Source organism: Kitasatospora sp. cg17-2, assembly GCF_054031055.1.
Window position 1 is genome coordinate 1144197 of the sequence record NZ_CM132923.1, and the last position, 230686, is coordinate 1374882.

Genomic DNA, 230686 nt, shown 5'->3' on the forward strand with positions numbered 1-230686 from the left:
CCGCGTCGTACAGGTAGCCGGTCTGCTTGCCGTCGGTGGTGACCGTCGCGGTCCGGCCCTCGGCGTCGTAGCCGAAGGACTGGGTGGACGGACGGACACCGGTGGTGGTCCGGGTCTCCACGTTCCCGGAGGCGTCGTAGCCGGGGGTCAGCACGCTGGTCCCGGTGGTGGGGTTGCGGGTGGTGACGCTGGTGACCGCGGTCGGCTTCTTGACCGGAGTGCTGCCGCCGCCGGGGTAGGCGAGGGTCTGGGTGGTGTCCTTCGCCGCGTTGCCGGTGACGTCGTGGCTCACCTGCTGGGTGCGGTCACCGAGTCGGTTGAACTGCCAGTCCAGCCAGTACGGGTCCGGGCCGCCGACGGTCGTCGGCGTGGGGCGCGCGGTGTTGCACTGGCCGAGCTGGCCCGCCGTGGCGGCGGTCAGCCCCTTGGTGTCGGTCCAGGCGGTGACCAGCCGGTGCTGGGCGTCGTAGCCGAAGCACTGGGTGTCGACGGCCCGGTCGGTGCCGCCGCTGGAGCGGACCTCGGAGACCGCGGTGACGTTGCCGGCCTGGTCGTAGCGGTAGGCGGTGTCGGAGATCGGGTTGGCGGTGTTGTTCTGCAGGGTGACCCGGCTGGTGGCCGGACGGCCCGTCGCCTGGTCGTAGGTCTGCGCGGTGCGCAGCTGCTTGGCCGGTGTGCCGAGGGTGGTCTGCAGTACCTGGCCGAGCGGGCTGTACTGGACCGTGGCGACGTACGGCCGGCTGGGCGAGCCCATCGCGACCAGGCCGCCCTCCAGGTTGTAGCCGTAGCCGACGGTCTCCGCCGGGAGCCCGCCGGCGGCGCCGTACTCGGACGAGGCCAGCAGGCCGACGGTGCTGGTGTACGAGGCCTTGGCGGTGTAGGTGCCCGCCAGCGCGCCCTCGCTCGCCGGGATCACCGTGGTGGTCCCGGTCGGCTGGCCGACGGCGTTGTAGCCGTCGAACTTCTGCACGTAGGCACTGCCGGCCTTGCCGCCGACGTAGCGGACGGACGCGACCGGCCGGCCCTTGCCCAGGCTGTCGTAGGTCCACTCGGCCAGCAGCGCGGCCGGGTCGCCGGGGGTGTCGCCCGCGTACTCGGCGGTCCGGCGGCCGAGCACGTCGTAGCTGAACGAGAGGCTCTGCTTGCGGGCGTCGGTGGTGCGGACCACCTGGCCGAGGTCGTCGTACCCGGTGCTGGAGTCCCCGGTGGACGGGTCGCTCTGGCCGGTGGTCCGGCCCTGGAGGTCGTAGGTGTAGGACCAGGTGTTGCCCACCGTGTCCTTGACCGTGGCGATCTGGCCGCGCGGCGTGTAGGTGTAGCGGGTGGTCAGGTCGGCGGCCGGGGTGGTGTTCGCGGTTCCGGTCGACCAGAGCCGGACGTTCGCGGCGTCGTAGACCGCGACCTCGTCGTCCGCCTGCACCTTGAGGTACCCGCCGGCGTGTCCGGCCGTCCCGCTGGACCACAGGGTGGTCTTCCCGGTGGCGTCCAGGACCACGAGGTTGCCGTCCGCCTGCATCAGCGCGTAGGCGCCCGGGTGGCCGCCGGTGTTGGCCGACCAGAGGGTCCGGCCGTCCACCAGTGCGGTCAGCACGAGGTTGCCGTCGGCCTCCATGGCGAGCCGGACGCCCGCGGAGAGCACCGAGGTGCCCGAGGAGAGCCGGCTGCCGCCGTCGAGCCTCCGGTCCGGCGTGGTGTCGCGGACGGTGGTGGCGGTGGTCCGGCCGAGCGCGTCGGTGTAGGTGCTCTTCGCCTTGCCGCCCTGGGCCGGTGTGGTGTCGACCCGCTCGACGCCCCGGTAGGTCGAGGTGGACTTCCACAGCGTGCTGGCGAAGGACACCAGCGTGGTGGTCACCGGACGGCCCTGGCCGTCGAAGGCGGTCCGGGTCACCGACGGTCCGGTCCGGTTGGCCTCGGCCCACAGGGTGGTGGACGGGGCGTTGGCGGCGTCGGCGTAGGTGCCGATACTGGAGACCGTCCAGCCGTGCGAGTCGTAGTAGGTGGAGGTGATCAGCCGGCCGGCCGAGTTGTCCGCCGGGGTGGACTGGGTCTGCCGGGGCTGCAGGGTGCCGTCGTAGATGGTGACGGAGGTGCTGTACGAGCCGTCCTCGCGCAGGCCCTTGGTGGTCACCGAGGACGGCGTGGGGTTGTCGCCCGCGCCGTGCACGTCGTAGGCGTACGTCCGGTCGGGGGTCTGGGTGGCCCTGTCGCGGCCGGGGGACCAGACCTTCTCGCGGCGGCCGAGCGCGTCGTAGGTCGCGTCGGTGACCAGGTTGTTGACGTCCACCGCGTGGGTCACCGAGCCGCGGCCCGGGGAGACCGTACTGCTGGCCGCCCACTTCAGCGGGTTGGTGGTGCCCAGCTTGGTCGGCAGGACGCCGGACGGCGGGTCGTAGCTGCTGGTGGTGGTCCGGCCCGCCGCGTCCGTGCTGGCGGTGACCCGGCCGTACCGGTCGAAGGTCATCGCGCCGAGCACCTGGAACCGCGGCTTGCCGGCGGCGTCGTAGGAGGTGACCGCCTCGGTCGCGGTGACGTTGCCGAGGGTGCGGCCGTTCTGACCGAGCACGCCGAGCGTGCCGGGTCGCTCGACCGAGCCGTCCCCGTCGTAGTAGACCCGCTTGTGCGACAGCGTGGTGGTGGTGCCGGGCACCGTGGTGCACGGGCCCGCGAGGCTGATCGTCTCCTTGGGGTAGACCAGCATCATCGGGTTGTCCGACGGGGCGTCGGCGTACGTGGTGACGGTGCAGGTCCGCTGCTCGGGTACCGAGAGGTCGCCCTCCTCGTCGGCCTTCCAGATCCGGCCGTAACCGTCGAAGGTGGTGCCGGTCCTGGTGGTCCGCCACTTGCCGTCCGACAGCAGCCCCATGGTCCGGGACGAGGTGGAGGTGATCCGGCGGGCGGTGGTGTCGGGCAGCGTCGAGAGCTTGTCCGGCGCCGGGTCCGCGGAGGTCCACGCCTTGCGGGAAGCACTGGCCGTGACGGTGGTGCCGGGCGGGGAGGTCAGCGTACGGGTGACCACGGCGCCACCGGCCTGGCTGTGGCCCAGGGTCTGGTAGGGGGTGCCGGCCATCCAGGCGCTGTCGGTGATCTCCTCGTCCAGGACGTTCTTCACCTTGACGGTGCGCTTGGACCCGTCGGCCTTGTAGTCGCCGTCCATGCCCTGGAGGTAGGAGACGGTGCTCTGGGTGATCGGGTCCGGGGCCGCGCCCGTGGTGGTGGTGACGGTCCGGAAGCCGCGGAAGTCGTTCCACGTCCGGTGCTTGTCGTCGGTCAGCTCGGAGTCGTCCCGGTGCCAGGCGGCGCCGTCCGCGTAGGTGTAGCCGGTGACCTTGGCGGGCGAACCGGCCTTGGTGCGGTCGCTGGAGGTGACCTGGGAGACCAGGGTCTTGTGGAACCAGTCCTCGATCGGCTCGACACCGCCCGGGGTGTTCCAGAACACCGGGTAGCAGGCCATGGTGTTGGCGTCGGCCGAGGCCGGCATGGTCTTCTTCTCGCGCGAGCACTCCGGCGCCCGGTAGGTGACCGCGACCGACTCACCGGTCTCGGTCTGCACGCTGGAGATCCTCGGGTGGTACAGCGGCGGGGCGGCCGGGGTGAGGCCGTCGACCCGGTTGTCCATCTCGATGCCGACGAACTTGACCGGGTCGAGGGTGATCGGGCCGTCGCCGCCGGCGGAGGTGTCCTTGCCGGTGTGCACGATCTCCGAGAGCCACATCACCGACTGCAGCGAGCCGGTGGCCTTCGGGTCCTGGGTCTTTCCGGTGACCGGGTCGTAGGTGCCGCCCGCGTCCGAGAAGACCTGCTTCAGCTCGTAGGTGTCGACGTCCTGCCAGCCGGAGGAGGTCCGGACCCTGGTGTCGACGCCCTTCAGCCGGTGGGTCTGCCAGAAGGTCGGACCGCTGATCAGGCAGACGCCCTCGGTGTCGCCCTCCTCCCCGATCCTGGTCTTCCAGTCGGAGGGGCAGTTCAGGTCGTACGGGGTGTCCGGCCAGTCCTTGGCGGTGTCCGAGGAGAGGTTGCCGTCCTTGCAGACGGTGTCCGAGGTGGTGCACCGCTGGGCCGTGCGGAAGACGACCTGGGCGGCCGGCTCGCGGCCCGCCCGGGCGTCCGCCAGCTGGTAGCCGTAGGAGATCCGGGTGAGGTGGCCGCCCCGGACGTACTTGGTGAGGGTGCCGCCCTTCTCGTCCTTGTCCTCGTCGGGGACCTGGCCGAAGCCCATGTTGTAGTAGTTGGACTCGGTCGACCAGTCGTAGCGCTGCACGTTGCCGTGCGGGTCGACCACGAAGTCCAGGTTGAACCGGTAACCCACCGGCCTGTCGCACCGGGAGTCGTCGCCCTGGTCCGAACTGTGGCACGGGTCGCCGGACTTGGGATGGTAGACCGGGATGCCCCAGGCGCTGTCGGTGGCGTCGTCCGCGGTGCCGCCGGGCGCGTGGTTGAGGCCCAGGTAGTAGGCGGTGCCGTCGGTCGTGGTGACCTTGAAGTACTCGCCCTGCCAGAGGCCGTTGGTCGCGCCGCTCAGCCGCTCGATCCGGGTGCCGTCGTCCGACAGCAGGTGGTAGAGGCCGTCGGAGTCCTTCACCAGCTGACCGCTGTGGCTGCCGAGCGAGAGGGTGGCGTTCCAGCCCGCCCAGCAGGAGTCGCCGGAGTCCTTGATGCCCTGGTCCTTGCAGCTCTTGTAGGAGCGCTCGATGAAGCCGGGGCTGTAGGACCAGCCGTCACCGATCCAGGACGACTGGGAGTTGCGGGCCGAGGTCTCGCCGTCCACCGACTGCGAGTCGTAGGACAGGCTGACCGCCGGCGCCTCGCCGCCCAGGGAGGGCGGCACGGTCACCGGGTAGTGGTAGGTGAAGGCGCCCGAGGCGGAGGCGGACCAGGCGCCCGAGGCGGACAGCGAGGTCGCGCCGAAGTCGCCCTGGGAGCCGCTGGTACCGGCCACGGCGGCCACCGCGACGCCGGCGGAGGACCGGGCGGCGGCGGTCGCGGCCGACGGGGCGGCGAAGACGCTGCCCGCGTTGCCGGCCCCGGTCCCGGTCCCGGCGGCAACGAGCGCGACGGTGCCGCTCAGCTTCCGGTGGACCGGGTCGTTGACCGCCTCGACGGGCGTGCGGGTGCGGCAGGCGGCGACCTGCGGCGTGGTGAGCGCACACGCGGGCATCGCCACCAGCTGCAGCCGGGAGGCCCAACCGCCGCCGTACGCCTGCTCGATGGCGCTGTAGTCCAGGGACACCGCGACATTGCCGGTCTCCGTCCGCGCGTCGGCCCGGTCCAGACCGACCAGCAGGCCGTCCACACCGGCCTGCTTGGCCTGGCCCCGGTCGGCGAGCTTCACCCGGACCGAGGAGACCGGGCTGACCGGGGCGACCGACGGCGCGAGCGCCTTGGCCCGGGCGCCGAGCGCGGTGGGCGCGGCGGGCGAGACCGCGACCGGCAGGTCGCCGGCCTTCGCCTCGCCGGCCGGCGCCGACAGGCCGAGCACCGCCGGGACCTTCCCCAGGTCGACGGTGGCGGTCGCGGCGGCCGGCCACCGCACGGGCCCGACCACGTGCGGGACGAGCTCGCGGGCACCCGGCGGGACCGCCGGAGCGGCCGCGCCGCCGGGCCGGCTGTCGGCCGGGGCACCGGGGACCTCGGGCAGGTCGGGAAGCGGGTCCGCCTCCCAGACCTTGTCCGTGTACTGATATCCGCCGACGATGGAGTCGGCCACGGCGAGCGGTGTCACCAAGGAGAGGACCGCGGCCGTCGCGACCGCGACGGTCCCCCGTTTCGCCCAGGCCCGTTTCCGGACACCGCTGACTCCGCGCGTTCCTGCGCGCATGTTGAATCCCCCAGAGAACAAAAAACAGCCGGTGCCTGACGGACCACCAGCTGACGGCTCATTCGGCCGATCGGAACCGTATTGCCATGGTCAAGCCAAGGCAATACCCTTCCCCAGCGGTCACTCCGCCCCCTTTCGTCACGCGGGCCCCAAGAAGCCTTCACAAGTGGCACCAGGGTGAGCGAAGACCGCAAATCCGACACGTGGCGGGGGGCCACGGGGCGACCGCCGTGTGAGGAGAGTCACAGCGGCGCCCGGGACCGCCCGCCTCCGGTCCCTGAAAGGGCGATCCATGGGGGAGCACCTCCGCGCCCGGAGAAATCCGGTGCGCACACTGACCCGCCGTCTGGCGCTGTCGGCGGCGGTCACCGGCCTGCTGCTCGGCAGCGCCGGTCCCGCACTGGCCGACGACCCGGCCGCCGGCGCCGCTGACCCGACCGGGACGACCGCCCCGGCGGACTCACCGCTCGCGGCCGCCAGGGCCGAGGCCGCCCGGACCGGCGCGCCGGTCACCGTCGACAGTCTGACCACCGAGACCGCGCGGACCGTCGCCAACGCCGACGGCACCTTCAGCGTCACCACGCACCTGCAGCCCGCCCGGGTGCGCAAGGACGGTCACTGGAAGGACGTCGACGCCTCCCTCGCCAGGAACGGCGACGGCACCCTCTCCCCCGCGGCCACCCCGTCCGGGCTGGCCCTCTCCGGCGGCGGCGCCGGACCGCTGGCCACCCTCACCGATCCCGAGGGGCGCAAGCTCTCCTACACCCTGCCCTTCCCGCTCCCCGCCCCGGTGGTGACCGGCAGCACCGCGCGGTACAACGGCGTCCTGCCGGGCGTCGACCTCAAGGTCACCAGCACCGACCAGGGCGGCTTCCACGAGGTCCTGATCGTCCACAACGCCGCGGCGGCCGCCGACCCGGCACTCGCCGCGCTCAGGTTGACCGTCCGGGTCAGCGGGGGCCTGTCGCTGACGGCCGACCAGGACGGCCGGGTGGCGGTCACCGCCGCCGACGGCAGCGCGGTGTTCCGCTCGCCGACCCCGCTGATGTGGGACTCCGCCACGACGCCCGGCCCGGCCTCCGCGCCGGCCGCACCGGCCGCGCCGGCCGCACCGGCCGCGCCGGCCGCACCGGCGTCCAAGTCGCTCGCCGGGCCGCAGGCCGCGCCGCGCGCCGACGCCCCCGCGGACGCCCTCCCCACCGACCCCGGACCCGTCGGCACCGAACCCGCCACGGCCTCCACCCCCGAGCAGCCCGGCAGCTCCGCCCAGGTCAAGCGGATCGCGGTGACCCAGCAGGCCGACACGCTGACCCTGGTGCCGGACGCCGGCCTGCTGGGCGGCGCCGACACCGTCTGGCCGCTCTACATCGACCCGTACACCAGCCCCGTCACCAGCAAGAAGAGCCACTTCGTCACCGTCAAGGAGGGCTGCGCGAGCCAGAGCCCCTACGACGACGCCCAGGACAACGGCGAGGGTGTCGGCTACCAGCGCTGGCAGGACTGCCTCGGCCTCAACCGCGCCTACTTCGAGCTGAACATCGCCAACCTCGACAAGAAGATGGTGATCTCCAAGTCCGTCGTCCACCTGACCTCGACCTACGGGGCGTCGTTCGACTGCGACAACGAGAGCGACATCCGGCTCGCCACGGTGACCGCGATCAGCGGGTCCACCACCTGGAGCCACCAGCCCACCACCACCGGTGACGGCTTCATCGGCGGCACCCAGAAGGTCAAGAGCTCCAACATCGGCCAGAAGTGCGGCAACCACGCGCTCAGCTTCGACGTCACCGGGCAGATCAGGAAGCTGTCGGGCGTCAAGGACAGCTGGACCTTCGGCCTCTGGGGCAACGAGTCCAAGTCGACGAGCAACAACGACTTCGTCCGCTTCGCCAACAACCCGTACCTGACCACGGTGTTCGACATCGCCCCCGAGGTCCCGGACGGCCTGGGCACCACCCCGGCCACCCGCGCGCCCGCGAGCAACGGCTGCGGCGGCGCCGCGGACGGCTGGATCGGCCAGTCCGGGCTCGCCGGGGACGCCTCCGACATCAGCCTCGACGCACACCTGAACACCGAGATGAGCGGGGTCAACCTCCGCTCCCGGTACGAGATCTGGGACACCAAGACCGCGGCCGCCGACGGCGGCTCGACCGACCGGGGCGCCCCGGTCAGCGGCTGGGTCAGCGACGGCGGCACCACCCGGGTCAACATCGGCTTCAAGGTCGCCGACGGCCACCAGTACGGCTGGCACGTCAAGGCCGAGGACGGCACCCTGGCCAGCGGCTGGTCCCCCAACTGCTACTTCAAGGTCGACCTGAGCGCTCCCAGCCTCCCCTCCTTCACCGACTCGCCGGTCTTCCCGCCGCTCGGCGGCGACCGGGCGCCCACCGGTCACGCCGGTGACACCGGCGTCCGGATCGCGGTGACGGCCAACGACCCGACGCCCACCGGCTGCACCCGCGGCAGTTGCGTCAGCAGCGGCATCGACCGCTTCGAGTACGCGCTGGACACCAACATCCCGGCCAACGGCGCCGCCTCGGTGAACGCCGTGGCCACCACCGGCGGCAGCGCCGGTGCCGAGGTCCCGATCGTGCTGAGCGCCGCCCAGTGGGGTGCGCACACGCTGTTCGTCCGGGCCGTGGACAACGCCGGCAACACCCAGGGCACCGTCGGCCAGTACAGCTTCTTCGCCCCCTGGAACCCGGCCGCCAAGGTGACCGCGGGCGACCTCGACGGCGACGCGGTGCCCGACCTGGTCGCCCCGACCACCGACGGCGACCTCGTCCTGGTCCGCGGCAACGCCGACCCGGCCGGTCCTCCGGTCAGCGCCTCCACCAAGGCCGGGAGCCCGGACGGCACCGGCTGGGACAACTACCTGGTCGCCCACCGCGGCACCGCCACCGGCACCAACGTCGACGACCTGTTCGCCTACTCCAGGGCGACCCACGAGCTGTACCTCTACCAGAACGACGCCGTGACGCCCGGCGGTACCTCGGGGCGCTTCACCCTCACCCAGAACGTGGTGCCCATCCGGAACTCGGGCTCCTGCCCGGCCAAGGGCTCGGACGGCACCTGGAACAACGTCACCCAGATCCTCGCCCCCGGCAAGCTCGCCCAGTTCGCCGACGCCCCCGACCTGATCACCGTCGACAAGGGCGAACTCTGGTACTTCCCCGGCACGTTCCAGGCCGGCTGCAACCTCGCGGCCGGGGTACGGATCGGCACCGGCGACTGGTCCCGCACCACCCTGGTCGCCCCCGGCTCGGTGGGCGGCGTGCCGACCCTGTGGGCCCGTGACGACGCCACCGGCGCCGTCAGCAGCTTCCCGCTCACCTTCGAGGGCGGCGTGCCGACCACCCGGATCGCCGCGCCGGGCCACGCCCCGCTGGTCTCCGGCATCCTCGACACCGCCAACAAGAACCTCTGCCTGGACATCGCCGGCGGAAAGACCGTCAACGGCACCGCGGCCTGGATGTACACCTGCAACGGCACCGACGCGCAGCAGTTCACGCTCGGCGCCGACGGCAGCGTCCACGCCCTCGGCAAGTGCCTGGACGTCAAGGGCGGCGACACCGGCAACGGCACGCCGGTCCAGCTCTACCAGTGCAACGGCACCGGCGCCCAGCAGTGGGCCCCGGGCCCCTACCCGGGCAGCCTCAAGAACACGCAGTCCGGCCGCTGCCTGGCCGACCCGGCGGGCAACCGCAACCCGCGCACCCAGGCGATCATCTGGGACTGCCTGAACATCGCCGACCAGAAGTGGGCCGCCACCACCGGCAATGTGCTGCCCACCGCGCAGAAGGTGCTGCCGCTCGGCGTCGGCGAGCGGGACCACCCGACCGTCGCCTCCCCCGGCGACGTGCAGGGCACCGGATTCCCCGCGCTCTACGCCGGCTCCCGCTCCGGCCGGCTGACCGAGTACCCGGGCGCCGCACCGGCCGGCGGCCTCGCCGCCTTCGGGGCACCGGTCGGCATCGGCAACGTCCGCCAGCCCTCCGCCTGGTGGAAGCTCGACACCACCGCGGACAGCATCCGCCCGAGCGGTGGCCTCACCCTCACCGGCGGCGCGGCGCTCGGCACCGACCCGGCGCGCGGCGGGGTCCTGACCCTCAACGGCTCCACCGGGTACGCCGCGACCGCCGGTCCGGCGGTGGACACCGGCCGCAGCTACACGGTGTCGGCCTGGGTGAGGCTCAGCAGCCTCGCCGAGAACTCCACCTTCGTCTCGCAGTCCGGCACCAACGCCAACGCCCTCCAGCTGTACTACTCCAGCGGGGCCCACGCGTTCGCCTTCGGGCACGCCCACGCGGACGACACCGCCGGTGCCTTCACCAGCGCCTACGGACCCACCACCGGTGCGCTGGCACCGAAGACCGACACCTGGTACCACCTGGTGGGCGTCTACGACGCGGACTCCGCGGACCTGCGCCTCTACGTCAACGGCGAGGCCGCGGCCACCGCCGACTACGCGGGCACCGTCTGGAACGCCACCGGCCCGCTGCAGCTCGGCCGCCGCCTCTACAAGGGCGCCTACGGGGAGTACGCCGCCGGCCGGATCGCCGACGTCCAGCTCTACCCCGAGGCACTCACCGCCATCGGCGTCGCCTCCCTCGACGGCAGGCGTCCCGTCCCGACCCGGCTGAGCTGACCCCCTCCACGGCCACCGCGGCCCGTCCACCCCGCACCGGGGTGGACGGGCCGCGGTCCTTCGCGGGCACCGACGACCGGGATGGGCCGCCGACACCGCCGTCCTTCGCGGGCGCCGACGGCCGGGACGGGGGCCGGCGACGCCGCCGTCGCGGTCCGAACGGCACGGTCTAGCGCGGGGCGTCCAGGTGGTAGAGCGCCGAGCAGGTCCGGCCGTGCAGCGGGGTGATCTGGCGGGCGGAGACCGGGGTGTGGCCGACCGCGGCCGTGCAGTAGCGGGAGTCCGGGACCGGCAGCGGGCGCAGCGTGACGCCGGTGGCGGGGGCGGCGACCGCCACCCCGCCGAGGGCCAGCCCGGCCGTCAGGGCGGCGAGGACGATTCGGCGGGCGAGGCGCATGGGGTACCTCCGGAGGAGCGCGAACGGGGGACGGCGGCGGCCGGGGACGGTGGCCGCCGTCCCCATTCGAACGGCGGGTGCGCCGGGCGGCCGGGCCGACACACCGCGCGCGCCGCTAGTCGTACGTGTACGACTGCGCCCGGGACGGTCCGGGTTCGGCCGTGGGGCGGCTGTGGGGCAGCCGTGCGGCGGCGCCCGCCCGGCGTCATCCGGAGGATCCGCCCCGGCTCTCCCCCGGCTCGTCCCACAGCTCCTGGGCGCACGCGCCGACGAGCGCGCGGATCCGGGCCAGCGCCTCCCCCGCCGGCAGTGGTTCCGGCCGCCGGCCGTCCCGCAGGCGCAGGGCGAGCAGGCCGTCCGCCGCCTCGCGCGGACCGAGGACCGCCTGGTACGGGACCAGCCGCGCCGCCCGGATCCGCGCGCCCAGGCTGCCGTGCTCGGGCCCGGCGACCTCGGCCCGCAGCCCGAGGTCCAGGGAGCGCTCGCGCACCTGCTCGGCCCGCGCCCGCTCGCCCTCGGTCAGCGGCAGCAGCACCAGCTGGGTCGGGGCCAGCCAGGCCGGGAAGGCCCCGCCGTACAATTCGATCAGATGGGCGACCACCCGCTCCACGCTGCCGATGACGCTGCGGTGCACCATCACCGGGCGGTGCTTCGCCCCGTCCGGTCCGATGTACCGGAGGTCGAACCGCTCCGGCTGGTGGAAGTCGATCTGCACGGTGGAGAGGGTGGACTCGCGCCCGGCCGCGTCGGCGATCTGGACGTCGATCTTCGGCCCGTAGAACGCGGCCTCGCCCGCCACCGCCTCGAACGGCACGCCGGAGCGCGACAGCACCTCGGTCAGCAGCGCGGTGGCCCGTTCCCACAGCGCCGGGTCCGCCACGTACTTGCCGCCCTCGCCCGGCAGCGAGAGCCGGTACCGGACCGGCCGGATGCCGAGCGCGCGGTGCGCCTCGCCGATCAGCTCCAGCGCGGCCACCGCCTCGTCCGCGGCCTGGTCGGGGGTGCAGAAGACGTGCGCGTCGTTCAGCTGGATCGCCCGCACCCTGGTGAGCCCGCCGAGCACGCCGGAGAGTTCGGAGCGGTACATGCCGCCGAGTTCGGCGATCCGCAGCGGCAGTTCGCGGTGGCTGCGGGGCCGTGAGCGGTAGATCAGGGCGTGGTGCGGGCAGAGGCTGGGGCGCAGCACGACCTGCTCGGAGCCGAGGTCCATCGGCGGGAACATGTCGTCCCGGTAGTGCTGCCAGTGGCCGGAGAGCTCGTACAGCTCGCGTTTGCCGAGCACGGGCGAGTACACGTGGCGGTATCCGGCGCGCCGCTCGCGGTCGCGGACGAACTCCTCCAGGGTGTGCCGGATCGCGGCGCCGTCGGGAAGCCAGTACGGGAGGCCGGATCCGATCAGCGGATCGGTGTCGAAGAGGCCGAGCGCGCGGCCCAGCCGACGGTGGTCGCCGTCGGGTCCAGCAACGCGGACGGGGGCGGGAGCGGCGTCGGCCTCGGGGGCGGGAGCGGCCTCGGCGTCGGGAGCGGCGTCGGGGGCGATCGGGTGGCTGTTCACGGGGGTCTCCACTCTGCGGTGCGGGCGAGTGGACGGGTACGACGAAGCCCCGGGGCACTCGCCCCGGGGCTTCGCACTAAGTCAGCAGTCAGCGCGCCGGGACTCTCTCCGGCGTCGTCGTGAGGACGGCTGCAGCGCGCTTCATACCGTCCACGCTAGCAGCCGATCGCGCGGGTGGGCGAACGGTTTTCCGCCCGGCCCGGGGCGGGCCGGGCGGCCGCCCCGGGCTCAGTGCAGGACCTCGCAGCCCCGTGCCGCCAGGGCGGCGAGCAGGGGAGGCGCCGGTTCGACCGGGTTCCAGCGCAGGTCCAGCTTCTCCAGTGCGGGCAGCCCCGCCGCCCCGTCCGCCAGCCAGTCCGGCAGCGCGGTGATCCGGTTGCCGCGCAGATCCAGTCGGCGCAGCCGGGGCAGGCCGGCCAGGGCCGGGGGCACCTCGGTGAGCGCGTTCTCGCGGAGTTCGAGTTCGCGCAGCTCGGCGAGCCCGGCGAAGGAGTCCGGCAGGCCGGTCAACGCGTTGCCGCGCAGCCAGAGTTCGCGCAGCGCGCGCAGGCCGCCGAGCGAGTCCGGCAGTGCGGTGAGCAGGTTGTGCTGGGCGCGCAGCTCGACCAGTCCGGTCATCGCGCCGATCTCGGCGGGGAGTTCGGCGATCCGGTTCTCGCCGAGGTTGAGGTAGCGGAGGGCGGTGAGCCGGCCGAGGGCGGCCGGGAGCCCGGTGAGCACGTTGTCGTGCAGGTAGAGGAAGTCGGTGAGGCCGGCGAGGTCGCCGAGTTCCGCCGGGACGGCGGAGATCCGGTTGTGGCCGAGGTCGAGGGTCCGCACCCGGTTCAATCGGCCGATCCGGGGCGGGACTTCGGTGATGCCGGTGTCCGCGAGGATCAGGACCGTCAGCTCGGTGCGGTCCCAGACCTCCTCGGGCACGGTGCCGAGGTGCTGCCGCCAGAGGTTGAGGATGATGTCGGTCACCCGGCCATCCTGCCGCCCGGACCGGGCCGGGGCACGTCCGCGTCCCGGTGCGCCCCCACGGCCAGGTGCACTGCTTGACGCTTGCATGCCATGCTCGGGAGGATGCCGGAACCGTCCGACGAGCTACGCGCCGACCGTCCACGCCCCACCCTCCGGTCGGCCGGGAGAGGGCCCCCCTTGGCCGTCCATCCACTGATCCGACGAGCCGGCCGACTGGCCGGCGCCGTCCTCCTCGCCCTCGCCGGGGCCCTGACGGCCGCCGGCCCGGCGCACGCCGACTTCGGCACCGACTACCACGACCCGTTCACCGCGGCGAAGCCGCTCACCCGGCCCGACACCCGCTCCTGCACCGTCGAACTGATGCGTGACCAGCCGTTCCGCAACGGCTACGGAAGCCCGCCGGACACGCCGTACACCACCACCGTCACCCCGCCCGCCGACTGCGCCGGGCCCTGGTCCTCGGTCGTGCTCGACCTGCACGGGCAGGTCGCCGGGCGGCAGTTCGACCGGCTGTTCACCGTCCGGGTCGGCGGCGTGCAGGTCCTGCTCTCCTCCACCCCCGAACCGTCCAAGGACGGCATCGAGTGGGCGCTCGAACGCGATGTCACCCGCTACGCACCGCTGTTCGCCGCCGGGCCGCAGCCCTTCGCGCTCGACCTCGCCAACGTCACCGACGACACCTACACCGGCGTGTTCCGGATCTCCGCGAGCCTCACCTTCTACACCCCCTCCGCCCGCTGGCCCGCCGCCACGACCGCCGACCGACTGCTCACCACCGGACCGTTCGGACTCGACCGGGCGACACCGAGCGCCGGCACCGACCTCACCTTCCCGCCCAACCTGGAGCGCCTGACCGCCGAGGTGTACGCGCGCGGCGGCGGCGCCTGCGAGGAGTTCGCCTACGCCTCCGCACCGGAGGAGTTCGCCAGGGCCAACCCCGGGACCGGCGTCTGCGGCCAGGGCCCGTTCCGCGAACTGCGGCTCAGCGTCGACGGACGGGTGGTCGGCGCGGTCTGGCCCTACCCCGTGATCTACACCGGCGGCTGGGACCCGCTGCTGTGGCGGCCCACGCCGGGCGTCTTCGCCTTCGACCTGCCCGCCTACCGGCTGGACCTCACCCCGTACGCCGGGCTGCTGGTGGACGGCCGCCCGCACCGGGTCGCGATCGCCGTCAACGCCGCCGAGGCCCGCAGCAACGACCTCTGGACCGGCCAGGTCAACCTCTTCGCCGAGGTCGACCACGGCGCCGCCCGCACCACCGGGCAGCTGACCGACTACCGGGTGGCCCCGGAGGCCGCGACCACCACCGCCCAGCGCGACCACGGCGGCGGCAGCGGCGACTGGACGGTCACCGCCGCCCGGCACGACCTCGCCCGGGGCTGGCTGCAGACCTCGCACGGCCGGGTCACCACCGAGGTCCGCGACGACCTCGTGTTCGGCTCCACCCAGCGCTTCCGCGCCAACGGCAACGACCTGACCCTGCGCAACCGCACCGACCTCACCCGCACCACCGCCAGCTGGGGCTCCGGCCCCCGGCGCACCAGCACGGTCCACGAGAGCCAGCCGCTCGACGTCACCTACCGGTACACCCAGGACGCGGCCGGCAACACCGACCAGACCACCGCCATGGAACTCGGCCAGCACCGCGAGGCGACCACGGCGACCGGCGGCCGGGTGACCGGACGCAGCACCGTCGACCACACCCTGCGCCCGAGCGCCCACCGCCACGACGGCGACACCACCGTCCGCACCGGCACCGCCACCGAGGACTACCGCAGCACCGGCCCGGACGGCCCCTACCACCGCACCGTCACCACCGTGGACGGCTGGCCGGTCGGCTGACCGTCCGTCCGCACCGGGCCGGGCCGGGCCGGGTCGCTGGTCAGGCCCAGCCCGGTCCGGTGCGGTGCGGCGCCCCGACCCGGCCCGGTCCGGCGGACCTCAGCTCATCCGGAACACCGGCCCGCGCGCCGTGAACGGCAGCGCGGCACCGCGCGGGACGAGGAAGGCGTGCTCCCGGCGCAGCCGCAGCACGTCGCACTCGCCGTCGGTGATCACCAGGACGGGCGCCCCGGGAGGGAAGTCCTCGGCCCGCTCCAGCAGGTCGATGCCCGGCTGCAGCACGGTGCCGCCGCGCCCGTGCACCCGGAGCCGCCCGGCGATCTCCTCCACCGGGAGGTAGCCGGCGTCGTGCGCGGCGGCGTCGCAGTGCACCACCCGCGCCGCCGGCACGTCCCGGGCGGCGGCGTAGGAGGCGATCGCGCCGAGTGCCTTGCCGAGCAGCGTCCGGTCCATCGAACCGGAGGTGTCCAGGACGACCCCGAAGGTGCAGCGCGGCACCTCCTCCTCCGGGTGGTGGCGGCCCGCTCGGGGGATGTCCGGCGTGGCGGACTGCCGGCGGGCGGGGCGGGCGTAGCTGCGCACCGGTTCCGGCCGGGGCACGAACTCGTCGAACCAGCGCGCCAGCAGCGCGTCCCACGGGAGCGGCGGGTGGGCGAGCGCGCGGATCTCCTCGACCAACCCGGCCGGCAGCAGGCCGCGTTCGCGCCCGTGCAGCTCGAAGCCCTGCTGGAGGCCGCGCCGGTAGAAGTCGTCGAGGTCCACGAAGTCCCGCGGCGGCCCCAGCCGTTCGCCGAGGACGTCCGGTCGGTTCTTCCCGGCCAGGGTGGCCAGCCGGCGGATCCGGCGCCGGTCGTGGACGATCCGGTCGTACACCTCCTCGGCCGACAGGCCCTTCAACTGCGGGTCGTGCAGCAGCCCGTCCGGCATCTCGCCGACGCCCATCTCCAGCAGCCAGCCGTTGATGACGTAGTCGGCGGCGACGTTGAACAGGAACGCGTCCCGGCCGCCACGGCGCTCGCCGTGCCGCAGGGCGGCGTGCAGGATCTCGTGGCCGAGGACGAACCTCCACTCCTCGTCGGAGTAGCGGCGCAGCGGGTTGACGTAGATCTCCCCCACCTCGGTGTCGACGGCGGCGACGGCGATGTCGTGGGCCCGGGCCAGTTCGGCGTCGGCCACCACGGTGAGCCCGGCCGCGACGACGCCGAGCAGCGGGTACGAGGAGACGAACCAGTTGAGCGCCCTGGTCCAGGGCCGCTCGGGCAGGCGTTCGCCGGTCTCGGCGTCGAACCGGCCACCGGCCCGCTCCATGGCGGCGGACATGGTGCGGGTGAGCGCGGCCGCGAACTCCACCGTCCAGTCCTCGGGCGGCCCGTGGCCGCGCCACTCCAGCAGCAGCTGGTCGTGCTCGGCGGTCCCGGCCGTCCCTGCGGTCCCGGCGACCGAGGGCGCGGGCAGACCGTCGCGGCGCCACCGGGCGGCCAACTCCTCCTCGCCGCCGCCCGGGTACTCCTGCGGGAGGACGACCGGGGCGCGGCCGACGGGGAAGGTGGCGAGGAAGCGGTTGACCACCGCGCAGCGGGCGGCGGACTCGAAGGCATCGGGCGGGGTGCGGGGGCCGCGGGCGCCCGGCAGGTGGCCGAGGCCCAGGTGCAGCAGGGCGTGCGCGAGGACCCAGGCCCACTCCTCGGGCTCGGCCCGGCGGCGCGGGTTGATGTGCAGGGTGCCGTTGGAGTCGGCCACCGCCCAGCCGTCCGGCGGGGCGGTGTCGCAGTTCTCGGTACGGCAGATGTCGGCGCGCAGGGCGGCGAGGGCCGGATTGCGGCGGAGCAGCCGGACCCCCTCCACGAAGGCCTCGGTGCCCGGGTCCGACTCCCTCCGGTCGGCCGGAGCGCGCTTCACGGGCGGACCCGGACGGTGTACTCCACCGACGGGCGGGGCTCGGCGGTGCGCCTCACCGGCGGGCTCCCGACGACGCGCCTCACCGACGGGCCTCGACCAGCCGGGGCATGTCCCGGGCAGCCTCGATCAGGAACCAGGGAGGCAGCACCGGGTTGCCGTCCGCACCGTCGGCGATCACCGTCCGGGCGACCTCCACCGAGATCTCGGCCAGCTGGACCAGCAGCGACTTGGCCCGGAACGCGGTCTGCCGCTGCGCCCCGGAGGCGTGCTCCTTCTGCGCGGGCAGTTCCTTGACCAAGCGGCCGCGGAAGGCGTCGGCCAGGTAGTAGAGCAGGTCGCGGTCCTCCACCCGGTGCGGCCAGCGGGCGTCGCCCTTGAGGATCGCCTCCAGGCCGTAGGAGTTGCGGACGATCTTCGCGTAGCCGCAGAAGGCGATCGCGTGCTGCGCGGTGAGCAGCCCGTGGGCGACGACCTTGAGCGTCCCCTCGTCCAGGGTGGGGCCGAAGGAGTGCAGCGCGTCGGAGAGCATGTGCCAGGCGCGCGGGGTGGAGAACGGCTCCTCGGTCTTCGGCGGCGCGGACCACAGGTGGTCGGGCCGGTCGGTGAGGTGGTCGACGATCCAGGGGTGGATGCCGGCGCCGCCCGCCCAGCGCAGCCAGTCCTCGGCGCTGGCCCGGAGGTGGACGTGCACCATGCGGTTGACCAGCGCGGACGCCATCGGGCGGGCGAGCGCGCCGTCGGTGGCCCGGTTTCCGGCGCCGATCACGATCGAGCCGGCCGGCAGCTCGTAGGAACCGATCCGGCGGTCCAGGATCAGTGAGTAGAAGGCCTTCTGGACGTCCGGCGAGGCCGCGTTGAGCTCGTCCAGGAACAGGCAGTAGGGCTGGTCGCGGGCGATCTGCTCGGGCGGGCAGAACCGCGAGCGGCCCTCGGGGGTGAGCTGCGGGACGCCGATCAGGTCCTCCGGGGCGAGCTGGGTGCCGACCAGGCTCACGCACTCCAGACCGAGCGCCTCGGCGAACTCCCGGACCAGGGAGGACTTCCCGATCCCCGGGGCGCCCCAGAGGAACACCGGGCGGACGGTGGCCAGGCCGAGCAGCAGTTCGGGGATCTGGGCGGGCGAGACGCTGACTGCTCCCTGCACGGGGCTCCTTCGCGGCGACGGTGCGTGACCGGCCCAGTGTGCGGCGGGAATCGGTCCGGGCGCACCTGGATTTCCGGGCCCGGGAGGCGGATCCGCTCCCGGGCCCGGCGGACCGGACGGCTGTCGGCACGGCGTCCGTCGAGAAGGGGCAGCGGCCGGCAGGGTCAGCGGCCGACCTCGCGGGCGCGGAGGTCCTCGACGGTCTCCCGCCGGATCAGCAGCCGCAGCCGCCCCTCCCGCACGGCGGCGACCGGCGGCCGGCCGACCAGGTTGTAGCCGGAGGCCATCGAGAGCTGGTAGGCGCCGGCGGCCGGGACGGCCAGCAGGTCCCCCGGGCGCAGGTCGGCCGGCAGCGTGGCACCATGCACCAGGACGTCGCCGGCCTCGCAGTGCCGGCCGACCACGTCGAAGGTCGCGGTCGGACCGTCGGTGGGCCGCCCGACCGTGCGCACCTGGTAGGCGGAGCCGTAGAGGGCGGGGCGCGGATTGTCGCTCATGCCGCCGTCCACCGCAGCGAAGGCCCGGCCGTCCGTGCCCCGCTTGACCGACAGGACCCGGTAGAGCGCCACCCCCGCCGGAGCCGCGATCGCCCGGCCGGGCTCGACCAGCAACCCGGGGACGGCGAGGCCGTGTTCGGCGCAGCGGGCGGCGAGCCGGGCGGTGAGCCCGGCGGCGAAGCGGTCCGGGTCCAGCTCCGCGTCCTCGGCGAGGTAGCGGACGCCGTACCCGCCGCCGAGGTCGAGTTCGGGCAGTTCGACGCCGTGCCGGTCGCGGATCTCGGCGAGGAGTCCGACCAGCCGGTCGACGGCGGCGAGGTAGGGTCCGGTCTCGGTGATCTGGGAGCCCAGGTGGCAGTGCAGGCCGGTGAGCCGCAGGTCGGGCTGGCCGAGGATCCGGGCGACCGCGTCGGCGGCGTCCCCGCCGTCGATCCGGAAGCCGAACTTCTGCCCCTCGACGCCGGTCCGCACCGCGCGGTGGTGCCCGGCGGCGACCCCGGGCAGGACCCGGACCAGTACCCGCTGCGGGGCGTCCGCGACGGCCAGGGCGGCCAGCCGGGGGATCTCGGCGGCGCCGTCGACGACGATCCGGCCGACCCGCAGGCGGCGGGCGAGGCGCAGTTCCTCGGGGGTCTTGGCGTTGCCGTGCAGCAGGATGCGCTCGGGCGGGAAACCGGCGGCCGCGGCCAGGCGGAGTTCGCCCGCCGAGCAGACGTCGAGGCCGAGTCCTTCGTCGGCGGCCCAGTCCACCACCGCGCTGCACAGGAAGGCCTTGGCGGCGTAGAGGACCTCGGCGGTCGGCAGGGCGCGGCGGAAGGCCCGGGCGCGGGAGCGGAACTCCTGCTCGTCGAGCACGTAGAGCGGGGTGCCGAAGCGGTCGGCGGCCTCGGCCAGCCCGACGCCGCCGATCAGCAGGTCGCCGTTCGGGCCGGGACGGGCGGAGGCGGGCCAGGGGCTGCCGAGCGGGCCGGGGTCGGCGGCGGGCAGGGGCCTGGGGTGGCGGACGGGTTCGGGGCCCGGGGAGGACGGGGGCGTGCGCAGGGTGGTCGTCACACGGTGCTCCTGGTCGGAACAGGGCGGGAGGGGAAGGACGGGGGTCGGCGGCGCGCGGTGGGCCCGGCCGACGGGTGGTCAGTCCTCGTAGTGCATCGCGTGGCGGCAGTGCGCGGGGCTCGTGCGGCGCTCCTCGGGTTCGCGCTCCGCCTCCGTCGTGGCGGCCGCGCCGGACTTGGGGTCGAAGACGGTGCCGTGCAGCAGTCGGCGCAGCAGGGCCTCCTCGGCGGCGCCGGACAGCCGGCGGTTGCGGGGGGCGTCGGAGATCACCTGGAACTCGGTCATGGCGGGTCGTCGTCCTTCCGGTCGCGACGGGGGCCTCGGTCGGTCCCGCTCGCAGATCCAGTCCACCCCCGCGGGCGGGCCTCCGCACCGGCTCTTGACGGAGGGCGTACGCGAACCGGCCCCGCCTTGACGTCACCTTGACGGGGGCGACGCTCCTGACGAGGGCCACGGTGCGAGCAGGACGACGCCCGGGAACGGCGACGGCCCCCGGGACGACGCGGAACGTCGCACCGGGGGCCGTCGCACCGGGCCCGCGTCAGGCGTGGCGGGGCACCCGGTGGGTGCCGCTCATCGAGGTCACCAGCGAGTACAGCGAGGTGGTCGCGGTGATGAAGAGGCGGTTGTTCTTGGGGCCGCCGAAGGTGAGGTTGGAGACGGGTTCGGGGACGAGGATACGGCCGATGAGGGTGCCGTCCTCGGCGTAGCAGTGGATGCCGTTCTCGAACGCCGCCGCCCAGAGCCGGCCGTCGCGGTCGAAGCGGATGTTGTCGAAGCGGCTGCCGTCGCCCTCGATGTGGACGCCGCCCCCGGCCAGGGTGCCGTCCTCGCGGATGTCGAAGGCCCGGATGTGCCCGGCGCGGCTGTCGGAGACGTAGAGCCGCTGCTCGTCGTGGGAGAGCAGGACCCCGTTGGGGCCGCGGAAGCCGTCGGCGGCGAGCTGGACCTCGCCGCTGTCCGGGTCGATCCGGTAGAGGTTGCAGGCGCCGATCTCGCTCTCGGCGAGGTGGCCCTCGTAGTCGCTGGTGATGCCGAAGTCCGGGTCGGAGAACCAGATCGCGCCGTCCGAGCGGACCACCGCGTCGTTGGGCGAGTTGAGCCGCTTGCCCTGGAAGTGACTGGCGAGGACGGTGACCGTGCCGTCGTGCTCGGTGCGGGTCACCCGGCGGTTGCCCTGCTCACAGGTGATCAGGCGGCCCTCGCGGTCGAGGGTGTTGCCATTGCTGTGCCCGGCCACCGGGCGGAGGACGCCGACCGTCCCGGTGGACTCGTCCCAGCGCAGGATCCGGTCGTTGGGGATGTCGCTCCAGATCAGCTGCCGCCAGGCGGGCACGTAGAGCGGGCCCTCGGCCCAGCGGCAGTCCCCGTGGAGCTGTTCGAGCCGGGTGTCCCCGTAGGTGCAGGGGCGGAAGCGGTCGTCCAGGATCTCGTACAACCCGAACTCAATCTGACCAGACATCATTCATGTCCTATCGCAAACAGCCGAACGTGGTTCCGATGATCATGAGTATGGCAGAACCAGGTATGGTTCCACCATGGCGATCGAAAATCTGGACGACACCGACCGGGCCCTGGTGGCGCTGCTCCAGCAGGACGCGGGCCAGGCCTACGCGGCACTCGGCCGGGCCGTGGGGCTCTCCACCGCCGCCGCCCACGAACGGGTGCGCAAACTGCGCGAGCGCGGCGTCCTCCGCCGCACCACCGTGGAGGTCGACCCGAAGGCGCTCGGCCTCGACGTGCTGGCCTTCGTGATGGTCGACTCGTCGGCCTGGATGGGCGATTCGGCCGGGGCGTTCGCCGCGATCCCCGAGATCGAGGAGGCCCACGTCATCGCCGGTGCCGCGTCGGTGCTGGTCAAGGTGCGGACGCCGACGACCGAACAGCTCCAGGACGTGCTGCGCCGGCTCTACGCGATCGAGGGGGTCAACGGGACCCAGGCCACCGTGGTGCTGGAGTCCTTCTTCGAGCGGCCGCCCTCACCGGCGCTCTGACCGCGGCCGGCCTTCCGACCGCCGCGGGACATCCGACCGCCGCCGGAAACACGGCGGGTCCGCCCGACGGGGGATCCCCGCCGGACGGACCCGGCCGCACTACGGGCTGATCACATGTTGATCATGTGACCGGCCAGCCCGTGGATCGCCTCCTTGACCGCCTCGCCCAGCGTCGGGTGCGCGTGCACATTGCGGGCCACCTCGTGCACGGTGAGGTCCCACTGCTGGGCCAGCGTCAGTTCCGGCAGCAGCTCGGTGACCTCGGGGCCGATCAGGTGGGCGCCGAGCAGCTCGCCGTGGGCGCCGTCGCTGATGACCTTGACGAAGCCGATCGGGTGGCCGAGGCCGTGCGCCTTGCCGTTGGCCGTGAACGGGAACTTGGAGACCTTGACGTCGTGGCCGAGCTCGCGGGCCTGCGCCTCGGTGTAGCCGAAGCTCGCGATCTGCGGCTGGCAGTACGTCGCGCGCGGGATCATCGCGAAGTCCAGCTCCATGGTCTCCACGTCGGCGATGGTCTCGGCCGCGATGACGGCCATCGACTCGGCGGCGTGCGCCAGCATCAGCTTGGCGGTGACGTCACCGATGGCGAAGATGTGCGGGACGTTGGTGCGGCCCCGGCCGTCGACCGCGATCGCACCCCGCTCGGTGAGCCTGACGCCGGTGTTCTCCAGGCCGTAGCCGTGGACGCGCGGCGCGAAGCCGATCGCCTGGAGGACCTTGTCCGCCTCCAGGACCTGCTGCTGCCCGTCCTTGGCGGTGACGGTGACCTTGACCTTGGCGGCCGGGTCCTTGTCGTCGATCGAGTCCACCCGGGTCGAGGTGAGCACCTGGATCCCGAGCTTGCGGTACTGCTTGGCCAGCTCGGCGGAGACGTCCGCGTCCTCCAGCGGCACCATCCGGTCGAGGAACTCCACGATGGTGACCTGCACACCGTAGTTGTGCAGCACGTAGGCGAACTCGACGCCGATCGCGCCGGCACCCGCGATGACGATGCTGCCCGGCAGGTCCTCGGTGAGGATCTGCTCCTCGTAGGTCACCACCCGGTCGCTCAGGCTGGTGCCCGGCAGCAGGCGGGTGCTGGCACCGGCGGCGATGACGCAGTGGTCGAAGGTGACGACCTCGAAGCCGCCGCCGTTCAGGGCGACCTGGAGGGTGTGGTCGTCGACGAAGGTGCCGCGGCCGTCGTACTCCGTGATGCCGTTCTTCTTCATCAGGTAGTGGACGCCCTTGACGCGGCCGTCGGCGACGGTGCGGCTGCGCTTGAACGCCTCGCTGTAGTCGAAGGTGACCGTTCCCTCGACCTTGATGCCGAAGGTCTTGGCCTCCTTGGTGAAGATGTGCGCGAGTTCCGCGTTGCGCAGCAGGGCCTTGGAGGGGATGCAGCCGACGTTCAGGCAGACCCCGCCCCAGTACTTCGACTCCACGACGGCGGTCTTCAGACCGAGCTGGGCGGAGCGGACGGCCGCGGTGTACCCACCGGGACCGGCCCCGAGAACGACGACGTCGTAGTGCGTACTGCTGCTCATGGTGCTGATCCTCCGAGGGTGTCACGGTGTCGTGCTCTCGCCGTCCATGGTGTCAGGCCACCGCTCCGCGCACCCGGCGGACCCCCGATCGCCCGGCACCGACACGCCTCGGGCCCCGCCCCCAGGAACGTGGGGGCGGGGCCCGAGGCGGGACAAGGCCTGGTGGGGCCGGGGTCAGGCCGGGGTCAGGACGCGACCTCGTGGGCGTGGCTCTCCTGGAGGCCGCCGCCGCTGCCCACCTGGCCGTCGGTCTGCTTCGGCGCGACGGGCGCGGTCAGCGAGGAGAGGTCCCAGGCGTAGCGGCCGACGGCGTTGGCGATGGCGTCGATGTTGAGGTCGAAGGCGGCGAGGTCCAGGTTGTCCAGGTCGTCGCAGGCCTTGTGGTAGCACTTGTCGAACGCGACCCCGGCGGTGCCGCCGTACCTGGCCGCCTGCTCGGCGGTCTTGATCACCTCGGCGCCGGTGTCGGTGCCGCCCGCCGGGATGCCCGCCTCGATGAACGGTCCGTAGTCGGAGCGGCCGGTGAAGTCGGTGCCCTCGTGCGGGACGCTCCAGTCGTCGAAGAAGTCCGTGATCAGGCGCTCGATCTGGGCGGAGCCCGCCGGGCCGGGGCCCGAGCCGACGTGGTCGGAGTCGTCGCCGTCGTAGACGAACTGGGCCGAGTTGGGCGAGGCGATCATGTCGAAGTTGAGGTAGAGCCGGATCTTCTTCTTCTCCGCCTCGGAGAGCGAGTTCACGTACGCCTCGGAGCCCTTGAGGCCGAACTCCTCGGCGGACCACCAGGCGAACCGCACCTTGTTCTTGACCGGCTTGGTGCCGAGGTTCTTCGCGACCTCCAGGATGCCGGCCGAACCGGAGCCGTTGTCGTTGATGCCGGGGCCCTCGACCACCGAGTCGAGGTGGGAGCCGACCATGACGACGTTGTTCGGGTCCCCGCCCGGGGTCTCGGCCAGCACGTTCCAGGTCTTGCGCTTCTCCATGAAGGTGCGCAGGTCCAGGCTGACGGTGACCGGCCCGGCGGCGGCCTTGGCGGCGAGGGCCTCACCGGCCGCCTTGCTGGTGCTGCCGACCGGGAGCCGCCCGGCGTCCGGCTCCACCAGGGTGCCGCTGAGCTCGGCGTCGGTGTTGTTGTACACGACGGCGGCGGCGGCGCCCGCGGCCGCCGCGGCCGCCTGCTTGATCGCGAAGCTGCAACCGCCGCGCTTGATCAGCGCGACCTTGCCGGTAAAGGCGCCGGCCGCGTAGTCGGACGCCTCGCAGCCGGTGGTGTCGTCCACCGGGACGACCGCGAGCGGGGCGGTGATGCCGCCCGCCGGGCCGCTGAGGGAGTAGGTCATGGCCTTCAGCGGCACCGTCTCGGCCTGCGGGGAGACGACCGCGAACTTCTCGGAGAGGGCCTGGAAGAAGGTGTACTCGAACTCCTGCTTGGAGACCTTCAGCCCGGCCCGGCGGGCCTGGTCGTAGACGTACTGGGCGGACTGCTCGTGGCCCCGGGCACCGGCCACCCGGGTGCCGCCGTTGCGGTCGGCGAACCGCTGGAACGCCTCCAGGGTCCCGAAGGCGTCGTCGGCGTCACTGCCCGCGATCAGCCGGGCCGCCAGCTTCGCGCCGTTGCGGACCGGGTCCGTCTCGGCGGCGGCGCTGCCGGTGCCGACCAGCAGCAGCGGGGTCACCAGCGCCGCGACCGCCAGCGCGGCGCCCGCCGCCCGGCGGGTGGAGGCGGCCTTGGAGCGGGGTGCGATGGCCGGCCGACCGGTCCGAGCGTTCAACGTGAGTCCTTCCGACGGTCTGTGGGTCTCCCGATTTGACATGCTCCGGGACGTCTTGCCAACCCCGGCGCGAAAGCTGACCGGATGCGGACACCCCGGTCTGCGGCGATGCTGGAGGAGGTGGGGCCGTCTCTTCCGGGAGTGTGACCAGATGTCCATGATGGATAAGCTCAAGGGCCTGCTCAAGGGCCATGAGGACCAGGCCGAGAGGGGCGTGGACAAGGCCGGCGACATGGTCGACGACCGGACGCAGGGCAAGTACAGCGGCCAGGTCGACATGGCGCAGGACAAGATCAAGGACCAGCTGCGGGACGACCGGCCGCCGCAGTAGGCCCATCGCCTCGGACCCCCCGAGCTCCAGATCCTCGGACCGTCACGCAGTCACCCGGTCCGTTTCGGGCCCGTGCGCGCGCCTTTCGGCGCCCGTACGGGCCTGGTCGCATTTTCGGACTTTACATACTCATTACTATTGATCCGGTTGCGCGTTCGCGTTCCGTACGCGGTCAGGCGCCGGAGTTCCCCCTGCCCCGGCGCGCCCGTGTCGACGTCCGTGCCGACGTCCGCGTCCGTGTCCGCGCACCACCGAGGGAACTCCCCCTGACGAGAGGACTGCCGCCGTGTCGATCGCCCGTGTCCGAACCACTCCGCTGCCCGGTGTCGGCGTCCAGTACGACCTCACCACCCGAGAACAGCGGCACCTGTCGGTGATCGCCCACCGCGACGGCTCACGCAGCCTCAACGTCTACCGCTCGGACGACCCCGACGCCTGCTCGCAGGCGTTCCGGCTGACGGCGGAGGAGTCCGCCGCCCTGGTCGACGCCCTGACGCCGGCCCACCACAACCCGGCCATGCTGCACACCACCGACCTCGGCCTGGTCGCCGAACGGCTCCCGGTCGACGGCACCTCGTACTGGAACGGGCGGCTGCTCGGCGAGACCCGGATGCGCACCGAGACCGGCGCCTCCATCGTCGCCGTGCTGCGACGCACCGGCGCCGTCCCCTCGCCCGCACCGGACTTCCGGCTGGCCGGCGGGGACACGCTCATCGTGATCGGCACCCGCGAGGGTGTGGACGCGGCGGCGGCGATCCTGGAGCGGGGGTGATCGGGGGGTGCACACCGCCACCGTCTTCATCGAGCTCGGCTCGGTCATCCTCGTCCTCGGTCTGCTCGGCCGGATCGCCGGCCGGTACGGCTTCTCGCCGATCCCGCTCTACCTGCTCGGCGGCCTCGCCTTCGGCACCGGCGGGCTGCTACCGCTGAGCGCCAGCGAGGAGTTCGTGGCGACCGGCGCCGAGATCGGCGTCGTCCTGCTGCTGCTGATGCTGGGCCTGGAGTACACCGCCGCCGACCTGGTCACCAATCTCAAGGCCCAGTACCCGGCCGGCGCGGTCGACTTCCTGCTCAACGCGATACCCGGCGCGCTCGCCGCGCTGCTGCTCGGCTGGGGCCCGGTGGCGGCCGTGGTGCTGGCCGGGGTCACCTGGATCTCCTCGTCGGGCGTCATCGCCAAGGTGCTCGGCGACCTCGGACGGCTGGGCAACCGGGAGACCCCGGTGATCCTCAGCATCCTGGTGCTGGAGGACCTCGCGATGGCGGTCTACCTGCCGATCCTCACCGCCCTGCTGGCCGGGGCCGGCCTCGTCGCCGGCTCGATCACCCTCGCCATCGCGCTCGCCACGGCGGGGGCGGTGCTGTTCGTCGCGCTCCGCTACGGCCGGCTGATCTCCCGCTTCGTCTCGCACGACGACCCGGAGAAGCTGCTGCTGGTGGTGCTGGGGCTGACGCTGCTGGTCGCCGGCATCGCGCAGCAGCTCCAGGTGTCGGCGGCGGTCGGCGCGTTCCTGGTCGGCATCGCGCTCTCCGGCGAGGCCGCCGAGGGCGCGCACACCCTGCTGAGCCCGCTGCGGGACCTCTTCGCGGCGGTGTTCTTCGTGTTCTTCGGCCTCAGCACCGATCCGACCAGCATCCCGCCGGTGCTGCTGCCGGCGCTGCTGCTGGCCGCCGTCACCGCCGTCACCAAGGTCGCGACCGGCTACTGGGCGGCCCGGCGGGCGGGGATCGCCACCCGTGGACGGTGGCGGGCCGGCGGGGCGCTGGTGTCCCGGGGCGAGTTCTCGATCGTCATCGCCGGGCTGGCCGTGACGGCCGGCATCGAGCCCGGGCTCGGGCCGCTGGCCACGGCGTACGTGCTGATCCTGGTGGTCACCGGGCCGCTGGCCGCGCGGTACACCCAGCCCGCCGTGGAGCGGCTGGGCGCGGTGTTCGCACGGCGGCGGGGCGCCTGGGTGCCGGAGGCACGGGCGGGCGGGGCTGCGGCGGGAGTCGCGGCCGGGGCTGCGACCGGGGCTGCGGCCGTGGTCGCTTCCGGGGTCGCTTCCGGCCCGGCCGCCGAGGTGGTGCTGCCCGTGCAAGGTGCGGGGGTGGAGCCGGTGGAGGACTCGCCGGACGCCGAGGACGTACTGGATCCCGGACCCGATCAGGCGCTGGACGGGCTGTCGCGCTGAACCGGGGACGCACCTGATTCCCCCGCCCCCGGGCGGCTCACCTTCGGTGATCCGCCCGGGGGTTTTCGTTGCCCGGCTCCTTCGTCCGGGTCGTCCGGCTCGTCCCGTCCGCGCTGTGCGCGTTGTCAGCGCCCTCCGCGCCGCTGCCGCAGTTCTCGCAGGGGCCGGGGCCCGACCGCTCGCGCACGCGTCCGCAGTCCTCGCACACCCGGTCCAGCCAGCAGGCCGACTCGCCGCCCTCGTCCATGCGGCGATTGTGCCCCCGGGCCGGACGGGAGCGCGAGTAGACAGTGTCTACTCGATCTTGATAGACACATCCCCATGACCGAACAGGACAAGTCCGTCGGCCTGCGCGCCCGCCTGGTCGCGGCCGGGGTCGAACTGCTCGCGCTGGAGGGCGTCCACGCCCTCACCCTGCGCGAGATCGCCCGCCAGGCCGGGGTCTCGCACGGCGCCCCGCGCAGGTACTTCGCCACCCATGCCGAACTGCTCGCCGCCATCGCCGGACACGGCTTCGGCGAGCTGGCCACCGCGCTGGGCCTCGACGCACCACCCCCCGTTTCCGTTTCCGCTTCCGCTTCCGCTTCCGCTTCCGCCGCAGCGGCCCGGCACCGGCTCGACGAACTCGCCCACGGCTACCTCGCCTTCGCGGCCGAACAGCCCGGCATGTTCGAGCTGATGTTCCGCCACGACGTCCTGGAGGGCAGCGGCGCGGAGCTGCGCCGCACCTCGCTCCCCCTCTTCGAGGCCGTCACCCGCCTGGTCGCCGCGATCCGGCCGCCCGCCGGGGAGCGAGACGAGGACGGGCCGCCGCCGACCGTGGTGGCGGCGGCGCTCTGGGCCAATCTGCACGGTCTCGCCCAGCTCCGCGCCTGGGGCAGTCTCCGCCTCGCCACCGGCGGCGACAGCGTCGAACCCCTCCTCCGCGCCACCCTCGACGCCCACCTCGGCCGGGAGACCGGGTGACGCCCGCCCGCACCCGGCGCCTCACCCTCGTCGGCAGCGTCCTCGGCGCCTCGGTCGTCGCCCTCGACGGCACGGTGCTCACCGTCGCCCAACCCAGCCTCCGCCGCGACCTGGACACCTCCCTGGCCGCCGTGCAGTGGACCAGCACCGCCTATCTGGTCACCGTGGCCGCCCTGCTGGTGTTCGCCGGCCGGCTCGGCGACCGGTTCGGCCACCGCCGGGTGTTCGCGATCGGCGCGATCGGTTTCGGCGCCGCCTCGGCGTGCCTCGGCCTCGCCCCCGGCATCGGCTGGGTGATCGGCCTGCGCGTCCTCCAGGGCGTGGCGGGCGCGCTGCTCCAGCCCGCCACCCTCGGACTGCTGCGGGCCGTCTACCCGGCCGAACTGCTGGCCCGGCCGATCGCCTGGCGCACCAGCGCGATCGGGCTCTCGGCCGCCGCCGGTCCCCTGGTCGGCGGCGCCCTGACCGCCCAACTGGGCTGGCGGTCGGTCTTCTTCCTGACGGTCGCCCCCGCCGCGGTCGCCGGGGTCGCGGCGCTGCTGGTCCGGCTGCCGGCGGAGACCGAGGCCGCCTCCGTCTCCGCGCCGGGTTCCGGGCTGGACCTGCCGGGCGCCGGACTGCTGGGCGGCGCGCTGGCCGCTCTGGTGTTCACCCTCGCCGAGGTGCCCGAGCACGGCCCGTCCCCGACCGTCTGGCTCGGACTGGCGGCCGCGACGGCACTCGGCACCGCCTTCCTCCGCCACGAACGGCGGACCCCGCGCCCGCTTCTGCCGCCGGCCGTCCTCCGGGCCCCGACGGTGGCCCCCGCGCTGGGCGTCCTGCTCACCGCCTCGGCGGCCCTGTTCGGCACGCTCTTCCTCGTCACCTACTTCCTCCAGGACGTGCTCGCGCTCGACCCGCTCGCCTGTGCGTTCCGGGCACTGCCGCTCGCGCTGGCGATGGTGGTGGCCGCGCCCGTCTCGGCGGCCCTGAGCCGACGTCACGGTCCGCGTCGGACGGTGGTGGCGGGGATGTCCTCGCTCACCCTGGGCACCCTCCTGGCCTCGGGCTTCGGCCCGGACACCTCGGCCCTCGTGACGACCGCGGCGTTCCTGCTGCTGGGCACCGGCTTCGGGGCGGTGATGGCCACCGCGACGACGGCGGTCGTCCGCGCCGCGCCGCTCGGGGCCGCGGGGGTCGTGGGCGGGCTCCAGCAGACCACGATGAACATCGGGCCCGCCCTCGGCGTGGCCACCGCGACCACCCTCGCCGCCGGCCGCCCACCGGCCGAAGCCCTCACCCCGGCCGTGCTCGCCCTGGCCGCCGCGGCCGCCACCGGCACCCTCCTCGCCACCCGCCTGCCGACTGCCCATAGGCCCACCGCCCCCGCAGCCGACGCTCCAGGACACTGAGTGCTGAAGCCCGGCGTGGCCGCGCCGCGCGGACCGCGGCCACGGTGCTCGGCGCGAGGCCGACGCCCCCTGCTCCCCGGCGGTGCCGGTGAGCAGGGGGCGCTCGCGGGGTTCGCCGCCGGGCCCGGACTTCAGCCCTGCCGACCTGTTTCGACGATCTTCATGACGAACGGCGTGGAGTTGTTGCCGAGGTGGAGGATGTCGTCGATGCTGCTGACGCTGACCCGTCCGCCGGTCAGATTCCCGAGCGGAGCATCCTCGGAGACCCTGACCGGGACGAGGGCGGTGGCGCTGTCGTCCACATTGAGGCCCGCCGGGAAGACGCACCGGACGGTCCAGACGCCGAGCAGGCCCTGCGTCGCCTGGCAGTCCTCGGGGAAGTAGGGCTCCTCGGGTGTGACGCCGCGCGGAAGGCGGACGCTGACGGTGAAGCTGTTCGCGGTCTTCTGGGGGCCTCCGTTGGCGACGAAGCCGTGCACCGTTGTCGAACCGCCCGGCGTAGCCGGGTCCGGGTCGAGCCGAACCACTTCCAGGTCGGAATTCGACGGCAGGGCCGCCTGGGCCGTCGTCGCGGGCACCAGCACGGCCATGAAGGCCGCTCCGGCCACCAGGGCCAGGCGCCCGGTCCTGATGCGGCGAGCTCTCGTACGAGTCACTTCCGCTTTCCTTCCGACAGGGTGGAGAATTCAGGCGCAGCCGTGCGGCCGTGCCTGGTGCCCATCGTCTGCGGGGTTCCGGGCCACCGCGCGGCCTGGTGGTTCGTGGTTACTCCATCGGGTGAGAGGGCAGCGCCCTCCCCCGGGCCGGCGCCCGTCCGGAGCGAGCAGTGCGACCGCCCCAGCAACCCGCCGGCCACCTACGACTACCGGGGCCCTGTCCGCACCCACGCCGCGTCCATCGGCTCACCTCGACCCGCCCCAAGATCAACTATTGGACCGACTCCGGGCCGGCACCGACGGCGTCCCGCACGAACCGGCGCAGGTGCGCGCGCACCATGTCGGGCTGTTCCAGCCAGGGCTCGTGCCCCGCGTCCTCGATCCGGGTCAGCGGAAGAGCCAGCCGGAGCGCCAGCGATTCCAGTGCCGACATCGGACGGGGATCGTCGACCCCACCGAGGAGCTCCGCCCGGGCGGGCAGGCGTGCGCGCAGTTCGGCGAGGTGGCCGTCGAGCGGATCGGCGCGTCCTTCCGCGCCGAGTTCGGCGTTCATGGACCAGTTGACCGGTCGACGCCGCCGGGCGCCCTCGGCCGCCCAGCGCCACCCGCGTTCGGGATCGGCGTGGTCGGCGAACCAGGCCAGGGTGAGCAGCTCGACCTCCTGCTCCTCCGTGCGCTGCGACAACTCCTCCAGCTCATGGAGCCGTTGCCGCTGGGCCGCGGACATCCGGCGGCCGCGCTCCGCTCGCTCCCCGGTCCGCCAGTCACCGACGAACGGCCCGCACATCAACAGCACGGCGCGCACCCGGTCGGAGTGCCGCAGACAGAACCGGCTCGCCAGACCGGCGCCGTAGGAGTGCCCGATCAGCACAGCCCCGGACAGCTCCCACGCGTCGAGGAGTTCGGCGAGATCCTCGACGTGCCGGGCGAGGGAGTGCTGCCCCTGCCACGGGGACCGCCCCGTGCCGCGCTGGTCGTAGCGGTACACGGGCGCGAGGTCCGCGACCATCGGGGCGACGTCGTCCAGATAGTCCGGCAGCCCGGGACCACCGTGGAGCAGGACCACGGCCGGCCGCCGAGTCGTGTCCCCCAGGGCCTGCCAGTGCAGTTGCGCCCCGTCGGTCGTCGGTACGAGGCCTTGCGTCTCCGTCAGGGTCACCACCGGGAGGCTACCGGCGTCGCCGATGCTCCGCCAAGGTCGGTCGTCGGGCCGTGCACCCCAGCCACGTGATCCACAACCTCCGTCCCTCAACCTCCGTCCCTCGCAGCTCAAGGACGGCGCACGCTCCGGTCCCGGAAATCGATCGTACGCAGCTCAAGCAGACGCGTTCCGCTCGATCAACCGAATTTCTGACGCCTCCTCAGGCCCGTTCCGGAGCGGTCCGTCCCCGGTGGCCCCGGCCCGGCGGCGGGGCAGCGGGAGCAGGAGCAGCGCGAGTTGGACCAGGGCGCCGATCGTCATGCCGGCCCAGAGGCCGCGGACCCCGAACGGACCCGACAGGGCCGCGCCGGAGGCGAGCTGGGCGGTGAGGCCGAACAGCACCGCGACCACCGGCCGTCGGCCTGCGCCGGCCGCCTGGTGCACGCCGCCGAGGGCGACCACCAGCGCGTAGGGCAGCAGGTAGAGGCCCGCCATCCGGAGGAAGCCGACGGCCTCGCCGGCCACCGCCGGGTCGTCGGTGAACAGCGCGGCCACCGGTCGCGCGGCCGCCGCGCAGAGCAGGGCCGCACCCGCGCCGAGCGCCCCGGCCAGCCCGGCGGTGTCGCGGGCGAGGGAGCGCACGGCGGCGGCGGGGTCGACGCCGGCCCGCCGGGCCGCACCGGTCAGTCGGGCGGCCTCGATGGCGGCGGCCTGCCGGACGGCGTAGAAGGCCATGGTGACGATCAGCAGGACCCGGTAGCCCACCCCGTACCCGGCCACCGCCGGCACGCCGAAGGCCGCGACCAGGCCGAGCTGGACCGTCCCGACACCCATCCGCGCGGTGAAGTCCAGGCCGAACGGCGCGCCGGTCGCGGTGATCGCGCGCCCCTCCGCGAGCAGCCCCTCCGCGGGCGGCCCGTCCGCGAGCAGCCCCTCCGCGGGCGGCCCGTCCGCCGGGGCCGGCGGCCGACGTCGGCGGCGGAGCAGGGCGGTGACAGCGAGGGCGACCGCCCGGGAGGCGGTCAGCGCCAGCGCCGCGCCGGTCACGCCGAGCGCCGGGAACGGGCCGGGCCCGAGGATCAGCAGCGGGTCCAGGACGAGCAGCAGGGCATTGCCGAGCAGGGCCGTCCGCAGCGGCGTCCGGGTGTCGCCGACGCCCTTGAACAGCTCGTCGGCGATCCGCTGGGCGAAGAACAGCGCGAAGGCCGGGAAGGCCACGGTGAACCAGTCGGCGGCGAGCGCGGCGGCCTCGCCGTCCAGGAAGGCGCCGGCGATCCGGTCCCGGGCCAGGAAGCCGGGGACGGCGATCAGGAGGCTGCCGAGCGCGCAGAGCCGCCACGCCGCCCGGGCGACCCGACCGGCCCCGGCCCGGTCGCCGGCGCCGTGGGCGTGCGCGAGCCGCACGGTGGTGCCGGACGCGACCACCAGGACCAGGCCGAGCAGCAGGTTCTCCACGGTGCCGGCCAGGGTGACGGCGGCCACCGCCGGTGCGCCCAGCCCGGCCACCCAGTAGGCGCCGACGACCGAGGCGACCACCCCCGAGAGCAGTTCCCCGTAGACCGGTCCCGCCAGTGCCACGAGCCGTGGCAGATGCCCCCGCATGCGTCCTCCGCTGTCCCCGTCGGCCCTCGGTGCCGACGACTTCGACACCTCGATTACCTCGAATAGAGATACATCGAATCGATGCACCTCGGCAAGAGATATCGTGACGCCGTCACACCCGCGCACCACCGCATCCGCGACCACCGCAACGGCGACGCGCCGCGCCGCCGGAACGCCACGACGACGGAGGACCCCCGACCGTGCTGACGCTCGCGATCCTCGGCTTCCTGCACGACGAGCCGCTGCACGGCTACCAGTTGAAGGCCCTGATCACCGGCCTGACCGGGCACGTCCGCCCGGTCAGCGACGGCGCGCTCTACCCCGCGATCACCCGACTGGAGAAGGCCGGACTGCTGCTGCGGCGCACCGAGCCCGGCACCGGGGCCGCCCCCCGGCAGGTCCTGGAGCTGACCGCCGAGGGGCGCGCCGAGCTGGAACGGCGGCTGGCCGAGCCCACCGAGGTCGAGATCTCCGACCAGATCCGCTTCTTCACCGTCGCCACCTTCCTGGACCGCCTGGCCGACCCGGCCCGGCAGGCCACCGTCCTCGGACGGCGGCTCGCCTTCCTGGAGGCGCCGAGCAGCTTCTTCTACGACGCCGACGGGCTCCCGGTCACCGCAGAGCGGGAACCCAACCCGTTCCGGCGCGGCATCCTGCTGGTCGCCCGGGCCTCCGGCGCGGCGGAGCGGGCCTGGCTGACCGAGACGATCGCCGAACTGGAACGCGAGGTTCCGAACGCCTGACCGGACCGCCGGACACCTTGCCTCCCGAGGGGCTCCCGACGCCGTGACGGGTGACTATGATGACCGCCACCCCCGCGGCCGGGCCGTCCGGAATCCCGGCGCCGCCGCGAGTGGCCAGGTCACGGGCCGATCCCGACCCGCGCCGTCCGCACCCGAGGGAGACCCCCGTGCCCAGTGCCGACATCGCCGCCGCCGCGGACACCGCGCCCACCGCGACCGCCGCCGGCGCCGACCGGTCCGCGACCGGCCCCGGACCGGGCGCACCGCGCCCCGCCGCGCGCCGGGAGGACATCCCCGGCTGGTTCTTCCGCCTGGACCAGGAGGCCTTCGGGCACCTCCTCACCGCCCAGAGCGCGGCCGGCACCACCGGCGACATCCTCGAACTCGGCAGCTACCTGGGGCGCAGCGCCGTCCTGCTCGGCGACCACCTGCGGCCGGGCGAGCACCTCACGGTCTGCGACCTGTTCGACTCGGAGGCGGGCGACGCCGACAACGCCGCCGAGATGACGATGTCCTACCGGGCCTCGCTCACCAGGAGCGGCTTCGAGGCGAACTACCTGGCGTTCCATCCGGAGCTGCCGACCATCGTGCAGGCACCGACCTCGGTGCTGGCCGACGGCCGGGTCCCGGACGGCAGCTGCCGCTTCGTCCACATCGACGCCTCCCACCTCTACGAGCACGTGGCCGGGGACATCGAGGTGGCGCGGCGGGCGCTGTCCGGGGAGGGCCTGGTCGTGCTGGACGACTACCGCTCGGAGCACACGCCCGGTGTGTCGGCGGCGGTCTGGCAGGCGGTGTTCACCGGCGGGCTGCGGCCGGTGCTGCTGACGCCGATGAAGTTCTACGGGACGTGGGGCGATCCGGAGCCGGTCCGGCGGGCACTGCTGGCGCGCGACTGGCGGGCGGAGGGGTTCACGGTGGACGAGGACACCATCGCCGACGCGTCGGTACTGCGGCTCAACACCGTGGTCCGTCCGGCGGCCCGGCGCTCGGGCGCGCGTCGGCTGCTGCTCGACCTGCTGCCGCCGGTCGCCACCCGGTCGGTCCGGCGGGCCCTGGGCGCGCTGCGGACGCGGCGCAGGCCGGGGGCGTAGCGGAGGCGGCGGGCGCGGCGGGCGCGCCGGGCCACCGGCGGGGCCGCCGATAGGGTCGCCCGGTCGGGTCCGCCGACCGGGCGGGCCGGGCGCCGCACCCGTGGAGGGCTCCGAAGTGCCGTCGAGAACACCCGATTCGCCGCAGCCGCCGCTCGCCCCCGAGCCCGCCGCACCCGCTCGGTCCGTCCGGCTTTCGCGGGGCCCGCAGAGCCCGCAGAGCCCGCAGGGCCCACCCAGCCCGCAGCTCCCGCAGCTCCCGTCGGACGAGGACCTGGTCGAGGCGCTGCTGGGCCTCGCGGTGCCGTTCGAGGAGGTGAACGGCCTGCTGGCGGCCCGGGCCCGGCTGGACCGCGACCGGGGCCTGCGGACGTTCTTCGAGGACATGCTGCGCACGCAGGCCGAGGCCGTGGGAACGCTCGGGCGGCCGGCCGGGCTGGACCGCGACTGGGCCGCCGGGACGGCCGGCGGCGAGGGCCTCGCCACCCTGCTGTTCGTCGCACTGGCCCCGCTCGCCCGGGCCCACCACCGGGCGCTCGGCATCCCGGCGGAGGTGACCCGGTCGACACTGGCCGACCTCGGGCGACAGCTCGCGGTCAGCCGGTGGCGCGGTCGCACCGGACTGGGCAACGCGCGCTGGCTGACGCTGCACTTCCGGGGCGAGCTGTTCCAGCTCGGCCGCCTCCAGTTCCAGCGCACCCGGCCCACCGGCGCCGACGCCCCGGCGGCCCGGGCCGGGGGCGCCGAGGAGTGGAGCCTGCAGCTGCACATCCCCGACCACTGCGGGCCGCTCTCCCCGGCGGCCTGCGACCGCGCGCTGGACCGGGCCCGGGTGTTCTTCCCCCGGTACTTCCCCGGGGAGCCGTACCGGGGCTGCCACATCTTCTCCTGGCTGCTCGATCCGCAGCTCGCCGACCGCCTGCCGGCCGAGTCGAACATCGTCCGGTTCCAGCGGCGGTTCTCCCCGCTGGAGCGGTCGGACCGGACGGACGGGTCGGACCGGCCGTCGGGGCCCGAGGACAGCAATCCGCTGAAGTTCGTCTTCGGCGACATCGACCGGCCGTTGGAGTCCCTCCCCCGCGACACCGTCCTGCAGCGCGCCCTGGTCGACCATCTGCGGGCGGGCGGCCACTGGTACGTACGCGGCGGCCGGCTGTCGCTGGAATGAGCATTCCGATAAATCAGATCGGACTCACTCCAACGAGGGAACATCCATTAAAGATTTGCCCACGGAACATTAAAAAGCGCATAGTGATGATGCCTCAGTTCGCCATAGGGATGGCCAACTTTAGGCAAAGTTCCGTGCATGTCGCGCACGGATCCCCGGCAGGCGAGGAGATGGCGTTGCGTCACGAGAACCTTCACGACGGCTACGGGCAGCGGCTGCGCGAGCGGATCGCCGCCCCGGGGACGGCCCCGCTCATCGGTGTCTACGACATGTACTCCGCCTCGATCGCGGCCGAGCACTACGACGGCATGTTCGTCTCCGGCTTCGGCTTCGCGGCCTCCTACTACGGACTGCCCGACATCGGCTTCATCGCCTGGCCGGACATGGTCGCCTTCGTCGAGCGGCTGCGCGGCGCCTTCCCCCGGCACCACCTGCTGGTCGACATCGACGACGGCTACGTCGACCCCGAGGTGGCCTGCCATGTGGTGCGGCGGCTGGAGCGGATCGGCGCCTCGGGCGTCATCCTGGAGGACCAGAAGCGGCCGCGCCGCTGCGGCCACGCCGACGGCAAGCAGGTCCTCCCCCTCGACGAGTACCTGGAGAAGCTGGACCAGGTCCTCGCGGCCCGCACCGATCTGGTCGTGGTCGCCCGCACGGACGCCACCGAGGAGGCCGACATCCTGCGCCGGGCCGAGGCCCTCGCCGCCACCGACGCGGACGTGGTGCTGGTCGACGGCGTACGCAGCGAGGGGTGGATCCGGAGGATCCGCCGGGTGGTGGGCGACAAGCCGCTGCTGTTCAACCAGATCGCCGGCGGCAAGTCGCCCCGGCTGTCGCTCTCGGAGCTGGGCACGCTCGGGGTGGACGTGGCCATCTACAGCACCCCGTGCCTGTTCGCCGCCCACCGGGCGATGGACGAGGCCCTCGCCGGCCTCAAGGTCGCGGACGGTCGGCTGCCGGCCGAGGCCGGGGGCCGCCAGCCGGTCGGCGTCCGCGAGTCGACCGAGCTGCTGGAGCGCAACATCGCCCGCGTCCTGCCCCGCGAGGAGGTGGGCGTATGACGCTCCGCGTGCCCGGTCCGGCCGGGCCGGCTCCGGCGGAGGTGCTCTCGCGCCGGGGCCGCCACCGGGTGCTGGCCGTGGGGCTGGCACTGGCGGCCTGGGCCCTGCTCGGCTGCGCCGTCCCGGGGGTGGCCGTCGGGGCGGGCAGTCTCCTCACCGTGATCGACAACTCCGGGGCGGACTCCATCGTCGAGATCGACCGGACGGCCGACCTCCTGTTCGGGCACGGGTCCGCCGGCAGCGACCACGACGGCTCGACCTCTCTCGTGCCCGGCCTGCTGGGCCTCACCGGAAGCACCGCCGCACCCCCGGCAGCGGAGGAGGACGAGGAATGACCACGGCCCGTCAGCACCGGCCGCCGCCCCCGCCGGAGGCGCCGCGCCCTCCGCCGGGCGGCGGCGAGCGGCGGCGGCCGTGGTGGCGGGTGCTCGACCCCTACGTGGCCGCGCTGGCCGGGGCGGTGGCCCTGGCCGCGCTGCTCCCCGCCTCCGGACGGGCGGCGCACTGGGCCGAGCTGGCCTGCGAGTTCGCGGTGGGGCTGCTCTTCTTCCTGTACGGGGCGCGGCTGTCCACCCGGGAGACGCTCGCCGGGCTGCGGCACGTACGGCTGCACGGCCTCGTCCTGGCCTGCACCTTCGTCCTGTTCCCCGTACTCGGCCTCGCCGTGACGGCGCTGACCCCGCTCGCGGGCACCGGGCCGCTGCGGACCGGCGTGCTGTTCCTCTGCCTGGTGCCGTCCACCGTCCAGTCCTCGGTGGCCCTGACCGGCATCGCCCGGGGGAACGTCCCGGCCGCGATCTGCGCCGGCACCTACTCCAGCCTGGCGGGTCTGCTGCTGACGCCGCTCCTCGCGGCGTGGCTGCTGGGGGCGGGCGCGGCCCTCTCGGCCGACGGACTGCTGCGGATCTGCGCCCAGTTGCTCGCGCCCTTCGTGGCGGGGCAGCTGCTGCGCCCCTGGATCGGCGGCTTCCTGGGTCGCCACCGCCGGACACTCGCCCCGGTCGACCGGGGATCGATCCTGCTGGTCGTGTACACCGCGTTCAGCGGCGCGGTCGAGCAGGGCGTGTGGGCCGCTGTCACACCGGTCGCGCTGCTAGCACTGCTGGCGGTCCTGCTGCTCCTGCTGGCAGCCACGCTCGCCGCCGCCCGGCTCGGCGCGCGGGCGCTGGGCCTGGATCGCGCCTCCGGAATCGCGGCGGTGCTCTGCGGCTCCCAGAAGAGCCTGGCCGCCGGACTGCCGATGGCCACCGTCCTGTTCGGCCCCCGGGCGGGTCTGCTGGTACTGCCGCTGATGATGTACCACCAGTTGCAGTTGGTGGCCGGCGCGCTCCTGGCCGGGCGGTGGTCCCGGGCATCCGGGCCCCCGTCGGACGGACGGGGGCCCGGATGCGGTGGCGCAGGGTCAGCAGGCGCTCTGGCAGAGCGTCACGTACCACGCGGGGTTGAAGTCGAACGAGCCCTCCCTGCTCACCGCGTAGCTGCTGCGGATGGTGTGGCCGCTGGCGTCGGTGATCTTCATGAAGGCACCACCGGTCTGGTTGTTGAACCAGGAGCCGGCCCCGTTCCAGTTCGCCAGGCTGTAGGTCTGGTAGTAGAAGAGGTCGAAGCGGGTGCCCTGCCAGCCGGTCCCGGTGTAGAGGCAGACGTTTCCGGCGGCACAGTCCCAGTTGGTGGGGTCGGCCGGGTGACCCTGGACACCTCCGACGCTGGCGCCGTCGTTGTTCCCGGTCGTGGTCGCGCCGGCCGTGGTCGGAGTGAGGGCGAGGGTCGCGGCGCCGGCGAGGGCGACGGCAGCGGTCACGGCGCGCTTGAGGGCGCGCTTGGTCGAGCTCACGATGTGCCTCCAGATTCATGATCCCCGATGGGAGCGCCGATGCGGGAGCGTCCGGGTGGGGCCGGACATGCCCGGTCCCGGTGACCCGGGAGCCGGCCGAACTCCCCATCGGCGCCGACTTCGAGACTCGCCTCACCGCCGGAGCCACGTCCAGGCAGACACCGTTGCCCGTGTCGACAGGAAACGGGAAACGGCCCGGGAAACCTCGCCGACCTGCACGGGCGGATCGGCGGGCAAAAGCTGATGCATCGTCAATGATGTGATGGACAAGGGATGGAGGAGTTTTCCGCTTTCAGGCGCTCGCAGGCCGCCCTGCGGCGAGGATGAGGCGAGCGCGTCAACCTGAAGGGGGACAGGATGAGGCAGGAGGCCGACGAAGCGCCGCAGACTCCAACGGGATTCGGGGCGGAGCTACGACGACTGCGACACGAAAGAGGGCTGTCGCTCACGGCGTTGTCACGGCTGGTCCACTACAGCAAGGGGTATCTGAGCAAGATAGAGAACGGCGGCAAACCCGCCACCCTGGACCTCGCCCAGCGGTGCGACGACGTACTCCGGGCCGACGGCGCGCTGGTGCGGCTGCTCGAACCGGCCCGCGACCGCGCGGCAGTGGAGCCGGAGGCGGGAACAGCAGCAGCGGCAGCAGCAGAGACAGCGGCCGAGTCCGAGGGCGGGGCGGAATCCACGGTGGCGCCTGGCCCGGACGACGGTCCCTGTCCCTATCCGGGACTGGCTGCCTTCGGCCCGGACCAGGCCCGCTGGTTCGCCGGGCGCACCGACACGATCTCCGCTCTGCTCCGCCGACTGGCCGAGCGGGCCGGTCAGGGGCCGCTGGCGGTCGTCGGGCCCTCGGGGGCGGGCAAGTCCTCGCTGCTGATGGCCGGCCTGGTGCCCGCGTTGCGTACGGGTGCGCTGCGCACCGAGGACGGGGTGGAGCGGCGGGTGATGGTCTGCACGCCGACCGCGCACCCGATGACGGTCCTGGGCACCGTGCTGCGCCACACCGACCAGGAGCCGTCGGTCGGGGCGGGCAGCGGACTGGCCCTGGTCGTGGACCAGTTCGAGGAGACCTTCACCCTCTGCACCGACGAGCAGGAGCGCCGGGCCTTCGTCCGCTCGCTCTGCGCGCTCGCCACGGCGCGCCCGGCCACGCTCGTGGTGCTCGGGGTGCGGGCGGACTTCTGCGGGCGTTGCCTCGAACACCCGGAACTCGTCCAGGTGATCGGCCAGGGGCTGTTCGCGCTCGGTCCGATGACCACCGCCGAGCTGCGCGAGTCGATCACCTGTCCAGCGGCCGAGGCCGGGCTGCGGCTGGAGCCGGGACTGGTCGAGGTACTGCTGCGCGACCTCGGCACGCACGGTACCGGCAGTGACGATGTCGGCGGTCATGACGGAAGCGGTCACAACGCCGGTGCGTACGGCTCCGGTGCACAGCAGGGCTCCGATCCACAGCACGGCTCCGATCCACGGCAGGGCTCCGGTGCACGGCGAGGCGGCGGTCCGAACCGGGCGGCGGGCCCCGGGCAGGCCTTCGCCGGCGCCCCCGGCGTCCTCCCGCTGCTCTCGCACGCGCTCCTGGCCACCTGGCAGCAGCGGACGGCGAACACCCTCACCGTGGACGGCTATCTGCGCACCGGCGGCATCCACGGCGCGGTAGCCGAGAGCGCAGAGCGGGTCTTCACCCGGTTCGGCCCGGCGGACCGGGAACTCGCCCGTCAACTGCTGCTCCGGCTGGTGCAGGTCGGGCCGGAGGGTGAGGAGTTCCGACGACCCGTGCCCAGGTCGGAGCTGCTGGCGCCGCTGCCGGGTCCGGCAGCGGCCCAGGACCGCCCCGCCCCGCCCGGCACCGGCACCGGCACCGACGACCGGAACGAGGCCGCACCGGTGCTGGACGCCTTCGTCCGGGCCCGCCTGCTGACCGTGGACCGCGACACCGTCGCCATCACCCATGAGGCACTGCTGCGCGCGTGGCCGAGGCTGCGCCACTGGGTGCACACCGACCGCGCCGGGCTGCTGGTCCGCCGCCAGCTCACCGAGGCCGCCGCCGAGTGGGAGCGCGAACGGCGGGACCCGGCCGTCCTCTACCGGGGCAGCAGACTCGACGCCGCCCGCCAGTGGGCCCGGGACCCGCTCCACCGGGCCGGGCTGACCGCTTCGCAGAACGCGTTCCTGCGGGCGAGCGACGAGCAGGAGCAGCAGCGCCGGGACAGCGCCCGGAGACAGGCCCGCCGGGAGCGTCAACTCATGGTCACACTGGCCGGGTTGCTGGCACTGGCGCTCACCGCCGGGGTGTTCGCGCAGCAACAGCGGACCGCCGCGCTCGACCGGGGCCGGACCGCGACCTCGCTGGCGCTGGCCGCCGAGTCCGCCAGGCTCGCCGCCGGCCGCCCGGAGGCCTCGATGCTCCTCGCCGAACGGGCCTTCCGCGTCGCACCGACACCCGAGGCCCGGGGCGCCCTGCTCAGTACCCAGGCGCAGCCGTTCGCGGGCCGGCTGCTGGGGCACACGGGGCCGGTGAACAGCTGCTCGATCAGTCCCGACGGCCGCCTGCTGGCGACCGCGAGCAACGACGAGACGGTGCGGCTGTGGAGCCTGCCGGACCGTCGGCCGGCCGCGACCCTGACCGGGCACAACAGCGCCGTCCGGACGGTCACCTTCAGCCCGGACGGGCGGCTGCTCGCCTCGGCGGGGTCGGACGGCACGGTCCGGCTCTGGGACGTCGAACAGCGCCGGCCGCCGGTCGTCCTGCGCGGTCACGTCGGGCCGGTCCGCTCGGTCGCCTTCACCCCGGACGGCCGGACGGTCGTCTCCGGCGGCGCCGACCGGACCGTCCGGGTCTGGTCCACCGTCGGCTGGGACGCGCCCACCGCCGACCGCACCGCCACCGCACCGCCCACCCCGTCCGCACTGCCCACCCCGTCCGCACTCCGGACCTCGTCCGCGCTGACACCACTGTCCGGACCCACCACCGCCTCAGGACCGACCACCTCAGGACCGACCGCCTCAGGACCGACCGCGTCAGGACCGACCGCTTCCCGACCGGTCGCCGAGCCCACCGCCGCCTGGGAGGAGCCGCCGCCCGATGCCCGTCTTCTCCTGACCATGACCGGGCACGACGGCGAGGTCCTGGCCGTCGTCACCGCACCGGACGGCCACACCGTCGCCACGGCCGGCGCCGACCAGTCGGTGCGACTGTGGGACATCGGCACCGGCGCCACCACCGCGGTCCTCACCGGCCACCGCGGCCAGGTCCTCGGCCTCGCCCTCACCCCGGACGGGCGCACCCTCGCCACCGGGAGCTCCGACCGCACGGTGCGACTGTGGGACACCGCCAGCGGCACCACCACCGCGACCCTCACCGGCCACAACGACGACGTCAACGCGGTGACCTTCGCGGACAACGGCGCCACCCTGGTGAGCGCCAGCGGCGACGGCGCGGTCCGGCTCTGGGACGTCGCCGGGCGCCGGGTCACGGCCACCCTCGGCGGGCACACCGACTACGTCCAGGGCGTCGCCGCCAGCCCGGACGGCAGCCTGCTGGCGACCGCCGGCTTCGACCAGTCCGCCGTGCTGTGGAACCTGGGTGCGGCCGCACTCACCCCGCATCCCTTCGCGGAGATCTCGCGCGCGGTGTTCAGCCCGGACGGGCGCACGGTCGCCACCGCCGGCGCCGACCGCTCGGTCCGGCTCTGGGACGTCGCGACCCGGCGTGAGAAGGCCGTGCTGACCGGGCACGAGAGCCAGGTCCTCGGCGTCGCCTTCAGTCCGGACGGGCGACTGCTCGCCTCGGCGGGGTCGGACGGCACCGTCCGGCTCTGGGACCTCGCCGCCCTGCGCGAACGGGCGCGGTTCACCGGCCACGTGGGCTCGGTGTTCGCGGTGGCGTTCAGCCCCGACGGCCGGCTGCTCGCCTCGGCCGGCGAGGACCGCACCGCCCGGCTGTGGAGCGTCGAGGGGAACGCCGAGTGGGTCCTGCTCGGGCACGAGGACTTCGTCAACACCGTGGCCTTCGCCCCGGACGGCCGCACTCTCGCCACCGGCAGCGACGACCTGACGGTGCGGCTGTGGGACATCGCCGACCGGCGGCCGACCGCCACCCTGGGCGGTCACACGGGCGCGGTGCGGGCGGTCGCCTTCTCCCCCGACGGCCGCACCCTGGCCAGCGGCGGGAACGACAGCACCGTCCGCATCTGGGACCCGGCCGCACCGGGCCCGCTCGGCACCTTCACGGGTCACACGGGCGCGGTGCGGGCGGTCGCCTTCTCCCCCGACGGCCACACCCTGGCCAGCGGTGGCAACGACGGCACCGTCCGCGTCTGGGAGGCCCCGACGGGCGCGGCGAGGGCGACGCTGACCGGTCTCGGCAACGCCGTCTGGTCGGTGGCCTTCAGCCCCGACGGGCAATCGGTGGCCAGTGGCGGCAGCGACGGCACGGTCCGGCTGTGGCGGCAGGACACCGGGGAGCGGGCGTCGGCCATCTGCGGGCTGCTCGGCCCGGTCGACCCGGAGCGCTGGTCGCGACTGCTCCCGGGGCAGCCGTACCGCAGGGGGTGCGACGGCGGGACGGGCTGATCGGGCGCGGTTCCGGCAGCTCAACGGCGGTTTCCCGACGGCGTTTCCCGTTTCCCGCCGCGATGGGCGACGGCGACCCGCTGGACGCCGTCCGGGCCGGCTTGCCAGGCTCGGACCACCCTCACGGCGCGCACCGTCCGCCGCGCGCCCCGGCATCTGTCCACGCAGCCGGAACGCGGCCGGCATCCAGCGGGCGCCCGGCAGGCACGCAGCAGGACGAGAAGAGGCATCCGTGCGCGCGAAACATTCCAGCACCACCCTGGCCGGCGTAGTACTCGCCCTGCTGGCCGGATTCCTGACCACGACGGCCCTGTCGCCCCCCGCCGCGGCCTCCCCTGCGACAGCGTCGGCACCCGCGGCCCCGTCGGCAGCGGGCACGCCGGCAGGTCCCGCAGCTCCCGCAAGTCCCGCAGCTCCTGCGGCACCTGCGACTCCCTCGGCACCGGGCCCGACCGCCGTCGCCGCCGACTGCGCCGCGCAGGGTGCCCCGGGCTCCGACGCCGCAGGCCGGGCCATCACGGCGGCCTGCACCCAGGTCGCCGCCGGCACCTGGTACACCTGGGGCGGCGGGCACGGCCCGGCCCCCGGCGCGACCTACGGCTCGGTCGACCCGAGCGACCCCGAGCGCTCCCGGAACGATCCGTACCGGATCGGCTTCGACTGCTCCGGACTCGTCCGCTGGGCCTGGTCGCAAGCCGTCGGCCAGGACGTCGTCGGGCAGAAGGACGCGGCCGAGATCTTCGGCCTGCCCGGTCAGCGGCTCGGCACCGACACCGCCGCGCTGCTCCCCGGCGACCTCGTCTTCTGGGGCCGTTCCTGGGTCCACCACGTGGCGATCTACCTCGGCGCCGGCAAGATCGTCGAGGCCCGGGAGTCGGACACCCACCTCATGGTGTCCGAACTCGCCAGCCACACCATGGCGGACTACGCGGGCGCGCTGCGCTTCGCCCCGGGTGACCCGGGGACGCCTCCCGGCGGTACGACGACGCATCGGACGTGGAGTTCGGGGGTGAACGTGCGGCCGGCGCCCTCGACCGCCGGCACCCCGGTGGCCGTCCTGCCGGGGCCGACCACGGTCCGGGTCTCCTGCCAGCTGCACGCCCAGTCGGTCACCGCCGAGGGCTACACCAACGACGCCTGGTCCTACCTGCCGGACTACCCGGGCTGGATCAGCAACATCTACATCCAGGGACCGGCCTGGCTCACCGACGTCCCGGAGTGCAAGCCCCGGACAGTCTCGCGCTCCTGACCGGGCCTCGTACCGAGGGCCGCCCCCGCCGTCCTGCCACAGTCTGCTGGGGCTGCCGGGGTCAGGGGATGTAGTAGGGGCGGTGGTGGGCGGCCACCGGTGCGGACTGGTAGGTCCAGGCGCCGGCCGCGGGTGCGTCGCCGACCAGGCGGGCGAGGTCGGCGACGGCGGCGCGCGCGGGCCCACCCGGACCGCCCTCGCCCGAACCGCCTGCGCCCGAACCGGGCCGGCCCGGGCCGCGCTCGCCGAGGGTGAGGCGGACCCGGTCGGCGGTGCGGGCGTCCAACGGGTGGAAGCGGTAGGGCTGGTGGACGGTGAGCGGGCCCGCCAGCAGTCGGCCCTCCTCGTCGGTGCCGTACCCGGTGACGGGGGTGTTGACGACCGGTTCGCTGTCGAGGCCGGCCAGGTCCGCCTCGACGGCGAACAGTTCCTCCTCGTGCCGGCGCAGCCCGTCCGGGCCGAGCGTGGCCCGGTGGCAGGCGACCGACCAACGGTCGTGCACGGCGGCCGCGTTCAGGGAGGGCAGGACGGCGGTGAACCAGCCGGGGTGCTTGGGCTCGGCGTAGAGCCGGGTGCCCGCGTCGATGGCGAGCGGGTTGTCGCAGAGCACATGGAGGCGGGCGATGCCGAGCAGCCTGGTCTGGTCGTGGCCCCGGGCGTACTGGCCGTAGTCGACGGCCGGCAGTCGGTCGGCGGCGGACCGGGGGTGGGCGATGACGTTGATCTCCACCTCCTCGGTGATCCCGCCGCCGGTCGGGTACTGGGCGAAGTACAGCTGGTAGTTGAGCGAGACGCAGGCCCGGCCGCCGAAGTCGGCGGCGGCCAGGGCCGGGTGACGTTCGGCGAGCAGTTCCTGGACCGGTCCGGGGTCGACCAGGTAGTCCACGCCGATGTTGTGCAGAGCGCCGTAGTGGAAGGGGAGGTAGTACGGCTCCGGCACGGGTGGCAGTGGCAGACCGGTCATGAGGGCTCCCTGGAGGGGGTCGGTGCGGACACGGGCACGGAGGAGGACACGGAGGAAACCGCAGAGGAGGTAACCGCAGAGGCGGAGGGGACGGGCAGCGGCGGACGTGGCGCGGTGAGCACCGCCGGGCCGCGCAGCGCCGTCAGGTCGTGGTGGGCGCGGTCGGCGCTGCGCAGGGCGAGGGCGGCCATGGTGAGCGAGGGGTTGGAGGTGCCGAGCGAGGGCATCGAGCCGCAGCCGACGGCGTAGAGGTTGGGGTGGTCCCAGCAACGCTGCCACTGGTCGACCACGGAGGTGCCCGGCGCGTCGCCCATGATGTGGGTGCCGCCGCCGTGGCCGGCGCCCCGGTAGCCGTAGGGCCGGCCCTCGTGTTCGAGCCGCCCGGGCCAGCCGGGGCCGGCCTCGTAGCGGGTGTGGTCCTCGGCGCCGAGCAGGGCGAACACTTGGTCGGAGACGGCCCGGGCGGAGGCCATGCCCTGCCGGACGTATCCGGAGAGGTCGTAGTGGAGGGCCGGTCGCGGCAGCCCGAGAGGGTCCGGTGAGCTGTGGTCGAGGGTGACCCGGTTGGCCGGGTCGGCCGGCTGCTCCAGTTCGAACTGGAGCGAGAACTGACGGCCGAGCCGGTCGCCGAGGCGTTCGCGCAGTTCCTTGCCGCGCAGCCCGGTGCGCAGCATGGCCCCGGTCTCGACCTGGGGCGGGCGACCGGCCCAGGACCAGCCCCAGTTGCCGATCTCGATCCGGAACGGCGCCCGCCGGGCCCGGGCCCCGCCGAAGCGGAACGCCTCCAGCCCGCTGGTGGAGCCCGGCCCCCGGTAGGGTCCGGTCGGCTCCGGCAGCAGGCCCCAGGTGAGCAGGGCCGGGTGGTCCATCAGATTGCGGCCCACCTGGTCGCTGCGGTTGGCGAGGCCGGAGAGCAGCAGCAGCCGGGCGTTCTCGATCGCGTGGGCGGCGAGGACGACCAGATCGGCGTGGACGCGGTGGGTGGCGCCGTCCGCGTGGTACTCGACGCCGGTGGCGCGGCCTGTGCCGTCGACCAGTACCCGGCTCGCCACGGCACCGGTGCGCAGCCGGACGCCGGGCGCCCAGCGGGCCTGGGTGCGCAGCGGGGTGTACTTGGCACCACTGGGGCAGGCCGGGACGCAGGACGCCGCGCCCTGGCAGAGCGGCCCGGCCGGGTGCTCAGCTCCGGACGGGTGCTGGGGTCCGGCCGGGTGCCGCGTTCCGGACGGGTGCTGGGGTCCGGTCCGGAGCTCCGGTCGGGTGGGCCGGCCGTTGCGGGCGTGCGGGGTGGTGCTGACGGCGAGTCGGGCGTCCTCCTCGGCGGCCGGGTCGCGGACGCTCCGGCCGTCGAGGGCGCGGGCGAGGGTCCGGTCCAGGTGGGTGGCGGGGATCGCGCGCATCGGGAAGTCGTAGTCGGCGGGGATGGGCAGTCCGACGGCGTGGCGCTGCTGATCGGCGTCGGCGGCGACGCCGAGTTCGTGTTCGGCCTGCCGGTAGTACGGTTCGAGGTCCTGGTAGCCGATGGGCCAGTTGCGGCCGTGGCCGAGGTCGGCGGTGCGGAAGTCCTCGGGGTGCATGCGCGGGGTGAGGCCGGTCCAGAGCAGGCCGGTGCCGCCGTTGGCCCGCAGGTAGCCGCTCGCGTAGGGCAGCGGGCCGTGCTGGCGGAGGTGTCCGGTGGCCGTGAACCCGCCGCCGGGCAGGCCGGTGAGGTCGCCGACGTCCGGGGACGGGGCGTCGGCGCTGCGGGGGTAGGGCGAGGTGGGCGTGCCGCCGCCGGCCGCCAGGTACGCGGTGGCGATCGCGGCGGCGTCGGGGGCGTCGTGGCCCGCTTCCAGGACGAGGACGCGGTGGCCGTGGCCGCCCAGGCGGTGGGCCACCAGCGAACCGGCGAAGCCCGCGCCGACCACGATCACGTCCCACTGCCGCCGGGTGTCCGGTCCCGGCCCGTCCTGCTGTCGGCCTGCGTCCGGTGTCATCGGCCGGCCCCGCCGTCCCGCGGGGCCTCGGCCCAGCTGCCGTGGCCGGGGGCGGTGCTGCCGGGGGCGGCGCCGTGGAAGGTGCGCCACATCAGGCCGCGGTCGTGGGCCCGGGGCGAGGCGGGCGGCTCGTCCGGCCAGGCGCCGACGTACCAGAGGTGGACCAGGGCGTGCTCGTCGCGGACCCGGTGGGCGAGCAGGGTGCGGTGGTGCTCGTGGGCCATGCCGGTGTCGCGCAGCTCGCTCTCGTCGAAGCCGGTGAGTTCGGCGGAGAAGCGGAGGAAGTCGGCGAAGTCGGTCAGCTCCAGGAGGTCGCCCGACGTGGGGAAGCCGTACGCCGCGCGGTCCGGCTCCTCGTCCTCGGTCCCAGGGTCGAGGCCCTCGGCGAGCGGGCCGGAGAGGCGGTGTTGGTGGTCGTCGAACCCTGGCAAGCCGGCACCCCCATGGTGAGCAGGTCGCATCACATCGCGTCACGTCGTGGCGCGTCGTGTCGTGTCACGTCGTGTCGTGTCTTGTCGTCTCGTGGCGCGTCACGTCGCGTCGGATCGCGTCGCTTCACGTCGCGTCGGATCGCGTCGCTTCACGTCCCGGACATGACAGCCGAGAGAACGCTCCGCATCCGACGGACGATCGGGCAAGCTCCGATCGTCCCGGAACCGATGCTGCCCCGTCCCCGCCCCCCGGAGAACCTTCGACCACAATCGATCGATCACGACCACTTCGCCAAGGTTTCGCCGTCATGCAGCGATCGATTGCTTATCGGATCGACTGTCTGAATGACCGGTTCCGATCGGCCGGGCGCCCTCCCCCGAGTGGCGCAACGCAGCGCGCGGACCGCCCGGACGGCTGCGATCTTCGGAGCACGCGCGGGTCCGCCGCGCGCCCCGGTGCCGAGCCCTGGAGGCCCCGATGTGGCAGGCTCCCCCCGCCGCCGCCCCGTACCCGAACGAATGGCTGCCCTCGCTCGACATCCCCGCCCCCGGAGCCCAGAACCGGCTGACCGTGCTGTTCCGGCTCCTGCTGCTGATCCCGCAGTTCATCGTGCTCTGGGTGCTGTCGGTGGTGGCGTTCGTGGTCACGGTCATCGGCTGGTTCGGCGCCCTCGTCCTCGGCCGGCTCCCGGTCTTCGCCGCCGACTACCTCTGCGCGTACGTGCCGTACGAGACCCGGGTGAACGCCTACCTGATGATGACGACGGGCAGCTATCCGCCGTTCGCCTTCCGCGTCCCCGACTACCCCGTGCAGGTCGGCCTCAGGCCCGGGGAGCTGAACCGGCTCGCGGTGCTGTTCCGGATCGTGCTGGTCGTCCCGGCCGCCGTGGTGCAGTGGCTGCTCTACGCGGGCTGGTGGGTGGTCGGCTGGATCAGCTGGCTGGTGGTGCTGGTCCTGGGACGGATGCCGCAGCCCCTGTTCGAGGCGAGCGCGGCCGTGCTGCGCTACCGGATGCGGTACACGGCCTACCTGGTGATGCTCACCTCGGCCTACCCGAAGCAGCTCTTCGGCGACGAGCCCGGCTCGGATCCCGAGGGGAAGGTGTCGGCGACCCGGCCGCTGGTCATGAGCGGCGCGGGCCGGGGTCTGCTGGTGCTCTTCCTGGTGCTCGGCCTGGCCTCCGCCGTGACCAGCTCGGTCACGACGACCGTGAACGGGAACGACGACGAGGTCAAGAACGTCACCGGCCCACTGCTCCCCGGTCCCCTGCTGCCGGGGCCCCCGTCCCGCTGACGGCAGGACGACCGGGCCGGAGCACGAGGAACCCTGGGGACAGGTACGGAAAAGCCGCGGCGGCGGGGTTGCCCCCGCCGCCGCGGCGCGTCCCGTTCCCCGTCCGCACTGCCCACCGGACGGGGCGACGGTCAGAAGGTCAGGTTCCAGGCGTCGACGGTGCCGACGTCACCGGAGGCGCCGTCCTTGACCCGCAGCTTCCACGTGCCGTCGGCCGGGCTCGCGGAGGCGTTCACGGTGTAGGTCTTGGCCACGTTGTCGGCGCTGTCGCTGTCGGTGAAGTCCTCCAGCAGGTAGACCGTGCCGTTCGGCGCGACCAGGGAGATGACGAGGTCACCGCGGTAGGTGTGCTTGATGTCCACGCCGACCTTGAGCGCGGTGGGGGCGTTGCCGCCGACCCCGGTCACGGCCAGCGGGCTGTCCACCGTCGCGTTGTCGGTGATCGCCACGTCCGTCAGGTTCTCGAAGTACTTGCCGGTGGGCGGGGTGCCGCCGCCGACCGCCTTGAGCGCGTCGACCTGGCCCTCGCCGAAGAAGGCGTTGTTGGCGGTGGTGCCGGTGCAACGGCTGTCGGACGGGCAGGCCACGTCGTTGGCCTGGGTGGCCAGGCGGGCGCGGATGTCGGCCGGGGTGAAGGTCGGGTTGGCGCTCGCGATCAGCGCCGCGACACCGGTGACGTGCGGGGAGGCCATCGAGGTGCCGCTCTTGGTGCCGTACTTGCCGCCGGGCAGCGTCGAGTACACGCCGGTGGCGCCGTCACCGCCGGGCGCGGCGACGTCGATGACGCCCCGGCCGAAGTTCGAGTAGGAGGCCTTGCCGGTGCCGCTGGCCATGGCCGAGACGGTCACCACGCCGGGCAGCTCGGTCGGGATGTCGATGCAGGCGTTGGTGATGGTCCGGGTGACCTTGGTGGAGTCGTTCGGGCTGTCGCTGTCGGTGGTCTTGTTGGCCAGGTCGTAGTTGGAGTTGCCGGCCGCGGCGATCTGGAGCGAGCCCTTGCCCTCGGCGTAGGCCTGGGCCCGGCGGACGCCCTCGATGATGGCCGCCTGGTCCAGGTTGTCCGGGCAGTTGAACTGCCACGGGTCGGTGTAGTAGCTGTTGTTGGTCACCTTGAAGCCGTGGTCACCGGCCCACACGAAGCCGCAGACGGTGTTCTCGGCGAAGAACAGCGTGCTGGTCGGCTCGGCGATCCGGACCGAGGCGATCTTGACGCCGGGGGCCACGCCGATGACGCCCTTGCCGTTCTTCGCCGCGGCGATGGTGCCGGCGACGTGGGTGCCGTGGGTGTCGACGTCGCGCCAGGCACCGGTGCGGGTGTCGGCCTTGCCGTAGGCGCAGGAGGCGGAGTCGGCGGCGTCGAAGTTGGGCGCCAGGTCCTGGTGCTGGTCGTCGACGCCGGTGTCCAGCACGCCGACCTTGACCGTGGACGAGCCCGTGGAGACGGCCCAGGCCTGGTCGGCCTTGATCTGGGTCATGTCCCAGCGGTTGGACTCGGTCAGGGTGGTCGCCGACTGGGCGGGGTTCGCGGGCAGGGCCGGGTTGTAGGCGTCGGCCGGAACGTCCGAGGTGCGGGTCGCGCCGACCTGCTGAACACCGGCCACCGCGCGCACCGCGGCGGCGAAGCCGGTGCTGGTCGAGTGGGCGACGACGACACCGATCGCGTCGTAGCTCGCGAAGACGGTGCCGCCGTTGGCGGTCACCGCGGACTTGGCGGCGGCGATGTCGGCGGGGGCGCTGATCACCAGGTAGGCGCGGGTCCCGGCGGCCCAGGCGGTGGCGGCGGCCGGAGCCTGCGGCGCGGCCTGGCTCTGCGGCGCGGCGGGGGCGGCCGGAGCGGCCGGAGCCTGGACGACGGGGGCGGCGGCGGGCACGGCGGGCGCCGCGACGGCCAGGGTGGCGGGGGTGGCCAGGGCCGCGGCGGCCAGCAGGGCGAGCGCGGCGGTGGGGCGGCCGACACGCCGGGATATCAGGGGTGACACGTGCGTCCTCCGATCGGGGCCCGTGCGTGAGGGGATCGCACGGGGGTTGAACGCAACATGCCAGAACAGCCAGCATTTGGGGAAGGCTTTACGCGTGACCTGTTGTCACAAACGTGTCAACATTTGATGTCTCCCCGATTGCTCCTGTCATTCCGGTCGTCCCTACCTGCGCGACACCCGGGTGATCCGCCGCCCTGGACCCCCCGGGAAGGGTGGATCCGCCGCACCGCGGACCCGGTCGAATCCGCTGTCGGCGGACAGCCCCGGACCGGACCCGGCGGCCCGTCAGGATGACCGGATGGGCAATCACACAGCGGTGCACCGACTCGACCTGGGCTACTTCGTCCGCCCCGCGCCGGAAACCGGTGGCCCCCGGCCACGCGTCGAACCCGTGCTCGCCTATCTGGTGCGGCACGACCGGGGACTGATCCTCTTCGACACCGGCATCGGTGCCGCCGACCCCGGGACCGAGGCCCACTACCGCCCCCGGCGAAAGCCGCTGGAGGGCGCCCTCGCCACCGCGGGAGTCACCCTCGCGGACATCTCCCTGGTCGTGAACTGCCACCTGCACTTCGACCACTGCGGCGGGAACCCGCTGCTGGCCGGCACGCCGATCCTGGTCCAGGCCGTGGAGTTGGCCGCCGCCCGCCGGGGCGACTACACCGTCGACGAGCTCGTCGACTTCCCCGGCGCGACCTACCAGGAGGTCGACGGCGAGGTCGAGGTCCTGCCCGGCGTCCGGATCCTCCCCACTCCCGGGCACACCGACGGGCACCAGTCGCTCGTGGTCCGGCAGGACGACGGCACCGTGGTCCTGGCCGGCCAGGCGTACGACTTCGCGTCCGAGTTCGCGTCGGACCACCTGGCCCGCCACGCGGCCCGCGAAGGCGTGGAACAGCCGCTCCCCGGCTACCGGTCCTGGCTGGACCGACTCGGCGAGTTCGACCCGCGACGGGTCCTCTTCGCCCACGACTGCTCGGTCTGGGAACCGCCCCACGCGGGCAGTTGGGGGCGGCCGCCCCGGGCCCTGCCCCGGCACGCCGAGCCACGTCAGGCCGAACCCCGCCAGACCGAGCCCCGTCAGGCCGGACAAGGTCACGCCGGAGAAGGTCACGCCGACGAAGGGCCGACACCGTGAAGGCGACCGGCCGGAGCGCGTGGGCAGGCCTCTTCAGCGGCCGGGCGCTCCGGGAACTGCTCGAACAGGCCGTCGCCGGACCCTGACCGGCCCGAATCCGAACCGGGCCGAATTCGAACCGGGGCGCGGACACCCGCGCCCCGGACACGACCGGCGCCTCAGACGGCGCGCAGGTGGGACTTCACCACGTCCAGCACGCCGGCCCGCTCGTGGGTCAGGTAGAAGTGGCCACCGGGGAAGACCTTCAGATCGAACCCGCCGGTGGTGTGCGCGGCCCAGTCGCCCGCCTGATCGAGGGTCACCCGGGGGTCGTTGTCACCGGTCAGCGAGGTCACCGGCACCCCGACCGTGTCCTCCGGCTCGGCCACATAGGTCTCGATGGCCGTGTAGTCGCCGCGCAGCGAGGGCAGGATCATCTCCCTCAGCTCCGGGTCGGCCAGCAGGCGTTCGTCGGTACCGCCGAGCCTGCCCAGCTCGGCCAGCAGCCCCTCGTCGGGCAGCAGGTGCACGGTGGAGTCGCGCGGCTCGGACGGCGCCCGGCTGCCCGAGGCGCACAGCCGCACCGGACCGGCCACCTTGTCGCGCTCGAACCTGCGGGTCACCTCGAAGGCGATCGCCGCCCCCATGCTGTGCCCGAACAGGACCAGCGGCCGGTCCGCCCACGGCCGCAGCGCGGCGTAGACCCGGTCGGCCAGCTCGGGCAGCGAGTCGAGCGCCGGCTCGTCGATCCGGTCCAGCCGGCCGGGGTACTGGGCGGCGAGCACGTCCGCGTACGGCGACAGCTCGGCCGACCAGTCCCGGAAGAAGCCCGCCGAACCGCCCGCGTGCGGGAACATCACGACCCGGGCGGGCGCCGTGTCGAACGGATGGAAACGGCGGAACCAGAGGCTGTCGGTGACGGCGGTGGGGCCGGGCATAGGGTGCGCTCCCTCGCGACTGACTGATCGGCAGGACGGTCTACCGCACAGTCTCCCCGGCCGACCCGCACCCGCGTCAACCGCCCACCGGAGGGGGATCCTCCGGCCACGGTCCATCGGCGGCTCCCGGCCGGCCCGGGAACCCGCCCCCGCGGTCCTGCGGTCGGCCCTCGTCGGTCGGCCCTCGTCGGTCAGCCCCCGTCGGCCAGCGCGTCGCGGCCGAACCGCGCCTCGTCCGCCCGCGAGCGGGACCGGCCGTCCAGCAGCAGCACCGACGCCGCCTCCGGAACCGGCGTCGCCGCGGCGCCCCGGAGGTGCGCGGTGAGCGCCACGAGCAGCTGGTCCAGGCCCCGGCGGTGGCGGGCGAAGACCCGGTTCGAGGCCCAGCGTCCGCGGGCCCGCTGACCGGCCAGCGCGGTCGCCGCCCCGACGTCGAGCAGCACGAGGTGCAGCTCCCGTTCCTGCCGGGCGGCCTCGCGGGCCAGCCAGCGGCGCATCCACGCCCGGCTGCCGCAGTCGTGCACCAGCAGCGGCCCGCCCCGGCGCAGCGAGCGGCGCAGCAGCCGGAAGTGCTCCAGCCGGGCCCAGGGGCGGTAGACCGCGTACGGCAGGCGGTCCGGCATGACGGCCGCGCAGGCCTCGTGCACGGCGCGCGGGTCGACGGTCACGGCCTGCGGCGCGCGGGCGGACCAGCGTCGCAGCAGGGTGCTCTTGCCGCTGCCGGGCAGCCCGGAGACGACCACGACCGCGTCGGCCGGGTAGTGCACGACGAACGGCTCTCCGGCCACGCCGCGCAGGTCCACCGGTCCCCGCGGTTCCATCCCCGCCTCCGCCGTCCGGCCCGCGCCCGGCGCCACCGTCCTCGCTCCGCCCACGATGGCCGACCCGTCCATACCGCTCACCCGTCCCGTCCGTGCCCGACCTGGAACGATAACAATCCACGCCGTCCGGTCCCCCGGCGGTTCCCGGGCCCGGTGCCGAAGTCGTGCGGTGGCGGCGCTGTCCACGGACACCGGGGCAGCCGGGTGGGCGGACAGCTCGCGGTCCCTGCCGGAGGACGGCTCGTCGTCACCCGGTCCGGTCCGGACGCATCACCCGGGAAGGCGGCGCACGGCGACCAGCGTGAGCGCGGTCCGCGGGTCGGGTTCGACATAGGCGGCACGCACGCCGTAGAACCCGGCCTCCAGGCCGACCCGTACGTGGTCCTGCCGGCGGGACTCCTCACCCGTCCAGACGGCGTCGAACAGCACGACCGGTCCCGGCACCTGCCAGGTCAGCTCCGGCCCCCACGACGCAGCGAGCATCGCCGCGTCCACGCTCCCGAGCATGGCCCCCTCGGACTCCGCCGCCGACCAACGCACGAACACACCCTGCTCCGGCAGGTACGCGGTCGAGGCGGGTTCGTCCCCGAGGACCAGGGCCTCCACCGAGCCGACCCGGAGCAGGCCCATGAAGCCGTCGACACGACAGGCCCGGTCGTAGTCGTCACCGGCGTCGTCGTTCCCGGCCGATCCCGACCATGCCTCCAGCCCGACCTCGGGAAGCACGACGAACGGCCCGCCGAGGGTCTCCACCCACGCCACCGCTCCCGGCCCGCCGTGCATGCCCATGAGCGCAACCTACACACCGGGCCCGACACCCGGCCTCCGAGCCCGACGGCCCGGCAGGGCGGGCTCGGGTCCGGTCGGCAGTGGACAGTCGGGGCCGTCGGGGCAGCCCCGACGGGCAGCGGAGCGGAGGCAGGAACGCCGCATCCGTCGACGGTCCGCCTCCGGCCCGGCCGGGATCGGCGGGGAGCGACGCGGTCGTCATCGCCCCCGACGACCCGGAAGCGTGCGGCACGGCGGCCGCCGGGATCGCGGCCGCGCCGCCGTCGGCCCGCTGACCGGGCTCACCCCGGACGGGCACCTCGACCCCCGGCCGGCCGCTACCGGCGGGCCGAGTCGCCCGGATCCGGGTGCGCGCACCGACCGCGATGCCGGGCCACTGGCGCGCCCCGGGGCGACCGCGAGGGTGCTCCCGGACGGTCGGCCGGACGCCGTCGATCCGCCCGCTGCCGGACGGTTCGGGGTGTCCGACGGTGGCCGTCCGACGAGGCCCGGACGCGGTCCGGTGGCGATCGCCGACGCGCACGACGTTGCCGTAGGGGCGCACAACTGGGCCTGACGCGCGCCGGGTTGCCTCGACCGCCCGCGTGCACAACCGTGCGCGCGGCGGTCGGCAGGTGGAACCGCCCGTGGACACTCGACCTGGTCGGCCGGTCTGCCGATATCCCCGGCGGCACTCCCTCGCGCCGACCCCTGGAGGCATCTCCCATGACCTGGCTCCGCGTCCTCACCGCCCTCGGCATCCTCGCCGCGGCGGCGAGCGCCCTGCTCGTGTTCGCCCTCTGCACGGCCGCCGGCCGGGGCGACCGCATCGACCGGGGTGCGCCCGGCAACGACCTGCGCTCGGACGCCGAACGCTCCGGGCTGATCCGCCGCACGGGCGACGGGAGCTGACGGTCCGGCGGCCCGTTCCGCTCCGTTCCGTTCCGTTCCGCTCCACGTCGGGGTCACCATCGGCGCCATGGACAGCATCACCGTCGACGCAAGGACACGATGTGTCCTATGGTGAACGCAGTGTCCTGCCGGCGCGTCCGGCACGCGACACCAGGCCGCCGCGCGCCGCTGCGGCACGCCCCCGAACGAAGGAGCACCCCGGCCATGGCCGAGACCCTGACCACCGCCAAGGCGGACCTGGTCGACCTCGCGCAGCGCAGGATGCGCACCGCGATCCCCGACAACGACTGGACCATTCGCCAGAAGCTCGCCCTCACCTGCCGGATTCTCTTCGAGGCCGGGCACGACTCCGGCCTGGCCGGCCAGATCACCGCCCGGGCCGAACAGCCGGGCACCTACTACACCCAGCGGCTCGGCCTCGGCTTCGACGAGATCACCGAGGACAACCTCCTCCTGGTCGACGAGGACCTCGAGGTCCTGGAGGGCGAGGGCATGGCCAACCCCGCCAACCGCTTCCACAGCTGGGTGTACCGGGCCCGCCCCGACGTCTCCTGCATCATCCACACCCACCCGCCGCACATCTCCGCGCTGTCGATGCTGGAGACGCCCCTGGTCGTCTCGCACATGGACCTCACCCCGCTGTACGAGGACTGCGCCTTCCTGGAGACCTGGCCCGGCATCCCGGTCGGCAACGAGGAGGGCGAGATCATCACCGCCGCGCTCGGCGACAAGCGGGCCCTGCTGCTCGCCCACCACGGCATGCTGGTCGCCACGGCCGGCGTGGAGGAGTCCTGCACCCTCGCCGTGCTCTTCGAACGGGCCGCCCGGCTCCAGTTGCTGGCCTCGGCGGCCGGCCGGATCCAGGAGATACCCGCGCCGCTCGCCCGGGAGGCCCACGACTGGACCTCCACCGCCAAGCGCAGCCAGGCCAACTTCGCCTACTACGCCCGGCGCGCCCTGCGGGCCGGTCACGGCGACGCGATCAGCGGCGGCACGGTCGACCGCGGCACGACGGACGGCACCGGCGTCGACACCAACACCAACACGATTTCCGAGGGTGGTGCCTGAGATGACCGGACTCGCGCTGGAGGGGATCATCGCCTACCCGGTCACCCCGTTCACCCCGGGCGGGGAGGGCGGTGTGGACGGCCGCGGTGAGGGCGGCGTGGACACCGACGCCCTCACCGCCCTGGTGGACCGGCTGGTCGACGCCGGCTGCCACGCGATCGCCCCGCTCGGCTCCACCGGCGAGAGCGCCTACCTGGACGACCAGGAGTGGTACACCGCCGCCGAGGCGGCCCTCGCCGCGGTCGCCGGCCGGGTGCCCGCCGTGGTCGGCGTCGCCGACCTCACTACCCGGGGCGCGGTCCGGCGCGCCCGGTTCGCCGAACGGGCGGGCGCGGACGCCGTCATGGTGCTGCCGCAGGCGTACTGGAAGCTCGACGAGCGCGAGGTGACCGGCCACTTCACGGCCGTGGCGGACGCGGTCACCGTCCCGGTGATGCTCTACAACAACCCGGCCACCAGCGGGGTCGACCTCTCCCCCGAGCTGATGGTCTCGCTGGTCGAGCGGGTGGAGAACATCACCATGGTGAAGGAGAGCAGCGGCGACGTCCGGCGGATGCACCGGCTCACACAACTCACCGACGGCGCCCTGCCGTTCTACAACGGCAGCAATCCGCTCGCGCTGGCGGCCTTCTCGGCCGGCGCGGCGGGCTGGTGCACCGCCGCGCCCTGCCTGATTCCCGGCCCGGTCCTGGAGCTCCACCGCGCCGTCCGGGCGGGTGAGTGGGACCTCGCCCTGGAGGTCTTCCAACGCCAGCTCCCGGTGCTGGAGTTCATCCTGGGCGGGGGCCTGCCCACCACCGTGAAGGCCGGCCTGGCCCTGCTCGGTCTGGACGTCGGCGGCCCGCGCCGACCGCTGCTGCCCCTGGACCCGGCCGGCACCGCCCGCCTCGCGGAGCTGCTCGCCGCGGCCGGCTGAGCCACCCCCGGTGCACCGGTCCCGGTACCGCCGGAGCCGGTGCACCAGGGCCGGTGCGCCTCAGGGGCCGGCCGGTGCGGTCGGGGGCCGGTGCGGGTCAGGGCAGGGTCGGGACGTGGTCGGCGGGGCCGGACGGCGCGTCGTGGATGACCACCAGGATCGCGGCCGGCCGACCACCGGTGGAGCGGCAGCGGTGCGGCAGGGCGGAGTTGAAGTACACGCTGTCGCCCGGCCCCAGCGCGACGGTGCGCTCCGGGAACTCCAGCTCGGCGGTGCCCTCGTGCACGAAGAGGTACTCCTCCCCGGCGTGGGACTTGAACGGCGGGTCGGCGGGATCCGTCGGCGGGTGCATCATGAACGGCACCATCCGCTTCTCGGTGAGACCGGTCGCGATGCCCTCGTAGCGGGTGGCGTCCGGACCCGTCCCGGCACCCATCGGGGTCCGCTCGTCGGCCCGGACCACCGTGATCAGTTCGGGCTCCACCTCGTCCGAGAACAGCCGGCCGACATCGACGTTCAGCGCGTGCGCGAGTTTGAGCGCGGTGGAGATCGACGGGTCGCTGAGGCCGCGTTCCACCTTGGACAGATAGCTCTTGGTCACCCCGACCCGCTCCGCCAGCGCCTCCAGGCTGAGCCGGTTCTGCTTCCTCAGCACCCGCACCCGGCTGCTCATGTGCCGCCCCTCACCACCTGCCGCCGCGGAATGGACCGGTCCAGTATCCCATCCGCGCCCGGCCGCCCCGGACGGGCCCGGGACCGGGGACCCCGGGGACACGCCATAGGCTCGGTCCTTCCGAGCAGAGGGACGGGTGAGCCGAGTGGGCAGGTGGGAACGGGCGCTGGACGCGGCCGGGGTGCGGGAGGCCGGTCTGCGGGCCGACTACGGACGGCAGCGGCAGCAGGTGACCCGCTACCGGCGCGAGGTCGCGGTGGCGGCCGGGCTGCTGCTGCCGGAGCGGACCGTCCCGCACGTGATCGCGGCGGCCGCGTTCATGCACCGGACCGACACGCTGCTCGACAGCGGCCCGCTCGCGGAACGACGGGCGGCCGCCGACCGCTGGCAGCGGGAGGTGACCCGGAGCCTCGCCGAGGGCCGGACGGACGACCCCGAACTGCGGCCGCTGCTGCACAGCGCGGCCGCCCACCCCGAGCTGCGCGACCGGGTGCTGGACCACCTCGCCGCGGCGGAGGCGGATCTCGACTTCACCGGGTTCGACACCGAGGACGACTACCAGCGCTACGTGGACGGGTACTCGCTGCCGGGCTTCATGGTCGTCGCCGCGCTGCTCGGCCCGCCCGGCGACCAGACGGAGTACCGCGCCGCGTGCCGGACCTTCATCGACGGCAGCCAGCGGCTCGACTTCGTCAACGACCTCGCCGAGGACCTCGCGGAGGGCAGACTGACCGTCCCCCGGGACCGGCTGGAGCGGCACGGGGTCACCCGCGCCGATCTGGAGCGGGCCCGCGACCTGCCGGCGGTTCGGGAGCTGCTCGGCGGGCTGCTGGACGAGGCGGACCGCACTCTGGCCTCGGCCGGGACGGTGGTCGGGCTGGTCCCGGCCGTCCACCGGCCGATGGTCCGCTGCATCGTCGGGGTGGAGCGGCTCACGGGGGCGGCGGCGCGTGCCGACCTCGGCGCGCTGCTGCACCGCTCCGCAAGCCCCGCCAAGCCCGCCGCGCTGCGCCTGCTCGCCCGGGAGTACCTCCGGTTCCGCCGGGAGGACCGCCGGTCCCGCCGCTGACACTCCGACAGCGGCGGGAGCGGTGGAGAGACCCGGCCGCGGGGAGTCCCAGCGACCCTCAGTGGCCCTCCAGGTCGTCCGGGCGGACCGCGATGTGGTCGGGGGCCAGCTCGACGGCGACCCGGTGCTCCATGCCCAGCGCCTCCAGGAACTTGGCCGGGAGCTGGACCCGGCCGGTGCGGTCCAGCATCACGTACTCGGTCTCGTTGACCGACTCCTCACCGTGCTCGTCGGTGAGGGTGCGGCGGAGGACCTCGCTGCTGGTGCGGCCGTCGCGGATGGCGACCGTGCGGCGGACCTCCCCGGCCACCATCGGGTCGTGGGTGACGATCACCACGGTGGCGCCGAGTTCGCGGTTGACGGTGCGGAAGGCCTCGAAGATGCTCGCCCCGGTCTCCGAGTCGAGCTCACCGGTGGGCTCGTCGGCGAGCAGCACCGGCGGGTTGTTGGCCATCGCGACGGCGATGGCGACACGCTGCTGCTGGCCGCCGGACATCTCGGTCGGGCGCCGCCGGGCGAGTTCGCCGATCTCCAGCGCCTCCATCAGTTCGGCGACCCGGGCCGCCTGCTGCCGGGAGCCGCCGCGCGAGGACCGGCCGCCGCGCAGCTGCATCGGCAGGGCGATGTTCTCGGCGGCGGTGAGGAACGGCAGCAGGTTGCGGGCGGTCTGCTGCCAGATGAAGCCGACCACCTCGCGGCGGTAGCGCAGCCGTTCCCGGGGCGACATCTCCAACAGGTCGCAGCCCGCCACGGTGGCGGTGCCGGCGGTCGGGACGTCCAGCCCGGCCAGGATGGTGAGCAGCGTCGACTTGCCGCTGCCGGAGGCGCCGACCAGGGCGACCAGGTCGCCCTGCCGGATGGTCAGTTCGAGCCCCTGGAGGGCCTGCACCTCGACGCCCTGGGCGCTGAAGATGCGGACCAGCCGGTCGCAGACGATGGCCGCGTCCGCGCTGTGCGCCGCCGGGCCGGCCGCGGCGGCGCGGGCGCGCTCCTGGAGTTCCTGGAAGGTGGGGGCCGGGGCGGTCTTCTGGTCCTGGGCGCTGCCGTTCACCGCGGTGCTCCTCTCGTCGGCGCGGGGCGTGGTCGTCGTGCTCGTCGTGGTCGTCGTGGATGTGGTGCTCGTCGTGGATGTGGTGCTCGGCGTACTCGGCGTGCTCGTCGTGGGTGCGGTCGGCGTTCCGGGCTCGGGCCCGGGGCCGGGCAGGGACGCGGATCCGGACGGGAGGGTCATCGCTGGTCCCCCGCCCGCAGTTCGGTGGCGATCTGCCGCCGGCCCGCGATCAGCGCCTCGGCGACGACGCCCGCGGAGACCAGGGCGGCGAGGCCCACCGTCGGCAGCAGCACCGGCGGGACGGCGACCGGCAGGCCGGGCGCGATGTCCGCGCCGACCAGGACCGACAGGTCGAAGGCGGGCCCGAGCAGGGCGACCGCCGCGACCGCGACCAGGCCGCCGCCGACCGCCGCGACCAGGGTCTGCGGCAGCGTCTCGATCAGGATCAGGGTCAGGCCCTGCCGCGGCCGCAGGCCCATGGTGCGCAGCCGGGCCAGCAGCGCGGTGCGCTCGGGCGCGGCCCGGACCAGGGTGAGCAGGACGGCCAGCAGGGCGAGCGTGCCGGCCCCGAGGACGGCGGTCCAGAACAGCCGGGCCGCCGCGGACTGGAGCGGGTCGGCGGCGAGGGCGGCGCTCACGGCCGCGCTGGTGCGCACGCTGTAGCCGGGGGGCAGACCGCCGTTGTCCTGGCCTGCCGCGGTCGGGAAGGCGGTGGCCCGCTCGGGGCCGGTGGCGATCTGCTCGCGCACCAGGTTCCGCAGCTGCTCCTGGTCGACGTTGCCGGTGGCCAGCCAGAGGTTGGCGCGGCCGAGTTCGGGGGCCAGAGCGACGGCCGGGCCGGCCGGGAGGACGACGAACAGGCGGTCGTCGCCCTGGAGCGCCGGGGTGCCGTCGACGGTGGCGGCGGTGCTGGTGAGCAGTTCCCCGCCGTTGGGCAGCCGGAGGCGGTGGGTCGCTCCCGGGCCGAGCTTGCCGGCGAGCGCGGTGGAGACCAGGGCGGGTACCGGGGCGTCCGCCCCGCCGGTGCCGCCGGAGAGCGCGGCCGCGTCGAAGGCGCCGCGCCCGAGCGAGCGGGAGATCTCCGCGTACGCGACCGGGTCGGCGACCACGGCGAAGACCCGGGTGGAGCCGTTGCCGTCGATGACGAACACCTCGGTGTCGGCCCAGATCCGGGCGGAGGCGCGGACCCCGGGCAACTTGGCGGCCGCCTCGGCGAAGCCCTCCGACACCGGGACGCCGACGGGGACGACCACCGAGGCGTCGCCGCCGACGGTCAGCCGGGCGGCGTGGGTGCGCTCGGTGTCGACGGCCCCGAGCACGGTGGAGCCGAAGCCCGCGGTGGTGACGGCGAGCAGCAGGGCGATCAGGGGCAGGACGGAGGGCCGGGCGCCTTCGGTGCTGCCCCGGGCGGCGCGGGCCAGGCCGAGGAAGCCGATGGCGCCGGGCCGCCGGGTGGCGATCCGGGCGAACGCGCCGAGCAGCAGGGGCTGGAGGCGGGCGAGCAGCAGTCCGCCGGTGAGGGCGAGCAGCAGCGGTGCGGCGACCAGCAGCGGGTCGACGCCCGTTCCAGCGGGGGCGACGCCGCGCCGCCGGACCTCGGCGACGGCCGCGACGGTCAGGGCCAGGACGGCGAGTTCGCCGGCCAGGCGCCGTCGGCCGTTGCCGGCCCGGGGCCGGGACCAGAGCCGGGCGGCGCGCACCGGCAGGGTGAGCAGGGAGAACAGGGCCACGGCCGTACCGGCGAGGACGGCGCCGCCCCAGCGCGGGCTGGGCAGCAGCCACAGTGCGAGCGCTCCGGCGAGGACGGCGGGCAGCAGGACGGTGACGACGCCTTCGCCGAGCAGTCGCCCGACGACACCGGCCCGGGAGCCGCCGCGGGCCTGGAGCAGGCGCAGTTCGGCGGACCGCCGGTCGCCGGCGAGGGCGGCGGCCAGTCCGAGCACGACCAGGCCGACGCCGGCGAGTCCGGCCGGGCCGATGGCGGCGAGCGGCGCGGCGGCCTGCTGCCGGGCGGTGGCCTTGTCCAGCAGGTCCGGCAGCGGCGAGGTGATCTGCAGGCCGGGGCGGCTGGTGGCGTTCGCCAGTGCGTTGGCGGTGTTCCCGGTGAGGAAGGCGGCGAGTTCGCGGTCGGTGCGGTCGAGTCGGTCGGCGCGCAGCCGGTCGACGTCGACCGGAATCCGCCAGAAGTCCTGGGCGCCGGTCTGCCAGCTCTGGACCGCGTCGAGGGCGCTGCCGTCGACGAGTCCGGTGAGGCGCCAGTAGGCGTAGGGCTGCTTGCCCCGGGTGAAGTCGAGGCAGGCCTGGACGGGGCAGGAGAGTTCGGCCCAGTACGGGTCGTCGCGGTCGTTGGCGTCGAGGATGCCGACCACCTCGGCCTTGTGCGGTGCCTCGCCGTCGAGGGTCTCGCCGGTGTTCAGCACGTCGCCGAGGTGGATCCCGAGGGTGGTGGCGGAGTCGCGGACGAGCGCGATCGGGACCGGCGCGGCGGCGCCCTTCGGGGCGTCCGGCCAGCGGCCCTCGGCGAGCGTGGTGTGCGCGCGCAGACTCTGGAGGTAGAGCAGGCCCATCTGCGGGTCGACGCCTTCGGGCCTGGCCAGGCCCGGGTCGGTCAGGGAGCGCGACTTGCCGCTGCGGGCGCCGTACACGAGTCCGCCCGGGGCCACCGCGAGGGTGGGGCCGACGTGGGCGGCGAGCAGGGCGGCGTCGTCGTCCAGGGTCTTGACCCCGCCGACCAGCGCGGCGGAGGCGTAGATGCTGGTCGCGACGGTGCCGCGGTCGCGGAGGAAGTCGCGCAGGCCGTGGTCGGCGGCCCGGTCGAGGACCCGCGGGAAGGCGGTGGCCAGGAAGACCGTGCCGAGCGTGAGGACGGCGGTGAGCAGGGCGGCGAGCGGGGTCGCGCGCAGCCGGGTACGCACCCACGGGGCCGGGCGGTGGCCCGCCCCGGGGGCGGTGCCCGTGGGTCGGGGGGCGGTGGTGGCGGCCGGGCCGGTCACATCTCCTCCAGGTGCCGCAGGCGCTGTGCCACGTCGCGGCGGCGGCGGCCGCCGAGCAGGGCCGAGAGCAGGGGGACGGCGGAGATCGCGACGGCCAGCAGCGCGGCGGTGCCGAGCGGCAGGGCCACCAGGGCCTCCGGGACGGGGCGGCGGGCCGCCGGGGTGAGGACGACGAGGGGCACGATCAGATGGACGATCAGGGCGCCGAGGGCCAGTCCGACGACGCTGCCGAGGCCCACCAGGACGGCCTGTTCGGCGGCGGCGGTGCGGACCAGGCGGCGCCTGGGGGCGCCGAGGGCGAGCAGCAGCGCGGAGTCGCGGGAGCGCTGGCCGGCGGCGGCGGCCCCGGCGGCGCCGAAGCCGATCGCGGCGAGCACGGTGGTGACGACGGCGATGGCGGCGAGGGCGTTCTGCGGGGCCGCGCTGAGCGGGTCGCCCAGGAGGTCGGCGGCGACCTCGTCGCGCAGTTGGAGTCCGGGGGTGCCGGGGGCGGCGCGCAGTGCGGCGGCGGCCTCGGCGGGAGTGCGGTCGTCCGGGCCGGTGGCGGGCAGCCACCATTCGGCGGGGGCGGGTGTCTCGCGGCCCCCGGCGGCGAGCGTCCGGCCGACCGTGCCGAGGTCGACGAGTACCGCGTTGTCGCCGACGACGGGCAGCGAGGCGACCTCGCCGGTGATCCGCACCGGCACCGTGGTGAGCCCGAAGGGCACCCGGACGGTCGCGCCGACGGCGGATCCGGTGGCGGTGAGGTAGCCGCGGGTGGCGACGCCGGCGATCGCGGCCGGAGGCTTGGCCTCGGCGGGGGTGATGACGGCGCGCCGGTTGTTGAGGGCGTCGGAGCCGACCCCGTAGCGCACGCTCAGCAGCCGCCGGTCGTCGGAGGTGCCGGGGACGACGTCCACGCCGACGGGGCGTTCGGCGGCGTCGCCGCTGGTGGTCCAGCCGAGGCCGGCGGGGACGGTGGCCGGTACCCCGGGGTCGCCGGCGCGGTCGGCGGCGGCGAGGCTGCGGATCGTCAGTTCGCCGGTGTCCTTGGGACCGAGGGAGAGGGTCAGGCCGATCACGGAGAGCGGCGCGGACACCGAGCTGAGGCCGCCGTCGGTGAGCGCGGCGAGGTCGACGGTGGCACGGGCGTCGCCGGCGGCGGGGACGCCGGTGACCGGGGCGACGAAGGAGAGGTCGTGGCCGTCCCGGAGCAGCAGCCAGGCTTCCGGGGCCCTGGGGGCCGGGGCAGGTCCGAAGCTGTCGTCGCCGGACGCGGCGGGGCGCGGGCCGGGGGTGTAGGTGAGGTCGACGTCGATCCGCTGCGGCTTCCCGGGCAGCGGGACGCCGGTCGGGGCGGTGCCCGCGGTGCCGGCGGCGAGCGGGGTGAACAGGCTCTTCGGGTCCTGTCCGTCGAGCAGGTCGGAGCGGATCGGGACGCGCTCGGCGAAGGCGGCGGCGTCCAGCGCGAGGACCTGGCCGTGGGAGCCGTCGGGCAGCGACTGCTCCTGGCGGCCGACCGGGATGATCCGGTCGCCGCCGGGCAGGGCGCCGAACCGGCTGCCCTGGCCGATCGCGGCGGTGTGGGCGCCGTGGATCCGCAGGCCCCCGGCGGTGGCGAAGGAGGCCTGGTCCTGCTGGGAGGCGTTCCAGGTGTCGTGCTGACCGAGCGCCAGAACGCCGGTGGAGACACCGAGCACCAGGAGCAGGACCGGTCCGCTGGCCTGGGCGGGGCGGCGGGCGAGCTGCCAGCCGACCAGGGCGGGGCCGAGGCCCCGGCCGCGGGCGGCCAGGCGGGCGCCGAGTCGGGCGACGAGCGGCAGCAGCCGCAGCACGAGCAGGGTGCCGGCGCCCAGGGCGAGCGTGGGGGTGGCGACCAGGACCGGGTCCAGGCCCAGGCGGCCGTCGGCGTCCGGGGACAACCCGCCGCTGTACTGGGAGAGTTGCTGGTAGGCGAGGACGGCCAGACCGAGCAGGGCGAGGTCGGCGCCGGAGCGGGCCGCGCCGGCGGCCAGGGCCTGGCGGCGGCCGGCCCGGCGCAGCACGGCGGTGCCGGCGCCGCGCAGCAGGGCGGGGACGGCGGCGAGCAGGACGCAGCCGAGGGCGCAGGCGATCGAGACCGGCCACAGGGTCCAGTGCAGCGAGGTGTCCAGCGGCACGTGGCGCAGCGGGCCGAAGCCGCCGAGGACGCGCAGCAGCGGCGGGGTGAGCAGCGGGGCCAGCAGGGCGGCGGGCAGCGCCAGCAGCGTCGCCTCGACGGCGGTGTAGCCGCCGAGTCGGGCCCCGGAGGCGCCGCGGGCGGCGAGCAGGGCGTTCTCGGACTGCTGGCGGCTGGCGATGAGGTGGACGACGAGCAGCAGGGCGGCCGAGGCCAGCACGATCAGTTGGAGCGCGCCGATCAGCAGGGTGGACCGGGCGACCATCGCGCCGGAGTCCAGTTCCTTGAGCAGGGCGGGGAGTTCGGTGCGGGCGATGAGTCCGGCGTTGCGGTTGAGCGCGTCGCCGGCCGGGGTGACCCGGTCCCGGACGGCGTCCACGGCGGCGGTGCCGACGCCGGTGAAGTCGGCGTCGATCAGCCAGCTGCGGCCGTTCTGGGGGAGGCCGGGGGTGCCGGGGGCACCGAAAGCGGTGTCGTCGACGAGCAGCGGGCCGTAGGTGGTGAAGCCGCCGGAGAGGATCTCGCGGCCCTGCACCGGGTCGAGCCGCCAGTAGAGGTCGGCGGGGTCGTTGGCGCGGTAGGCGCCGGTGACCCGGACCACGAGCGGGGGGCCGCCGTAGCGGTCGGTGAGCCGGACCTCGGCGGGCAGGGCCTCGGCGGTGAGGCCGAGGCGGGTGAGCACGGCCCTCGGGACGGCCGCCTGGACCGGGCCCGGGGCGCCGGGGGCCGCGGCCGCGGGCCAGTCCCCGGCGAGGAGTTGGACGTAGCGGCGGTCGAGGGCGGCGAGCAGGGTGAGGTCGTCGGGCCGGGTGGCGCCGGGCTGTGCGCCGGTGTCCGCCGGGGCGGCGGAGGGGACCGCGGAGGCGGCCGGAGCGGCGGAGGCGGCCCCGGCGGCCGTCGGGACTGCGCCCGCCGGGGCGGCCGGGGTGCCCGCCTGCTTGCCCGTCGGGGCAGCCTGCGCACCGCCCGCCGGTCCGGTCGGCAGTCCGTAGGAGCGGCTGCGGGACAGTCCGCGGGTCTCGGCCGGCAGGTCGCCGAAGAGCTCGCGGGCGTAGTCGGCGACCGCCGCGTCGTCCTTGGCCCTCCGGTCCAGCCCGTGCTCGGAGTTGACCACCACGGTGGTCCGCGGGTGGCCCGCGCCCTGCAGTGCCTGTCGCTGTCCGATCTCGCCGACGGTGCGCTGGAAGGCGACCAGCGCCGTGAGCACCGCCGTCGTGATCAGTACGGTGAGCAGGGCGGCTGTGGCCAGGGGCAGTCGCCCGCGCAGACGGCGCATGACAAAGCCGAGCATCCCGATCCTCCCCCGGTCGTCAATGGTGTCCGCGCCGCATCCGGTCCGGGCAGGTGTCTCGCACTGCGCGGACGGGCCCTCGGGGCGCTTTCGTCCTGGTGATCACCGGCGCTTGATCACCGGATAGCGGACGATGCTTTCAGATCCGGTCAAGGAAAGGAAGGGACTTGCGCGAAGGATGTAAGTAATGAGCAAATGCTGCGCATCGCATGCGCAGTGCGACAGGTACAGCAGGTCGGCGGCCGACGGAGCACCAGGTCCGCGACCCTACTAAGACATGAACACTTCAAATAACCGTCGAAGGACGCTTCGCAGTGCACCGCTCGGAGCGACACCGCGAAATCACCTCGGCCGGCCGCCGTCGGCAGGACCCGCCGGGCCGATCCCAGGGGGACGCCGCATGACCCAGCAACCGGCCGGCACCGACAGCACGCCCATGGTGGCCGTCACCGAGGTCCACCGCAGCTTCGGCACCGGCGAGCGCGCCGTCCACGCCCTGCGCGGCGTCTCCTTCACCATCGGCCGCGGCGAACTCACCGCCCTCAAGGGCCGGTCCGGCTCCGGCAAGACCACCCTGCTCAACCTGGTCGGCGGCCTGGACGCCCCCACCGGAGGCAGCATCACCCTGGACGGCACCGACCTCGGCGGCCTGGACGAGGACGGGCGGCTCGCGCTGCGCCGCGACCGACTGGGCTTCGTCTTCCAGTCGTTCGGCCTGCTGCCCGTGCTCACCGCCGCCGAGAACGTCGGCATCCCGATGCGGCTGCGCAAGGTGCCCGCCGCCCAGCGCGAGGAGCGCGCCCGCACCCTGCTCGCCCTGGTCGGACTGGCCGACCACGCCAACCAGCGCCCCGGGGAGCTCTCCGGCGGCCAGCAGCAGCGCGTGGCCATCGCCCGGGCCCTGGCCAACGAGCCCGACCTCATCATCGCGGACGAGCCGACCGGCCAGCTGGACTCCGAGACCGGCCGCTCCATCATGGAGCTGCTGCGCGCGGTGGTCCGCAGCGAGGGCGTCACCGTCCTGGTCGCGACCCACGACCCCAACCTGATGGAACTCGCCGACCGCGTGGTCGAACTCCGCGACGGCCGTGTCGTCGACGAGCTCGCCGAGGTCGCCGAGGTCGGCTGACGACCGACCCGACCGTCGGCGGCGCCGACCGAAGAGGGCTCCCCCGGGCATCGGCCCGGGGGAGCCCTTTCTGCTGGGATCCGACCCGGCTCCGAGTCCCGCCCGCGGCCCCGCCGGCGGAGGGCGGCCCCGCCGAGCGGGGCCCTCCCGACGACGGAGGGACAAGACCCATCCGATCATTCATTCGATCATCCCGAACCTACAATCATTCCATTGATCCGCACGAGTGAAATCAATAGCCGAAGAGAAGAGATCAATTCGCACACCGACCTCTCCGGGGCAGGTGAACTGCCGTGCTGGGCAGGATGATCGGGGTCGAAATATTGATTGACAGTGGATTTTCCCGGGCCCATGATAAATGCCGTCCGACGATCGGCTGCGAGGTGACGGATGACGTACACGAAGCTCGACGAAACGCTGATCGCGCGCGTGCACACACTGCGGCAGGCCGCCCTCCGCCAGGGCGAGGACGACGATGCCCGGCTGGACCGGACCGAGCGGGTCAAGGTCCTGCTCCAGTACACCGGCGACCTCGCGGTGGTGGAGGAGGCCGGATTCTGGACCGAGTTCCGCACGGCCCGGATCGCGGCCGGCACGATCGCCGCCGAGGACCTCGAACGGATCTCCGCGCTCGACAACGTAATCACCGTCCACGGCAACCGTCCGACCCGGCCCGGAGGGCCCGCGGCACCGCCTCCCGAACTCCCGGGCGTCGACGCGGCGAACGCCGACCCGGCGGGCGTCGACCCGGGCCTCGACGCGACGACCGCCCGCGACGGAGGCGACGGACCGGGCGCCCCCTTCGCCCCCGACGTCCCCACCATTCCCGCCGGATTCACGGGGCGCGGAGTGGTGGTCGGCGTCGTCGACTCCGGGATCGACATCTTCCACCCGGCGTTCCGCAAGCTCGACGGGACGACCCGGATCGTGTCGCTGCTCGACCTGACGCTGCGCCAGACGATCACGGCCACCGGCAGTCCGACCGGGGGCTCGCTGAGACTTCGCTGGCAGCCCCCCGGCCTGTCCGACCAGGCGACCGGCGTCCTGGCCCTCCCCCTGACCGCGGCCGACGCCCAGGCGGCGCTGAGCGCCCTCGGGGGCGTGACGGCCGGAGACGTGGTCGTCACCGGCGGCCCGCTGCCGGCGCAGCCGCTGGTGATCGACTTCGAGGGCCAGTTCATCAGGGCGCCGTTCGACACCGGGCGGATCAACCCGATCCGGCTGACCGACGTCACCCTCACCGGAGGTACCCGGCCCACCGTCACGGTCACCCGCGGGCGGGTCATCACCCCGGCCGAGATCAACGCCGCGCTGGCCGCGGCACCGCCGCCGCCCACGCCGCCCCAGGCCTTCGTCTCCCGCAACCCGGACGGCCACGGGAGCCACGTCGCGGGCATCGCCGCCGGGATCGGCCTGCCCGGCTGCTGCTCCCCGGACCGCGTCACCGGCATCGCGTACGAGGCGGACCTCGCCGTCGTCCGCACGACGTTCGACTCGATCGCGGACCTCCAGGCGGCCCGTCACGTCGTCGAACAGCCATGGCTTCCGGCCGGTGCCCCGAAGCCCCCCGTGGTGGTGAACATCAGCATCTTCGGGACCACCACGGCGCACGACGGCACGTCCCCCGAGGAACAGGGGCTGGACGACCTGCTGATCGGGGCGACCCGCCGGTCGATCGTGCTCATCGCGGGGAACACCGGGGGGCGGGCCCGGCCGAACCAGTTCGCGCAGTTCTCCGAGGGCCAGCACGCCTCCGGCACCGTTCCCGCGAACGGCAGCGTCACGGTGGCGCTGGACATCCTGTCCGGCGACACCGCGGCCGACATCCTGGCCCTCTGGTACCCCGGGCCCGGGCGGCTGAACTTCACCGTGACCGCGCCGCAGCCGGTCGGCGGCCCCGCCATGGCCCCGGTCGTCCCGAATCCCGATCCGCTCTCGCCCTCGGTGCGACGGACCGTCGGTCAGGGACCGACCCAGCACGTCCTGTTCGTCGCCTCGCACCTCGGGGTCGAGCCGAACCGCAAGAACCGGATCATCGCCCAGATCAGCCCGGCCCCGGCCGTCGCCCCCCTCCAGTCCCGGATCGCGCCCGGGGTGTGGACGATCACCCTCACCGAGACGCAGGGCACCGCCACACCGTTCGACTGCTGGACCAATCCGAGCCTGACGGAGCAGCCCGCCCGCTTCGTCCCCGCGGACCAGGACCCGACCCGGACCGTCGCCTCACCCGGCACCGCCCGTCTCCCCCTCACCGTGGGCGCCTACAACCCCGCCAACGACCGGCTCGCCGACTTCTCCGGCCGAGGCCCCACCGCGGACTTCAGGCTCAAGCCCGAGGTCTGCGCACCCGGTGTGGGGATCGTCTCGGCCAAGGCCGGCGGCATCCACCCGGACCTCCTCGTCGCGGGCAGCGGGACCAGCCAGGCCGCGCCGTACGTGACCGGGGTCATCGCGCTGATGTTCCAGGCGAACAACGACCTCGACCACACCACCATCGTCGGCCACCTCACCTCCACCTGTCTGCCGCCGGTCCCGCCGGTCCCGCCGACCCAGTTGGACAGCGGCTGGGGCTTCGGCCGGGTGCACCCCGAACGCGCCGTCCTCGCCGCCATGCCGGCCCCGCTCGCGGAGTCCTTCGCCGCCGCCGGGGAGCCGCTGATCCTGCCGGCCGCCGCCTACCCCGCCGCCCACGTCCCGCCGAACGTCCGGACGCGCCAGGTGCTCGACCGCCTCGCCGGGAGCGCGACCGGCCGCCGGGCCGCCGAGCTCTGCACCGCGCACCTCGACGAGGCCCGGCACCTGGTGGACACCGAACGACGGGTCACGGTCGCCTGGCACCGGATGCACGGCCCCCTGCTGGTACGGCGGCTGCTGCTCAGCGAGCTCGCCCACGACGAACCCGTCCCGCGTACGCTCGGCGGCCGCCCGGTGGCCGACGGGCTGGCCCGACTGCTCGACGAACTCGCCGCCGCCGGGAGCCCGGCACTGCGCGAGGCCGTCGCCGCGCACCGCGACTTCCTGCTCCGGCTGCCCGGTGCGCGGCTGTCCGACCTCGACGGCCCCGACGGCCCCGACCACCGCGAGGGCCCCGACGACCGCCACGACCGCCACGACCTCAACAGCCTCGATGACCGAACGGAGTTGAGCTGAGATGGCCGCCGGAACCCTGGAACTGCTCGCCCGGGAGGTCGCCAACGCCCTGCGGCCGCTGGAGCAACTGCTCGGCGCCGAGCAGCGGCAGTCCTTCCTCACCTCACTGGGCCTGTGGCTGCCGGGCGGCCTCGGCGCCGCCGACGGCCCGCTCGGCACGATCGCCGTGCAGGCCGGCGGCCTGGGCCCGATCGTGCTGCGGCTGGACGCGGCGATCGGGGCCGACGTCGCCGAGCGCATCGCCCTGGAGGGGGTGTCGCTGCTGGGCGCCCTCGGGCAGGTCTTCGGCGCGCTCGACGCCCTGGGGCCCGCCCTCGACACCGCGGTGGCCGGAGCGCCCGGTCTGACCGACGCCCAGCGGGCGAGGATCCGGGCCGAGGCCGAGGAGCTGCCCCGACGGATCCTCGACTGGGCGCTGCTCACGCACATCGAGGCCAGGAGCCGCAACGCGCTCGACCTCCTGTCGCTGCTCGGGATCGTCACCGATGTCGGCCGCGCCTCCGATCCGGCCGACCAGACGGTGGTGCCGGTCCGCCGCCGCACGCTCCACTTCGACCGGCTGCCCACCCTGTTCACCGCCCCCGGCGACCTCCTCCGCGACGCCTTCGGCTTCGGCACGCCCGGGTTCGACGGCGCCGAGCTGTTCCGGCGCCTCGCCGAGTACCTCAACGCGCACGGCCGGTACTTCGACTTCGAGGCGCCCGTCGACGGCCCGCGGGTACTGGACGCCTTCTTCCTGCGGCTGACGGTCGACCCGGCCGGGCCGCTGCCCTCGCTGCTCGCCCGGGCCGATGTGGTGGCCGCCGCGGACCTGGTCCGCGAGTACCGGCCCGATCCGCTCTGGAAGGTCTCCTTCGAGGCGCGGACCAGGTTCGAACCGGGCCTGGAGGCCCGGGTCCGCCCGCCGCTGAGCATCGAACTCCACCCCTCCACCGGCGGGTTGCAGCTCGACGCCGGGCTCGGGCTGACCGCCGAGAAGGCCGACGGCGCGCCGATCGTGCTGCTGGGGAAGGCCGGCGGGTCCCGGCTGGAGATCCACCGCTTCACCGCGGCCCTCGGGCTGGCGGCGCAGGCCGGGCCGGGCGGCAGTGCCACGGCCGAGCCCACCGCCCGGCTCGACCTCACCGGCGGTCACGTCCTGATCGACCTCTCCCAGGGCGACGGCTTCATCAGCAGGATCACCGGCGGCGGGCGGATCGAGTCCGACTTCGAGCTGCGGGCGCTCTGGTCGCCGTCGGGCGGGCTGCGGCTGGAGGGCAGCGGCTCGCTCGACCTGGCGATCCCGACCCACCTGGAGCTGGGCCCGATCGAGGTCACCACGCTGTACCTGAGCGCGGGGATCGGTACGGACGGCTCGGTGCCGCTGGAGATCTCCACCGCCTTCAACGCCGAGCTGGGTCCGGTCAGGGCGGCGGTCGACCGGGTCGGGGTGATCGTCAGATCGCGCTTCCGGGAGGGCGGCAACCTCGGTCCGCTGGACATCGGCTTCGAGTTCAAACCGCCCACCGGAATCGGCCTCGCGGTCGACACCGGGGTGATCTCCGGCGGGGGGTTCCTGTCGGCCGACCCGGCCCGCGGCGAGTACTCCGGCGCACTGGAGCTGAAGTTCGCCGGGTTCGTCGATCTCAAGGCGATCGGCCTGATCAGCACCCGGATGCCGGACGGCAGCGACGGCTTCTCGATGCTGATCGTGATCACCACCGAGTTCGGCGGCCTCGGCCTGCAACTGGGGTACGGCTTCACCCTGCTCGCCGTCGGCGGCCTGATCGGCCTCAACCGCGGGATGAACCTCCAGGCGCTCGTCGAGGGGGTGCGCACCGGTCGGATCGAGTCGGTGATGTTCCCGCAGGACGTCGTCGCCAACGCCCCGCGGATCCTCAGCGATCTGCGGGCCTTCTTCCCGCCCGAGCAGGGGAAGTTCCTGATCGGGCCGATGGCGAAGATCGGCTGGGGCACGCCGACGCTGGTGAGCGTCTCACTGGGCGTGGTGATCGAGATCCCGGGCAACCTGGCGATCCTCGGGGTGCTGAAGTGCGCGCTGCCCACCGAGGAGCTCGCGCTGCTGGTCCTGAAGGTCGCGTTCATCGGCGCGGTCGAGTTCGACAAGTCGCGGCTGTGGTTCTTCGCGCAGCTCTTCGAGTCGCGGATCCTCACCATGACGATCGACGGCGGTATGGGCCTGCTGGTCGCCTGGGGGGACAATCCGGACCTGGTGCTGACGGTCGGCGGGTTCCACCCGTCGTTCCGGCCGCCGCCGCTGCCGTTCCCGGTGCCGAACCGGCTCGCCGTCGACATCCTGAACCGGCCCGGGGCGCTGATCCGGGTGTCCGGGTACTTCGCCCTCACCAGCAACACCGTGCAGTTCGGGGCCGCCGCGGAACTCCGGCTGGGATTCGACGACTTCGGGGTCGAGGGTCATCTCTCCTTCGACGCACTGTTCCGCTTCTCCCCGTTCTCCTTCGTCATCGAGATCGCCGCCGACGTCTCGCTCAAGGCGTTCGGAGTGGGGCTGTTCTCCATCGACCTGCGGTTCCGGCTGGAGGGTCCGTCGCCGTGGCGGGCGCGCGGGCGCGGCTCGATCTCACTGCTCTTCCTGGAGATCTCCGCCGACTTCGACATCAGCTGGGGCGAGGAGCACGACACCACGTTGCCGCCGATCGCGGTGCTGCCACTGCTCGCGGCCGAGATCGCCAAGGTCGAGGGGTGGCGCACCGTGCTGCCGCCCGGCGGCGGCGACCGCCGGGTGACGCTGCGCGCGCTGCCGCCGACCGACACGCTCGTACTGCACCCGCTCGGCACCCTGTACGTGCAGCAGCGCGCGATCCCGCTCAACGTCCGGATCGACCGCGTCGGTGCGCAGCGGCCGAGCGACGGGCGGCGCTTCACGGTGGCTCCGGCGACGGACAGCGGCCTGGTCCAGCTCTCCACCCCGGACGACAAGTTCGCGATGGCCCAGTTCCAGGACATGGACGACGCGGCCAAGCTGTCCGCCGCGCCGTACCAGGACCAGGACGCCGGGCTGGAGTTGAGCGCGGAGCGGGAGGCACTCGCCTCCTCGCGGGTGGTCCGCCGCAGTACCCGTTACGAGCTGCACATCATCGACTCCCGTCGGGCCCCGGCGGCCCCCGCGAGTGTCGTCGCGGGCGCCGTAGCGGGGGCCGCCGGGGTGGTCCGGGCGGCGGGGGCGACCGGGCCGGCCGCCGCGCCGGCGGGGACCCGCCGCGCGCGGTTCCACGACGTCCCCGCCGCCGTCTACCAGCAGCTGCTGGAGGGCAGCAGCACCAGCCGCTCCGCCCTGTCGCGGCAGGACGCCGAGCGCCGCCGGCCGTTCACGGGCGAGGACACCGTGCAACTCACCGGACAGCGGTTCGCGGTCGCCTACCGGCGCAACAACCTGCAGGCCTTCCCGCCGACCTCGGACGTCGACCGGGGCGCGACCACGTTCCGCAGCGCCGCGACGGCGGCCGACGCGCTGGCCGACTGGGTCACCGCGGACCCGGGCCTGGCCGACGCCCTGCACGTCGTCCCGGTGTCGGAGGTCGCCGCCCCGCTCTCCGCCCCCGGGGCGTGGTCGGCGGCCGGTCCGCTGCCGGTCGCGGCCGCCGGGTCGGAGGCGGTCCGACTGGCCGGCGGCACCGTGCTCGTCGCCGGCGGCACCGACGGCACCGGCCGGGCGCTCGGGTCCTCGGCCCGGTTCGATCCGGTGGCCAAGACCTGGTCGGCCGTCCCGGACCTCGCCGTCGCGCGCCAGGGGCACTCCACCACCGTGCTCGACGACGGCCGGGTCCTGGTGACCGGTGGCCGCGGCGCGGACGGGAAGCTGCTCGGCTCCAGCGAGGTCTTCGACCCGGTCGCCGCCACCTGGAGCCCGGCGGCTCCGCTGGGGACGCCCCGGGCCGGGCACTCGGCGACCCTGCTGGCCACCGGCGCGGTCCTGGTGGCCGGTGGCAGCGGGGCCCGGGGCGGTGGCGAGGGCACGCTGGACTCGGCCGAGCTGTTCGACCCGCGGGCCGGCAGCTGGTCGCCCGCGAAGCCGATGGCCGACGCCCGGTCCGGGCACCGCGCGGCCGTCCTGCCCGGTGGCCGGGTGCTGGTCGTCGGCGGGGCGCTGGCCACCGGCGGCCGACCGGCCCCGCTCGCGTTCTGCGAGCTGTACGACCCGGCCGCGGGCACGTGGTCCACCGCCGGGAGCCTCACCACCCCGCGCCGAGGCCACCGGGCCACCGTGCTGGCCGACGGCTCGGTCCTGGTCACCGGCGGCGAGGCGACCGGGATCCCGTCCGGCGGCAGGTTCACCCTCGCGCCCCTGGCGTCGGCGGAGCGCTACGACCCGGGCACCAACACCTGGAGCCGACTGCCGGACATGCCCGGCGGCCGCAGCGGGCACCGGGCGCTGCGGCTGCGCTCGGGCAAGGTCCTGGTCGTCGGCGGCACCGCCGGACCCGCCTTCGCCGGGGGCTTCCGCAACGCGACGCTCTACGACCCGGCCGGGCGCGGCTGGACCACCACCGGCGGCCTGGCCGACGGCCGGGCCGACTTCGCCGCCACCGAGTTGGCCGACGGCCGGGTCCTGGTCGCGGGGGGCGTCACGCTCTCCGGCCCGGCGGCACCCGGGGAGGCCGCCGTCGTCACCGCCGGCACCGAGATCCTCACGCCGTGACCACGGCCAGCCCGAAGGGTTCGACGAGCCATGACCGACACCACGACCGGTGCGACGACCGGCGCCACGACCGCTGCCGTGTCCGCTGCCACGATCGCCGCCACGACGAGTACGGCGGCCGCCGCCGGCGGCTCCTGGACGAAGACCGGTGACCTGCCGTCACCGGCCTCCTGGTCCGGGCAGTACGACGGCGCCGTGCTGCTGAAGAGCGGCAAGGTGCTGCTGACCGGCGGCTCGGACGCCGCCTCGGCCGTCCTGACCCGCACCGCGGTCTACGACCCGGCCGCCGCGACCTGGACGGCGGGCGTCCCGCTGCGCTTTCCGCGTCGGCTGCACACCGTGACCAGGCTCGACGACGGCCGGGTGCTGGTCGCCGGGGGCACCAGCGGAGCGTCGCCGCTGTCGCCCGGCCTCACCGGCGCCGAGCTCTACAACCCGGCCGACGACACCTGGAAGTCCGCCGCCGACATGCGGGAGGCCCGCTGGGGGCACAGCGCGGTGCTGCTGGCCGACAAGCGGGTGCTGGTGGCGGGCGGCGTCGCGGTGCGCTCCGGCGACTCCGTCAAGGCCCTGCGGTCGGCCGAGATCTACGACCCCGCCACCGACACCTGGACGGACGGCGGGGCGATGACCGACGCCCGGACGGGCCACTCCGCCGTCCTGTTCAAGGGCGGTCAGGTGCTGGTGTGCGGCGGCACCGCGCCGATCTCCGGGCACGACGACGCCTCGCTCGCGTTCTGCGAGCTCTTCAACCCCACCACCAGGGCCTGGACCCCGACCGGCAGCCTGGTCCTGCCGCGGAGCCGGCACCAGGCGGTGGCCGCCTCCGACACCGCGGCGCTGGTGTTCGGCGGCGCTACCCCGGGAGCCCCGGGCGACGGCACGTTCGACCCCTTCGCCGGTCTGACCGTCGAGCGTTTCGACCTGGCCACCGGGGTCTGGACGGCGCTGCCCGCCTCGCCCGGGGGCCGCGGCCTGCACCGCGTGGTCCCGCTGGGCGGCAGGAAGTTCCTGCTGGTCGGCGGCACGGCCGAGGTGCGCGACGGGGTCGGCTACCGGAGCGCGCTGGTCTTCGACGACACCACCGGTGCCTGGACGACCGCGGCCGGGACGACCGTCGGCCGCTGGGCGTTCGCCGCCACCGCGCTGTCGGACGGCCGGGTGCTGATCGCGGGCGGGACGGTCCGCGCCGGGCTCGCCGCCGCCGATCCGGCGGTCCCGGAACTCACCGCCACCACCGAGGTGTTCGGGGCCGCCTCGTGACCGCCAACGTCTACTCCTTCCTTCCGTGGCTGCGCGGCGGCATCGCCACCAGGATCGCGGCCGACCCGTCCGGCCCGGTCACCCGCGCCGAGATCCCGGTCCGGCTGCACCTGACCGGCGAGCCCGTCGCCGGTCCGCCGCCGGAGCAGTTCGTCGACCAGAAGGTCCAGCTCTACGGCCCCGGCGACATCGTCGGCATCGACCCTCGGGTGGTCTCGCGGACCGAGCCGCGGGCCTGGGTCACCAACGCCGAGCCCAACTACCTGGCACACATCGAGTTCTACGACGAGGACTTCCCCTGGCAGTACAGCCCGCTGGCACCCGAGGCGGACACCGGGCGGTTGCGGCCCTGGCTCGCCCTGGTCGTGCTGGAGGGGCCCCGACAGACCGGCGAACCGGGCGAGTTCACCGAGGGCGCGGCACCCGGGCGGCCACTGCCGTTCGTCACCGTCACCGACCCGGCCGGCACGCTGCCGCCGCCGGAGCAGCTCGGCGCCTGGGCACACGTGCACGTCGACGAGAAGCTCGACGAGCCGATCGTCTCGGAGAACATGCCCGCCACGCTGGCCGCGCTGCGGCAGGTGCTGCGCACCGCCCCCGACCGGGCCTGCTCGCGGCTGATCTGTCCTCGGCACCTGCGGCCGAGTACCGGGTACCACGCCTTCCTGGTGCCGGCGTTCGAGAGCGGGCGGCTGGCCGGCCTCGGCTTCGACCCGGGTGCCGCGCCGAGCGCCGCTCACTCCGCCTGGGGCCCGAACTACCCCAACCGGCAGGCTCCCGGCCAACTCCCCTACTACTACCGCTGGTTCTTCGGCACCGGCACCGCGGGCGACTTCGAGTACCTGGTCCGGCTGCTGCAGCCCGGACAGCCCGACCCCCGGGTGGGGCGGCGCGACGTCGACGTCCGACGCTCGCCCGGACCGGGCCTGCCCGGGATCACCGAGCCCGCCGCCCTCGGCGGGGTGCTCAAGCTCGGCGGGGCCCTGCGGGTGCCCGACCGTGAGCCGGACCTCTGGGACAACTGGGACGGCCGCTTCCCCACGCCTCCCCCACCGCCGCCGCCGGCCCCGCGACCGCCCGTCCCGCTGCCGTACCCGCACCCCTTCCAGCAGGCCCTCGCGGGGCGGATCAACCTGGCCGACGACTACCTCAACCACCCGCCCGCGGTCGCGCACGCCCGGCTGGCCGCATCGCTCGGCCCGGCGCAAGCGGCCGGGGCGCCGCCGCCCGGCGCGGCCGATCCGGTGATCACCCCGCCGCTCTACGGGCGCTGGCACGCCCGGACGTCCCGACTGCTGTCCCGGCGGGACGGCACGCCCGTCCCGGCACCGGAGAACCGCAACTGGGTGCACCGGCTCAACCTCGACCCGCGCTTCCGGATCGCGGCCAACTTCGGTACCCAGGTGGTCCGGGCGCGGCAGGAGGAGTTCATGGCCGCCGCCTGGGAGCAGGTCGGCGAAGTGCTCGCGGCCAACGCCCGGATCCGCGCCGCGCAGCTCGCCCGCGAGGTCGGCCATGTGCTGCACGGCAAGCACCTGGCCCCGCCGGTGCCGCCGACGGCCCCTCCGCCGGTGTCCGCGCTGCCCGGGCCGGGGGCCGCGCAGGCCGCCGCCGTGCCCCCGCCGCCGTCCGGGCGTTCGCTGCGGCTGACCGCGCCGGCCGGCTCCCGGGTGACGACGACCGGACCGGCGGAGGCGGCACGGGCCGACGGACCCGGCGGTGCGCAGCCGGCCGAGCTGGTGGCGGTCGGCTTCGAGGTGGCGCGCAGCCGGATCGCGGCCGCGCCGGTGTCGCCGCCGATGCGGCGGATCACCAGGCCGCGCTCGCGCCTCATGCGCGGGCTGCCGTTCGCCGCCGCCAACCAGTCGCCGGACGCGCTGCTGCCCCGGATGGACGACCCGGCCACCGGGATCGTCGCCGCGCCGCCCAAAGCCGCGCCCGCGGCGATCGTCACCCCGGCGCAGCTCGGGAACGTCCTGCACCCACCCGGACCGTCGGCGGCCGGACCGTCGGCGGCCGCACCGTCGGAGACCGGACCGTCGGCGGAACGGGCACCGGGGACCGGAACGCACGGACCCCTGGCGCAGGAGACCGGAGCACCGGAAGCCGGAGCACAGGAAGCCGGAGCACAGGAAGCCGAAGCGCCGGAAGCCGGGCCGTCCGATCCGGTGGGCGGGCTGCCGACCAGCTCGGACTTCGTGCTCAGCCTGCCCGGGGACGGGGTGGTGCCCCGACCGGGCGGCGAGGACTCCGCCGAGGCCCGGCTCTTCAAGCTGGCGCTCCGGGACCTCCACGACGGGCTCGACACCGCCGCGGTCGGCGGGCTGACGCCGGAGCGCCTCCCGCTCGGCATCGCGCCGGTCACCGGCGCCATGCTCGCCGGACTGAGCGCCGACGAGACCGTGCCCCGGCAGCTGCTGAGCGGGGTGCGGCTCCCGGAACGCCTCCGGCCCTTCGCCGAGCGCTTCCTGGAGGCGATGGCGTACCCGGTCATCGACCTGCCGATGTACCAGTCGCTGCTGGACATGTCGGTGGACACCTTCGTCCCCAACCTCGGACTGGTCCCGCCGAACACGATCACCCTCCTGGCGACCGACCAGGAGTTCATCGAGGCGTTCATGGCCGGGCTCAACCACGAGCTCGCCCGCGAGCTGCTGTGGCGGGAGTTCCCGACCGATCAGCGCGGCTCCTCGTTCCGCCAGTTCTGGGACCCCCGGGTGGAGCCGCCCCGGCCCGGCGAGACGGCCGCGGAGCGCCGGGAGCGCCTCTACGACATCACCCGGCTGGACGGCTGGAGCACGGACACGGCGCTCGGCACGCACGACAACCGCGACCTCGTCCAGGAGGAGGAGCTCGTCCTGGTGATCCGCGGCGAGCTGCTCAAGAAGTACCCGACGGCCGCCGTCTACGCGCACCGCGCCGCCTGGGCCACGAACGAGGACGGCGTGGTCGACCCCGCCCTGGAGCGGGTCCTCGCCGACGTGCCGGACGGCGACCGCCCGTCCCCCGAGCTGGTCAAGCTGCCGATCTACGAGGCCCGGGTGGAGCCGGACATCACCCTGCTCGGCTTCGACCTGACGGCGGACCAGGCCCGGGGGAAGCCGCCGTCGGACCCCGGCTGGTTCTTCGTGATCAAGGAGCGGCCGGGCGACCCCCGGTTCGGGGCCGACGACGGCGCGGGTACCCCGGTCGAGGTGTGGAACGACCTCTCCTGGCGGGACATCGACCCGCAGGACCGGCGCTTCGTCAGCCTCGACCCGGGCGTGCAGGTCCCGCTCGTCCGGTTCGACGGCTCCGAGGACGACCAGGAGAAGCGCGAGCAGCGCCGCGAGGACGCCGCGCTGCCGCTCTGGCACTCCCGGCTGAGCTCCGCGGACATCGCCTACATGCTCTTCCAGGCACCGGTACTGATCGCCGTCCACGCACAGGAGATGTTGCCCGATGCCCGCCCCGCTCACTGACGACCTGCCGGTCCTGCTCGGCCCCGTCCGGCTGGAGACCTGCTTCACCGACACCGAGCTGCTGGTCCGGATCTTCCCGGACGAGTGGGCGGTCGACAAGTTCGAGCCGCTGCCCGGCGAGGCCGAGTTCACCGCGCTCAGCGCCTACTGGACGGCGGTCTGGCGGGCGGGCCGCGACAGCGCCGCCGAGCAGGTGGCGTGGCACGAGTTCACCGGCCGGGTCCCGGTCGGCCGGGCGGCCTGGCTGCGCGCGGAGCACCCGCCCGCCAACCCGGCCGAGCAGCCGCCGACCCCGCCGCCGGACACCGTCGTGCTGGTCCTCACCGGCCCCGCCGCGCCCGCGGCCGCCGACCGGCAGCCGACCACCGCCTACTGGACGGCGGTGTGGCGGGCGCACGGCGACCGCGCCCGGCTGCGGTCCGCCGACGCGGCACTGCTGGCCGCCGTCGGCCCGCAACGGGCCCGGGCCGTCCGTAGCCGGCGGCCGTCCGGGATCGACGCCGCGCCCACCGACCCGCGCGACGGCGTCGTGGTCGCCTTCCTGGTGCTGCCGCGCCCGGCCCAGGTGGCCCAGGACTCCTGGACCAGGGCCCCCAGGGCCGGACTGCTGCCCGACAGGTTCACGGCGCTCGGGTACGTCGGCGACACCCAGGTCTTCGCCGTCCCCGGCAAGCCGGTGCCCGACGAACTCGTGGTCGGCCCCGATCCGAGCACACCGCCCGCCGAGCAGCTCAAGGTGAACGAGCAGACCGGCGCGCTCCGGGTGCCCGCGCCGCTGCGCTGGCTGACCGACTTCGAGGAGGCGTGCAAGGTCGGCATGGGCATCCGGGTCCCGCTCGACGCCCTGAACCGCGGGGGCGTGGACCGGCTGGTCGTCCTGGGACTGCGCGAACGCACCGACCCGCAGCAGTCCGCGGGCGACCTCGGCCGGCTGGTCACCCGGCAGCTGCGCAGCCCGACCGGGTACGCGCTGCTGCCCCAGGGCACCCCCACCAACAACTCCGAGCAGGCGCCGGCCGGCCAGGACGCCCGCGAGGAGGCGGACGCCGGACTGCGCACGGCGGCCGGGCTCGCCCCGGCCGCGCCCGGCGACTGGACCACCAGGACCGACGGCCAGTGCCTCGCCGAACTCCTCGGCCTCGACCCCGCGGTCCTGGCCGGGGTCCCGAACGCCGACCGGACCGACCAGCGGGACGCCCGCGCCGCCAACACCGCGCTGTGGCCGGCGACCTGGGGCAACTTCCTGCAGACCACCCTGTACCCGGTCGTACCGCCGCAGACCGTCGCCGACACCCGCGACTTCTTCCTCCGCCACGTCAGCGGACGCGGCCCCGTCCCGGCCGTCCGGGTCGGCCGCCAGCCCTACGGCATCCTGCCGACCACCGCGTTCAGCCGGCTGGTCTGGCCGGCCGCGTCGACCCACCGCACCGCCCTGCACCGGCTGTTGAGCGTGGCATTGACCGACTGGCGGGCTGCGGCCGGGAAGGTCGCGCACCTCGCCGGCGGCGACCCGGACCCGCACCAGCGGCTGCTGGACATCCTGGCCCTGCACCCCACCTCGGCCGAGTACCACCAGCGGTACGCGCAGAGCGTCGAGGACGTCTTCAACCGGGAGAACCTCGGCGGCCTCGGCGGCACCGTGCTGCCCGTGCTGGAGGACGTGCTGCACATGCCGCAGCCGATCCGCGCGCTCCTCGCCCGGCTCGGCTACCAGGTGCACCCGCCGGAGCGCCCGGACCCGGCACTGGTCCGCCGGCTGTTCGCCGGGACGCAACAGCCGCTGCTCGCCCCGCTGGTGGACGACGGCCCGCTCTCCGAGACCGACCCGGTGCGCGCCTCCACGGCCGGCCCCGACCCCGGGAACTACCTGCACTGGCTGGTCCGGTACGGGCGCACCGACCTGGACACGGTGCGGCTGGAGAACGGCTTCGCCGGGAACCGCCCGCCGGCCGCACTGCTGTACCTGCTGCTGCGGCACGCCGTCCTGCTCGGCTGGGAGGACGCCGGGCGGCGCCTCGCCGTCGCCGCCGGCCGCCCGGCCCCCTCCCTCGCCGACCCGCTCTTCGTCCACGTCCGCGCCCAGCGGCCCGGGGAGCCGGCGCCGCCGGTGAGCGAGAGCCGCTACCGGCAGCTGTACGCCCCCGACCCGGCGATCACCGGCAGCACCGACCCGGACCTCCTGGTGCACCGGTTCGTCCCCGGTGTGCTCGGATCGAGCCCGGCGACCGCCGCGCTCGCCGGGCAGTTGCGCGCCGTCGAACTGCTCGCCGACCTGCCCACCGCCCGGCTGGAACGGGTGCTCGCCGAGCACCTCGACTGCGCGACCTACCGGCTCGACGCCTGGCTGCTCGGGCTGGCCAACGAGCGGCTGGCCGAGCTGCGGTTCGGGCCCGACGGCACCGGCGCGCCCCGGCCGGGCGTCCACCTCGGAGCGTACGGGCTGCTGGAGGACGTCCGGCCGCGCGCGCACCCGCTCGGGTCGGTCACGCTGGACCCGCAGCTCGCGACGGTCTTCGGGGCCGCCGAGATCCCGTACGACCCGGCCAACGGCGGCTACGTCCACGCCCCGTCACCGAGCCACGCCACCACCGCCGCCGTCCTGCGCGCCGGTTACCTCGCCAACGGGACGGCGGCCGCGCCCGGCTCGTTCGCGGTGAACCTGAGCTCCGGGCGGGTCCGGACCGCCCTGGAACTGCTCGACGGGCTGCGCGCGGGCCACTCGCTCGGGGCACTGCTCGGCCGGCGGTTCGAGCGCGGGCTGCACGACCACCACCCCGGCGTCGAGCTCGACCGCTTCCTCCCGGCGCTGCGGCGCGCGTTCCCGCTGCGCGCGGGCAAGCTGTCCGAGGTGACACCGCAGGGCCGGGCGGACATCGACGTGATCGAGGCGCGCAACGTCGTCGACGGGCTCGAACTCGTCCGCCGCGCCACCCGCCCGCCGGCCGCGCCCACCTACCCCTTCGGCGTCCCGGACCTGCCGACGGCCTCCACCGAGGAGCAGGACGCGATCAACGCCGAGCTGCGTCGGCTGCTGGACATCCACGACGCGCTGGCCGACCTCGCCGTCGCCGAGAGCACCCATCAGGTGCTGCTCGGCAACGCCGAGCGCGCCACCGCGACCCTGGACGCCTACGCCAAGGAGGGCTTCCCGCCGGAGCCCGCCGTCGTACGGACCCCGCGCAGCGGCGTCACCCTGACCCACCGGTTCGCCGTCCAGCTCACCGCGGGGCTGCCGCCGAACGCCGGCGCGGCCCGGTTCCGCGGCGACGGCCCGAGGGCCAAGGCCGAGCCGGCGGTCAACGACTGGCTGCCCGGCCTGCTCCCGGCGCAGAGCGACGTGGCGGTCCGGGTCACCTGGACCGATCCGCTCGACGGACAGCCGCGCCGGAGCGACGTCACCCAGTTCGACCTCGAACTCCAGCCCATCGACCTGCTGTGGGCACTGCGTCCGGCGCGCGAGACGGCGATGACCGACCTGGACGACCGGATCCTCGGCGTTGTCGTCACGCGGGACAAGCCGCGCCCGGACGTCCCGCTGACCATCGAGTACACCACCCGGGTGGACCGCAAGGTCACCCTGTTCGAGGTGTCACCGCTGGTCGAGTCGCTGCGCTCGCTGCTGACCACCTCCCGGCCGCTGCGGCCCACCGACCTCGTCCCGGCCTCCGGGCCGGCCGGGGTCGACCGCTCGGCCGACGAGGCGGTCGCGGTGCCCCGGGAGCGGCCCGCGGCCGTCCGCACCGGCCTCGACGCCCTGCGCGCCCGGGTGGCCGACCACGTCACCGTGCTGACGCGGCTCTACCCTGCCGATCCGGCCCCGGTACGGCGCGACGAGGTGCTCGACCGGATCGACGCACTGGTCACCACCCACAGCCAGCTCGCTGGCACGGCCGGGCTGTTCGGCCTGCTGCGCAGCGGCTGGGGGGAGCTGGTGGGCTGGCGCCGCGGCGTGTTCGCCGACGTCCTGGCGGCGGTCGCGGTGGCGGCCGCGCGGATGGGGCGTTCGCTCGCCGAGGCGGACGCCCTGCTGGCCCGGTACGACGCGCTGCCCGCGTCCACGCCGACCGAGGACCGGTTCCGGCTGCTGGAGCAGACCGAACGGCTGCTCACCACCACGCCGACCAGCCCGCGCCCGTCGACCCCGGCCAAGCTGCGCGTCACCGTCGCCGGCCGCAGGTCGGCGTTCGACTCCCGGTTGCAGGGGCTCCGACGGCTCGCCCGCACGACGCGCACCACGCTCGCCGGCCTGGTCGCCGACGTCCGGGCGCTGCTGCCGCTGACCGCCTTCGACCCGGTCGGCCTGGACCCGGCCCCGTACGAGGACCGGATCGTCGAACTGGGCCGCGACCTGCTGGCCCGGGCGCTGGCGCTGCGGACGGACGTCACCGGGCGGCTCGCCGCCGCCGACACGGCGCTCGCCGAGTACGACGCGGCGGTGACCGACCCCGACCGGGTCCGGGCGGCCACCGCGGCGCTGGTGGCGATGCTCGGCGAGGACGTCCTGGTGGTGCCCGAGTTCACGGCCTCGGACCAACTGGTCCAGGACTGGAAGCGGGCCCGCGCCGACAGCCCCGCGCTGGTGAAGCACCTGACGGACGACTTCGACCGGGACTTCCCGGTGGACGACTGGGTCCACGGCATCGCCAGGGTCCGGGAGAAGCCCCGGCTGTGGGAGAAGGCCGTCGCCCTGGGCGATGCCCTGCGCGGGCCGGGCGGACTGCTCGGCAACATCCCCGGCTGGCAGGAGCCGCAGCTGACCCCGGTGCAGTTCCCCTACCGCCCGGGCGACCACTGGCTGGCGATGGAGTTCCGCGCTGGCACCCTGATCGAGGAGGACCGGCTGCTGTTCACCGCCCACTACGCCTCCGAGCCCCTGCTCGCCCCCGCACGGCGGTGCGGGGTGCTGCTCGACGAGTGGACCGAGGTGGTACCCGCCCGTCAGGAGACCACCGGGATCGCGGTGCACTACGACGGCCCGGACTCCGAGCCCCCGCAGACCATGCTGCTGGTCGTCCCGCCGACCCGGACCGGCGCCTGGGTCTGGGACGACCTGGTCGCCGCCGTCCGGGAGACCTTCGACCTGGCCAGGGTCCGGGCCGTGGAGCCCGGCCACCTCGACGGCACCGCCTACGCCCAGTTCCTGCCGGCCACCGTCCTGTCGGCCACCCGGCAGCCGATCACCATCAGCACCGATCTCGCGATCGCCAACCTGCGAGGGAAGGCCCGTGGCTGAGCCCCGTATCGAGAACCTCCGCGAGGCGCTGGACAACCGCCGCGCGCCCACCGTCGGCCTGTGGAACCGCGTCGAGGGCAGGCCGCGCACCACCGACTTCGCGCGGGCGCTGCGCGCCGAGGTGCGCGACCCGCTGTGGATGCTCACCCGGCAGTGGCAGATGGGCGAGTTCCGCGGCACGGACGGCGGCTCGCCGGTCACCGCGACCTATTCGGTGGTCGCCACGCCACCGAGCCGGTTCCGGCCCGCCGACGGCGCGGTGGAGGCGCTGCGCGCCGACCGGCCGCTGGAGGCGGTCGCGGAGCGGCGCCCGCTGCCGTTCGCGTTCGCCGCCGACCGGATCTCCTTCGACCTGCGGCTGGCGATCGGGCGCCGGTGGATGAAGCTGATCGGCAGGGCTCCGCTCCTGCTCGGTCTGACCGTCCGCCAGAAGTACATCGACCGCTACCCCGTCGCCCTGCCGGACCCGAGGGCGGACGCCGACAGCCCGAGGGTGGCGCACCCCGAGGTCTGGTCCGCCCTGCAGACGGTGGCCGGCCGCCGGATGGACGGCTACGAGTTCTACCTCGCCCTCAAACGCGGCCGGCCCGCCCACGACGGGATCGACGGGCTGCTGGGCCTGCAACGCGACGAGCTGGCCCGGCTGGCCCGGCGGCTGACCGCCTGGTTCGACACGCTGATCGACCAGCCGACCGAGGACCCGGCGACCCACACCGGCAACACCGCCTGGGACCCGGCGCGCCTGGAGCACCGCTTCTCGGTCGCGGCCGGTGCGGCCGGCGGGGCGGAAAAGGTCCTGACCGCGCAGGAGTACCCGGGCGGCACGCTGGACTGGCACGCGTTCTCCGTCGACCCGGCCGGTCCGCTCGGCGGGGCCGCCCCGCCGCCCGCGCCGCTGAACCGCACCGTGTTCCCGGCGCCGGTCCGGTTCTCCGGCATGCCGCTGCCGCGCTGGTGGGCGGTCGAGGACGGGCGCACCAACTTCGCCGCCGTGCGGCCGGACAGCACCGACCTGGCACGGCTGGTCTTCCTGGAGTTCGCGCTGGTCTACAGCAACGACTGGTTCCAGCTGCCCTGCGACCTCCCCAGCGGGACGGTCGCCTCGATCCGCGGGCTGGCGGTGACCGACGTCTTCGGCCGGAAGCTCTGGATCACGCCCGCCGGGGCGGGTGACGACGCCGACTGGCAGCGCTGGTCGATGTTCACCCTCGACACCGTCGGCGACACGTCCGTCCCGGCGGACACCGACCTGCTGCTGCCGTCGAGCGTGCCCAAGGTCGCCGAGGGCCCGGTGCTGGAGGAGGTCGTGCTGGTCCGCGACGAGAGCGCGAACATGGTGTGGGGCGTCGAGCAGACCGTCCGGCTGCCCACCGGCGAGCCCCGGCGCGGCAGCGAGGTGGCCGCCGAGATCCTCGCCCACCGGCTGTCCCTGCACCCGCCGGCGGTGCCGCCGCCGGCCGCCGCACCGGTCCGCTACGAAGCGATGAACACCGTCCCGGAGAACTGGATCCCGTTCCTCCCGGTGCACGTTCCGGGGCAGAACCGCCAGATCCGCCTGCAGCGCGCGGCCATGCTCGGTGTCGTCGACGGCGAGCCGGTGCCGGCCCGCACGGCCCTGCTGCGCGAGGGCTTCGACCAGGGCCGGGCGTACTTCGTGCACGAGGAGGAGGTGCCGCAGACCGGCACCGGGATCACCTCCTCCTTCAACCGCACCCGCTGGAGCGACGGCCGGGTCTCCCTCTGGCTCGCCACCCGTCGCCGCACCGGCCGCGGCGAGGCGTCCAGCGGGCTGGCCTTCGACTTCCTGGAGGACACCGCTCCGCCGCCGGGCACCCCCGGCTGACACCCGCCGCCCACCGCTGCCGGTCGTCCGCGCGCGCGGACGACCGGCAGCCCGACCTCGAAGGACGCTGCTCAGCAGGGGCTGAGCCAGTAGACCCAGCCCCACGGGGCGTGACGGTCCTCGCTGTAGCCACCGGGTGAGGTCCAGCCGACGTTGCCGTTGCGGTCGTAGAACCTGGCGTACAGGGTGGACCGCTGGTTGTTGATCCACGACCCGGTCCCGACCCACTTGATGCCGACCAGGTAGTCGCAGGTGAACAGGCGCAGCTCGTCGCCGGTGAAGTTCTCGCCGCTGTACGCGCACACATAGGTGTAAGGGCAGCCGGCAGCCAGCGCCGGGCTGGTGCCGGCGGCACCCAGGTCGCGGGCGCGCTCCTCCCCCGGCAGGGTGAGCAGCAGCTCGCCGCCCCCGGCCAGGTCGATCCTGTTGACCGCCACCTGGCTCGCCCCGGGGGTCTTGGCGAGGTAGCCGTCGACCCGGTTCTGAAGGTCCCTCGCCTGCGAGCTGTCCAGTCCGAGGCTGCGGGCCTGCGCCGAGAAGCCCGCCCGAGCGGCCCCCGGGTCGCTCGCCGCGGTCGCCGCGGTCGCGGCAGGGGCGACGCACACCGCCAGCGCGGCCGCGACGGCGAAGGGTACGGCCAGCAGATGCTTCCTCGTGGTTCCCACGTGCAGACGTGCCATCATGCAACCTCCTCTGCGGGGTCCTTCCGAGGTTCATCCTGTCCCGGCACAGCAGCGGGAGGCTTGTAGGAATGCGTACCGCCGGTTGCGGCCGGTCGGGTCGTGCGGCAGCGGTGGCATTCCTGGGGTGGCGGTGAACTGCGGCGGCTTGGGGCTGGGCGACGCCGCGGTGTCGACCACGGCGGCGCCTCGGCGAGCACGGCGAGTTCCGCGGCGCCCTCCACCGGCGCCGCCATCGTGAGCGCCGCGGTACCGGCCTCGGTCCGGAGGCCTGTCACGGCAAGGGAGTTACCCGCGACGCAAGGGTGCGGCCGGGCCCGGTCCGCCGCCGCACTGTTACCGGTGCGGCGCCGACCGGGCCCGGCCCAGGGACCGCGGGTGGGTCAGGCCAGTTCGCGGACACCGAGCTGACGCACGAACAGCAGGCTGTCGGCGTTGGCCCAGTACTCGGCGAGCATGCCGTCCTTGACCAGCAGGGTGTCGGTGCCGGTGAAGCGGACGGGGTTGCCCACGGCATCCTCGGGCGCGCCGGGGAAGCCTCCGGCGTAGGTGCCTTCGGCTGCCCAACGGACCACCAGGTAGTCGTCGGTGACGATCGGACCGACCGTGATCTCGAAGCTGAGGTCGCGCAGGATCGTGTGGATGCCGGCGACCCAGCCGTTCAGGCCCTCCCGGCCGTGCACCGTGTCGTCGCCGGAGCCGGTGATGGGCGCGGCGTGTGCGACGAAGTCAGGAGCGATGATCTTGTCGGTCAGGGACAGGTCGTTGTTCCACAGGGCCTTCCACGGCTCGGCGAGCAGGGCGTTGGTGGCAGCGGACATGGCGGTTCTCCTCAGTGGTGCGGGTGACATCCGGGGACATGCAGGGACGTGCGGGTGACGTGCGGGGACGTGCGGCGTCGGTCGCGCCCGTCGACGCAGTGGGTGGGGACCGGGTCGGCGCCCCGGTCAGGACGCGGCGGCGTCCAGGTCGGCGTCGGGGACCCAGGAGCCGTGGATTCCGGCGGTCACCCGTCGGGGCAGGTGGACGGTCGCGACCGTGTCGAGGCCGGAGGCGTCGAGGACCAGCAACTGCGAGGCGTCCTGCTTGAGGTCGGACACGACGGTGAGGAGGTAGCCGTCGTCCTCGCCGGTGGATCCGGCGGCGGGGACGAACACCGCCTCGCTGGGCAGCCGGGCGTCGCCGACCCGGTGGATGCGGCGGGCGCCGGTGGTGCGGTCGTACTTGGCGATGCCGTAGCCGCCGAAACCCTTCTCGTCGGGGAAGGAGACGGCGTACTGGTAGCGGTTCTCGGCGCCCAGGTAGGCCTCGTTGAGGGTCGGGAACTCCACCGCGAGGTCGTCGACGATGCGCTCGTCCACGCTGCCGGCTGCCGGGTCGATGACCCAGCGGCGGATGTAGGAGCGGGCGTTGGGCTCGGCGCCGCGTCCGGGGGCGCCGATCCACCAGTTCCAGGAGAGCCGGAAGCCCTCCTCGTCCACGGTGGGCCCCTCCAGCACGATGCGGCCCGCGTCGTCCTCGTAGGCGTTCGAGACGTGCAGCATGTTGCCCGGTTCGACGGAGTACCAGCGGATGTGGCGGGCGCCGTCGGCTCCCCTGGGCATGACGCCTATCCGGGCGGGCTGCCGGTCGCTCCAGCCGTAGGGGATGCCGGAGTGCTCGGTGGGGTCGAAGGTGACATTGCCCTCGATGAACACCACATGACGGCGGGTGATGGCGAAGTCGTGCTTGAGGGAGGCACTCGCCTGCGGAACCTCCGCGCTGTGGACGATCTCGCCCTTGGCGTCGCAGACGTAGTACATCAGGTAGGGCGGGAGGGGCGAGGACCCGAAGAAGTGGAGCTCACCCGTCACCGGGTCCTCCTTGGGGTGAGCCGTCATCATCCCGGACAGCTTGCCGTCGAAGTCGAAGGCGCCGACCGTCTCCAGCTCGGGGGTCAGCTCGAAGGGGAAGTTCGACTCGCACAGCGCGAGCAGCCGTCCGGCGTGCTCGATGATGTGGGTCCCCGCCGCGCTGGCGGTGAAGTCGGGGCCCTTCTCGGTCATGTAGGGGGCGCCTTCGAGTGCGGGGGTGCGCACCCAGCGGTTGCGGTACCACTCCGCCCGCCCCTCCCGGAGCCGGATGCCGTGGACCATGCCGCTGCCCTTGAACCAGTGGGTGGGGGTGACGCCCGGCTTGGGGTTGTGGCCGTTGCGCAGCAGGCGGCCGCTCAGCTCGGGCGGCAGGGTGCCCTCCACGGCGAGGCCGGTGGCGGTGATCTCGTCCGCGACGGGGGTGTAGTGGCCGGTCAGGTAGGGCTTCTTCGCTGTGTTCTCCATGCCGCACAGGTTCGCCCGGTCCGCTGTCCACTTTCCAGGCCGGACAGCCACCGGAAGCTGTCCGGCCCTGTCCACCCCCGTCCGCCCGAGCCCACCCACCGGTGCGGACACGCTCCGCGCGGGCCGTCAGGACGGCAGGGTCACCGACTGGGCGTGGTGGAAGACGTTCTTGCGGTCCCAGGTGTCCTTGGCCTTCTGCAGGCGGCGGTAGTTCCCCTTGTTATCACGCGCTCGGCGTTTCCGCCCAGCTCAGAGGCATGATCGACCATCCGGGGTCAGCAAAAGGTCAGCAAGACTCCGGGGGTCAGCCGTCATGGCAAGCACAGGTCTCGTCCGCGGCATGGGCAGTTTCTTCAAGGAGTGCGAGCACCCGAGCTCCCGCTGGAGCAAGTGCCCGCACGAGTACACGATCAGGTACCGCAACGCGTCGGGCCGGCAGACCGAGGAGTCCGGCTTCACCACCCAGGAGCTGGCGAAGAGCCGCCTCGCCGAGGTCTACCACGCGCGCAAGAGCTCCCCGATGAGCGTGCACAAGGCGGAACGCATCAAGAAGTACGGCAGCATGCAGTTCGCGGCCTACACCGCCGATTGGCTCAAGGGCCAGCGGCACCAGAGCCCGACCACGCTGCGGAACACCGAATCCACGCTCAAGAACCACCTGTTTCCCGCCTTCGCGAGCCGCCGCATGGGAACCTTCGACCACAAGGTCGTGGAAGCCTTCATCACGGAGATGGAGCGCAACGGGGTCGGTCTCGCCGCCCAGACCAACGCGTTCATCCGCCTGAAGACGATCCTCTCGGACGCGCACCGGCTCGGGCTCTACGAGGACAGCCCTCTGAAGGGCGTCCGGCCCCCTCAGTACGACCCCGCGCGAGCGGTGATCCCCTCCGGCCCGCAACTGCAGAGCATCCGGACCGCCGGCGACGACGTCTTCCGCCTTGTCGCGGAACTCATGAGCGGTTGCGGCCTGCGGAACGGCGAGGCCTATGCCGTCAACATCAACAACATCGTCGCCGACGACGTCTACCGCGTCCACGAGCAGGTCAACCAGGCCACCAAGAGCTACGCCCGCCTGAAGCACCGCAAGGCCAACGAGTACCGCGACGTACCGCTGCCGACGCGCACCCGGCACGCCATCGAGCGCTACGCGGACACCTACGGAACCGTCGACGGCTACCTGCTGCGAAATCCGAAAGACATCACGCTCGCCATGCCGCACCACATCATCACCACGCAGTGGAGGAAGGTCAAAGCCTCCGGACTGGTGGACATCCCCGAAGGCATGGTGCTCTACGGCCTGCGCCACTTCTTCGCGTCGAACTGCCTGAGCAACGGCATACCGATCACCGACGTCGCGGAGTGGATGGGCCACCGCAACGTCCAGATCACCTTCACCTTCTACCGCCACCTCATGCCCGGCTCCATCAGCCGCGCCGCCGAGCTCCTCGACCTCGGCCTGGCTGCCTGAGCGCGTGGGAGGGCCGACCCGACGGACCGGCCCTCCCACTCTCCGGGTCTATGCCACCCGCGTCCTCTGCTGCTTGACCCAGGCTTGGACCTCCGACACCTTGAACTGCAACTTGGCGTTCCTCCCGCACCCGAACTTGTAGGGCACGAGACCAAGACGCGGAGCGTCGCGATAGACCCAGGCCAGGGACATGTTCAGAAACTCTGCGGTCTCCCTGGCGCTCATGAACTGCTGAACCATGGGATCCCTCCCTACGACAGCCGGCATCTGCCCCAAAGACTCACACGCAATGAACAGGTTGGCCGGACCGGAGTTCCGTGCCATCTGCCCCATTGCACTACATTGCGTGATGGATCACCATCACTCGGGCGCCCTGCGCCACGCCACCCTGGCGACCACCATCAACCTCTACGGCCACCTCTTCAAAGACTCCGCCGACCAGGCCGTCAACGCCCTCGCCCGAGCACTCGACCACGCCCAGTCGGACCCGCTCCGCGCCGTCCCCCCGAGGCGACGACGACCTGCCTCTCGCCGCGTAGCGGCAACCAGGGCAGAGTCCCTCCCCGGGCGGGCGAAGCCGCTCCTGGTCGGTGTCCCGGACAGGCAGCCCTTCAGCCCCAGGGCCGGCCCACGCGCTCCAACGGCAGCCTCACCGTCGCCGCGCTCACCGTCGAAGCCGGCGTTCACCGGATGGCCCTCATGAAGCGCCACGCGGATCTCAAGGAGGAGTTCTACGCACGCGTCCGCTCGCAGACCCACCAGACACCCGAAACCGAAAAGCGCCTCCGTCGGGAAGTCGCCCGCCTCAAGGGCGCCCTCAAGGAATCCCGAGCCGCCGAAGCGCAATCCCGCCGACGCGCCGAGCAGACCGCACTCGCGGCCGCCGTTCTGATCCTCGGGAAACCCGCAGACACAGACCCGAGCTCTCACCCGAACGTCGTCCCGCTCCGCCCGGACGGACGTTGACCCGCCGGGTGGAGCGGCTGCCCCCGGCCCAGCATCCTTGCTGCGTTCTTCGGTGACCGGCTGCCGCCCGCACGGACCGCCGGTGGCGGCCCGGTGCGAGGGCCGCCCCGCCTCGGGCCGATCGGCCGCCGAGCACCCGGCCTGACCGTGCCCTGAACCCGGGGCGGCGTGAACGAGGTGCGGTTCTCCGCCCTGACGCCGGCCGCTGCCGACCACAGCCCGGACGTTCAGCCGACACAGGCACACCACCGCGCTTCAGTCGTGGAGAGCCGGGACATCGGGCCCGGATCCACCGTCCTCGAACCCGCTGCGGGCGGGGCGACATGACCGCCGTCCTCGCGGAGGCCGTCGGACCCCAGGGACGCGTGGCGGCGCGCCGCTCTCGCGGCGGGCGCAGCTTCGGGTAGGACGGAGTCACGGCCGTGGACCGCGCGCCGTCGGGCGCGCGGCGCTGCGGGCCGTAGGCGTGCCCGTTGTCGAACGAGGCGGGGAGCCATGGAACTCGGGGTGTACGGACTCAGCGCCAAGGCCACGCACGGGCCGCGGGCGACGGCGCGTCTGGCCGCCCTGGCCGAGGAACTCGGCTACCGGTCGTGGTGGGTCGGCGACCATGTGGCGCTGCCCGACCCCCGTACTCCCGACTCGCCCATGGACGCGAGCGAGCCGATCCTCGACCCGCTCGTCCACCTCGCCTATGTCGCCGCCCTCACCGAACGGATCGAGCTCGGCACCGGGATCGTCGTCCTGCCCCAGCGGCACCCCGTCGTCCTCGCCAAACAGCTCGCCAGCCTCGACGTCCTCAGCCGGGGCCGACTGCGGGTCGGCATCGGCCCCGGCTACCTGGAACCGGAGCTCGCCGCCGTCGGCGTCACGCTGGCCGAACGCGGCACCCGCACCGACGAGTACCTCGACGCCATGACCGCCCTGTGGACCAGCCCCGCACCCTCCCACCACGGTCGCTACGTCGACTTCGACCACCTCGACGCCCACCCCCGCCCCGTCCAGGCCGGCGGCCCGCGCATCCTCGTCGGCGGTCACAGCCCCGCCGCCTACCGCCGGGCCGTCGCCCGCGGCCACGGTTGGTTCGGCGCCGGCGACAACCCCGAGCAGCTCGCCGCCAACCTCGCCGGCCTGCGCCGGGCCGCCGACGAGATCGAGCGCCCCGCACACCTGGGCCCCCTCGAACTCAACTACACCGCCATGACCCCCATCGACACCAAGGCCTACCACCGCTACGCGGCGCTCGGCCTCACCCGCCTCATCACCTACCCCCTCCCCCTGCGCGACGTCCAGGACGTCACCAACCACCTCCGCCGCCACGCCCGCCTCCCGCACTGATCGGCCCGCCCCGCTCCCGGACGCCTCCGGAACACCTTCCGACCCGCCTGATACGACCCGTCCGTTCCGGCCCGGACCTTCGTGCCCGCCGGCAGCCGCGTACCGCGGTGGGAGCCCGGTGCGCTGCCCGCCCCGCTGTACCCCCTGACCGAGCGGCACCCCCGTCGGAGGGCACCTTGTGCGCCCCGCGCACCGACACCACCGCGGGGTGTTCACCGCCCGGGCCGTGTTCGCCCGGATCGCCGCTCAGCCGGGCGAGCGGGTCGGCGGTGTCCACCGGTGCGTGGCGGTCGGATTGTCACTCCTTTTGTCGGTTTGCATGCGTTCTTCCGGGTTGGGAACGCTCTCGTCGGCCGTCGGTTGCGTCGGTCGGACGAGTGAGAGGAGACCTGGGCATGGAGAACACGGACACGTCCATCAGGCAGGCGTACGAGGTGCCGGTGCTGGTGGAGGTCGGCGGTTTCGCCGACCTGACCCGCGCCTCGTCGAGCGGCGACTACATCGACGGCGGCGCCACTCCCTGGATCTACAGGATCAGCAGCCCCTGGGGGCTCGGCGGCGAGGACTAGCGGCCCGCCGGCACCGGGCCGGTGGCCGGGTGCTCCGCGCGGTCCGGCGGGGGCGGTGCGGCGGCCCGCCGGACCGCCCCCGCCCTTGGTCTGTTGTTCTGGTGGAGGAGTTGGACGGATGCTGCTGGGTCGGATGTGGTTCGTGGTTCTGCCCGACGGCGACATCGCGGCGGGAGCGGTGCGGGCGCTGCGGCCGATGGCACGGGAGGTGGTGGAGCACGCGTCGGGGCGGCCGTGGCTGATGGGCGTCTGGCCGGCCGGGCACGTGGTACTCGGGCGGGCCGGAGCAGTCCGGGTGGCGGTCGTCGGCGGACACGCGCCCGGACCGGCCGAGCTGGACGCGCGGGCCGCCCGGATGCGCAGGGCGGAGGACGCGGACCGTGCGGCGGCCGGCCCGACGGGCGACTTCCACGTCCTCGCATCGGTTGACGGCAGGGTCGGCGTCCGTGGGACGGCGGCCGGAAGCCGGCGCGTCTTCCGCACCCGCTTCCACGGGACGGACATCGCCGGCGGACGCGCGGACACCCTCGCCGCACTCACCGGCGCCGGCCCCGACGAGGACGTCCTCGCACTGCGCCTGGGCGCCGTGGGCGTGGTCCATCCCCTGGAGGAGCACACCGTCTGGCGCGGCGTCCAAGGGGTGCGCCCCGACGAGCTCCTCCTGCTGGAGGCCGACGGGCGCACCGCCACACACCGCTGGTGGCACCCCCCGAGGAGCGTGCTGCCCTTCGACCAGGGCGCGCGAGCGGTACGGCAGGCGTTGCAGGACGCGCTCTTCGCACGTACCGCCGGCGGCGCCGCGATCAGCTCCGACCTGTCCGGCGGCATGGACTCCACCAGCCTGTGCTTCCTCGCCGCCCGCACGGGCGCGCCGCTGCTGACCACGACCTGGCAGGCGCTGGACCCGGCGAACGAGGACAGCGTGTGGGCCCGGCGGGCCGCAGCCCACCTGCCGGGCGCCGTGCACGAGTTCACGGCGCGGGAGGACGCCCCCGCCTGGTTCGCCGCCCCCGCCGGGGCGATGGACCGCGCCGAGGAGCCGTTCGGCTGGGTCCACGACCGGGTCAAACTCCTCGGCGCCCTGGAACGCATGGCCGCCCACGGATCGCGCCTGCACCTGAGCGGGGCGGGCGGAGACGCCCTGTTCAGCCCGCCGCCCGCGCACACCCGCGACGTCCTGGCCACGCACCCCCTGCTGGCCCTGGCCGACGTGCGCCACCACCACCTCCACTTCCGCCGGGCCCTGCTCCCGCAACTGAAGGCACTGACCGACCGCACACCCCTGGCCGGCGACCTGCTGCGCACCGCCGAACAGCTCACCGCACCGACCCCCGCCCCACGCCGTCACCAGTCCTGGGCACCCGACATCCGGATGCCGCCCTGGGCCACCCCGGACGCCGCCCACGCGGCCGCCGCCCTGCTGCGCGCCGCCGCCGCGCGCTCCCCGCAGCCGCTGTCCCCCCACCGCGGCGTGCACCAGGTGCTCCGGGACCTGCGCGCCACGGGCGACGCGATCCGGCGCCTGGACCAGTACACGCAGGACACCCTCGGCATCGGCTACGCCGCCCCGTACACCGACGAGGCCGTCGTCGAAGCCGCCCTGTCCGTACGCGTCCACGAACGCGTCGACGCCCTGCGCTACAAACCCCTCCTGGCCGCCGCGATGAACACCGTCGTGCCCGCCGACATCCTGGCCCGCCGCACCAAGGGCGAATACACCGCCGACGCCAACGCCGGCCTGCGACGCCACCGCCGCGAACTCCTCGACCTGTTCGACACCAGCCGGCTCGCCGACGCCGGACTCATCGACACCGCCCGCCTGCGCACCGCCCTGAGGCAACCGCCCACCACCGCCCTGCACGCAGCCCTGACCGCCACCCTCGGCTGCGAGAGCTGGCTGCGCTCCCTCGACCGCCCAGCCACCACCACCGCGCCCGCCCACACCCGAGGAACACGATGAGCACCGCCCTGGCCCCCACCGTCCGCGCCACCGACACCGAGACCGGCACGGTCCTCCTCGACGAACGCACCGGCCGCTACTGGCACCTCAACCCCACCGGCGCCGCCGTCCTGCGACACCTCCTGGACGGCGCCACCCCGAAGGAAGCCGCCCGCCGAATCACCGACCGGCACCCCGACATCCCCGCCGACCAGGCCGACCGCGACGTCGCCGCCCTCGTCAAGCACCTGCACGACGCCCGGCTGGTGACCGCGTGAGCATGTACGCCGCCCCCGAACCCCGCACACCCCTCACCCCCACCGAACGCGCCGCGGCCACCCTCGCCGTCACCGCCGCCCGCCTCCTCACCCACCTCAACCCGGGCCGCCTGCGCCGCACCCTCGAAGCCGCACGCGGCACCGCCCCGCCCGCCACCACCGCACAGGCACTCGCCGCCCGCCGGGCCGTCGTCACCGTCAGCGCCCGCTGCGCCGGCGAGGGCTGCCTGCAACGCTCCATCGCCACCGCACTGCTGTGCCGCGCACGCGGCACCTGGCCCACCTGGTGCACGGGCGTGCGCTCCGACCCCTTCCGCGCCCACGCCTGGGTCGAGGCCGACGGCCGACCCGTGGGCGAACCCGGCTCGACCGCCCTCTACCACCGCATGCTGACCGTCCCCAGCCTCCCCGACGCAGGGCTCCCCGCCGGGCACTGACGGCCGCGGGCCGCCCGGAGAGCGGGAGGCCCGAAGTCCTGTCGGGCGCACGCCGGGTACCGGGTACGAGTGGCCCTCGGTACCGGAGCAGCACGTCCCGGCTCGGCACCCGGAGCGTCCAGAACCAGGTTCACCCGCACGGGTGGCGTGGCGGTATGCGGTGGGTGTGCGGAATGTGGATCAATGCCTGTTGCAAGTGACCGTTCCTCAGTTCCGGAAGGAGGTGATTTCCATGGACAACACCTTGGGTTTCGAGGGTGCTGACTTCTACGAGGCGCCGCTGATGGTAGAGCTCGGCGGCTTCGCCGAGCTCACCCAGGACGGCGTTCAGGGCGACACGTGGGAGCCGAACACGTACGACCTCTATCCGTAGCCCCACGGGTCCCAACCCCGTGGCTGGTTAGGGGTCGGGGGTGCCGGTTCACGCCCGCAGGTGCGAACCGGCACCTGGGCGGCGTCCCGCAGGGGCCAGCGGCGTGGTGGCGTCCGCTGTTATGCGGCGGGCTTCGATCGGGCCGGGGGACGCGCGGGCCGGTCATCGGGTCCTGGAGAAGGGTGGAGTGCGGTGGAGGAGACATCGGGGGTGTGGTTCGTGGTCGTTCCGGACTGCCGGTTGCCTGCCGAGGTCTGGGCGCGGCTGCGGGCGTGCGCACCTCGGGTGGTGCCCTATCCCTCGGGCCGGCCGTGGATCGTCGGCGACTGGCCGGACACTGAGATGACCTGTGCCACGGCGGGCGGGACGGCGGTGGCAGTGGCGGGGACGTGCTCGCTGACCGCCGGTGAACTGGACCGGCGTCTCGGCGCCGTGCGTCGGCCGCAGGATGTCGAGTCCGCGGTCCGCGGCGCGCACGGCAGCTTCCACGTGATCGGGCATGTCGGGGGACGCGGGTGGGTGCGCGGGAGCGCGTTCGGGGCCCGGCAGGTCCACCACGCGGCCGTCGCAGGTGTGACGGTGTGCGCGGACAGGGCGCGGACGCTGGCCTGGCTGACCGGAGCGGCACCGGACCGCGCTCAGGTGGCCGCGCGTCTGGCCCTGCCGGGGCTGCCGCCCCCGGCGGGCGGCGGGGCGATGTGGCAGGGCGTGCACACGGTCCCCCCCGGCAGTGCGGTGCTCCTGGAGCGCGACGGCACCGCCGCGACGGCCGTGTGGTGGCGGGCGCCGGAGCCGGAGTTGACGCTCGCCGAGGGAGCCCCTCTGCTGCGGGAGGCCCTGCGCGGGGCGGTCGCGGCGCGTGTGCGGCCGGGGGCGGTGGTGGGCGCGGACCTGTCCGGCGGGCGGGACTCGACGGCCCTGTGCTTCCTGGCCGCCGAGGCGGGAGCGCGCCTGGTCACCGCGACGTTCCACTGGGACGCCCCCGGCAACCAGGACCTCCACTACGCGCGGTACGCCGCGCACCGGCTGCCGGGCGTCGACGCCCTGTACTTCCCCTTCGCCGAACTTCCGGGTTTCTACGCCGGGGTACGCGAGCGCCACGACGCGGCGGACGAGCCGTCGACCGTCGCCCGCGACCGGGTCAGGCAGATGCTGGTCGCACGAGCGATGCGCGAGCGCGGCGCGGTCCTGCGCCTCGGCGGGAACGGCGCCGACGAGATCCTCCAGCCGCCCCGCTCCTACGTACGGGCGCTGCTGCGGCGCCGGCCCCTCACCGCGCTGCGGCACACGGCGGGGTGGCGGGCACGGGGGCGCTGGCCGCTGGGCGCGAGCGCCGCCCTGCTGTTCGATCCCCGCTCCTACCCGCACTGGCTCGCCCGGACGTCCGCACGCCTGGACCAGCCCGCCGCCGACACCGCGAGCGACCCGGGCGGCTGGGGCGTACAGCCCCGCCTCCCGGCCTGGGCCAGCGGCGAGGCCGCCGCACTCGTCGCCGACCTGCTGGCGTCCGCAGCCGCCGACACGCGGCCACTTTCGGCCGAACGCGGACAGCACAGCCGCATCCACCAGGCCCGCGAGGCCGGCCGGCACGCCGCCCTCCTAACCCACCGCTCCCACGCCGAGCACCTGCCGCTGTCCAGCCCGTTCTGCGACGACGCGGTGGTCACCGCCTGCCTGTCGGTCCGGCCCGAGGAGACCTGCACCCCCTGGACCTACAAGCCGCTGCTGACCGCGGCCATGACCGGGATCGTGCCCGACCACCTGCTGGAGCGCACCACCAAGGACCACTGCACCACCGAGGGCTACCAGGGGTTCCGCGAGCACCGGGCCGACATCGCCGACTGCGCACGGGACTCGCTCCTGGCAGCCGCCGGACTCACCGACCACGCCGCGATGCGCCGCGCCCTGACCAACCCGGAACTCCTCCTCGGCGGCGGAGGGGACGTGGAGGCCACCGTCGGCCTGGAGCTGTGGCTCCGCGACCTCGCAGCCCGCCCCGCACCCTCCCACCTCACCCCGCCACGACCCGAGGAGCCCCGCCATGAGCCGGCTGCGCGCTGACGTCACCCGCACCACTACCGACACCGGCACGGTTCTCCTGGACGAACGCACCGGACGGTACTTCCAGCTCAACGCCACCGGAGCCACCGTCCTGGACGCCCTGCTGAACGGCGCCACCCCCGACGAGATCACCGACGCCCTCGCCGCCGCCCAGCCGGTGAGCCGCGAGAACGCCGCCGAGGACGTCACCCACCTGATCGCCCAGCTCAGCCGGACCGGACTGGTGACCCCGTGAACCCGCCGGCCCCCGACATCCCCCAGAACAGGCCTCCGATCGCGGTCCGCGCCGTCGTGCGCTGCACCGTCGCGACGGCACGCCTGATCGCCCACCTGCCCCCCAAACGACTGCAGGCCCTCCTGCGCGCGGCACGCCGCGGCGCCGAACCCGCGACCTACGCCCAGGCCCTCGCCGCCCGCGAGCACGTCACCTCCGTGAGCGTCCTGTGCTCGGGCCGCTACTGCCTCCAGCGTTCCCTCGCCGTCGCGCTGCTGTGCCGCCTGCGCGGCACCTGGCCCACCTGGCGCACCGGCGTACGCACCTCTCCCTTCGTCGCCCACGCCTGGGTCGAGGCCGAAGGCAGACGCGTCGGCGAACCCGACGACACCGGCGACTTCCACCCCATGCTCAGCGTCCCGCCACTCACCGCGACGCGGGGAGCTACGGCCGACCGGTCCTGACCTGTCGTTCGACGAGAGCACCGGGCGGCGGCCGCGCCCGGAATCGACCTGGGAACTGATCTTTGGGTCGCGGGAACGACCACGCCACCGAGCAGGCAACGCTGCAGGTCAACGGATTCTGTCGGGGAAGCACCACCCAGCCGGCCCTCGACGTGCTGGACGTGCTGGACGGCACCGTGCTGGAGATCCGCGACGTCCCCCGTCGTGCCGTCGACTTTGATGACCGCCGCGTGACCCTCGTGGACCACCGGGTCGATCTCGACGCCCTGCTCGTCGAGCGGCTGCGCCTGCGCGCCCGGCTCACGCGGGCGGACTCCAACAGCGCCGACGTCCGCCTCCACGGCACCACCGCCGACCCCTGGGTCGCCCCGAAGCGTGGAGGGCGAGGACCGCGTCGAACCGGACCTTCTCCTCCTGCCACTGGATTGCGGGCACAACCGGCGAACCACCTGATCATGTACTCCATGCCGTACGCGGCAGCCCTTCGACCGGGCCGGGCGCTGCCGCACCGATCGGGGGATCGGACCGTTGACAGAGCCACCCCGGAGATCCAGCATCACCGCTGGCCAGCCGGTTGTGTCAGCGAGGTTTCTCAGTGATCTTCACCGAGAAAGCCGCACTGGCCCGGTGTCACTGCGGCTTCCAGTGAGACAGCACCTCCTGGACGTCATGGGGGGAGTGGGCAAGCGCGGCGGGATCGAGTTCGGCCGCTGTGACGTGGGAGAGGTGCACGATGACGTCGTAGGCGTCCGCCGGGCTCACGTCGGAGTAGAAGGTGCCGATGCCCGCGCGCTGTTGGGACGTGGCCCGAACGGCTTTGGTGTCGCCCGGTGACAGCCGCCGCAGGTCGGTCGCGAAGGGTCCGTCGTGGCTGGCGGCCATGAGCGCGTCGAGGCTGCCGGGCAGGGGTGCCTCCATGTCCGTGAAGAGTGTGCCGGTGTAGAAGTCGGCCCCTGTGTTGAGGATGTCGCCGGTCCCCGAGGTCGTACCGATGACCAGGTAGTCCGTGCCGAGCCGGTCGGCGAGGTGCATGCCCATCGGCGTCGTCGCAGCCGTGCCGGGAACGGCACCCGGCCAGCGCCGGATGTGGCCGTTGTGGGCGGCGAGGACAATCCGGTCCTCCCTGCGCAGGATCCATTCGACCGTGTCCGCGATCGTGGCGTCCCGGTTGAACATCATCCCCTGCCTGTCGCCGCGAACCATCTCACGACTGAAGGTGTCGAGGGCGACCGTGACGCGCAGCGAAACCAGCGCGCGTTCGTATGCGGCGAGCGTGGTCCGTCGAACATAGGTGAGGCGTCGGCCCGTCATGCGTGCCGCCAGCTCGGCGAGGCCCGCCGTCAGCGCGTCCCTGCGTTCGGGCGTCAGCTCCCCGTAGGCGGCGATGGCCGCGGGCGCGGAGAACACCGATTCCGCCGCACAAGCGGCGGCCGTCTCCCGAACACTCGGGTCGACCTCGAACTCGGGATCGGCCTGCGACAGGTAGGCGAGCACGACATCCAGGCCGGGCAGCAGGGACACCATCGAACCAGGCAGATCGATCCCGTAGAAGCCGACGGGGTGCGCGGTGGCGCGATTGTGCGCCCGCATCCACTCCAGATGGGCGCGCATCTGCGTCCACAGCCCCATCAGCGACGTCATGCCGCTCGCCATCACCCGGCCGAGCTGCTCCTCGCCGCCTCGGACCCAGTCGTTGACCAGCCGGCCTTCGACGAATCCGGTCTCCATCGCGTACGCGTTGAAGCCGTGCCGTTCTACCAGGTAGCGCAGCAGGCGGTGGCGGAGCTGGAAGAACTCGCGGTTGTAGTGCGCGCTCTCGCCGATCGCCACCACCCGTGCCCGGCCGACCGCCTCGTCCAGCCATTCCAGGTCGTCCAGCGGCCCGGTCGGATCCAGCGTGCGCAACGGCATCACCGCCTCGCCACTCAGCCGAGCCGCCGCCGTCGAGGTGTTCGCGGTCACTCACAGCCCCTCTCGTGTATTCCCAACTTTGGGGGTACCCGCACCACGTCCGAACTGTGCACGAGCCTGTCCGACGTGCCCAAGACCACTGTCTACCGGCACGTCGGTCTGCTGGCCGAGGCAGGAGTGCTGGAAGTCGCCGACGAACGACGCGTGCACGGCGCCGTCGAACGCCACTACCGGCTGCGCCGGGACCGGGGGGCGATCGACGCCGACGCGGCCGCGTCGATGTCCCTGGACGATCACCGCCGCGGGTTCGCCGCCGCCATGGCCGCCCTGCTCACCGAGTTCAACGCCTATCTCGAACGCGACGAAGCCGACCCGGGCGCCGACTCCGTGGGATATCGGCAGGGCACCCTCATGGTGAGCTCTCCCGGATCGACATTCATCTGCTCGGCGGCCGAAGGGGTGGGAGGGGCGGGGCGGGAGGTCAGCGGTTCCAGGTGAAGGCGAACCGGTTGCCGTCGGCGCGCCGGTAGGTCAGTCCTTCGGGCAGTTCGCTGCTGGCGTCGTCGATGGTGATCTCGCCGGTGGCGGGGTCGTGGGTGAAGTACACCGAGCCGGTGGCGACGTCGCCCGGCGGGGCGACCCTGCGCACCACGATGTGGGTGGGTTCGGGGGAGACGGTGTCGACGGCCCTGGCGGGCGCGCCGGAGGTCAGGTCCTGCTCGGGGGTGCCGGTGATGAGGAAGTCGAGGGTGTAGGTGTCCTGCGGGTCCTGTGCCTTGGTGAACGAGGCGCAGATCTGGTGGGCCTTCAGGGGGCCGCAGTCACCGCGGTCGTCCACCACCGCCAGGCTGTAGAAAAAGCCGGCGGCGACGGTACTGGTCCTGTGGCCCCGGGTGGCCACGACGATCCCCGACACCTGACCGTACCTGTCGTCTCCGGCGGCGAGCAGGGTGCCGTCGTCGGTCACCGCCAGGCTGTTGTACCAGGTACTGGCGCTGGCGGTGGTGATCCTGTGGCCCTGGGCGGCCTTGAGGATCCCCGACACCTGACCGTACTCGTCGTCTCCGGCGGCGAGCAGGGTGCCGTCGTCGGTCACCGCCAGGCTGTGGTAGTAGCCGGCGGCGACGGCGGTGATCCTGCGGCCCTGGGCGGACTCGACGATTCCGGACACCTGACCGTCGCCGTCGTTTCCGGCGGCGACGAGCCTGCCCGCCGCCGGAGCCTCGACGGTCACCGCACTCCGGGCGTGGGGAAGCGCGACGGCGGGGACCGGCGCGACCGAGGCCGCGGCCGCCAGCGCTACGACCTGGACAGCACGAACAGCGCCGTGTTCCCGCGCCCGGGAACACCACGAGGCAAACACACCCACATCCGACTCCTCCAATGAGACTGGGCGGTGAGGGCGCCGGCCTGCGGGCGGCGCCCTCACCGCACGGACCCGAGGCCCGTACCCGGGTCATCGACGCGCCCGCACCCCGGGACAAGCACCCCGTCGGGTTGCACAGCGGCGCCGCCCCGCCGGCTGGACGTCCCCGGATGCGCCTGGCGCCCCTACATCACCGCCGCGGTGTTCTGTCTGCCCGGCGTCGACCCCCGAGCCCTACCGGCCGCTGACCGCCGCGACCGAGCTCCTCCACACCGCCTCCATGATCATCGACGACATCGAGGACGCCTTCGCCCTGCGCCGCGACCGCACACCGTCCACACCCTCTTCGGGACCCCCGCCGCCATCAACGCCGGCACCCTCGCCTGCCTCGCCTTCGACCCGCTCTTCCAACAGGCCCCCCAGAGCGACGCGGCCACCACGCTGCGCGTCTACCGCCTCTACCTCCAGGGCCTGCGCACCGCCCACGCCGGACAGGCTCTCGACCTCGCCGGCCACCGCACCGCCTTCGAACACGCCGTCACCAGCGGTGCCCCGCACTGTCTCCTCGACCAGGTCCGCACCGCCCACCACCTCAAGACCGGCTCCCCCGCCCGGTCCGTCGCCGAGGCCGCGGCCGTCCTGGCGGGGGCCGACGAGCAGCAGATCGCCGCGCTCGGCCACTACTTCGAAGCCGTCGGCACCGCCTACCAGATCAGCGACGACGCCGCCGACCTGGACGGGGTCACCAGCGCCGCAGGCCGCGATCGGGGGAGGATCGCGAAGGTCGCCGCCGAGGACCTGATCAACGGCGAGGTCACCTACCCCGTCGCCCGGGCCCCGGGCCTCCTCGACCACGGCGGCCGCCGGCGCCTGCGCGACCACCACTACCGCGCCGGCCCCGACGGCGCCGCCGCTGCGGCCACCCTCATCGCCCGCAGCGGCGCACCCCTGGCGTCCCTCGCCGACTGCCGCCAACTCGTCGACCAGGCATGGAAGCCCCTCGACGACCTGATCCCGCCCAGCTACCACAAGGCGACGCAGCCCCGACCCCGCCACCACCTCGACAGCCACGCCCGGCTGACAGCGAGTCGCGGGTGAACGGCACATACCCGCCGCAGCAGGAGCCCGCGGTTGCCGGCGCCGATCCCGCACACGAGTAAGGACGCCCCGGCGACGGTGGTGCGGGGACACCGTGTCCCCGCACCACCACCCCAGGGGCGCGCCGGCGGGCAGGCGCCGGCCTCCCGCAGCCGTGCCGCTCTCCCGGACCGAGCTCCAGCCCGGGAGAGCGGAACCAGGAGTCGGTCGGATCAGACGACAGGGAAGGTGAAGACTGCGGCGTCCGAGCGGGGGGTGTTGTGGTAGGAGGTACCGGTAAAGCTCTGCGGGATACCGTTGTTTCGCACGACAAGCCAGTAGTCGCGATCCGTTTTATCGATCTGCCAGAAAACGCGGCCCTCGCTGTCCTGCTGCCACATCAACTTGTCCGGCGGAACACGGCGATTGAGTTGGCATCTGATATCCGTCTCCGGGAAGCATTCGCTCTCGGCAGCGTTGACGACCTGCCTACCGTTGTTGGAGATCCTCCACTGCTGGATCGGCTTCGACTTGTCGCAGTGGCTGAACCGGTGATTCACCGTGTGTGGGGCGGGCCGTTCCGCAGTGGCGCACAGGGCCTGCCCCTCGAAGACGGTCCGGATCTGGAACATCCTGCCCTTGCTAGGGAATGCGGCATGAGCAGGAGTGACAGTGACGGCGGCCAGGCAGGCCGCGCCCGCGAGAGAGACCGCCGCGCGGGGAAGGAAACGCTCAAGGGCCATGAAATGATCCTCCGGGTCGGCTCGATCGGTTCGCCGCTTGCACGCCGTCGGGGCACACAAGCCGCCGACGGGCAGAAAATCCGCACGCCGCGCGAAGACGGGCGTGGCTCGGGGCAGGCACCCGCGTCAGCGCTTCGGCCGGGATGCGGAATCGGTGGTCTCCAGGCACACCGCGTAGGCGGTGCCCACGCTGTCGCCTTCCTTGACGTCCGGGACCTCGGACTTCTCGACCGGAGCACTGTAGGCCGTCCACGTGCGCCCGTGTGCCCAGCCCGATGGGGTTCCCCACGGGTCGGGCAGTTCGTCTGCGCCTCCGGCGACGGCCACCGTACCCTCGGGGCAGGTGAGCTCTGCGGACGCCTCCCACAGTTCGATCTCGTCGTCCGATTCGTCCGTGACCACCAGATCCCCGGAAACCGTGACGAGCGTCGCGGGATCGGCGGCGTGCGCGGTGGTGACACTCGCGAGGGAAAGGAAAGCTGAAGCCGCTACGGCGGCGATACGTCGCATCATGCGCACAGGATGTGGCACCGGAGCCGACCGCTGACCGCTCTTGGAACCAACGACCCCAACGACACACCGAAACTGATTAAGACCTTCGCCCGATTCGCCCAACTCCAGGATCGCGTGGACCTCGCCCGCGGCCCGCGTGCCGTAACTAGGACATTATCCCGGCCTCCGACCCATTCCTATTTGCATACCGTGCCTCCGAATGGCTTGCGGGATGCGGAATTTGGCGGAGACTGCTTCCGCTTGAACCATTCGAATGCCGTTCCCGGCCTCCAGCGGGGGAATTGTTCGACGAATCCGGACGGGCTTGCCGAGAAGCCTCCGTTCTCGTGACGGCCCTGGGCGGCGCGACGGCCGACCGCGACGCCGGGTGGGACGACCGCACACCGGACGCTGCCGCGAGAAGCCCAGCCTCGACTCGCCGCCGTACGAGGGACGTCTGTGCCGGGCACGCGCATCCGCTGCCGGGTGACACCGGCAGGTCGCGCGGGAGCGGCGGAGGCTGGGCCTGGTGGGGTGACCGGTCGGCGGCTGCACGGGGCGGAGTCCCCGCCGGTCCCGCAAGGCCCTGCCTGCACAGGAGGTGACACCCCAGCACCGCCCTGGGAAATGATCTTTGGGATCGCGGGAACGACCACGCCACCGCGCAGGCAACGCTGCAGGTCAACGGATTCTGTCGGATCGCCCCCTGGCGCCGGGAGCCCGCCGTCCGAGACCTCCTACACCGCGCACGGACCGAACTCGGGGTTGCCGCTCAACGCTCTGCGGCCGGGGGGTCGTCGTGACGGCCCCCAGGCCGGCCCCTCGTTGTCGGTGGCGGCCAGTAGGGTGCCGCTGCCGATGTCGAGTGACTTCCGGATGCCATCGCAGACTGCTCATGAAGTCCGCCCTCGTACGCATCTGAAAGGGGATCTCCGTCACCCTTTGGATGCCGGATCTGCTTTCATTTCTCCATGACCTCTCTGACGGTGCAGGTGGGAGTCGACCACCTCGCAAGGCTCATCAAGAGCCCGCGAGCTGGCCTGACCGAGCTGATCTGGAACGCCCTGGACGCAGATGCGGATCTCGTCGACGCAGGAGTCGAGCTCAGTCCACTGGGTGCCATCGAGACCGTCTTGGTCAAGGACAACGGCCATGGCATGTCACTTGAGGACGCCAAACGCGGATTCGGCGCGCTCGGCGACTCCTGGAAGAAGCTGGCCCAAGTAACACGACGCCAAGGACGCCAGCTTCATGGTGAACAGGGCAAGGGGCGGTTCGCTGCTTTCGCTCTCGGGGAAAGGGTCACCTGGCAGACCATAAGCCGCAATGACAACGTCCTGGTGGGATTGAGCATCACCGGAACCCGGGCGAACCTGAGCAGTTTCGACCTGGCGGAGACGGCTCCGGAGCGCGGGGATACCGGTACGCACGTACGAGCAACGAACGTCAGTGAGACCGCGGCGAAGATCCTCGACAGCGACTCCCTGATCGACACCCTGGCTGCCGAGTTCGCCATCTACCTGGAGTCCTACGGGCATGTCCAGATCACATGGAGGGGTCGGCGACTCGATCCCGCGTCACTGCAATCGCGTCGCAGCGAGTACGCACTGGACGTGACCGATGTCCCCAACACCCCCACGCTTGTGATCATCGAGTGGAAGCGCCAAGTGGATCGCGCACTCTACCTGTGCAACGAATCCGGGATGGCTCTCCACGAAATCAAGCCGGGAATCCAGGCACCGGGCTTCGAATTCACGGCCTACCTCAAATGGGACGGCTTCCGCGGGCACGATGTCCTCCTGGCCGAACTGGGGGCCGAGCCGATGAGCTCGGTGGTCGACGCGGCGAAGGAGAAACTTCGGGATCACTTCAAGGTTCGCAGTGGAGAGAAGCGCCAGGAGACCATCAAGAAATGGGTCACCGAGGGTTCGTACCCGTTCAGAGGCGCACCGGTCACTGCGATCGAGAAGGCGGAACGCGAAGCCTTCGATACAGTCTCGTTTGCTGCGGCAAAGTCGGTGAACGGCGGCGACTTCACCTCGCGGAAGCTGTCTCTGCGACTCCTGCGAGAGGCCCTCGAATCCAACCCGGGAAATCTTCACAACGTACTGCGGAGCGTTCTTGAGCTGCCCGAGGACCGGCTGATAGAGCTCGACAGCTTGCTCAACAAGACCTCCCTCTCATCCATTATCACCACATCAAAGCGAATCGGTGACAGGCTCTCGTTCCTCTCCGGCCTGGACTCCATTCTGTTCGACAGCCAACCGCGCCGGGAGACGCTTGAGCGGCGACAGCTCCACCGGATCCTGGCTAATGAAACATGGGTGTTCGGCGAGGAGTATGCACTGGTCGGTGATGACGTAGCGCTCACCAAGGTGCTGGAGAAATACCTCGCCTACCTCGGCGATGACGTCAACCTTGCCGGGGCTTCACCGGTGCTTCGCCATGACGGGACAAATCCCATTCCTGACCTGGTTTTCTCGCGGACATGCGAGATTGCGCAGGACCGCGTGGAGAACCTGGTCGTAGAACTGAAGAGGCCGAGCCAGACCATCGGCTCGAAGGAAATGACCCAGATCGAGGAGTACGCGCTTGCGGTCAGTCGGGACGAGCGGTTCAACAAGCCGAACGTAACCTGGGACTTCTGGATCGTCGGAAACCACCTCGACGAGTTTGCCGAATCCCGCCGCGACCAGGTCGGACTTCCCTTCGGTTTCATCCAGAGGTCGGCGAAATACAGTGTCCGGGTCCTCTCCTGGGCCGAGGTCATCAACGCTGCCCGGCACAGGCTGAAGTTTGTCGAGCGGAGTCTCAACTTCAGGGCAACCCACGAAGACGGCGTTTCGTATCTCCAGGAGACGCACGCCGAATTCCTCCCGCCGTCCCTGTCCGCTCAGCCCTGAGGCCCATCGGGCGATGCCTGAGAATCCGACACGGCCCACCGGCGGCCTCTCCGACGAGCCGGCCGCTGCCGTTGGCTGACGCCGAATCGGCGTCAGCCAACGGCAACGAAGCTGCCAGGGAACCACCACCACCCGTTCGATCGACTTGACCGTTCAGGTGTTCCGAGCCGCGCGTTCTTCCCCAAGATCGCGGACTGTTTCTACCTGGCGCGCGCTGGCGTGTACGACGGCCGCGTGTGCTGGAAGGGCCGCCAGGCCGTCGAGGAGCAGCAGCACATCCTGTACGCCCAGCCAAGAAACGTGCGCGTTCGGGGCCCGCTGCGAGGCCACTGCGGTCCATCCGGGCGACGGAGCCCGCCTCCGTGTCGGCCGCGCGCGGGTGCGCGAGCGGCAAGCGCCGTTCCACCGGTTCCTCGTATCCCGTGTCCGGTCCGGGGCGCCGCCCCTCGATCCGGACCCCCGGTCTTCACTCCTTCGGATGGTGCATGGGGTGGCTTCGCCTACGTCGCCCTGCCGGCATGCATGATGCTGCACTGCCACATGATCTCCACCAGAATGAGGAAACGCTATGGACAGCTTTGTCAATCTCTCCGGCGGCGACGACGAGAACAGCGACGAAGGCGGCTCCGACACGACCGCGGAGATGCAGGGCTTCGTTCGCGATGTCGCTCAGCGGGACGACGTTCCTCAGGACCTGAAGGAGCGCGCTCAGGCGCTTGCGGGTAAGTAGGCGCGGCCGCGGCCGGCTCCATCCTCCACTGCCGCTGACCCGGTCCTGGCGCCGCACCGCCCCAGGACCGGCGGCCTGCCCCGGCTCCCGAGCCCCGCCCTTCCGGGCGCCGCCCCGTGCCCGCGCCCTGCCTGTTCAACCCGTTCGCCCGCCGCACCGGTCGTCCGTGCCGCAGGGCGGTGCTCCGTGAAGGAGCCCAGATCTCGTGTGATGGAGGGTGTATGCGTACCAGTGCCCACCGGGCAGCGGTTGTTCTCCTGCTCCTCGCGCCTCTGATCGTCGGCGCCGGTGGCGCGCGCGCCACCACTGGGCCGGGCGAAGCCCCGGTCGAGGTGAGGGACTCCCCGGCGGCGGTCCCGGGCGAGTACATCGTCAGCGTCAAGCACGGATTCTCACCGGAGTCGGTGCTGCGCGAACTCGGGGTCCGGCCCCTGTTCACCTACGGCGCGGTACTGCGCGGCTTCGCCGCCCGGCTCACCCCGGTGCAACTGCGGCTGGCACGCAGGCTGCCAGCTGTCGAGGCGATCGAGGAGAACGCCCGGATCGGCGTCGACACCCTCACTGCGGGGACGATCGGAACCGGGGACACGCAGAAGGCGCAGGGCACCCGGACCACGGCCGCGGTCACCGACGTTGTCGAGGCGGCCAGTTGGGGCCTGGACCGGATCGACCAGCGCTACCTGCCGCTCGACGGACGGTTCACGGTCGACGCAACCGGCAAGGGAGTCACGGCATACATCCTCGACACCGGCGTCGAGACCGGGAACGAGGAGTTCGAAGGGCGGGCTTCCGTCGGGTTCGACGCCATTGACGACGGCCGCAACGGTCAGGACTGCCAGTCCCACGGAACCCACGTGGCAGGCACCGTCGGCGGCAGAACCTACGGCGTGGCCCGCGCTGTGTCCCTGGTCTCCGTACGCGTGCTCGACTGCCAGGGACAGGGCTCCTCGGCGACCACCCTCGCGGGCCTCGACTGGATCGCCGCCAACGCCCGGCAGCCTGCGGTACTGAACGCCTCCGTCGGCGGACCCGCCTCCGAAGCAGTCGACGCAGCCGTGAACACCCTGGCCGACCAGGGCGTGCTACCCGTCGCCGCAGCCGGAAACAGCGCGCAGGACGCCTGCGACGGCTCTCCCGCCCGCGCGCCGAAGGCCCTCACCGTCGGCGCGGTCAACAAACAGGACCGCCAGGCCAGCTTCAGCAACTACGGCCCCTGCCTGTCCCTGTACGCGCCCGGCGTCGCCATCGTCTCCGCCAGGCTCGGCGGCGGCTCGAGCACCCTCAACGGCACCTCCATGGCCGCTCCCCACGTCTCCGGAGCCGCCGCCCTCCTCAAGGAACAAGACCCCCGGGCGACATCCGAGGACATCGTCACGTGGCTCACCGACAACTCCACCAAGAACGTCCTCACCCGCCTCGGCCCGGGCTCACCCAACCGCCTCCTCTACACAGGCGGCCTGTGACCCGCACGACCCATCAGTGACACCCCGCCACCACCCGGTCGGTCGGGACAGTGTCCCCACCGACCAGGTGGACCTTGGAGAAACACGTGCCGGACCAACGGCGGCCACCTCTGATCCGGATCGCCCCCTGGACGAACACCGACCTCGACCTGCTGCACCTCATGAACACCCCCCGGATGACGCAATACCTGGGGGGACCTGAAAGTGAGCAGCAGATCCGTGCCCGCCATCACGCGTATCTGCACAACCGGCAGATCGACGGGGAGTCCTCCGGGCGCAGGTTCAGCATCATCCTGCTGCCCGACCACGAAAAGGTCGGCACCATCGGATACTGGGAAAGCCGGCGAAACGGCGCCCCCGTGTACGAGATCGGTTGGAGGGTCATTCCCGGAGCACAGCGCAGAGGGGTGGCGACCACAGCAGGCGCGGCAGCCATCGCAAGGGCCAAGCGTGAAAGCGGACACCGATACCTTCACGCCTTCACGGTGACCGGGAACGTCGCGTCCCACGCGACATGCCGCAGAATCGGCTTCACTCACATCGCTGAACGACAGATCACAGACCTCTCCGGAAACCGCTACCAATGCGATGAATGGCGACTGGATCTCACCACGACACCGTGAACACCCGAGTCGCCCATCGCGCCTACATGCTTGGGCAACGAGCCGTCGAGCCGGGTCAGGTCGAGATCCACCTCACGGGCGCCGCAGAAGCCGTGTACGTTCCGCACCCGCATGTTCTTGAGGTACATGCCCCGTCCTCCGACCCGGTTCCTCCGCCTTGAGGCCCGGTACGGGCCCGCTGCGACGACTCCAGCCGTGCCCAGCCCGCGCTGGCGAAGCTCTTCCTTCGGGGCGCCCTCGTTCAAGCCGGCGCGGCGGCGATCACGATGTCAGTCACAACCGGTGGGCGCCGGGCGCGGTCGCGTCGTCGTGCATGCGGGCGGGCAGTTCGGCCCAGTCCTGCAGGGCGCCTTGGAGGAGGTTCTCGAACTGTGCCCTGCCTTCGTGGGCCAGGAGGTCCTGCAGGCATGCGCAGTCCCGCATCATGGCGCCGCCGGTGAAGCAGGTGAAGCAGACGAAGATGCCGGCCGCTTGCAGGCCTCGTGCCGCGAGGGCGACCTCCTGTCCGAACGGCAGTGGTACCCGGGTGGCCAGTTCACGTGCGAAGGTCTGCTCGATGCGGGGCCGTCCCAGTGCGGCCAGGAGTCGGCCGACGACGTTGCCGAACATTCCGTGCAGAGATTTCTTCCCGTCCAGGAGCGCGCGGGCGAGGTTCGCGAGTGCCTCGCAGCCCCGTCCCCGGTGGCGTTCGACGAGGGCGTTCCAGGTGGATTCGCTCACGTGGCGCAGCGCCTGGGCGGCGATGGTGTCGCCGTCGGGGTCCTCGATGCCGTCGAAGCGGGCGCTGTAGAGCATGAGGACGTCGGTGTCCTGGAAGAACATGTCGGTACAGGCGTCGAAGTCGTAGTCGTTGCGGTGCGTCGGCAGCGTGCCGTGCGTGCCGTGCCCGGTGCCGCCGGAGTCGTCCCCGAGCTCGTCGGCGCTGTCGCCGGCGCCGGGGTGAACAGGGGCGGTCAGCCAGGAAAGTGGCTCGCCGGAACGGCCCCCGACGACCGGGTCGCAGGCGGTGGTAGCTTGCGGTCGTGGAACTCTTCGGACGGTCATGGGCGGCCCTGCGGGCGGCGGTGGACGGGCTCGCGGACGAGTACTTCGCCGAGCCGTCGGGGTGCGCAGGGTGGCTGGTGCGGGACCTGGTGTGCCATCTGGTGATCGACGCCCAGGATGTGCTGATCACACTGGTGACTCCGTCGCCGGCGGAGCCCACCCGGGACGCGGCGTCGTACTGGGAGGTGGCCACCGAACCACCCGACGGGCAGGACCCGCTGGACGCGCTGACCGTACGGTTGGCCGCCGCGTACGGGGACCCGGCTCTGCTGCGCTTCCACCTGGACGACGTCGGCTCGGCGGCCGGGCGCGCCGCCGAACTCGCCGATCCGCGGCTGCGGGTGGCCACCCAGGGGCAGGTGCTGACCGTCGGCGACTACCTGGACGCGTACGTGCTGGAGTGGACGCTGCACCACCTCGACCTGGTCGCCCACCTGCCGCAGGTGCCGGGCCCGCCCGCCGAAGGGCTCGCCGCGGCGCGGCGGTTGCTGGAGCGGATCGCCGGCGGTGCGTTCCCGGCAGCGATCCCCGACGCCGACGCGCTGCTGGTCGGCACCGGCCGGCGGGTCGCGACCCGGGCCGAGCGGGCAGAGCTCGGGGCCCTCGGGACGAGGCTGCCGCTGGTCCTCGGGTGAGCGCAGCGGCGGGGCCGCGGGCGGTGCTGTCCGGTCTCCCGTCGGGACGGCAGACACCTCCATCCGGTGGTGGCGGTTCACGGTCGCCGATCGCGGCCCCCGCGGCGGCCGCCCAGCCGATCCCGATCACCGGCGCGAGCACCGTGAGCACCACGCCCAGCACGATCGATGTCCGGCTGTTCCGATGCTCCTCACCCCCCGGGAGCCCCGTGGGTTCGGACGGAACGCGAGGCCGGAGCCGTCCCAAGGGCTCCGGTGCGACCTCGGTCCGGACGTCCTCGGGTTATGACGGCCGGCCGCCGAACTGCCAGTTGTGCACCTCGATGCCGGCGTATCGCTCCCGGGTCAGGACGGCTGCTGCCGTGTCCGGGTCCGGCGCGCGGAGCAACGCGGCCGTGCCGAGCCAGGTGCTGCCGTCGTCGGAGAGAAGCGGCCCGTAGGCGATCAGCTCGTCCCGGTCGGTCGGCACGGCGAGGTCCACGGGCTGTCCTGCGCCGAGGCCGATCACGAGGTACCGGTTGCCGCCGGTCCGGCCTCCGACGAAGTCCCACATGGTGCGCCCCAGCGTGTTGCTCCACCGTCGCAGCAGCACGTCCCGGTAGACGCCGGCCTGATAGCCCGGCTCGTCGAAGGCGAACGCGCGGGCGGCGGCAGGGTCGGGCAGATCGAGGATGTGCACGCTGCCGGTGGGCGTGCCGCCGTCATCGGCGAGGGTCGGGCCCCGGGCGATCATCTCCTTCGCGTACTGGTCCATGTAGGACCAGTGCTCTTCCAGCAGTTCGTCGCGAAGTGCCAGGGAGCCGGGCCGGTCGCGGTGGTAGCAGAGGAACTCCATGCCCACAGGATCTCTTCAAGGAGGTGACCGGGTCGAGCGGATTTCACCGCGCGAAAGGCTCCGGTCCAGGGCGTCGTCGACCGACACGCTCTCCAGGCGCCGCCGTGACCAGCTGCTTCGCCGTCCTCCAGGTCCCGCAGCGCCGGCGCCTTCGAGCCCGTCCCTCAGCGGCGAGCCCCGCCAGCCGCGTCGCCGGCACCCTCCCGGTGTCCACGGTGTGCGCGCCCTGGTTACCGGGCGAGTCGAGGACGACGAAGCCGGGGGCGGGGCGGGCCCCAGCAAGGCAGTGCCGGGCGAGGGCGGTGGTGAACGCCGAGCGAACCGGGGAGGTGCGGGGGCGGCACGCCGACGGTCGGCTCAATGCCCGGCCCGGTCGGGCTTTCGGTGCCAGTGTCGGAGGGTTGACGATCGGTCGGGAGAGGAGCAGGTGCGGTGACGGTGAGCGAGGCCCCGGCGTGGTGGCGGTTCGCCGACCGGGCCGTCGCCGAGTGCTGGCTGCTGACGGGCTCGGGTCTGGTGGACAACGGGGTCGTCGACGAGCTGTCGGATGCTTTCGCGAGGGCGCTGCCCGGTCGGTTCGCCGTGTGGCGCACCGACGAGCTGCTGCTCGGTATCGAGGGCGGCCGGCTGACGCTGCGGGATCTCGACGGCCGCTCGCTGGCGGCGCCGGGCGTGGTCTATGCCCGGCTGGCGACCCCGGGCCTGAGCACCGATCGTGAGGGCACGCTGCTGCGTCATCTGGTGGCGATGGGCGCGGTGCTGCTGAACCCGTTGGAGGCGGTGCTGGCGGGGGTGAACAAGTTCTGGCAGCTGCAGCAGCTGGCCCTGGCCGGCCTGCCGGTGCCGGACACCCGCAGCTACGCGGACGCGGGGCTGGCCGACGTGATCGGCGCCGGGGTTCCCGAGCCGTGCGTGGTGAAGTCGGTGCGCGGCCAGCGCGGCGGGCAGGTGTTCCTGGCGCCGGACGCCGGGATGCTGCGGGAGGTCCACGGCAGCCTCAGGGTGGAGTCGCCGTACCTGTTCCAGCGGTACGTCTCCCACTCGCACGGCCGCGACCTGCGGGTGGTGGTGGTCGACGGCCACGCGGTCGCGGCCCAGGTCCGCTCGGCCGTCGGCGGCGGGCTGAAGTCGAACGTGGCGCTCGGCGGGACCTCCGTGCTCTGCCCCGGTCTGCATCCCGAGGGCGAGGCACTGGCCGTCCGGGCCGCCCAGGCACTGGGCCTGGCAGTGGCGGGGGTGGACCTGCTCTTCGAGGCGGACGGGGGGTTCACGATCTGCGAGGTCAACGCCAACGTCGGCTGGCGCGAGCACATGAGCGAGGTCACCCCGGCCGTCGTGGCCGCCTGCGCTGCCAGGCTCGACGCCCGGTCGTAGCGGTGGCCCGAAGCTGGGCGCCCACCGCGCCGGCCCCACCCCCGCGGACATCGGCCCTCGCGCCGCTGCGCCGACGCAACTACCGTCTCCTCGCGATCGGCCAGGCGGTGTCGAACGCGGGTACCTGGGTGCAGAACGTCGCCCAGGGCTGGCTCGTCCTGGAGCTGTCCCACGGCGACGGCGCGCAACTGGGGATCACCACCGGCCTCCAGCTGCTGCCGATGTTGTTCCTCGGCGCCTACGGGGGCCTGGTCGCCGACCGCCTGCCCAAGCGCCGACTGCTGCTGGTCACCCAGAGTCTCCTCGGCGCGCTCGCGCTCACCGCGATGCTGCTGACGGCCACCGGGTCCGCCACGCTGGGCGCCGTCTACGCGCTCTGCCTCGCGCTGGGCCTGACGATGGTCGTCGACAAGCCGACCCTGCAGGCCTTCATCGCCGAGGCGGTCGAGCCCGGTGACCTGCAGAGCGCGCTGGCACTGAACAGCGCCGTGCTCAACCTCGCCCGGGTGGCCGGCCCCGCAGTGGCCGGCCCCGTCATCGCCGCCTTCGGCGTCGCCCCGGCCTTCGCCCTCAACGCCCTCTCCTACGCGGTGGTCCTGACCACCCTGCTGCGCATGGACGTCCGCCAACTGCGCCCGGCGCCGGCCCCGTCGCGCGCCGGGCGCCAGGTGCGGGCCGCACTGCGGTACGTGCGCACGCGCCCCGACCTGGGCCTGACGCTGGTGCTGGTGGCCCTGGTCGCCGGCTTCGGGATGAACTTCCAGATCACCACCGCGCTGATGACCGTCCAGGTCTTCCACTGCCCGGCGGCCGCGTTCGGCGTGGGCTCCGCCGCGCTCGCCGTGGGCGCGGTGGCCGGTTCGCTGCTCGCTGCCCGTGGGCGCTCCTGCGGGTGGCGGCGCGTCGTGGCGTGCGCGCTGGCCTTCGGGGTGCTGGAGGCGGTGAGCGGCCTGATGCCGGGCTTCCGGACGTTCGCCCTGATGCTGGTGCCGACCGGAGCGGCGCTGCTGCTCTTCATGACGGCGGCCAAGGCCCGGCTGCAGCTCGCCGTCGCCCCCGCGCTGCGCGGCCGGGTGATGGGCCTCTACATGCTCGCCTCGCTGGGGACCACCCCGCTGGCCGCGCCCGGGATCGGCTGGCTCTGCCAGGTGGCCGGCCCGCGGTACGGGCTGCTGCTCGGCGGTACCGTGTCGGCGCTCTCCGCCGTCGCCGTCGGTGTTCTCCTCGGCTGTCGCGAGCCGGGCGGATCCGCCGCGCTCGCGGGCCGGCCGGTAGGAGCGGAGGAGGCCGGGCCGGTGTGACCGGTCAAAGGACCGGCACACCTGCGGCGGGAGTGCGGGTGGTCAGGTGCGGGAGGCCGTGAAGTCGAGCTTGCCGTCGATTCCGGCGGTGGAGACCTTCCCGGTGATCCTGGTGACCCGGTTGCCGACGGGGCAGTGGGTCCCGTTGGTGACACCGGTCTCTCCCGCGTAGGTCGGGAAGGTGATCTGCCCGCGTCCGAGGCTGTTGATGCGCAGCACGAAGTTCCCCACCGCGGCGCGTGACTCCTCTGCCGAGGCGGTCACCTCGGCCTTCACCAGGGTGCTCCCCAGGGCCTGCGGTGCGATGGAGATGGCCCGCGTCGACCCGCCCGGCAGGGTGACGGTCCCCACGAACGGAGCGTCGAGCGTGCTCTCGCCGACCCAGTCCGCGACCGCGCCACCGCACGTGTTGCCGGTGGTCGCGCCCGCCGGCACGGCCAGCACGGTGAGGCCGAAGGCCGCGGCGAGGGAAATGGCACAGACCGGGGCAATGCCGTGGGACAGCCGTCGCATGGAAGATTCAATCCTGAGTCAACCCTCTTACTGCTTACGGCATCCAGACAAACACTCTCCGTGGATACCTGCCACCGGGGCCGCCCGGACGTGCTGCGGTGGCCCGCCGCCTACGCGTGGGTGCCCGTCCTCGATCCCGCCCGGTCCGACCCCGGGGCGGGGCCGCCCGGAGAAGGCCGACGCTGGATGCCCGGGGCCGGAGCGTGCGGGGGTGCGAGGGAGTGGTGGCAGGTCGGGGCTGTCCGCAGCCTGTCAGTCGACCTGGGTCCAGCCCCGCGGTGAGGTCGAGATGTTGACAATTCCCCGGTACGCCTTGCGCTTCCACAGGGTGCTGCCCTCGCCGTACTCGGGGCGTGCGGACCGCGCCTCATCCTCGGTGTCGAAGGCGTACTCGCGGCCCTTGGCGGTCCGGATCTTCCACTCCTCCATGGGCATGCCTGCGAGACCAGGTCCGATCGACATGGCTCCTCCCGATCTGTCGGTTCCGAAACGATTCTCGAGTCCGCCGGTCAGCGGCGCATGTCGGCTACGGCGAACCGGCGAGCCGGTGTCAGAAGGGCGGTGAGACGGCCCCGGCGCCGATGGCGGACTTCACGAGGCCGGGCGACCCGATGCCGAACGCCGCGGCCAGGGTGTAGGCCAGAGCGGCCTCGACCTCGGTGACCCCTGAGCCGGTCGACCAGTGTGCTCCTGTGCCGTTGCCGACCGAGACGTCGAGTTCGCCGATCGGCACTCCGTCACGCGACAGGACGCTGCGGGTGCTCGTGGTGGGGGACAGGCGGTAGTCGTGGCCGCCGTGGTGGACGTCGACCCGACGCGAGCGCCGGCTGACGAATCCGAGGCCCGGCCGGACCGGCACCGGCTCGTCGTTGACGAGCAGTTCTAGGTCGGCGGGGGCGCGGCTGCCGATCGGTGTGCGGTGGTCGGAGGCGGTGCCGGGTCTGCGCCGGATGCTCACCCGGGGCAGCGAGTGCCCGCAGACCGTCACTTCTCCGCTGTCGTGGTCGACCGTCAGTTCCACGGTGCCGAACAGGGGGTCGTCGACGCGCGTGCTGGGCATGGTGTCTCCTGGAGTGTCGTGGTCCACGGTTCAGCGCTTCTCGTACGAGTAGCCGGCCGTGCTGGAACTGAGCGGGCACCGGGCGACCGACTTCTTGCCCACGGCCACCCACGGCCCCGACACCGTGAAGGTGATGTCGTGGGGGTTTCCGCGCCCGCGTACCACGGTGCACTTGATGACCGCGCGGTGCTCGTTGACGTTCAGCGGCCCTGGGCTGACGCAGTACGAGGTGGCCTCGCCCCGGCCGAGGTTGAGCTGCGCGCTGACGCTGCAGGCGGCGGGTTTGCTCGCGTGGGCCTGTGACGGGGCGGCGAGGGCGCCGGACGCGCCGAGTACGAGGGCCAGGCCCGGAACAACGGTCCTGCGGGTGAGGGAGGACAAACTGATCACTTCCTTGGGATCGTGACCTGGGACGAGAACGGGACGCGGGGCGCCGGTCCGGGCGGGGCGGAATGCCCGCCCGGGCCGGCTGCTGGGCCCGCGCGGCCCGGGAGAGGGCTCGAGTGCCGTCCGGCCGGTGCGACGTCCGCCCGGTGCGGAGCGGCCGGGAACTGCGGTCAGGAACCGAATCCGCCGGAGCCGTCGTAGCTCAACGGCGCGCAGGTCATCCGGTCCGGTACGAGGGCGGCACCGCGCCGGTGGCGCACGCAGTCGGGCGACTGCGCACGGCTCAGCGCGAGTTCGGCGGCCCGCTCGGGCGAGTCGCTCGTCAGGAACCAGGTCTGGGTGCCGGTCACCGGGCCGGCTCCGGTCCACTGAACTGTGGGGAGGGTGATGGCCCACCAGCTCATGGCAGTCTCCGTTCTGCTCGATCGGCTACTGCTGCCCAGCCTTCTCCCGGGCCGGGTGCGGCGGCAACGACGCGATTCCCTCCTTTCGCGCCACGCGCGCCCCGCGACGGCACCCACCCGGTCGGCCCGCGTTCCGTCCCAGCCCGCCGCCGAGCGGTCCCGTTCGCCCGCTGCGCGCGCACGGGAAAGCGGTGGCGTGAAAAGCGGGACACGTCGCGTTGCGGCCCTCGGCCGCGAGGCGCAGGCTGGACGGTGTGAGAGTCCGCGACGTCCTGTTCATCCTGTTCGACGGTGTCGTCGCACTGGACGCGGCCGGACCGCTGGAGGTGTTCGCCGCCGCGAACGCCTACGCCACCGGCCGCCCGCCCGCGACACCGGACGGACCGGCCTACCGCGTCCGCACAGCCGGCCCGCGCGGGCGCGCGGTGCGCACCACCAGCGGGCTCACCCTCTCCCCGGACCTGGACCTGGAAGCGGCGCCCCTGCCGCACACCGTCGTCGTCCCAGGCGGGTCCACCGCACCGGACGGCAGCGTGGTCCTGGACGCGGACACGGTCGCCTGGCTGCGCGGCAACGCCCGGCGCTGCCGACGGATCGCCTCGGTGTGCACGGGGGCCTTCCTGCTCGCCGAGGCAGGCCTGCTGAACGGGCGCCGCGCCACCACGCACTGGAGCCGCACCGCCGAACTCGCCGCCCGCCACCCCGGCGTCCGGGTCGAGGACGAGCCGATCTTCGTGCGCGACGGACGCGTCTGGACCTCCGCCGGCATCACCAGCGGCATCGACCTCGCCCTCGCCCTGGTCGAGGAGGACCTCGGCCGCGACGCCTCCCTGACCATCGCCCGCCACCTCGTGGTCTTCCTGCGCCGCCACGGCAACCAACAGCAGTTCTCCACCCAGCTGCGGGCCCAGAGCGCCGAACGGCCGGGCCTGCGCGAAGTCCAGCAGTGGATCGCCGACCACCCCGACGCCGACCTCGGCATCGAAGCACTGGCCCGCCGCGCCAACCTGTCCCCACGGCACTTCACCCGGGCCTTCACAGCCGAAACCGGCGTCCCACCCGGCCGCTACGTCGACCGCACCCGCCTGGAGACCGCCCGCCGCCTGCTGGAGGACAGCACCGACAGCATCGAACACATCGCCCGCCGCGCCGGCTACCCCACCCAGGAAGCGATGCGCCGCGCCTTCCAACGCACCCTGGGACTCAGCCCGCTCCAGTACCGGGCCAAGGCATGACCCCAGGGGCCGTCCTCCACTCCCTCGGGCACACCGGCAACCCCGCCACCGCCCTTTCCCCGTCCCGAAAACCGGCACCACGCGGTCCCGGGCGGTTGGTGGCGCTGGAGCGCAAGATCCGCAGCGCGGGGCAGCCGTGGACGATGGGCGCCGTCGCCATGGTCGCCGACGGGCAGTGGGCCGTTCCCACGAAGAGCAGGGCCGACAGGTCGCAGGACGATGTGGCGCAGGCCCGGCTGCGGGACGGTCAGCGGGTGGAGCTGACGGTGGAGGGGTTGGCACGCGCGGTGGGCGCTGCTGACCCTGGTGCCGACTGCGAGCGAGCCCAGGACTGAAAGCAAACAGAGCTGTTTCGGGCGGCTCGGCGTGGGATCTGCTGTCCTCCTGCCTGCCGCAGCTCCGGCCAGACCAACACCCTGGCCACCGGCACGGTGTCCGCGCGCCGCGATCTTCCTGGGCCGCCGCCCGTCGACATGGGGTGCACGGGGGTCGACGGGCTCACGGCCGAGGTCCCGCACTCGGTGGACGGGTCGGTCCTGGTCGGTACCTGGACCCGCATCGAGGAGAACAGGACCTCCAGTGGTGCCGAGGCGCTCGACATCGATCACGGTCTGCCACTCCCCACCACCCTGAGATGTGACATGTCACGCCCTATTGATGACATGTCAGGCACCGTGAGAGCATGCGTTCGACGCGCCCCAGTCGCCTCCCCCATCCCCCGCCTGCCGCGCGCCCGTCTGCCTTCCCCCCACTAAGGAACGACGTTGCGCCTGCCCTCACGCATGCCCAGACTGCTCGCCGCGATCGCGGCAGGCACCACTCTCCTCGGCCTGGCAGCCGGCCCCAGCCTGGCCGCCACCCCCACCGCCGGGACCGCTCCCCTCGTCCAACAGTCCCCGGGGAGTCTCGTCCCGCCCGCCGGTGCCGCCGCGACGGACCAGTCGGAGCACAGCGCGCCGCAGAGCCGCCGGCTGACGCCGGAGCAGCTCCCGCCGCTCGGCCTGCCCGTCCCACCCGGGTCCGCCGCCTCCGTAACCGCCTCCGAGAGCGTCTCGGCCACGGCCTCGTCGCGGGCGCTGTCCGCGGCCCCGCCGGCCGCTCAGTCGTGCACCCCGGCCGACTTCGCCGCCCGCTCCGGAGCCGCGCTCGTCTCCTTCGTCAAGGCGTCGGCGCCCAAGTGCATCGGTTCGCTGTTCTACACCTCCGGCTCGGAGGCCTCGGCGGTGTTCCGCCAGAGCCAGATGGCGACGGTCGCCGACGCCTTCCGCGACGCCGCCGCCCCCTACCCCGGGGACAACTCGACCAGCGTGTGGCAGCTCGTGCTGTTCCTGCGCGCGGGCTACTACGTGCAGTCCAACGACCCCCAGCGCATCCCGGGCTTCGACAAGTCGCTCACCGACGCGGTCGCGCGCGGCATCGACGCGTTCGTCGCCGGCCCGCACTTCACCGACGTCACCGACGCGAACGGCGAGGTCGCGAACGACGTCGTCATCCTCACCGACAGCGCCGGGCTGCAGGCCCGCTACCTCGGCACCTACCAGCAGGTGCTGAACGCCTACGACCGCTCGTACGACAGCTCCCGGAACATGGTCACCCTCGTCAACAGCGTCTTCACGCCGCTGGACCGGGGCCACGACAGGAACCCGGACTTCCTCGCCGCCGTCACCGCGGACCCGAGCCTGATCGACACGCTCGACGGCTTCGCCCGCAAGCACCGCGACCTGCTGGGCACCGACAACGCGGTCCTGGACGCCAACGCCGCCCGCGTGCTCACCCGCTTCGTCAAGTACCCGGCCTTCCAGGCCAAGGTACGGCCGCTGGTCAAGGCCCTCCTCGACGGATCATCGATCACCGGCCCCACTGCCCCCCTGTGGGTCACCACCGCCGACATGGCCGACTACCTCGACCCCGGCCAGTGCTCCACCTACGGCATCTGCGACCTGGACAAGCGGCTGATCGCCGCCGCGCTGCCGGTCCGTCACACCTGTGACGCCACCCGCACCGTCCTGAGCCAGGACCTCACCCCGGCCGAGCTCGCCGCGGTCTGCGCCGACCTCAAGGGCGAGGACGCCTTCTTCCACAACCTCGTCCGCGACAACGGCCCGATACCCGGACAGTACGAGTCCTCCGTGCAGATCGCCGTCTTCGCCGACAAGGCGAACTACCAGACCTACGCCGGCGCGATCTACGGCGCCAACACCAACAACGGCGGCATCACCCTCACCGGCGACCCGTCCGACCCCGCCAACCAGCCCGTCACCATCATGTACCGGCACCCCACCGACAACGGCTTCACCGCCCGGATCTGGAACCTCAACCACGAGTACGCCCACGTCCTGGACGCCCGCTACAACCTCAAGGGCGGCTTCACCCAGCAGACCAGCGTCCCCGACCTGTGGTGGATCGAGGGTGTCGCCGAGTACGTCTCCTACACCTACCGCGGCCTCACCGACACCAACGCGGTGACCCAGGCCCCCAAGCACACCTACCCGCTCAGCACCCTGCTCCAGAGCACCTACCTCAACAGCGACGTCGTCCGCGTCTACCACTGGGGCTACCTGGCCGCCCGCCACATGATCGAGAAGTACCCGAGCGTCGTCCAGGGCATGCTCTACTACTTCCGCACCGGCAACTACGCCCAGGGGTACGCCTACTACAACGCCATCGGCACCCGCTACGACGCCGGCTTCAACACCTGGCTCGACCTCTGCGCCACCGACACCTGCCTGACCGCCGGCACGCCGACCGCCGCCTTCGACAGCACCGCCACCGGCCTGACCGCGCAGCTGACCGACCGCTCCACGGTGACCGGCGGCAAGGGCACCATCACCTCCCGCGCCTGGAACTTCGGCGACGGCACCACCTCCGCGGACGCCGCTCCGTGGAAGACCTACACCAGGCCCGGTACCTACACCGTCACCCTGACCGTCACCGACAGCAACGGGAAGACCGCCACCACCAGCAGGCCCGTCACCGTCACCACCCCCGCCGCCCCCACCGCCTGCACCGGGACCGACCCGCGGGCCATGGACCGCAACTGCTTCCGGACCGGCCGCTCCGCCGCCGCGGGCGAGCAGGACAAGCTGTACATCTACATGCCCGCCGGCACCGTGACCCTCAACGTCACCACCACCGGCGGCACCGGCACGGCCCACCTGTACTACAGCGCCGACACCTGGGCCTCCAACACCGCCTACACCGCCTCCTCCACCAACAGCACCGGCACCCAGAGCGTCACCGTCACCAACACCACCGCCGGCTACCGCTACATCACCCTCTACGGCAGGACCGCGTTCAACGGCGTCACCGTCACCACCCAGTACTGACCCCCGGCACACCCACGCGATCGACCCGCCGCAACACCCGACAGGGGCGTTCGCGCACCGGCAACCCGCCGGCGCGCGAACGCCCCGTGCCGCGAGGCCGGCACCGAACACGACCGCCCCGCACCGGGAATGACCCCACACGTCGATCGGGAGGTCGGCAGGCTCCCTGAAAGGGAAACGGCGCGCGATTGGAATGCCGCTCCCTGCCGATCCTGCAGGTCTGCCGGCGGTTCGCCGGGGGGGGCAGGGCACGTGCGGCAGTGACCTACGGTGTGGGCCGGTCGGCGTACAGATCAGACGGAAGAGCCCTCCAGGAGTCCGTGCGGCTGCCGGGAAGAAGGGTCCGGGGAAACCTCGATCTGGTACGCCGCGACGACCAGGTAGAAGCCCCCTCTCCGCCCCTGTTCCGACCGCCCCGTCGGATCACCCTGATGAGCGTCGCTGTCGGCACGTGCTACTGGCCGCGCTCATTGCTGGTCCCCCTCCCGTGTTCGCAGCCCTGCCCAGGCGGGATGCGCTGCGCGCCACGGTCCGTGTCGTCGGACGGCACGCCCCCGCAGCGGTCGGAGAGGCGGGAGATGTGGGAGGCCGCGTCGTTCTCGAAGGGGGTTCGACAGCCTTGGCGGCGGACCGCTGCGGTCTCGCCGGGCAGGTGTTTATAGCGTCGCGGAGGATCGAGGCCAACGGAACACGACAGCAGCCGGTCCGAGGAAGAGCGGCCCTGCCATCAGCCGGGAAGGCGAGAACATGACCCGAGTCCTCTTCGTCGTGACGGCGGCCGACCACTGGACGCTGAAGGACGGCACCAGGCATCCCACGGGATACTGGGGTGAGGAACTGGCGATGCCGCACAAGATCTTCACCGGGGCCGGATGGGAGATCGCCGTCGCGACCCCGGGCGGGAAGCGGCCCACCCTGGACAGGATCAGCATGGGCCGCACCGCCGGCCTTCCGGGTACCCTCCGCGAGGTGGCCGGCTACCTCGCGACGATCCAGGACGTACTGGACGCCCCGGCCTCCCTCGGCGAGGTGAATCCCGACGACTTCGACCTGGTCTTCTACCCCGGCGGCCACGGCCCGATGCAGGACCTCTCCCACGACGAGGTGTCGGGGGCCCTCCTGACCAGGCAACTCGCCTCCGGCAGGCCGTTGGGTCTGCTGTGCCACGGCCCTGCCGCGTTGCTCGCGGCCAGGAACGACGACGGTTCCTGGCCCTTCGCCGGATACCGGATCACCGCGCTGTCCAACGTCGAGGAGAAACTGAACAGCTTCGGACGCAAGGCGCCCTGGTTCCTGGAGGACCGGCTGCGCGAGAGCGGCACGCACTACGCCAAGGGGAGGCTCCCGCTCCTGCCCCACATCGAGGTCGACCGCACCCTCTACACCGGGCAGAACCCCGGCTCGGCCAAGCATCTCGCCCACCGCATGATGGCCGACCTGGCCGGTTGATTCGGCCGGCCAGGCGTACTCGCACTCGCGAGGAGACCACCGCGCGGGTCCGGCCGGCAGTCGCCCGACCGACCTGCGCGCCTTCCGCGGCGGGAACCGTGTCGGGGCGGCCGATCCCCAGCGCGACGATGGGCCGTCGGTCGGCGGCGCCGGCCGGGCACGGGTTGCCGACGCGGGTCGGCAGGTATTTGCGGCCCAGTGGGCGGCGGACCTTTCTCCGTGCCCTCGACGTCGCCCCTCGTCGTCGGCATCTCGGCCGGCAATGGCCACGACCAGTACGGGCTGGTTCCACTGGCCCAGGCCCTCCACATGAAACCCGACCCGGAACGAGGCCCCGACGACCGTCCCCACAAGGTCCTCGCGGACGAGGCCTACGACAGCCCCGAGCTGCGCAGACGGCTCCGCCGACAGCGGGTCCTGCCCCCGGATCGCCAGCAAGGGCGAGTCCGGCCAGACCCTCGGCCACCATCGCTGGGTGGTCGAGCGGACCACGGCCCGGCTTACCGGCTATCGCCGCGTCGCCAGCCGCTACGAGCGCGACCACCTGCTCCACCTGGCCTTCAGCGACCTCGCGGCCGCCATCACATGCCACGAACGACTGACGAAGATCCCCACGTAGGACACGGTCCCAACCAGGCACTACTGGTCCGACGGACCGCGCTGCTGCACCATCCGGGCGGTGATTGTCGCGGCCACCACGGCGCTCTGCAGCCGCTGGAGCTTGATCTGGAGGGCGATCTGCTGGCCGCAGGTGAGGGCGAGCGTGAGACCCAGGAGCCTCAGGCCGAGGACCGCGCAGACGGCCGCGGTGGCGGCGGTGGAGACGGTGCCGACGATGGCCATGTAGTGGGCCGAGGCGAAGTGGCGGGCGATGTTGGTCTCGGGTGCAGTGGAGCTGGAGGTGATGGCGGACTCCTTCGTGAGGTTCAGCGGATCGGGCGGTCGTACAGCGCCGTGATCAGGTCGAGGACCGGCTCGACCGGGGTCTCGCGGTCGAAGGTCGCTCTCCGTCCGGCGTTCGGGTCGTCGGGCGTGGCGCCGAGGTAGACGCTGGTATCGGGCCGGGGCGCGCAGGTCGATGACCCAGCTCTGGTCGCGGGCCGCGGAGACGTCGGAGATCAGGTACGGGCTGCCGACCGTCGTAGAAGTCAGCGCCATCCTCATCGGGACCGTGGACTTCGCGTTCGGGCACCGGCCGCACCGAGCAGCTGGCGGCGGGCGAAGAAACCCGGGAACAGCGTTCACCCTTGCCGGCAGGTGGTGACCGCTGCCCGAAGGGCGTCCGGGGACCAGTGCACGCCGTCGCCCTGTCCGTATGTCCCGGGGGCCGGACGCGGCGGTCCCGACTGCGGCGTCCGGGCCCCGGGCCGACCGGGCGGCGGTGGAACCGACCCGAGTGTCCCGCGGCGGTGGGGAACTCAGTGCCTGTCGTCCACCTTGCCGACCGCCCAGGCCATCACAGCGGCGGAGAGCGCGGTGACGAGGAGCTGTCCCCACAGGGCGGTGACCAGCCAGGTGCAGGCGGCCCCGAGGACGGCGGTGTAGACGAGGAAGATCAGCAGCTTCGCGAGCAGCGGTGGCACGGCGGGTCTCCTGTTCACTTCAGCAGGGAGGACAGGCAGGCGCCGGCGCCCGCTCCGGCGACGTTCACGGCGATCTCCCGGGCGGCCTTCTTGTTGACCCGGCCCACCACCAGCGCCACCGCACCGCCGACCCCGGCGCGCACCAGGCAGTTCTTGGCGGTCTCGGTCATCGGCCTGCCTTCGAGGGCCCGGCAGTACTTCGCCCGCTCCTGGCCCGACTTGTTCTTGTCGAAGTGGCAGTTCGCCACGTTGTACTCCTGCCGCGGGTCGACCGCGTGCGCGGGTGCGACCCCGAACACGACGGAGGCCAGCACCAGTGCGGACATGACTCTGATCTTCTTCACTGCATCCCTTGAGGCTCACCCCGGGACGGGCCGAACAAGTGCCGCCCCGGCTGTCATGAGCATCGAATAAATGCAGGTCAGAAGGTATCCGCTGACCGCATGGATCCCATCCCCCGCCACCCGGCGGGGGTGGGGCGATTGCCCGTCGAAATCCACTCTTTTCGGGCAGGCGATCTAAACTGGAGGACCGAGCAGGGGGGACCGGGCGAAAGGTGGCACCGTGATCCGAGTCGTGGTCGTCGACGACGAACCCCTGGCCCGCACCGGCGTGCAGTACGCCCTCGCCCCCGCCGGCGACGTCGAGGTCACCAGCGCGGTGCCGGTCAAGGACGCGGTCGGCGCGATCCGGCAGGACGGCCCTGGAGTGGTGCTCCTGGACAGCTGCCCCTCCGACGCCCCGATGCTCGCCGAGGGGCTCTCCGGCATGCACACCCCGCCGCGTGTCTGTGTACTGTCCCGCTCGTCCGACGAGCAGCACATCGCCACCGCTCTCGCCGCGGGCGCCCACGGCTACGTCCTCAAGAACACGCCCACCGAGCAACTCGCCCCGCTGGTGCGCTTTCTGGCCGCCGGCTGGACCATGACCTCCCCCGCCATCACCCGCGCAATGAAGGAGCACTTCCTCGCCGGGCACATCCGACAGGACGCCACCGACCGGCTCGCCAAGCTCACCCGCAGGGAGTACGAGGTCCTCGTCCTCCTCGCGCAGGGCCTGTCGAACCAGGAGATCGCCGCGCTCGCCCACCTGAGCCCCGCCACCGTGAAGGACCACGTCAGCGCCATCCTCAGGAAGCTCCACGTCCAGCGCCGCATCCACGCCGCGGTCCTCGCCGACCGCGCGGGACTCCTCCCCGGCTGAGCACGCCCGCACGGACGCACCGGACCGGGAGTCCACCCGGCCGCCAGACCCGGGCGAGGAGAACGTGACGGCCGGTCTCGGCGGCAGCCCACTTCGCGACCCCGCCGCCCTGCGGCCGTACCCGGACCGGCGGGATCGACGGGATCGGCGGCCACGTCAACTCCCACGACCCGTCAGGAACGATCCAACTCCAGGTACCCCGACCCGCACCGGAACCAACGAGCCGACACTGCACAGGACATGGTCCTCCTGACTTCGGCGCGTCACAGTGAACTGCCGCGAATCCCCTCGTGAGCGTGGGAAGCGGCGCCTCGGGCGACGGTGCATCGAGCGCCGGCGGGGCCTTCGGGTGAATCTCGCGGGCGTCCGGGTGAGGGTCGTGACCACCCGGACGGCCCAGCCGCACGAGGTCCTCAGGCGACTGATTCGCTTGCGCCCCAAGGAGAAGCGGCTGCCTCAGCCACCCCGGGAGAGGCCACCTGCGGGCACCGCGCCAGCCGGCCCCGGTGTGCTCGACTACCCCTCGAATGCGGGCAGGGAGCCCGCCGTGTCCGAGGAGGACTCCATGCACCATGCCCTGCGCACCAAGCGCACGCTCGCCCTCGTCCTGGCCGGGACGGCGTTCGGCGCGACCGTCGCGACGGGCGTGCCAGCGCTGGCGGACGGTCAGGACCTGGGTGGAGCCCACCACCGGGCTGTGTCGGTCCCGTGGGTCACCATCAGCAGCAGCGGGTACACCACCGCCCAGGGCGGAGTGCCGCAGGAGCTGGGCAACTCCTTCGGCACCCGGACGACACTCCTCGACCAGTACGGCGAGAACACCATCGGCACGATCTACTCCACCTGCAGCAAGGTCGAGGCGGGCCCCGACCAGCTGTACTGCACCAGCCTGCTCAAGTTCGGCCCGGAGAAGCAGGTCACGCTGTCCGTGGTCGTGCCCCTCGGTGATGGTGCCGCCAAGGAGTTCGACGGCACGATCACCGGTGGCAACTACGCCTACGAGGGTGTCACCGGTGTCGCCCACTTCACGCTCAAGAACGGCAACTACGAGGTGACCTTCCCCTGATCCGCGGCTGCCGGCTGCCCCGTCCACGCCGGGGCGGCCGGCCACCGTCCAACGGCCGAGCACGTCGAGGCTGTGTGCCGCAGCGGGGAGAGCCGGGCGACGTCCTCGTCCAGGATGTCTGCCACGGCCCACTGGCCCGGTGTCGGCCCGGCCCCCTGCACCACGTACCGGTCGTGTCGGGCGCACCCTGGAACCCGAGCGCCGCCTCGGCCCGCGCCAGCATCTGACGGTACGGCAGAGTCGGCCGATGCCATGAGCCTCACAGGCAAGTGGACCCGGAGGTACAGCCCATGACGCGGTACTGCGTCGATCCCGACCGGCACGAGGTCTTCCAGCCACGCCGCCTGACCTTCCGCCTGCGCCCACGCCGCTCCGACCTTCCCGTCGTCGCGCAGAAACGGGGCCGCGCTTCGAAGGCCGGCCGCCGACCTCGCCACTGCACCCGGCCTCTCGACAACCCGGGGAGCCGGGCGCCGACCAGGCCGTCGTCCTCCAGCACCTCCAGAGCCGGATCCTCTCGCCTCGGGCTGCGCCGGCCGGGTGGGTGCGCGGGCGTCTACAGCCAGGTGACGTCGTCGCCGTCGACGATCAGGTTGTCCCAGGCGGGGATGCGGTAGAACTTCTTGTTCTCGCCGCCGTCGAGGACGGCCTTGCGCCAGACGCCGACGCCGTCGGTAAGGATGTAGCGGCCCTCGAAGACCTTGTCGTAGGCGGGTACGAAGGTGCCCTGCTCGCAGGTGATCTCGGTGGACCACATGCCGTGTCCGCCACACCCAGCTGAACCGACGGGCCGGTCTCCTCACCCACAGGGACCGGCCCGTCGTCACCTCACCGAACAGGTACCAGCCCACGAGCACAGCACCCAGCAGAGGGACACCACGAACGCTCGCTTCACTGCGTACAGAGAAGCCCGGTGAAGGCGAAGGGTGCACGGTCAAGGTGCGGCGCCGCGGTGCCGCACGCGAGGGCCGCCACGGGGCGGTGTTGGAGCCCTGCCCTGGTGGTGGGGCTCGTTCTCGTGGCGGCCCTTGAGGGCTTTCGGTGAGACGGTCGGAGGCCGGACCGCATGCCCGGCCCGGTGGCGGCCGGGCATGCGGTCCTCGGGCCCGTGCCGGCGGGCGGGTCTGCCCCGCGTGGAGCGATCCGCGCGGCCCGGTGCGGGCGGGTCCGGACTGCGGCTACGGCCGCCAGGCGGTCGGGGCCGCCTGGACCACGACCTTCGGCTGGTCGGGCAGGTCGATCACTCGCCGTTCCTTCGAGTCCGTTGCGGGCCGGAGCAGCACACCCTTGTTGCCCTCGTCGTCCACAGTTCCGGCGACGAAGAGCGTGCCGTCGGTGCCCATGCACATCCCGTGCCCGCTCTGAGCGGGGAAGGTGCCCGTCTCGGTGAGGGTCGCGGCGTCGAGGATCCTGCCGTCCTCCCCGACGATCCCGAGGTAGAGGTGGCGGCCGTCGGGGGACAGGACGACGTGGATGGTGTCGCCCCCGCCTGTGTAGTTGTAGCGGGCCTTGACGGCGAGGGTGACGGGGTCGAGGGCGGCGATGCCCTCGTAGTACTGGAAGACCAGCAGGCGGGTGGTGTCCGGGCTGGGCATGATCTCGACGCCGCTGATGCCCCCGCCGGCGTAGCCGGACTCCTTGCCGAAGCCCACCGCCTCGCCCGCCTTGCCCTCGGCCAGGACGGTGGGCCGCACTGCCGCGACCGTGCGGCCCCGGGTCAGCCCGCCGTACAGGCGCTGTCCGTCCGGGCTCACCGCCAGGTGCCCGATGTCGTCGGTGGCGCCCTCGATGGTGCGCAGCACGGTGTTCGTGGCCGTGTCGATCTCCGCCACCGCGCCGGTCGGCAGGCCGGCGAACAGGCGGCTGCCGTCAGGGCTGATGGCCAACGGGGAACCCCACTCCGCGACCCGGCCCGGCAGTTCGATCTCGGCGGTGACGTCCAACGACTTCGTCTCGACCACCAGGACGGCGAAGGTGTCGTCGCTGCCGTCGGCCGGTATGTAGAGGCGGCTGCCGTCGGGGTGCGCGACCAGCCTGCCGGGCCTGCCGCCCGGCAGCCACCGCACGCCGACCAGGCGGCCGGCCACCGGGTCGATCACCGACAGCGCGAACCCCTCGTCATTCCTCGCGGGGCCGAAGTAGTCGACCCCGTAGAAGTAGTACGTCACGGAACTGGTCACGTCGCTGATCCCCTCCCGAACATCATCACTTGATGATCAAGCTAGCCACTCCGCCCGCCCCGGCGCTGGCGAACACCGAAACCAGCCAGGGCAGCCGAACGGAGCGCTCCCGGCTGGAGGGTGTGGGTGGTGCCGGGACCGACCCCGCCGACGGGACAGGACACGTCGGCATGCCAGCCCGCCCAGCGATCGTGGTGACAGTTTGCGTGCCGAAGTGACACCTACCGTGCCTCGGCACAACAACAACAACTGTGCCGAAGCGGGCTAGTTGTCACCGGAGGCATGGGGCGACCTCGGTGAAGTTGTGAGGTGAGGCAGGATGCTTGTCACCGCTTAGGCGCGATATCTGTCACCTGCGACTTTTGCTGGGCTTTTCTGTCACCTGCTGTTCGTTGGAGATCAGCTTCGGCCGGTGTGGGGCGGCTGATTCCATGGCTCGCGTGTTCGATCAAGCGGGTGTCGGGGACGTGCCGGCCGTGGTGTGGTCCGATCGGTGCGAGTGGACCGATCTGGTCGTCGAGGTACCGGTGGAGGCGGGGCGTCCGACTCTTCGCCTCGGGGACAACTGGCTGCGACGGTGGTCGGCGACGTGGAGAGCTCGCGCCGGTGAGGTGTCGTGCGCGGTGCGGGACCTGGACGGCATCGTCATCTCCGGGCGGCCGGTACGCCGGTTCTCCTGGCGGCGCGATCAACGGCACCGCCCGAACCTCCAGGCCCTGGTCAGTACCGGTCGGCTCCACGGCGCGGAGAGCCTGGAGGAGGCGCGGGTCCTGCTGGCGCTGGATTTTGCCGGGGACCTGGTCGAGGTGGCGTCGCAGCCGTTCCGGTTGCGGTTCGAGTGCGAGGCGGGGCGCCGCAGCCACATCCCCGACTTTCTGGCCATGACCCGGTCGGGCTGGTGGCTGATCGATGTCCGGCCCGCCGCGCTGGTGCGCGAGGCGGACCTGGTGGCGTTCGCGGCGGCGGCGGAAGCGGCGCTGGCGTGCGGTTGGCGGTACACGGTGGTGGGTGGCTGGCAGGAACACGCTCTCGCCGCGCTGGACGCCTTCTCCTCGCGGCGCAGACCGTTGTCGGATCCGCTGGAGCTGCGGCCCGGTCTTCTGGTCGCCGCCCGGGACGGGCTGACGCTCGGTGAGCTCGCCGCGGTCGGCGGCTGCGAGCCGGTGGCCCGGGCCCAGCTGCTGCACCTGCTGTGGGGACGAAGCCTCGGCGTCGACCTGCGCCGGCCGCTGACCGACCGGTCGCCGGTGCGAGCGGGGGCCGACCGGTGAGGGGTACGGCGGCGGTGCTGGACCTGTCGCCGGGCGCCGGCCTGGTGGTGGACGGACGCGAGTGGACGGTGGAGCGGCGCGAGCCGCACCTGGGCCGGGTGCAGTTGGTCGCCGCCGACGGCGAGCGGCAGGCGGTGAGCTTCCGTTTCCTGGCCAACCACCCCGGCTGCCGGGCTTCGTCGCGCACGGCGGCGGCGGGTCCCGAGCGCGGCCGCCAGGTGCGCACGACCGGTGACCTACCGCGCGAACGGCGTGAGCTGGCGCTGCTGAGGATGGCCCACCTGCTGGAGGTGGCCACCGGGTTCCGCGGAGGCGATCCGCTGCGGCCCGGCCCGGGCGAGCCCCGGACCGGCTACGACCCCGGCACGACCACGCTGTCGCAGCGCAGGCTGGCGAAGGTCACGGAGCTCGCCGCCCTGGACCCGCAGCAGGCGAAGCTGCTCGGCCTCGCGCGGGTCGGGTACCGCACACTGATCCGCTGGGAGAGGGACCGGCGCCGCTTCGGCCTCGCGGGATGCGCGGACGGCCGCTGGCTGCGGGAGAGCGGCGGACACCCGTCGGTGAGCGAGCAGGTGCGCGAGGCGCTGTTCGCGGTGCGGGAGGAGACCCGCTACGCCTCCCGGGTGTCGATGCGCACGAAGGAGCGGATGGTCCACCGGTACGTGCGCGAGCGGTTCGGCGACGGGGTGCCGGTTCCCGGCTACGACACGCTGCGCCGGGTGTGGCGGGAGTGGTTCGGCCCGGGCGGCACCCGGCCCCGCTACGCGCGCACCGTGGAGACGGTGTTCGACGGCGGGCACGTCCTGGTGCACCGTCCGGGCCAGGTGGTGGCACTGGACACGACCGTGCTGCCGGTGTTCGTGCGCGAGGGCGTGTTCGGCGAGCCGGTGAAGGTCCACCTGACGATCGCGCTCGACGTCTACACCCACTCGGTCTGCGCGTTCCGCCTCACCCTGGTGTCGGACACCGCAGTGGACGTGGCGATGCTGCTGCGGGACGTGATGATGCCGCTGCCGATGCGCGCCGAGTGGGGCGAGGACCTGGAATGGCCCTACCCGGGGCTTCCGGCAGCGGTGGTGGCCCAGTTCGCGGGGCACAAGGTGGCGGGCCTGCCGTTCTTCGCGCCGGAGACCGTGACCACCGACCACGGCGCGGTCTACCGCAACCACCACCTGGTGGAGGTGCAGCGGGTGCTGGGCTGCAACGTGCTGCCCGCCCGGGCGCTGCGGCCCACCGACAAGGCCGCCTGCGAGCGGGCTTTCGGGGTGATCCGCCAACTCCTGTTCGAGCAACTGCCCGGCTACACCGGCGTGGACGTGGCGGATCGCGGTGCGGACCCGGCCGACGGGCCGCTGCTGACAGTGGAGGAGATGGAGCACCTGATCGCGACGTGGGTGGTGGCGGTGTGGCAGCGCCGGGCGCTGGGGGAGTTCGCGCCCGGCTGGGACCCTGACGGCTCGCACAGTCCGAACACGCTGTTCGCGGCCTCGTTCGCGCAGACCGGCTTCGCGATGGACATCCCCTCGCCGGAGCTGTTCTACGAACTCCTGCCCACGCACTACGTGCGCATCGACCGCCGCCGCGGGGTGAAGATCCGGGGCCTGTGGTACGACGACCCCAAGGTGCTCGGCCCCTACCGCGGCGAACGCTCCACGCGCGGCGGCGCCCACCCGGGCACGTGGGTGGTGCGCCGGGACCCGCGGGACCGCCGGTTCGTGTTCTTCCAGGACCCGCTCACCCACGACTGGCATCCGCTCGCCTGGACCGGGATGCCCCACGCGGATCGCACTCCGGCGTTCGGTGACGCCCGCGCCGGCGAACTGCTGAAGAAGGCCGAGGCGGCCGGTCTGCGTCCCAGGTCCGACCGGGAGCTGCTGCCCGTCCTGCTGGAGATGCTGGCCGACGTCGCGCCGGTGGACGGCTGGAGGGGCCAACCAGGCCGGAGCGGGCGGATCGACCGCGCCCGCGAGACGGCCGCCGCCCGCACCGCCGCCGCAGACCGTCCACCGGCAGCCCAGCAGGCCGGGCCGGTTCGGGAGGTGCCGTGGCCGCAGCAGCGGCGGCAGGTCGAGGAGGCCGTCGACGGGGAGCGCCGCCACCGCCGCGAAGCCGCGACCGTCCAGGCCCCGGCCGGTGGCCCGGCCCGCCCGCTGAGCGCCGCCTTCTGGGACAGCAACCCGCTGCTGCTGCCCGCCGACACCGACGAAGCCCCGGAGCCGCCCCGGTGAACCCGACCATCGACGCCATGGGAATCGCGCCTCTGCTCGCCGCGGGCCCGCCACCCGACCGCAACCGGCTGGAGGGCTGGCAGCAGTGGCTTCGCACCCGCCACGCCTTCAGCCCCGCACCGCGCATCACGCTCGACGAGTACCGGACACTGCCGGCGCGCCGACGCGCACTGTACGACCTGCACCGCACCGCCACCCACGTCAACCTGCGACTGCAGGAGACCCCGATGAGCGCGGCCGTCGTGAAGGCGCTGCGAACCAGGCTGCAGAACAACGCGCTGAACTTCCAGCCCGGCACCCGGGTGGGGCTGATGGTCAGCGGCGGAGGGTTCCAGGGCAAGACCGAGACGGTGTGCGACGCGGCCGCCTCGTTCGAGGACCTGTGGCGCGAGGTCCACCGCCAGCTCGCCCCGCACACCGAGCCGATACCCGGCACCCGCGACGCGTTCGTCCCGGTCGCCTACTGCCGGCTCCCGGTCAAGGCGACCCCGAAGGCGCTGTGCGCGAGCATCCTCGACTACTACGGGGCACCGCACCCCAAGACCCTCGACGCCATGATCCGCGCGGTGCGCGACTCGCTGCGCGACCACCGCACCACCGCCCTGCTGCTCGACGACATCACCCGTCTGCGCCTGCACCGCGAGGACGACCAGGACACCCTCGACCTGGTCCGCGAACTCATGGACCTGAACGTCACCCTGGTCCTGATCGGTGTGGACATTCCCCGCTCCGGCCTGCTGCGCGGCTCCTCCATCGACCCCGCCACCGGACAGCTGATCGTCCCCGACGTCCGCCAGGGCCGAAGCCACAACCCGTCGGCCGCCACCCAGACCGAGCGCCGCTTCGACCTCGTCGACCTCGACCCCTTCGCCTACACCACCCCCGGTCAGATCCGCGCGTTCGTCGACCACCTCACCGGCATCGAGGATCAGCTGCGACTCCTTCGCGCCGAGCCGGGGATGCTCACCGCCGGCACCATGCCCGAGTACCTGTTCCGTCGTACCGGCGGTGTCATCGGCCTGCTGCGGCGCCTGATCGAAGACGGCTGCGCGGAGGCGATGGCCGGAGGCGAGGAACGGCTGACCCGGGACCTGCTGGACGGCACCGTCATTCGCCCCGAGCGGCTCGGCGACCTCGACGCCCACGCCGGCGAGGTCCCCTCCATCCCGAAACCACCTCGTCGGCGGCGCCAGGCGCGTGCGGCCAACACGGTCTTCGACGACCAGGGCCACTACGGCACCGAGAGCAGTACCGGGTGAGCGCGTCCCGGCCGCTACCGCGCAGCCTCGACCCGCTGCCGGGTGAGAGCCTGCCCGGCTTCGTCCTGCGTCTGGCCCACCGCCTGGAGATCACCCCGCAGCACGTCCTGCGGCTCACCAGCCTCACGGTCGGCGCCCGGCAGATCGCCGTCCCGGGCTACCAGGCCGTCCACCTGCCGAAGGCGGCGGCCGCGGCGTTCGGCTGCGCGACCCGACTGAGTCCGGCCGAGGTGAACGGTCTGTGCCTGTCGCCGTTCGCCTACCGCTACCGCCCCTACCAGCAGCACCTTGGCCGGGTCGACCCGTCGGAGCGGGCGCACTGGGCGGCGCCGGCCGGCTGGGCCTCCCACCGGCTGCGCCGCTACTGCCCCCAGTGTCTGGCACCGGACGGCACGACGGTCCAGCAGCGGCACGGCGGAGCATGGCGCAGGCTCTGGCACCTGCCCGTCTCCTTCGCCTGCCTCGCGCACCAACGGATGCTGGAGACCACCTGCCCGCACTGCGAGAAGCCGGTCAACCAGAACCTCGGAAGCCACCTGATCGCCCGCCCCGCCCTCGGCCTCCTACACCCCGCGCAGTGCCGCAACCCGGCCGCCGACACCGGCCACCCCGCTTGGCAGGAGGCCTGCGCCCGACGCCTCGACACCCCCGTACCGCCAACCACCGTGCCGGCCGACCAGCTCGACTGCCAACGCCACCTGCACGCCCTGCTCACCGAACCCGACCCCGACGCCCGCAGCATCGGCCAACACGTCAAGGCCCTCACCTACTTCGACGACCTGTACACCGCCACGGTCCTGCTGCGTCCGGCACCCGCAGCCGGCGCCGACCCGGCGCCGCGCGAGCGCCGGATGCGCGGCGACTGCCGCCTCCCGCAGGACCCCGGGGATGCCGCCAAAGTCCTCACCACCGCGCACCAGCTCCTGGCCGCCGACGCGGCACAGGCCGAGACAATGATCAGGGAACTGCTGACGGCCGCCCGCTGGTCACCCCACCGCTGGCAGGCCGTCCTCAACAGCAACCACAACAGCTCACCCACGTTGAGCCGGTTGATCCGGGAAGCCGACTCCCTTCCACGGCCCCAGCCGAAGCCGCGAAAGCCCCAACCGCCGATCCCGCCCAGCCATCACGGCGCCTTCACCTGGCATCACATCCCGCAGTACCTCCCCGAGGAGTGGCTCCACTACTTCGATGCGCCTGCCGGTACACACGAGGCCCTGCGGCGTGCCGTGCCCGTCCACCTGGTCAAGATGATCGCTGGCGGATCGGTGCAGGACTGCGCCGAACGCCTTGGCGTGCCGTTCGGCACGGCGGCGTGGGCGATGGGCAACGCCCGCCGCCGCCTCGCCGACGCTGACGCCCTTGACGCGTTGGAAGCCGGCCTCCAGAAGCTGGCCGACCACCTTGATGCGCAGACATGCCTGGTCGACTACCACCGCCGTCGCCAGGCCCTTGTTACCTGGTCTCTCTCCGAGGCCGACTGGCGCCGCCTGAGCGAGAACCTGCCCGAGCGCACCGGGCGGCGCTTCGACGACGCCGTGCGCCGCGATACCGCCGCCGTCCTGATCTGGACGGACATCACCCAGAGCCACTCCCACCAGGCCTACGTCGTTCACCGGGCACGCGCCGCTGCGCTTCCCGCCCGCAGCCCGCTCCTGCAATCCTTGACGGAGACTCGCTACCAGCGCCGCTGCGGCCGCGCCTGGGAACTACGGCCGATCGCCGAACAACTCGACGCGTACGCTCGCGATCTCGCCACCGCGATTGATCGGCCCTGCAACTGAGGGCGCATCCCCGTACCCCACAGGCTGGGCGGCCGGCTCCCGCCCCGCACGTGAAGGGCGACGAAGCAGAGGCTGTCGGCGTGTGCCGACGACCCCCTTGTCACCGGCGCCGGGTCTTGGGTTTCTCCTGCGCCTTGGCCGTCATCCTCGGCCGCGTGTCGAACGGTCTGGCTCAGCGGGCCCAGTGCCTTTGACGAGTAGCCCCTGCTTTTCACCGGCTGTAGGGGCGACTCCTCATAATCCAGGACGCGATGCTGGGAAGTTGTCCGCCCGCTCCTGGTGACATCACGTTGATGCTCATTGACCCCGTCGAAGCCATCAGACCCGCCGACGCGGATTGAAATCCGTCATGGCAGCTTCGGCCGGAAAGGCACATACGCATGCATCTTGGGCCCCTGACGCCGGACAGCGGAGACCAGGATGCGTGCCGGCTGCTACGGCTGTCGGTGGCCTGCGGCCTTTAGGCGCGTGGGCAGCCACGCACGATAGCGGCGCAGGGCCTGGCGCTGCTGACGCTGCTCCCCGAGCAGGGCGATCGCCGGGTGGATGCCGGGCCTGGGCCTGCTGCCGCGGGCGATGCGGCGCAGTTGGCGGCGGACCTGGGCCATGCTGGCGGCTGAGGCGAGGGGCTTGTCCTTCCAGGTGACCGGTCGCATCTGGCGGTCGGCCTCGCGGCCGTTGAACCAGTGGTCGGGGAGGTCGGGGGTGACGGCGAGGGCGGTGCCCATGCCGACGAGTGCGACGCCGCTGGCGAGGACCTGTTCGGCGGTGGTGCGCCGGGTGATGCCGCCGGTGAGCATCAACGGGACGGGGCTGGTGGTGACCAGGTCCTTGGCCAGCTCCAGGAAGTACGCCTCGCGGGCCTGAGTGCGGGTGTCGGTGGCTCGGCCGGTCATGGCGGGGCTCTCGTAGCTGCCGCCGGAGAGTTCGACCAGGTCGACGTCGAGCAGGGACAGCCACTCGATCACCTGGCGTGCGTCGTCGGCGTCGAAGCCGCCGCGCTGGAAGTCGGCGGAGTTGAGCTTCACGGCGACGGTGAATGACGGGGAGACCGCGGCGCGGACGGCGCGGACGGTGTCCAGGAGCATCCTGGCCCGGTTCTCCAGGGAGCCGCCCCAGGCGTCGGTGCGCTTGTTGACCAGAGGTGACAGGAACTGCGACAGCAGGTAGCCGTGTGCGGCGTGGATCTCCACCCCGTCGAAGCCGGCCTGTTCGGCGCGCGCGGCCGTGACGGCGAAGCGCTTGACGGTGGCCTCGATCTGCTGGGCGGTCATGGCGCTCGGTCGGCCGAAGCGGCCGCTGTGCTTGCCCAGGTCGACGCCGAGGTCGGACGGTCCCCAGACGACGCCGGGCATGTCGGAGGCGACCTGGCGGCCGGGGTGGTTGATCTGCATCCAGATCGCCCCGCCGGCGGACTTGCCGGCCTTCGCCCACTCGGCGAAGGGCTCCAGGGGCGCGGCCTCGTCCAGGACGACACCTGCGGGGCCGGTCAGGGCCTCGGCGTGGACCATGACGTTGCCGGTGATCAGCAGCCCGGTGCCGCCGGCGGCCCAGCGCCGGTACAGGCCGATCAGCTGCTGGTCCGGGAGCTGGCCGGTGCCGGCCATGTTCTCCTCCATGGCCGCCTTCGCGATCCGGTTGGGCAGCACCGCCCCGGAGCCCAGGGGCAGCGGCGTGAACAGTTCGCTGGCCATCTGATTCTTCCTCTTCCATCGACTAGGATGTGTACATCGCTTACATTAAGCCAATAATGTAGGCGGTGCAAACATTGGAGAGAGTGACCCATGACACAAGTGAGTGCCTCGTACCACCACGGCGATCTGCGCGCCGCATGCCTGCGCGCCGCCCGGGAACTCCTGGAGGAGGACGGGAGTGCCGGGCTGTCCCTGCGGGCCGTGGCTCGACGGGCGGGGGTGTCGGCAACCGCCCCCTACCGCCACTACGCAGACCGCGACGCGCTCGTCTCGGCGGTCGCGGCCGAGGGCTACGCCGAGCTCGCCGACCACCTGGCGGCGGCGCACCCGTCACCGCGCACGCCCGAGGACCTCGCCGAGGTCGCGGTCGCCTATGTCCGGTTCGCCCTGGAGCGTCCGGCGTTGTTCCGGGTGATGTTCGCCGAGCCCTGTGATCCGACGAGCGAGGAGCGGGTCGCGGCGACCGCCGCCATCTGGGAGTACGTCCGCGGCATCGTCCACGGCGTCTTCGCCGGCTCCGACCCCGAGGCCCTGTCCACCGCCGTGTGGGCCGTCGTCCACGGCCTGGCCTTCCTGCACCTGGACGGGAAGCTGGACACCTCCACCCCCGGGGCGGTGTCGGCCCAGGTCCGAGCCGCCGTCCAGGCACTGCTCACCGCGACTCCTGGGCAGCCCCAGCCCCAGCCGAAGGCCGCGACGGCCGAGCAGGTCGACGCCTAGCGGCGGCCGAGTCCGACGGGTAGATGTTGACACTGCACACTTGGCATCCTAATGTGTGCAGTGCAAACATTTCTTGGCTCATGCGAACGGACTTGCACCATGAAGGCAATAACGATCAAGGAATTCGGCGGCCCTGAGGTCCTGGAGTGGACCGAGGTCGAGGACCCGACCCCCGCGGCGGGCGAAGTCGTCATCGACGTGGCCGCCACCGCCCTCAACCGGGCCGACATCATGCAGCGCTGGGGCCTGTACCCCCTCGCCCCCGGCACGTCCCCCTACCCCGGGCTGGAGGCGTCGGGGCGCATCAGCGCCATCGGCGAAGGCGTCACCGGCTGGAAGATCGGCGACGAGGTCTGCGCCCTGCTCACCGGCGGCGGCTACGCCCAGAAGGTCGCCGTTCCCGCGGGCCAGCTCCTGCCCGTCCCCAAGGGCCTCAGCCTCGTCGAGGCGGCGGCCCTGCCCGAGGCCGTCGCCACGGTGTGGTCCAACCTCGTCATGACCGCTCGCCTGGATCACGGCGAGAGCCTCCTCGTCCACGGCGGCGCCGGCGGCATCGGCACCGCCGCCATCCAGATCGCCAAGGCCCTCGGAGCCCGCGTCGTCACCACCGTCGGCGGCCCGGAGAAGGCCGCCCGCGCCCGGGAGCTGGGCGCCGACGTCACCGTCGACTACCGCACCGAGGACTTCGCCGAGCACGCACCCTACGACGTCATCCTCGACGTCATCGGCGGCCAGTACCTCCAGCGCAACATCAGCTCCCTCGCAGCGGACGGGCGCCTGGTCGTCATCGGCCTGCAGGACGGCCTGGAGGCCCCGCTCAACCTCGCCGAGCTGGTCTTCAAGCGCGCCTCCGTCCACGGCACCACCCTGCGCACCCGCCCCGCCGCCGACAAGGCCGCGATCATCGCCGAGGTGCGCGAACAGGTCTGGCCGATGATCGAGGACGGGACCGTCAAGCTCGTCGTCGACCGCGCCCTCCCGCTCGCCGACGCCGCCGAGGCGCACCGCCTCATGGAGGCGGGCGGACACACCGGCAAGATCATCCTCGTCAACGACTGAGCGAAGGAACTCCACCGACACCGGCCCCTCGCTCACCCCCGACCCCACCAGCGAGAGCTTCGCCACCGCCGGGCAGACGGCCAGTGGCGGGGCCCGCTTCGGCGCACCCCGCATCGCCCGGGCCGTCGTGGACGTCCGCGAGGCCGCGTACGCGCACCTTACGGCGGCCTCCCTGCCCGAGGCGGAGGGCCGCCACCTCGTCGTGGCGGAGACCACCGACATCGTGGACCCCGGCCGCAGGCTGCTTCCCGCTCACGGGGCCGAGCCGGGGCTGCCGCGCCGAGCCGTTCCCGAGCCCCTCGCGGTCGCCCTCGCGCCGGTGATCGGACTCCCGCGCGAGTACGTGCGCCGCAACATCGGCTTCGACCTCCGCAGCGACAGGGCCAGGAGCCGTCGTGCGCCGGGCGTGCGCTACCGGCCCGCCCAGAAGTCCATGGAGGAGATGCCCGGCCAGCTCGCCGCGTCCAGAGCGCCGAAGAGCTGAAGCACGGATCCGAAGCCGGAGCAGGGTGGCGGACCGCGGTCCGCCACCCTGCTCCGCTTGTTCGGACCGTTCGCGATCCCGGCCTGAAGAACCGGGCTCGCGCCCGTGTCAGTGGGCCAGGTCGGCCACCATGCGGTGGGCGAGCTGCTTGGCCGAGCCGGGGTTCTGGCCGGTGTAGAGAGTGCGGTCGACCTCGATGTGGGGCAGGAGCGGCAGTTTTCCCTTGGCGTAGTGCGCCCCGCTCTCGCGCAGCCGGTCCTCCAGGAACCAGGACGCCTTGCGTCCGAAGCTGTTCAGCTTCTCCTCGACGTTGGACAGCGCGGTGATCCGGTATCCGGCGAAGGGCCAGGAACCGTCGTTGGTCCTGGCCGCGAGCAGCGCGGCAGGGCCGTGGCACAGCAGACCCAGCGGCCTGCCGGAGGCGAGTTGCCTGGTGAGGAGCGCTCCCGAGACCTCGTCGTGGGAGAGATCTTCCATGGGGCCGTGTCCCCCGGGGTAGAAGACGAGGTCGAAGTCGTCGGGATCCACGTCGCTGAGGGAGGCCGGGGCGTCCAGTGCGTCCTGGATCGTGGCGAGGTAGTCGGCGACTTCGCGGAGGGTGCCCGGAAGGCCGGCGGTGCGGCCCATGCTGATCCTGTCCAGGGTGGGTCGCTTCCCGCCGGGGGTCGCGATGGTGATCTCCCATCCGGCCTCGGTGAAGATCTTGTGCGGCATCGCCAGTTCCTCGCCCCAGTAGCCCGTGGGGTGCCTGGTGCCGTCCTTCAGCGTCCAGTGGTCGGCCGCCGTGACGACGAAGAGGGCACGGGTCATGTTCTCGCCTTTCCGGGTGATGACGGGGCCGTCCGTCCGAACGGCTGCCGTCGTGTTCCGTTTGTCTCGATCTTCGGCGCCGCCGTGGGCGCCCGCCCGGTGAGAGCCGCGGTCCGCGGCCAGGGTTACCGGTTGCGCCTCGCGCGCGGGATCCGACGATAGGAGGAGGGGAGGTTCGGCCGGGGGTTCGTCAGGCGCGGCCGGTGAGGCCGCACGAGCACGGCACACGTGTGCCCGCGACATGGAGAGAAGATGACTGAGCTTCCTGCGCCGATCACGCCGTACCTGGAGCCCGCCGCGAAGGAGTTGTGCGACGCGACCGATCCGCACCCGCGGCTCTACGAGGTCCCGCCGGAGAAGGGCCGAGAGATCCTCCTCGGCCTGCAGTCCGACCCGGGCGTGCCCCGTCCCGAGGTCGACGAGGAGTGGGTCGAGGTGGACACCGGTGAGTGGGGCACCGTGCGAACCCGCATCATCCGCCCCAAGGGCGTCACCGGACCGCTGCCCGTGGTGTTCTACATCCACGGCGCGGGCTGGGTCTTCGGCGACGACAAGACCCACGACCGCCTCTTCCGGGAGCTCGCCGTCGGCGCGGGCGCGGCGGGCGTCTTCCCCGTCTACGACCGCGCGCCGGAGGCCAGGTACCCCACCCAGGTGGAGCAGAACTACGCCGTAGGCCAGTGGGTGCTCCAGCACGGTGCGGAACACGGCCTGGACACCTCGCGCATCGCGGTCACCGGGGAGTCGGTCGGCGGCTGCATGTCCGCGGTCTTCGCGCTGATGAACAAGGAGCGCGGCGGCATCGGCCTCAAGGCCCAGGTCCTGCTCTACCCGGTGACCAACGCCGACTTCGACACCCCGTCCTACTTGCAGTTCGCCGAGGGCTACTACCTCACCCGCGACGGGATGAAGTGGTTCTGGGACGCCTACACCACCGACCCGGCCCAGCGTGCCGAGCCGCACGCCTCGCCACTCCAGGCCCCACTGGAGCTGCTGCGGGGGCTGCCCACCACCCTGGTCATCACCGATGAGGCCGATGTCCTGCGCGACGAGGGCGAGCAGTACGCCAACAAGCTTCGCGAGGCCGGCGTCGACGTCACGTCCGTCCGCGTGGCCGGCATGGTCCACGACTTCCTGCTCCTGGACAGCCTGCGCGACACCCGCGCCGCCAACGTCGCCCGCAAACTTGCCATCGATGCCCTCAGGACGGCGCTCCACGGCGACTGAGCGGCCCCACACTGTTCAGCGGACGCCGAACGCCTTCATGGCCCTGAGCGTGCCGGTCAGCAGGGCGGCCCAGGTGTCGGGGCTGACGCGCTGTGGCGGGTAGAAGCCCTGGATGCGCTGGTGGGCGACGGTCTGGGCCTCGGTGTACTTGAGGATGCCCTCGGCGCCGTGGCGGCGGCCGAGTCCGGAGTCGCCCATGCCGCCCATCGGCGCGTCGATGCTTCCCCACGCGGCGGCGAAGGCCTCGTTGACGTTGACGGTGCCGGCGTGCACGCGGGCGGCGACGGCTCGGCCGCGCGCCCCGTTGCGGGACCAGACGCTGGCGTTGAGGCCGTACGGCGTGGCGTTGGCCCGTGCGATCGCCTCCTCGACGTGGCGGAAGGAGTAGATGGAGACGACCGGGCCGAAGGTCTCGTGGTCGTACACCGTCATCGCGGGGGTGACGTCGGTGAGGATGGTCGGCTCGTAGAACAGGGGGCCGAGGTCCGGGCGGGCCCTGCCGCCGGCCAGGACGGTGGCGCCCTTGGCCACGGCGTCGTCGACGTGTTCGGTGACGGTCCCCAGCTGGGACGGCGTGGTGAGGGAGCCGACGTCGACGCTGTAGTCGTACGCGGCGCCGATCCTGAGCCTCTTCGTGCGCTCGACGAACGCGGCGACGAACTTCTCGCGGACGGACTCGGCGACGTAGAGGCGCTCGACGGAGACGCACAGCTGGCCGGCGGAGGGGAAGCAGGCGTTGACCGCGCCGGCGGCGGCCTTGTCGATGTCGGCGTCGTCCAGGACGATCATCGGGTTCTTGCCGCCGAGTTCGAGGGAGGCCCCGATCAGGCGCCGACCCGCGTCGCTCGCGATCTGGCGTCCGCTGGCGGTGGAACCGGTGAACATCATGTAGTCGGCGCCTGCCATCAGGGCGCCGCCGATGGCACTGCCCCGGCCGACCACGATCTGCCACACGTCGGCCGGCAGTCCCGCCTCGTACATCAGGTCGAGCGACCACAGGGCGGTGAGCGCGGTCTGGGTGTCGGGTTTCTGGACGACGGCGTTGCCCGCCATGAGCGCGGCGATGGCGTCGCTGGCGGCCATGCTCAGGGGGTAGTTCCACGGGGAGATCACCGTGACGACGCCCTTGGGGTGGCGCAGTTCGGTGGTGTGGGTGAGCAGCGGGATCGCGCCGCGGCGGCGCTTTGGGCTCAGGTACTTGGCGGCGTTGCGCGCGTAGTAGCGGGAGACGATCCCGATGTCGACGACTTCGAGGAACGCGTCGCGGCGGGTCTTGCCGTTCTCGGCCTGCATGAGGTCGAGCGCCTCCTCCTGGCGGGCGAGGACGAGGTCGTGGAAGCGCAGCATGATCCTCTTGCGCTCCGCGATCGGCGTGGCCGCCCAGGTGGCCTGGGCAGCGCGGGCGCGGGCGAACGCGGCCTCGACGTCGTCGGGGGTGGAGATGGGGAAGTCGCCCAGGGGGTGGCCGGAGTACGGGGTGCTGGTGGTGACGCGCGCGGCGTTCGGTGCGGCGGAGACCCGTGCGGTCAGCCGCTCGATCAGCGCCGGGGTGATGGAGGCGGGCAGGCCCTGGGCGCGGGCGGCCGTGGGGCTGGCGGTTTGTGCGATGGCCATGGCGAGGGTTCCTTGCTACTTGTTCCGGCGCTGGACCGAGGTGGGGACCGGCATGTGGAGGGCGAGCTGGCCTTCGGTCATCACGTCGAACTGGATGGTCCGCATCGGCTTGAGCGAGCGCAGGTCGTCGGACATCCGGCCCTCGCCGAGCTGGAGGCGGACGTCACGCGGCAGGCGCGTCGTGCCGGCGTTCAGCACGTTGGTCTGGCTCAGGGTGGAGTGCCATGCGCCGTTGATCGTCGTGTAGGAGGTGAGCGAGCTGACGCGGTCGCCGCTCAGGTGGGCGGTCTGCTTCGGCGTGGTCGCCTGGAGCGACAGGTCGAGGCCGCCGGCGTCGTTGGTGACCCGGGCGGTGGTGCGGCGCTCGTCGATGTCGACGTCGAGGCTGGTGACCCACTTGGGGAAGCCGTAGCCGTCGTGGCCGCGGACCTGGGCGATCTCCGTGCTGACCGGCAGGGACAGTACGTAGGAGTCGAGGTGTTCGTTCTTGAGGCCGGCGACGAGGTCGAAGAATCCGAGCTTGCCGTGCCGCGCGGGCTTCACGGCGATGCCGACGGCGGCCTCGGTGTAGAAGTCGATGTCGCACACGTCGTAGCGGAAGAACATGACCGAGATCAGCCCGAGGCCCGGGGCGATCTCCAGCGGCGCGAGCTCGCCGGGCAGCCGGGTCCGGATCGCGCTGGAGGGCGCCAGCATGGTGATCCGGGCGGTCGAGACGCTGTAGTAGAAGTTCGGGGTGAGCGTGGGGCCGATCGGGGAGTCGACCTTGATCTTGGGCAGCTGCCGGAAGAAGTCCACCCCGCTGACGCGGGGGTCCCGGGCGATCTCATCCAGGTCGGGGTTCATCCGGTACCGGTCGTACAGACCCCCCTTGGGGACGGTGACCGTGCGGCCGCCCAGGTCGACCTTGACGGTGGTGTCCTTCTGCGCCGAAGACATGGTCCGGCTCCTCACTAGTCATGTAAGCGGTGCACACATGACTATAGGTCGCGATGTAAGCACCGTCAACAATGGGGTGCACGGGGATTCCGCAGAGAGACACGGCCGCCGGGGTTGGCCTGCCGACCATGCGGCCAGTCGCCCACCGAGACCGTCGTGCTGGCGGCTGAGCGCCTCCAGCAACGATTACTCCCGCATGCTCAGGCCGTGCCGGGCCTGAAGCGAATGTTCGACGCGCACCTCGACCCAACCCTGCAAGAGGGACAGGGCGGCCCAGTCGCCGGCGAGGGCGGTGAGCGCGGGATCCATGGCGACCGCGTAGGCCCTTCCTTTCAAATATCCGTTAATTCAAATACCAGTGTGCGGCTGTATAACGCTAGAGCAACTAAATCCCGTGTGCCCTCTGCCGCTCAGCCGCTGGCGCCATGGCAGTCGATCCCACTGTTGCTGCACGCGGAGGCGATCCTTCCGCCCGCCCGGGGTGACGCCCCGATCGATCCCCCGTTGGGCTTGGTGACAACAAGCCTGCCTTGGTGACGCCTGTCGTGCTTCGGCACAACTGTGCCGAAGCGGGCTAGTTGTCACCGAAGGCGTTGAGCGGCCTCGGTGAAGTCGTGAGGTGAGGCACGATGCCTGTCACCGCTTCGGCGCGACACCTGTCACCTGCAGCCTTTGCTGGGCTGTTATGTCACCTGCTGTTTGCTGGAGATCAGCTTCGGCTGGCGTGAGGTGGCTGATTCCATGGCGCACGTGTGCCCGAGACCGACTGGCACCGTCTGCGCGAGCGCCTGCCGCAGCGCACCGGCCGGCGCTTCGACGACGCCGTGCGCCGCGACACCGCCGCCGTCCTGATCTGGACGGACATCACCCAGGCGCTCCCGTCCCGCAGCCCGCTGCTGATCTCGGTCGCCGAAACGCGTTCTCAGCGCCGCCGCAGCCGCTAGTGGGAGCTGCAGCCGATCGCCGAGGACATCGACGCCTACCCGCGCGAACTCGCCGACCCGATCGACGTGGGGAACACCTGACCGGCGTTCGGGCCGACGTCGGCAGGCGACGCCCGGCAACGCACCTGAACATGAACCATGATCACCGCCCGGCCGCCGGGAGGCGGGGCACCCGGATTGCCGGTTCCCCACGGGTGCCGTCTGGACCTCGCCCACGATCCTACGAATGCGGGGGTGTAACGGGCATCGGGGTATTAGCTGGGCGGGCCCGGCGCCGTGCTCGGGTGACCGATCCTGGCGGGACATCTTGAAGGACATGGTGAACATGGTCAACCTGAAGAAAGCCTGTGTGACGGTCGCAGCCGCAGGAATCCTCGCCGGTGTTCTCACCGGCGCCCCGGCCAGCGCCGCGCCAAGTGATACCTACATCATGCACGTGTCGAAGTCGGGGGCCCCCAGGTACCTCACCAGCGACCCCATCGACCCCTACGGCCTCGTGAGGACGTCGGAGGACGACGAAAGGATCGACAAGTGGATTCTCCGGACACCCCCGGGAGCGGCCGCCGACGTGTACCAGCTGCAGCTGAGTGATAGCAACAGGTGCCTGAAGGCCGTGAGCAACAAGGTGGTGGAGCTCGCGGAGTGCGTGGCCAACCCCGGCCCGCCGCAGCGGTGGAAGGTGACCCGGCAGGAAGACGCCCCGGGAACCATTGAGAGCAGGATGTACCCCGGACAGGTACTCACAGACTATAGGGATAGTGGCGCTGTCCTCCTCTTGCCGACACAGGAGGCACAGAACGACGGTCTGTGGGACGTGTGAGCTTCCCCCGGCGGCGGGAGGTGCTGATCAGCTGGCCAGCAGAGGTTGACGGGGCTTCAAGTCCACTACCGAGGCGCTTCGGGCGCTAGAGGCCTGAACCCCGCACGTCCACGGGGCCGGGGCCCGGACGCTGGGCCCCGGCAACGACCGGACCGCAGTAGGCGAGCGATCTGAAACCTGGAGGGGCCAGCGACGGCCCCGGTGGATTGGCGATCACTGCGGACCGAGGCGCCGGCGTAGGCCGCAAGTGTGCTCACACGTGCCACCATCACGCCACCGATTCGATCTTGGTGACAGTTGTCGTGCCTTTGTGACGACTATCGCGCCTCGGCACAACAACAACAGCCACCCGGCCCGCAAACGTGATGATTGACCAAATCGCACATACGTTCAACGACGGGATTCATGAACACCGTGGCCGCACCGCCAAACGCGCCTGCGGCGACACCACGACCGGCGCCAGCAGCAGCCCAGCCGTGTCTCGACAGCCGACTCACCGCCAAAGTGGGCGGCTGCGCGGGCCAACAGCCCGCGCAGTGGGAAGGATCCGCGACAGCCGGACCACCGGGAACTGACGGTACGCCAGAATGGCCGGGTGCCACGAGGCACACAGTCCGTGGTGGAACCGGAGGAAAGCCCATGACGCGGTACTGCGTCGACCCCGACCGACGTGAGCTGATCGCCGCCTGGGGTACCGGCGAGGGCGACCTCGCCACCCGCGTCGCGGCCCTCCCGGCCGACGCCGACACCTCCGCGCTCCTGAGCCTGGCCCGGTCGCTCGCCCAGCTGTCCGACACCGCGTGGCGCACCTACACCCACCCCGCGAGCGCCGCCGGCTCCCTGGAGCCCAACACCGAGGGCTGGCGCCGCGAGCGGGAGCGCGGTCACTTCGGCGAGGCCGTCGACGCGATCGCCGAGCCGAACCTGCCCAGCGGCGGCTCGATGGTCGTCTCCTACAGCCCCTTGATCGAATCCGCGAACCGCGTCGGCCGGGCCCTCCACGAGCTCGCCGACCAGGGACTCACAGCAGCCGTCCTCGCCGAGACCGCCACCGAGCTCGCCGCTGTGGAGAGCGCCGAACTCGGCGACCTCGGCGGCCGCGCCCAGCAGGCTGTCCTGCTGAGCCGCGAGGACGCCTCCCCCGTCCAGGTCGCCGCCGCCGACCGACTGCTGGAACAGAACCCGTTCGGCACCGCCGAGCTCTTCTCCACCGTCGACCCGACCGCGGCCGCCGTCGCCGCGGCCCACTGGCTGGCCGCCGCGGCCGAGGTCACCGCCAAGGCCTCCGGAGACGACCCCGCCCAGGTGGTCCTGGAAGCCGACAACATCGAGGCCCTCCCCCACGAGACCCCCACCCTCGTCCTCGGCCTCATCGAGGACGGTGCCACCCCGTACGACGTCGTCACCGGCCTCGTCCGTCACGCCATGCACGTCGCCGACGGTCTCCTCCCCGACCCCGTCGGCCTGCGCGAACAACTCGAGAACCTCGAGGACGCCCTCACCGAGTACACCGACGACGAGGAGGACGACCCGGAGGACACCGGCCTCCGCCTCACCCCCCTTCGACCCCAGGCGCCCGGCCCGAGACCTCCTCGAAGACCTCCTCACCGGCATCCACGGCTGCTGGCTCCTCCACACCGAGTACGACGACCTCGACACGGACGAAGACCTCGGCGACGCCCAGGACTGGACCGACGAACAGGCCGAGGAACACCAGAGGCGCAGCCGCGACCGCTTCGCCCGGCTCGTCCGCGACGCCGCCGCCGCGAACCGCGACCGCCTCGTCTGACCGGGTCCGGGCCGCAGCACACTCGGCGCAGCCCGTCGGGCAGTTGGTTCTCCCCGCTGGTCAAAGAAGAACCGCAGGCCAATCAGGGTTTTCGTGGCCGGGTGGTCGCACGGTGGTCGCCCCTGCGGGCGCACACTGGAAGGGAGAGACCCGCGCGCTCGCCGTTGGATGTGCTGCCGAGGTGCGGTGGGCGGGCGCCAGCCGGTGTCATCGTCGGCCGGCGCCCCGGGCCCGCTCCGCCGGGAGACTGGGGGCTCCGGGCGGGACGGGGGCCAGGTGGCGCCGGGCGGTTCGGCGTCCGGCGAGGTGGCGGCGGCCAGGTCTGGCGGCGGGTGCCGCCCAGTTGACAGCCGGCGGCGATGCCGAGCGGGCCGAGGGCGGCAATGTGCCCGGCCAGCAGCAGGGCCGTCAGGTAGTGCCCATCGGATCGCGGTGCTGTGCGCTCGTGGCGTGCGCCCGAGCTCGAGGTCGGCGTGAAGGGTCTTGCCGTCGACCAGGCGGGTGGCACCCCAGTGGCCGCGGACGAGGTTGTGCACGAGGTCGAGTCCCCGGCTGCCGTCGGTGACCTCGATCCGCACGGCCGTGTCGGTGATCCGGGTGATCGCAACGCGCATCTCGAGCCGGCAGCCGGTCTTGGCTGCCTTGCCCACGAGCGCGGCGGCTCACCGCGACCGAACAGTCCGACCTCCTGCCGCACCACCCGTCCACGGACTCCCCGAAGTCCCGTGAGAACCGGGCCTGCCGGCGCCCCCGGCGCACCCGCGACCGATACGCCTGGCCCGGCATGACCTTTGGGTCAACCGCTGCGCAACCCTTCTGTGCAGCTGGCCAGTTCAGCAGAGACGACGCACGGTGCACTGCCCCGGTCCGGCCTACGGCGCCTGTTGGAGTCACCACGTTCGCCGGAGGGCCGGAACTCGTCCGCGGGGTGGCCGAGCGGATGCTCCAGGGCGCGATCGAGGTCAAGGCCGCCGCGAGGATCGGTGTCCGATGGAACGATCACACCGACACCCGTACTGCCGTTCGCAACGGGCGCCGCGACAAAGCCCCGAACCGTCGCGGCCGGTGACCTCGACCTGGCGCCCCCAACCTCCGGGAGGTCAGCTTCTTCCGGGCGGACGGATCTGATTTCAGGTCAATAACATGTTGGTGCCCTATCGTTGGCCGGCAACGAGTCGGTCCGCGATGACATCATTCCGGGTCGGTACGACGACGAAGGGTGGGTCCGGTGAGCAGTCTCAACAAGGGTCTGGAACGGATCGAGGTAGACCTGTCGTGGGATCCGAGTCCCGCAGGTTCGGCGGGTCACGATCTGGATCTCGTCGCCGCGACGTACGCCACCGACGCCCCGTCCGGCACCCCGGCCTACCTGGTCCACTTCGACAGCCGCGCTCCCGACGGCACGATCACACTTACCAGGGACAGCCGCGACGGCAAGGGCCTCGGCGTCGACGAGCGCCTGGTCCTGGAACTCGACCGCCTGGCAGACCGCTACCCCCGGGTGGTCGTGGGCGTCGCCATCCAGCAGAACGCCGGCCGGCTGGCGTTCGGAGACATAGCGAACCCCGTGGCCAGGATCCGGAACGGGCGCGACGAGTTGGCGTCAGTGGACTTCGTCGGCGTCGACGGGGCAACGGCCGCGAGGGTTGCGGAGTTCGTCCGGAACAGCTCGGGGGTCTGGGCGTTTCGGCCCGGCGTCCACGGCTTCGACGCCGATCCGGCGACCTTCGCGAGGATCATGGGCACCTGACAGGGCTTCGCCGGGTGGCCCGAATCCGAACGACGGCCGGGGTGCCCGTGACACCCCTGACTCCGCCCCCGGCACGGGACCACGGGCGACCGGGCCGACCGATCCGGATCTCACGCCTCCCACCGCGCCGTGCCCTCCAGCGGCCAGCATCCCTTCCTGTTCCGTGATCACAGAATCGAAGAACCCGGCGCTCTCGGCAAGTCGCCCACCGACGGCACTCTCCGCCCCGGGCTCGGCCTCGCCCTCCTCGAACACCCGGACCCGACGCACCAGGACCTCGTCCCGCCGGGTCGGTGACTCGAACCGGACGTCGTCGAGAATCCGGAGGCGGTCGCGACGGCAACCGGGCTCGCACCCCTTTGAAACCAGGCCGACCTGGGTCAGGTGACGCAAGACGGCGGTGGGGCCGGTCTTCCACCGTTCCGACAGCTCGGCCGAGTGCTCCCGGTCGCGGTGTGAGTGAAGTCCCGCACCAGGGGCTTGTGCGAGCGCGGAACAGTTCGGCTGCGCGGTGGGCGGGTTCGGGCTCGCGGCAGGTGAGGGCGGCCTGGAGCGAGTCCGGTCCGTCCCGGTCGCCGACGAGGGCCACCGCGGCACGTTCCCCGGTGATCCGGGGTGTTCCAGGGGTTCGCCGGTCGAGCTCGGGCGGCACGTCGACTGCGACCGTTCTCCGCGACTCGGCCCGCGGGCCTGCGGGCCGTCGCTCCGGCGGCCACGCCCGGGACCGGCGTTGTCGGTCTAGGATGCGAAGTATGAACGGGAGCACGCCGGCACACGGGGATGACGTACCGACGGCGACGCGGCGGACCCGCTGGCAGGAGGCGGGCAACAGCGAGAGCTTCGGCAGGCGGTTCGCCGATCTCGTCCGCGCCGGCGAGGACATCGACGGTGAAGCCCGACTCGCCGACACGCTCCTGCCGCGTGGCGCCCGGGTGCTCGATGCCGGCGCCGGCATGGGCCGGGTCACTGCGGCGCTTCTGCGGCGCGGGCACGACGTGGTCGCGATCGAGCCCGACGGAGCACTGGTCCGACAGGCCCGGGACACCTACCCCGGACTGCCGATCGAGGAACGCGACATCCTCGCTCTCGGCCCCGACGACGGCCCGTTCGACCTGGTCGTCTGCGTCGGCAACGTCATGATCTACCTGGCCGAGGGCACCGAACGCGAAGCCCTGCGCACGATGCGCGCCGTGCTCGCCGAGAACGGCCGGATCCTGGTCGGCTTCCATCTCCAGGACCGGCCGCCCCACACCCACGCCTACACCGCGGCCGAGTTCGAGACGGATCTCGCGGCCGCCGCACTCCACGTCGACCTGCGGGCAGGCACCTACCAGCTGCACCCCGCGAACGAGGCCTACGGCGTCTGGATCCTGAGCCGCGCCCAGAGCGCGGCCGACACATAAGATCCGCAGGTCGCGGACCCGGAAGCGGAACCTACCCGGATCCGCGTCCGGCGGCGCGCCGACACTCCTCGAAGACAAGCAACTCCTGCACGGGCCGGAGGCCCGTCGTGGTGATCTTGCCGATCGCCCTGCCGGATTCCAGGACACGGTGGGCCTCGCTCAGGTTCTGCGCGTCGATCGTGCCGAGACCGGTCGTGGCCGCGGCTGTGAGAATGCCGGCGTCGACCGGCCGACCGACCCGGTTCAGGATCCGCCGCCGAGCGGCCCGGTCCGGGGTGCGCTCGTCCGGCGCGCAAGGGCGAGCCCTTGCGCGCCGGCGCCGAGTTGTTCAAGCCGTTGCTGCAGACCATCGAGTCCGTCAACCAGACCTTCAAGGCCAAGCTCCACCTCGAACGCCACCAGGGTCGCGCCCCGGGCGGTGTCATGGTCCATGTCCTGCAATGCGTCCTCGCCCTTACCGGCGCGATCCGGCACAACCACCACACTGGCCAGCCCGTCATGCGCTCGCTGACCAGCTACGACCGCTAACCCTTCGCATCGTTCATCCAATTGGACCGACCGCACTACTGGGGCGTCCAGAAGACCGGCGACACCGCCTATCGGAATGCCACGCTGACGGAAAAGAGCTTCCAACGCTGGCGCAACGGCAATGTGGGACGGCCGCACCACCCCACTCCGGACATCCTCAACAACATGTTCGGCCGGCCCGCCGACGAGTTGCTCACCCCCTGCACCGACGAGCAGGTCCGATCGCTACTGGCGGTCGCGGATCCTGTGCTCGATGAGAGAGAACTGGCCATGACCGCACGAGATGCCCGTGCCCACGCCGCCGAAGCTGCCGCCCAACAGCTCCCCGACCTGTCCCTGGACCAGCTCGAGGACGACCTCGCCCACCTGGTCCGGTCCACCGACACCAAACCTCCGCACCTGGTCTTCATGACGGCCAGGGAACTGCTCGGGGTCGCCATGGTGCAGCTCGACCGCACCCAGATGCTGTCGCAGCGACGACGTCTGTACCTCGTGGCTGGCCAGGCCTCGGCGCTCCTGGCGGCCTGCGCCTTCGACCTCGGTGCCATGCCCCACGCGTTCGAACTGACCCGGGCCGCTGCCCTGTACGGCCAGGTCGCCGAGCACGGCCCCCTCCAGGCGTATGCGCACGCGTACCTGGCTGTCCTGTACTACTGGAGCGGCAACCCCTCTCAGGCCGTACGCAAGATCGTGGAGGCCAGGGCCTTCCCCGGAGTCGGCGCCACCGGAACGGCCCGACTGGCCGCGATCGCGGCCCGGGCCTACGCCCACCGCGGCCAGGCCGACGAGGCCCAGCGAGCCGTCGCGGAGAGCACCGCCGAACGCGGGCCCGCCAGGGACGACCTTCACGACGGCCTGGCCGGCGAGTTCGACTTCAGTCCGGAGCGAGTGGCGATGAGCAACAGCGCCACCCTGCTGCTGCTCCGGGACGGCCCCGGCGCCGAGGCCTCCGCGCGCCGCTCGCTGGAACTCGGCGCGACACACGCGACGAGCACCAAGCAGTTGGTCGTCGCACCCCAAGCCCGCGCAGACCTGGCGGCGGCCCTGCTGATGCGCAACGAGCTCGACGGCGCCGCCGAAGCGCTGGGACCGGTGCTCGCCCTCCCCCGGGAGTGGCGCGGCGCCGGCCTCACCGTCAGGGTCAATGCGGTCCGGGCCGACCTGGCCTCGCCCGCGTTCCGCGGCACACCGCTCGCCCAGGACCTGGCGGAACGGATCGAGGACTTCACCGCGGTCGCCGCACCGAAGGTCCTCGGCCCCGGGACATCGCGGCTCGCACTCGGAGGGCACGGCGGTTAATCAGCGCACGCTCTCCAGGACAGCCCGCTCCTTGTCGGGATCAATCCCGTGCTTGGCCCACCGCCGGTGCGGCACAGGAACGTTGCCCCGGCACAGCCAGGACCAGGTGTCCGCAACGGTCTCCGCGAGCGGCCGGCTGACGAAGCCGGCCGCAACTGCGGACGACGAGTCGATCACGGACACCCCCGGGTGACTCCACCACAGCGGCAGCTCCGTCCACTCGCGCAGGCCGTGGCCGAGCAGGACCTCATCCTCCACCCACACCAACTCCCCCGAGCCGCCCGTCACTTCCACGCACGCTCGGAGCATTCCCCCCATCGTCTCCCGACCGGCCGGCGCGGCCAGGTTGTGAACCTGGTGCCCGGCCAACACCACCTGACCGAGCGCGAAGTCAGCCACGTCCCGGATGTCGACCGCCTGCACGCCCCGACCCGGATCACCGGGCGCGAGAATACGGCCGCCCTGCGCGGCACGGCGCAGCCACCAGGGCAGTCGGCCCACGTACTCCCCCGGCCCGAGCAGCACTCCCGGGCGGAGCAGGCTCGTCCTGGCGAGCCCGAAGGTCTCCGTCACCGCGCGTTCGGTCCCGGCCTTCCGGCGCCCGTAGTCGGGGTTAACCCCCGACCCTCCGTGCGACAACCGGGCGGGGTCCAGCGCCGAGTCGGCCGCAGCCTCCCACACCGGCGAGTCCACGTCCAGCGGCTCTGTGGGCCACCCCTCGTACACCGCCACCGTGGACACGTACACGTACCGGTCGACGACCGGCTCCAGGACCCGGGCACTCGCCAGCACGTCACGCGGGCCGAGCGAGGAGGCGGAGGTGTCGATCACCGCGTCCCAAGGGCCGTGCGCGGCCAGCCGAACGAGGTCCTCGGGCCGCTCCCGGTCACCGTGCAACGCGATGGCCCCCGGCAACGGACTGCCGGTCCGTCCGCGGGTGAATGTGGCCACCTCCCAGCCCCGCTGCAGCGCGCCGGCCACGATCGCCGGCCCGAGAAACCAACCGCCACCCAGGACCAGAATCCTCATGGGGCGATCCTGCCAGCCGCCGCCCTCGGTCGCAGCCCTCAGTCGCCGAGTTGTCGACCACCAGAACGACGTCCCGACCGATCGAGACCTCCGGCCCGGGACCCCATCTGCCCTGCTGTTCACCTACCAGGTCCTGCGCCCTCGACCCCTGACGATGCCTGGGCGTTCCTGGGGCGCCGGCTGCTCCTCTACCTGTCCGGCGCGCACACCGCACTCGTTGAGGTGCAGGAAGCCCGTCAGGCCCAGGGCGAGGCCCTGTCTCTGTACCCGGACCAAAGCCGAATCGACCCGGCTCTGCTGGCCCTTGAACACGCCATGTGTCTGGCCCAGGAGCATGACGAGACCGAGGCGTGCGTGCTGGCCCGTCACACCGTCCTGGGGGTTCCTGAAGCGCACTGGACAGGGATTCTGGGTGTCCGGGCCCAGGAGGTGATCGACATACTTCCCGCCCGGGTACGTGCCACACGCGCGGTCCGCGATCTAGGCGAAGTTCTCGCCCTCCCGACCGGTAGGAGGTGACAGGAACGGCTCCCGCCCGTCAGCCTCATGGGCATGACTGTTCCGGTTGTCATCGGCGGATTCGCCGAGTCCGAGGTGCACACCGTCCTCGAAGAAGCCTGCCGGCGGATCGGGGTGGACCCTGCAGGTGCCGAGATACTGCGCGGCCACACCAACGCGGTGTTCCTGCTCCGGGCCGCCGGAGCGGTGGCCAAGATCGCCCGTGCGGGCACTCCCGTGGGGGACGTCGCACGAACCGTGCAGCTGGTGCGGTGGCTCAGTCGGCGCGACTTCCCGACTGTCGAGCTGCTGCCGGTGGAGCAGCCCGTCCTCGTCGGCGAGCACGCCGTCACCTTCTGGCAGCACCTCCCCCAACCCGACCACCCCGTGCCGGCCACGCATCTCGCCGTCCCCCTTCGCACCCTGCATCAACTCCCGCCCCCTCCCTTCGCGGTCCGGCCGCTCGACACGGCCGGGGCGATCCGTCGGTCGATCGCGTCGATCACGGCTCTGCCACCTGCGGACACGACGTTTCTGAGGCAGCGGTTGTCCGACCTCGAACCGGCCCTGGCCGACGTTCGTTTCGTCCTGCGGCCCGGTCTTCTGCAGGGCGACCCCCAGCACCGGAACGCCCTCCACCAAGGCGAAGCGGCGGTGCTGTGCGATTGGGACACCGCCTGCTTCGGCCCTCCTGAACTGGATCTCATCACGGTGGAGATCCACTGCCGCCGGTTCGGCCACGGCCGCAGCCACTACCAGGAATTCGCCGACCTGTAGGGCTTCGACGTGACCACCTGGAGCGGCTATGCCGTCCTGCGCGACCTGCGCGAGTTGCGGATGATCACCACGAACGCCAAGCGCGCCAGAGCGGGCAGCCCGACCCTCGAGGAGGTCCGGCGCCGAGTCGACGGGCTACGGCTCGGCCAGGTCGACACCGGGTGGAACATTCTCTGACGCGCGGACGACGACGCTCGCGGGCGATCTGCTGCGCGACCGCGGAGTTCTGCTCGACCCGCTCTCGGCGTCGCGGTCGTACGCGGCGGCCCGGTCGGTGTTCGACCAGCTGGGAGTTCCCCGTCGGGTGGCGCAGCTGGACCTGTCGCTGGCAGTGGTCCGGGAGATGTCCGGTGACCTTGCGGGTGCGGCCGAGGCGTACGGGAAGTTGGCCGGCGCGTCCGGCTGAGTCTGCGCGATCGGCATCGCGCCGGGCTGTGGGTCGGCACCTCGCTGGACAAGCAGGGGCTGCACGAGCCGGCCGTGCCGCTGATGCGTGCGGCGATTGTGGGGTTCGACGCCTTGGACGAGCCGGAGGACTGGGGCACCGCGCACCAGAAGCCGGCTCTGGTCCACCGCGGCGCGGGCGATCTCGGGGAGGCGGCCCGGATGATCGAGGTCGCGCAGTCGGCCGGAAGCGGGTCCTCGCCCGTGCAGTGGGTGCGGTTGGGTACCGCGCGCGGCCACATCCTGCTGTCCGACCCGGCGAGCGTCGGCGAGGGGCTGGCCCTGCTGAACGAGGCCGCGTCCCAGGCGGCCACGTACGGTACGAGCCACCAGCTGCGCGCCGTCGAACGGATCCGAGGCAGTCTCGAACGCGGAGGTGCGGCAGTCCGGTTCAGGTAACCAGGAGAAGCACGTGACGAACACTTCCCGGCTCGGGATCACCGACCAGCAGTGGGCGGACACCGCGCTGCTGTGGGACTACCAGCAGATGGGCCACGACCTTCGGCGGTGCGACGTGGCGATCGGCCTAGGATCCCACGACCTCGGGGTGGCCGCCGAGACGGCCGGGCTGTACCTGCGGGGCCTGGTGAAGCGGGTCGTGTTCACCGGTGGGCCGAACCCGAGCCGGCCGGCGGCATTCCCGCGCGGTGAGGCCGTTCACTTCGCCGAGCACGCCGTGGCCCTCGGTGTTCCGGAGTCCGCGATCCTGCGGGAGCCGAACGCCCGCAACACCGGGCAGAACATCGAGTTCAGCCGCACCGTCCTGGCCGAGGCCGGTGTCCGGGTGTCCTCGGTGCTGCTCGTCTCGATGCCCTACATGGAGCGGCGGGCTTACGCCACCTGCCGCCAGGTGTGGCCGGAGGTGGACGCGGTGTGCACCTCCACCCCGATGGACCTGCACGACTACGTGAAATCGATCGGCGACGACCGGCTCGTGATCGACAGTCTGGTGGGTGACCTCCAGCGGGTCATCGAGTACCCGAAGCTCGGCTTCGCCGTCGCCCAGGACGTACCCGGGAGTGTCCTCGATGCCTATCGGCGGCTCATCGACGCTGGGTTCACCAGCCGCCTCCTCTGATCACCCGACCGCCACGAACACGGGGCTCGTGTGCGCGATCCACCAACCGAATCTGCTTCCGCGACTGTCCGTGATGGCGAAGATCCTCGCGGCCGACGTGTGGGTGGTGCTGGACGACGTCCAGCACGCCCGCCGCGACTACCAGCACCGTGCCCGCCTCGGTGCCCTGACCGGCGAGGCCACCAGGTGGCTGTCCCTTCCCACGAGACTGCCGAACGGCCGGGCCACCCTGATCCGGGACGCCCGCCTCACCGACCCGGCGCGCAGCCGCCGCCAGGTGGAAGGCATCCTCCGGGAGCAGTACCGGGCCTCACCGTTCTGGCCTGCGTTCGCGAAGCGGCTGCGCCCGCTGCTCGACCAGTTCTACACGACCGACCGCACCGCCGAGATCACCGAGGCATCCACGCTGCTGCTTCTCAACGAACTAGGCTGGACCGGACGAGTGGTGCGCAGCAGCGACCTGGCGGCCCGCACCGGGCGCACCCAACGGCTGGTGGACCTGTGCCGGACGGTGGGCGCTGACACGTATCTGTGCGGCACCGGTGGCAGCAGGTACATCGAGCCCGGCCGGTTCGCCGACGCCGGGATCGAGGTGCACCTGTTCACCGTTCCCGACACCGGAGTGTGGGCAGGCGCCCGGGCGCTCAGCTCCGTACACGGCCTCCTGGTCCACGGCCCGGACGCTGTCGCGGGGGCCGCCCTGGGCACGCCGCCCGGCTCGGGTCGGTAGCCGTCAGAGCGAGCCGCACGGATATGGCCTAGGCCACGACCGTCACTTCTACCGCGCACAGCGGGCGGTCCTCGCACACCATCTCCTCTTCCACGCCAACCGCGCCGGCCTCTCGGTCGACCACCAATCCGCTATGACTGCAAGGGCGTTGGACGCCGTCTTCCACTCCGACAAGGGCCCCGCGCCCTCGATGTCCACCATCCGCACCACTACTAGGGTCACAAACATGACTACTCTCAGCAGCGGCGCCGCTTCCGCAGTCCCGACCGCCGAGCAGCTGCGCGCCGACCTCACCGACCGCCTGCTCGACCAGGGCGCCGTCCGCAGCGCCGCCGTCGAGGACGCCTTCCGCACCGTCGCCCGCGAGCACTTCCTGCCCGGCTTCCCCCTGGAGACCGCGTACGCGGACAACCCCACCTACACCAAGGCCGACGGCTCCGGCACCCAGATCAGCGCCGCCTCCCAGCCCGCGATCGTCGCCCTCATGCTGGAACAGCTCGACCCGCAGCCCCGAGAGCGGATCTTCGAGGCCGGCGCGGGAACCGGCGTCAACGCCGCCTACCTGGGCCACCTCGTCGGCCCCGACGGACACGTGGTGACGGTGGACGTGGACAAGGACCTCGTCGACGGCGCCCGCAAACACCTCGCCGACGCCGGCACCATGAACGTCGACGCCGTCCTCGGCGACGGCGCCCTCGGCCACCCGGCCGCGCCCCCGTTCGACCGCATCATCGCCACCGTCAGCACCAGCGAGATGCCCACCCCGTGGCTGGAGCAGGTCAAGCCCACCGGCCGGATCGTCCTGCCGCTTCGGCTGCGCGGCACCGCCAGCCGCACCATCGCCTTCGAACGCCGGGCGGACCGCTGGGTGTCGGTCGACGACCGGCTCGCCGTCTTCATGCCACTGCGCGGCAGCATGGACGACGCCCGCCGCACCGTCCACCTCACCCCCGAGGGCGACGTCACCCTCCAGGTCCACAAGGACCAGCACGCCGCTGTCGACGCCGCCGAGCTCTTCGGTGTCCTCGACGGCGCACGCCACGAGACCTGGACCGGGGTCACCATTCCCGGCGGCACCACCTACGAGTACCAGGACCTGTGGCTGGCCCTCACCCTCCCGAACTCGATCATGCAGATGAACGTCACCGGCACCGCCCGCGAACGCGGCGTCACCCCGATGTTCGACTGGGGCGCCATGGCCACCGTGGACGCAGGCTCGCTCGCCTACCTCACCCTGCGCCCCGCCGAACCCACCGCCGACGGCCGCAAGACCTACGAGACCGGCGCCATCGCCCACGGCCCCGACGGCGCCGCGCTCGCCGACCTCGTCACCGAGGAGATCCGCACCTGGAACGCCGGATACCGCAACCGAGCACTGCGCATCGAACTCCCCGACACTCCCGCCGTCCCGGACCGAGCGGCCGGCCGGTTCGTCCTGGACCGACCGAACCACCCGATCACCGTCATCTGGGAGTAGCCGCCTCTCCACGGCCCCCCGAACTCCATCAAGGCCCACAGGCAGGCACCGCTGAGAGCCAAACCGGTGCCTTGGCACCCACACACTTGCCAAGATCACCCGTAGCGCCACCCCGTCCACCCGGCGCGACACCTCGCCGCGCTGCAGAAGTTCGGCGCGGTCGTCAACGCCGAGAACCGCCTGATCACCGTCGAGGGCCCCTCCCGGCTCGTCGCCGCCGACGTGGCAGGCGAGGACATCCGGGCCGCGACCGCGCTCGTGCTCGCCGCCCTGGCGGCCGAGGGCACCTCTACGATCCGGGGCATGTACCACCTGCAGCGCGGCTACGGCGACCTGCTGCCCAAACTCGCTTCGCTCGGTGCCGACCTGACCATCGACCAGGAGATTCCGTGACCCACACCGTTCCATTGAGCCCCAACGCCGTCGCCGAGCTGCAGCAGTGCCTCGACCTGCTGGTCGACGACGGTGCCCTGCCCGGTGGCGTCATCGCCCACGGCACACGCGACGACCGACCCGCGTTCCTCGCCTCCGGCATCGTCGCGCCCGAATGCGGGAGCACCCGGCCCGGCCCCGACACGCTCTACGACGCCGCGTCGCTGACCAAGGTGCTGGCCACCTGGCCGCTGATCGGCACCACCGACGGCATCACCGCGGAAACGTCGATCCGAGACTTGCTGCCCGAAATGCCCGGCCACGCGCCCGGCGCGAACGTCACGGTCGGGCAGATCCTCGCGCACACCTCCGGCTTGCGGCCCGAGACCCGCCTCGACCAGTACCGGGGCCGCACCGAACCCCTGGCCGAGCTGATCTGCAACGAACCGCTGATCGCCGAGCCCGGCGCCGGCCACCGCTACATCAATCGCGGGTTCATCCTCCTCGGCCTCGCGCTCGCCCACGTCCACGACCGACGCCTGGACGAGCTCGCAGCCGACCTCTGGCAGTCCCTCGGCATGACCCGCACCACCTACGGACCCGTCGGCCGCTCCGCCGACGTCGCCCCGACCGAGCGGCGCCTCCCCGGCGCCCCGCGTCTGTGGGGCATCCCGCACGACGACAACGCCACCCTGCTCAGCGGCGTCGCCGGCCACGCCGGCGTCTTCACCACCCCCGCCGACCTCGCCACCTTCGCCCAACGACTCCTCACCGCGCAGGCAGACGGACACGGACTGAGCGCCTGGCTCCGCACCAGCACGGAGCCGAAGGCCGAGATCGAACCCGGCCTCCACCGCGGCCTGGCCTGGATCCTCGCCGACGACGGCCGGTTCGCCTACCACCACGGCTTCACCGGCACCAGCCTCTACCTCGCCCCGGACACCGGCCGCTACCTGGCCATCTGCACCAACGCCGTCTACCACCACCAGGACAACCGCACCCGCCTCGCCCCGCTCCGCAACCTCGCACTCAAGGCCGTCACCGCCGACTGAAAGGCCCCGCCGTGCCCCAGGCCACGCTCGCACCGCTGACCACCCTCCGGCTCGGCGGACCCGTCGGCACCGTCGTCAACCTCTCCGACCCCGCGGACTGGCTCGACGCCGCCCGCACGATCAGCACCCAGGAGCAGAACGGTCCCCTCGTCCTGGGGCACGGCAGCAACGTGATCGCGGCGGACGCCGGCCACCCCGGCACCGTCGTGGTCATGAACACCCGCGGCATCACCGCCCGACCGCTGACCGGAACCACGGTGGCCGTCACCGTCAGGCCGGCCACCCGCTCACCGACCTCGTCCACTGGGCCGCCGCCGAACAACTGGCCGGCATCGAGTGCCTGGCCGGGATACCCGGCACCGTCGGCGCAGCTCCGGTCCAGAACGCCGGCGCATACGGCCAGCAGATCGCCGACACCCTCCACAGCGTCACCGTCTGGGACTGGGACATGGGCTGCCTGCGGACCTTCCCCGCCCGGGCCTGCCGCCTGCGCTACCGCAACAGCCGCTTCAAGCAGACCCCCGGCCGCTGGCGCATCCTGACCTCCACGCCCCACCTGACCCGCACACCGGCCGCCCCGATCACCTACCGGCCCCTCGCCGACGAACTCGGCGTCCCCGTCGGCGAACGCCCACCCGTACCGGAAGTCACCGCAGCCGTGCTCGCCAACCGACGCCGCCGCAGCCTCCTCCTCGACCCGAACGGCCCCTGATCCCCGTTGCGGCGCACCGGCAGCAGCCATCGCCTCCGCCGCACGCACCGGTACGAGGACTGGACCCGGACCCACTCCAGCGCTTCGACTCGGGCGATGAACGTCGGTGCCCCGGTCATGGCCTACCGTATGGGCAACCAGACGGATATCGAGGCGCGCTTTGACAGCCGGGACCGAGAGTGCACGGCCGCCCGACGACACACACGCTTCGGTCCCTCCTCGACCGGCACCGCTGGCGAGGAATCCGACGCAACGAAAGCTCCGCAAGTCGTTGCAATCACACGAAGGTCAAGGCCACAAGCCCCCGATTCCCGTCGATGAATCCGAACTCATCGACGGGACAGTTGAGTTGATAAACCGACTGCCGACTCGGGCGTGCCTCTATCATGCGGCCATGACCGAGACAGACGACTCTGACGCATCGTCATCAATCCAGAAGCAAGGCGGACACAAACCCAAGCGAGTCCCCAGTCTCACCCGGATCATCACCGCCGCCGGAAGCACGATCCAGGACCAGGTACTGCGGGACATCGTGTCCTCGATCAGCCCGCATCTCATGGCGCAGCTGGCTCGGGCCATCCCTGCGCTCCGGCCCGCCCTGCGGTCGGCCGGGGTGGAGGAGGCACCGGAGTTCACGCCGACGTCCGCCGCCCGCACCCGGTCGGCGGCGGACGCCGGGCCGTCGGCGAAGCCCCGGCAGAAGACCTTCGACGTCTTCGCGGGCACCGCCCCTCATGAACCGAACACGCCCGTGCTGGTGGTGGTGACGAAGTACACGAGCGGGTCACCGCTGTCGCGCACCGAGGAGTACTGGGTGTCCGTTTCGGTCGACGAGAGCAGCCAGTACCTTCCGCTGACGGGGTCGTTCTGGACGATCCACTCGGAGACGGCGACGGTGTCCGAACGACCGGACTGGGTGACGAAGGTTGCTGTGTGGTCGGCACTCGTCACCTACGGGCTTTCGCTGGTCACACTTCTCCACAAGAACGACAAGGTGATCGGCATGGCGACGATCGGCTGCGGCGGGCGGGTCGACGGCGTCGAGCAGCGTTGGCATGTGAAGGTTCCGGTGCGCAGCCAGAAGGAGCTGGACGGGCTCCGGAAGCGGGTCGCCTCGCTGGTGACACTGAGCGTCCCGCAGCCGCCGCGGCAACTGTCGTAACGGTTTCGCGGCGGCCCCAGCGGCCGTCGCGAACATCGTAGTGGCACCGCATCACACCCCGGCCGGCGGAAGAACAGGAGAGCCGCATTCCAGTACGCCGCTACCACTGACCCGGCCACCGGAGCACGCGCCCCGCGAGACCGTCACCGAGCGGCCCAGCCCGCTCGGCCCGCCCTGGGTGGACCGCCGAGAAGACTGGCGTTCGTCGATGACCATGCCAAAGCTTTCGGTGCCGGTGACTGACTCGCTGCAGGGGCGACCAGGTCGTCAGTGGTGGAGACGACAACAACGAGGCTGGCGAGCTTGCCGACTCCGTAACGCCGATCCGGTCGGCGAGGCCGAGGAGGCGGGCCGGGCCGATGGAGCCAGGTCGAGCACAGGGGGGTGGAGGTGGAGGCCGTCTTTGATCAGTTCGACAGCCACCTGCCCGTCCTCAAGCAGGGCCACGGTCGGACCGAGGCGCGGTGATCGATGCCAGGCATAGCGTTGAACAGGTGGGTAGCGACAGTGGCGCTGGTTTCGATCGCCCCCAGGGTCCCGGTGCAGTCAGACCCGTACGGCCGACAGCGACAGAGGCCGGCGCGCCCTCGCACGGCGAATCTCACCTGACTGACCATCAGTCGAGGTCAGCAAAAGTCAGCATCAGTCCGAGTACACCCTCACAAACCTGCCTACACCTGGGAACACCGACCCTGGCCCGTCGAGCTCGTTCCGACCTCTGCAAGCGTGCCCGGCAGGCCCACTGCGATCAGCAAGTCGTCACTTTGAGCTCTTTACTCACACCCTTTCATCCCGATATTGTCTTTTTACCGGATGGTCGACATCGCTCTGCGTGTGTGTTCAGGATGGCAGGGTCACCGACTGGGCGTGGTGAAAGACGTTCGTGCGGTCCCAGGTGTCCTTGGCCTTCTGCAGGCGGCGGTAGTTCCCCTTGTAGTACAGGCGCTGGTAGGCCGGCTGCTTGTCGGCGGTGGTGCCGAGGTCGACGTCCGGGTAGTTGACGTAGGCGCCGTCGGTGTCGGTGTCGATCTCCGGGATGCCGCCGGTCGCCCGGTAGGTGTCCCGGTAGAGGCCGCTCAGGTAGGCCAGGTGGGCGGCGTCGGCGGCCCGGTCGGTCCAGTAGGTCTGGTACTGGAGCTTCATGACGGAGTCCCGCTGCGGGACGGCGGTCTCGGCGGGGCCCCGCGCGTTCACCCGGCAGCCGTAGGAGTCGATCTGGACCAGGGTCTGGGTCAGGTCGAGGCCCTCGACGTCCTTGGTGAGCCAGGTCCACCAGGCGTCGATCTGGGTGGGGGTGAACGCCCTGCGGTGGTAGGCCGACTTGTACTTGCCGCGCTGGTTGGGGCCGGAGCCGTTGAGCGTCATGGTCGCCTGGAACCACGGCAGTCGGCGGCGCTTGTCCGGGTAGGGCAGGTAGAGCCCGCCGACGCCGTTGGTCTGCACGGTCGACCTGGCGCGCATCCCGCGCTCCACCCGGGCGAGGAACGCGTCCAGCGGCGCCGGGTCCTCCTCGTCCCACTGGCTGAACAGGACGACGTTCCCGTTGGAGTGGTGGGTGAGGTGGAGGATCGAGAACAACCCGCGGTACACCTTCTCCGCGGGACCGCTGTGCTCGGCGAAGAAGGCACCGAAGTTGTCCAGCAGGGTGCGGAAGTCCTCGGGGTGCTCGATCAGGTCCGCCCACTTCCAGGCGATGCTGCTGAGCCAGACCCGGGGCGGCGGCGCCGGCAGCGCGTGGGCGAAGTGGTAGCGCAGCACCACGCCGAAGTTACCGCCGCCGCCCCCGGTGTGGGCCCAGAACAGCTCGTGCTCGGGCGAGCCGGGAGGGTCGCCGCGGTGCGCCCGGGTCACCTCGACCGCGCCGCCCCGGACCGTCACCACGTCGACCTGGACCAGGTGGTCGACGGTCAGCCCGTGCCGACGGGAGAGCAGCCCGTACCCGCCGCCGCAGATGTGGCCGCCGGCGCCGACCGAATAGCAGGACCCGGCCGGAATGGTCACCCCGTACTCGCGGAAGAGCGTGGTGTACACGTCCCAGTTGGTGGCTCCGCCCTCGACGGAGTAGGTGGCGCCGCCGTACTTGTCGGTCCCCGCCCCGACCCCGCGCAGGGTACTGAGATCGAGAATGACGCCCTTGTCGTTGTCGACGAATCCCTCGTAGCAGTGGCCGCCGCCGCGCACGGTCGGCCGCAGCCCCCGGTCCAGCGCCGAGCGCAGCTGCGCCACCGCGTCGGCCTCGTTGCCGACCAGCCGGATGTACGCCGGGCTGCTGCGCCAGCGCTGGTTGAAGCCCTGGCTGAGCGTCTCGTAGCGGGAGTCCGGAGGGAGGACCGTCCAGCCCTCGGGCTGTTCGACGGGTCGGGCCGAGGCCGGGCCGGCGGCGAGGCCGAGCGAGACGACGGAGGCTCCGGCGGCTCCGGCGGCGACCATTCCGGTGCTGCCGAGGAAGCCGCGGCGGGAGAACTCGTTGCGCATTCCTGGGACCGTCTTTCCCGACTCCGACAGATGGGCGGGCGAAGAATAGCAAGGGAATGTCGGGGAAATCCATTGTCCACAAATTAATGTGACCGTATGCAGACGAATTTTGGCCACACCAGGACAATTGCCCAACGGCACCGGCCCGACCGGATTCCCGCACACGGCCACACACAGCCACACACAGCCGCACGGGGGCACCCGAGCACCGCCACAGTCCCGACGACACGAAGCCCCTGGACCCGCCCCGCACCCCGGAGCGAGTCCAGGAGTTTCCCGCAGTTCCGTTCGGCGAGGCACTTGACGAGAGATCAGGTTAGGCGCCATATTACTTTCATGGCTCAGCAGCACCCGGCCGGAAACGGCGCACCCTCGATCGACCAGGCCCGCCGGCAGCTTTCCCGGTACGGCCTGGCCGCCGATCCGCAGGCGGTCCTGGTCGCGGCGCGACTGATGGCCGCCGGAGCCCGGCTCGGCCAGGCCGGCGAGGCCCACTTCGCCCGCTTCGGCCTGTCCACCGGGCGCTACCGGCTGCTGGCCGAGCTGGAGGACCACGGCGGCGAGAAATCGCCCTCGCAGCTGGCGGCCGCGCTCGGGGTCTCCCGCGCGACCGTGACCGGCCTGGTCGACGGGCTGGAGCGGGACGGCCTGGTCACCCGGCGCCCGTCCGCCGAGGACGGGCGGGGCAATGTGGTGATACTGACCGCGCGCGGCGCCCAGCGATTGCGCGACATGGCACCCGAGCACTTCGACCGGATGCAGGCGATGGTCGCCGGGCTGTCCGTCGAGGAGCGTGCGGTCTTCCTCGACCTGCTGGGCAGGCTGGTCGCGGGCATGTCCGCACTGACGGACGACTGACGACTGACGACTGACGGACAACGGTCGGGCGGCGGACAGCCGCCCGACCACCGGGCCGACCGGCAGGGCGCCGGACCGACCCACCACGGGCCACCACCGGACCAACACGGGCCAGCACGGACCTTTTCAGCACCCCATTGTTGGCCCACCGAACACCTATAATTAGCCTCCTAATCACTTGGACGATCCATGCCCGGCAGAACCAAGCAGCGCCCCGCCACCCCCGACACCGGCACCGACACCAACACCGCCCCCACCCCCGACACCGCCGCCCCGCCCCGCTTCGTGCTCTGGCGCGAGGTCCTGATCGCCTACGCGGCACCCGCCGTCATGGCCTCGGCCGGCGGCTTCGCCACCGGCCAGTCGGAGCTCAGGATCGCGGCCCTCACCACCATCGCCGGCACCTCGGCCCTGGTCGCCACCCTGGTCGGCCTCCGGCACCGGCGCCGGTCCGCCGACTCCTGGGCCGCCCGCGGGCCGATCCCGCTGCTCGCCCTCGCCTTCGGCCTCGGCTGCGCCGCCCTCGCCCTCGGCCTCGGCCTGGCGGCCGCCGAGCTGCTGCCCCGGATCCCGGCACTGGCCGACAGCCCGTGGCCGGGCCGGCTGCGCATCGACCTCCCGCTGTCCGCCGCGATCGCGGCGACCATGACCACCTGGCGCTGGCGGGCCTCCCTCCCCCGCCGCCGGCGCGCCCACTGACCGGCTCCCGCACCACCGCCATCACCACCATCACCACTCCTACCGAAGGAGCAGTACCAGCATGATCACCATCATGGGCGCGTCCGGCGCCACCGGCGGCGCCACCCTGCGCAGCCTCACCGCCCTGGACGTCCCGGTGCGCGCCCTGAGCCGGGACCCCGACCGCCTGCTGGCCGGACTCGACCCGCACACCCGTGGCCTGGTCGAGGTGGCGGCCGCCGACGCCGGCGACCCCGCCTCGATGCGCGCCGCCCTCAAGGGGACCACGCAGCTCTTCCTGACCATGGAGAACGGTCCGCGGCAGGTCGAGCACGAGCTGCGCACCGTGGACCTGGCCGTCGCCCTGGGCGTGGAGCACGTCGTCAAGGTGTCCGCGCCGGCCGCCGAGCCCGACTCCCCGGTCGCCGTCTCCCGCGGCCACCACCTGATCGAGCAGCGACTGCGGGCCCACGACATCACCACGACCGTGCTCCGCCCGTACGCGTTCATGCAGAAGCTGCTGCTGATCGCCCCCGGGGTCTCCATCGCGGGGACGATATTCGGCGCGCTGGACGGCGTCCGGTGCAACTACGTCGACTGCCGGGACATCGGCGACGTCGCCGCCGCGGTGCTCACTCGCCCCGACACGGCCGGCGGCGACATCCCGCTGACCGGCGGCCGGGCGTACAGCCACCCGGAGCTGGCCGAGCTGCTGGGCACGCTGCGTGGCCGGCCGGTGCGCTCCGTGAACCTGCCGCCCGCCGAACTGCACGCCCACCTGGTCGCCCGGGCCGGGATGCCGGACTGGCTGGCCGCCCATGTGGTCGAGATCCAGCGGCTCGCCGTGGAGCGCCCGGAGAGCCCGGACGATGCCGCCACCCGGCTGATCGGGCGCGCTCCCCGTACCCTGGAAGCATTCCTCGGGGAGCACCTCGACGTGTTCCGCTGACCCGTCCGTACGGTTCCGCGACTTCCCGGAGCAGGCACCGACGGGCCCGCCGCACCCCCGTCGGCGGGCCCGTCACCTCCGGAAAACCGCCCCGTCGCCCCCGGGGAACGGCCGCGTCGCCCCCGGGGAGCGGATCCGGATGTGGCATGGGTCACGGTCGGAAAATCGACCTGACGGACCGTCAAAACGTTTGACGGTCCGTCACATCCGATCGAAGGAGCCTCAGTTGTGACCTGACGCGCCGTCAGATTCGGCCATGGAAAGGCCAGTTGGGCGGAGTGTCGGCCGGTGTGCGGTTCACCGGACAGGGCTACCATCGGTTGGGTTGTCCGCTCCGGCCCCGGAGTGGGATCACCCGGATCAGGCGAGTGCTCCCACCGCCCCCAAGGGCCGGAAGATCCATCGGGACGGGGCGAGACCTAGGAGCACACGCCACTGATGACAGCCGAACCCAGCCGGGACCCGGGCGCCGAGGCGCCCGCCGACGGCGGTACCACCGACCGGGACACCGCCGCCGAGAAGCAGGCCCACTACCCCGGCCGGCCGGCCCCCGCTCCTCGCACCCTGATCGACATCCTCGACGCGACCGCCCGGCAGCACCCCGCCGAGCCCGCCCTCGACGACGGCCGCACCGTGCTCGGCTACCGGGCCCTGGCCGCCGAGGTCGAGCAGCTGCGCCGCCGCCTCGCCGCCGCCGGCATCGGCCGCGGCGACCGGGTCGGCGTCCGGGTCCCCTCCGGCACCAACGACCTCTACGTCTCCGTGCTCGCCGTGCTCGCCGCCGGCGCCGCCTACGTCCCGGTGGACTTCGAGGACCCGGACGAGCGCGCCCAGCTGGTCTTCGAGGAGGCCGCCGTCGCGGCCGTGCTCGGCGCCGAACGCGCGCTCACCCTCACCGGCGGGGCCCGCGAGCCGCTCGCCGACCAGACCCCCGACGGGCACCGCCCCACCCCCGCCGACGACGCCTGGATCATCTTCACCTCGGGCTCGACCGGCCGCCCCAAGGGCGTCGCCGTCACCCACCGCAACGCCGCCGCCTTCGTCGACGCCGAGGCCGCGCTCTTCCTCCAGGACGAGCCGATCGGCCCCGGCGACCGGGTGATGGCGGGCCTGTCGGTCGCCTTCGACGCCTCCTGCGAGGAGATGTGGCTGGCCTGGCGGCACGGCGCCTGCCTGGTGCCCGTCCCCCGCTCCCAGGTGCGCAGCGGCGCCGACCTCGGCCCCTGGCTGGCCGAGCAGGAGATCACCGTGGTCTCCACCGTGCCGACGCTGGCCGCGCTGTGGCCGGCCGAGGCGCTGAACGAGGTCCGGCTGCTGATCTTCGGCGGCGAGGCCTGCCCGCCCGAGCTGGTCCAGCGCGTGGTCACCGAGGGCCGCGAGGTGTGGAACACCTACGGCCCCACCGAGGCCACCGTGGTCGCCTGCGGGGCGCTGCTGACGGGCGAGGGCCCGGTGCGGATCGGCCTGCCGCTGGACGGCTGGGACCTCGTCGTGGTCGACGAGGCCGGCGAGCCGGTCGCGCCCGGCGGGACCGGCCAGCTGGTGATCGGCGGCGTCGGCCTGGCCCGCTACCTGGACCCGGAGAAGGACGCCGAGAAGTACGCGCCGCTGCCCTCGATGGGCTGGGAGCGCGCCTACCGCAGCGGCGACCTGGTCCAGGCCGACCCGGAGGGCCTGCTGTTCCTGGGCCGCGCCGACGAGCAGATCAAGCTCGGCGGCCGCCGGATCGAGCTCGGCGAGGTCGACGCGGCGCTCCAGGCCCTGCCGGGCGTGGCCGGCGCGGCCGCGGCCGTGCGGACCGCGCGCGGCGGCAACCAGCTGCTGGTCGGCTACCTGGTGACCGGCGAGGGCTGGGACCGGGAGCAGGCGGTGCAGCGGCTGCGCGCCGAGCTGCCGGCCGCGCTCGTCCCGCTGCTGGCCCCGGTCGACACCCTGCCCACCCGCACCTCCGGCAAGGTCGACCGCAACGCGCTGCCGTGGCCGCTGCCCGACCTGGAGACCGGCGGACCGACCGAGCAACTGTACGGCACCGAGGCCTGGCTGGCCGAGCAGTGGACGGAGATCCTCGGGGTGCCGGTGAGCGGCTCCCGGGAGGACTTCTTCGCGATCGGCGGCGGCAGCCTGGCCGCCGCCCGGCTGACCACCCTGCTGCGCGTCCGCTACCCGAACGCGGCGGTCCTGGACATCTACCAGAACCCGACGCTGCGCAAGCTCGCCCGGCACCTGGAGCGCAGCTCGGTCGGTACCGGCGAGGCCCGGACCGTCGACCCGGTGCCGACCCGCGCCAAGCTGCTCCAGCTGCTGCTGCTGGTCCCGCTGTTCACCGTGGTCGGCCTGCGCTGGACGGCGGCGGTGCTGGCGCTCGGCAATCTGCTCTCGCACCTGGACGGCTTCGCCTGGGCGCCGACCGCCTCCTGGTGGGCGGTGGGGCCGCTCGCGGCGGTGCTGTTCAGCCCGGCGGGCCGGCTGGCGATCGGGGCCGGCGGCGCCCGGCTGCTGCTGCGCGGCCTGCGGCCCGGCAGCTACCCCCGCGGCGGCGGCGTCCACCTGCGGCTGTGGGCCGCCGAGCGGCTGGCCGAGGTGAGCGGCGCGACCTCGCTCTCCGGCGCCTGGCTGATCCGCTACGCGCGGGCGCTCGGCGCCAAGGTCGGCCAGGACGTCGACCTGCACGCGCTGCCGCCGATCACCGGCATGCTCAAGCTGGGCCGGGGCTGCGCGGTCGAGGCCGAGGTGGACCTCAACGGCTACTGGGTGGACGGCGACCGGCTGGAGGTCGGCCAGCTCAAGGTGGGCCCGGGGGCCGTGGTCGGCACCCGGTCGACCCTGCTGCCGGGTGCCCGGATCGGCAAGGGGGCGCAGGTCGTGGCCGGCTCCAGCGTCACCGGTCACGTCCCGACCGGCCAGCGCTGGGGCGGCGCGCCCGCCGTCAAGCTGGGCCGGGCCGAGCGCACCTGGCCGAAGGAGCGCCCGGTGCGCCGGGCCCGCTGGTCCGCGCTGTTCGGCCTGAGCGGTACCGCGCTGAGCCTGCTGCCGCTGCTCCCGGCGGTGGCCGGCCTGGCGGTGCTGGTCCCGTTCGTCGACCCGGCGGACGGTCTGGCCGGCGCGCTGGGCGGCGCCCTGCTCGGCCTGCTGCCGGCCGTGCTGGCGTTCGGCGCGGTGTACGCGGCGCAGCTGGTGGCCGCGGTGCGGCTGCTGTCGATCGGGCTGGAGCCCGGGGTGCATCCGCTGTACGGGCGGGTCGGCTGGCAGGCCTGGACGGTCACCCAGCTGATGGACCAGGCCCGGGAGGTGCTGTTCCCGCTGTACGCGGGCCTGGTCACGCCGCTGTGGCTGCGGGCGCTGGGCATGCGGGTCGGGCGGCACGCGGAGGTGTCCACGGTGCTGGCGCTGCCGAGCCTGACCACGGTCGGCGACGGCGCGTTCCTGGCCGACGACACCCTGATGGCGCCGTACGAGCTGGGCGGCGGCTGGGTGCGGCTCGGTGAGGCGAAGGTCGGCGACCGGGCGTTCCTCGGCAACTCGGGGATGACCGCGCCGGGCCGCTCGGTGCCCAAGCGCGGTCTGGTCGGCGTGCTGTCGGCGACGCCGGCGAAGGCGAAGAAGGGCGGCTCGTACCTGGGCATGCCGCCGGTGCGGCTGCCCCGTTCGGCCGACCGGGCGGACCAGAGCCTGACCTACGAGCCGCCGACCCGGCTGCTGTGGGCGCGCGGGCTGGTCGAGGTGTGCCGGCTGGTGCCGGTGCTGGTCTCGGGCGCGCTGGGCGCGCTGACGCTGGCCGCGCTGTCCTGGCTGGCCGTGGCGTGGTCGCCGCTCGCGGCGGCGCTGCTGTCCGGTCCGGTGCTGCTGGCGTCGGGCACGGTGGCGTGCGCGGTCGCGGTGGCCGCGAAGTGGGTGCTGGTCGGCCGGTTCCGGGCGGTGGAGCACCCGCTGTGGAGCGGTTTCGTGTGGCGCAACGAGCTGGCGGACACCTTCGTCGAGGTGCTGGCGGTGCCGTGGCTGGTGGGCGCGGTGCCGGGCACCCCGGTGCTGAACCTGTGGCTGCGGGCGCTCGGCGCGAAGGTCGGGCACGGCGTGTGGTGCGAGAGCTACTGGCTGCCGGAGGCGGACCTGGTCACGCTCGGCGACGGGGTGTCGATCAACCGGGGCTGCGTGGTGCAGACCCACCTCTTCCACGACCGGATCATGCGGATGGATACTGTCGTCCTGCGCGAGGGCGCCACCCTGGGGCCCGGCGGCATCGTGCTGCCCGGCAGTACGGTGGGCGCGCGCAGCACGCTCGGTCCGGCCTCGCTGGTGATGCGTGCAGAGTCGGTGCCCGCCGACTCCAGGTGGCTCGGCAACCCGATCGAGGTGTGGCAGGCCACGTCCTGACCGCCGTCCCGGGGGGCCGGCCGGGGTTCGCCCCGTCCGGCCCCTCGGGCGTCCGGTCGGCGCCCGCCGCCGTTCCCGTCCGCCCGCCGTCCGCCCCCGTCCCCGCCCGTCCCCCGTCCCGTCCACCCCGTGTTCCAGGAGCGTACGACCCGGTGAACCACCGCCCGGCGCAGTCCCCCCAGCCCTCGCAGCCCCCGCAGCCCGTCGCCCCGCCGGACCCGTACTTCCCGGGCAGCGGGGATCCCCGCTACCGGGTCCACCGGTACGAGCTGGCCCTGGACTACCGGCCCGGCCCCAACCGGCTGGGCGGTACGGCCCGGCTGAGCGCCGTCGCGGCGACCGCGCTGGGCGAGTTCGCGCTGGACCTGGCGGACTTCCGGATCGGCCGGGTGCTGGTGGACGGCAAGCCGGCCCGGTACACCCACCGGGCGGGCAAGCTGCGGGTGCGGCCGGCCAAGGCCCTGTCGGCCGGCGCGGCCTTCACCGTGGAGGTGCACTACACCGGCAACCCCCGGCCGGTCCGCAGCCCCTGGGGCGGCCTGGGCTGGGAGGAGCTGACCGACGGCGCGCTGGTGGCCAGCCAGCCGGTCGGGGCACCGTCCTGGTTCCCGTGCAACGACCGGCCGGCGGACAAGGCGACCTACCAGATAGCGGTCACCACGCCGTCCCCGTACACCGTGGTGGTGGGCGGCCGGCTGCTGACCCGCACCACCCGCTCGTCCAGCACCACCTGGGTGTACGAGCAGTCCGCGCCGACCTCGACCTACCTGGTGACGGTCTCGATCGGCCCGTACCGGCCGGTGCCGCTGGCCGAGCACCCGGAGGTGCCGCAGACCGGCTACGTGCCGGAGCGGCTGGCCGGGGCGTTCGCCGCGGACTTCGGGCGGCAGCCGAGGATGATGGCCTACTTCGGCGAGGTGTTCGGCCCGTACCCGTTCGGCGAGTACACGGTGGTGGTCGCCGACGAGGAGCTGGACGTGCCGGTGGAGGCGCAGGGGGTGGCGACCTTCGGCACCAACCACCTGGGCGGCGGCTGGGAGCGGGAGCGGCTGATCGCCCACGAGCTGGCGCACCAGTGGTTCGGCAACAGTCTGTCGATCGGGGACTGGAGCCACATCTGGCTGAACGAGGGGCTGGCCAAGTACGCCGAGTGGCTCTGGTCGGAGCGTTCGGGCGGACCGACGGCGGCGGCGCGGGCCCTGTACGCGCACCGGCTGCTGGCCGGGCTGCCGCAGGACCTCCGGCTGGCCGACCCGGGCCGCAAGCTGATGTTCGACGACCGGCTGTACCAGCGCGGCGGTCTGGTGGTGCACGCGCTGCGGCTGACACTCGGGGACACCGCGTTCTTCCGGATGCTCAAGGACTGGGCGGCGTTCCACCGCCACGGGGTGGTCACCACGGCGGACTTCACCGCGCACGCCGCCCGGTACGCGCGGACGCCGCTGGAGGGCCTGTTCGACGCCTGGCTGTGGCGGCCCGAGCTGCCGCCGCTGCCGGCCGGCTGAGGCCGGAGCGCTCCCCCGCCGTTCTCCCCTCGTCCCGTCCCCGGGCTCAGGCCAGCTCGGGGACGGTGCGGTGCAGCCCCTTGCGGTCGTAGTAGCGGGTCATCGCGAAGCCGAAGAGCAGCGCCGCGACGGTGCCGATGGCGATCCAGATCCAGGCCCGGGTGAGGCCCGCGTCCGCCTGCGCGTCGAAGAACAGGATCGCCCGCACGCCGTCGGTGAGCTGGCGCATCGGCTCGAAGAGCGAGAGGAACCGGTAGAACGACGGCAGGGCGTCCAGCGGGATCGTCGCGCCGGAGGACGGCAGGCCCAGCACGATGAAGACGAACATGCTGATCAGCAGGCCGAGGCCGCCGAAGGCCGCGTTGATCGCCTGGACACCGAGGCCGACCGCGCTGCTGGCGCAGACCGAGAAGATCCACAGCAGCGGCAGGTGGTCGGCGTCCATGTCGAGGATCACCGCCGCCGCCAGCATGATCAGCGAGGAGGTCAGCAGCGACAGGCCCACCGACATCGCGCACTTGACGGCGAGGGTGCTGGTGCGGCTGATCGGCACCACCGGGTGGCGGGCGCGCCAGGGGCCGACCTCGTTGTCCGCGTAGCCGAGCGCGACGTCCACGCCGTTGCCGATGATGTTGGCGCCGAAGAAGCCCGCCAGCACGAGCAGCAGGGTGTAGTAGAAGGCGGACAGCCCCAGCCCGCTGCGGTTGCCGATCGGGTGGCCGACCGTGGTGGTGAGGGCGATCGGGTCGGCGATCAGCAGCCGGGCCGCGTCGCCCGCGCCCCGGGCCTGCGGCAGCGCGGCGAGCTGGGCGCCGAGGGCCAGCGAGGCCTGGTGGACGGCCTGCTGACCGATCTGGGCGGCCAGCGAGGAACCCAGACTGCCCACGCCCGGGTTGGTGTACTGGAGCACGGTGGGGCGCGCGGGCTGCTCACTGGCGCCCCCGAGGGCGGCGACGGTGGCGGTGAACTCGGGCGGCACCTGGAGCGCCCCGTAGACCTTGCCCGAGGCCAACTGCTCCTTCGCCGTCGCCTCGTCCAGCTGTCGCCAGGACACCGCGTCGCCCTGGCCGGGGGCGGTGGCGATCCCGGTGACGACCTGTTCGCCGAGGTTCTGCCGCTGACCGGCGACGGTGGCGCCCCGGTCGGTGTTCACCAGCGCGATCGGCAGATGGTGCAGGTCGGCGCGGGGGTCGAGGATGCCGCCGAGGTAGAGCAGCGACATCAGCAGACTGAGCAGTCCGACCAGGATCCCGGGGACCACCCAGATCCGGGGGTTGCGGAGCACCCGGCGCGCCTTGACACCGGCGGGCGGTTCGGGCCGACGCGGCTCGGGCAGGGTCGGCTCGGACTGGGAGGACATGACGCTCCGTAGGGTGGTCGGCGGTCGGACGGACCCCAGGGTCCGTCCTCGGGCCCGGACGGGGGTCGGCGCCACGCCGCCGGGGTCACCCGCGCGCCCCTACGGTCTCCGCGAAAATGACTGGAGGTCCGAACGTGATCGAACTAGGTTGAACCGGCGGTGCCGTGGCACCGCGGGCCGAACCCCCCGAACCACCCGAAACCGTCGCAGAGGACCAGATGACCGACCTGTCCGACGAACTGCTCCCCACCACCCGCCGCGCGCTGCTGCACCGCCTGGCCGTCGCCCAGTCCGAGGGCCGCACCCCCTCGATGGTCGCCGGCGTGCTCCGGGACGGCCGGCTGGTCTGGAGCGGCGCCCGCAGCATGATCGACGGTCACGCGCCGACCACCGACGTCCAGTACCGGATCGGCTCGATCACCAAGACCTTCGTCGCCGTGCTCGTGCTGCGGCTCCGGGACGAGGGCCTGCTCGACCTCGCCGACCCGCTCGGGCGCCACCTGCCGGGCACCCCCGCCGACGACGCCACCGTCGCCCAGCTGCTCTCGCACTCGGCCGGCCTCGCCTCCGAGACCCCGGGCCCCTGGTGGGAGCGGACCGACGGCGGGCTGCGCCCCGGACTCGCCGACATCCTGGAGGCCGAGCGGCCGCTGCGGCATCCGACCGGGCGGGTCCACCACTACTCCAACCCCACCTACGCGCTGCTCGGCGCACTGGTCGAGCGGCTGCGCGGCGAGCCCTGGGGCGAGGTGCTGCGCCGCGAGGTCCTGGAGCCGCTCGGCATGGACCGCACCGGGCTGCTGCCCGAGGACCCGCACGCGGGCGGCTTCGCCGTCCACCCGTGGGCCGACGTGCTGCTGCCCGAGCCGCTCACCGACACCGGTCTGATGGCCCCGGCGGGCCAGCTCTGGTCCACCGTCACCGACCTCGCCAAGTGGGCCGCCTTCCTGGCCTCCGGCCACGAGAAGGTCCTGTCCGCCGACACCGTGGCCGAGATGCGCCGCCCCGCCGTCGGCCCCGAGCCGGAGGACTGGAACGAGACGTACGGCCTCGGCCTCCAGCTGATCCAGCACGACGGCCGGATCCTGCACGGGCACTCCGGCTCGATGCCGGGCTTCACGGCCGGGCTGTGGGTGAGCGAGGCGGACGGCCTGGCCGCGATCGTCCTCTCCAACGCCACCAGCAGCCCCAGCGCGAGGGTGACCGCCGAACTGCTGGCGCTCACCGCGCAGCACGAGCCGCGGATCCCCGAGCCCTGGCGCCCGCTGGCCGAGTTCGACGAGCAGCTGCTGGCCCTGACCGGCCCCTGGTACTGGGGCGCCGCGCCGCACAGCCTGCGGCTCACGGCGGACCGGGCGCTGGAGCTGTCGGTGCTCGGCCGGGCGGGCCGGGCCGGCCGCTTCCGGGCCGAGGCGGACGGCACCTGGACCGGTCTGGACGACTACTACGCGGGCGAGACCCTGCGGGTGGTGCGGGCCGACGACGGCTCGGTGAGCCACCTGGACATCGGCTCCTTCGTGTTCACCCGCGAGCCGTACGGGCCCGCCGGGGCCGTCCCGGGCGGCGTCGACCCGCAGGGGTGGCGGGTGTACTGAGCCCCGCCCTCCCCGCCGCGCCCGCCGGAGAGTCTCCGCTCTCCTAACCACCCCCGCCCGGACCGGGCGCGGGGGTGGGGGTGACGGCGGAGCGCGGCGGGTACGCGCCGCTGCGCAGCGCGTGCACGGCGCGCACCACGTACCCGGCGAGCAGCAGCCCGCCCGCCATCGCGCCCGAGGCGTAGGTGTCCGCCGCCTGCGCCTCGGCCCACCCCATGGTCGCGCCCAGCACCAGGTACGGCGCCATCGCGACCGCCAGCGCCACGGCCAGCGCCACCAGCGCCGCCCTCGGCCGCCGGTCGTCCTCCCAGCAGCGCTCGCCGACCAGGTGCAGGGCGACGGCCATCGCCACCACCAGGCACCACCACGGCGAGGGCGCCAGCCCCACCGCCCGCGCCAGCACGTACACGACGGTGAGTCCGCCCGTCGCCGCCGCCTGGCACACCAATACGTCTGTCATGTCGCTGGCAAAGGTCCGCCAGAGTCCCGCCCCCGGATTCCACCCCATGCAGCGGAGGATAGGGCGGCGCCGCGGTGCCCAACAGGTGTCCCGCACACGTCGGGTGGTCGCATTCAGCAGGTGCACATCTGCGCTCCGCCGAACGGCAACGTGGATGCCAGCGGACTTGGAGAGACATACGGGTGCCGGTTCGCGGATCCGACTGTACGGGTCCGACCCGGGCCGCTGCCACGGAACGCCGTGGCCGCCGTCGTCCGTGCTGCCCTGGAGGGTCTGCCATGACCACCGTCCCCACGTACACTCCGACCGCAGTCACCCCCACCCGGGCCACCCCGGTGCCCGCCGCGCGCCCGGCCGCCGCCTCCGGCTCCGCCTCCGCCGTCTACACCGTCTCGCTGGCCCGCGACGAGGCCGACGTCCGCGCCGCCCAGCGGCTGCGCCACCAGGTCTTCGCCGACGAGCTCGGCGCCACCCTGCGGAGCACCGTCCCGGGGCTGGACGTCGACCCGTTCGACGACTTCTGCGACCACCTGCTCGTCCGCGAGGGCGAGGACGGCGCCGTCGTCGGCACCTACCGGCTGCTGCGCCCCGAGGCCGCCCGCCGGGCCGGCCGGCTCTACTCCGACGGCGAGTTCGACCTCGGCAACCTCGCGCCGCTGCGGGACGGGCTGGTCGAGCTCGGCCGCTCCTGCATCGCCGCCGAGCACCGGGGCAACGGCGCCGTCATCAACCTCATGTGGGGCGGCATCGCCCGCTACCTCGCCGACACCGGCAACACCTGGGTGGGCGGCTGCTGCTCGATCTCCCTGGAGGACGGCGGCGCCACGGCCGCCCGGGTCTGGGACACCGTCGCCGCCAAGCACCTCGCCCCCGAGCAGTACCGGGTCGCCCCGCACCGCCCCTGGGACGCCACCGGCGTGGCGCGGGCCGACCGGGCACCGCTGCCGGCCCTGCTCCGCGGCTACCTCCGGCTCGGCGCCTGGGTCTGCGGCGCGCCGGCGTACGACCCGGACTTCGACTGCACCGACCTGTACGTGCTGCTGTCGCTGGAGCGCACCGACCCGCGCTACCTGCGGCACTTCCTGTCCGGTGTCGGCGGCGTGGGCGCGGCGGCCTCGCCGGCCCCGGGCGCGAACACGGGCACGGACGCGGCCACGGACGCGGCGGAGGCGGGACCGGTGGACGAGGGGCCGGCCTCGTGAGCGTCTGGCTGCCGACGGCCTCCTGCACCCCGGAGGCCTGTCTGACCGACCCCGCGCCAACCGTCGCCCTCCCCCGCCGGGTGCTGCGGCTCGCGGGCTTCCTGGTGCTGCTCGTGGCGGGGCTGGCGCTGATCCCGCCGGTGCGGCTGCTGCCGCACGGCCCGCGCGGCGCGCTGACCCGGTTCTGGGCGCGCGGGCTGCTCGGCGCGCTGGGCGTCGCGGTGCGGATCGTTCCCGACCCGGCCCCGGCCGGCCGGGGCGGGGTCCTGCTGGTGGCCAACCACGTCTCCTGGCTGGACATCCCGCTGATCGCCGCGATCAGGCCGGGCCGGTCGGTCGCCAAGACCGAGATCCGGGACTGGCCGGTGCTGGGGCGGCTGGTCGCCTGGGGCGGGGCCGTGTTCCTCGACCGCGACCGGCTGCGCGAGCTGCCGACCGCCGTCGCCGCGGTGACCGACCGGCTGCGGGCCGGCCACCCGGTGATCGTGTTCCCGGAGGGGTCCACCTGGTGCGGGCGGGAGAGCGGTCGGTTCCGCCCGGCGTTCTTCGAGGCCGCCGTCCGGTCCGGCACCGCCGTCCAGCCGGTCTCGATCCGCTACCGGCTGGCCGACGGGCGCGCCACCAGCGCCCCCGCCTTCGTCGGCGAGGACGACCTGGTCACCTCGTTGGCCCGGGTGGTCGCCGTCCGCGGCCTGGTGGCCGAACTGACCTTCCGCCCGCCCGTCCCGGCTCCGGCGGCCGACCCGGCCCGCCGTTGGGCGGCGCGCAAGGAACTCGCCCACGCCGCCCAGACCTCGGTGGAGGGGATCGACTGAGCCCGGCGCCGGCGGCCGGCAGATCCGCGGGGCAACCATCCGGTGAACTCCGGTCTTCGGCCGCCCGCCCGGCGCAGCCCCTGACACAGTGTCAGCCATGCATGAGGGACTGGTAGTCGAAGAGCCGAGACTGGCGATCAAACGGCAGCGCTCGATCGCGCGCAGGCGCCCGCGGTTCGTCGCGACCGTCGCCACGCTGCTGGCGCTCCTCCTCGCCTGCACCACCTCGCTGGCGCTCTCCGGAAACCTGCTGCTGCCCTTCGACCGGATCCTCGTCCTGGAGGGCCGCACGGGCTCCAAGGGCGAGTTCTTCGACGATCCGGAGGTCCAGCGGCTGCTGCTGCGCCACGGCATACGGGTCCACGTCACCGTCGCGGGATCGCAGGAGCTGGTCCACGGCGACTACTCCCGGCTCGCCTTCCTCTTCCCCTCCGGCCGGCCGGCGGCCAACGACATCCTCGCCCGCCAGAAGCGGGACAACGGCTACTCCAAGGCGTACAACCCCTTCGTGAGCCCGCTCGTGCTCGCCACCTACCGGGACTACGCCCAGACCCTGGAGGGCGACGGGGTCGCCGTCCCGCAGTACCGCCCCGGCCGCGGCGAGGAACCGCTCTACTACGACCTCGACCTCGCCGCCTTCCTGGACCGGGGGGAGCAGCACAGGACGTGGAACGATCTGCACATCCAGCGCCACGGCACCACCAACGGGAACGTGGTGGTCGCCCAGACCTCCCACATCTGCCAGTCGAACTCGGCCGAGACCTTCCTGGCCCAGGTCGCCTTCACCAGGAACGGGGGCCAGGTCCCCGAGGACGCGGGCGCCGACGAATTCGCCGCCCGGATCAAGCCCCTGCTCTCGGCGCAGGGCATGCCCGGCGTGGACGTGTTCGGCCCCTACGCCAGCCCCGAGGGCCGCGGCATCGCCCCCGTGGTGGTGGTCTACGAGCACCAGTACCTCGCCTACCAGGCCCACTACCGCGACACCCGGCACGAGCTCGACACCTCCCGCGTCCTGCTGTACCCGACCTTCCAGTTCATCACCCAGCCGCAGTTCATCTCGCTGGCCCCCGAGGCCGACCGGCTCGGCGACCTGCTCACCCACGACCGCCTCCTGCGCGAGCGCGCCGTGGCGCTGGGCTACCGCACCATCGGCGACGACGCGGACTCCGAGGAGCTCAGGAGGTACCTCGGCGCCCGCGGCATCCCCACCCCGGACACCCGGACCGACGACACCAAGACCGTGATGCCGAGCCAGGACGTCCTGAACCGGATGGTGCGCAGGGTCGGCGACTGCCCGACCGAGCCCGGCTCCCCCGCGCCGGGGGCGACGCCGTGAGCCGGCCGCCCCGATGGCGTCGCGCGGGTCGGCGGCCCGCCGGTCCCGCCCGCGCCTCCCGACCGGTCCCCCGGCGGCCCGTCCGTCCCCTCCCGCGACCGCTCGGCCGGGCACTGCTCGCCCTGGTCCTGCTCCTGTGTCCCGCCGCCCCGCTGGCCGCCTGCGGTTCGGGCACCCCCGGCACCACCACCCTGTCGGTCCTGGCCAGCGCCGAACTGACCGACCTGCGGCCGGTGCTGGACGAGCTGCGCCGCGCCACCGGGATCACCCTGGAGCTGGAGTTCGGCGGCACCGTGAGCGCGAGCGACCTCATCGGCTCCGGCCGGGCGGACGGACACGACCTGGCCTGGCTGTCCTCCGACCGCTGGCTGCGGCTGAACCTCAAGGCCGCCGGCGGGAGCGGTGCCCCGCTCTCCACCCGCACCATGATGTCGCCGCTGGTCCTCGGAATGAAGCGGGGCACCGCGGACCGCCTGTGGCCCGGCACCGACGGACGGCAGCCGTCCTGGGCCGACATCGCCGGCGCGGCGGAGCACGGGCAGCTGCGCTACGCCATGGCCGACCCGACCGTCGCCCACAGCGGCCTCGCCGCCCTGGTCGCCGTGGCGACCGCCACCGCCGGAACCGGTGAGGCGCTCCGCCCCGAGGACGTCGCCCAGGACCGGGTCCGGGGCTTCCTCGCCGGCCGGACCCTCTCCGCCCCGTCCGCCCACGCCCTGGTCGACAGCTACCTCGACCACCAGGAGGGCACGGACGCGGTGATCGCCTACGAGTCGGAGCTGCTCGCGCTCAGCGGGGACGGGCGCCTGCGCGAACCGCTGGACCTCGTCTACCCGCAGGACGGCATCGTGCTGTCCGACTACCCGCTGCTGCTGCTCGATCCGGCGAAGCGCGGCGCCTACGACCGGGTGGTCGCCTGGCTGCTGACTCCCGCGGTGCAGAGCAGGATCATGCGGCTCACGCTGCGCCGCCCGGTCGACCCGAACGTTGCCCGGGACCCGAGGCTGGAACGGCCGATCGGCAACGCCCTCTACTTCCCCGACCGGCCGGAGGTCGTGCAACGCCTGCTCGCCCAGTACCGGGCCGACACCCCGGCGACGGCCGCCGGGCCGTCCCGGCCCCCGGAACCCTCGCGAACCCCGGAACCCTCGCGAACCCCGTGAAAGGAGAGCCGTGACCGTCTTCGACGAAGTATCGTGGGGCGTGCTCGGACTGGAACTCACCTCCTGGCTGGTGGCGTTCGGCAGCCTGCTCGGGCTCCTCGCCATCGCCGGGCGGGAGTTGCGCCGCAACCGGCCGCCCGCCGGTGTGGACGTCACCACCAAGGCGTGCGTCCACCTGGACGACAAGGCCGTCATGGACATCTACCGGATGGGCCGCTACACCGCGGCCCTGACCCAGGAGGTCGAACAACGGATCACCCGCAACCTGCACTTCGGCGGCGAGCTGCCCGGCACGACGGTCGGCATCGGCACGGAGGCGGCGGAGGAGCGCATCAGCAGGTACGTGCGGAGCGACGCCCCGATCGACGTGATCGGCGTCATCATCAAGGCGCTCGACGACCGGGACGGCATCATCCACGCCAATCTGCTGGCCGGTACCGTCCGGAAGAACCGCGCGCTGGCGCGGTCCCTCGACGCGGTCGAGGAGTCCGGGCCGCGGCCGCCGGGCGTCCGGCTCTCCCAGGCGGAGGCCTATGTGCTGCTCCGGGGGAAGTTCCAGGCCGTCGAGCCGGCGCCCGGCGCCACCGAGGGCGACCTGGTGTTCATGGCCCGGTACGCCCCGCCCGGAGACCTCTCCCGGACGGGGCGGGTGCGGGTGACCTGCACCCGGCCGGGGCTGAGCGACTCCGAGGCGGGCGCGCAGACCCGCGCGGGGTACTGCCTCGGCACGGTCCACGGCTGGGACGCCGCCGAGGCGGTGCTGGACGTCCACGCGATCGCCGTCTTCCGCTGACCGCCCGGCCCACCGGCGTCCGCCGCCGCCCATCGCCCATCGCCCGGACCGAGCCGCCCGGTCGGTCGATCGGTGAACGGCGGCGGACGCCGGCCGGGGGCGGCGATGCGCCGTCGGCGGCGCGCCGCTCACTCGGGGCAGCGCGCCGCTCACTCCGGGCGGGCACTGCTCATTCCGGGCGGGCGCCGGCCGGGACCTCCGGGCGGGGCCGGGCGGCGGCCGGACCCTGCGGTCCGTCCGGGCGGGGCGTGGCCCGGCCCAGCAGCAGGGCGACCAGGACGGCGGCCAGGACCAGGGCGGCGGAGCCGCAGCGCAGGGCGAGCTGGATGCCGTCGGTGAAGGCGGCCTCGACGGCCGACCGGACCGGTCCGGGCAGCGCGGCGGTGCCCGCACCCGGAGCGGTGGCGGCGGTCAGGGCGTCGGGCGGGAGGCCGAGGCCGGACAGGGAGCCGGCCAGGCGGTGGGTCAGGACGGCGCCGAGGACGGCGATGCCGAGCACTCCTCCGAGTTCGCGCAGGGTGTTGACGGTCGCCGAGGCGGTCCCGATCCGCTCCGGGGCGACCCGCTGCAGGACGGCGATCGAGACCGGGGTGAAGGTCATCCCCAGGCCCAGGCCGAGCACGAACAGCGTCCACAGGTACTCGGCGTAGTGGGCGTTCTCGCCGTACAGGGACAGGCCGGCGAGGCCGAGCGCGCACAGGGCGATGCCCAGGACCAGCGGGAGCCGGGGCCCGTGCCGGCCGGTCAGCCGCGCCGAGAGCGGGCCCGCGACGACGATCATGGCCGTCATCGGCAGCCCGGCGAGGCCGGCGGCCGTCGGGGACCAGTCCAGCACGCCCTGCATCAGCAGCGGCAGGAAGAACAGCGCGCCGAACATTCCGAAGCTCACCGCGAATCCGCCCAGCAGCGCGCCGCCGAGCACTCCGTCGCGGAACAACCGGAGGTCGAGCATCGGCTCGGCGATCCGCAGTTCGAGTAGCAGGAACGCGGTCAGCAGCAGCACCGCGAGCGCCGCCGTGGTGAGCACCCGGCCGTCGGTCCAGCCCCGGTCCGGACCCTCGACCAGGGTGTGGACGGCCGCGCCGAGGCCGAGCGCCGAGAGCACCAGGCCGCCGAGGTCGATCCGCCGGGCCCGGCCGGGGACCACCGGGAGCACCCGGGCCGACAGGACGAGGGCGGCGATGCCGATCGGGACGTTGATCCAGAAGACGCTGGCCCAGCCGAAGGCCTCGACCATCGGGCCGCCGACGACCGGGCCGACCGAGAGGCCGAGCGCGGAGACGCCTGACCACCGGCCGATGGCGCGGGTGCGTTCCCGTTCGTCGGTGAACACGTGCCGCAGGATGGCGAGGCTGCCGGGGGTGAGCAGCGCCGCGCCGACGCCCTGGAGCATCCGGGCGGCGACCAGGGCGCCGACCGTGCCGGCCAGGGCCGCGGCGGCCGAGCCCAGTGTGAACAGCGCCAGTCCGAGCCGGAAGACGGCGGTGCGGCCGTAGCGGTCGCCGAGCGCGCCGCCGGTGAGCAGCAGCGCGGCGAAGACCAGGCTGTAGCCCTCGGCGACCCACTGGAGGCCGGTGATGCCGGCGTCGAGGTCCTCACCGATGCGCGGCAGGGCGTTGTTGACGATGACGTTGTCCAGCATGGACATGAACATGGTGGTGCACAGCGTCGCGAGTGCGAGCCGCTGGCGACGCCGGACGCCCGGCGCCCCGCTCTCCCCCATCGGGTGTTCCTCTCGATTGCTCCCAGAGTCCCTAACGGCGTTAGGGACTGTTGCGGACGGGGGACAGCGTGCACCTAACGGTGTTAGATTGCAAGTGGAATTCCGGGGCCCGGGGCCCCGGGCCCACCCCGATCCCCGATCGACGAACAGCGAGGACCGCATGCCGGCCGACGAGGACGACACCGCCCAGGCCGGACCCGGCCACCCCGGACTCACCCGCGACACCCTCGCCCGGGCCGCCCTGCGGGTACTGGAACGCGAGGGCCTGGCCGGGCTGTCGATGCGGAAGGTCGCCGCCGAGGTCGGGGTCAAGGCCGCCTCGCTGTACTGGCACGTCCGCAACAAGGAGGAGCTGCTCGACCTGCTCAACGACGCGCTGATGGCCGACGCCGAGGCCCCGCCGCGCACCGGCGACTGGCGCACCCAGCTGCGCGGCTACTGCCGTCGCTACCGCGCCCACCTGCTGGACAGGCGGGACGCGGCCAAGGTGGTGGCGGGCCGGCTCGCCCCGGGGCCGCACCTGCTGCGGCTGATGGAGGACCAGCTCGACCGGCTGCGGGAGGCCGGCTTCTCCCCCGCCGACAGCGCGATGATCTCCTACCTGCTCGGCGCGTACGTCCAGGGCTTCGTCCTCCAGGAGCAGTCCCCGATGGCGGCCGCCGAGACCGCCGGCGCCGGGCGGCGCGAGGTCGCCGACGCCGCCGCCGAGCGCTTCCGCGCGCTGCCCGCCGCGGAGTTCCCCAACCTCGTCGAGATGGCCGACGACCTCACCGGCCCCGACCTGGACGCCCGGTTCGACTTCGGCCTCGACCGCATCCTCGACGGGCTCGCCGCGCTGCTGCCGCCCGACCGGCGCTGACCCGGCCGGCGCTGACCCGGCCGTCGCCCGTCCCGCCGACGCCGACCCGACCGGCCGCCCGTCCCGCGGCCGCTCACCCCGTTCTGCTTCCGCTCGCGCCGGTCGGCCGGTCCGACATCCCCGAGCGCCGGAACGGGCAGTGACGACCCATCAACGTTCCGCACACGGGGGGTGACAGGGCCGCCCCGGCGGCCGACACTGGGAGGAAGAAGCTCCCACGTCAATGGGTCGGCCGGTGCCGGCCGGTACCGGCCGCCGAGAGGGCAGGCCGGCCATGAGTACGCCGTCCTCCAGACTCCCGATCGTCTATGTCCGGGGATACGCCGGTGGCACCCCCGGGATCGAGAAGGCCGTGACGGATCCGTTCTACGGATTCAACGAAGGCTCGACGCACATCCGCGTCGGGCGCCAGGACTCCCCCGTCTTCTACCAGTTCGAAAGCCCGTTAGTGCGCCTGCTCACCGACGAGGGCTACCGCGTCTTCGTCGAGGGCGGCCAGGAGGCCTATCTGGCGAACCATCCCAAGGACATCCGCCCCGACAGCATCTGGATCCACCGCTTCTACGACCGTTGCTCCGGCACCTGGGGCGGCGAACCCGAGACCTTCAGCCTGGAGCACGCCGCCGAGGACCTCCTCCGACTGATCGAGGACCTCCAGGAGCGCACCGGCGCGCCGCGGGTCCATCTGGTCGCCCACTCGATGGGCGGTCTGATCTGCCGCTGCCTGCTCCAGAAGGTCATCCCCGAGCAGCGGGAGGGGAAGCGCGCCACCGACTACGTGTCGAAACTGTTCACCTACGGAACGCCACACGGCGGCATCACCTTCGCCGTCGGCTTCGGTGTTCCCGAGGCCCTGCGCGACACCTTCGCCCTGAACGGCGCGGACATCTTCGGACCCGACCGGATGTACCAGTACCTGACGCCGAATCCCGACCCGGACGGCCCGCCGGAGGACTGGCGGGCCGTCGACATGTCGGACGACGACGGCAGCGGGACACCGCAGGAGGCCGCGGGCGGGTTCCCGCTCGACCGGATCTTCTGCATGATCGGCACCGACTCCGACGACTACGACGTCGCCCACGGCCTCTCGGCCTCGGCCGTCGGACCGCGCAGCGACGGTCTGGTGCAGATCGAGAACGCCCAGGTCACCGGTGCCAACCGGGCGTTCACGCACCGCAGCCACAGCGGCCGGTACGGACTGGTCAACTCCGAGGAGGGGTACCAGAACCTGCGCCGCTTCCTGTTCGGCGACCTCAGGGCCCGGGTCGACCTGGTCGACGTGACGCTGTCCGACCGCGACCCGGACGTCACCTGGCAGGCCGAGGTACGGCTCCAGGTCCGCGGACTGCCGGTACTGCTGCACGAACGCACCGCCCCGCACTGGTGCCCGGTCCAGCTCTCCGACCCCGCCTCGGCCACCCGTCGGGCCCGGGCCGCCAGGGACGGTGCCGTCCAGTTGGCGACCACCTTCCTCTCCAGCAAGCTGCTGCCGCCCCGCGAGGACGCGGAGCGCGCGGCGGCGGACCCGGCGCGTCCGGGCGCGAGCGAACCGGTGCGGTTCGCCCTCGACCTGCGGATCCTCGGACTCAAGGAGCACAACGGGTTCTTCGGCTTCGGCGACCACCTGGAGCAGACCGCCGACTTCGCGGACACCCTGATCGTCGACGTGGACACCGACTCCCCGCGTCCGGCGGCCTGGGCGCACTGGAACTCCGAGGTGGACGGCGCGATCCGGGACCTCCACCCGACCGGCCCGCCACTGCCGGACGAGGACCCGCGGGCCGAGGCCTGGCTCGCCCACGTCCCGCTGCCGGCCACCACCCGCCCGATCCTCGGCCCCGACGCCCGGATCAGGCTCACGGTCGGCCCCTGGAGCTGACCCCGCCGTCGGCCCCGGCCTCGGGCCTCGGCCTTGCCTCTGACCCTTGGCCCTGCGCCTGTCCCTGTCCTTGCCCCTGGCTCTGGCTCTGGCTCTGGCTCTAGCCGTGCCAGTCGGGCGCCGGGGGGTCCGTCCTGGGTTCGGCGCCGCTGTCGGTCCAGGCCGCGGCCGCCGGGCCGAGACGGGGGTCGGCACCCGGCTGCGGTCCGGTGAGCGATCCGGGCTCCGGCGGCGGCCCCTCGGCGACCAGCAGCACCCGGCGCAGCAGTTCGGCGAGCTGGTGCCGCTCGGCCGGGGAGAGCACACCGAGCAGGCGGTGCTCCTCCCGGCCGACCACGTCCAGCGCCCGCGCCCAGGCCAGCCGACCCGCCTCGGTCAGTTCGACGTCCACCCGGCGGCGGTCGTCGCTGGAGGGCGTGCGGACGATGAATCCGCGCCGCTCCAGTGCTTCCAGACGCCCGGTCACCGAGGCGGGCGCCAGGCCGAGGTCACCGCGCAGCTCGGACGGGGTGGCCCGGCCGCCGCGGCCGGCCAGCCCGTGCAGGGTGTCGAACTCGTGCTTCTGCAGTCCGAAGTCGGCCACGCCCTGCTCGCGGACCCGGCCGAGGTGCCGGGTGAGCTTGCTCATCCGGGTGACGGCGCCCTCGACGTCCGGGTCGAGGTGCGGCAGCACCGGCCGCCAGCGGTCGACGTGGCCGTCGGTCCAGTCGCGGGGCCGGTCGGCCGCCGTCCGGTGCGTCGCGGGTGTCATGCCCCCGAGTCTAGGCGGCCCCGGACCAGGGGTTTTTCGGTCGCCAATATTTCGTTGACGAAATTTCGGCACCGAAATACAGTGCTGCCGTGACCTCGACCCACCACCCGCACCCGCTGCGTCTGCCCGCCTTCCGGCTGCTCTTCCTCGGCCGGACGATCTCCACTCTGGGGGACGCCGTCGTCCCCGCCGCCCTCGCCATCGCCATCACCCGGGCGACCGGCTCCTCCTCCGCGCTGGCCCTGGTCCTGGGCTGTGCGATGGTTCCGCGCCTGCTGCTGCTCCCCCTGGGCGGCGTCGTCGGGGACCGGGTCGACCCCCGGCTGGTCGCGCTCGTCACCGACCTGGTCCGGGCCGTCGCCCAGATCGCCGTCGGCCTCGAACTCCTCGGCGACCACCCCGGGCTGGCACCCATAGCGGTCGCCGAGGCGGTGGGCGGCATCGCCTCGGCGTTCGCCATGCCGACCGCCAGTCCGCTGGTCGCCGCCGCCGTGGACGGGCCGCAGCGGATGCGCGCCAACGCCCTGCTGGCCTCGGCCGTCAACGGCGCCCGGCTCGGCGGCCCGGCCCTGGCCGGCGTCCTCGTCCTGACCGCCGGCCCGGGCTGGGCGTTCCTGCTGGACGGCGCCTCCTTCCTGGTCAGCGCGGCACTGCTGACGCGGCTGAAGGTGCGCCACACCCCCGCCGAGCGCCGATCGCTGCGCGCCGACCTGCTCCGGGGCTGGAGCGAGGTGCGCTCGCGCGACTGGTACTGGACCAGCCTGATCGGCCATGCCGTGTGGAACGGCGCCGCCGCCGTCCTGCTCACCCTCGGGCCGCTGATCGCCTCCCGGCGGATGGGCGGGGAGGGCGTGTGGATCGCGATGACCCAGGCCGCCGCCTTCGGTGTGCTGGCCGGCTCGCTGCTCGCCGGCCGGTACCACCCCCGGCGCCCGCTGCTGGCCGCCACCCTCGGCCTCGCCCTGTACGCCCTGCCGCTGGTCGCCCTGGCGGTGACGGCGCCCGCACCGGTCACCGTCGCCTCGTACGCCCTGGCGATGACCGGGCTGGGTTTCCTCAACCCGGTGTGGCAGACGGTGGTGCAGCAGGAGTTCCCGCCACAGGTGCTGGCCCGGGTCACCTCCTACGACTGGCTGCTGTCCCTCGCCGCCGCCCCGCTGGGGTACACGCTCGCGCCGCTGGCCGCCGACGCCTGGGGGAGCACCGGGCCGCTGCTCGTCACGGCCGCCCTGGTCGCACTGGCCTGCGGAGGGGCGGCCTTCGTACCGGGCGTCCGCCGGATCGGAGGCACCGCGGCCGCGATCAGCCCGACGGCCGACCTGACGGGCAGTCCGACGGACGACCCGACGGACAGCCGACACTCGCTGGAGAAGGGACCGGGGGCCGCCGCCCCCGAGGTCACCGGGGTGTCTTCCGCCGCCCAGGAGGCCCCGGTCGGGGCGGCTCGGCGGGACCCTACGATACGGACATGATCGCCTATGCCCCAGCGGCCTTCTTCTTCCTCCTCTGCGGAATCGGAGTCCTGCGCGACCGACGCAAGTTCAGCAACGCCGTACTGCTCGGCATCGGGGTCTCGCTGCTGGCCCTGGCGCTGATCGCGGAGGTGCGCCGGGCGCCGACCCTGGTGGCCGAGCTGACGGTGGCCGTCATCGCCCTGCTGCCGACAGTCGGCACGGTGGCCCTGATCTGGTTCCTCCTCTCCAACGGAGTGACGATGATCCGCAAGGAGGGCCGGCGGCCGGCGAACCTGCTGTCGCTGCTCGCCGGCCTCGGCATCCTCGGGCTGATCGGTCTGCTCGGGGCGGCCGTCGTGACCGACTCCCCGCGGCTCACCGTCCTCGCCGCCACAGCGCTCCTGGTGGTCGGCTATGTGGCCTTCCTGTTCGTCTGCTTCGTCGGCTACGCCTTCCTCTACCAGCGCCACCTGCCGCGCGGGGACGTGGACTTCGTGGTGGTGCTGGGCTCCGGGCTGGTCGGCGGCGACCGGGTGCCGCCGCTGCTCGCCAGCCGGCTCCACCGCGGCCGCGCGCTGTACGAGACGCAGACGGCGCGGGGCAACCCGCCGGTGCTGATCACCTCGGGCGGCCAGGGACCGGACGAGAAGCTGCCGGAGTCCCACGCCATGGCGGACTACCTGCTCGAACGCGGCTTCCCCGCCGAGCACCTGACGCGCGAGGACCGTTCCCGGACCACCGAGGAGAACCTGCTCTTCAGCAAGGAGATCATGGAGGGGGCGAAGCCCGACTACCGCTGTGTGATCGTCACCAACAACTTCCACGCCTTCCGGGCCGCCCTGACGGCCCGCACCACCGGGGTCAACGGCCAGGTCTGCGGTTCCCCCACCGCCCGGTACTACTGGCCGAGCGCGACGATCCGCGAGTTCGCCGCCGTCTTCCTGTCCCACAAGCTGGTCAACTTCGGGATCTGCGGCTTCGTCGCCGTGTGCGGACTCGTCGCCGCGGCGTTGAGCCCCGGCGCCTGACCGCACCGAGGTCCCGGTGGTGCCGCCATGGCGGCACCACCCATGACCCGGCGTCGGGGGACGGCCGCCCGTCACATGGCGAGCCGGGAGGGAGCCCGGCACTCTGCACGGCAAGGTCCCGTGCTCCTCCCCCACCCGGAGTCCCCCATGGCCGTGTCCCCCGCCCCGACCGCTCCACCGACCGACCGCCGCGTCCACCGCGTCCACCGGGCAGGCCCGGCAGGCCGTGCGGGCCGCGCGGCCCGCGCCACCGTCGCCGCCCTGCTCACGGTGGCGGCGCTCCTGCTCCCCGCCACCACCTCGACGGCCGTACCCGTGCCCTTGCCCTTGCCCTTGCCCTTGCCCTTGACCTTGCCCTTCCCCGCTGCCGCGAGCGGTACCTTCCAGCAGGTCACCGGGTTCGGCAGCAACCCCGGCAAGCTCGCGATGTACACCTACGCCCCGGCCGGGCTGCCCGGCGGCGCGCCCCTGGTGGTCGCCCTGCACGGCTGCACCCAGACCGCCGACGACTACTACCGGCACTCCGGCTGGCCCGAACTGGCCGACCGCTACGGCTTCGCCGTGGTGTTCCCGCAGACCGGCACCGCCAACAACCCGCTCTCCTGCTTCCGCTGGTTCGACGCCGCGCAGAACGCCCGGGGCGTCGGCGAGGCGGCCTCCGTGCTGCAGATGGTCACCAGGGCCGGGGGCCTGTTCGGCACGGACCGGAGCCGGGTGTTCGTCACCGGCCTGTCCGCCGGGGGCGGGATGGCCGCCGACCTGCTGGCCGACTATCCGGACGTGTTCGCCGGCGGGGCCGTCGACGCCGGTCCGCCCGCGCACTGCGCCGCCACCCTGTCCGCGGCCTCGTCCTGCCAGAACGACGACCAGCGGCTCACCCCCGCCCAGTGGGCGGAGAAGGTCCGCCGCGCCGACCCGGGCCACCCCGGGCCGTGGCCCCGGGTGGCGATCTGGCAGGGCACGGCGGACACCACCGTCCGACCGGTGAACGCCACCGAACTGCGCGACCAGTGGACGGCGGTGTGGGGCATCGGCCAGAACCCCTCCGGCACCCGGAGCCTGCCCGGCGGCACCACCGAGACCCGCTACGACGACGCCGGGGGGCGTCCCGCCGTCGCGCTGTACTCGATCGCGGGCATGGGGCACGGGCTGGCCGTCGCCCCGGGCCCCGGAGCCGACAACTGCGGGGCCACCGGCGCCTACTTCCTGGACGCGATCTGCTCCGGCTACCACACCGCGCTCTTCTGGGGCCTGGACAGCGGCGGGCCGACGGTCCCCGGGCTGCCCGCGCCGAGCGGTCTGACCGCCACCGCGACCGGGGCCGACACCGTCGCGCTCGGCTGGCAGCCCGTCACCGGGGCCGCCTCCTACCGGGTCTTCCGGGACGGCACCCCGGTCGCGGACCCCACCGGCACCGCGTGGACCGACGGCGGTCTGAGCGCCGGTACCGCCTACGGCTACGCGGTGGCCGCGGTCGCCGCCGACGGCACCGCGGGCGCCCGCTCCACCACCGTCACCGTCACCGCACCGGGCGGACCGGCGGCGTGCTGGACCACCGACAACTACCACCAGGTGGCGGCCGGGCGCGCGACACTGACCGGCGGACTGGTGTACGCGCTCGGTTCCGGACAGGCGATGGGGCTGTGGAACACCTTCACCGTCCACACCCTGCGCCGGACCGGCCCCGACTACTACGTACTCGCCGACGGCTCCTGCTGACCGGCCCCGCCGGGAGCACCTCCGGCTGCCTTGACGAAAGGTTGACCTGCTCACGGCAGAAATGTGGGGGACCTCGCTCCTATGGTCGGCCCATGCCTCCACTGCCCCCCGGCCCCGGACGGACCACCACCCTGCCGGTGCTGCCGTACCGCAAGCCGACACCCGGCCGCGACTACTGGGTGTTCGACGACGTCCTGCCGGACCCGGACGCCGTCCGCCGCCGCTGCCTCGACCGCAACGACTGGACCGAGGGCTACCCCTACCGGCCGGAAGCCTGGCCCGGACTGCGCACCATGCCCGGCCTCGAACCCGAGGAACTGGCCCGGGTGGAGGCGCTCGTCCGCAAGGCCACCGGGGCGTCACGGCTCTGGGTGCACAGCACCCCGGGCGGCGGCACCCTGAACCACAACTGCATCCAGGTGGTGGGCACCGCCGAGTCGGAGTCGCGTCCGCACACCGACTCCCGGGCACTGTGCCGCTTCGCGGCCGTCCTCTACCTGAGCCCCGGCGCACCGAAGGACGCCGGCACCAGCTTCTACCGCCAGCAGTTCCCCGGCGGCCGGCTCGGCGGCAACCTGGTCACCGCCCCCCACAACAACCTGGTCGAGGCGCTCGGCACCCGCCGCGTCCCGGCCGACGCCTTCACCGAGGACGTCCGCGTCCCCAACCGCTACAACCGCCTGCTCGTCTACCACGCCAACCTGATCCACAGCGCGACCTCCTACCACGGCCTGACCCTGGAGGAACGGCGGATGACCGCCGTCTTCTTCTGGATGGCCTGACCCCCCGGCCGGAGAACGGCCCCACCCGTGCCCCGGCAGCGGAACGCCGCCCCTCCCTCCCCGACGGGACCTCCCCGAGGAGAGCGAGGGGCGGCGTCCGTACTGCCGTGGGAATCCGCGAGGGACCGCTCAGCACTGGCCGCCGTGGTCCCCCGGGTCGATCCTCACCGTCTCGACCGCCGGCCCGTCACCGCGCCGCACGGAGGCCCGGAAGTCGCCCCCGAGCTCGTCCGGCACCGTCGCCGTCCAGACGGTCCGCTCCACCCCGCCGACCTCGGCCGTGAAGGCCTTGCGGACCGCGACGTCCTGCTGCCGGCAGGAGATCCGGTCCACCGCCTCGCCGCCGGACAGCAGCAGCACGTTCCACACCGGCCGCCCCTGGAGCTCGGCCCGACGGGCGCTCAGGAACAGTCCGACCCCGGGCACGGCCCTGGTCGCGAGTTCCGTGGCGTTGGAGCACTGGGTCACGGCGGATCCCCCGTCGCCGTTCAGGGCGACGCAGATGTCACCGGTGTTCTCGCTCTGCCAGACGAGGTACGGCCGGGCACCCGAGTCGAACACGGCCAGGACGGTCCGGCCGCCCGCGGGCGACCGCCCGTCCCGCGCCGCCTGCTCCAGCACGCTGCGCTTCAGCGTCTCCGGGAACCCGGCCGCCGAGTCCCCGGCGCCGGCCGCCGAGCCGGCCCCGGACGGGGACACCGGGGCAGCCGCCGTTCCGGAGCGGCTCGCCGCCGCCCCGCTCCCGCTGTCGGCCGGCCCGCAGGCGGCCGCCCCCGCCAGCAGAGCGGCGAGGAACGCCGTCACCCTGGTGGCCGCACCGAGGTTCATCCGGGATCTCTCCTTGTCGAGCGAGGACAGGCGCCGAGGAGGGCACCTGCCGAGGACGTCACCGACACGCCGACCACTCGCCCCCGGCTTCGACCTCGCGGCATCGAGGACGTGCTCGGGCACGCGGTCGTACACCGTGCCGCCCCACCCGTGACACCCTGCCCGTCACGCCGGGGCCCGACACTCCCCCGGCCTGCCGCGCCCGGTCGGCAGCGCCGCCTCCGGTTGACGGCGGGCCCGGGCGGGGAAACGCAGCACATGGACAACACCGACCGGCCGGTCACCGAGACGGCCCGACCGGAGTGGGCCGGGATCGACCGGCTGGACACACCCGAGCTGTTGCGGCTGCTCAACGCCGAGGACCGCACGGTGGCCGACGCGGTGGCCCGGGAGCTGCCGAGGATCGCCGTCGTGGTGGACGCCGTCGCCGCGCGGATGGCACGGGGCGGGCGGCTGGTCTACGTGGGCGCCGGGACGGCCGGGCGGCTGGGGGTGCTGGACGCGAGCGAGTGCCCGCCGACCTTCGGCACCGACCCCGGCCGGGTGGTCGGGCTGATCGCGGGCGGCCCGGCGGCGCTGGTGCGCGCGGTCGAGGGGGCGGAGGACCGCCCGGAGCTGGCGGTGGCCGACCTGACCGCGCTCGCGCTGACAGCCGAGGACACCGTGGTCGGCGTCTCCGCCTCCGGGCGCACCCCGTACACGGTGGCGGCGGTCCGCGAAGCCCGGCGGGCCGGGGCACTGGGTGTGGGGCTGGCGGGGGCGGCCGGGTCGCCGCTGGTCGCGGCCGCCGAGCTGGGGATCGAGGTGGAGACCGGTCCCGAGGTCCTGGCCGGGTCCACCCGCCTCAAGGCTGGCACGGCGCAGAAGCTGGTGCTGAACCTGATCTCGACGGCGGTGATGGTCCGGCTCGGCCGGACGTACGGGAACCTGATGGTCGACGTCCGGGCCGGCAACGCCAAGCTCCGCGAGCGGGCGCGGCGGATCGTGGTCGACATCACCGGCGCGGACGAGGAGACGGCACGGCGCGCGCTGGCGGCCACCGGCGGCGAGGCGAAGGCCGCCGTCCTGGTCGTCCTCGCCGGGGTGGACGCCCAGGCCGCCACCCGCCTGCTCACCGCGACGGACGGCCACCTGCGCGCGGCCCTGGACCTCGCCCGCGAAGCCACCGGCTGAAGCCGCGCAGGGCCTGGCCCGGGAACGGCGATCGGCACCTCGACCGGTGGTCGAGGTGCCGATGACCCGGTCCTGGCGCGGTCGACCGTCTACGGCCGACCGGTTCAGGCGTCCTGGGCGTCCAGCCAGTGCAGCAGCACGGTGCGCTCGGTCTCGGTGCCGACGGGGCTGTCCGGGTCGAGCGCCCAGTGGCGGAGCCGGGTCAGGGTCTCCGCGTCGAGGTCGAGGTAGAGGCGCCAGTGGGCGCGGGGGTGGCAGTTGCTGTCACGCGGTTCGCCGCACTCCTGGCAGTGGGTGAAGAAGGCGTCGACCAGACGGTGCACGATCGTCTCGGCGGGCATGGGCGGCGGTACGTCCTCACTCACGGGGATCCCTGGCTCGTCGGGGCCGCCGGACTTCGTGGGTCGGCGGGCCCGCAGTCCAGGGTGCGGGGCCGGACGGGCCGGGCGGCAGGGACCAACGTCCCGACCGGGGCACGACCGGGGCACGGCCGGGCGCGCCCGGGCAGATCGGCGGACGGGTCCGGGCACGCCGGAGGCCCGGTCCCCGTGGGGGTGGGGACCGGGCCGTACGGGGCGCGCGGCCGGGCTCAGCCCCGGCCGGCGGACTTCTGGGTGCGCCGGGAGACCGAGTCGAGCACCACCGCGGCCAGCAGCACCGCGCCGGTGATCATGTACTGGATGGCCTGGGCCGCGTGCACCATGTCCAGTCCGGTGGTGATCGACTGGATCACCAGCATGCCGAGCAGCGCCGACCAGGTGCTGCCCCGGCCGCCGAAGAGGCTGGTCCCGCCGATGACGGCGGCGGCGATCGCGCTCATCAGCACATTGCCGCTGCCGAGCAGCTTGTCCGCCGAACCCTGCTGGGAGGCGATGAACAGGCCGCCGAGCCCGGCCAGCATGGCGGAGATCATGAAGACCGAGATCCGCACCCGGGCGACGTTGATGCCGGCCCGGCGGGCCGCCTCGATGCCCCCGCCGACCGCGAAGATCTGCCGGCCGTAGGAGGTGCGGCGGAGCACGAAGTCGGTGAGCGCGACCACGCCGACCAGCACCACCAGCGGCAGCGGCAGTCCGCTGTCCTGGTTGAGCGTCCAGGCGGAGACCAGGGCGACCACGGCCAGGGCGCCGGTGCGCAGCGCGATCTCGCCGACCGGCCTGGCGGGCAGCCCGGCGGCGGTGCGGCGGCGGGCGGTGAGCACCTGGGCGGCGCCGTACCCGGCGACGGAGAGGACGGCGAGCAGCCAGGCGAAGAGGATGTCGCCGTCACCGAGGAAGTAGTTGTCCAGGTGGGCGACGACGCCGTCGTTGATGTTGTTGACGGTGCCGAGCTTGCCGAGCACGTAGTCCTGGAGGCCGCTCCAGGCGAGCATGCCGGCCAGGGTGACGACGAACGCGGGGACGCCGATCCGGGCGAAGAAGAAGCCGTGCAGGGCGCCCATCGCACCGGCGGTGAGCAGGGCGAGGAGAATCGCCAGCCACTCGTTCAGGCCCTGGCGCACCGCGAGCACGGAGGTGACGGCGGCGCAGGCGCCGGCCACCGAGCCGAGCGAGAGGTCGATCTCGCCGAGCAGCAGGACGAAGACGACACCGACCGAGATCAGGCCGTAGCCGGCGATCCACTTGGTGATGTTGGTCAGGTTGTCGGCCTGCAGGAAGTGGCCGGTGACGCTCTGGAAGATGATCGCGATCAGGATCAGGCCCAGGACGACGGGCAGCGCCCCGAGTTCGCCGCTGCGGATCTTGCGGCGGAACTCGTCCGCGTAGCCGGCGACGCCGCCCTGGCGGACCAGCAGCCGGGGGTCGGCGGCCGGGGCCGGGGTGTCGGCGGCGGGGGTGGTCTGGCTGGTGCTCACTTCGCTTCCTCCGCGATGCGTGCCTGGCGCCGGGTGACGGCGTTGTCGGTGGCGCCGGTGATGGCGGAGATGATCTCCTCGGGCGTGGTGCCGGCGACCGGGAAGGCGCCGTTGTTGCGGCCGAGCCGCAGCACGGCGACGGTGTCGGCGACCGCGCGGACGTCCGCCATGTTGTGGCTGATCAGGATGACGCCGAGGCCGCGCTGGCGCAGCCGCTCGACGAGGTCCAGGACCTGCGCGGTCTGCTCGACGCCGAGGGCGGCGGTCGGTTCGTCGAGGATGACGATCCGGGGGTCGCCGACCAGGGCGCGGGCGATGGCGACCACCTGGCGCTGGCCGCCGGAGAGCGCGGCGATCGGGATCCGCACGCTCGGGATGCGGATCGACAGAGTGTCCAGGAGTTCCTTGGCGCGCCGCTCCATGGCGACCTCGTCCAGGGTGCCGCGGCGGCGCAGTTCGCGGCCGAGGAAGAGGTTGGCGACGACATCGAGGTTGTCGCAGAGCGCGAGGTCCTGGTAGACGGTCGCGATGCCGAGGGCCTGGGCGTCCTGGGGGCGGCCGATCCGCACCGGGCGGCCCTCCCAGGTGATGGTGCCCTCGTCGATGGGGTGGACCCCGGCGATCGTCTTGACCAGCGTGGACTTTCCGGCACCGTTGTCGCCGACCAGGGCGACGACCTCACCGGCGTGGACGTCGAGGTCGACGTCGGTGAGGGCCTGGACAGCGCCGAAGCGCTTGGAGACCGCGCGCAGCGCCAGTACGGGTGCGCCTGTCACGTGAACCATCTCCTGCGGGGGTGTGCGTGGCGGGGAGGGGAGGGAGCGAACGGGGGCGACGGCGGGGCGGGCCGCCGTCCGGCGCCGCGCGAGGGCGCCGGACGGGCGTCGGCCACCGGCCGTCGGTGACCCTGGGGTCAGTGACCGGGGGTCACTTCAGGCCGGCGGCGGCGCAGGCGGCCGCGTAGTCGGCGGTGCAGATGTCGGCGGCCTTGTAGAGCCCGTCGGCGACGACGGTGGCGGTGATGTTGGCCTTGGTGACGATCTTGGGGTCCAGCAGCTTGGCCGGAATGCCCTTGTCGGTGTCGCTGTCCACGGTGGTGGGGGCGACGGCCTTGACGTCCTTGCCCTGGAGCAGGCTGACGGCGAGTTCGGCGGCGCTGTCGGCGAGCGGCTTGTACGCCTTGTAGATGGTGTAGGCCTGGTCCCCGGCGACGATCCGCTGGATCGCGTCGAGTCCGGCGTCCTGGCCGCCGACCGGGACGTTGACGCCGGCCGCCTTGAGCTGGGTGATGATCGCACCGGCCATGCCGTCGTTGGCGGAGTAGACGGCCTGGAAGCCGTCCTTGCCCAGCTGGGTGATGGCGGCGCCGGTCTTCTGGCCCGCGACGGTGGGCTTCCACTCGCCGGACTGCTCGTACACCACCTTCTTGATCTTGCCGTCCAGCACCTTGTGGGCACCGGACTTGAAGAGCGCGGCGTTCGGGTCGGCCTCGTCGCCGTTGATCATCACGATGTTGGCGTCGGCGGCCTTGGCGCCGAGGGCGTCCAGCAGGCCCTGGCCCTGGAGTTCGCCGACCTTCTCGTTGTCGAAGGAGACGTAGGCGGAGACCGGGCCGGTGGCGAGGCGGTCGTAGGCGACGACCTTGACGCCCTTCCCGGCCGCCTCCTTGACCCAGGCCTGGGTGGACTTGGCGTCGAAGGCGTCGAGCACGATCACCTTCACGCCCTCGGCGATCAGGGTGTCGAACTGCTGCTTCTGCTTGGCCGCGCTGCCCTCGGCGTTGCTGTAGCGGACCTTGCAGTCCGGGCAGAGGGCGGTGACCTTGGCCTCGATGAACGGGCGGTCGAAGGACTCGTAGCGGGTGGAGGATGCGTTCTCCGGCAGCAGCAGGCCGATGGACTTGGAGTCCCCGGAGCTCGCGCTGTCCTTCTTGTCCGCACCGGCCTTGCCGCAGGCGGCCAGCGAGAGGGCCATCGAGACCGCGGCGGTGCCGACGAGGACGCGACGCATCGTTGCGTTCATGGGGGGATGCCTCCGTGACAGGGGCCGCAACTCTGCGGCGAGGTGGCAGGAGTTAACCCGGCGCCGTCCCGTGCCGTCAATAAGTAAATTCAAGCTCCGGCGAATCCCTGCTCTTTCGTTATCTTCATGAACGCCAACCAGGGCTTGAAACTTGGAGGATCCTCCGAGTCAAGACCTGACAGGACATGACAGAAAAGGACGAATCGCCCACGACCAATAGCTGTGACCTGGTACGTACCTGGTAGGCAAACGATCGTTCGCTGCACATACCGCCACCCGGAGGCCACGGCGAGGCACTCTTGACAGGGACAGGGCGGTCAAACTCAAACGTTCAAGAGTTTGATCATCCGTCAGCGAAATGGGCCGCCATCCGGTCCCGGTAGCGGCCCGGCGTCGTCCCGAACTGCCGACTGAAGGCGTGCGAGAGCGCGTACGGCGTCGCATAACCGACCCGCCGGGCGATGACGTCCAGCGGATCGGCGCTCTGCTGGAGCAGCGCGGCCGCCCGGGTCATCCGCCACCAGGCCAGGTAGGCCATCGGCGCCCGGCCGACCAGGGCGGTGAACCGGCGGGTCAGCGTCGCCCGGGAGACGCCCGCGCTCGCGGCCAGCTCCTCGACGCTCCACCCCCGCGCCGGATCCTCGTGCAGGGCGCGCAGCGCGCCCGCCACCACCGGGTCCCCGAGCGCGGCGGGCCAGCGGCCGCCGGCACCGAGCGCCGCCCCTGAGGCCGGCGGCGCCTCCGCGTCCGCGGTCCCGGCCGAGGGCCGGGGCGAGGCCAGCCAGGCCCGCAGCATGTACACCAGCAGCAGATCGATCAGGCTCGGGACGGCGAGCGCCCCGCCCGCCCCGTCGGCGGCCAGTTCACCGCCCAACAGATCGACCGCTGCCCGGAGTTGGGGGTGGGCTCCGACCCGGTTCGGCAGATGCACCACGTCCGGCAGCTCCAGCATCAGCGGGTGGGACCTGCTGTGCTCCAGGCGGTACTTCCCGCAGAGCAGTTCGGCGATCGGCCCGCTCGCGGCGCCGAGCACCGGCAGCGGTCCGGGGGCGCCGTCGAGCGGACCCTCCGGCCAGGGGGCACCGTCGAACGGGCCCTCCCGTCCCGGGCCGCCGTCGAACGGGCCCGCCGGGGCAGGGCCGCCGTCGAACGGCCCCGCCGGGGCGGGCGGCGGTGTCGGCCGGGCCGCCGCGAGCAGCCGCTCGATCGGCACCGCCAGGGCCGCGGCGTCCCGGTCCAGCGGCGCGGAGGCGAGCACATGGCCCGTCCCGTGCGGCAGCAGCACGGCGTCCCCCGCCCCGAGCCGGACGGGCCCACCACCGTCCGGAAGCAGCCAGCAGCCGCCCTCCAGCACCACATGGAAGCCGGCGCCCTCGTAGGCGGGGATGCGGGCCGACCAGGCTCCGCCGACCCGCAGCCGGTTGGAGGAGGGCCGTCCGATCCGTACCGCCGCGATCGCGTCGCTCACCACGTCCATGACCGCAGAATAGCCGCAGCGGCACAACGGTGAGCCGATCTCGTATCCGATCGAGCCATTCACGCATTGAACCGCTCAGTAACGTGCTCCTAGGATCGGACTCGTCGACGGAACGACATCGCGTACCACCACGGGAGGGACCATGGAACGGATCGTGCTCGGCGAGGCCGAGGTGCTGAGGGTCAGGGAGTGGGAGGGGGCGTTCATGCCCTCCGCCGACATCGTGCCCGGGGCGACACCCGAGGACTGGGAGCGCAACGCGGACCTGCTCGCGCCCGACCACTGGAACCGCGCCGACGACACCCATCTCGGCGCCCTGCAGAGCTGGGTGGTCCGCCACGGGGGCCGCACCGTCCTGGTCGACACCGGGGTCGGGCACCGCCGGCAGCGCCCGCACAACCGGCTCTTCCACGAGCGGGACAGCGACTTCCTCGACCTGCTCGCGGCCGCCGGCGTGCGGCCCGAGGACGTCGACGTGGTGGTCAACACCCATCTGCACGCCGACCACGTCGGCTGGAACACCGTCGAGCGGGACGGCGCATGGGTGCCCGCCTTCCCCAACGCCGTCTACTACCTGCCGGCCGCCGACCACGCCTCCTTCGCCCCCGACGGGCCCGGGCGCGCCGGTCCGGCGAGCCGCCAGGAGGAGCGCCGGCTGCTCTACGCCGACAGCATCGAGCCGGTGGTCCGCTCGGGCCGCGCGGTGCTCTGGACGGAGAGCGTCCGGCTCGACGAGGCCCTCACCCTGGAGCCCGCGCCCGGCCACAGCCCCGGCTCCTCCGTACTGCGGCTCGACTCGCGCGGCGAGCGGGCGGTGTTCGTCGGCGACCTGCTGCACAGCCCGCTGCAGCTGACCCGCCCCGAGTGCAACAGCTGCTTCTGCGAGGACCCGGTCCAGGCCGCAGCCACCCGTCGCAGCGTCCTCGAACGCGCCGCCGACCGGCGCGAGTTGGTCGTCCCGGCACATTTCGCCGGCACGGGAGCCGCCGAGGTGCGGCGCGAGGGCTCCGGCTTCACCGTCACCCGCTGGGCCGGCTGACGACGGCGGCCGGGGTGTCCGTCCTCCCCCGAGGCGGACGGACACCCCGGCTGCCCCGACTCCGGCCTCAGCCCGCGGCCCGCACCGCGTCGACCCAGCGAGCGAGATCCTGATCGGCCAACTCCGGGTGCGCCAGCAGCCGTTCGCGCACCGCCGCGAACACCGGGCCGCCGCCCGCCAGTGCGAGGTCCTTGGCGGCCAGCCGCACCGGGAAGTCGGCGTCGACGGCCGTGGCGCGCGCCACCAGCCCCCCGAGCGGCCCGGCGGCGAGCACTCCGCCCGCCAACTCCTCGGACAGGCCGAGTGTTCCGGCCAGCGCCAGCGCCTCGGCGACCACCGCCACGCCCCCGACGATCGCCCCGATCGCCACCAGCTTGAGCGCCGCACCGGCTCCGGGGCCACCGCAGTCGACCACCCGGCCGAGCCGCTCCAGCACGGGCCGGACCCGCTCCACGTCCTCGGGCCCGCCGCCCACCAGCACGGTCAGCCCGCCGGTCCCGGCCGGGCCGACGCTGCCCAGCACCGGCGCGTCCACCAGGCCGACGCCGTCCGGCAGTCGGTCCCGCACCTCGGCCACCGCGGCGGGACCCACCGAGGACATGTCCACCCACACGGTGCCGGGCGCCAGTTCGGCGACGATCTGTCGTGCGACGGCGGCCAGCGCCGCCGGATCGGCCAGCATGGTGACCACGACGCCCGCGCCGCGCACCGCCGCCACCGGATCCGCGACCTCCACCAGTCCCTCCACCGACCCCTCCGTCGACGCCGGCACCCGGCCGGGAGTCCGGTTCCACACCGTCAACGGGTAGCCGCCCGAAGCGAGTCGGCGGGCCATCGGGAGCCCCATCCGGCCGAGGCCCAGAAATGCGATCTTCTCCATGCCTCCACGCTAGGAACCGTCGAGCCAGGCGACAAGCGAATGTCCCGCATGGTAGCCATGCGGAATGGACATGGCCTGGCTCGACGTCTTCCGCACCACCGCCCGACTGGGCTCGTTCACCGCCGCCGGGGAGCAGCTGGGGTTCACCCAGTCCGCGATATCCCGTCAGATCGCGACCCTGGAGGCCGAGTTCGGTGTCCAGCTGTTCGACCGACTGGCTCGTGGGGTCAGTCTCACCGAGCACGGCCGGACGCTGCTGCCGCACGCCGAGGCCCTGCTGGACCGGCTGGACGGCACCCGCCGCGACCTCGCCGCGCTCACCGGACTCGGCCTCGGCCGACTGCGGATCGGCGCCTTCGACAGCGCCAACGCCGCCCTCGTCCCGGCCGCGCTGGCGGCCTTCCGCACCGCGCATCCGGGCATCGGCATCTCCCTTGCCGAGGGCCTGTCGGCACAGCTGCTCGACCGGCTGCGGGACGGCGCGATCGACCTCGCGGTGGTCGCCGCCTACCCCGGACACCCCTACGACACCGAGCTGTTCGACGTCCGTCCGCTGGCCGAGGACCCGGTACTGGTGGCCCTCCCGCCGGACCACCCGCTGGCCGGCCGGGAGCAGCTGCGGCTGGTCGAACTCGCCGACGAGCCCTGGATCGCCGCCAGCAGCCGGGCCGAGTCCACCCTGCTCGCCGCCTGTGTCCGCAGCGGCTTCCAGCCCCGGATCGCCTACGAGGTCGGTGCCTGGACGGCGAAACTCGGCCTGGTCGCCGCCGGGTTCGGCGCCACCCTGATCCCGGCCCTGGCCGCCCGTGCCACCCGTCCGGACATCGCGCTCGTCCCGCTCCACCCCGAGGACACCCCGGTCCGCCTGGTCCGGACCGCCACCCTCCGCGCCCGCTCCGCACCCCCCGCCGTCACCGCCTTCCTCCCCCACCTCGCCCGCGCGGCGGCCGCCCCGGCCCGGGCCTGATCCCGCCCCGGTCCGGACCGCCCCCGCCGCCGCCCTGAGCCGCCCGGGACCACCGGGACCACCAGGCCGGGTCCGCGCCGGGACCGCGCCCGGGAGGAACGGGACCGGCGTGGGCCCCGGCCCGGGACACGGGCGGGACCGGCCCGGGCCCGAAGGGGGGCCGGGTGACGGCCGCTGCCCCAGGTGTTCGGGACAGCGGGTGGCCGACCTTGGAGGTCACGCCCGGTCCACGCGCCGGGCGGGCCCTATCGGCCCGAGCCCAGGGGAACCCCGTCATGACCGCACAGTCCGTCCTGTTCGCCACCCTTCTCGACGCCCGCCGCTCCGTCTGTCTGCCCGACCTGCTCCGCGCCCAGGCGGCCGCCCGCCCCGACGCCACGGCGGTCACCGCTCCGGCGGAGAACGGGGCGGGCACGGGTCCGGGCACCGGCGCCCGGCTGAGCTTCCGCGAGCTCGCCGACGCCGCCGACGCGCTCGCCGCGCACCTGCACCGGCTGGGCGTGGCCACCGACGACTGCGTCGGCCTGTACACCGAGCCGTCCCTGGCGCTGATGACCGGCGCCTGGGGCATCCTGCACGCGGGCGCCGCGTACCTGCCGCTCTCCCCCGAGTACCCGGAGGAGCGGCTCCGCTGGATGATCGAGTCCAGCGGGACCAGGGTGGTCGTCGCCCAGGAGCACCTGCGGTCCCGGCTGGCCGAGCTGGTCCCGGCCGGCACCCGGATCGTCACCGCCGCCGACCTCCCGGACCGGGACGCCCAGCCGGAGCCGGGCGGGAACACCCACATCCCGCACCAGGCCCACGCCCCGGCCGGCCCCGCCCCCGAGTCGCTGGCCTACGTCATCCACACCTCCGGCAGCACCGGCCGCCCCAAGGGCGTGATGATCGAGCACCACAGCATCGTGTCGCAGCTGCGCTGGCTGGCCGACGCCGGCCATCTGGGCCCGGACAGCACCGTGCTGCAGAAGACGCCGATGAGCTTCGACGCGGCGCAGTGGGAGATCCTCGCACCCGCCGCCGGAGCTCGGGTGGTGATGGGGGCGCCCGGCGTCTACCGGGACCCGGAGGCCCTGATCGACACCGTGCTCGCGCACGGCGTGACCACCCTCCAGTGCGTGCCGACCCTGCTGCAGGCCCTGCTCGACACCGAGCGGCTGGCCGACTGCACCGGTCTGCGCGGGCTGTACTCCGGCGGCGAGGCGCTCTCGGTCCGGCTGGCCCGCGCGCTGACGGCGGCACTGCCCGGCGCGGAGCTGGTCAACCTGTACGGCCCGACCGAGTGCACCATCAACGCCACCTCCCACCGGATCGACCCGGAGACCCTCGTCGACGGCGCCGGTTCGGTGCCGATCGGCGTGCCGGTGGACCGCACCCGCTGCTTCGTCCTGGACGAGGAGCTGGCGCCGGTGGAGGTCGGCGCGACCGGTGAGCTGTACATCGGCGGTGTCCAGCTGGCGCGCGGGTACCTCAACCGGCCGGATCTGACGGCGGAGCGCTTCGTCGCCTCGCCGTACCTGCCGGGCGAGCGGCTCTACCGCACCGGCGACCTCGCCGAGTGGAACCCGGACGGCACCCTGCAGTGCGCCGGCCGGGTGGACAACCAGGTCAAGCTGCGCGGCTACCGGGTCGAGCTGGACGAGATCGCGCTCGCCGTCGAGGAGCACCCCTGGGTGCGCCGGGCCGCAGCCGTGGTCACCGACGACCCGCGCACGGGCCACCGCAACCTGGTGGCCTGTGTGGAGCTGAACCCCAAGGAGGCCGCCCTGATGGACCAGGGCAACCACGGCGGCCACCACCGGTCCAAGGCGAGCAAGCTCCAGGTCCGGGCCCAGCTGTCCAACCCGGGCGTGCGCGGCCCGGCCGAACTGGCCGGCCGGCCGGTGGTCGAACTGCCGGGGCGCCGGGAAACCGGCCGGCAGCGGCGGGAGACCTTCGCCCGCAAGACCTACCGCTTCTTCGAGGGCGGCCCGGTCACCCGGGAGGACCTGCTGGCGCTGCTCGCCCCGCCGCGCCCGGCAGAAGCACCGACCGCACCGACCGGACCGACCGCACCGACCGGGCCGACCGCGCCGACCGGATCGCCGCCCGCTGCCACCCTGGCCGAGCTCGGCCCGGTGCTGCGCTGGTTCGGCCAGTTCCACAGCCCGGAGCGGCTGCTGCCGAAGTACGCCTACGCCTCCCCCGGCGCCCTGTACGCCACCCAGCTGTACCTGGAGACGGACGGCTCGCACGGCCTCGCCGCGGGCGTGCACTACTACCACCCGGTCGACCACACCCTGGTCCGGGTCGGCGACCGGGCCGCCGGGGGCGCGCCGCTGGCGCTGCACTTCCTCGGCCGGCGCGGCGCCGTCGAGCCGGTCTACCGCGACAACATCCAGGAGGTGCTGGAGTTCGAGGCCGGCCACATGCTGGGCGTGCTGGAGGAGGTGCTGCCGGAGTACGGGCTGGCGGTGCGTCCGCTGGGCCACGAGCCCGACGTCCAGCGGCGGCTGGACGTCGCCGAGGAGGACTACTACCTGGGCAGCTTCGCGATCGTCCCGGAGGACGGCCGGCGGCGCCGGGAGGACACCGAGCTGTTCGTCCAGGCCCACCCGGGCGGGGTCGACGGCCTGCCGGCCGGCCTGTACCGGTACGAGGGCGGCGAGCTGACCCGGATCTCCGCCGAGGTGGTGGAGTCCCGGCACGTCATCGCGATCAACCAGCAGGTCTACCGGCGGGCGGGCTTCGGCATCACCGCGGTGAGCCGGGCCGCCGAACCGTGGCTGGAGTACATCGGCCTCGGCCTCCGGCTGCACCGGCTCCAGCGCAACGGGCTCGGCTTCGGGTTCATGTCCTCGGGCTACAGCTCGAAGAGCGGTCACCCGCTGCCCGCCGCCCGGCGGATCGACGCGGTGCTGACCGGGTGCGGCATCGAGCCCGGCCCGTCGTACTTCTTCCTCGGCGGCCGGGTGAGCGAGGAGCAGATCCGCAGCGAGGGCATGCGGGAGGACGCCGTGCACATGCGCGGCCCGGCGGAGCTGATCAGGGACGAGCTGGTCGCCCTGCTGCCGGACTACATGGTCCCCAACCGGGTGCTGGTGCTGGACGAGCTGCCGCTGACCGCCAACGGCAAGGTGGACGCCAAGGCGCTGGCGGCCGCCGAGCAGGTCAGGGACGCCGCCACCGGTGCGCCGTTCGTGGCACCGGCGACGCCGACCGAACGGCGGCTGGCCGGGACCTGGGCCGCCGCGCTGAAGTACGAGCCCGTCTCCGCGGCGGACGAGTTCTTCTCGGCGGGCGGCAACTCGCTGATCGCGGTGGCGCTGGTCAACCGGGTGAACCGGGAGTTCGGCGCCGGGCTCCCGCTCCAGGTGCTGTTCGAGTGCCCCCGGTTCGCCGATCTGGCGGCCAGGATCGACACGGCCGTCGGCGACGGCGCCCGGAGCGCCCCGACCGCCGGGGAACCGGCCTCCCGGCTGGTGCCGCTGCACCGGGGCGGCGCCGGCGACCCGGTGTTCTGCTGGCCCGGACTGGGCGGCTACCCGATGAACCTGCGCCCGCTCGCCGGGCGTTCGGGCCGGCCGTTCTACGGCGTCCAGGCGTACGGCATCAACCCCGGGGAGACGCCGTACCCGACGATCCGGGAGATGGCGGCCGCCGACCTGGCGCAGATCCGGGCGGTCCGGCCGGAGGGCCCCTACACGCTGTGGGGGTACTCCTTCGGCGCCCGGGTGGCCTTCGAGGCGGCCTGGCAGCTGGAGCGGGCCGGGGAGCGGGTGGCCGCCCTGATGCTGATCTGCCCCGGCAACCCGGAGCTGCGACGGGCGGACGGCGAGCGGTACGGACGCGAGTCCTCGTACCGCAACCCGGCGTACCTGACCATCCTCCACTCGGTGTTCGCGGGCTCGGTCGGCGGGCCGCGGCTGGCCGAGTGCCTCGCCGAGGTGCGGGACGAGGACGGCTTCGCCGCCTTCGTCCACCGGACGCTGCCGGAGCTCGACGAGGAGCTGATCCGCCGGGTGGCCCGGATCGTCGGGGAGACCTACGAGTTCGAGTACACCTTCCGCGAGCTGGCGGAGCGGCGGCTGTCGGCCCCGGTGACCGTCTTCAAGGCCACCGGTGACGACTACTCGTTCATCGAGGGCAGCTCCGGCTGGTCGGCGGCCGTCCCGGCCACGGTCCGGCTGGCCGGGGACCACTACGGCGTGCTGCGGGAGCAGGGCGTGGACGAGCTGGCGGCCGCGATCGCCGCCGCCACGGGCGGGGGCCCGAACACCCCCTGACCCCGGCGCCGTCACCGGAGCCTCACGGCCACGGGTCGGACAGGGTCGCGGGCGGTCCGCCCCTCACCCCCACCACTGCTCGGGGACCCCGGCCGGCTCCCGCCCGCCCTCGCCCGGGGCGTCGGGAGCGGCGACCCGGAGCGGGCGGGAGGCGGTGACGAGCAGTCCGTCCGGTCCGGCCGTCGCGACCCGGTAGCCGGACTCGCGCAGTACGGCGGCGACCGCGCCGGTCACCGCGGCCCGGATGCCCTCGGTGGGCGGCGGCTGGTCGGCCGCCGCCTGCTCGGCGGGCGGCCAGTCGATCAGCACCCCGTGCGGGCCATGGCCGATCCGCAGCCCGGAGGGCCCGCGGTCGATGTCGAAGCCGGCCCGGGCCAGGTCGGCTGTCACGTCCTCGAAGAGTTCCCGGTGATCCACCATTGGCGCAGCGTAGGCCGGGTCCCGCGCCCTCCCCGGGTGCGGCGCGCGCCAGAACGCCCCGGCGTGTCGTCAACAGCACCCGAGCGCAGCATCGGAGTGCGGAAGAGGCCGTCTCCGGACACCCCGTCACGGCCCCACGACGACCCCGTCACGGCCCCCGCACGGCTCCGTCGCCGCCCCGGGACCCCCCGGACGGGCCGACACGAGCGGCCGGACGGGCCGATGGACGTGCACAGTCGGCGCGCTCCCGACAGCATGACAGAGTAAGCGCTCCATCACTTTGAGCAACGGGGGCGGCGGGTCGCCGGATCCGCGCGCCGGACTGTCCGGCACCCCCGTATCGAGAGGTCCGATGATCACATCACTCCACCGGCCGGCCGTGACGCGGCCGGGCGTCCAGGACAAGCCGCGGCGGACACCGGGGAGCCCGTCGTGAGAGCCGACCAGCAGTCGAGCCCGGGGCCGGTCACCAGCACCCGCGCGGCACCCGCCAACAAGGCGGAGGCGCTCGCCGACTGGGCCGACGGACGGCTCGGCATCTACGCCCTGTCCAAGTCCAATCTGCGCAAGATCTTCCCGGACCACTGGTCCTTCATGCTGGGCGAGATCTGCCTCTACACCTTCGTCATCATCATCCTGACCGGCGTCTACCTGACGCTCTTCTTCATCCCGTCGATGGGCGAGGTGACGTACGCGGGCAAGTACGTGCCGCTCGAGGGCGTCCCGATGTCCGAGGCCTTCGCCTCGACGATGCGGATCAGCTTCGACATCCGCGGCGGCCTGCTGATCCGCCAGATCCACCACTGGGCCGCGATCGTCTTCGTGGCCGCGATGTTCGTGCACATGATGCGGGTCTTCTTCACCGGCGCCTTCCGCAAGCCGCGCGAGATCAACTGGATGTTCGGCGCGGGCCTGCTGATCCTCGGCATGTTCGACGGCTTCATGGGCTACTCGCTGCCCGACGACCTGCTCTCCGGCACCGGCATCCGGTTCATGGAGGGCGCGATCCTCGCCGTGCCGATCGTCGGCACGTACCTCATGTTCTTCATCTTCGGGAGCCAGTTCCCCGGCCACGACATCGTGCCGCGACTGTTCACCGTGCACGTGCTGCTGATCCCGGGCATCATGCTCGGGCTGCTGGTGGCCCACCTGATCCTGGTCTTCTACCACAAGCACACCCAGTTCGCCGGGCCCGGCCGGACCAACGACAACGTGGTCGGCATGCCGCTGATGCCGGTCTACATGGCCAAGGCCGGCGGCTTCTTCTTCCTGGTGTTCGGCGTGGTGTCCGCGATGGCCGCGATCGCCACGGTGAACCCGATCTGGATGTACGGCCCGTACCGCCCGGACCAGGTGTCGACCGACGCCCAGCCGGACTGGTACATGGGCTTCTCCGAGGGCCTGATCCGGATCATGCCGGGCTGGGAGATCGGCCTGTGGGGCCACACGCTCAACATGGGCGTGTTCGTGCCGCTGATGATCTTCCCGCTGGTCCTGGTGGCGATCTGGACCTACCCGTTCCTGGAGGCCTGGATCACCGGGGACCGGGGCGAGCACCACATCGCCGACCGGCCCCGCAACGCGCCGGTGCGCACCGCCTTCGGCGCCGGCTGGATCAGCCTCTACCTGGTCCTGCTCGCCGCCGGCGGCAACGACCTGATCGCCACCCACTTCCACCTGTCCATCAACGCGATCACCAACGCCACGCGGATCGGCTTCTTCGTCGCCCCGGTGATCGTCTTCGTGATCACCAAGCGCTGGTGCCTCGGCCTCCAGCGCCGTGACAAGGAGAAGGTGCTGCACGGGCGGGAGACCGGCGTCATCAAGCGACTGCCGCACGGCGAGTTCGTCGAGGTGCACGCGGCGCTGCCGCCGGAGCGGCTGCACACGCTCACCGCGCACGACCAGCCGCAGCCGTTCGAGCTGCCGGCCGAGGTGGACGAGAACGGCGTGGCCCGCAAGGCCGGACTGCTGGCCCGCACCCGGGCCAAGCTGGCCCGGGGCTTCTACGGCGAGGGCAGCCAGATCGCCAAGCCGACGGTCCAGGAGCACGAGGAGATCAGCAGCGGCCACGGCCACCACTGATCCCGTCCGCCCCGCGGACCGCACGACCGGGCCCGCCGCACACCCCTCGGTGTGCGGCGGGCCCGGTCGTACCGGTGGTCGGTCAGCCGTGCAGGGCGACCGGGACGACGGCGAGCAGGGCCACCGCGAAGACCACCGAGAGGCACACGGCCGCCCAGCGGGCGCAGATCCGGCGGCACTCGGCGCGGTAGCGGGCGGCCAGCGCGCGGCAGCGGCCCACCGCGCGGTCGACCACCTCCTCCGCGTACCGGAGGCGGTCGTCGGCGTACGCCTGCTCCAGGGCCTCCCGGTCGTCCGGGCACAGCCAAGGGAAGCGGTCGGCGAAGGCCCGGGCGTCGCGCTGGGCCGCCGCGACCTCCGCCTCCCAGGCGAGATAGCCCTCCAGCCGGGCGATCTCCAGGCCCGGGTCCACCGCCGGCCGGTCCGCGCCCGGGGCGGGCGGGCGCCCGGTCCGCCGCTTCGCCTCCGGCCGGGCGCCCCGCGCCTTCGGCGGACGCTGTCTGCCACCCATGACCCGCTCCTTCTCCTGTGCCGTCCCGTACGGTCCGGTGCTGCCGCCCTCCACCCCCGGCGGATCGCTCCGCAATCAGGCAATCACTATCAGTGACCAGACGGGCGGGGAGCCCCGACTCGCCGGACCGCGCCGACCCCACCCGGCGCGCGGACGCCGCCGCACGCCGGGGTGACTCCGGCGCACTCCGGAACGCGCCCGCGCCCGGCACCTCCCCCGTGACGCCGTGGACACGCTCCGCACACAACCGTGTACCATCGGCGATCGGTACGGCGCCCCGCCGCGCGCCGATCCGGACCGCCCCGGCCCCGGCCGGGGGTCGAACCAGGAGGTCAGCCATGCCCGATGCCGGTCGGTTCAGCGAATTGGGCGAGCAGGGCTCGCGTGCCGTCATGGAGGCCGCGGCCGTCCTGGAACGGGAGCTGTCCGCCGGGATCGCCGATGCCAAGGCGGCCACGGCCCGGCTGACCGGCGAGCACCGGGTCGACCAGGAGGAGTTCGACCGTCTGGTGGGCCGGGTCTCGGAGAACACCCACCAGCTGATCGAGGCGGTGAGCGAGCGGGTCCTCGCCAACACCACCGGCGAGGTGTCCGAGCAGGCCCAGCGGCTCGCGGCCAACGCCCACGACGTGCTCGACCTGCTGCTCGGCCTGAGCTCGCTCGCCCCCGGCCTCGCCAACCAGGGCCTGCGGAACGCCTTCGGACCGCAGGGCGAGCCGCGGGCCGCCGACGGCGGCCACGACGGCGACGGCGGACCGGACGAGCGGCCCCGGGGGTGACCACCCCGGCCGGACGTCCCGCCGTCGGCGCGCCGCTGGTCGAGCGCGTCCTGGCCCGGTACCGCGAGCGCACCCTCGCCGAACTCCTGCGCCACATCCCCGAGCAGAGCCCGCCCTACCTCTACGACCTGGCCGCCGACTACCCCACCCGCCCCTGCAAGGGCCTGCGGGCCGCACTCTGCCTGGCCACCTGCTCCGCGTTCGGCGGTCGGCCCGAGCGGGCCCTCAACCCGGCCGTCACCGTGGAGCTGTTCCACAACGGCTTCCTCGTCCACGACGACATCCAGGACGGCAGCGAGCTCCGCCGGGGCGAGCCCACGCTGCCCGCCCGGTACGGCGTGGAGGTCGCGCTGAACGTCGGCAACGCGACCAACCTGCTCGGCCTGCGGCGGGTGATGGCCAACCGGCGGGCGCTCGGCGGCGAGCTGGCCTGGCGGCTGTTCGAGGAGACCGAGCTGATGTGCCGCCAGTCCCTGGAGGGGCAGGCCCTGGAGATCGCCTGGATCCGGGACAACGTCTGCGGACTGACCAGTGCCGACTACTACCGGATGTGCCTGAAGAAGACGTCCTGGTACACCTTCCTCTACCCGTGCCGCTCCGGCCTGCTGGTCGCCGAGGGGGCCGGTACGGACGCCGCCCGGCTGGACCGGTTCGGCTGGTACCTGGGCGCGGCCTTCCAGATCCAGGACGACGTGCTCAACCTGGTCGGCGCGGCCGAGGAGTACGGCAAGGAGATCGCCGGGGACCTCTGGGAGGGCAAGCGGACGCTGATGCTCATCCAGCTGCTGGAGCGCGCCACCCCGGCCGAACGCGCCCGCGTGGTACGGCATCTGAGCCTCACCCGGGCGCAGCGCGGCCCGGGGGCGGCCGAGGACGTGGCCTGGCTGCTCGACCGGATGACGGCCTACGACTGCGTGGCGCACGCCCGGGAGGCGGCGGCCGGACTGGTCGCGGCGGCCGCGCGGGAGATCGAGGCGGTACTGGCCGCTGGCCCCGCCGCCGCGGACGGCCCCGGCGACGGGACCGAGGAGGCCGCCGAGGCCCGCGCGTTCCTGCTCGCGCTGCCCGACTTCGTGGTGGCCCGGGGCCGCTGACCGCGTTCACCCCCCGTTCACCGCCCCGGCAGCTCGCTCTCGTCCGCGAGCTCCGCTCGCCCCTGGGCGTTGTCACCCCGTGTGCGTAAGATCCGGAACGTCGGTCCCGGACGGCGGGAACCGGCCGCGCGACGCCCCGCGTCACCGGGGGTGACGTCGCACGGGTCGAGGTGGGGGTGGGGTGGCCGATGTCCGTACGATCGGGGCTGCGGGAACTCGAGAGGCTCGCCGGGCGGCTGCCGGCCGGCGCGGAGCTCTACCGGCTGCGGCCGGACGGCCGGGTGCTGCTCGCGGACCGGGACGGCGCGAGGGAGTTGGGCCCGGAGGCCCCGCACGGTCCGGCCGGCGAGGAGCTGCTGCGGTTCATCGACGAGGGCCAGTTCGCCCACTACCTGGTGGGTGACGCCAAGACCTCGCCCGAGCGGCCCTCGAACGCCACCTACAAGCTCGGCATCGTCGCCCCGCGCAGCGCGTTCACCCCGCACGCGCACGGCGGCGAGCACCTGGTGCTCAGCCTCGGCCACGCCGCCTGCGGGCTGTACGACGCCGAGCGGCGCCGGGTGGTGGAGGTGCCGCTGACGCCGGGGCTGCTGATACGGATACCCGAGCTGATGCCGCACTCCTTCGCCAACCGGGGCCGCGAGCCGCTCAACATCCTGGCCGCCAACACCGGCTACGGCATCGACCACGAGGACTACGCGATCACCGCGGCCGAGGCCGAGCGCCGGTCGGAGACCGAACTCGCCGAGGCGCTGCGGGCGGTGGAGCGCGGGCAGCGGATCGGCACGGTCGGCCGGCGGGAACGGCTGGCGGCCGGGTTGCGGCGACTGGCGGCCACGCTGGAGGAGTCCACGCGATGAAGTGCCCCCGCTGCGAGACCGAGCTGCCCGGGAAGGCCCGCACCGGCCGCACCTGCTGGAAGTGCCAGCAGCGGTTCGCGCTGGAGCCGAAGTACACCCGGGGGCTGCACGACCTGCGGCTGCGCCGCACCGTCGAGCGGCTGGGCGACGGCGGCCGGGTCGTCCTGACGGTCCAGCAGCTCCGCTGGGCGCACCACGAACGCGGGCAGCCGCCGCTCCGGCCCCACAAGGACCCGCCCGGCCGGCCGGCCGAGCCCCGGTTCGAGGGCGTCGGTGTGCTCGCCTTCTGCCTCGGCATGGGCACCGGGCTGGTCACCGTCGCCTACTTACTGGTCACCCGGCTGCCGGCCGCGATCATCCTGGCCGCCGTGGTCGGCTTCTTCGGTCTGGCGCTGCTCGGGGCGATGGCGAAGGACGCCGTCCGGCTGCTGCGGCGCAAGCGGATCAGGGGCCGGTGGGAGCTCGCCGAGCGGCAGTGGCAGCTGCGGCGCGAACTGAAGCGGCGGCAGGAGGCGGCGTGGACCACACCGCTGGACAACCGCCCGGACTGGACCGACGCGGAGTTCCGGAGCAAGGTCCTGACCCCCTGGGCCGAGGTCTACGGCGGCCTCCCGGACGGTGTGGTCGAGGACGCCGCCGTCCGGCCCTCGGTACCGGACGGGCCACCGGTGCTCGCGGTGCTCTGCCCGGACCGGACGGTCACCGCCTTCCTGCACGCCAACACCTTCGCGGTGCGCTACCGGGCGGTGATCGTCGGCTCGGTGGCGGAGCTGCCGGACGACCTGCCCGTGGTCGTGCTTCACGACGCCTCCCCGCAGGGCCTCCTGCTGGTCCGCGAGGCCAGGGCCGCGCGGCCGACCGGCCCGGTGGTGGACGCCGGACTGTCGCCCCGCACTGCGGTGGCGGCCTGGGACCGGGCCGTCCACCTGTACGAGCACCAGGAACGCGAGGCCCTGGAGGGCGTGCTGGCGCGGCTGCCGGGGCTCTCCGACCGGGAGCGCCTCTGGCTCGGCAAGGGGCTGTGGAGCCCCCTGGTGGCGGTGCCGCCCAAGCGGCTGCTGACGATGGCCGAACGGGCCGCCGAGCGGGCGCTGCACGCAAATGTCGGATTCCTCAGCTGGCCGGTGCCGGAGGTACCGCGATGATCTGCCCGCACTGCTCGAAGGACCTCATCCAGCGTCAGCGGACCGGGCGCCGCTGCACCTACTGCCGCAAGGAGTTCGCGCTCGATCCCAAGATCGACGGCGCCGGGCTGCACGACCTGCGGATCCGCAAGGCCGTCGGGAAGCTCTCCGACGGGGGCCGGCTGGTCGTCACCGCCGGGCAGCTGAACCACTCCCTCCAGCACCGGGGGCGCCCGCCGCAGAAGTACCGGGGCGACAAGTCCGTCGCGGGCGGACTGTTCGTCCCCGGGGGCATCCTGACCCTGATCGGCCTCGGCACGATCCTCACCCCGGTCGGCCCGTGGCTGCTGCTGCCGGCCGCCCTCCTGATCGGCTTCGCCATCCGCCAGTGGACGCTGTCGGACGTCCCCGCACCGGACGAGTCGGTCCACTCCCGCTGGACGGAGGACCAGTTCCGCACCACCGTGCTGAACCGGTGGCGGACCACCTACGGCGCCCTGCCGCCGGGGCTGGTGGAGGACGGGCTGGTCCCGTCCACGCCGCCGCCCGCCCGCCCGGCCTTCGTGCTGCTCTGCCCGGACCGGACGGTCATCGCCTTCCTGTACGCCAACCGCTACCCCGAACGGCACCGCGCGCTGCTCGTGCGGGACCTGCGCGAGGTCCCGGCCGGCCTGCCGCTGGTGGTGCTGCACGACGCCTCGCCCCAGGGCCACCTGCTGGCCGCCGACGCGCGCGCCGCCCGCCCCGGCCTGCGGGTGCTGGACGCCGGGCTGTCGGTGCGCACCGTGCTGGTCGACCAGACCAAGTACACGCTGCTGCGCGACCTGTACCGCCCGGAGGAGCTCTACCTGCGCCTGGAGCGCTCGGTGCCCGAGCTGACCGGCAGCCAGCGGGCCTGGTTCGCCGAGGGCTGGTGGACCCCGCTCGCCGCGCTGGCCCCGAAGCGGCTGCTGGCGATCGCCGACCGGGCCGCCGAACGGATCACCGCGCCGCCGACGGCCGGGGCCCCGGCCGCCCGACGGACCGGACCGGTGCGCTCCCCGGCGGCGGGCCGGCCGGAGAGCCCGCTGGAGACCCGGCGCCGGGCGCTCGCCGTCGGCTTCATGAGCTGGCCCGAACCCGAGCCGGACGGCGCGCCCGGCGGCGCCGGCGGGGCCCGACCGGACGGCCCGGGACTCGGCAAGGGCCCCGCGTGAGCGCGGGGACGACGAAAGGCAGGAACCCATGACGCTGCGTCCGCTCCTGGACGGCGCGCTGACCGTCGCCGCCGGCCGGGCCGGGGCGCCCGGCGGGCTGCGGTACACCGAGCGGCAGCTCTACTACGAGCTGTGCCGGGTGCTCCAGCCGCTGCACGCCGGGCCGCGCCGGATCCCGTACACCCTGGCACCGCCGGTCCGGTACGCCCGGTTCGCCGCCGCGCTGGCCGCGCGCCGGGAGGAGCTGCCCGGCCTGCTGCCGCCGGCCGCGCCCCGGCCGGCCGGACCTCGCGCGGCCGCCGCCGAGGAGCCCGACCTCTACGACTACGGTCTGCCCCGGCTGCTGGTCTGCCAGAGCCGGGAGATCACCGCGATGCTGATCGCCAACGACCTGCACCTGGAGGCGGCCTGCCCGATCCTCCCGGCCGACGAACTGCCGCTGGACGCACGGCTGGTGGGCGCGCTGGAGCGGGCCGGGGGCGCCGTGGTGCACGTGCTGCACGACGCCAGCCCGTCCGGGCTCGCCTGCTTCGAGCAGGTCAGGGCCGCGTACGGAGCGACAGCCGGTCCGACGGGGGCCGGGCCGACGGGGACCGGGCCGACGGGCGTCCGGGTGCGCTCGATGGGCCTGGTGCCCCGGCACGCCGGCACCCTGCACCTGACCTCCGGACGCGGCCCGCACGGCCACCGGGGACCGCTGCCCGCCGGACTGCGCCCCGAGGAGCGGGCCTGGCTGGGCAGCGGCCGGACCATCGAACTGGCCGCCGTCTCCCCGGCCAAGCTGCTGCACACCGTGATCCGCCAGCTGCGCGGCGGCGGGACGGCCGGTCCGCGCCGCACCCCGCTGCACCGGCGGGTCCGCACCGTGCGCGGCAGCGGCTTCCTCAGCTGGCCGGCCGGCTGAACCCCACCCCGCTCCCCGATCCGTACGCACCGTCCGCCCCGTCCGACCTGTCCGACCTGTGAGGACCCCGCACCCATGAGCAACGCACGCCATCTCGGCTACCGCGACGAACTGCTGGCGGACGGCCAAGTCCACCGCCGGTACGAGGACGGCCGCAGCGAGTGGCGCCGGCGCGGCACCGACCGGCAGATCCACTGGCACGACAGCCTCGGCCGCTCCGGCACCGACGAGCCGCTCGGCCGCGACCTGGTCAAGCGGCGGTACGCGGACGGCACCGCCGAGTACGGCCGCGACCTCGGCTACGGCCGCACCGTGTGGGGCGGCGGCCGGCTGGTCACCCTCAACCGCAGCTCCTTCGGCGGACGGCTCGGGGTGGTGGTCGGTGCCCTCGGGGTTGCGGGCGTCGCCGCGATCACCGCCGCCCAACTGCCGCCCATGGTCCTGTCCGAGGCCGAGGAGGAGGAGCTGCGCCAGCAGGCCCGCCAGCAGGCCTCCTCCTCCGGCGGCGGTGACGGCGGCGGAGGAAGCGGCGGCAGCGGCGACATATCGGTGGACGGCGACGGGTCCGGGGACCAGCACGGGGACCCGGGCACCACCGAGGACTTCGGCGACTGGGGCGACTCCGACGACGGCTGGGACGGCGACGACTTCGGCTGAGCCGCCGCACCCCCCGGCCGCCACCCGGCCGGCCGGGGACCCCGCCGCCGCCCGCGGACACCCCGCGGGCCGCCGTCCGACGAAAGGCACCGCTCCACCATGCCCCGCTGCTGCGCCCTCGCCGGCCCCGACGCCGACCGGGCCCGCGCCCACCTCGCCGCCCTCACCGGCGGCACCGCGCCGAACGGCGCCCGGGCCGCCCTCCTCCCCGCCGAACCCGGCTTCGCCACCGGCCCGTTCACCGTCGACGGCCGCACCGCCGTCGGCGAGGTGACCCTGCACAACCGGCCCGAGCTGATCGCCGCCCTCGCCGCGGCCGGCTCCCCCGTACCGGCCGACCTGCCGGACGGCGAACTGCTGCTCCGGCTGTGGCTGCGGCTCGGCACGGACGGCCTGCGGCAGGCCGACGGGATGTTCGCGCTCGTCGTCGTCGACGGCGCCGACCTGGTCCTGATCCGCGACCACGCGGGCGCCCGCACCGTGTTCCACGCCCGCGCCGACGGCTGCTGGGCCGCGTCCACCTCGCTCCGCGCCCTGCGCCACTGGCCCGCGCTCGGCACCGGTCTCAACCTGGCCGCCGTCCGCTCCTTCCTCACCTTCGCCTACCTGCCCGGCGAGGAGACCCTGCTGCGCGGTGTGCACGAGGCGCTGCCCGGTCGGGTGCTGCGGCTCGCCGCCGACGGCAGCACCCACCAGGAATCGTTCTGGGAACCCGCCGAGCACCTGCCCGAGGGCGCGGCCCGGCCCGCCGAGGAGTACGCCCGGGAGCTGCGCGCCCTGCTCGAAGGGGCCACCGCACGCAGGCTGCCGACCGGCGGCCCGGTCGGCGTGCTGCTGTCCGGCGGCGTCGACAGCTCGCTGGTCACCGCGCTCGCCGCCCGGCTGCACGACCACCCGGTGCACACCTACTCGATCAGCTTCGGCGACCGGCTGCCCAACGAACTGGGGTACTCCGGGCTGGTCGCCGACCACTGCGGCACCCGGCACCGGATCCTCACCGTCTCCGGCGAGGAGGTCGCCGCCCGGCTCGCCGACACCGTCGCCCTGCTCGACAGCCCGGTCGGCGACCCGCTGACCGTGCCCAATCTGATGCTCGCCGAGGCCGTCGCCGCCGACGGGATCACCGTCTCGCTCAACGGCGAGGGCGGCGACCCGGTGTACGGCGGACCGAAGAACCTGCCGATGCTGGTCCACGAGATGCACCGCGACAACCCCGCCCCCGAGGTGCGGGCGGAGGCCTATCTGCGCTCCTACCGCAAGTGCTACGAGGACCTGCCGCTGCTGCTCACCGGCGAGACCCTGCGGGCGCTGGCCGACGAACCGCAGCCGCGCCGCTTCGTCGCCCCCTACCTCTCCCCCGGGCCGATGCACTCGCTGCTCAACCAGCTGCTGCACTGCAACCTGCGCACCAAGGGCGCCCACCACATCCTCACCAAGGTCGAACGGCTCACCGCCTCGCGCGGGGTGCAGGGCCGCTCCCCGCTGTTCGACCGGCAGGTCGTCGACCACGCCTTCGCCACCCCGCCGACCCTCAAGCTGCACGGCACGGTGGAGAAGTGGATCCTCAAGGAGGCCGTCCGCGACCTGCTGCCGGGCGCGGTCGTGGACCGGCCGAAGAGCGGCATGCGCGTCCCGGTCCAGCAGTGGCTGCACGGGCCGCTGCGCGACCTGTCCGCCGAACTGCTGCTCGGGCGCACCGCGCGCGAGCGCGGCCTGGTGCGGCCGGACACGGTGCGCACCTGGATGCGCCGGGAGGGCACCCTGCTGCCGCGCCAGGGCGGGAAGCTCTGGCTGGTGCTCACCCTCGAACTCTGGCTGCGCGCCTACGACCTGTGATCCGGGTCGAGCGCACCGCCCTCCCTTCCCGCGCTGTCCTCCCTTCCCGCGCTGTCCTCCCTTCCCACGCTGTCCCCCCTCTCCACGCTGTCCTCCCTTTCCACTGACCCGGCCCGGAGGCCCCGTCATGGCACCGTCCACCGTTCCCACCGCCCCCGAACTCCACCTGACCGACCCCCGCACCGGCCACACCCGGGGCACCCTCGTCCCGGCCCGCGCCGAGCAGGTCGCCGGGACCGTGGCCCGGGCCCGGGCCGCCGGGCCGCGCTGGCGCGCGCTCACCCCGCGCGAGCGCGAGCGCCGCCTCGACGCGCTGGCCGACCTGATCGAGCGGCACCTCACCGAGTACACCGTGCTGGAGCAGGCCGGCACCGGGAAGCCCGAGGCCGAGGCGGCCGGCGAGGTGCGCGAGGTCGCCGACCTGTTCCGCTTCTACGCCGGGGCCGCCCGTACCGGCACCGCCCCCGCCGCCGGCCGCTACCTGCCCGGTCACGAGAGCTGGGTGCGCTGGGAGCCGGTCGGTGTGGTCGCGGCCGTCGTCCCGTGGAACTACCCGCTGCTGATGGCCGCCTGGCGCTGCGCCCCGGCGCTCGCCGCCGGGAACACCGTGGTGCTCAAGCCCGCCGAGACGACCCCCGACTCGGCGGCGCTGCTCGCCGTCCACGCCGCCGAGGCGCTCGGCGAGGACGTGCTGACCACCCTGGCCGGCGACCGCGAGAGCGGCCGGCTGCTGGTCGCCGCCGAGGTGGACCTGATCGCCTTCACCGGCAGCGCGGCCGCCGGCGCCGACATCGCCGCCCGGGCCGGCCACCGCCGGGTCAGCCTGGAACTCGGCGGCAACAGCCCGGTGCTGGTCCTGCCCGACGCGCCCGGCCGCACCTGGTCCGCGCTCGCCGCCGCGTGCACCTACAACGCCGGTCAGAGCTGCGCCGCGCCCGCCCGGGTGATCACCCTCACCGAGAACTACGAGCGGACCGTCGCCGCCCTCGCCTCGGCCCTCGGCGCCCGCGAGGCGGGCCGCGACTTCGGCCCGCTCAACAACCCCGACCAGGCCGCCCGGTACGACAAGCTGCTCGCCGCCTCCGCCGCCGGGCGCTCACTGGCCGCGCCCGGCCGAAGTGACGGCCTCTGGCGGCCCGCCCGGCTGCTCGCGGACCTCCCGGACGACGACCCGGCGGTGCTGGAGGAGGTGTTCGGGCCGCTGCTGACCGTGCAGCACGCCCCCACCGTCGAGGCCGCGCTCGCGCTCGCCAACGGGGTGCCGCAGGCCCTCGCCGCCAGTGTCTGGACCGCCGACCTGTCGACCGCCCTCGACCTGACCGCGCGGCTGGACGCGGGCGAGACCTGGATCAACTGCCACCTCGCCCAGAGCGCCGAGCTCCCGCACAGCGGCCGGGGCACCTCGGGCCAGGGCATCGACCTGTCCACCCTGGCCCTGCACGAGTACCAGCGCCCCAAGACGGTGACCGCCCGCCTCCGCGACGGCGACTGAGCGCGGTGGGCCACCCGGGCGCGGGCGGCCCACCGGGCTCGGGCACCGCGGCTCAGGCGAAGGCGCCGGGGCGCCCGAGGGCGACCAGCCGGTGGTCCTTGGTGCCGATGAAGACGCGCCCCTTGTCGGTGGCGGGCACCGAGAACTTGCTCACCGTGCCGATCGGGACGGAGCGGCGCAGCTTGAGCGTGCCGTCGACCGGTACGGGGTCGTAGGCCCGCAGTTCGCCGCCCTCGCCGTACTTGCCGGTGCCGGACCAGATCACCCAGACCAGGGCGGAACCGGTGCGGGTGCCGTCGGAGGTGACGACGGGTGAGCCGGACATCTTGAGGAAGTCCTCGGCGCTGGTGCCGGCGCTGCTCAGCTGCGGGAGGCCGGCGGCGGTCACCCCGTACTTGAGGGCGCGCAGCTTGCCGTAGTTCTCCACGGTGTAGACGTAGCCGCCGTCGCCTCCCCAGACCGCGGGGTGGCCCCACACGCCGCCGTAGGGGCCGGTGAGGCCGACGACCTTGTCGGTGCCGTTCGGGCCCTGGCCGGTGCCGCCGAGGTCGTCGCGGTCGAGCAGGAAGATCCGGCCGTCCTTGCCGACCTGGACCATCAGGTGGGGGTGGGCGGCGGTGCCGAAGCCGGCGGGGAGCGCGACCGGGCCGCCCGAGCCGAGGTCGGTGTCCTTCTTGTCGAGGGTGGCGTTGTTGGTCGGGCTGAAGAAGTCCGCGGGGGCGAAGCCGCCGTCCGCGTCGACGGCGAAGCGGATCACGGACTCGCCGAGGCCGCCGGGCGGGCGGTTGCCGGGGCCGGGGGCGGGCGAGGCACCGGCGCCCTGGCCGTTGGCGGTGGTGAGGAAGAACCGGCCGGGGCCGTCGGAGACCAGGCCGCTGCCGGACATCCAGACCGAGGCGCGCTGGGTGTCGGAGCCGGCGACGGTGGAGAACAGGGTGAGCCGGCGGGTGCGGGTGTCGAGGCCGGCCACCGTGCCGATGTAGTCGCCGATGCCGCAGAGCGAGCCGAAGCCGAAGTAGAGCCGGCCGTCGAGCAGCAGCAGTCCGGGGCGCTGGAGCGAGCGGTAGGCGTTGAACGGCTTGCCGGGCGCGTTCACCGGATCGCCCTGGACGGTCACCGGCCAGCCGCTGCGCTCGGCGCCGGTCCTGGCGTCGAGCGCGTGCACGTAGTGGTGCGGGTGGTGGTCGTCGGGGCCGTCGTCGACCTTGCTGGTGAGGTAGACGGTGCCGGTGGCGGGGTCGTAGACCGGGGTGGAGGTGGTGCCGACGTTGGGGCCGGGGTCGGAGCAGCCGATGGCGGCGGAGGCCCAGGCCGGGCCGTTGTCGCGGTGCCAGACGATCTTCCCGGTCCTGGCGTCGACGCCGTAGACGTGGTTGGTCTCGGTGGCGACGACGACGGTGTCGCCGATCACCAGGGGCTGGGCGAAGACCTGGCCGTCGAGCTGGGTGGAGAAGCGGACGCCGAAGTCGGACCGGTCGACCTCGGTGGGGTCGAGCTGCGGTTCGGCGCGGTCCCAGGCGGTGCGGTCGTTGCCGAAGGAGATGGTGGTGACGTCGGCGCGGGCGGTGCCGGCGGCGAGCGGGGCGAGCAGGGCGAGGCCGGTGAGGAGTGCGGCGGCGCGCGGCAGGCGGCGGGTCGGGCGGGGGCCGGGGGTGGTGCGGTTCATGGCGCCATGCTTCGGCGGGCCGGGCGGGCCCACCAGCGGAAGTGGTCCAGTCGGCGGGCGGCCGTTCGCGGCGTTCACCGGACACCGGACCGAAGTTGATCTATCGTCGTCCCGGCGCGTCGAAGTCCCGGCACGTCGAACAACGAACGGGGAGAACAGCGGTGCGGTACGGAATCATCGGCACGGGTGGCGTCGCGCGGACGATCGCGGACAAGCTGGTGGCACTCGGCCACGACGTGACCCTGGGGTCGCGCAGCAAGGACAACGAGGCGGCGGCGGCCTGGGCCGAGCAGGCGGGGCCGACCGGCCACCACGGGACCTTCGCGGAGGCGGCGGAGTTCGGCGAGGTCGTCCTGAACGCCACCCCGGGGACGGTCGCCCTGGACGCGCTCCGCGCGGCGGGCCCGGAGCGGCTGGCGGGCAAGCTCCTGATCGACCTCTCCAACCCGCTGGTCTTCTCGGCCGAGGGCGAACTGACCCTGGACCCGGTGAACAACGACAGTGTCGGTGAGCGGATCCAGCGGGAGTTCCCGCAGGCCCTGGTGGTGAAGACGCTCAACACGGTGACGGCCCCGGTGATGGTGGACCCGTCGCGGCTCGACGGCGAGCACAACATGTTCGTCGCGGGCGACGACGAGGAGGCCAAGGCGCGGACGGTGGCGCTGCTGGGCACCTTCGGGTGGCCGACGGGTTCGGTGATCGACCTGGGCGACATCACGGGCGCCCGGGCGATGGAGATGATGATGCCGTTCTGGATCCGGCTGATGCGGGCCTTCGGCACGGCGGAGTTCAACTACTCCTTCAAGCACGCGAAGTAGCCCCGGGCCCGAGCCTCGGCCCCAGCCCGTCACGGACGCGCCCCCGTCCCCCTCTGCCGAGGGGGACGGGGGCGCGTCGCCGTGCGGTGGCCGGCTACCGGCGGCCGGTGGCGGCGTGCACCCGGTCGGCCGGGTCGTCCTCGACCGGTTCCGGGGTACCGGCCGGGCCGGGCACCCGGACGGTGCCGGAGGGCTGCCGGTCCGTCTCCCCGCCCCGGGCACCGCGGCGGCGCCGGCCTGCGGCGCGGGCGGCCTCGGCGAGGGCGAGCTGCCGGTCGGCCTCGGCCTGGATGGCGTCCTTGTCGCCGATCTCGGCGTCCGGCAGCGCGTCCGGGAGGAGGTCCTCCAGCAGGCGCAGCGGCCGGTAGGCGAGGCCGAGCAGGCCCCAGACCGTGAGCAGCAGGCCGACCACCACGAGCAGCAGTCCGGCCCCCCGGCCCGGTCCGGTGCCGATCACCAGGCCGACGGAGTCGGCGAGCGCGCCGCCGGGGCGCATCAGCGGCTCGAAGACGTGGTCGGAGAGCGGGCCCGCGGTGAGGAAGCCGAGCGGCATCATCGACATGGCGAGCATCTGGTTGGTGGCCAGGACCCGGCCCTGGAGCTCCATCCCGACCTTGGTCTGGATCAGGGACATCCAGTGCGAGTTGAGGATCATCATCGATCCCCAGAGCAGGAAGAGTCCGCAGGCGGTGAGGGCGGTCTCGGGGCGGCTGCCGGTGAGGACGGCGGCGAGGCCGACCACCGAGGTGAAGCCGATCATGCCGACCGAGCGACGGCTGGTGCCGCCCCAGAGCCCCATGACCAGGGCACCGACCATGGCGCCGAGGCCGCCGAGGGCGGTGACGACGCTGAGCTGGAAGGGCGTGCCGTTGGCCAGCACCATCGGGGTGATCAGCACGGTGGCGACGGCGAACAGGTAGTTGAACACCACGAAGAAGACCACCATGGCGACCAGGCTGTGGCGGCGCGCGATGTACCGCCAGCCGGTGACGACCTCCCGCCAGAGCGGCTCCTCCTGCTTGTCGAACATCGCGTTCGGGAAGCGGACCAGCAGCAGGCAGCTGACGCCGGTGAGGAAGGTCGCCATGTCGAACAGCACGACGCCGTGCAGTCCGACCAGGGAGACCAGCACGCCGCCGGCCAGGATGGCCATCATGTCGCCCGCGCCGGTGCCGAGTTGGGCGAGGCCGTTGGCCTGGCCGAGGTAGCGCTTGGGCACCAGTTGGGTGATCGCGGCCAGGTAGGCGGGCCGTTGAAACGCTCCGCAGGTGGAGCCCACGCAGGCCACGATGTAGATGTGCCAGACCTCCAGGAGGTCGGTCCAGAGCAGGATTCCGAGGCCGAGCATGCCGGCGGCGGCCACGGTGTCCGTGACGATCATGATCTTGCGCCGGTCGACCCGGTCGGCGAGGGCGCCGGCGATCGGCAGCAGCAGGACGGCCGGCAGCACCGCGATGAACGAGATCATCGCGAAGTCGAAGGCGGAGCCGGTCTGCTGGTAGACCCAGACGCCGAGGGCGAAGGTGGAGAGGCTGGTGCCGATCATCGAGACGAACTGGCCGATCGCGACCTTGGCGAAGGTGCCCAGCTCGGCCCTGGCGGCCGGGCGCTTCTCGGCGACCTGCTCGGCGACCTCACCGGTGGCGGCGAACCCGGCCAGCACCCGGGCGAGTTCGCCGGCCTGGTGCTTGAGGAAGTAGTGCCCGGCGCGCGGGACGACCGCGAGGTCGACGGTGTCGCCGAAGTGCTCCCACTCGGTGTACCGCTCCTGGTAGAGCAGGGTCGCGCGGTCCTTCTCGCCGACCACGCAGAGGATCGGGGCGTCGATCTTCGCCGGCCGTTCGTCGCCGTAGGCGCGGGTGTAGAACTCCTCGGCCTGCCGGACGTCGTGGCGCAGCGCCCGGACCAGGAAGTCCTGTTCGGCCTGGTCGTAGACGTCCGTGAAGCCGCCCATCGCGCGCAGGAACTCGAGGTAGCCGCGGTTGGACAGCGCCCGGTCGCCGGGCATCCGCCGGGCCATCCACTCGGCGAAGCGGCCGGGCAGCCGGGCGGCGGGGAAGGTGCCGCCGAGGGCGAGTCCGCGCAGGTCGACGCCGGCCGCCTCCAGCCGGGAGCCGAGGGCGGTGGCGAGCGCCCCGCCGAGGCAGTGGCCGTAGAGCAGCACCGGGCCGTCGACCTGCTCCAGCACCTGGGCGGTCAGGGTGTCGGCGAGGGCGCCGAGTTCGGCGAGTTCGTCGTCGGGGCGGCTCGGGTCGTGGCCGGGCAGCTCGACGGCGTAGAGCCGGTGGCCCACCGGCAGCGCGTCGGCGAGTGGCTGGAAGGTGATCGGGCTGCCGCCGCCGTAGGGGACGCAGACGACGTTCATCCGGGCGGGCGCGTTGCCCCGGGTGAGCTTGTGCAGCAGGGTGCGCGGCCCCTCGTCGGCGGTGCCGCCGGCCCGGGCGTCGATCAGGGCGGCGAGTTCGCGGACGGTGGGGTGCTGGAACAGGTCGATGACCGACAGGCCGTCGCCGATCAGCCGGACGGCGTGCACGGCGGAGAACGAGTCGCCGCCGAGCGCGAAGAAGTCGTCGGCGGCGCCGATCTCCTCGGTCGCCAGGACCTTCCGGTAGGCGGCGGCCACGTGGTGCTCGGTCTCCGTGCTGAGCTCGCCGCCGCCGGCGGCGGGCTGGACGGCGGCCGGCTCGGGCAGGGCGGCCCGGTCGACCTTGCCGTTGGCGTTCAGCGGCAGGGCGTCCAGGACAACCAGGGCGGCCGGGACCATGTAGTCGGGCAGCCGGGTGCGCAGCGCGGCGCGCAGCTCGCCCGGGTCGGGCGCGGCGGCCGGGTCGGCGGGCACCAGGTAGCCGACCAGGGAGCCGGTGGCGCCCTCGCCCCGGGCGACCACCACGGCCTCGCGGACGTCGGGGCGGGCGGTCAGTTCGGCCTCGACCTCGCCGATCTCGACCCGGAAGCCGCGGATCTTGACCTGGTGGTCGATCCGGCCGAGGAACTCGATCGCGCCGTCGGGGCGACGGCGGACCAGGTCGCCGGTGCGGTAGCAGCGGCGGCCGTCCACCTCCAGGAAGCGTTCGGCGGTGAGGTCCTCGCGGCCGAGGTAGCCCCGGGCGACGCCGCCGCCGGAGACGTAGAGCTCGCCGGGGACGCCGACCGGGACGGGGCGGCGGCGGGCGTCCAGCAGGTGGGCGGTGACATTGCCGAAGGGGCGGCCGAGCGGTGCGGTGACGGCGTCGCCGAGGTCGGCGGGGACGGGCGCGCCGAGCATCGAGACGGTGGTCTCGGTGGGCCCGTAGTGGTTGTGCAGCACCAGGTCGGGCCGGGCGGCGCGGATCCGGGCCACCAGGTCGGGCCGCAGCGCCTCGCCGGCGCAGATCAGCAGCCGGGCCGGGAGGATCGCGTCGAGGCCGGCGCCGTGCGCGGCCAGTCCCTCCAGGTGGCTGGGGACGAGCTTGGCGGCGTCGATCCGGTGCTCGGCCGTGTAGGCGGCGAAGGCCTCCGGATCGGTGGCCTGGTCGCGGGTCAGCAGGTGCAGGCAGCCGCCGCCGGTGAGCGCGCCGAACACGTTGGTGGTGCCGAGGTCGGCGGCGAAGGTGGAGACCAGGGCCCAGTTCCAGCCGGTCTGGTCGCCGCCGATGCGCTCGCGCAGGCCGTGCAGGTAGTTGCGGTAGTTGCGGTGCTCGACCGCGACGCCCTTCGGGGTGCCGGTGGAGCCGGAGGTGAAGAGCAGGTAGCAGAGGTGCTCGGGGCGGACGTCCACCTCGGGCGCGTCGGGCCGTTCGGTGCCGTCCGGGACGAGCACCGGGTGGCCGCCGGTGAGGCGTCCGCGCTGGTCCTCGGTGGTGACGACGGCCGCGACACCGGCGGCGTCGAGCAGGGCGTTGATCCGCCCGTCCGGGTAGATCGGGTCGAGCGGCAGGTAGGCGCCGCCGGCCTTGAGAATGGCGAGCATGCCGACGACCAGGGCGGCGGAGCGCTCGACCAGCAGGCCGACCGGGCGGTCCGGGCCGACGCCCTGGGCGCGCAGCCGGTGGGCCAGCGCGTTGGCGCGCCGGTCGAGTTCGGCGTAGCCGAGGACGCCGTCGGCACCGCGCACGGCGGGCGCGTCGGGGGTGCGGCGGGCCTGCTCCTCGACCAGGCCGTGCAGGGTGCCGCCGAGGTCCCAGCCGCGCGGGGCCTCGTCGTCCCACTCGGCGAGTTGCCGCTGCTCGGACGGGGTGAGCAGGGGAAGGCCGGCGAGCGGGCGGTCCGGGTCGGCGGCCATCGCGTCGAGGGTCGTGGTGAGGTGGCCGAGGAAGCGGCGGACGGTGGGCTCGTCGTACAGCTCGGTGCGCCAGACCAGGTCGGCGGCGAGTTCGCCGCCGGTGTCGACGACGGCCACCGAGAGGTCGAACTTGGCGGTGTCGGTGCCGATCGGACGCCAGTGCACGGTGTGGCCGGGCAGCTCGGGGCGGGCCTCGGCCTGGTTGTGGACGTTCAGCAGGACCTGGAACAGCGGGGTGTGGGCGAGTTCGCGCTCCAGGCCGAGCGCGTCGATCAGCCGCTCGAACGGAAGGTCCTGGTGGCTGTAGGCGCCGAGGGTGGCGTCCTTGACCCGCTCCAGGAGTTCGCGGACCGTCGGGTCGCCGGAGAGGTCGGTGCGCATCGCCAGGGTGTTGACGAAGCAGCCGACCAGCGGCTCGGTCTCGCTGCGGGTGCGTCCGGCGATCGGGGTGCCGACGGTGACGTCCTCGCTGCCGGTGTACCGGCCGAGGACGGTCTGCAGGGCGGCCAGCAGCACCATGTAGACGGTGCTGCCGGTGCGTTCGGCGAGGGCGCGGATCCGGCGGGTGCGCTCGTCGCCGAGCTTCTCGGTGAACCGTGCGCCCTCGGTGCCGGCGACGGCCGGGCGGGGCCGGTCGGCGGGCACGGTGACGGTGCCGGCGGCGCCGCGCAGGCGCTCCTGCCACCAGGCCTGCTGCCGGTCGAGTTCGGCGGCGAGCTCGGTCCGCTGCCAGTGCGCGACGTCCGCGTACTGGACGGGCAGCGGCTCGAAGGCCGGGGCCCGCCCGGCGCGGCGGGCGCCGTAGGCGGTGGCGAGGTCGCCGAACAGGACGCCGATCGACCAGCCGTCGGCCGCGATGTGGTGCAGCACCAGGCTGAGGACGGCGCCGTCGTCGGTGCGCAGCAGGGCGGCCCGCAGCGGCAGGTCGGCGGCCAGGTCGAAGGGGCGGTGGGCCTCGGCGGCCAGCCGGTCGTCGATCAGGTCGGCGGGGACGTCGGCGGTGGTGAGCACGAAGCCGTCGGCGGACCTGAGTTCGGGGCTCACCTCGCCGTCGACGGTCGGGTAGACGGTGCGGAGCACCTCGTGCCGGGCGAGGACGTCGGTGAGCGCGGCGGCGAGGGCGGCCTCGTCGGGCTCGCCGTCGAGGTGCAGGGCGAGCGGGATGTGGTACGCCGCGCTGTCCGGTTCGTACTGGGCGAGGAACCACATCCGGCGCTGGGCGGAGGACAGCGGGGCCGCCGTGCCCTCGGGGCGCGGGGTGATGGTGCGGTGCTCGGCGCCGCCGGCCGCGGCCGCCGCCTTGGCGGCCTTGGCCTTGGCGAGGCGGAGGCGCAGCAGTTCCTGCCGGCGGGCGGCCTGGTCCGGTTGCTGGGCCGGCCGCTGATCCGGTTGCTGGGCCGGCTGCTGCGTCGGTTGCTGGGCCGGGTTCGGCCCGGTGGTGCTGTGCTCGGTCATGCGGTCTCCCCCGTCAGGGCGCCGGTGTCGCCGGCGGCCGGGCATGCTTCCAAGGTCCCGGTCCTGCCGGTGTCGCCGGCGGCTCGGGGGT

At 73.3% G+C, this 230686-nt stretch carries 176 protein-coding genes and 7 pseudogenes (1 of these 183 running past the window's edge); 114 read left to right on the forward strand and 69 right to left on the reverse strand.

Annotated features, from left to right (window positions below; translation table 11 throughout):
• Positions 1-5704, reverse strand: partial view of an RHS repeat domain-containing protein gene (locus tag ACW14Y_RS04515; RefSeq protein WP_456985946.1) — the 5' portion only. Its footprint begins 1514 nt before the window's first position; the window shows 5704 of its 7218 coding nt (coding positions 1-5704); its start codon is at positions 5702-5704; its stop codon lies off the left edge, out of view.
• Positions 5705-6140: 436 nt separating this feature from the next.
• Between ACW14Y_RS04515 and ACW14Y_RS04520 the strand changes: the two genes are divergently transcribed.
• On the forward strand, positions 6141-10463 hold the full coding sequence (locus tag ACW14Y_RS04520) for a LamG-like jellyroll fold domain-containing protein (RefSeq protein WP_456985947.1): 4323 nt from the start codon (positions 6141-6143) through the stop codon (positions 10461-10463).
• Positions 10464-10632: 169 nt separating this feature from the next.
• Here ACW14Y_RS04520 and ACW14Y_RS04525 read toward each other — a convergent pair whose 3' ends face one another.
• The 3 genes from ACW14Y_RS04525 to ACW14Y_RS04535 all read right to left on the reverse strand — a co-directional run bounded on the left by ACW14Y_RS04525 (position 10633) and on the right by ACW14Y_RS04535 (position 13378).
• Complete coding sequence (locus ACW14Y_RS04525) at positions 10633-10860, reverse strand: hypothetical protein (RefSeq protein WP_380394262.1); 228 nt, start codon at positions 10858-10860, stop codon at positions 10633-10635.
• A gap of 205 nt (positions 10861-11065) precedes the next feature.
• Positions 11066-12415 (reverse strand): threonine--tRNA ligase, encoded by a 1350-nt coding sequence (gene thrS, locus ACW14Y_RS04530; RefSeq protein ID WP_456985948.1) that lies wholly within the window; start codon positions 12413-12415, stop codon positions 11066-11068.
• A 228-nt stretch (positions 12416-12643) separates the two neighbouring features.
• The gene (locus tag ACW14Y_RS04535; protein WP_456985949.1) at positions 12644-13378 is read right to left on the reverse strand and encodes a leucine-rich repeat domain-containing protein; all 735 of its coding nucleotides are present in this window, start codon (positions 13376-13378) and stop codon (positions 12644-12646) included.
• Between the two features lie 177 nt (positions 13379-13555).
• Between ACW14Y_RS04535 and ACW14Y_RS04540 the strand changes: the two genes are divergently transcribed.
• On the forward strand, positions 13556-15220 hold the full coding sequence (locus ACW14Y_RS04540; protein WP_456985950.1) for a peptide-N4-asparagine amidase: 1665 nt from the start codon (positions 13556-13558) through the stop codon (positions 15218-15220).
• A 99-nt stretch (positions 15221-15319) separates the two neighbouring features.
• On the opposite strand, the gene ACW14Y_RS04545 is transcribed toward ACW14Y_RS04540, so the two are convergent.
• The 5 genes from ACW14Y_RS04545 to ACW14Y_RS04565 all read right to left on the reverse strand — a co-directional run bounded on the left by ACW14Y_RS04545 (position 15320) and on the right by ACW14Y_RS04565 (position 21275).
• Positions 15320-17119, reverse strand: a complete 1800-nt coding sequence (locus tag ACW14Y_RS04545) for a vWA domain-containing protein (RefSeq protein WP_456985951.1) — start codon at positions 17117-17119, stop codon at positions 15320-15322.
• 79 nt (positions 17120-17198) lie between these two features.
• A complete protein-coding gene (locus ACW14Y_RS04550; RefSeq protein ID WP_380299123.1) occupies positions 17199-18263 on the reverse strand; it encodes an ATP-binding protein in 1065 nt (354 codons plus the stop codon).
• 164 nt (positions 18264-18427) lie between these two features.
• The gene (lysA, locus tag ACW14Y_RS04555) at positions 18428-19813 is read right to left on the reverse strand and encodes a diaminopimelate decarboxylase (RefSeq protein WP_456985952.1); all 1386 of its coding nucleotides are present in this window, start codon (positions 19811-19813) and stop codon (positions 18428-18430) included.
• A gap of 78 nt (positions 19814-19891) precedes the next feature.
• Complete coding sequence (locus ACW14Y_RS04560; RefSeq protein ID WP_380438986.1) at positions 19892-20098, reverse strand: hypothetical protein; 207 nt, start codon at positions 20096-20098, stop codon at positions 19892-19894.
• Between the two features lie 256 nt (positions 20099-20354).
• A complete protein-coding gene (locus ACW14Y_RS04565; protein WP_456985953.1) occupies positions 20355-21275 on the reverse strand; it encodes an SMP-30/gluconolactonase/LRE family protein in 921 nt (306 codons plus the stop codon).
• 91 nt (positions 21276-21366) lie between these two features.
• On the opposite strand from ACW14Y_RS04565, the gene ACW14Y_RS04570 reads away from it, so the two are divergent.
• Entirely contained in the window at positions 21367-21807 is a 441-nt protein-coding gene (locus ACW14Y_RS04570) for an Lrp/AsnC family transcriptional regulator (protein WP_380299238.1), read from the forward strand.
• A gap of 110 nt (positions 21808-21917) precedes the next feature.
• Here the strand turns inward: ACW14Y_RS04570 and lpdA are convergent, their stop codons facing one another.
• Together lpdA and ACW14Y_RS04580 are read right to left on the reverse strand one after the other, a co-directional pair.
• Entirely contained in the window at positions 21918-23333 is a 1416-nt protein-coding gene (gene lpdA, locus ACW14Y_RS04575; RefSeq protein ID WP_380299127.1) for a dihydrolipoyl dehydrogenase, read from the reverse strand.
• A 185-nt stretch (positions 23334-23518) separates the two neighbouring features.
• The gene (locus ACW14Y_RS04580) at positions 23519-25024 is read right to left on the reverse strand and encodes a M28 family metallopeptidase (protein ID WP_380299240.1); all 1506 of its coding nucleotides are present in this window, start codon (positions 25022-25024) and stop codon (positions 23519-23521) included.
• Positions 25025-25253: 229 nt separating this feature from the next.
• Between ACW14Y_RS04580 and ACW14Y_RS04585 the strand changes: the two genes are divergently transcribed.
• The 5 genes from ACW14Y_RS04585 to ACW14Y_RS04605 all read left to right on the forward strand — a co-directional run bounded on the left by ACW14Y_RS04585 (position 25254) and on the right by ACW14Y_RS04605 (position 29964).
• A complete protein-coding gene (locus ACW14Y_RS04585) occupies positions 25254-25433 on the forward strand; it encodes an antitoxin (RefSeq protein ID WP_380299129.1) in 180 nt (59 codons plus the stop codon).
• Positions 25434-25719: 286 nt separating this feature from the next.
• Positions 25720-26205 (forward strand): cation:proton antiporter regulatory subunit, encoded by a 486-nt coding sequence (locus tag ACW14Y_RS04590; protein ID WP_327064113.1) that lies wholly within the window; start codon positions 25720-25722, stop codon positions 26203-26205.
• A 7-nt stretch (positions 26206-26212) separates the two neighbouring features.
• Entirely contained in the window at positions 26213-27607 is a 1395-nt protein-coding gene (locus ACW14Y_RS04595; protein ID WP_456985954.1) for a cation:proton antiporter, read from the forward strand.
• 321 nt (positions 27608-27928) lie between these two features.
• Positions 27929-28573: a TetR/AcrR family transcriptional regulator gene (locus ACW14Y_RS04600; protein ID WP_456985955.1), complete on the forward strand. Its 645-nt coding sequence runs from the start codon at positions 27929-27931 to the stop codon at positions 28571-28573.
• Positions 28570-29964, forward strand: a complete 1395-nt coding sequence (locus ACW14Y_RS04605) for an MFS transporter (RefSeq protein ID WP_456985956.1) — start codon at positions 28570-28572, stop codon at positions 29962-29964. The genes ACW14Y_RS04600 and ACW14Y_RS04605 overlap by 4 nt, the downstream gene beginning before the upstream one ends.
• A gap of 131 nt (positions 29965-30095) precedes the next feature.
• On the opposite strand, the gene ACW14Y_RS04610 is transcribed toward ACW14Y_RS04605, so the two are convergent.
• The 3 genes from ACW14Y_RS04610 to ACW14Y_RS04620 form a co-directional block, all read right to left on the reverse strand.
• Positions 30096-30620 (reverse strand): hypothetical protein, encoded by a 525-nt coding sequence (locus ACW14Y_RS04610; RefSeq protein WP_380299134.1) that lies wholly within the window; start codon positions 30618-30620, stop codon positions 30096-30098.
• Positions 30621-30891: 271 nt separating this feature from the next.
• The gene (locus tag ACW14Y_RS04615; protein ID WP_456985957.1) at positions 30892-31779 is read right to left on the reverse strand and encodes an alpha/beta fold hydrolase; all 888 of its coding nucleotides are present in this window, start codon (positions 31777-31779) and stop codon (positions 30892-30894) included.
• Positions 31780-31935: 156 nt separating this feature from the next.
• Positions 31936-33363 (reverse strand): MATE family efflux transporter, encoded by a 1428-nt coding sequence (locus ACW14Y_RS04620; protein ID WP_456985958.1) that lies wholly within the window; start codon positions 33361-33363, stop codon positions 31936-31938.
• Positions 33364-33563: 200 nt separating this feature from the next.
• Between ACW14Y_RS04620 and ACW14Y_RS04625 the strand changes: the two genes are divergently transcribed.
• From ACW14Y_RS04625 to ACW14Y_RS04660, 8 genes and pseudogenes are all read left to right on the forward strand, one after another.
• Positions 33564-34106, forward strand: a complete 543-nt coding sequence (locus tag ACW14Y_RS04625) for a PadR family transcriptional regulator (protein WP_456985959.1) — start codon at positions 33564-33566, stop codon at positions 34104-34106.
• A gap of 167 nt (positions 34107-34273) precedes the next feature.
• Positions 34274-35200 carry a class I SAM-dependent methyltransferase gene (locus ACW14Y_RS04630; RefSeq protein ID WP_380385694.1) on the forward strand — a complete coding sequence of 309 codons (927 nt, stop codon included), beginning with the start codon at positions 34274-34276 and terminating at the stop codon, positions 35198-35200.
• Between the two features lie 115 nt (positions 35201-35315).
• Positions 35316-36365, forward strand: coding sequence for an acyltransferase domain-containing protein (locus ACW14Y_RS04635; protein WP_456985960.1), 1050 nt, complete (start codon positions 35316-35318; stop codon positions 36363-36365).
• Between the two features lie 170 nt (positions 36366-36535).
• Positions 36536-37426 carry an isocitrate lyase/PEP mutase family protein gene (locus tag ACW14Y_RS04640; protein WP_456985961.1) on the forward strand — a complete coding sequence of 297 codons (891 nt, stop codon included), beginning with the start codon at positions 36536-36538 and terminating at the stop codon, positions 37424-37426.
• Entirely contained in the window at positions 37423-37761 is a 339-nt protein-coding gene (locus ACW14Y_RS04645; protein WP_402724833.1) for a hypothetical protein, read from the forward strand. The genes ACW14Y_RS04640 and ACW14Y_RS04645 overlap by 4 nt, the downstream gene beginning before the upstream one ends.
• Positions 37758-38840, forward strand: a pseudogene (locus ACW14Y_RS04650) (bile acid:sodium symporter family protein); the annotation flags it as partial. The gene ACW14Y_RS04645 and the pseudogene ACW14Y_RS04650, both read left to right, overlap by 4 nt.
• A 777-nt stretch (positions 38841-39617) precedes the next feature.
• Positions 39618-43832 carry an nSTAND1 domain-containing NTPase gene (locus ACW14Y_RS04655; RefSeq protein WP_456985962.1) on the forward strand — a complete coding sequence of 1405 codons (4215 nt, stop codon included), beginning with the start codon at positions 39618-39620 and terminating at the stop codon, positions 43830-43832.
• Between the two features lie 232 nt (positions 43833-44064).
• The gene (locus tag ACW14Y_RS04660) at positions 44065-45081 is read left to right on the forward strand and encodes a C40 family peptidase (protein ID WP_456985963.1); all 1017 of its coding nucleotides are present in this window, start codon (positions 44065-44067) and stop codon (positions 45079-45081) included.
• Between the two features lie 61 nt (positions 45082-45142).
• On the opposite strand, the gene ACW14Y_RS04665 is transcribed toward ACW14Y_RS04660, so the two are convergent.
• The 3 genes from ACW14Y_RS04665 to ACW14Y_RS04675 are packed head-to-tail and all read right to left on the reverse strand — an operon-like array spanning position 45143 to position 48452.
• Complete coding sequence (locus ACW14Y_RS04665) at positions 45143-46045, reverse strand: hypothetical protein (protein ID WP_456985964.1); 903 nt, start codon at positions 46043-46045, stop codon at positions 45143-45145.
• Positions 46042-48021, reverse strand: a complete 1980-nt coding sequence (locus tag ACW14Y_RS04670; protein ID WP_456985965.1) for a GMC family oxidoreductase — start codon at positions 48019-48021, stop codon at positions 46042-46044. The genes ACW14Y_RS04665 and ACW14Y_RS04670 overlap by 4 nt, the downstream gene beginning before the upstream one ends.
• The gene (locus ACW14Y_RS04675) at positions 48018-48452 is read right to left on the reverse strand and encodes a hypothetical protein (protein WP_380385672.1); all 435 of its coding nucleotides are present in this window, start codon (positions 48450-48452) and stop codon (positions 48018-48020) included. The genes ACW14Y_RS04670 and ACW14Y_RS04675 overlap by 4 nt, the downstream gene beginning before the upstream one ends.
• A gap of 478 nt (positions 48453-48930) precedes the next feature.
• Here ACW14Y_RS04675 and ACW14Y_RS04680 point away from each other — a divergent pair, with 478 nt between their 5' ends.
• Complete coding sequence (locus tag ACW14Y_RS04680) at positions 48931-49746, forward strand: DUF4389 domain-containing protein (RefSeq protein WP_456985966.1); 816 nt, start codon at positions 48931-48933, stop codon at positions 49744-49746.
• A 131-nt stretch (positions 49747-49877) separates the two neighbouring features.
• Here the strand turns inward: ACW14Y_RS04680 and ACW14Y_RS04685 are convergent, their stop codons facing one another.
• On the reverse strand, positions 49878-51725 hold the full coding sequence (locus ACW14Y_RS04685) for a S8 family peptidase (protein WP_402724838.1): 1848 nt from the start codon (positions 51723-51725) through the stop codon (positions 49878-49880).
• A gap of 298 nt (positions 51726-52023) precedes the next feature.
• Between ACW14Y_RS04685 and ACW14Y_RS04690 the strand changes: the two are divergent.
• Positions 52024-52719 (forward strand): annotated as a pseudogene (locus ACW14Y_RS04690) (N-acyl homoserine lactonase family protein); the annotation flags it as partial.
• Between the two features lie 302 nt (positions 52720-53021).
• Here ACW14Y_RS04690 and ACW14Y_RS04695 read toward each other — a convergent pair.
• The 3 genes from ACW14Y_RS04695 to ACW14Y_RS04705 all read right to left on the reverse strand — a co-directional run bounded on the left by ACW14Y_RS04695 (position 53022) and on the right by ACW14Y_RS04705 (position 55390).
• Positions 53022-53780 carry a thioesterase II family protein gene (locus ACW14Y_RS04695; protein ID WP_456985967.1) on the reverse strand — a complete coding sequence of 253 codons (759 nt, stop codon included), beginning with the start codon at positions 53778-53780 and terminating at the stop codon, positions 53022-53024.
• A gap of 191 nt (positions 53781-53971) precedes the next feature.
• On the reverse strand, positions 53972-54601 hold the full coding sequence (locus ACW14Y_RS04700) for an AAA family ATPase (RefSeq protein WP_456985968.1): 630 nt from the start codon (positions 54599-54601) through the stop codon (positions 53972-53974).
• A gap of 270 nt (positions 54602-54871) precedes the next feature.
• The gene (locus ACW14Y_RS04705; RefSeq protein WP_456985969.1) at positions 54872-55390 is read right to left on the reverse strand and encodes an Imm21 family immunity protein; all 519 of its coding nucleotides are present in this window, start codon (positions 55388-55390) and stop codon (positions 54872-54874) included.
• A gap of 705 nt (positions 55391-56095) precedes the next feature.
• Between ACW14Y_RS04705 and ACW14Y_RS04710 the strand changes: the two genes are divergently transcribed.
• The 3 genes from ACW14Y_RS04710 to ACW14Y_RS04720 all read left to right on the forward strand — a co-directional run bounded on the left by ACW14Y_RS04710 (position 56096) and on the right by ACW14Y_RS04720 (position 58265).
• Entirely contained in the window at positions 56096-56281 is a 186-nt protein-coding gene (locus ACW14Y_RS04710) for a hypothetical protein (protein ID WP_380299171.1), read from the forward strand.
• A 204-nt stretch (positions 56282-56485) separates the two neighbouring features.
• Positions 56486-57349: an aldolase gene (locus ACW14Y_RS04715; protein WP_380439016.1), complete on the forward strand. Its 864-nt coding sequence runs from the start codon at positions 56486-56488 to the stop codon at positions 57347-57349.
• Between the two features lies 1 nt (position 57350).
• Positions 57351-58265 carry a dihydrodipicolinate synthase family protein gene (locus tag ACW14Y_RS04720; protein ID WP_380439018.1) on the forward strand — a complete coding sequence of 305 codons (915 nt, stop codon included), beginning with the start codon at positions 57351-57353 and terminating at the stop codon, positions 58263-58265.
• Positions 58266-58362: 97 nt separating this feature from the next.
• Here the strand turns inward: ACW14Y_RS04720 and ACW14Y_RS04725 are convergent, their stop codons facing one another.
• A complete protein-coding gene (locus ACW14Y_RS04725) occupies positions 58363-58938 on the reverse strand; it encodes a helix-turn-helix domain-containing protein (RefSeq protein WP_380299174.1) in 576 nt (191 codons plus the stop codon).
• 145 nt (positions 58939-59083) lie between these two features.
• Between ACW14Y_RS04725 and ACW14Y_RS04730 the strand changes: the two genes are divergently transcribed.
• Positions 59084-60007 carry a phytoene/squalene synthase family protein gene (locus ACW14Y_RS04730; RefSeq protein WP_380299175.1) on the forward strand — a complete coding sequence of 308 codons (924 nt, stop codon included), beginning with the start codon at positions 59084-59086 and terminating at the stop codon, positions 60005-60007.
• A 58-nt stretch (positions 60008-60065) separates the two neighbouring features.
• Here the strand turns inward: ACW14Y_RS04730 and ACW14Y_RS04735 are convergent, their stop codons facing one another.
• From ACW14Y_RS04735 to ACW14Y_RS04745, 3 genes are all read right to left on the reverse strand, one after another.
• Positions 60066-61058 carry an ABC transporter ATP-binding protein gene (locus ACW14Y_RS04735; RefSeq protein ID WP_380299176.1) on the reverse strand — a complete coding sequence of 331 codons (993 nt, stop codon included), beginning with the start codon at positions 61056-61058 and terminating at the stop codon, positions 60066-60068.
• 176 nt (positions 61059-61234) lie between these two features.
• Positions 61235-64051 (reverse strand): FtsX-like permease family protein, encoded by a 2817-nt coding sequence (locus ACW14Y_RS04740; RefSeq protein ID WP_456985970.1) that lies wholly within the window; start codon positions 64049-64051, stop codon positions 61235-61237.
• A complete protein-coding gene (locus tag ACW14Y_RS04745) occupies positions 64048-67479 on the reverse strand; it encodes an FtsX-like permease family protein (protein ID WP_456985971.1) in 3432 nt (1143 codons plus the stop codon). Before ACW14Y_RS04745 ends, ACW14Y_RS04740 begins: the two co-directional genes overlap by 4 nt.
• Positions 67480-67879: 400 nt before the next feature.
• Between ACW14Y_RS04745 and ACW14Y_RS04750 the strand changes: the two genes are divergently transcribed.
• From ACW14Y_RS04750 to ACW14Y_RS04780, 7 genes are all read left to right on the forward strand, one after another.
• Positions 67880-68608 carry an ABC transporter ATP-binding protein gene (locus ACW14Y_RS04750; RefSeq protein ID WP_380299180.1) on the forward strand — a complete coding sequence of 243 codons (729 nt, stop codon included), beginning with the start codon at positions 67880-67882 and terminating at the stop codon, positions 68606-68608.
• Positions 68609-68998: 390 nt separating this feature from the next.
• Positions 68999-71758 carry a S8 family serine peptidase gene (locus tag ACW14Y_RS04755; RefSeq protein WP_456985972.1) on the forward strand — a complete coding sequence of 920 codons (2760 nt, stop codon included), beginning with the start codon at positions 68999-69001 and terminating at the stop codon, positions 71756-71758.
• 1 nt (position 71759) lies between these two features.
• The gene (locus tag ACW14Y_RS04760; protein ID WP_456985973.1) at positions 71760-76418 is read left to right on the forward strand and encodes a DUF6603 domain-containing protein; all 4659 of its coding nucleotides are present in this window, start codon (positions 71760-71762) and stop codon (positions 76416-76418) included.
• 30 nt (positions 76419-76448) lie between these two features.
• Positions 76449-77681: a Kelch repeat-containing protein gene (locus ACW14Y_RS04765; RefSeq protein WP_456985974.1), complete on the forward strand. Its 1233-nt coding sequence runs from the start codon at positions 76449-76451 to the stop codon at positions 77679-77681.
• Positions 77678-81142, forward strand: coding sequence for a hypothetical protein (locus tag ACW14Y_RS04770; protein ID WP_456985975.1), 3465 nt, complete (start codon positions 77678-77680; stop codon positions 81140-81142). The genes ACW14Y_RS04765 and ACW14Y_RS04770 overlap by 4 nt, the downstream gene beginning before the upstream one ends.
• Positions 81123-86375: a hypothetical protein gene (locus tag ACW14Y_RS04775; protein WP_456985976.1), complete on the forward strand. Its 5253-nt coding sequence runs from the start codon at positions 81123-81125 to the stop codon at positions 86373-86375. Before ACW14Y_RS04770 ends, ACW14Y_RS04775 begins: the two co-directional genes overlap by 20 nt.
• Positions 86368-88218: a hypothetical protein gene (locus ACW14Y_RS04780; RefSeq protein WP_456985977.1), complete on the forward strand. Its 1851-nt coding sequence runs from the start codon at positions 86368-86370 to the stop codon at positions 88216-88218. The genes ACW14Y_RS04775 and ACW14Y_RS04780 overlap by 8 nt, the downstream gene beginning before the upstream one ends.
• 71 nt (positions 88219-88289) lie before the next feature.
• Here ACW14Y_RS04780 and ACW14Y_RS04785 read toward each other — a convergent pair whose 3' ends face one another.
• The 4 genes and pseudogenes from ACW14Y_RS04785 to ACW14Y_RS04800 all read right to left on the reverse strand — a co-directional run.
• The gene (locus ACW14Y_RS04785; protein WP_380299192.1) at positions 88290-88901 is read right to left on the reverse strand and encodes a peptidase inhibitor family I36 protein; all 612 of its coding nucleotides are present in this window, start codon (positions 88899-88901) and stop codon (positions 88290-88292) included.
• A 380-nt stretch (positions 88902-89281) separates the two neighbouring features.
• The gene (locus ACW14Y_RS04790) at positions 89282-89719 is read right to left on the reverse strand and encodes an ester cyclase (protein WP_380299196.1); all 438 of its coding nucleotides are present in this window, start codon (positions 89717-89719) and stop codon (positions 89282-89284) included.
• A 126-nt stretch (positions 89720-89845) separates the two neighbouring features.
• Positions 89846-91216: a carotenoid oxygenase family protein gene (locus tag ACW14Y_RS04795; RefSeq protein ID WP_456985978.1), complete on the reverse strand. Its 1371-nt coding sequence runs from the start codon at positions 91214-91216 to the stop codon at positions 89846-89848.
• A gap of 126 nt (positions 91217-91342) precedes the next feature.
• Positions 91343-91423 (reverse strand): annotated as a pseudogene (locus ACW14Y_RS04800) (BBE domain-containing protein); the annotation flags it as partial.
• Between the two features lie 106 nt (positions 91424-91529).
• Between ACW14Y_RS04800 and ACW14Y_RS04805 the strand changes: the two are divergent.
• Entirely contained in the window at positions 91530-92684 is a 1155-nt protein-coding gene (locus ACW14Y_RS04805) for a tyrosine-type recombinase/integrase (RefSeq protein ID WP_456985979.1), read from the forward strand.
• Positions 92685-92732: 48 nt separating this feature from the next.
• On the opposite strand, the gene ACW14Y_RS04810 is transcribed toward ACW14Y_RS04805, so the two are convergent.
• Positions 92733-92924, reverse strand: coding sequence for a helix-turn-helix transcriptional regulator (locus tag ACW14Y_RS04810; RefSeq protein WP_456985980.1), 192 nt, complete (start codon positions 92922-92924; stop codon positions 92733-92735).
• Between the two features lie 450 nt (positions 92925-93374).
• Between ACW14Y_RS04810 and ACW14Y_RS04815 the strand changes: the two genes are divergently transcribed.
• The 11 genes from ACW14Y_RS04815 (at position 93375) to ACW14Y_RS04865 (ending at position 101922) form a co-directional block, all read left to right on the forward strand.
• The gene (locus ACW14Y_RS04815; protein WP_456985981.1) at positions 93375-93650 is read left to right on the forward strand and encodes a hypothetical protein; all 276 of its coding nucleotides are present in this window, start codon (positions 93375-93377) and stop codon (positions 93648-93650) included.
• Between the two features lie 495 nt (positions 93651-94145).
• Complete coding sequence (locus ACW14Y_RS04820; protein WP_456985982.1) at positions 94146-94988, forward strand: LLM class F420-dependent oxidoreductase; 843 nt, start codon at positions 94146-94148, stop codon at positions 94986-94988.
• A gap of 395 nt (positions 94989-95383) precedes the next feature.
• Positions 95384-95557, forward strand: a complete 174-nt coding sequence (locus ACW14Y_RS04825) for a lasso RiPP family leader peptide-containing protein (protein WP_456985983.1) — start codon at positions 95384-95386, stop codon at positions 95555-95557.
• Between the two features lie 118 nt (positions 95558-95675).
• Complete coding sequence (locus tag ACW14Y_RS04830; protein ID WP_456985984.1) at positions 95676-97517, forward strand: asparagine synthase-related protein; 1842 nt, start codon at positions 95676-95678, stop codon at positions 97515-97517.
• The gene (locus ACW14Y_RS04835; protein WP_456985985.1) at positions 97514-97774 is read left to right on the forward strand and encodes a lasso peptide biosynthesis PqqD family chaperone; all 261 of its coding nucleotides are present in this window, start codon (positions 97514-97516) and stop codon (positions 97772-97774) included. Before ACW14Y_RS04830 ends, ACW14Y_RS04835 begins: the two co-directional genes overlap by 4 nt.
• Before the next feature lie 2 nt (positions 97775-97776).
• A complete protein-coding gene (locus tag ACW14Y_RS04840; RefSeq protein WP_456988066.1) occupies positions 97777-98211 on the forward strand; it encodes a lasso peptide biosynthesis B2 protein in 435 nt (144 codons plus the stop codon).
• Between the two features lie 232 nt (positions 98212-98443).
• Positions 98444-98584: a lasso RiPP family leader peptide-containing protein gene (locus tag ACW14Y_RS04845; protein ID WP_456985986.1), complete on the forward strand. Its 141-nt coding sequence runs from the start codon at positions 98444-98446 to the stop codon at positions 98582-98584.
• 342 nt (positions 98585-98926) lie between these two features.
• Positions 98927-100645 carry an asparagine synthase-related protein gene (locus ACW14Y_RS04850; protein WP_456985987.1) on the forward strand — a complete coding sequence of 573 codons (1719 nt, stop codon included), beginning with the start codon at positions 98927-98929 and terminating at the stop codon, positions 100643-100645.
• The gene (locus ACW14Y_RS04855; protein ID WP_456985988.1) at positions 100626-100880 is read left to right on the forward strand and encodes a lasso peptide biosynthesis PqqD family chaperone; all 255 of its coding nucleotides are present in this window, start codon (positions 100626-100628) and stop codon (positions 100878-100880) included. The genes ACW14Y_RS04850 and ACW14Y_RS04855 overlap by 20 nt, the downstream gene beginning before the upstream one ends.
• Positions 100877-101323, forward strand: a complete 447-nt coding sequence (locus tag ACW14Y_RS04860; protein WP_456985989.1) for a lasso peptide biosynthesis B2 protein — start codon at positions 100877-100879, stop codon at positions 101321-101323. Before ACW14Y_RS04855 ends, ACW14Y_RS04860 begins: the two co-directional genes overlap by 4 nt.
• A 62-nt stretch (positions 101324-101385) precedes the next feature.
• Positions 101386-101922: a hypothetical protein gene (locus tag ACW14Y_RS04865; RefSeq protein WP_456985990.1), complete on the forward strand. Its 537-nt coding sequence runs from the start codon at positions 101386-101388 to the stop codon at positions 101920-101922.
• 31 nt (positions 101923-101953) lie between these two features.
• Here ACW14Y_RS04865 and ACW14Y_RS04870 read toward each other — a convergent pair whose 3' ends face one another.
• Complete coding sequence (locus ACW14Y_RS04870) at positions 101954-103285, reverse strand: erythromycin esterase family protein (RefSeq protein WP_456985991.1); 1332 nt, start codon at positions 103283-103285, stop codon at positions 101954-101956.
• An 18-nt stretch (positions 103286-103303) separates the two neighbouring features.
• Here ACW14Y_RS04870 and ACW14Y_RS04875 point away from each other — a divergent pair, with 18 nt between their 5' ends.
• Positions 103304-103732, forward strand: coding sequence for a helix-turn-helix domain-containing protein (locus ACW14Y_RS04875; protein ID WP_456988068.1), 429 nt, complete (start codon positions 103304-103306; stop codon positions 103730-103732).
• Here ACW14Y_RS04875 and ACW14Y_RS04880 read toward each other — a convergent pair.
• Positions 103716-104468 carry a hypothetical protein gene (locus ACW14Y_RS04880; protein ID WP_456985992.1) on the reverse strand — a complete coding sequence of 251 codons (753 nt, stop codon included), beginning with the start codon at positions 104466-104468 and terminating at the stop codon, positions 103716-103718. The genes ACW14Y_RS04875 and ACW14Y_RS04880 overlap by 17 nt on opposite strands.
• A gap of 333 nt (positions 104469-104801) precedes the next feature.
• On the opposite strand from ACW14Y_RS04880, the gene ACW14Y_RS04885 reads away from it, so the two are divergent.
• Positions 104802-105698: a polyprenyl synthetase family protein gene (locus ACW14Y_RS04885; protein WP_456985993.1), complete on the forward strand. Its 897-nt coding sequence runs from the start codon at positions 104802-104804 to the stop codon at positions 105696-105698.
• Positions 105699-105910: 212 nt separating this feature from the next.
• On the opposite strand, the gene ACW14Y_RS04890 is transcribed toward ACW14Y_RS04885, so the two are convergent.
• A complete protein-coding gene (locus tag ACW14Y_RS04890) occupies positions 105911-106420 on the reverse strand; it encodes a hypothetical protein (RefSeq protein ID WP_380300440.1) in 510 nt (169 codons plus the stop codon).
• A 126-nt stretch (positions 106421-106546) separates the two neighbouring features.
• A complete protein-coding gene (locus ACW14Y_RS04895) occupies positions 106547-106933 on the reverse strand; it encodes a hypothetical protein (RefSeq protein WP_456985994.1) in 387 nt (128 codons plus the stop codon).
• A gap of 950 nt (positions 106934-107883) precedes the next feature.
• On the opposite strand from ACW14Y_RS04895, the gene ACW14Y_RS04900 reads away from it, so the two are divergent.
• The 4 genes from ACW14Y_RS04900 to ACW14Y_RS04915 all read left to right on the forward strand — a co-directional run bounded on the left by ACW14Y_RS04900 (position 107884) and on the right by ACW14Y_RS04915 (position 112631).
• Positions 107884-109815, forward strand: coding sequence for an ATP-binding protein (locus tag ACW14Y_RS04900; RefSeq protein ID WP_456985995.1), 1932 nt, complete (start codon positions 107884-107886; stop codon positions 109813-109815).
• A 568-nt stretch (positions 109816-110383) separates the two neighbouring features.
• On the forward strand, positions 110384-110545 hold the full coding sequence (locus tag ACW14Y_RS04905) for a hypothetical protein (RefSeq protein ID WP_456985996.1): 162 nt from the start codon (positions 110384-110386) through the stop codon (positions 110543-110545).
• Between the two features lie 221 nt (positions 110546-110766).
• Entirely contained in the window at positions 110767-112008 is a 1242-nt protein-coding gene (locus ACW14Y_RS04910) for a S8 family serine peptidase (protein WP_456985997.1), read from the forward strand.
• A 74-nt stretch (positions 112009-112082) separates the two neighbouring features.
• Positions 112083-112631, forward strand: a complete 549-nt coding sequence (locus ACW14Y_RS04915; RefSeq protein ID WP_456985998.1) for a GNAT family N-acetyltransferase — start codon at positions 112083-112085, stop codon at positions 112629-112631.
• A gap of 273 nt (positions 112632-112904) precedes the next feature.
• Here ACW14Y_RS04915 and ACW14Y_RS04920 read toward each other — a convergent pair whose 3' ends face one another.
• Complete coding sequence (locus tag ACW14Y_RS04920) at positions 112905-113675, reverse strand: hypothetical protein (RefSeq protein WP_456985999.1); 771 nt, start codon at positions 113673-113675, stop codon at positions 112905-112907.
• On the opposite strand from ACW14Y_RS04920, the gene ACW14Y_RS04925 reads away from it, so the two are divergent.
• Complete coding sequence (locus ACW14Y_RS04925) at positions 113654-114310, forward strand: maleylpyruvate isomerase N-terminal domain-containing protein (protein WP_375972122.1); 657 nt, start codon at positions 113654-113656, stop codon at positions 114308-114310. The genes ACW14Y_RS04920 and ACW14Y_RS04925 overlap by 22 nt on opposite strands.
• Positions 114311-114593: 283 nt before the next feature.
• On the opposite strand, the gene ACW14Y_RS04930 is transcribed toward ACW14Y_RS04925, so the two are convergent.
• On the reverse strand, positions 114594-115145 hold the full coding sequence (locus ACW14Y_RS04930; protein WP_456986000.1) for a YciI family protein: 552 nt from the start codon (positions 115143-115145) through the stop codon (positions 114594-114596).
• A 432-nt stretch (positions 115146-115577) separates the two neighbouring features.
• Between ACW14Y_RS04930 and ACW14Y_RS04935 the strand changes: the two genes are divergently transcribed.
• Positions 115578-116519 (forward strand): RimK family alpha-L-glutamate ligase, encoded by a 942-nt coding sequence (locus ACW14Y_RS04935; protein ID WP_456986001.1) that lies wholly within the window; start codon positions 115578-115580, stop codon positions 116517-116519.
• Positions 116520-116521: 2 nt separating this feature from the next.
• Positions 116522-117820: an MFS transporter gene (locus ACW14Y_RS04940; RefSeq protein WP_456986002.1), complete on the forward strand. Its 1299-nt coding sequence runs from the start codon at positions 116522-116524 to the stop codon at positions 117818-117820.
• A 42-nt stretch (positions 117821-117862) separates the two neighbouring features.
• Here ACW14Y_RS04940 and ACW14Y_RS04945 read toward each other — a convergent pair whose 3' ends face one another.
• From ACW14Y_RS04945 to ACW14Y_RS04965, 5 genes are all read right to left on the reverse strand, one after another.
• A complete protein-coding gene (locus ACW14Y_RS04945; RefSeq protein ID WP_456986003.1) occupies positions 117863-118333 on the reverse strand; it encodes a hypothetical protein in 471 nt (156 codons plus the stop codon).
• A 252-nt stretch (positions 118334-118585) separates the two neighbouring features.
• Entirely contained in the window at positions 118586-118795 is a 210-nt protein-coding gene (locus tag ACW14Y_RS04950) for a hypothetical protein (protein WP_456986004.1), read from the reverse strand.
• A gap of 88 nt (positions 118796-118883) precedes the next feature.
• On the reverse strand, positions 118884-119393 hold the full coding sequence (locus tag ACW14Y_RS04955; RefSeq protein ID WP_456986005.1) for a hypothetical protein: 510 nt from the start codon (positions 119391-119393) through the stop codon (positions 118884-118886).
• 30 nt (positions 119394-119423) lie between these two features.
• Positions 119424-119774, reverse strand: coding sequence for a hypothetical protein (locus tag ACW14Y_RS04960; protein WP_456986006.1), 351 nt, complete (start codon positions 119772-119774; stop codon positions 119424-119426).
• A gap of 176 nt (positions 119775-119950) precedes the next feature.
• A complete protein-coding gene (locus tag ACW14Y_RS04965) occupies positions 119951-120184 on the reverse strand; it encodes a hypothetical protein (protein WP_456986007.1) in 234 nt (77 codons plus the stop codon).
• 254 nt (positions 120185-120438) lie between these two features.
• On the opposite strand from ACW14Y_RS04965, the gene ACW14Y_RS04970 reads away from it, so the two are divergent.
• From ACW14Y_RS04970 to ACW14Y_RS04990, 5 genes are all read left to right on the forward strand, one after another.
• Positions 120439-121419: a GlxA family transcriptional regulator gene (locus ACW14Y_RS04970; protein WP_456986008.1), complete on the forward strand. Its 981-nt coding sequence runs from the start codon at positions 120439-120441 to the stop codon at positions 121417-121419.
• Positions 121416-121754 carry a hypothetical protein gene (locus tag ACW14Y_RS04975; RefSeq protein WP_456986009.1) on the forward strand — a complete coding sequence of 113 codons (339 nt, stop codon included), beginning with the start codon at positions 121416-121418 and terminating at the stop codon, positions 121752-121754. The genes ACW14Y_RS04970 and ACW14Y_RS04975 overlap by 4 nt, the downstream gene beginning before the upstream one ends.
• A gap of 429 nt (positions 121755-122183) precedes the next feature.
• The gene (locus ACW14Y_RS04980; RefSeq protein ID WP_456986010.1) at positions 122184-124745 is read left to right on the forward strand and encodes a collagenase; all 2562 of its coding nucleotides are present in this window, start codon (positions 122184-122186) and stop codon (positions 124743-124745) included.
• A 747-nt stretch (positions 124746-125492) separates the two neighbouring features.
• Positions 125493-126194, forward strand: coding sequence for a type 1 glutamine amidotransferase domain-containing protein (locus ACW14Y_RS04985; protein WP_456986011.1), 702 nt, complete (start codon positions 125493-125495; stop codon positions 126192-126194).
• A gap of 475 nt (positions 126195-126669) precedes the next feature.
• A complete protein-coding gene (locus tag ACW14Y_RS04990; RefSeq protein WP_456986012.1) occupies positions 126670-126813 on the forward strand; it encodes a hypothetical protein in 144 nt (47 codons plus the stop codon).
• Between the two features lie 20 nt (positions 126814-126833).
• Here the strand turns inward: ACW14Y_RS04990 and ACW14Y_RS04995 are convergent, their stop codons facing one another.
• The 3 genes from ACW14Y_RS04995 to ACW14Y_RS05005 all read right to left on the reverse strand — a co-directional run bounded on the left by ACW14Y_RS04995 (position 126834) and on the right by ACW14Y_RS05005 (position 128103).
• Complete coding sequence (locus ACW14Y_RS04995) at positions 126834-127352, reverse strand: hypothetical protein (RefSeq protein ID WP_456986013.1); 519 nt, start codon at positions 127350-127352, stop codon at positions 126834-126836.
• A 260-nt stretch (positions 127353-127612) separates the two neighbouring features.
• Complete coding sequence (locus ACW14Y_RS05000) at positions 127613-127777, reverse strand: hypothetical protein (RefSeq protein WP_456986014.1); 165 nt, start codon at positions 127775-127777, stop codon at positions 127613-127615.
• A gap of 14 nt (positions 127778-127791) precedes the next feature.
• A complete protein-coding gene (locus ACW14Y_RS05005) occupies positions 127792-128103 on the reverse strand; it encodes a hypothetical protein (RefSeq protein WP_456986015.1) in 312 nt (103 codons plus the stop codon).
• A 238-nt stretch (positions 128104-128341) separates the two neighbouring features.
• Between ACW14Y_RS05005 and ACW14Y_RS05010 the strand changes: the two genes are divergently transcribed.
• Complete coding sequence (locus ACW14Y_RS05010) at positions 128342-128980, forward strand: LuxR C-terminal-related transcriptional regulator (protein ID WP_456986016.1); 639 nt, start codon at positions 128342-128344, stop codon at positions 128978-128980.
• Between the two features lie 565 nt (positions 128981-129545).
• Positions 129546-130046 carry a hypothetical protein gene (locus ACW14Y_RS05015; protein ID WP_456986017.1) on the forward strand — a complete coding sequence of 167 codons (501 nt, stop codon included), beginning with the start codon at positions 129546-129548 and terminating at the stop codon, positions 130044-130046.
• A gap of 556 nt (positions 130047-130602) precedes the next feature.
• On the opposite strand, the gene ACW14Y_RS05020 is transcribed toward ACW14Y_RS05015, so the two are convergent.
• The gene (locus ACW14Y_RS05020) at positions 130603-130803 is read right to left on the reverse strand and encodes a hypothetical protein (protein ID WP_456986018.1); all 201 of its coding nucleotides are present in this window, start codon (positions 130801-130803) and stop codon (positions 130603-130605) included.
• A 421-nt stretch (positions 130804-131224) separates the two neighbouring features.
• On the reverse strand, positions 131225-132226 hold the full coding sequence (locus ACW14Y_RS05025; protein WP_456986019.1) for a WD40 repeat domain-containing protein: 1002 nt from the start codon (positions 132224-132226) through the stop codon (positions 131225-131227).
• A 392-nt stretch (positions 132227-132618) separates the two neighbouring features.
• Here ACW14Y_RS05025 and ACW14Y_RS05030 point away from each other — a divergent pair, with 392 nt between their 5' ends.
• Genes ACW14Y_RS05030 through ACW14Y_RS05045 form a run of 4 tightly spaced genes read left to right on the forward strand, consistent with a single transcriptional unit; the run spans position 132619 to position 138768 of the window.
• Positions 132619-133497: a TnsA-like heteromeric transposase endonuclease subunit gene (locus ACW14Y_RS05030; protein WP_456986020.1), complete on the forward strand. Its 879-nt coding sequence runs from the start codon at positions 132619-132621 to the stop codon at positions 133495-133497.
• The gene (locus ACW14Y_RS05035; RefSeq protein WP_456986021.1) at positions 133494-135725 is read left to right on the forward strand and encodes a transposase; all 2232 of its coding nucleotides are present in this window, start codon (positions 133494-133496) and stop codon (positions 135723-135725) included. The genes ACW14Y_RS05030 and ACW14Y_RS05035 overlap by 4 nt, the downstream gene beginning before the upstream one ends.
• 17 nt (positions 135726-135742) lie before the next feature.
• Complete coding sequence (locus tag ACW14Y_RS05040; RefSeq protein ID WP_359896792.1) at positions 135743-136984, forward strand: AAA family ATPase; 1242 nt, start codon at positions 135743-135745, stop codon at positions 136982-136984.
• A complete protein-coding gene (locus ACW14Y_RS05045; RefSeq protein ID WP_456986022.1) occupies positions 136981-138768 on the forward strand; it encodes a TniQ family protein in 1788 nt (595 codons plus the stop codon). The genes ACW14Y_RS05040 and ACW14Y_RS05045 overlap by 4 nt, the downstream gene beginning before the upstream one ends.
• A gap of 434 nt (positions 138769-139202) precedes the next feature.
• Here the strand turns inward: ACW14Y_RS05045 and ACW14Y_RS05050 are convergent, their stop codons facing one another.
• A complete protein-coding gene (locus ACW14Y_RS05050; protein WP_456986023.1) occupies positions 139203-140462 on the reverse strand; it encodes an NADH:flavin oxidoreductase/NADH oxidase family protein in 1260 nt (419 codons plus the stop codon).
• 90 nt (positions 140463-140552) lie between these two features.
• Here ACW14Y_RS05050 and ACW14Y_RS05055 point away from each other — a divergent pair, with 90 nt between their 5' ends.
• The 3 genes from ACW14Y_RS05055 to ACW14Y_RS05065 all read left to right on the forward strand — a co-directional run bounded on the left by ACW14Y_RS05055 (position 140553) and on the right by ACW14Y_RS05065 (position 142725).
• Positions 140553-141182: a TetR/AcrR family transcriptional regulator gene (locus ACW14Y_RS05055; protein ID WP_456986024.1), complete on the forward strand. Its 630-nt coding sequence runs from the start codon at positions 140553-140555 to the stop codon at positions 141180-141182.
• Positions 141183-141281: 99 nt separating this feature from the next.
• Entirely contained in the window at positions 141282-142241 is a 960-nt protein-coding gene (locus ACW14Y_RS05060) for an NAD(P)H-quinone oxidoreductase (RefSeq protein WP_375983819.1), read from the forward strand.
• Between the two features lie 127 nt (positions 142242-142368).
• Positions 142369-142725 carry a hypothetical protein gene (locus tag ACW14Y_RS05065; RefSeq protein WP_456986025.1) on the forward strand — a complete coding sequence of 119 codons (357 nt, stop codon included), beginning with the start codon at positions 142369-142371 and terminating at the stop codon, positions 142723-142725.
• Positions 142726-142833: 108 nt separating this feature from the next.
• Here ACW14Y_RS05065 and ACW14Y_RS05070 read toward each other — a convergent pair whose 3' ends face one another.
• Positions 142834-143535 (reverse strand): type 1 glutamine amidotransferase domain-containing protein, encoded by a 702-nt coding sequence (locus ACW14Y_RS05070; protein ID WP_030394832.1) that lies wholly within the window; start codon positions 143533-143535, stop codon positions 142834-142836.
• A 252-nt stretch (positions 143536-143787) separates the two neighbouring features.
• On the opposite strand from ACW14Y_RS05070, the gene ACW14Y_RS05075 reads away from it, so the two are divergent.
• A complete protein-coding gene (locus tag ACW14Y_RS05075) occupies positions 143788-144762 on the forward strand; it encodes an alpha/beta hydrolase (protein ID WP_375983825.1) in 975 nt (324 codons plus the stop codon).
• A gap of 15 nt (positions 144763-144777) precedes the next feature.
• Here ACW14Y_RS05075 and ACW14Y_RS05080 read toward each other — a convergent pair whose 3' ends face one another.
• Positions 144778-146376, reverse strand: a complete 1599-nt coding sequence (locus ACW14Y_RS05080; RefSeq protein WP_456986026.1) for a succinic semialdehyde dehydrogenase — start codon at positions 146374-146376, stop codon at positions 144778-144780.
• A gap of 15 nt (positions 146377-146391) precedes the next feature.
• Positions 146392-147315, reverse strand: a complete 924-nt coding sequence (locus tag ACW14Y_RS05085) for an acetoacetate decarboxylase family protein (RefSeq protein WP_456986027.1) — start codon at positions 147313-147315, stop codon at positions 146392-146394.
• Positions 147316-148067: 752 nt separating this feature from the next.
• On the opposite strand from ACW14Y_RS05085, the gene ACW14Y_RS05090 reads away from it, so the two are divergent.
• From ACW14Y_RS05090 to ACW14Y_RS05120, 7 genes and pseudogenes are all read left to right on the forward strand, one after another.
• Complete coding sequence (locus tag ACW14Y_RS05090) at positions 148068-148259, forward strand: hypothetical protein (protein ID WP_456986028.1); 192 nt, start codon at positions 148068-148070, stop codon at positions 148257-148259.
• 316 nt (positions 148260-148575) lie between these two features.
• Positions 148576-149079, forward strand: a complete 504-nt coding sequence (locus tag ACW14Y_RS05095; RefSeq protein ID WP_456986029.1) for a hypothetical protein — start codon at positions 148576-148578, stop codon at positions 149077-149079.
• A gap of 639 nt (positions 149080-149718) precedes the next feature.
• Positions 149719-151215, forward strand: coding sequence for a hypothetical protein (locus tag ACW14Y_RS05100; protein WP_456986030.1), 1497 nt, complete (start codon positions 149719-149721; stop codon positions 151213-151215).
• Positions 151216-152096: 881 nt separating this feature from the next.
• Complete coding sequence (locus ACW14Y_RS05105) at positions 152097-152618, forward strand: TerD family protein (protein ID WP_043475707.1); 522 nt, start codon at positions 152097-152099, stop codon at positions 152616-152618.
• Positions 152619-153370: 752 nt separating this feature from the next.
• On the forward strand, positions 153371-154021 hold the full coding sequence (locus ACW14Y_RS05110; protein WP_456986031.1) for a class I SAM-dependent methyltransferase: 651 nt from the start codon (positions 153371-153373) through the stop codon (positions 154019-154021).
• 282 nt (positions 154022-154303) lie between these two features.
• A pseudogene (locus ACW14Y_RS05115) lies at positions 154304-154549 on the forward strand (IS982 family transposase); the annotation flags it as partial.
• Between the two features lie 21 nt (positions 154550-154570).
• Positions 154571-155848, forward strand: coding sequence for a hypothetical protein (locus ACW14Y_RS05120; protein WP_456986032.1), 1278 nt, complete (start codon positions 154571-154573; stop codon positions 155846-155848).
• Here the strand turns inward: ACW14Y_RS05120 and ACW14Y_RS05125 are convergent, their stop codons facing one another.
• Entirely contained in the window at positions 155849-157000 is a 1152-nt protein-coding gene (locus ACW14Y_RS05125; RefSeq protein WP_456986033.1) for an NAD-dependent epimerase/dehydratase family protein, read from the reverse strand. It lies immediately after the preceding gene.
• A 429-nt stretch (positions 157001-157429) separates the two neighbouring features.
• On the opposite strand from ACW14Y_RS05125, the gene ACW14Y_RS05130 reads away from it, so the two are divergent.
• The 8 genes and pseudogenes from ACW14Y_RS05130 to ACW14Y_RS05165 all read left to right on the forward strand — a co-directional run bounded on the left by ACW14Y_RS05130 (position 157430) and on the right by ACW14Y_RS05165 (position 163305).
• Entirely contained in the window at positions 157430-158152 is a 723-nt protein-coding gene (locus ACW14Y_RS05130; RefSeq protein WP_456986034.1) for a phosphotransferase family protein, read from the forward strand.
• 9 nt (positions 158153-158161) lie between these two features.
• Complete coding sequence (locus ACW14Y_RS05135) at positions 158162-158329, forward strand: hypothetical protein (protein ID WP_456986035.1); 168 nt, start codon at positions 158162-158164, stop codon at positions 158327-158329.
• Positions 158330-158641: 312 nt separating this feature from the next.
• The gene (locus ACW14Y_RS05140) at positions 158642-158995 is read left to right on the forward strand and encodes a hypothetical protein (RefSeq protein ID WP_456986036.1); all 354 of its coding nucleotides are present in this window, start codon (positions 158642-158644) and stop codon (positions 158993-158995) included.
• Positions 158996-159008: 13 nt separating this feature from the next.
• Positions 159009-159674: a YdcF family protein gene (locus ACW14Y_RS05145; RefSeq protein WP_456986037.1), complete on the forward strand. Its 666-nt coding sequence runs from the start codon at positions 159009-159011 to the stop codon at positions 159672-159674.
• A 28-nt stretch (positions 159675-159702) separates the two neighbouring features.
• The gene (locus tag ACW14Y_RS05150) at positions 159703-160404 is read left to right on the forward strand and encodes a WbqC family protein (protein WP_456986038.1); all 702 of its coding nucleotides are present in this window, start codon (positions 159703-159705) and stop codon (positions 160402-160404) included.
• Positions 160405-160630: 226 nt separating this feature from the next.
• Complete coding sequence (gene fxlM, locus ACW14Y_RS05155; RefSeq protein WP_456986039.1) at positions 160631-161881, forward strand: methyltransferase, FxLD system; 1251 nt, start codon at positions 160631-160633, stop codon at positions 161879-161881.
• Between the two features lie 138 nt (positions 161882-162019).
• Positions 162020-162274, forward strand: a pseudogene (locus tag ACW14Y_RS05160) (UDP-N-acetylglucosamine 1-carboxyvinyltransferase); the annotation flags it as partial.
• Positions 162271-163305 carry a serine hydrolase domain-containing protein gene (locus tag ACW14Y_RS05165; RefSeq protein ID WP_456986040.1) on the forward strand — a complete coding sequence of 345 codons (1035 nt, stop codon included), beginning with the start codon at positions 162271-162273 and terminating at the stop codon, positions 163303-163305. The pseudogene ACW14Y_RS05160 and the gene ACW14Y_RS05165, both read left to right, overlap by 4 nt.
• On the opposite strand, the gene ACW14Y_RS05170 is transcribed toward ACW14Y_RS05165, so the two are convergent.
• Entirely contained in the window at positions 163292-163729 is a 438-nt protein-coding gene (locus ACW14Y_RS05170; protein WP_456986041.1) for a hypothetical protein, read from the reverse strand. The genes ACW14Y_RS05165 and ACW14Y_RS05170 overlap by 14 nt on opposite strands.
• On the opposite strand from ACW14Y_RS05170, the gene ACW14Y_RS05175 reads away from it, so the two are divergent.
• Positions 163637-164017 (forward strand): hypothetical protein, encoded by a 381-nt coding sequence (locus ACW14Y_RS05175; RefSeq protein WP_456988070.1) that lies wholly within the window; start codon positions 163637-163639, stop codon positions 164015-164017. The two genes, ACW14Y_RS05170 and ACW14Y_RS05175, sit on opposite strands and share 93 nt — an antisense overlap.
• 394 nt (positions 164018-164411) lie before the next feature.
• Entirely contained in the window at positions 164412-165179 is a 768-nt protein-coding gene (locus ACW14Y_RS05180) for a hypothetical protein (protein ID WP_456986042.1), read from the forward strand.
• Between the two features lie 363 nt (positions 165180-165542).
• On the opposite strand, the pseudogene ACW14Y_RS05185 reads toward ACW14Y_RS05180, so the two are convergent.
• Together ACW14Y_RS05185 and ACW14Y_RS05190 are read right to left on the reverse strand one after the other, a co-directional pair.
• A pseudogene (locus ACW14Y_RS05185) lies at positions 165543-165715 on the reverse strand (N-acetylglucosamine-6-phosphate deacetylase); the annotation flags it as partial.
• 304 nt (positions 165716-166019) lie between these two features.
• Positions 166020-167654, reverse strand: a complete 1635-nt coding sequence (locus ACW14Y_RS05190) for an FAD-binding oxidoreductase (RefSeq protein WP_456986043.1) — start codon at positions 167652-167654, stop codon at positions 166020-166022.
• 336 nt (positions 167655-167990) lie between these two features.
• On the opposite strand from ACW14Y_RS05190, the gene ACW14Y_RS05195 reads away from it, so the two are divergent.
• The 5 genes from ACW14Y_RS05195 (at position 167991) to ACW14Y_RS05215 (ending at position 176015) form a co-directional block, all read left to right on the forward strand.
• A complete protein-coding gene (locus ACW14Y_RS05195) occupies positions 167991-168512 on the forward strand; it encodes a MarR family winged helix-turn-helix transcriptional regulator (RefSeq protein ID WP_380299201.1) in 522 nt (173 codons plus the stop codon).
• A 189-nt stretch (positions 168513-168701) separates the two neighbouring features.
• Positions 168702-169211 carry a hypothetical protein gene (locus tag ACW14Y_RS05200; RefSeq protein WP_456986044.1) on the forward strand — a complete coding sequence of 170 codons (510 nt, stop codon included), beginning with the start codon at positions 168702-168704 and terminating at the stop codon, positions 169209-169211.
• A 61-nt stretch (positions 169212-169272) separates the two neighbouring features.
• On the forward strand, positions 169273-170139 hold the full coding sequence (locus tag ACW14Y_RS05205; RefSeq protein ID WP_380299205.1) for an NmrA family NAD(P)-binding protein: 867 nt from the start codon (positions 169273-169275) through the stop codon (positions 170137-170139).
• Between the two features lie 438 nt (positions 170140-170577).
• On the forward strand, positions 170578-174510 hold the full coding sequence (locus tag ACW14Y_RS05210; protein WP_380441034.1) for a Pls/PosA family non-ribosomal peptide synthetase: 3933 nt from the start codon (positions 170578-170580) through the stop codon (positions 174508-174510).
• Positions 174511-174662: 152 nt separating this feature from the next.
• The gene (locus ACW14Y_RS05215; protein ID WP_380299207.1) at positions 174663-176015 is read left to right on the forward strand and encodes a M1 family metallopeptidase; all 1353 of its coding nucleotides are present in this window, start codon (positions 174663-174665) and stop codon (positions 176013-176015) included.
• Positions 176016-176061: 46 nt separating this feature from the next.
• On the opposite strand, the gene ACW14Y_RS05220 is transcribed toward ACW14Y_RS05215, so the two are convergent.
• The gene (locus ACW14Y_RS05220; RefSeq protein WP_380299209.1) at positions 176062-177375 is read right to left on the reverse strand and encodes a YhgE/Pip domain-containing protein; all 1314 of its coding nucleotides are present in this window, start codon (positions 177373-177375) and stop codon (positions 176062-176064) included.
• Between the two features lie 218 nt (positions 177376-177593).
• Between ACW14Y_RS05220 and ACW14Y_RS05225 the strand changes: the two genes are divergently transcribed.
• Positions 177594-178970 carry a serine hydrolase domain-containing protein gene (locus ACW14Y_RS05225; protein ID WP_456986045.1) on the forward strand — a complete coding sequence of 459 codons (1377 nt, stop codon included), beginning with the start codon at positions 177594-177596 and terminating at the stop codon, positions 178968-178970.
• Positions 178971-179013: 43 nt separating this feature from the next.
• Here ACW14Y_RS05225 and ACW14Y_RS05230 read toward each other — a convergent pair whose 3' ends face one another.
• Positions 179014-179430 (reverse strand): hypothetical protein, encoded by a 417-nt coding sequence (locus ACW14Y_RS05230; RefSeq protein WP_380385612.1) that lies wholly within the window; start codon positions 179428-179430, stop codon positions 179014-179016.
• A 278-nt stretch (positions 179431-179708) separates the two neighbouring features.
• On the opposite strand from ACW14Y_RS05230, the gene ACW14Y_RS05235 reads away from it, so the two are divergent.
• The 5 genes from ACW14Y_RS05235 (at position 179709) to ACW14Y_RS05255 (ending at position 184739) form a co-directional block, all read left to right on the forward strand.
• Positions 179709-180632, forward strand: a complete 924-nt coding sequence (locus ACW14Y_RS05235) for a GNAT family N-acetyltransferase (RefSeq protein WP_380385609.1) — start codon at positions 179709-179711, stop codon at positions 180630-180632.
• Positions 180629-181447 carry a lysophospholipid acyltransferase family protein gene (locus ACW14Y_RS05240; protein ID WP_456986046.1) on the forward strand — a complete coding sequence of 273 codons (819 nt, stop codon included), beginning with the start codon at positions 180629-180631 and terminating at the stop codon, positions 181445-181447. The genes ACW14Y_RS05235 and ACW14Y_RS05240 overlap by 4 nt, the downstream gene beginning before the upstream one ends.
• A 97-nt stretch (positions 181448-181544) precedes the next feature.
• Entirely contained in the window at positions 181545-182783 is a 1239-nt protein-coding gene (locus tag ACW14Y_RS05245) for a hypothetical protein (protein WP_456986047.1), read from the forward strand.
• The gene (locus tag ACW14Y_RS05250) at positions 182780-183946 is read left to right on the forward strand and encodes a substrate-binding domain-containing protein (protein ID WP_456986048.1); all 1167 of its coding nucleotides are present in this window, start codon (positions 182780-182782) and stop codon (positions 183944-183946) included. The genes ACW14Y_RS05245 and ACW14Y_RS05250 overlap by 4 nt, the downstream gene beginning before the upstream one ends.
• Positions 183947-183956: 10 nt before the next feature.
• On the forward strand, positions 183957-184739 hold the full coding sequence (locus ACW14Y_RS05255; protein WP_456986049.1) for a hypothetical protein: 783 nt from the start codon (positions 183957-183959) through the stop codon (positions 184737-184739).
• Positions 184740-184908: 169 nt separating this feature from the next.
• Here the strand turns inward: ACW14Y_RS05255 and ACW14Y_RS05260 are convergent, their stop codons facing one another.
• Positions 184909-186462: an MFS transporter gene (locus ACW14Y_RS05260; protein ID WP_380299225.1), complete on the reverse strand. Its 1554-nt coding sequence runs from the start codon at positions 186460-186462 to the stop codon at positions 184909-184911.
• A 160-nt stretch (positions 186463-186622) separates the two neighbouring features.
• On the opposite strand from ACW14Y_RS05260, the gene ACW14Y_RS05265 reads away from it, so the two are divergent.
• Together ACW14Y_RS05265 and ACW14Y_RS05270 are read left to right on the forward strand one after the other, a co-directional pair.
• Positions 186623-187321: a TetR/AcrR family transcriptional regulator gene (locus tag ACW14Y_RS05265; RefSeq protein ID WP_380299227.1), complete on the forward strand. Its 699-nt coding sequence runs from the start codon at positions 186623-186625 to the stop codon at positions 187319-187321.
• A 274-nt stretch (positions 187322-187595) separates the two neighbouring features.
• Positions 187596-189200, forward strand: coding sequence for an esterase/lipase family protein (locus ACW14Y_RS05270; protein WP_456986050.1), 1605 nt, complete (start codon positions 187596-187598; stop codon positions 189198-189200).
• A gap of 238 nt (positions 189201-189438) precedes the next feature.
• Here the strand turns inward: ACW14Y_RS05270 and ACW14Y_RS05275 are convergent.
• Positions 189439-189951, reverse strand: a pseudogene (locus ACW14Y_RS05275) (MarR family winged helix-turn-helix transcriptional regulator); the annotation flags it as partial.
• Between the two features lie 89 nt (positions 189952-190040).
• Here ACW14Y_RS05275 and ACW14Y_RS05280 point away from each other — a divergent pair.
• The 4 genes from ACW14Y_RS05280 (at position 190041) to ACW14Y_RS05295 (ending at position 194934) form a co-directional block, all read left to right on the forward strand.
• Positions 190041-191423, forward strand: coding sequence for an MFS transporter (locus ACW14Y_RS05280; protein ID WP_456986051.1), 1383 nt, complete (start codon positions 190041-190043; stop codon positions 191421-191423).
• Positions 191420-192433, forward strand: a complete 1014-nt coding sequence (locus ACW14Y_RS05285) for a YdcF family protein (RefSeq protein WP_380299232.1) — start codon at positions 191420-191422, stop codon at positions 192431-192433. Before ACW14Y_RS05280 ends, ACW14Y_RS05285 begins: the two co-directional genes overlap by 4 nt.
• Before the next feature lie 345 nt (positions 192434-192778).
• Positions 192779-194152: an extracellular catalytic domain type 1 short-chain-length polyhydroxyalkanoate depolymerase gene (locus ACW14Y_RS05290; RefSeq protein ID WP_456986052.1), complete on the forward strand. Its 1374-nt coding sequence runs from the start codon at positions 192779-192781 to the stop codon at positions 194150-194152.
• A 92-nt stretch (positions 194153-194244) separates the two neighbouring features.
• Complete coding sequence (locus ACW14Y_RS05295) at positions 194245-194934, forward strand: DUF6445 family protein (protein WP_456986053.1); 690 nt, start codon at positions 194245-194247, stop codon at positions 194932-194934.
• 129 nt (positions 194935-195063) lie between these two features.
• Here the strand turns inward: ACW14Y_RS05295 and ACW14Y_RS05300 are convergent, their stop codons facing one another.
• On the reverse strand, positions 195064-195762 hold the full coding sequence (locus tag ACW14Y_RS05300) for a hypothetical protein (protein ID WP_402724864.1): 699 nt from the start codon (positions 195760-195762) through the stop codon (positions 195064-195066).
• A gap of 258 nt (positions 195763-196020) precedes the next feature.
• On the opposite strand from ACW14Y_RS05300, the gene murQ reads away from it, so the two are divergent.
• Positions 196021-196935 carry an N-acetylmuramic acid 6-phosphate etherase gene (gene murQ / locus ACW14Y_RS05305; protein ID WP_456986054.1) on the forward strand — a complete coding sequence of 305 codons (915 nt, stop codon included), beginning with the start codon at positions 196021-196023 and terminating at the stop codon, positions 196933-196935.
• 104 nt (positions 196936-197039) lie between these two features.
• Here the strand turns inward: murQ and ACW14Y_RS05310 are convergent, their stop codons facing one another.
• The 5 genes from ACW14Y_RS05310 to ACW14Y_RS05330 form a co-directional block, all read right to left on the reverse strand.
• Positions 197040-197300, reverse strand: coding sequence for a hypothetical protein (locus tag ACW14Y_RS05310; RefSeq protein ID WP_340635833.1), 261 nt, complete (start codon positions 197298-197300; stop codon positions 197040-197042).
• Between the two features lie 224 nt (positions 197301-197524).
• The gene (locus tag ACW14Y_RS05315) at positions 197525-198790 is read right to left on the reverse strand and encodes a sugar ABC transporter permease (protein WP_380312062.1); all 1266 of its coding nucleotides are present in this window, start codon (positions 198788-198790) and stop codon (positions 197525-197527) included.
• Positions 198787-199575: an ATP-binding cassette domain-containing protein gene (locus ACW14Y_RS05320; protein ID WP_078896788.1), complete on the reverse strand. Its 789-nt coding sequence runs from the start codon at positions 199573-199575 to the stop codon at positions 198787-198789. Before ACW14Y_RS05320 ends, ACW14Y_RS05315 begins: the two co-directional genes overlap by 4 nt.
• A gap of 142 nt (positions 199576-199717) precedes the next feature.
• A complete protein-coding gene (locus tag ACW14Y_RS05325; protein WP_380312064.1) occupies positions 199718-200812 on the reverse strand; it encodes a sugar ABC transporter substrate-binding protein in 1095 nt (364 codons plus the stop codon).
• A 343-nt stretch (positions 200813-201155) separates the two neighbouring features.
• On the reverse strand, positions 201156-202289 hold the full coding sequence (locus tag ACW14Y_RS05330) for an AraC family transcriptional regulator (RefSeq protein WP_456986055.1): 1134 nt from the start codon (positions 202287-202289) through the stop codon (positions 201156-201158).
• A 142-nt stretch (positions 202290-202431) separates the two neighbouring features.
• On the opposite strand from ACW14Y_RS05330, the gene ACW14Y_RS05335 reads away from it, so the two are divergent.
• Entirely contained in the window at positions 202432-203328 is an 897-nt protein-coding gene (locus ACW14Y_RS05335) for an MBL fold metallo-hydrolase (protein ID WP_380441001.1), read from the forward strand.
• A 67-nt stretch (positions 203329-203395) separates the two neighbouring features.
• On the opposite strand, the gene ACW14Y_RS05340 is transcribed toward ACW14Y_RS05335, so the two are convergent.
• Positions 203396-204208: an NAD(P)-dependent oxidoreductase gene (locus tag ACW14Y_RS05340; protein WP_456986056.1), complete on the reverse strand. Its 813-nt coding sequence runs from the start codon at positions 204206-204208 to the stop codon at positions 203396-203398.
• Positions 204209-204272: 64 nt separating this feature from the next.
• Between ACW14Y_RS05340 and ACW14Y_RS05345 the strand changes: the two genes are divergently transcribed.
• A complete protein-coding gene (locus ACW14Y_RS05345) occupies positions 204273-205175 on the forward strand; it encodes a LysR family transcriptional regulator (protein ID WP_402724869.1) in 903 nt (300 codons plus the stop codon).
• A gap of 275 nt (positions 205176-205450) precedes the next feature.
• Positions 205451-209437 carry an amino acid adenylation domain-containing protein gene (locus ACW14Y_RS05350; RefSeq protein ID WP_456986057.1) on the forward strand — a complete coding sequence of 1329 codons (3987 nt, stop codon included), beginning with the start codon at positions 205451-205453 and terminating at the stop codon, positions 209435-209437.
• A gap of 63 nt (positions 209438-209500) precedes the next feature.
• Here the strand turns inward: ACW14Y_RS05350 and ACW14Y_RS05355 are convergent, their stop codons facing one another.
• Positions 209501-209857, reverse strand: coding sequence for a hypothetical protein (locus ACW14Y_RS05355; RefSeq protein WP_380440993.1), 357 nt, complete (start codon positions 209855-209857; stop codon positions 209501-209503).
• 432 nt (positions 209858-210289) lie between these two features.
• On the opposite strand from ACW14Y_RS05355, the gene qcrB reads away from it, so the two are divergent.
• A complete protein-coding gene (gene qcrB, locus ACW14Y_RS05360) occupies positions 210290-211942 on the forward strand; it encodes a cytochrome bc1 complex cytochrome b subunit (RefSeq protein WP_380313096.1) in 1653 nt (550 codons plus the stop codon).
• A gap of 82 nt (positions 211943-212024) precedes the next feature.
• On the opposite strand, the gene ACW14Y_RS05365 is transcribed toward qcrB, so the two are convergent.
• Entirely contained in the window at positions 212025-212453 is a 429-nt protein-coding gene (locus tag ACW14Y_RS05365) for a hypothetical protein (protein ID WP_456986058.1), read from the reverse strand.
• Between the two features lie 338 nt (positions 212454-212791).
• Between ACW14Y_RS05365 and ACW14Y_RS05370 the strand changes: the two genes are divergently transcribed.
• From ACW14Y_RS05370 to ACW14Y_RS05410, 9 genes are all read left to right on the forward strand, one after another.
• Positions 212792-213232, forward strand: a complete 441-nt coding sequence (locus tag ACW14Y_RS05370) for a hypothetical protein (RefSeq protein ID WP_380310885.1) — start codon at positions 212792-212794, stop codon at positions 213230-213232.
• Complete coding sequence (locus tag ACW14Y_RS05375; protein ID WP_456986059.1) at positions 213229-214326, forward strand: polyprenyl synthetase family protein; 1098 nt, start codon at positions 213229-213231, stop codon at positions 214324-214326. Before ACW14Y_RS05370 ends, ACW14Y_RS05375 begins: the two co-directional genes overlap by 4 nt.
• 188 nt (positions 214327-214514) lie before the next feature.
• The gene (locus tag ACW14Y_RS05380; protein ID WP_266277171.1) at positions 214515-215186 is read left to right on the forward strand and encodes a cupin domain-containing protein; all 672 of its coding nucleotides are present in this window, start codon (positions 214515-214517) and stop codon (positions 215184-215186) included.
• On the forward strand, positions 215183-216331 hold the full coding sequence (locus tag ACW14Y_RS05385; RefSeq protein ID WP_380310890.1) for a hypothetical protein: 1149 nt from the start codon (positions 215183-215185) through the stop codon (positions 216329-216331). Before ACW14Y_RS05380 ends, ACW14Y_RS05385 begins: the two co-directional genes overlap by 4 nt.
• On the forward strand, positions 216328-217506 hold the full coding sequence (locus tag ACW14Y_RS05390) for a hypothetical protein (protein WP_456986060.1): 1179 nt from the start codon (positions 216328-216330) through the stop codon (positions 217504-217506). Before ACW14Y_RS05385 ends, ACW14Y_RS05390 begins: the two co-directional genes overlap by 4 nt.
• Before the next feature lie 28 nt (positions 217507-217534).
• Complete coding sequence (locus ACW14Y_RS05395) at positions 217535-218410, forward strand: hypothetical protein (RefSeq protein WP_456986061.1); 876 nt, start codon at positions 217535-217537, stop codon at positions 218408-218410.
• Positions 218411-218485: 75 nt separating this feature from the next.
• A complete protein-coding gene (locus ACW14Y_RS05400) occupies positions 218486-219067 on the forward strand; it encodes a hypothetical protein (protein WP_456986062.1) in 582 nt (193 codons plus the stop codon).
• A 99-nt stretch (positions 219068-219166) separates the two neighbouring features.
• Complete coding sequence (locus ACW14Y_RS05405; RefSeq protein ID WP_456986063.1) at positions 219167-220903, forward strand: asparagine synthetase B family protein; 1737 nt, start codon at positions 219167-219169, stop codon at positions 220901-220903.
• Positions 220904-221030: 127 nt separating this feature from the next.
• Entirely contained in the window at positions 221031-222395 is a 1365-nt protein-coding gene (locus tag ACW14Y_RS05410; protein WP_380310895.1) for an aldehyde dehydrogenase family protein, read from the forward strand.
• Positions 222396-222447: 52 nt separating this feature from the next.
• Here ACW14Y_RS05410 and ACW14Y_RS05415 read toward each other — a convergent pair whose 3' ends face one another.
• Positions 222448-224061, reverse strand: coding sequence for an outer membrane protein assembly factor BamB family protein (locus ACW14Y_RS05415; RefSeq protein WP_380310897.1), 1614 nt, complete (start codon positions 224059-224061; stop codon positions 222448-222450).
• A gap of 161 nt (positions 224062-224222) precedes the next feature.
• On the opposite strand from ACW14Y_RS05415, the gene ACW14Y_RS05420 reads away from it, so the two are divergent.
• Positions 224223-224879: an NADPH-dependent F420 reductase gene (locus ACW14Y_RS05420; RefSeq protein WP_456986064.1), complete on the forward strand. Its 657-nt coding sequence runs from the start codon at positions 224223-224225 to the stop codon at positions 224877-224879.
• A gap of 94 nt (positions 224880-224973) precedes the next feature.
• Here ACW14Y_RS05420 and ACW14Y_RS05425 read toward each other — a convergent pair whose 3' ends face one another.
• On the reverse strand, positions 224974-230595 hold the full coding sequence (locus tag ACW14Y_RS05425) for a non-ribosomal peptide synthetase/MFS transporter (protein ID WP_380311008.1): 5622 nt from the start codon (positions 230593-230595) through the stop codon (positions 224974-224976).
• Positions 230596-230686: the final 91 nt, after the last annotated feature.

Excerpts from the sequence above, each read along its gene's own strand:
- ACW14Y_RS04525 (WP_380394262.1), bottom strand. The coding sequence starts at position 10,860 with ATGCGCCTCGCCCGCCGAATCGTCCTCGCCGCCCTGACGGCCGGGCTG.
- ACW14Y_RS04560 (WP_380438986.1), bottom strand. The coding sequence starts at position 20,098 with ATGACCGAGTTCCAGGTGATCTCCGACGCCCCCCGCAACCGCCGGCTG.
- ACW14Y_RS04565 (WP_456985953.1), bottom strand. The coding sequence starts at position 21,275 with ATGTCTGGTCAGATTGAGTTCGGGTTGTACGAGATCCTGGACGACCGC.
- lpdA (WP_380299127.1), bottom strand. The coding sequence starts at position 23,333 with ATGAGCAGCAGTACGCACTACGACGTCGTCGTTCTCGGGGCCGGTCCC.
- ACW14Y_RS04585 (WP_380299129.1), top strand. The coding sequence starts at position 25,254 with ATGTCCATGATGGATAAGCTCAAGGGCCTGCTCAAGGGCCATGAGGAC.
- ACW14Y_RS04600 (WP_456985955.1), top strand. The coding sequence starts at position 27,929 with ATGACCGAACAGGACAAGTCCGTCGGCCTGCGCGCCCGCCTGGTCGCG.
- ACW14Y_RS04620 (WP_456985958.1), bottom strand. The coding sequence starts at position 33,363 with ATGCGGGGGCATCTGCCACGGCTCGTGGCACTGGCGGGACCGGTCTAC.
- ACW14Y_RS04640 (WP_456985961.1), top strand. The coding sequence starts at position 36,536 with ATGGCGTTGCGTCACGAGAACCTTCACGACGGCTACGGGCAGCGGCTG.
- ACW14Y_RS04645 (WP_402724833.1), top strand. The coding sequence starts at position 37,423 with ATGACGCTCCGCGTGCCCGGTCCGGCCGGGCCGGCTCCGGCGGAGGTG.
- ACW14Y_RS04655 (WP_456985962.1), top strand. The coding sequence starts at position 39,618 with ATGAGGCAGGAGGCCGACGAAGCGCCGCAGACTCCAACGGGATTCGGG.
- ACW14Y_RS04665 (WP_456985964.1), bottom strand. The coding sequence starts at position 46,045 with ATGACCGGTCTGCCACTGCCACCCGTGCCGGAGCCGTACTACCTCCCC.
- ACW14Y_RS04670 (WP_456985965.1), bottom strand. The coding sequence starts at position 48,021 with ATGACACCGGACGCAGGCCGACAGCAGGACGGGCCGGGACCGGACACC.
- ACW14Y_RS04680 (WP_456985966.1), top strand. The coding sequence starts at position 48,931 with ATGTGGCAGGCTCCCCCCGCCGCCGCCCCGTACCCGAACGAATGGCTG.
- ACW14Y_RS04695 (WP_456985967.1), bottom strand. The coding sequence starts at position 53,780 with ATGCCCGGCCCCACCGCCGTCACCGACAGCCTCTGGTTCCGCCGTTTC.
- ACW14Y_RS04700 (WP_456985968.1), bottom strand. The coding sequence starts at position 54,601 with ATGGAACCGCGGGGACCGGTGGACCTGCGCGGCGTGGCCGGAGAGCCG.
- ACW14Y_RS04705 (WP_456985969.1), bottom strand. The coding sequence starts at position 55,390 with ATGGGCATGCACGGCGGGCCGGGAGCGGTGGCGTGGGTGGAGACCCTC.
- ACW14Y_RS04710 (WP_380299171.1), top strand. The coding sequence starts at position 56,096 with ATGACCTGGCTCCGCGTCCTCACCGCCCTCGGCATCCTCGCCGCGGCG.
- ACW14Y_RS04715 (WP_380439016.1), top strand. The coding sequence starts at position 56,486 with ATGGCCGAGACCCTGACCACCGCCAAGGCGGACCTGGTCGACCTCGCG.
- ACW14Y_RS04720 (WP_380439018.1), top strand. The coding sequence starts at position 57,351 with ATGACCGGACTCGCGCTGGAGGGGATCATCGCCTACCCGGTCACCCCG.
- ACW14Y_RS04725 (WP_380299174.1), bottom strand. The coding sequence starts at position 58,938 with ATGAGCAGCCGGGTGCGGGTGCTGAGGAAGCAGAACCGGCTCAGCCTG.
- ACW14Y_RS04745 (WP_456985971.1), bottom strand. The coding sequence starts at position 67,479 with ATGCTCGGCTTTGTCATGCGCCGTCTGCGCGGGCGACTGCCCCTGGCC.
- ACW14Y_RS04750 (WP_380299180.1), top strand. The coding sequence starts at position 67,880 with ATGACCCAGCAACCGGCCGGCACCGACAGCACGCCCATGGTGGCCGTC.
- ACW14Y_RS04755 (WP_456985972.1), top strand. The coding sequence starts at position 68,999 with ATGACGTACACGAAGCTCGACGAAACGCTGATCGCGCGCGTGCACACA.
- ACW14Y_RS04760 (WP_456985973.1), top strand. The coding sequence starts at position 71,760 with ATGGCCGCCGGAACCCTGGAACTGCTCGCCCGGGAGGTCGCCAACGCC.
- ACW14Y_RS04765 (WP_456985974.1), top strand. The coding sequence starts at position 76,449 with ATGACCGACACCACGACCGGTGCGACGACCGGCGCCACGACCGCTGCC.
- ACW14Y_RS04775 (WP_456985976.1), top strand. The coding sequence starts at position 81,123 with ATGCCCGCCCCGCTCACTGACGACCTGCCGGTCCTGCTCGGCCCCGTC.
- ACW14Y_RS04785 (WP_380299192.1), bottom strand. The coding sequence starts at position 88,901 with ATGATGGCACGTCTGCACGTGGGAACCACGAGGAAGCATCTGCTGGCC.
- ACW14Y_RS04790 (WP_380299196.1), bottom strand. The coding sequence starts at position 89,719 with ATGTCCGCTGCCACCAACGCCCTGCTCGCCGAGCCGTGGAAGGCCCTG.
- ACW14Y_RS04795 (WP_456985978.1), bottom strand. The coding sequence starts at position 91,216 with ATGGAGAACACAGCGAAGAAGCCCTACCTGACCGGCCACTACACCCCC.
- ACW14Y_RS04805 (WP_456985979.1), top strand. The coding sequence starts at position 91,530 with ATGGCAAGCACAGGTCTCGTCCGCGGCATGGGCAGTTTCTTCAAGGAG.
- ACW14Y_RS04810 (WP_456985980.1), bottom strand. The coding sequence starts at position 92,924 with ATGGTTCAGCAGTTCATGAGCGCCAGGGAGACCGCAGAGTTTCTGAAC.
- ACW14Y_RS04815 (WP_456985981.1), top strand. The coding sequence starts at position 93,375 with ATGGCCCTCATGAAGCGCCACGCGGATCTCAAGGAGGAGTTCTACGCA.
- ACW14Y_RS04820 (WP_456985982.1), top strand. The coding sequence starts at position 94,146 with ATGGAACTCGGGGTGTACGGACTCAGCGCCAAGGCCACGCACGGGCCG.
- ACW14Y_RS04825 (WP_456985983.1), top strand. The coding sequence starts at position 95,384 with ATGGAGAACACGGACACGTCCATCAGGCAGGCGTACGAGGTGCCGGTG.
- ACW14Y_RS04830 (WP_456985984.1), top strand. The coding sequence starts at position 95,676 with ATGCTGCTGGGTCGGATGTGGTTCGTGGTTCTGCCCGACGGCGACATC.
- ACW14Y_RS04835 (WP_456985985.1), top strand. The coding sequence starts at position 97,514 with ATGAGCACCGCCCTGGCCCCCACCGTCCGCGCCACCGACACCGAGACC.
- ACW14Y_RS04840 (WP_456988066.1), top strand. The coding sequence starts at position 97,777 with ATGTACGCCGCCCCCGAACCCCGCACACCCCTCACCCCCACCGAACGC.
- ACW14Y_RS04845 (WP_456985986.1), top strand. The coding sequence starts at position 98,444 with ATGGACAACACCTTGGGTTTCGAGGGTGCTGACTTCTACGAGGCGCCG.
- ACW14Y_RS04850 (WP_456985987.1), top strand. The coding sequence starts at position 98,927 with ATGACCTGTGCCACGGCGGGCGGGACGGCGGTGGCAGTGGCGGGGACG.
- ACW14Y_RS04855 (WP_456985988.1), top strand. The coding sequence starts at position 100,626 with ATGAGCCGGCTGCGCGCTGACGTCACCCGCACCACTACCGACACCGGC.
- ACW14Y_RS04890 (WP_380300440.1), bottom strand. The coding sequence starts at position 106,420 with ATGGCCCTTGAGCGTTTCCTTCCCCGCGCGGCGGTCTCTCTCGCGGGC.
- ACW14Y_RS04895 (WP_456985994.1), bottom strand. The coding sequence starts at position 106,933 with ATGATGCGACGTATCGCCGCCGTAGCGGCTTCAGCTTTCCTTTCCCTC.
- ACW14Y_RS04900 (WP_456985995.1), top strand. The coding sequence starts at position 107,884 with ATGACCTCTCTGACGGTGCAGGTGGGAGTCGACCACCTCGCAAGGCTC.
- ACW14Y_RS04905 (WP_456985996.1), top strand. The coding sequence starts at position 110,384 with ATGGACAGCTTTGTCAATCTCTCCGGCGGCGACGACGAGAACAGCGAC.
- ACW14Y_RS04910 (WP_456985997.1), top strand. The coding sequence starts at position 110,767 with ATGCGTACCAGTGCCCACCGGGCAGCGGTTGTTCTCCTGCTCCTCGCG.
- ACW14Y_RS04920 (WP_456985999.1), bottom strand. The coding sequence starts at position 113,675 with ATGACCGTCCGAAGAGTTCCACGACCGCAAGCTACCACCGCCTGCGAC.
- ACW14Y_RS04930 (WP_456986000.1), bottom strand. The coding sequence starts at position 115,145 with ATGGAGTTCCTCTGCTACCACCGCGACCGGCCCGGCTCCCTGGCACTT.
- ACW14Y_RS04945 (WP_456986003.1), bottom strand. The coding sequence starts at position 118,333 with ATGCGACGGCTGTCCCACGGCATTGCCCCGGTCTGTGCCATTTCCCTC.
- ACW14Y_RS04950 (WP_456986004.1), bottom strand. The coding sequence starts at position 118,795 with ATGTCGATCGGACCTGGTCTCGCAGGCATGCCCATGGAGGAGTGGAAG.
- ACW14Y_RS04955 (WP_456986005.1), bottom strand. The coding sequence starts at position 119,393 with ATGCCCAGCACGCGCGTCGACGACCCCCTGTTCGGCACCGTGGAACTG.
- ACW14Y_RS04965 (WP_456986007.1), bottom strand. The coding sequence starts at position 120,184 with ATGAGCTGGTGGGCCATCACCCTCCCCACAGTTCAGTGGACCGGAGCC.
- ACW14Y_RS04975 (WP_456986009.1), top strand. The coding sequence starts at position 121,416 with ATGACCCCAGGGGCCGTCCTCCACTCCCTCGGGCACACCGGCAACCCC.
- ACW14Y_RS04985 (WP_456986011.1), top strand. The coding sequence starts at position 125,493 with ATGACCCGAGTCCTCTTCGTCGTGACGGCGGCCGACCACTGGACGCTG.
- ACW14Y_RS04995 (WP_456986013.1), bottom strand. The coding sequence starts at position 127,352 with ATGGCGCTGACTTCTACGACGGTCGGCAGCCCGTACCTGATCTCCGAC.
- ACW14Y_RS05005 (WP_456986015.1), bottom strand. The coding sequence starts at position 128,103 with ATGTCCGCACTGGTGCTGGCCTCCGTCGTGTTCGGGGTCGCACCCGCG.
- ACW14Y_RS05015 (WP_456986017.1), top strand. The coding sequence starts at position 129,546 with ATGCACCATGCCCTGCGCACCAAGCGCACGCTCGCCCTCGTCCTGGCC.
- ACW14Y_RS05020 (WP_456986018.1), bottom strand. The coding sequence starts at position 130,803 with ATGTGGTCCACCGAGATCACCTGCGAGCAGGGCACCTTCGTACCCGCC.
- ACW14Y_RS05040 (WP_359896792.1), top strand. The coding sequence starts at position 135,743 with ATGGGAATCGCGCCTCTGCTCGCCGCGGGCCCGCCACCCGACCGCAAC.
- ACW14Y_RS05050 (WP_456986023.1), bottom strand. The coding sequence starts at position 140,462 with ATGGCCAGCGAACTGTTCACGCCGCTGCCCCTGGGCTCCGGGGCGGTG.
- ACW14Y_RS05055 (WP_456986024.1), top strand. The coding sequence starts at position 140,553 with ATGACACAAGTGAGTGCCTCGTACCACCACGGCGATCTGCGCGCCGCA.
- ACW14Y_RS05060 (WP_375983819.1), top strand. The coding sequence starts at position 141,282 with ATGAAGGCAATAACGATCAAGGAATTCGGCGGCCCTGAGGTCCTGGAG.
- ACW14Y_RS05070 (WP_030394832.1), bottom strand. The coding sequence starts at position 143,535 with ATGACCCGTGCCCTCTTCGTCGTCACGGCGGCCGACCACTGGACGCTG.
- ACW14Y_RS05075 (WP_375983825.1), top strand. The coding sequence starts at position 143,788 with ATGACTGAGCTTCCTGCGCCGATCACGCCGTACCTGGAGCCCGCCGCG.
- ACW14Y_RS05080 (WP_456986026.1), bottom strand. The coding sequence starts at position 146,376 with ATGGCCATCGCACAAACCGCCAGCCCCACGGCCGCCCGCGCCCAGGGC.
- ACW14Y_RS05085 (WP_456986027.1), bottom strand. The coding sequence starts at position 147,315 with ATGTCTTCGGCGCAGAAGGACACCACCGTCAAGGTCGACCTGGGCGGC.
- ACW14Y_RS05095 (WP_456986029.1), top strand. The coding sequence starts at position 148,576 with ATGGTGAACATGGTCAACCTGAAGAAAGCCTGTGTGACGGTCGCAGCC.
- ACW14Y_RS05100 (WP_456986030.1), top strand. The coding sequence starts at position 149,719 with ATGACGCGGTACTGCGTCGACCCCGACCGACGTGAGCTGATCGCCGCC.
- ACW14Y_RS05110 (WP_456986031.1), top strand. The coding sequence starts at position 153,371 with ATGAACGGGAGCACGCCGGCACACGGGGATGACGTACCGACGGCGACG.
- ACW14Y_RS05130 (WP_456986034.1), top strand. The coding sequence starts at position 157,430 with ATGACTGTTCCGGTTGTCATCGGCGGATTCGCCGAGTCCGAGGTGCAC.
- ACW14Y_RS05140 (WP_456986036.1), top strand. The coding sequence starts at position 158,642 with ATGCGTGCGGCGATTGTGGGGTTCGACGCCTTGGACGAGCCGGAGGAC.
- fxlM (WP_456986039.1), top strand. The coding sequence starts at position 160,631 with ATGACTACTCTCAGCAGCGGCGCCGCTTCCGCAGTCCCGACCGCCGAG.
- ACW14Y_RS05180 (WP_456986042.1), top strand. The coding sequence starts at position 164,412 with ATGACCGAGACAGACGACTCTGACGCATCGTCATCAATCCAGAAGCAA.
- ACW14Y_RS05190 (WP_456986043.1), bottom strand. The coding sequence starts at position 167,654 with ATGCGCAACGAGTTCTCCCGCCGCGGCTTCCTCGGCAGCACCGGAATG.
- ACW14Y_RS05195 (WP_380299201.1), top strand. The coding sequence starts at position 167,991 with ATGGCTCAGCAGCACCCGGCCGGAAACGGCGCACCCTCGATCGACCAG.
- ACW14Y_RS05200 (WP_456986044.1), top strand. The coding sequence starts at position 168,702 with ATGCCCGGCAGAACCAAGCAGCGCCCCGCCACCCCCGACACCGGCACC.
- ACW14Y_RS05205 (WP_380299205.1), top strand. The coding sequence starts at position 169,273 with ATGATCACCATCATGGGCGCGTCCGGCGCCACCGGCGGCGCCACCCTG.
- ACW14Y_RS05210 (WP_380441034.1), top strand. The coding sequence starts at position 170,578 with ATGACAGCCGAACCCAGCCGGGACCCGGGCGCCGAGGCGCCCGCCGAC.
- ACW14Y_RS05220 (WP_380299209.1), bottom strand. The coding sequence starts at position 177,375 with ATGTCCTCCCAGTCCGAGCCGACCCTGCCCGAGCCGCGTCGGCCCGAA.
- ACW14Y_RS05225 (WP_456986045.1), top strand. The coding sequence starts at position 177,594 with ATGACCGACCTGTCCGACGAACTGCTCCCCACCACCCGCCGCGCGCTG.
- ACW14Y_RS05230 (WP_380385612.1), bottom strand. The coding sequence starts at position 179,430 with ATGACAGACGTATTGGTGTGCCAGGCGGCGGCGACGGGCGGACTCACC.
- ACW14Y_RS05235 (WP_380385609.1), top strand. The coding sequence starts at position 179,709 with ATGACCACCGTCCCCACGTACACTCCGACCGCAGTCACCCCCACCCGG.
- ACW14Y_RS05245 (WP_456986047.1), top strand. The coding sequence starts at position 181,545 with ATGCATGAGGGACTGGTAGTCGAAGAGCCGAGACTGGCGATCAAACGG.
- ACW14Y_RS05260 (WP_380299225.1), bottom strand. The coding sequence starts at position 186,462 with ATGGGGGAGAGCGGGGCGCCGGGCGTCCGGCGTCGCCAGCGGCTCGCA.
- ACW14Y_RS05265 (WP_380299227.1), top strand. The coding sequence starts at position 186,623 with ATGCCGGCCGACGAGGACGACACCGCCCAGGCCGGACCCGGCCACCCC.
- ACW14Y_RS05270 (WP_456986050.1), top strand. The coding sequence starts at position 187,596 with ATGAGTACGCCGTCCTCCAGACTCCCGATCGTCTATGTCCGGGGATAC.
- ACW14Y_RS05285 (WP_380299232.1), top strand. The coding sequence starts at position 191,420 with ATGATCGCCTATGCCCCAGCGGCCTTCTTCTTCCTCCTCTGCGGAATC.
- ACW14Y_RS05295 (WP_456986053.1), top strand. The coding sequence starts at position 194,245 with ATGCCTCCACTGCCCCCCGGCCCCGGACGGACCACCACCCTGCCGGTG.
- ACW14Y_RS05300 (WP_402724864.1), bottom strand. The coding sequence starts at position 195,762 with ATGAACCTCGGTGCGGCCACCAGGGTGACGGCGTTCCTCGCCGCTCTG.
- murQ (WP_456986054.1), top strand. The coding sequence starts at position 196,021 with ATGGACAACACCGACCGGCCGGTCACCGAGACGGCCCGACCGGAGTGG.
- ACW14Y_RS05320 (WP_078896788.1), bottom strand. The coding sequence starts at position 199,575 with ATGGTTCACGTGACAGGCGCACCCGTACTGGCGCTGCGCGCGGTCTCC.
- ACW14Y_RS05325 (WP_380312064.1), bottom strand. The coding sequence starts at position 200,812 with ATGAACGCAACGATGCGTCGCGTCCTCGTCGGCACCGCCGCGGTCTCG.
- ACW14Y_RS05330 (WP_456986055.1), bottom strand. The coding sequence starts at position 202,289 with ATGGACGTGGTGAGCGACGCGATCGCGGCGGTACGGATCGGACGGCCC.
- ACW14Y_RS05335 (WP_380441001.1), top strand. The coding sequence starts at position 202,432 with ATGGAACGGATCGTGCTCGGCGAGGCCGAGGTGCTGAGGGTCAGGGAG.
- ACW14Y_RS05340 (WP_456986056.1), bottom strand. The coding sequence starts at position 204,208 with ATGGAGAAGATCGCATTTCTGGGCCTCGGCCGGATGGGGCTCCCGATG.
- ACW14Y_RS05345 (WP_402724869.1), top strand. The coding sequence starts at position 204,273 with ATGGACATGGCCTGGCTCGACGTCTTCCGCACCACCGCCCGACTGGGC.
- ACW14Y_RS05350 (WP_456986057.1), top strand. The coding sequence starts at position 205,451 with ATGACCGCACAGTCCGTCCTGTTCGCCACCCTTCTCGACGCCCGCCGC.
- ACW14Y_RS05355 (WP_380440993.1), bottom strand. The coding sequence starts at position 209,857 with ATGGTGGATCACCGGGAACTCTTCGAGGACGTGACAGCCGACCTGGCC.
- ACW14Y_RS05365 (WP_456986058.1), bottom strand. The coding sequence starts at position 212,453 with ATGGGTGGCAGACAGCGTCCGCCGAAGGCGCGGGGCGCCCGGCCGGAG.
- ACW14Y_RS05370 (WP_380310885.1), top strand. The coding sequence starts at position 212,792 with ATGCCCGATGCCGGTCGGTTCAGCGAATTGGGCGAGCAGGGCTCGCGT.
- ACW14Y_RS05380 (WP_266277171.1), top strand. The coding sequence starts at position 214,515 with ATGTCCGTACGATCGGGGCTGCGGGAACTCGAGAGGCTCGCCGGGCGG.
- ACW14Y_RS05385 (WP_380310890.1), top strand. The coding sequence starts at position 215,183 with ATGAAGTGCCCCCGCTGCGAGACCGAGCTGCCCGGGAAGGCCCGCACC.
- ACW14Y_RS05390 (WP_456986060.1), top strand. The coding sequence starts at position 216,328 with ATGATCTGCCCGCACTGCTCGAAGGACCTCATCCAGCGTCAGCGGACC.
- ACW14Y_RS05395 (WP_456986061.1), top strand. The coding sequence starts at position 217,535 with ATGACGCTGCGTCCGCTCCTGGACGGCGCGCTGACCGTCGCCGCCGGC.
- ACW14Y_RS05400 (WP_456986062.1), top strand. The coding sequence starts at position 218,486 with ATGAGCAACGCACGCCATCTCGGCTACCGCGACGAACTGCTGGCGGAC.
- ACW14Y_RS05405 (WP_456986063.1), top strand. The coding sequence starts at position 219,167 with ATGCCCCGCTGCTGCGCCCTCGCCGGCCCCGACGCCGACCGGGCCCGC.
- ACW14Y_RS05410 (WP_380310895.1), top strand. The coding sequence starts at position 221,031 with ATGGCACCGTCCACCGTTCCCACCGCCCCCGAACTCCACCTGACCGAC.
- ACW14Y_RS05415 (WP_380310897.1), bottom strand. The coding sequence starts at position 224,061 with ATGAACCGCACCACCCCCGGCCCCCGCCCGACCCGCCGCCTGCCGCGC.
- ACW14Y_RS05425 (WP_380311008.1), bottom strand. The coding sequence starts at position 230,595 with ATGACCGAGCACAGCACCACCGGGCCGAACCCGGCCCAGCAACCGACG.